Below are 218,970 nucleotides of genomic sequence, written 5' to 3'. Positions count from 1 at the left end.
TGCAGCAAGGCATATGTGGAACTGCTGCAATCGCACGGAATACAGATTAGCATGACAGAAAATGGTGATCCAAAGGAAAATGCCGTTGCCGAAAGGGTAAACGGTATCCTGAAAGAGGAGTGGTTGAACAGGGAAACGATAGAATCTTTGGAGCAGGGAAGAGAGAGGATAGCAGAGATTATAGGACTCTACAATAAAAGAAGACCACATCTGAGCAATAGCTATCTTACTCCTGAAGAAGCGCACGGGCAGAGTGGCATATTAAAGAGACAGTGGAAAACATACTATAAAAACAAACAAGATATGTACAAGAATGAAGAAGAAGGTGTATCTTTGTAAAAAGAGCCTGGGGTTGACCGCCGGGGTACCCCGGCGGTCAACCCCAGGCAGGACTAAGATATCTAAACAGAATAAGAAATAAAAATAGACAACCTATAATAGGACTATTAAGTTTAACCAGTCAACCAAAAGCAGGACGATACAGACTCTTTTTTGTCCAACTTTTGGGGTGCAGTTCACAAAAAAGTACCTTCACTATTACTTGTTGTGCAATAGTGATTTATGTCCGAAAGTGAAGGGTGAAGGCAATTTAAAATTTAATCTAAAATAGATACAAAAATGTCAGTATATAAGGAAACCGGCAATTCCCATCACTATAATCATAGCAATCGGGTTTAATTTGTATTTATAAGTCCCTACAAAAGTGATGATGAAAATTATAACACTGACAATGAAAGTATATTTGTCTGTGTTGAAACTTCCGAAGTTTTCCACATTCATTAACAATAAAGCGGCAGATGCAAGTAGACCTACTACTGCCGGGCGCAGACCTTTGAACACAGCTTCCACCATAGGATGTTTCTGGTATTTTAAGAAGAACTTGCTGATAAGGAGCATCAAAATGAATGATGGCAGCACAACTGCAAATGTAGCGGTGCATGAACCTAGGATTCCGTAAAGGATTCCGTCAAATCCGGCATTCTGGACGGCGGTATATCCTACGTAAGTTGCCGAGTTGATACCGATGGGTCCCGGTGTCATCTGACTTATGGCAACAATGTCTGTGAACTCTTTAGATGAAAGCCAGTTGTAACGGGTTACTACCTCACCTTGTATTAATGAAAGCATGGCATAACCGCCTCCGAACCCGAAAAGTCCGATTTTGAAGAATGTATAGAATATATATAAGAATATCATATATTATTTTTTTTAATACGTCCGTAAATATAGCCTCCCACACCCGCAAAGATAATGATATAGATTGGCGATACTCCTAATAACCAGATCAGTAAGGTGGATATGATAGGTATGATAATAGTATAGCGGTTTATCTTGGCGGATTTTGCCATGCTGAAGGTCGGTGCGGCAATAAGTGCCACGACTGCCGGGCGAATACCTTTGAAAATACGTTCCACCACCGGATAATCCTGAAAATTATGAAAGAACATTGCAATGGCCAGTATAATAAAAAAGGATGGCAGTACAGTTCCTAAAGCAGTGATGATACTTCCTTTGACTCCTTTTAATTTATAGCCGATAAAGATGGATATGTTGACAGCAAAAATACCCGGCGCCGATTGAGAAATGGCAAGCAGATCAATAAAGTCGTCTTTGCTTATCCATTTACGTTTATCTACAATTTCATCTTCTATAAGAGGGACCATTGCGTAACCTCCGCCAATGGTGAACATACCAATCTTTAAAAAAATTCCAAATGATTCTAAGTAAATGTTCATAATTTATTCATCTTCTTCGTCTTTACCGATATATTTGCTAGGAGTCATATTGAAATATTTCTTGAAAACTTCACGGAAATACTTTGTGTCATTGAATCCTACCATGAATGCAACTTCATTTATCGAGTACTTTTTAGCTTTTAATAATTCTCCTGCGCGGTTCATACGTTGTGTCCTTATAAAATCGGCGGGCGCTTGTGTTGTCAATGCTTTTATCTTATTATAAAAACTTGTACGACTCATGTTGAGTGCAGAACTGAGCTTCTCCACAGAAAAATCAGAATTATCTATGTTTTTCTCAATCTCTTCTTTCACTTTACTCATGAATTTATAATCTAGCTCGGAAGAATAATTATTCGTTTCCGGTTCTTTTAAATCCAGGTGAGCATATTGCTGGATAAGCAATGCTCTGTTTGCTAATAGATTGGCTATATTTGCTTTAAGTATACCGATATCAAAGGGTTTAGTCATGTATTCGTCTGCTTTTATGGCTAATCCGTTGATTATGTTTTCTCTGTCGCTCAATGCCGTTAAAAGTATAATAGGGATATGAGATGTTTCAATATCACTTTTTAAAGCAACGCACATTCCGCTTATGGACTCTTCCATTCCATCCTGTGATGTTTCAATATCACTTTTTAAAGCAACGCACATTTCATCTCCTCTCATCCTAGGCATCATGATATCAGAGATAATAAGGTTGGGCATAATGTTTTTAGCCATAATAAGTCCTTCTTCTCCGTTTGATGCCAGATGAACGGTATATTTCTCAGTCAATGAGCGTTTTAAATAGCTCTTTAATTCATCGTTATCTTCTACTATTAATATTTTTGTCGTATTGGAAGATGGCGGCGGTAATGTATCGTCACTTGAATTCTTACTGGGGGCATATAATCTGTTGTCGGTAATTGCTAAACTGGTTTGTTCCGGTAGACTTAATAAATCTTGTCTGAAATGTTTATGTCCATGTCTGAATGTTACAAGAAATGAAGATCCTTCATTTAAAACACTCTTAATGATTATGCGCCCTTTATGTTTCTTTACTAATCTTTTGACTAATAATAAACCGATACCGCTTCCTGATGTTTTCAGATTGACAGCATTGCTTCCTCTGAAAAACATTCTGAACAGTTTCTTTTGTTCATCAGCCGGGATGCCGATACCCGTATCTTTTATTTCTATACTCCAATACTGGGGATTGCTGAAAGCTGTGATACTTACCGAACCCATTTCCGGGGTATATTTAAGTGCATTAGATATCAGGTTTCTTAAGATAGAATCCATTTTCGTTTTATCAAACCAGACATTAAGAAAACGGAAATTACTCTCAAAAGTTAATTGTATTTGTTTGGCTTCGGCAAATGACTTAAATTGCTGTATAATTTCTTCTATGAAAGAATACAACTCATATTCTGCGATACGCAATTTTATGGTAGAGTCGCTTGTCTTTTCAAAGTTGATAAGATTATTTATTATCCTGAAAAGATTGTTTGTACTTCGTATGGCCGTGAGCAGATTGGCTTCTCCGTCAGGAGATAGTTTCTCTTTCTCCAGAATATCATTCAGGGGAGCTTTAACCAGGGTTAATGGGGTACGTATGTCGTGTGCCGCATTAATGAAGAATGAGACTTTTTCCGAGGATATTTCTTTTTCTTTCTTCATAAAGAAGTAGCGCAAAATAGCTCCTATGACAAGAATAATGAGGATACCGTAAAGTATCATTGCCCAAGGAGTTTTCCAAAATGGGGGAGCTATTATGATATTTATCGACCGTTCTTCCAATATTTGATAATCCTCGCTTGAAATAGCACGGACATGGAGCCTATAGTTTCCCGGGTCAAGGTTGGTATATCGAATTATATTCTCACTGCTAGGTTTATTCCATTCATTATAGAACCCGTCGAGTTTCCAGGAGTACATCGCTTGTGAAGGATAATCGTAGTTGATAGTTGATAAACGTAATGAGAATATATTTTGGTCGTGGCTCAAGTATATTTTTTTTGTATCATTTATATCTTCTGTCAATGGTGAGTTCTTTTCTCCCGGATGGATCGTTTGATAAAATAATCGGAAGTCACTGAATATTAGTTTACCCTCGTTATATTCGGGTAAATAAGTATCTAACTTAAATTCAATAGCACCGTCACCACTCCCGATAACAATTGTATTTCGGCTTGTACTTGTTCCGGAATTCATATTGAAATGAGTGGTCATGAGCCCTTGTTCTTTTGTCCAGTTATGGAAAGTCTTTTCCTTTAGATAAAAGCGTGTGATGCTATTTTCAGTGCTTAATATTAAATTTCCTTTTTTATCAGAAAATATGGTATAAATACTGTTTGAGATTAATGCGCTGTTTTCTTTCCGGTAGTTGATGAATTCTTTTGTTTTGGGATTATAGATAATCAATCCGTCTCCACTGGTACCTATATAAATAGTTCCGTCTGCTCCTCTATGTATATTATTGACGAAGAAAGATTTAACGGGAAGTTTTATTTGGTCGATTTTTTTTGTTTTTATGTTCAATAGGTAGAGTCCGTTGGTGTTGCCTATCCACATATGATTGGAATCTTCTTCTATTATGTTATTAATATGTCTTATTTTAGAGAAGAATTCTATTTTATGTTGCTTTATATCAATATATTTAAGGTCGTAGAATCCTCCGATCCATATTCTTTCTTGTGAATCTTTATATATGGAACGTATGTATTTATCGGTTTTTGCATTCGCTTTAAATGAGCTGGGAACAAAGTAATTTGCTTTCATCGTCTTTTTTTCAATCCAGTACATGCCTGAAGTATATCCGCCTGCAAGAATAATTCCGGGCATGATTTCGCATATTGACATGAAAATGTGGTTCTTATTTCGGGCATCGGAGTGAAAAGAGGATAATAAGTTTGTCCAAGTATCTTTCTGTACGCTATAGTTACTTATGCCATTATTAGTCGCAAACCATAAATCTCCGTCTTCGTCCTCGATAACGGCATTTACCTGGTCATTTATTAATGAGTTCTTATTTCCTATTGCATGCTTAATCCATTTGTATGCAGGGAAATGCCGGTTGAAGATTGTAATGCCGATAGGATAGTTAGCCATCCAGATTCGTTTGTTCCCTTCAACATATATATCATTGATATTATTCCCATTCATTAGGTTAGGATGATTGTAGTCCGCAGTAATGTATGGAATTAATTGATCTGTTGAAAGATCCATTTTGTACACTCCGGCACCATCTGTTCCAATAAGCAGCTCGTTTTCATTCAGTGCTTTAATACAATTGATGTTTACATCTTCCAGTTCCTTTAATTGTTTGACATTATTCTTGCTTATGTCATATATAAATACACCTTTTAAAAAGCTGCCGATAATAATTTTATGTAATTTCTTAGAGTAGAATAAGGAGCCTACTTGTACTTCAAGGGAATCTAAAGATTGTTTTTTAACGATTTGCAGCGTATTATCTTTCAATGTTCCTATATGTACTCCTTGGGACGTACCGATGCAATAAGTCTCTTTATCTATTTGAATGATGTTACTGACTTCCTCATTTAAATTACTGTTCAGCAATATTTCTTGATTAGAGTCAATATTATAAATATATTGTTTCTGAGCAGTACATAGCCATATATTGTTATTATCGTCTATGTATGCGTAATGGAAAGTATTATCTTTATCTTGTTTGTCGGTTTTTAAAATATTTATTAGCTGAAATTCGTCTGCGAAATGGTTATATTTAAACAATTCGCCTGCTCTGCCTACTTCCCATATATTACTGACTGTGTCAATATGTAATTGATTGAAATTAATGAATGAGTTAACGTCTCTACTATCGATTTTTAATTTGTAGTGTTTAAATCGCTTACCGTCGAAGCGGTCAATTCCTCCGTGGGTAAGAAACCACATATAACCTCGTTTGTCTTTTTGAATGGAATATACTTTTCTGTTGCTGAGGCCATCCTCTACTCCCAAATAAGTGTAGTTTTGAGCTGCGCAGTAAGAGCAAGTAATGAGCAATAGAAAAAGTAATATTCTATTCATAATAAAATATTGTTTTAAGATGGTATATTTTACAAAAATCGCAAATATAACCGATTCTGCAAAATGTAAAGGAAAAAACTTATTTAGTAATAACTGTTTTTATGGATAATTGTTTGCCATTTCTGCTATAAATGTTACGAAAAATCGTTTTTTAAATATTCTTTGGCGCAGGGAGTGACATTTGGATAAAATAATTCCGGAACTATTTTATGTAGGAGTAGTTCCGGAATATATATTTAAGGATTATATTTATTTATGACTTTCAACCCATTTTCGTGCGTTTACGAACGCTTCTATCCATGGAGTTATTTGGTCATTATATAAACGGTCTGCCGGATAGTTGGCATTCTGCCAAGGGAAACATGAACGTTCCAAATGTGGCATCATAGCCAAATGACGACCATCCCGGCTTGCTAAACCGGCTACATTGTAATCGGAACCATTTGGATTTCCCGGATATTCGTTATAAGAATATTTTAAAACGACATTGTATTGGTCTTCGTCGTATGGCAATGAGAATTTTCCTTCTCCGTGGGCTACCCAAATGCCAAGTTTGTTTCCACTTAGCGAGCCAAACATAACGCTCTTGTTCATAGGAACGGTGACCCCTATAAAAGTAGATTCGAATTTATGTGACTCATTGTGTAGCATTTTAGCTTTCTTGGTATGTTCCGGATTGACTAAACCTAACTCAATCATTAATTGGCAACCATTGCATACACCTAATGATAAAGTGTCTTTTCGGGCATAGAAGTTGTCTAAAGCGGCTTTTGCTTTCGGATTGAATAAAAAGCTGCCTGCCCATCCTTTGGCAGAACCTAAAACATCAGAGTTGGCAAAGCCACCGCAGAATACAATCATATTTATATCTTCCAATGTTTCTCGTCCGCTGATAAGATCTGTCATTGTTACGTCTTTTACGTCAAATCCTGCCAGATAAAGCATATAAGCCATTTCACGTTCACCATTCGTTCCTTTTTCACGGATAATAGCGGCTTTTACTCCACTTGGAGTCTGCCGTTCCGGAGAGATACCATATTGATTCAACTTCCCGGTGAAGTCTTTGTTGAAGACAAATTCCAATGGCTGCATTTTATAATTCTCGAAACGTTTCTTAGCGCAACCGTTCATTGACTGTTTACGATCGAGCAGATAAGAAGAAGAATACCAGACATCACGCATATAATCGATTCCGAATTGGTAAGTAGCTCCGTCTTTAGAAATCAGGATGTGACGTTCTTCTGTCGGCTTACCTAGTTTTACAAAACCAATACCGGCATCTTCCAATATTTTCTTGACGTCTTCTTTCTGTTTGTCTTTAACCTGAATGACTACTCCCGGATTCTCAGCAAACAATATCTTAACAATATCATCTTCTTTTATCTTATCAAGAGTGATTTCCATACCGCCTTCTACATTAGCAAAGCACATTTCTAATAAGGTGGTAATTAAACCTCCTGCCGAAATATCATGTCCGGACATGATAAGACCTTTATTGATTAATTCTTGAATGGCAAGGAATGCATCACGGAAATATTCTGCATTTTGTACTGTAGGAACATCATCACCTATCTTATTTAGAGACTGTGCAAATGCCGATCCTCCTAATTTCAGTCTGTCAAAGCTAAAATCAATATGGTAGATTGTCGATTTGGGATCATTAATTAGTACAGGAGAAACGACTTTCTTAATATCAGAAACTTCTCCTCCGGCAGACACAATGACTGTTCCCGGAGAAATTACTTTATCTCCGTTCGGGTATTTTTGAGTCATTGAAAGAGAATCCTTACCTGTCGGCACATTAATTTGCAATTCACAGCAGAAGTCTGATAATGCTTTTACGGCTGTATACAGGCGTGCGTCTTCTCCTTCTTGAGATCGGCAGGGCCACATCCAGTTTGCGGAAAGGGAAATACTATCCATTCCGTCTGCCATCGGTGCCCATACAATGTTCGTTAAAGCCTCGGATACGGCAAGTATAGAACCTGCTGCCGGATCAGCCAATGCTGCTTGAGGAGCATGTCCTAGTGATGTGGCAATTCCTTTTTCTCCACGGTAGTCAAGAGCTACAACACCGCAGTCACTTAGTGGTAATTGTATTTCTCCCTGACATTGCTGACGCGCTACTTTACCCGTTACGGAGCGGTCTACCTTATTTGTTAACCAATCTTTACAAGCGACAGCTTCTAATTGGAGAACACGGGTGAGGTATTCGTGAAGCTTGGAAGTCTCATAAGCCGGATTTTCAAAGTGCTTTTCTACCGTCTTATCAATCATGTAAGTTTTAGGAGAACTTCCGAACATTTGGCTTACGGCTAAATCAAACGGACGTATACCATCTGCTTGTTCAAAAGCGAAACGTTCGTCACCGGTTGTTTCTCCAACTATATACATAGGAGCACGTTCGCGTTCTGCTACTTTGCGGACATGTTCTATAGCTTCCTCTTTTATTAATAATCCCATGCGTTCTTGAGACTCATTGGCTATGATTTCTTTTGCCGATAAAGTTTTATCACCGATAGGGAGTTTATCCATATGAATTAATCCGCCATTTTCTTCAACAAGCTCGGATAAACAGTTTACATGTCCGGCCGAACCGTGGTCATGAATGGATACAACAGGGTTTGTTTCTTCTTCACAGAGAGCACGTACAACATTATAAGTACGTTTTTGCATTTCAGCGTTTGCACGTTGTATTGCATTCAATTCTATGCCACTACTATAACGTCCCGTATCGACGGAAGAAACCGAACCACCTCCAAGACCGATCCGATAGTTGTCGCCGCCCATAACGACGACTTTATTCCCTGTTTCCGGTTTACCTTTCAGGCAATCGCGTTGAGTTCCGAAACCAACGCCACCCGCCAGCATAATTACTTTGTCGTAGCCATAGAAAGTGTTATTTTCTTTATGCTCGAACGTTAGAACTGAACCACAAATAAGCGGTTGACCGAACTTATTTCCAAAATCCGAAGCTCCGTTTGAAGCCTTTATAAGAATTTGTTCCGGAGTTTGGTATAACCATTTACGTACAGGCAGTAACTCTTCCCATTCTCTGCCTTCTTCCGTACGTGGATATGAAGTCATATATACAGCGGTTCCGGCAATAGGCATAGAACCTTTACCACCTCCCATACGGTCACGAATTTCTCCTCCTGTTCCGGTAGAAGCACCATTGAATGGCTCTACTGTTGTTGGGAAATTATGAGTCTCGGCTTTTAATGAAATAACGCTTTTTACATTTTTAACTTGAAAGAAGTCTGGCTTGGAATGATCTGCCGGGGCAAATTGTTCAATTACCGGACCTTCGGCAAAAGCCACATTATCTTTATATGCAGAAATTATTTTATTTGGATTCTCGGCGGTTGTTTTCTTTATCATTTGGAAAAGTGATGATTCCATTTCTTTTCCATCAATAATAAATGTTCCCCCAAATATTTTATGGCGACAATGCTCTGAGTTTATTTGGGCAAAGCCAAATACCTCTGAATCTGTTAACTTACGCCCTAATTCTTTTTCTACTTGAACCAGGTAGTCCATCTCTTCTTTGGAAAGCGCCAATCCTTCCTGCTCATTGTAGGCGGCTAAGTCTTCAATATAAACAATAGGTTCCGGTTTTCGGTTAACCGTGAAGATCAGATTATCCAATCCTTTGTACATACGTTGTAGCATAGGATCGTGTTCTGCTTTTTCATTTTTTACCGGAAAATATTCTTCAATACGAAGGATACCTTCAATACCCATGTTTTGTGTGATTTCTACAGCATTGGTGCTCCATGGAGTAATCATTTCCTTACGTGGCCCTACAAAGTATCCTTGTAGATTGTCACTTGTTTCAGCTTTAGCTTCGCCAAAGAGCCAACATAGTTTTTTAATGTCTTCTTGTGAGAGATCATGGTTAGCATCTACGGCAACCACATTTTGAGAAGGAGTTCTAAAAAAAAGAATCATATCGTTTTAAGTATGAGTTGTTTGTTATAATTCTATTTTAAGATATAAGAATTTATTTTGCAAAGTTACATAAAAGGCTCGTTATGTGAAAGAAATGTAGCGAAAATAAATAAAAAGGCGATATATAATTTGCTTTGTCGGACACATTGTTTATTTTTGCAAAAATAATCAAATAGAATTAATAATTATTGAACGCTCTCTTTAAAACGACAGAAAATTATGCGGAAGAAACATTTACGCTTTGCCATGTTAGGCTTATGCACTACGTCATTTTTACTCTTTTCCTGTGTGGATAAAGACTATGACTTAAGTAAAGACATTGACTTGACGATTCAAGTAGGAGGAGATCTTTCTCTTCCGGGATGTAACACAGAGGAAATTACATTGAAAAAGATTTTTGATTTGGACGAGGATGATCCTGATAATGTTATTAAAACAGATGAATCGGGTAATTATGCTTTGCGGAAAAAAGGTTCAGGATCTGATTCGGATGTGCAGGTTGATCCTGTTAAAGTAAGTGATATTGAATCCAGTGATGTGGATACGGAATTGACATTTAAAAAAGCCGAATTGGATCAAGCTCAAAAAGCCGAAGATAAGGTGGATAATCAGATTTCTACTTTTACTGTAACCAATAATGAAGTAACAAAAGATATTGTTGATATTAACTATGCGGATACGGATCCTAATGATATGATGCCGGCTGATGTAGTTATTTCGTTTAATAAGGAAAATGAAGTGACTATTCTTCATCTTCAGGATTTTACAATTGACTTTCCCGACTTTTTGGGTGTGCAATTGAATAAATCAGATCCGGACTATAGACCGGATTATCAATTGAGAGGTAATCAATTGTATTTCGCTTCAGCAAGTATCGATCAGGATAACGGAGGTCAATTAAGGATACCGTTACAGGTTTCCCGTTTTTATTTTAAAAAGATGAAGGAGGGGCAGGGATTGGTTTTACATCCGGATGCGGAATATAATGGACTTTTCATAGAAGATGATGTAGTTGTAAACGGTCAAACATTTATTTTATCAAGCGATTTTCCTGCCGGAATAGCTCCTACAACTGATATCTCTTTAAATTTGAATACGAAAGTAATATTAGGTGATCCTCAGAAAGATGTGAAACTTACAATTTCTAAAGTAAAAGGTATTGTTGATCCCAATATAGAAGTTAGTATGGAACCTGTCTCATTTGATAATCTTCCGGATTTTCTGCAAGATGAAGACGTGATAATGGATATAACCAATCCTTCAATCTTGTTGACAATTACCAATACAGCTCCTGTTGATGTTAATATTTATGGTGACCTTGTTTCTTATAGAGGTGCAAATTCTACAGTGGTCTATATTGGAGCAGGACCTGAAGGAGATACGAATCATAGAACTGATCCGATTTTAGTTCGTGCAAATACTACATCTCAAATATGTTTGTCTAGGTTAGGAACTGGAGCACCAGAAGGTGGAACAGATGTGCGAGTTGAAAATTTGAATGATCTGATAGAAAAGATCCCGGATAATATTTCTCTTGAAAATATTGTGGCAAAGGCTCTTCAAAAAGAATATGATATTGATTTGGGAGAAACATACCATGTTTCTACAGATTATTTTGTTGATGCTCCGCTTAAGTTCGGTGAAAATCTGGATATTGTTTATAGAGATACAATAAATGATTGGAACTCGGATATAGTAGATAATGGAATTGAAGTGAAAGTTGTGAACGTTGAAATGAATGCAATAAATAAGATACCTTTGAATCTGGAATTATCAGCAATAGCTATTGATGTAAATTCTGAAGAGATTGAAGGTATAGTGGCTGAAGTTTCAGACCTTATAAGACCGGGGCACGGAATAAAAGATACTGAAGGAGGAGAGGTTGTGACCCCACTTACGATTAAATTGACGGCAAAGGAAGGCGAAATGAAGAAACTCGATGGATTGTTGTTGAAGATAAATGCAACAAATAAAGATGAGAATTATCAGGATGTGTGGTTGAATGAAAAACAAACACTCAAGTTGGATAATATCCGCATTAAAGTGCCGGGAGGAGTAAAACTTAATTTGAATTAATCATACACTAAATAATAATACGATAATGAAACGTACAATTAAGTATATATTAGCAGCTTGCTTGGCTGTGTCGTCTCTGAATGTTTTTGCGCAAGGTTTACGTTCTGCTTATTTTCTTGACGGGTTTGTTTACCGTCATGAAATGAATCCGGCTTTTATGGGAGAGCGGAATTATGTAGCTATTCCTATTTTTGGTCAGATAAATATAGGCGCACAAAGTAATGTTGGTTTATCTAATTTTATTTTTAAATATAATAATCCTCCGTATAGTGCAACAACATTTATGCATCCAAGTGTTGATTCTAAGCAGTTTTTAGGGAGTTTGCATAAACAGAACACGATTAATATGAATTTGAGTATGCCGATTATTTCTTTTGGTTTCCATAAATGGGGAGGATTTAATACTTTTGGGCTCAATCTGCGTGTTAATGAAAATAATAATTTACCATATGATTTGTTTGCCTTTCTGAAAAATGGTCAGACAGCTTCGGAGGTTACGGAATATCATCTTAAAGATATGACTGTTCGTGCCAATGCTTATGTTGAAATGGCTTTGGGACATTCTCGTGAAATTGATGATAAGTTGACGGTTGGTGGTAAATTGAAGTTCTTGTTTGGAGGAGCTAATGCTAATGTTTATCTTAGTAAAGCTGATATAACTTTGTCTGATAAAGAATGGATGATTCAGATGGAAGGTGAAGGTGATCTGTCTTTGAAAGGAGCAACTTTAGGTACAAAGGCGACAGATGTAAACGGAGAAACACGCCATAAAATTGATGATTTTGATGTAAATGGTCCTGGACTTGGAGGTTTTGGTATGGCTGTTGATTTAGGTGCTACTTATAAAATGGACGATTTTGTAGAAGGGTTAACACTTTCGGCAGCGGTGCTGGATCTTGGTTTTATATCATGGAATCATACGGTTGGAGGTATTAATGATGGTAAAGTTCCTTTTAAATTTGAGGGCTTTAATAATATTCAGGTAAAGGATGATGGTATAGATGATGGTTCCAAATCTTTAGATGACCAACTGGATGATCTATCCGATGATCTTGAGAAAATGGTACAATTTTATGATAAAGGAACTTATAAGCGCACCACAGCCCTTAATGCTACATTGAATATCGGTGGTGAGTATATATTACCTTATTATAAGAATTTGTCTTTTGGCTTTTTGTCGTCTACTCATTTTAACAAACCGTTCACTTGGACCGAAGGACGTTTCTACGCTAATGTAGCACCGATTAAATGGTTTGATGCATCGGTAAACTATGGGATATCTACTTATGGCTCATCATTCGGGTGGGTATTAAACTTCCACCCTAAAGGATTTAACTTCTTTATTGGGTCTGACCATATGATATTCAAGGTAAATCCTCAATTCATTCCTATTAATAATTTGAATGCAAATGTAAGTTTAGGATTTAATGTTACTTTTGGAAATGGTCCGAAGTGTTGTGCAAAGAAATAAGATAGATTATTAGTTAATGTATATAAGCGGATGTGTCACTTTTGATACATCCGCTTTTGTTTAATGATTAATCAGATCAATAGTTTTATATTTGGTTTCGTAGTATTCTGTATCTTCTTTTTTATTTATGTGAAATATTGGCGTTTTGTTTGCAAAAAAAGATAAAGCACGAGGAGTGATTGCAAAAAACGTGAACAGAATGTTCTTAAATTCATAAAAAAGTACCATCTTTGCATTATGAATTTGATTGAGCAAGTAACTGTTTTAGACCTATTAGTGAAAGGCTTTATCATCGGAGTGGTCGTTTCCGCGCCGTTAGGGCCGGTAGGAGTGCTTTGCATCCAGCGTACATTGAATAAAGGACGTTGGTATGGCTTTGTAACCGGACTGGGAGCTTCTTTAAGTGATATAGCTTATGCCCTGTTAACGGGATATGGCATGAGTTTTATGTTTGATTTTATAGCTGCGAATCAAATGTATTTACAGCTGTTGGGAAGTGTGATGTTGCTTGGTTTTGGTATCTATACGTTTAGAAGCAATCCTGTGCAGTCGTTACGACCCGTTTCGCAAAATAAAGGTACCTATCTGCATAATTTTATCACTGCATTCTTTGTTACACTATCCAACCCTCTGATTATCTTTCTTTTCATCGGACTTTTTGCTCGCTTTGCTTTTGTTCTTCCCGGCATTCATATCTATGAGCAAGTAGTAGGATATGTGGCAATAGCTTTAGGAGCCTTTACATGGTGGTTTGGTACGACATACGTTGTCAATAAAGTGCGTAATCGTTTTAATCTTCGAGGTATTTGGATGATAAACCGTATCATTGGTATTGTTGTTATGGTAATCTCGGTTGTGGGATTTATATTAACGGTTTCAGGAGCCTCTATTTATTAATATCATGTTTATAGCTCAACAATTAAAAGAAAGAAATATTGCGGAATACCTCATTTATATGTGGCAGGTGGAAGATCTTATCCGTGCTAATGATTGTGATATTGAGAAGATTAAGTCGACCATTATTTCTCAATATCAGATTGGTGAAGATGAAAAAGAGAAACTGGCACGTTGGTATGAGGATTTGATTGCAATGATGAGAGAAGAAGGAGTGGTGGAAAAAGGTCATTTGCAGATAAATAAGAATATAATCCTGTTGTTGACCGACTTGCATTTGGATTTACTCCGTTCTCCGAAGTTCCCGTTTTATGGTGCGGCGTATTTTAAGGCACTTCCTTTCATTGTGGAATTGAGGAATAAATCAGGCAAGAAGGACGAACCTGAACTGGAAACTTGTTTTGAGGCTCTTTATGGCGTTATGCTGTTAAAACTTCAGAAGAAAGAAGTAAGCGCTGATACGGAAAAAGCTATAAAAGAGATTAGTAGCTTTCTGTCTTTGCTGGCAAATTATTATGATAAAGATAAAAAAGGAGAATTAAAATTAGACGATTGAAGTCATGAAGAATATATTAGTGACCGGTGCAAACGGTCAGTTAGGTAATGAAATGCAAGTGTTAGCCCATGAGTATGAGCAATACACTTATTTTTTTACGGATGTAGATACACTTGATATATGCGACGAACAAGCTGTTTTAAATTATGTAACAGAGCATCAGATAGATGTGATTGTAAATTGTGCCGCTTATACGGCGGTAGACAAAGCTGAAGATAATAAAGAACTGTGTGATAAGCTGAACCGTGTGGCTCCAGGGTATCTGGCGAAAGCTGCGCAAAGCCGTAATGCTTCCATCATACAAGTTTCGACGGATTATGTGTTTGATGGTACAAACCATATTCCTTATAAAGAAGAAGAACCGACATGCCCGGCATCTGTGTATGGTACGACAAAGTTGGCAGGAGAACAGAATGTGTTGGAACATTGCCACAACAGTGTTATTATCCGTACCGCATGGCTTTATTCCATATTCGGTAATAATTTTGTGAAGACTATGATACGTCTGGGGCAGGAACGTGATACGCTTGGCGTCGTTTTTGATCAGGTTGGTACGCCGACCTATGCCCGTGATTTGGCTCGTGCTATCTATGCTATAATAAATAAAGGTATCGTGCGTGGCGTTTACCATTTTAGTGATGAAGGAGTGTGTTCATGGTATGATTTCACAAAGGCTATCCATCGCCTGTCCGGTATCTCCTGTGATGTAAAACCGTTACATTCCGAAGACTTTCCGGCAAAAGCTCCCCGTCCTCATTATTCGGTATTGGATAAAACAAAGATAAAAGAAACTTTTGGTATTGTTATTCCTCATTGGGAAGAGAGCCTGAAGGAATGCATCAAAGCAATGAATAATTAATTAATTTATGAACGAGATACAGAGACGACGTACTTTTGCGATTATTTCACACCCGGATGCGGGTAAAACAACATTAACCGAGAAACTTTTGCTCTTCGGAGGTCAGATTCAAGTTGCCGGTGCCGTAAAGTCCAATAAGATAAAGAAGACCGCGACATCCGACTGGATGGAGATCGAAAAGCAACGTGGTATTTCGGTAACTACCTCCGTGATGGAGTTTGATTACAATGATTACAAAGTAAACATCTTGGATACTCCCGGTCACCAGGATTTTGCGGAAGATACTTTCCGTACGTTGACTGCTGTGGATAGTGTAATTATTGTTGTGGACGGTGCGAAGGGTGTGGAAACACAGACACGCCGTTTGATGGAAGTGTGTCGGATGCGTAAGACGCCTGTCATTGTCTTTATCAATAAGATGGACCGTGAAGGACGTGATGCCTTTGATCTGCTGGATGAGATAGAGACGGAATTGCAGATAGCCGTTCGTCCTTTAAGCTGGCCTATCGGTCAGGGAGTGCGCTTTAAAGGTGTTTATAATATATATGAAAAGAAACTCGATCTTTATACCCCTAGCAAACAGGTAGTGACAGAGAAGATTGAGATAGATTTGGACAGCACTGATTTGGAGAAGAACATTGGCGACTCGGAAGCTGAAAAGCTGCGTGTGGATCTGGAGCTGGTGGATGGAGTTTATCCTGATTTTGACGTTCAGGAATACTTGAAAGGTGATCTTGCCCCTGTGTTCTTTGGCTCGGCTTTGAATAACTTTGGAGTGAAAGAGTTGTTGGATTGCTTTGTGGAGATAGCTCCGAGCCCTCGTCCGGTGCAGTCGGAAGAACGTTTGGTGAAGCCGGAAGAAAATAAATTTACCGGGTTTATCTTTAAGATAACGGCCAACATTGACCCGAATCACCGTTCTTGCGTCGCTTTCTGCAAAGTTTGTTCCGGTAAGTTTGTTCGTAATGCTCCTTATAAACATATACGTCATGGCAAAGTCATGCGTTTCTCTTCGCCTACACAGTTCATGGCACAGAAAAAGAGTACCATCGACGAGGCTTATCCGGGTGATATCATTGGCTTGCCGGATACCGGTAACTTTAAAATCGGTGATACACTGACGGAAGGAGAGGAACTGCATTTTAAAGGCTTACCCAGTTTCTCACCGGAAATGTTCAAATATATAGAGAATGCCGACCCGATGAAAACCAAACAACTGAACAAAGGTATAGATCAGCTGATGGACGAGGGTGTGGCACAGTTGTTTGTGAATCAATTCAATGGACGTAAGATTATTGGTACGGTGGGGCAGTTGCAGTTTGAAGTAATTCAATACCGTCTTTTAAATGAATACAATGCCCAATGCCGTTGGGAACCTCTCAGTCTTTACAAAGCCTGCTGGATAGAGAGCGATGATCTTGCCGAGTTGGAAGCATTCAAGAAGCGTAAATACCAGTTTATGGCGAAAGACCGTGAGGGGCGTGATGTCTTTCTTGCGGACTCGAATTATGTTTTGCAGATGGCTCAGTCTGACTTTAAACATATTAAGTTCCATTTTACTTCGGAGTTTTAAATACATCTCCACCAATTAAAGTTTGACAGCTTATACACTAACCTGCTTGCAGGTGTGTATAAGCTGTTTTCTTTAACCGGTTTATCTGTCTCACAACAGGTGCGACAGTTGTTGCACCTATTGTGGAATAGTTAGCTCACATTAGGTGCATTAGTTGTTTCACCTATTGTGAGACAAGTAGTTTGTGCTGTCGTATTTACTAATCAGTCATTACCCATGAGCTTGTTTCCCAAACAGTTTTCATTAATTGTGTGGGGCAAATATTTTGATTACCTAAATGTATTATGTACATTTGCGTCGGCAAAAAATGTAATGGACATGAACGAAGACATTAAGAAAGCTTGTCAGGTGATGAGCGAGGGTGGGGTGATACTATACCCTACCGATACAATTTGGGGATTGGGATGTGACGCGACAAACGCAGAAGCTGTGAAAAGAATCTATGAAATTAAGCAACGTGCAGATAGCAAGGCAATGCTTGTTTTGGTCGATTCGCAGGTTAAAGTCGATTTTTATGTGAAAGATGTGCCGTCTGTTGCATGGGACTTACTGGAAGTTGCCGACAAACCCCTCACTATCATTTATGATGGTGCACGCAATCTTGCTCCGAATTTGATAGCCGAAGACGGTAGCGTGGGAATCCGCATTACCAACGAAGAGTTTTCAAAACAGCTTTGTTTTCGTTTCCGCAAGGCTATTGTTTCTACTTCCGCCAATATCAGCGGACAGCCTTCGCCTGCCAATTTCACAGAGATAAGTGAAGAAATTAAATCGTTGGTGGACTATATTGTGGAATATCGTCAGGATGATATGAGTCGTCCCAAACCGTCCGGTATCATTAAGCTGGGCGTAGGCGGTGTGGTAAAAGTTATTAGAGAATAAGAGGACTGAGAATGACGATAAACGAACGGGCTTTACGGTGGGAGTATGTTGTGGGAGATTTCATAATGGCAAATCTCGCATGGTTCTTGCTGAATATCTACCGTTACAGTCAGATTGGTTATAAGACATTCCATAGCATCAGTCATTATCTGACGGCGGAGCGTGAGATACAGTTGCAAGTGTTGATCCCGTTGTTTTGGATGGCTATCTATTACTATTCCGGGTATTATAATAATCCGGTACATCGTGACCGTTTGCAGGAGTTAAGGGTGACTATCATTTCAGCTGTTATCGGGACGTTGTTTGTTTTCTTTCTGGCGATTCTGAATGACGATCCGGCTTACTATCGGATATTCTATAAATTACTGATCGTCTCGTTTCTGCTGCAATTCACATTGATTTATGCGTTTCGCTTTACGTTGACGCAGAGCCTGATGCGATTGATTCATCGTCGCAAATTCGGTTTCCGTACATTAATAATAGGTGCGGGCAAGCGTGCTTGCGGTTTCGAGGAGGAATTGAACGGATTGTCAGTCGGTATCGGCAGTCTGATTGTGGGATTCATTGATACGGGCAGAGAGCCTCGCGTGGTCAGTGACGATAAGGTATTGGGTAATTGGGGTGATGTGGAGAGGGTGATACATGATTATAAGATAAAAGAAATAGTTGTAGCACCTGACTCACATGATGAAAAGCAACTCTTCGGCTTGTTGAAGAGCCTGTATAAATATAATATTCCGATTAAGATACTTGCCGGGAAATACAGCGTGTTGAGCCGTGCGGTGAAGATGACTTCCGTCTATACTTCTCCGATGATTGAGATAACACGTGACAATATGCCGGAAGGACAGAAGAATGTGAAGCAGACGCTCGACTTTACGGTTGCTTTGTTCTCTCTGATTATTCTTTCTCCATTATTCCTTTATTTGGCTTGGAGGATTAAGAAAGACTCTCCGGGTAAAGTGTTCTATCGGCAAGAGAGAATAGGCTATTTAGGCAGACCTTTCTATATATTGAAGTTCAGAACGATGCGTGAGGATGCGGAACAGGGAGGCGTGCCCCGTTTGTCTTCGGAGGTTGATGACCGGATCACTCCTTTCGGAAAGATCATGCGGAAATATCGTTTGGATGAATTGCCGCAGTTTTGGAACATCTTGAAAGGGGAAATGTCTTTAGTCGGACCTCGTCCCGAACGGAAGTTCTTTGTAGATCAGATTATTAAGGAAGCCCCTTATTATTGTTTGATATATAATGTGAAACCGGGACTGACGTCTTGGGCGACGGTAAGAAACGGGTATGCGAATACGATGGAAAAGATGTTGGATCGGTTGAAGTATGACATCGTATACTTGGAGAGCCGTTCGATAGCCGTAGACTTTAAAATACTGTTTTATACGTTTAAGACAGTGTTTACGGGAGAAGGCATGTAGAAGTTTTAAGGATAAAAAGTAAGGTAATATGGAGACGATTATGCAAGATGAGAAACCAAGCTTGATGCAACGCCTGATTCTTTGGCGTGAGAAGAATATAAGTGAGAAGCATTTTATTTTGATGCTGAGCTTTTTTGTAGGTATACTTACCGCATTGGCGGCATTAATATTAAAGTATTTGATTCATTTGATACAAAACTTCCTGACTGATAACTTTGATACTACGGGTGCCAACTACTTGTATTTGGTATATCCGGTGATCGGTATCTTCCTTACCGGGCTTTTTATTCGTAACATAGTGAAAGATGACATCGGTCATGGTGTTACCAAGATACTTTACGCAATCTCCCGTCGTCAAGGAAGGATAAAGAGACACAACGTATGGTCGTCTGTTATAGCCAGTGGTATTACCATCGGTTTTGGTGGGTCAGTCGGAGCGGAGGCGCCTATTGTGCTGACGGGTTCGGCTATCGGTTCCAACTTGGGCAGTGTCTTTAAAATGGAACATAAAACACTGATGCTTTTGGTGGGTTGTGGCGCGGCGGGAGCAATTGCCGGAATCTTTAAAGCACCGATTGCAGGATTGGTCTTTACACTTGAGGTATTGATGATTGACCTAACGATGGCTTCCCTGCTTCCGTTATTGATCTCCAGTGTGACGGCTGCTACCGTGTCTTATATATTTACGGGAACAGAGGCTATGTTTAAGTTTCATCAGGATCAAATCTTTACGATGGAACGTATACCTTATGTTATCCTGTTGGGAATCTTCTGCGGATTAGTCTCTCTGTACTTCACCCGTGCCATGAATTCGGTGGAAAATGTTTTCCGCAAATATAATAATCCTTATATAAAACTAGCCATAGGCGGTGTGATGTTGAGCGTTTTGATCTTTCTTTTCCCGCCTTTATATGGTGAAGGTTATGATACCATAGAACTGTTGCTCAACGGTGTGAGTACGGCAGATTGGGATACGGTTATGAACAATTCGTTTTTCTACGGATATGGTAATCTTCTTTTGGTTTATTTGACGTTGATTGTTTTGTTTAAGGTATTTGCTTCCAGTGCTACGAATGGTGGTGGAGGTTGTGGTGGTATATTTGCACCGAGCTTGTTCTTAGGCTGTGTAGCGGGTTTTGTATTCTCTAACTTTGCCAATAGTCTGGGGTTCTTCCCGGATCTGCCGGAGAAGAATTTCGCTTTAATGGGGATGGCCGGATTGATGTCCGGGGTTATGCACGCACCGTTGACAGGTATTTTCCTTATCGCCGAGCTGACGGGAGGGTATGATTTGTTTCTACCGTTGATGATTGTTTCTGTCAGTTCGTATCTGACAATCATTGTCTTTGAACCGCATAGTATTTATTCCATGCGTTTGGCTAAGAAAGGGCAGTTGTTGACTCACCATAAAGATAAAGCGGTATTGACGTTGATGAAAGTGGAGAATGTTGTTGAGGAAGATTTTGATATTGTGAGGCCGGAGATGGATTTGGGAGAGTTGGTGAAAGTCATCTCTAAGGCAAAGCGCAATCTGTTTCCTGTGGTAGATGCAAGCGGGGTATTGCTTGGCATTGTTGTTTTGGATGATATTCGGAATATCATGTTCCGTCAGGAATTATACCACCGTTTTAAAGTGGATAAGCTGATGACATCACCTCCCGCCAAACTTTTGGTTACTGACCCGATGGAGATTGTGATGCGGAAGTTTGATGATACTAAAGCGTGGAATTTACCAGTTATTGATGAAGATGGGAAGTATCTTGGCTTTGTTTCCAAATCGAAGATATTCAATTCCTACCGTCAGGTGTTGGTACATTTCTCTGAAGATTAAAAATGAAAAGCGATGAAGAAAGAAGATTTGCGTATCGTATATATGGGTACTCCCGATTTTGCCGTAGAGAGTTTAAAATGCTTGGTTGAAGGAGGTTATAACGTAGTAGGGGTAATTACAATGCCTGATAAACCGATAGGGCGCCATGCAAGTGTGTTGCAACCCAGTCCGGTAAAAAAGTATGCAGTGGAGAATGGACTTACCGTACTTCAACCGGAGAAACTGAAAGATGAGACATTCATAGAACAGCTCCGTGCCTTGAAAGCCGACCTTCAAATTGTTGTTGCATTCCGTATGCTTCCCGAAATAGTCTGGAATATGCCCCGTTTAGGTACATTTAATCTTCATGCCTCGTTGCTGCCTCAATATAGAGGAGCCGCTCCTATAAATTGGGCTGTTATAAATGGTGATAAGGAAACCGGAATAACCACTTTCTTCTTGAAGCATGAAATAGATACGGGAGAAGTTATCCAACAAGTAAAAGTTCCTATTGAGGAAACGGATGATGTGGAGATTGTTCACGACAAGTTAATGCATCTGGGAGGAAGGTTGGTTGTTGAAACGGTCGATGCTATTCTTGAAAACCGGGTGAAACCGATTCCTCAGGAAGAAATGCAACAACCGGAAGAATTGCGTCCTGCTCCGAAGATATTTAAGGAGACATGCCGTATTGATTGGAATCAGCCGGTTAAGAAAATATATGATTTTATACGCGGGCTCTCACCATATCCCGCTGCATGGACTGAGCTTCATTTTCCGGATAAAACTTCGGTTGTAGTTAAAATATATCAAACAGAGAAGTGCTTGCAGAATCATTCTCTTTCCAATGGAACAATTCAGACGGATGGCAAGACTTATTTCAATGTTGCCGTTTCGGATGGTTTTGTTGTTGTGAAGTCTTTGCAAATGGCTGGAAAGAAGCGCCTTAACATTGATGAGTTCCTACGTGGTTTTAAGTGCGTAGAGGGGATGGAAGTTAAATGAGAATGTTAATAACGGAAATTTAATGCATTTTGTTTTGTAATTTGGCAAATATTATTTTTATTTGCAGTGCGTAACATTTAGTAATAACCTAATAACACTTGCCTATTGACGAAACATTACTCTAATTTCTAAAATAAGACGTAATGGAAACTTTGAGAAGAATGACTGATGAACAATTAGTCGTTTCGTATTCAGAAGGTAACAACCAAGCTTTTGATATACTTTTAAGTCGTTATGAAAACAGATTGTTTTCGTATATCTACTTTATTGTCCGCAATAATGAATTGGCAGAAGATATTTTTCAAGATACTTTTGTTAAAGCGATTACTACGATTCGTCAGGGACGCTATACGGAAAATGGAAAGTTTCCCGCATGGATTACCCGCATTGCCCATAATCTGATTATTGATTATTTCCGTCAGGAGAAGAATGAGAATGTAGTTTCCAATGATGATTCGGAGGTAGACTTGCTAAACAATATCAACCTTTCGGAACGTACCATCGAAAGTGAGATTATAGAAGGGCAGATAAAAGATGACGTACGGGAGCTTGTGAAACTTTTACCCGATAATCAGCGGGAAGTCGTTTATATGCGTTTTTATCAGAATCTCAGTTTTAAGGAAATAGCAGAAGCAACAGGAGCCAGTATTAATACGGCATTGGGACGTATGCGCTATGCAATTCTTAATCTTCGTCGTATGGCAGAAGAAAGAGATATGGTGCTGACGCTTGATTAAAGAACTATAAATTCTCCGATTGGTATACTAAAGCCACATTATATGCGTTTTATAATTAAAATCATATAAATATGTGGCTGCCTATGAAGAATGTATGTACTTCTACTGTTTCGGAAAAGAAACAAAATGAGGAGAGAACAGAAGAGCAGGTAAAGTTGATGCGTCCAAGTAATAAGACATTGACTTTCTTAAAATTGTTCGCTCGCAATTACCAGGTTGAAAAGAGTCTTCCTGAAGGGCTTCAAGAGATGGTTCTTGGATAAAAGCCGAAAACTTATTGGAAGGGTATCTGAAGTAAAATTTAGATACCCTTCTTTCGTTAAAATGATTAACTTTAATTTTATTGTCCAGTCGGTGCAGTATTTTTATCTTTGCGCCATTTAATAAATGAAGCAGGTGTTGAAAGATTCGATGAGTGAATATGAACTGGCAGAACGATGCAGGCAGAACGATAATGTTGCCCGCAAATTTCTGTACGAACTATATGCAGGGCAGATGATGGCTATTTGTCTGCGGTATGTAGGAAACAGGGAAATAGCTCAAGATCTTTTGCACGATGGCTTTTTAAAGATATTTGGCTCTTTCGATAAGTTTACTTACAGGGGAAATGGATCGTTAAAAGCTTGGCTAAGTAGAATAATGGTGAATCTGTCGATAGAGTATCTTCGTAAGAATGATACTTTGAATCAGATACTGACAATAGAGGAAGTGCCGGACACTATAGCTGAGACAAATGATGAAGATATAGAGCGTATTCCACAAAGTGTATTGATGAAGTTCATAAATGAGCTTCCTACGGGTTATCGTACGGTATTTAACTTATATACGTTTGAGGAAAAGTCGCATAAAGAGATTGCCCGTGAATTGGGTATTAATGAGAAATCCTCCGCATCGCAGTTGTTTAGAGCGAAAGCGGTTTTAGCGAAGAAGATAAGAGAGTACATGGATAAGGAATTGTAATGTGAGATGAAAAAAGAGGAAGATGACAAATTGATAAAGGGATTTAGAGAACGGTTCAAAGATTATTCGGAGCCGGTTTCTGATGACGTATGGAGTTCTTTAGAGAAAGAACTGTCCCCGGTTCATGTCGTCTCTGTGCATCCTTTCCGTAAGATTGCTGTTGCTGCAGCTGTACTTATTATACTTATATCTTCTGTTAGCTTATGGTTGCTGAACGCTCCGGTAGAGAAATATATACCGGAAGTTGCTTCTGCCCCACTCACTGTTCCTGAGGATATTGAAAAAGAGGATATACAACCTCAAACTTTGATATCACAATCGCAACCGGATATTTCTACTCCTACAATCGCTCATGTTCGTATGCCTGTAAAGAAAGTGCAAGTTAAGGATGAGGAGGTAATTGAGGCGGTTGATGTTCAGCCAGTGGATACATTGGTCGGAGAGAAGAAAGATATTCGGGCTGAACAAAAGGAAAACCAGTCGGTTAATGAACAAAGAAAGGTCAAGAAACGCTCTTATACCGATATTTATAAAGAGAACTCCCGGGTTCTTGCTTCTTTGGATAAGAAAGATTATAAGAAATGGACTGTAGGCATCTCTTATGGAAATTCGCCGATGGTGCAAAGTAATGGTGCTCCCGGATTTAATAGTTTGGATAATAGTGCGAGTATGCAAACAATGAATTGCCTTCCTTCATATTCAGATGAATCGGATGAGTGTACAGAAGAGGGAATGAAAAAGGCTCGTCCGTTAAGAAAGGTACTTTATAATAATATAGGAAAGGATGTCAAGACAGATATAAAACATAAGACTCCTGTGACGGCAGGCGTTTCATTTCGTTATAATTTGTCCCGTAATTTTGCTATTGAGACGGGGCTAATGTATACAATGCTTTCTTCTGAGTTGAAGTCGGGTAGTCAGGACGATTATTATATTGAAGAATATAAGTTGCATTACATAGGCTTACCTTTGAAAGGAAACTGGATGTTTCTGAATCGAAAGTATTTGACTTTGTATCTCTCAGCGGGAGGTGCGATAGAGAAATCTCTTTCAGGAAAGTATAAAGGAGTTTATGTAATGAGTGACGAACCGGATTCCAGATGGAATGAAAATGTTAAACAGGTACAATGGTCTGTTTCTGCGGCGGTTGGTGCACAGCTTAATGCAACGAAACATTTTGGAATCTATGTAGAACCGGGAGTTGTTCACTATTTCGACGATGGAAGTGGGGTACAAACCATTCGAAAAGAGAAGCCAACTAATTTTAATTTGCAGTTGGGTTTACGTTGGACTTATTGATGTGATTTTAAGATATACCAGAAACCTATTCCTTAACTTTAGCCGGTTATGAATCTCCGGCATCTTAAGATGCGAATCTTACAATAAGCCCTCCGTATAGAAACGTACGGAGGGCATTTTGTTTTCTTACCAAACAAATTCCTCTTTTATTCTGTTTTATTTAATGAAAAGGATTACATTTGCATAACAACAAAGAAATAGACATGAATCATAAAGTATCTCCTTCGTTATTGTCTGCTAATTTTGCTAATTTAGCTGCGGATATTAATATGTTAAACCATAGTGAAGCAGATTGGTTGCATATTGATGTGATGGATGGTGTGTTTGTACCTAATATATCTTTTGGTTTTCCTGTCTTAAAGTATGTTGCGGAATTGACGGAAAAACCGCTTGATGTGCATTTGATGATTGTTAGTCCTGAGAAGTTTATTAAAGAAGTCAAGGCGCTGGGCACAATGATGATGAATGTGCATTACGAGGCGTGCCCACATCTGCATCGTGTGATTCAGCAAATAAAAGAAGCGGATATGAAAGCTGCTGTGACTTTGAATCCGGCTACTCCTGTTGCTATGTTGACGGATATTATACGTGATGTTGATATGGTTTTGATTATGAGTGTGAATCCCGGCTTTGGCGGACAAAAGTTCATAGAACATAGTTTGGAGAAAGTAAAAGAACTTCGTCGCTTGATAGATAGTACCGGCTCGAACGCTTTAATAGAAGTGGATGGCGGTGTGAATTTGGAGACTGGTGAGAAATTAGTAAAAGCCGGAGCTGATGTGCTTGTTGCCGGAAATGCAGTATTCTCTGCTCCTGATCCTCAAGAAATGATACACCGTTTGAAAGCACTCAAATAAAGAGATTGTTTTCAACTGATAAATTAGGGAAATATCCTTTCCTGCGAATCCTTATACCTCTAATCATCGGAATTAGTTTTGGTGAATTGTTTTCCGATGTGACGGAAACTGTTGGATATACATTTATCGGTGGCTGTGTGTTTGCTTCATTCATCTTTCTTATTATCCATAGAATTAAATCCGATTATGCTTTCCGGTGGTTGACAGGAGTGGGAATCTTTTTCTTTTTCATGGCCGTAGGGGATGGCTTAGTTTGTATTCATCAATTTATGAGTCATTATAGATGGGAGAAACAGCGGGAAGTTTATCATGCTATTTTAAAAGATAATCCTCAGGCGAAAGAGAAGAGTGTTCTTTGCCAGGTGTATGTCATTGATTACATGAAGACTTCAGGAAATACTTCTGTAGAAAAAGATGTTTTGCTTTATTTGGCTAATGATTCGTTAAGTAGGGAGTTATGCACAGGTGATGAACTGGTGTTTTACGGTAAAGTTGCTTCGCCTCATAATAATGGAAATCCTTATGAATTTGATTATGCAGGATTTCTGCGGCACAAAGGTGTTTCGGGAACAGCATATATACCTTCGGGATATTGGAAGTTGGTAGGTCATGATTCTCGAAAGACTTTAAAACAACTAGCTCTATCTTACAGGGAACGGCTTTTGGCTCAATATAGAGGCTTGGGCTTTGATAAAGACGAGTTTGCTGTGCTAGCTGCCTTGACAGTAGGTTATAAGGAGGAATTAAGTAAAGAAGTACGGGAATCCTTTTTGGTAGCGGGTGCTAGCCATGTGCTTGCATTATCAGGGTTGCATATCGGAATATTGTCTTGTTTACTAGGCATTCTGTTGAGTGGCTTATTGGGGAAACACTCTTGTAATAAAACAAAAGGCATTATTACTGTTCTGATTTTATGGATGTTCGCTTTTGTTTCCGGATTATCCCCATCTGTTGTTCGTGCAGTGATTATGTTTTCCTTGATAGTTCTTGCCGGAATATGTAATAAGAGGAGTGTTACATTAAATGTAGTTGGTTTTGCTGCTTTTGTAATGTTGCTCTATAATCCGTTTTATCTATATGATGTTGGTTTCCAGTTATCTTTTGTGGCAGTAATATCCATCATTCTTTTTCTGCCTCGGCTTGAGAAGAAAATCGAAGTTAAAAACCGTTTTTTGAAGAAAGCATGGCAAATAATAGCCGTTTCCATAGTGGTACAGATAGGAACTTTGCCGATTGTATTGCTTAATTTCTCCCGTTTCCCGGTCTATTCTTTACTGGCAAATATTCCGGTTCTTTTATTGGTGAGCCTTATTTTGCTTTTTTCTATTGTTATGTTAGTAATCGGATTTTTGCCTGTGCTGCAATTACTTCTTGCAGATCTCTTATCCGGTTTAGTGAAGGCTTTGAACTATATTACTTCATTTGTAGAACACCTGCCGGGTGCTATTATCAATGATATTAATTTCTTAAAGATTGATGTCGCAGTTTGTTATATTATCCTCTTTGTCTTTTTGCTGAAAGGGGTAAATGGCACACGTGTCCGTACAATAGTTTTAGGTGCTCTGATACCTTTCATTGGTCTGTTTTATGCAGTAGATTACACAAATACCACCGTGAAGCATCCGTCTATATTATTCTATCATTCCTCAGCTTGCCCTACTGTTCATTTTATTCAAGGAAATGGCGTGTCTTATCTCCAGATGGCGGATTGTAACGCTATTGATAAGCTGAAATATGCTACAGAAGGTTTCTGGAGAAGAAAGAGAATAGATAAACCTGCCGTTATGCCACAAGATTATGAGGAACGTAATATATGGACGCATAATGGTATTTCCGGTTTCTTTGGACGTACAGTTTGTATGGTAAAAGATGATAAATGGAAGAACAAAATGTCCGATGCACCGTTGTTGATAGATTACCTTTATCTCTGTAAAGGGTATAAAGGTCGTGTAAAGGAACTTTTGCCTGTGTTTCGAATAAGGACAGTCGTATTGGACGCTTCTTTAAGCGAGTTTCGCTTGGAACTATTAAAAAAGGAATGTCGAAAATTAGGATTAGATTATGTTTCTTTAGCGGATAATGGTGCTTGGGAAGTGAATATATAGCTGCTTACTACCCGATATTCAGATATTAATTTGTAATTTTGCACGGAAAAGAAGAACGAACGATTATATGTTGACGAAAGTAATAGAACAATCAAAGATAGATCATTTTACAAAATGGTTTGATAGAGCAGATAGAATAGTGATTGTATCCCATGTTGCTCCTGACGGGGATGCCATCGGTTCATCGTTGGGATTATGGCATTTTCTTGAATCCCAAGGTAAAACGGTAAATGTAATCGTTCCCAATGCTTTCCCTGATTTCTTGAAATGGATGCCCGGAGCTAAAGATATATTGCTTTATGACCGCTACGCTGATTTTGCGGATAAATTGATAAATGAGGCGGATATAATATGTTGTCTGGATTTCAATACTTTAAAACGGATTGATAATCTTGCAGTTCCTGTTGAGGCTGCATCGGGACGTAAGATCTTGATAGACCATCATTTGCATCCTGACAATTTCTGTTCGATTACAATTTCCCATCCCGAAATATCATCTACTTCAGAACTGGTGTTCCGCTTGATATGCAGAATGGGTTACTTTGAAGATATAACCAGAGAGGCTGCCGAATGTATTTATACGGGTATGATGACCGATACGGGAGGTTTTACCTATAATTCGAATAACAGGGAGATTTATTTTATTATCAGTGAACTGCTTTCCAAGGGGATTGATAAGGATGAAATCTATCGTAAGGTTTATAATACTTACTCCGAAAGTCGTTTGCGCCTGATGGGGTATGTGCTTTATTCTAAGATGCGTGTATATAAGGATTGTAATGCTGCGATGATTTCTCTGACGAAAGATGAGCAATCTAAATTTGATTATATAAAAGGTGATTCGGAAGGTTTTGTCAATATTCCTTTGAGCATCAAGAACGTTATATTCTCGGCCTTTTTGCGTGAAGATACCGAGAAAAAGATGATAAAGATATCACTTCGTTCGGTTGGTGATTTCCCTTGCAATAAGGTTGCTGCCGAGTTCTTTAATGGAGGAGGTCATTTGAATGCTTCCGGTGGAGAATTCTTTGGCACAATGGAAGAAGCTGAGAAGCTGTTTGAACAAGCATTAGAGAAATATCGCCCGTTATTGACGGCTAAAAAATAGTTATTTTACCATAATTGCACAAAAAGTTTGCAATAGTTATAGACCGATTCATTACTTTTGTCCGAAAATGTATATTCGTAATATGAAGAAACTTAGTATATTATTCTTTTCTCTTGTCGCATTTGCTTTGTTTATGCAGAGTTGTGATGATTATAAGTCCTATGCCGAGCAGTTAAAAGAAGAGCGGAACTTGATTAAACGTTTTATAAGCCAGCATGAGATTGAGACGATATCTTTGGATCAGTTTGAGGCGCAAGATAGTTTGACTATAGGAAACCAATACGTAGAATTCAATAATGATGGTGTTTACTTGCAAGTGGTGCACGAGGCGGAAGGTCCGGATGCCCGTTTTGCTGAAACGAATGATGTGATATTGGTTCGTTGTTTGGAAGTTTATTTGGCTTCAAATGATACTATGGCGAATACAATGAATAGACCGAATGAAATAGATGAGTTCAGATATACAAAAACTTCCAGTCAGATATTAGGACAGTTTGTTGAAGAAAAGGGTTTGATGTTGCGAGCTTATGGGACTTCTGTTCCGGCAGGATGGCTTATCCCTTTGAACTATATAAAATTATCTACTACGAACGGTGCTGACCGTACAAAGGTTAAACTGATTGTTTCCGCCAAGAGTGGACAAGCAGATGCAATACAGAATATCTACCCGTGCTATTATGAACTAACTTATCAGTTGTATTAGAACGGATTCTAATTTATAAATCAAAGTTTTTATGACACTTATTAAATCTATTTCCGGTATTCGTGGTACGATTGGCGGACATGTAGGTGAAGGGCTTAATCCTTTGGATATTGTAAAGTTTACTTCGGCTTATGCTACTTTAATCAGAAAGACGACAAAAGTAAAAAGCAATAAAATAGTTGTGGGGCGCGACGCCCGTATCTCCGGAGAAATGGTAAAGAACATGGTCTGCGGCACGTTGATGGGAATGGGCTTTGATGTGGTAAACATCGGATTGGCATCTACACCGACTACGGAACTGGCTGTGACTATGGAAGGAGCTTGCGGAGGTATTATTTTAACTGCCAGCCACAATCCGAAGCAATGGAATGCTTTGAAACTGCTGAATGAACAAGGTGAATTCCTGAATGCCGAAGAAGGAAATGAGGTGTTACGCATTGCCGAAGCAGAATCTTTTGAATATGCAGATGTGGATCATCTAGGCTCTTATCGTGAAGACAATACTTATAACTGGAAACATATAGATAGCGTACTGGCTTTAAAGTTAGTGGACGTAGAGGCCATTCGGAAAGCCGATTTCCGTGTGGCTATTGACTGCGTGAATTCCGTTGGGGGTATCATTTTACCTGAATTGCTCGAACGTTTGGGAGTAAAGCATATCGAAAAGCTTTATTGTGAACCTACGGGAGATTTCCAACATAATCCCGAACCGTTGGAAAAGAACTTGGGAGATATCATGCACTTGATGAAGGGTGGAAAGGCGGATGTTGCCTTTGTGGTAGATCCCGATGTGGATCGTTTGGCCATGATTTGTGAAGATGGGAAGATGTATGGAGAAGAATATACGTTGGTTACTGTTGCCGACTATGTGTTGAAGCATACACCCGGGAATACGGTTTCCAACCTCAGTTCTACCCGTGCTTTGCGTGATGTAACTCGCAAGTACGGACAACAGTATAATGCTGCCGCGGTAGGAGAGGTGAATGTTGTTACAAAGATGAAAGAAACAAACGCAGTTATCGGTGGTGAAGGCAATGGCGGAGTTATTTATCCGGAGAGCCATTACGGACGTGATGCTTTGGTGGGAATCGCTTTGTTTTTGAGCCATTTGGCACATGAAGGAAAGAAAGTCAGCGAATTGCGTGCAACTTATCCTCCGTATTTCATCGCGAAGAACCGGATAGACTTAACGCCGGAAACGGATGTAGATGCTATTCTGGCGAAAGTAAAAGAAATCTATAAGGATGAAGAGATTAATGATATAGACGGTGTGAAGATTGACTTTCCGGACAGATGGGTGCATCTGCGCAAAAGTAATACCGAACCGATTATCCGCGTCTATTCGGAAGCTGCCACCATGGAAGCTGCGGAAGAAATAGGCAAAAAGGTGATGGATATTGTCTATAGCCTTGCTAAATAAGCAGTATAACTACTTTTTATTATAAGAGGACTCCTTCATGTGATTGATATGAAGGAGTTTTTTTGTTTTCTGTCCGGTACGAACTCTTTCCCATAAAGCGTATTCCTCCCTTTATTCCCTTTCTCTCCCTTATACGCATAAGGGAGAAACAATAGTTTCATATTTTGTGGAACTAATGTTTCCTATTTTATGAAACCATAGTTCCATATATTGTGAAACTAATTAAGCATACGGTTGATTGAGAGCATAGACAAGGGGAAGCAGTATAAAACCGCCGCCGTCTCTCTTGACAATACAGAAACATTTATTTATTAATCAACTAGAAAGACTTATCGGAAGCCTTTATAAGACGGCGGCGGAGTATATCCTATTTTTGCAATTTTTATGGAAGATAACGTGTTTGATTCGTACATCCAACTGAAATCTGCAAACTACGGAATTTTAACGATATAACTTCTAAATTGTTCATAACTCTGCTCAATAACATTGTTTAGTAACACTACGGAATAATTGTTTTAGTTGATATAAATTTCTAATTTGCGCTCCACAAAATTAAAAGATATGCGATGAACATATCATGGTAATCATTTAAATCTTATATATTATGAAGGTATATCAGACTAACGAAATTAAGAACATCGCCTTGTTGGGGAGTTCTGGCTCTGGGAAAACCACTCTCGCTGAAGCTATGCTTTTCGAGAGTGGAGTTATAAAACGTCGCGGAACTATCGCCGCCAAAAATACAGTTAGTGATTACTTCCCGGTGGAGCAGGAATATGGTTATTCCGTGTTTTCCACCGTTTTCCATGTTGAATGGAATGGAAAAAAACTTAATATAATAGATTGTCCGGGTTCTGACGACTTCGTTGGGGGAGCTGTTACGGCAATGAATGTTACGGATACTGCCATTATTTTGTTGAACGGACAGTATGGTGTGGAAGTCGGCACACAGAATAATTTCCGTTATACCGATAAACTGGGAAAACCGGTTATATTCCTTGTTAATCAATTGGATAACGATAAATGTGATTATGATAATATTCTGGAACAATTAAGAGAAGCATACGGACCAAAAGTTATTCCTATTCAATATCCGATCAATTCCGGACCCGATTTTAATGCGCTCATTGATGTGCTGCTGATGAAGAAATATTCTTGGAAACCTGAAGGTGGTGCACCTATAATCGAGGATATTCCGGCAGAAGAGATGGATAAAGCGATGGAGATGCATAAGGCATTGGTAGAGGCTGCTGCCGAGAATGATGAGGGTTTGATGGAAAAATTCTTTGAACAGGAATCCTTGTCGGAAGATGAAATGCGCGAAGGTATCCGTAAAGGATTGGCCAGTCGGGGCATGTTCCCGGTGTTCTGTGTTTGTGCAGGCAAGGATATGGGAGTTCGCCGTTTGATGGAATTCTTAGGCAATGTAGTTCCTTTCGTTTCAGAAATGCCAAAGGTACATAATACTCGTGGCGAGGTGGTAGAACCGAATGCAGACGGACCTACTTCGTTGTATTTCTTTAAGACAGCGGTTGAACCGCATATCGGAGAAGTTCAGTACTTTAAGGTAATGAGTGGAGTGGTACGCGAAGGTGACGACTTGACAAATGCAGACCGTGGTTCGAAAGAACGTATGGCACAGTTATATGTTTGTGCGGGAGCCAACCGTGTTAAAGTGGAAGAACTTCGTGCGGGAGATATTGGCTGTACAGTGAAACTGAAGGATGTCAAGACAGGCAATACCTTGAACGGCAAAGGTGCGGAAAATCATTTTAACTTCATCAAATATCCTAATTCCAAATATTCCCGTGCTATTAAGCCTTTGAATGAAGCCGATACGGAAAAGATGATGGTTATTCTGAACCGTATGCGTGAGGAAGATCCGACGTGGGTTGTAGAGCAATCTAAAGAATTGAAACAGACAATCGTACACGGACAGGGAGAATTCCATTTACGTACCTTGAAATGGAGACTTGAAAACAATGAGAAACTTCAGATAAAATATGAAGAACCGAGGATTCCTTATCGTGAAACGATTACTAAGGCTTCTCGTGCGGATTATCGTCATAAGAAACAATCAGGTGGAGCAGGTCAGTTTGGTGAAGTTCACCTTATTGTAGAGCCTTATTACGAAGGAATGCCATTGCCCGAAACTTATAAATTCAACGGACAGGAATTTAAGATTAATGTAAAAGGTACGGATGAAGTTCAGTTGGAATGGGGTGGTAAACTGGTGTTTATCAACAGTATCGTAGGTGGCTCCATTGATGCGAGATTCATGCCGGCTATATTGAAAGGTATCATGAGCCGTATGGAACAAGGTCCTTTGACCGGTTCGTATGCACGTGATGTCCGTGTTATTGTATATGACGGAAAGATGCACCCGGTAGATTCTAATGAAATCTCTTTCATGCTTGCCGGAAGAAATGCTTTCAGTGAAGCATTTAAGAATGCAGGTCCGAAGATTCTGGAACCGATTTATGATGTGGAAGTATTTGTTCCGAGTGATAAAATGGGTGATGTGATGGGAGATTTGCAGGGACGTCGTGCCATGATTATGGGAATGAGCAGCGAAAGCGGATATGAAAAACTTGTCGCTAAAGTGCCTTTGAAAGAAATGTCTTCTTATTCCACCTCTCTCAGTTCTTTGACAGGAGGGCGTGCTTCGTTCATTATGAAGTTTGCAAGTTATGAACTTGTACCTTCGGATGTTCAGGATAAGCTGATTAAAGAATTTGAAGCAAAAGAAGCGAAAGAAGAGTAAAAGTATATTTTTCTTTTTATAATTTTAGGATACGGATTAACGCTGGTTAACGCAGAGGTATGAAACAAATCTGCAAGATACCACGTTAATCCGTGTTTCTGTGTTGTAAGTTTGATTGACGCCTTTCTTGTTTTAACAATGCTTAATAAAAAGCTCCTCGTTTGTAGGATAGAGTTTAATTTTTTATTATTTTTGCAAACCAAGTGAATACTTTTTTGTTATAGTATTCAGATTATTACCTAAAAAGGCTAATTCGGTTAATTAAGAAGAAGTCATCGTTAAAACAGGTTAATGTGCTAGGCGTGTTAATTTAACTGTGTTAATTTTGTTGTTATGAAAAAGTCGACAATTTGGATATTAGGAATAATCATGGGACTATCTTTTCTTAGTCTACTTTACCTTCAGGTAAGTTATATAGAGGAGATGGTTAAGATGCGCAAGGAACAATTTGACGAGTCGGTCAAGCGCAGTTTGTTTCAGGCGGCGAAAAACCTGGAATATGATGAAACGTTGAGGTATCTGGAGAAAGATGTTGCAGAAACGGAACGTGCAGCAAGGGCTTATGATCAGGCGAATACTTCATCTTCCGGCGATGATATTGTTCAGCAGACGCAACATTATACGGTAACAACTCACGATGGTTCTTTGTATTCTTCTTTTGAGTTGAAAACAATAACGACAAAGCCATCGGGTACGGCAAAAGCAATGATTTCCCGTAATCATGGAAGGAAATCCATTCCTGAGACATCAAGATCATTGCAGGAGATTATAAAGAACAGATATTTGTACCAGCGTGCATTGCTGGACGAGGTGGTCTATAACATTTTGTATACGGCAAGTGATAAGCCGTTGGAAGAACGTGTTAATTTCAAGAATCTGGATCAGTATTTGAAAACGGCACTGTTTAATAACGGCATTGATATCACATATCATTTTTCCGTGGTGGATAAAGATGGAAAAGAGGTGTACCGTTGTCCTGACTATGATGATAAAGGTGAGGATATATCTTATACACGAATACTTTTCCAGAATGACCCTCCCGCAAAAATGGGTTTGGTGAAGATTCATTTCCCTACTTTGGACAATTACATATTCAGCTCCATCAGGTTTATGATACCTTCGCTCATTTTTACGCTCGTGTTGCTTGTGACCTTTGTATTTACTATTTATAGTATATTCAGGCAGAAGAAGTTGAGTGAAATAAAGAATGATTTCATCAATAACATGACACATGAGTTTAAAACGCCGATATCTACCATATCATTGGCAGCTCAGATGCTGAAAGATCCGGCAGTAGCGAAATCTCCGCAGATGTTCCAGCATATATCCGGTGTGATAAATGACGAGACGAAGCGGTTGAGATTCCAAGTAGAGAAAGTGCTTCAGATGTCAATGTTCGAGCGGCAGAATGCAACGTTAAAGATGAAGGAAGTCGATGCGAATGAATTGATAACGGGTGTAATAAACACCTTTACATTAAAGGTGGAGAAATATAACGGTAAGATAACATCGAACCTTGAAGCGGAACATCCGAATATATTTGTAGATGAGATGCACTTTACAAATGTGATATTCAATTTGATGGATAATGCCGTGAAGTATAAACGACCGGACCAGGATTTGTTGTTGAATGTCCGTACGTGGAATGAAGGAGGTAAACTTTATATATCGATACAAGACAACGGCATCGGTATAAAGAAGGAAAACCTCAAAAAGATATTTGATAAGTTTTATCGGGTACATACCGGAAATTTGCATGATGTGAAAGGATTCGGACTCGGTTTGGCTTATGTGAAAAAGATTATTCAAGATCATAAAGGTACGATACGTGCCGAAAGTGAATTGAATGTGGGAACTAAATTTATTATTGTATTACCTTTATTAAATAATTAATGATATGGACGAGAAATTGCGTATTTTATTGTGCGAAGATGATGAAAATCTTGGCATGCTTTTAAGAGAATATTTGCAAGCAAAAGGTTACTCAGCCGAGTTATATCCTGATGGAGAAGCTGGTTATAAGGCTTTCTTGAAAAGCAAGTACGATTTGTGTGTGTTGGATGTAATGATGCCTAAAAAGGATGGATTTACATTGGCGCAGGAGATTCGTGCTGTAAATGCGGAAATTCCTATTATATTTTTGACAGCTAAGACGTTGAAAGAAGATATTTTGGAAGGATTTAAGATTGGTGCGGATGATTATATCACTAAACCTTTCAGTATGGAAGAGCTTACTTTCAGAATTGAAGCAATCTTGAGACGCGTAAGAGGAAAGAAAAATAAGGAAAGTAATATCTATAAGATTGGTCGCTTCACTTTTGATACTCAGAAACAAATTTTGGCTATTGATGGAAAGCAGACTAAGCTGACGACTAAGGAGTCTGAGTTACTTGGATTGCTTTGTGCACATGCAAATGAAATCTTGCAGCGTGACTTTGCATTGAAGACCATCTGGATTGATGATAACTACTTTAATGCACGTAGTATGGATGTTTATATTACTAAATTGCGTAAACACTTGAAAGAGGATGATTCTATTGAGATTATCAATATTCACGGAAAGGGTTATAAATTGATAACTCCCGAGGTGGAAGGATAAACCAACGATAAATAGGTAACAAAAAAGCCGGAATACGTAAGTAACCCGGCTTTTTTATTTCTTTTTTCTGACTTATTTACTCTGTGATTCTTTTATTAATTGCAATATATGCAATTAAGCCGACAATGATAAGAGTCATGGAACTTCCTAGAATAACGTTGTTGTTTACATCACCGGTGAAGAAACACGCAACTAAGATGATAGCTCCAAGTACAATTAAAATCAGACCTAAATTCTTTAATAAGCTTTTCATTTGTGTGTATTTTATAGTTTTATTTTTCTTGCTACAAATTAAAGAATAATTCTTTAACGAAAGAAATTATTTGAGTGAAAAAACAATTACTGATATTAATTAATTGTTTTTTCTGTTTTCGTCAGCCTTTCGTATTAGTAAATATTTTCCTTAAAACCTCTTGACTGATTTTTAATTCTTCTAATGTGACTCCACTTAGAGCCTCTCTCAATGTCTGGTCAACGATAGATCGTGTGCGTTCTTCAATTTCTTTTCCGGTTCTGGTGAGATGAATCAAGTTGGTTCTCCGGTCCTTCTTATCGGATATACGTACCACTAGATGCTGACGTTCCATATTGTCAATTAGTCTGGTCATGCTTGGCTTGTCTTTAAAAGTTGCATTGCACAACTCTTGTTGCGTTACCCCATCTTTTTCCCATAAGAAAATTAAAACGGTCCATTGTTCCGGACTAATTTCCAGACCATTCTGTCGAAAATTACGGTATAATTTTCTATTTATGGCTGCCGAAACCTTACCATTAAGAATCGCAAATATTAACTGAATATCAAAATTGAACTGCTCTATCATGAAATGATTGTTTAAACAACTTTGCAAATATACGATTACTCTTTTATATTATCCAATAATTATCTATGAAAAAAGATAAAAAGAGGATTTATTTCTTTTTTGTTAAGAGTACGAGAATTCTTTTCTTGGAAATATTTCGCTTTAACTCTTTGTCTATTAAAAGAAAATATATACCTTTGCACCCGCATTAAAAACATATTTTTAATTATTTAATTAACGTATAGTATGAATCAATACGAAACCGTTTTCATTTTAACTCCCGTTTTATCTGATGTACAGATGAAGGAAGCGGTAGAAAAATTCAAGGCTATTCTTCAAGCAGAAGGAGCTGAGATTATCAATGAAGAGAATTGGGGCCTTAAAAAATTGGCTTATCCAATCCAAAAGAAATCAACAGGTTTTTATCAGTTGATCGAGTTTAAAGCTGAGCCGTCAGTGATTGAGAAGCTTGAACTAAACTTCCGTCGTGATGAACGCGTTATCCGTTTCTTAACTTTCAGAATGGATAAGTATGCTGCAGAATATGCTGCTAAGAGAAGAAGTGTTAAATCAACTAAAAAGGAGGAAAATTAATCATGGCACAACAAAATCAATCAGAAATCAGATATTTAACTCCGCCTTCAGTAGACGTAAAGAAGAAGAAATATTGCCGTTTCAAAAAGAGTGGTATCAAGTATATTGATTACAAAGATCCTGAATTCTTAAAGAAATTCTTGAACGAACAAGGAAAGATTCTTCCTCGTCGTATCACAGGTACTTCTTTGAAGTTCCAACGTAGAATTGCACAGGCAGTGAAGAGAGCACGTCATTTGGCGTTACTTCCATTTGTAACTGACATGATGAAATAATAAGAAGGAGGAATTTGTATGGAAATTATATTAAAAGAAGACGTAGTAAACTTAGGTTATAAGAATGATATCGTGACCGTTAAGTCTGGTTATGGTCGTAACTATCTTATTCCTACCGGGAAAGCTGTTATTGCTTCTCCTGCTGCAAAGAAAATGTTGGCTGAGGATTTGAAACAACGTGCTCATAAATTAGAGAAAATCAAGAAAGACGCTGAAGAATTGGCTGCTAAGTTGGATGGTACAAAATTGACTATTGCAACTAAAGTAAGTTCTACAGGTACTATCTTCGGTTCTGTAGGCAATATTCAAATTGCTGAAGAATTAGATAAGCTTGGTTATAAAATAGACAGAAAAACTATCGTTGTTAAAGATGCCGTTAAAGAAGTTGGTTCTTATAAAGCTATCGTGAGACTTCACAAAGAAGTTTCTGTTGAGATCGCTTTCGACGTAGTTGCTGAAGACTAATTTAATTTTATTTTTATATAAAAGCCTGCTATTATTAATAGCGGGCTTTTTTTATAGCTTTAACTTCTCTTCGGTAAAAATCTACGTGAATAATTATTCTGTTGTGTTGGACATAGATTTTATTGATTATTAACCGAAAGGACATAAAAAAAGTCTGTTGTGCTTTCGCACGGCAGACTTTCAATTCTCTCTGATAGTTCTAATTATTCAGCTACTATTTCTTCAGTTGCAACAACGCTGTCAACAGCCATTGTGTCTGCTGCTGCAGCTGCTTCAGCTTCTGCTGCAGCTTCAACTGCTGCAATAGAATCAGCGATACGGATAGAATCAGCTTTAGCTGCTTCTGCGTCAGCGTTAGACTTGTTTCCGCAAGATGCGAAAGATACTGCAACGATAGCTACGAATAAAAATGCTAATTTTTTCATTTTCTTTGCTTTTTAAAACTGTAATACAATTAATTGCTTATTAAAACGCTGCAAATGTAGACACTTTTTCAATACGTTGTACTAAAAAAGAGAACTTTTTTTATATTTTTTTTTGCCATCTCTTTTTGATGTCAATTAATATCATGTTGTAAAACATGCTATTCATCAGTAATACTGTTATATAAATACCTTTTTATACTCTTTTTAGGAGTTTTTTCGAATTCGTTAGGGTAAAGTTGGATTCTGCTTACTTTCTCGTAAACAGCTACGGCTTTATTTAGGTTCTTAAGGTTTTCGTCCATAATGGTTTTTAGATTTTCCTGATTATTCAACCCTAATGAATCTAAAGATTCATAGTCGGCATATACCAGTGCCACTAGTTTTTTATTCCGTTCTATAATCAGACTTTCCAGAATAAACGGCATATTATTAAGTTTTGCCTCTATTTCCTCAGGGAAGATATTTTGTCCGCTGGAACTTAATATCATTGTTTTGCTACGTCCGCGAATATAGATATTATTTTCAGCATCAATGGTTCCAAGATCGCCTGTGCGTAACCATCCATCCTCAGTAAAGACCTCTTTGGTTGCTTCTTCGTTTTTGTAATATCCTGCCATGACGTTTTCTCCACGTACTTGTATTTCGCCTGTTGTATTATAAGGGTCATCCGAATCAATTCGTACTTCCATTATATCCAGGACCTTGCCGGAAGAAGAAGGTATAAATTGATTCCACGGGCTGTAACTGATAAGAGGAGCACACTCGGTCATACCATAACCGATCGTGAAAGGGAATTTTATTTTGTAGAAGAATTCTGTAACCTCAGGGTTCATGGCTGCTCCGCCGATGATTACTTCTTTGAATCTTCCGCCGAGTGCGTCTATGAGCTTCTTGCGGATTTGCGCGTAAATCTGATTATCGAGTACCGGAATACTGAGTGCCCATTTCATTCCTTTTTTGGAAATCAATGGCTGTATTACGTTTTTATATATTTTCTCAATAACGAGTGGCACGGTAATAATAAGATTAGGCTTTACTTCCTCGAATGCTTTCATTATAATTTTTGGGGAAGGCGTTTTGCCTAATAACGTTACGTGCGTGCCGACTGCTGTAGCTGTAAGGAAATCGAATGCACAACCGTATGCATGTGCTAAGGGTAAGAAAGATAATACTTTATCGCCTTTTTTAAGAAGCTCTGTACGAATACCGAAGGTGACATTCCCGGCAAGATTATTCCCGGTCAGCATCACACCTTTACTGAAACCTGTGGTTCCGGAAGTGTAGTTCAGCAACATAACTTTATCATTGGATAGAGTGGTATATTGTATATCTTCCTTTCTGAAACCTTTCGGATAGGTTTTATGCATAGCGGCATCCGCATTACGAATAAACTTTTGGACTGTTTCGCCATCACGTTGATATAAACAACGGAAGTCTGTTAAAGAGAACGCTCCACGCAATCCGGAGAGCTTTTCTTCTTCCAAATTTTCCCAAATGGTGTCGCTGGTGAAAAGAAATACGGATTCGGAATGAGCTACAATATGATGTACATCGTTCGGATTGAAGTCTTGAAGGATGGGGACTATTATTGCTCCGTAAGTGACGGTTGCCATATAGGCGATACACCAACGGGCAGTATTTTTACCTATTAAAGCGATTTTATCTCCCCGGCGCAGACTGCAATGATGGAACAGTAGGTGTAGTTTTGCAATCTCTTCTGCCACTTGTCCATAACTGTAGGTTACTTCATCACCATAGTCGGTGTAACAAGGTAAATCCCAGTTTTCTTTAAAACTATTCTCGTATAGTTTGATAAAATTCTCTTGTATCATTAGTCGATTTTTAACGAATGAACAGCAAACATAGCAAATTAGTTTCGTATTAAAAAGAGTTTTGCAGGATAACTATCCTTTGTGATAACAACTTTTAATGATAATAATGTGTAACTTTGTACCTGAATACAAGGTGAAAAAGGATATGATTGATACAACTATATTCCAAGATAAAACAGCCGTTTATTATACGTTGGGCTGTAAATTGAACTTTTCGGAAACATCTACTATCGGTAAGATTTTGCAGGAAGCCGGCATACGTACGGCGCGTAAGGGTGAGAAAGCGGATATTTGTGTGGTGAATACTTGTTCTGTAACAGAAGTAGCCGATAAAAAATGCCGTCAGGCTATTCATCGATTAGTTAAGCAACATCCCGGAGCATTCGTCGTTGTTACCGGATGTTATGCCCAATTAAAGCCCGGACAAGTAGCGGATATTGAGGGGGTAGACGTTGTGCTCGGTGCAGAGCAGAAGAAAGATTTGCTCTCGTACCTTGGTGATTTGGAAAAACATCAAAAAGGGGAGGCGTTTTCTTCGCCGACGAAGGATATTCGAACATTTGCCCCTTCTTGTTCAAGAGGAGACCGTACCCGCTTCTTCTTGAAAGTGCAGGACGGCTGCGATTATTTCTGTTCCTATTGTACGATTCCTTTTGCCCGTGGACGCAGTCGTAATGGTACTGTTGCTGATATTGTGGCACAGGCAGAGCAAGCGGCAAGCGAAGGAGGCAGGGAAATTGTTATCACCGGAGTAAATATCGGAGATTTCGGTAAGAGTACAGGTGAGACTTTCTTTGATTTGGTAAAAGCGTTGGATAGGGTAGAAGGAATCAAACGTTATCGTATTTCCTCTATCGAACCGAATTTGTTGACAGATGAGATCATAGAGTATGTATCCCATTCGCGTAGTTTTATGCCTCATTTTCATATTCCTTTGCAGTCGGGATGTGATGAGGTGTTGAAGTTAATGCGGCGGAGGTATGATACGGAACTGTTCGCTTCGAAAATAAGAAAGATAAAAGAGATAATGCCGGATGCGTTTATCGGAGTAGACGTTATAGTAGGTACGAGAGGTGAAACGGATGAGTACTTTGAAAGTGCTTACGATTTTATAAATGGATTGGATGTTACACAATTGCACGTCTTTAGTTATTCCGAACGTCCGGGTACGCAGGCATTAAAGATTGATTATGTAGTGACTCCGGAAAAGAAACATGAAAGAAGTCAACGTTTGCTTGCTTTGTCTGAAGAAAAGACGCGTGCATTTTATGCTAAACATATCGGGCAAACCATGGAAGTTTTGTTGGAGAAACCGAAACCCGGAGCTATGATGCATGGCTTTACAAAAAATTATATCCGGGTAGAAGTTGATGGTGATCACAGTTTGGATAACAAATTGGTACAGGTGAAGCTAGGAGACTTTAATGAAGATAGTACAGCTTTGAGGGGTATTATCTTAGGTATGTCTGATAATGAATGATGATACGATGGAAGCAAAAGTAGCAGTGGTTATTCTGAATTGGAACGGCGCAGAGATGCTTCGACGGTTTTTACCATCTGTTGTTTGTAATTCGGCAGGAGTCGGAATAGATGTATATGTAGCGGATAATGCTTCGACGGATAACTCTTTGGATATTTTAGCAAATGAGTTTCCGGCTGTACGGACGATCGTTTTAGAAAAGAATTATGGTTTTGCCGATGGATATAACAAAGCGCTCAAGGAGGTAAAGGCAGAATATTATGTTCTGCTTAATTCCGATGTCGAGGTCACAGAGCATTGGTTGGAACCGATGGTGTCTTATTTGGATGAACATCAGGAGATAGCCGCTTGCCAACCTAAACTTCGGAGTTGGCATGAGAAAGAATATTTTGAATATGCCGGAGCTTGTGGAGGATTCATGGACCGTTATGGTTATCCTTTTTGTCGCGGACGCATCATGAGTGAACTGGAAAAGGATAACGGACAATATGATTCTGTTGCTTCCGTGTTTTGGGCTACCGGAGCGGCTTTATTTATTCGTTCTGAAGATTATTGGAAAGCAGGCGGACTGGATGGGCGTTTTTTCGCACACATGGAAGAAATTGATCTTTGTTGGAGACTTCGAAGTCGTGGCAGAGGTTTGGTGTGTGTACCACAAAGTGTTGTTTATCACGTGGGGGGAGCAACATTGAAAAAGGAGAACCCGAGAAAAACTTTTCTCAACTTTCGTAACAATCTTGTCATGCTTTATAAAAATCTGCCGGAAAGGGAACTTTCTTTTGTGATGTTTGTTCGTTGCTTGTTGGATTATGTAGCAGCGTTGACCTTTCTGCTTACAGGAGAGGTTTCTAACGCAATGGCCGTCGTAAAAGCAAGACGTGCCTTTCATCGTATGAAAGGAGAATTTACTGAAATGCGTAAAGAAAATCTGGAAAAAACTTCTTTGCAATCTATTCCCGAACGGATAAAAAGCAGTATTTTAGTATTGTATTATTTGAAAGGAAAGAAGTGTTTTTCTCAGTTGTAGTTTGAATTATATAAGGAACCGACAATTAATAACCTTAATAAATAAAGGTATGGAGAAATTAATTAGAAAAATAGGTTTGGTTGCCCATGATGCAATGAAGCAAGATTTATTGGAGTGGGTTGTTTGGAACTCGGAATTATTGATGGGACATAAGTTCTATTGTACCGGAACAACCGGTAAGTTGATCAAGGAAGCATTACAGGCTAAACATCCGGATGTGGAATGGGATATTACTATTTTGAAATCAGGCCCGTTGGGTGGAGATCAGCAAATGGGTTCGCGTATCGTGGACGGAGAAATCGACTATTTGTTTTTCTTTACAGATCCGATGACGCTTCAACCGCATGATACCGATGTTAAGGCATTGACCCGATTGGCTAGTGTGGAGAATATTGTGTTCTGTTGTAATCGCTCTACTGCGGATCATATTATATCCAGTCCGTTATTCTTAGATCCTGAATATAAGCGTATTGTGCCTGATTATAGCGCATATACACGCCGCTTGGACAGCAAGCCGATGGTAGAGAAAGCGGTAGAAAAAGCCAAGAGCCGCAAGAAGAAATAATGTACTTGTACGAACATACGGTCGATCATTTACAAACGATAGGAGTTTGCAGATGATCGACCGTATGTTTGTAAATGATCAACCGTATGTTCACTTTCAATGATCCTGATGATCTCTAAAAAACTTACAATTATCCTATTTATTTGACCGTTAATCGTTTTTTTCCGGTCGTTTACATGACATCATTACACCTGCCTTCTCAATATCTGCACCCATTGGAGGATTCCGTTTGGATAGCTTGATTTCTATGGCTTCGACGGTTGGAAAATCCCGGAACAACCTGCGAATGATTCTTCCGCAAACGTGTTCCAATAATTTGGACGGGATCTGCATCTCTTCTTTCACAGCTTTATATATATCGGCATAGCTCACGGTGTATTCCAATTCATCCGTTTCGGTAGCCCGGCTAAAGTCGGTTTTCAACTTTAAGTCTATTGTGAAAATATTACCGACAAGTGTTTCCTGAGGTGCTACACCGTGATGTGCATAAAAACTCATTTTATCAAGACAGATATACATTCCTTCTTGTTCCATATTTACTTTTGAGGATTACGTCCTGTATGGTTAATCAGTTCTCTAATTTTCTTGTTGATGCTTTCTGCTTTCATCAAATCTTCCAATGTGAGGTGCATACGGTATTTCCAGTAATGTCTCGGATTGGATGGTATATTGATTCGTTCTGCATTTACATCCGGATTACGCCAACGATCGTCTATTGACAACCAATCTTGGAGGGACAGAATACAAAGCATGGAGTTGCCGCGAAGGTGCTGACGGATTACTTCTTCGCAAAGTTCGCTCGTGGCTGTTGCGGGTGCTATTCCGTAACGTCCGAGTATATTGTTGAAGTAACGTTGTGTCTGTTGATAATCCTCTTCCCACCATCCCCTCAACGTGGACATATCGTGCGTGGAAATGGTACTGACTGATAAATAAGGATATCGGTCGAGGTGTCCGAATTCCTGAAAGGCTTCTTTGGGCATACGCTGTATCTCCAGACTAAGGATTTGCAGTTCCTTCATTACCCTTGATACACATCCGGGAATCATGCCAAGATCTTCTCCGCATACAAGCATACGGGTGGATTGTGTGAGTTGAGGTAGTTTTTTCATCGCCTGTTCATACCAGAAATCATTGTGGCGATGATAGTAATATTGTTCATATAGGTTGTTGAACGCATTTTTCTCGTTTTCACTGAGAGATTGGTAAATAGATTCATGTTGCACACTGATGCGAGGATGATATTTCTCCGGGTCTTTGTTATCCCGAATGAAAAGTACATCACTGATAAGTGAGTAGAGTCCGTCGCGTATCCAAATGCTGTCGCTGTCTGTCTTTCCATGAAAATGAGCTTCTACCTTACGTTGCGTATCATATTCCGGGCGCATCTGATAGATACCCGGCTTATCGGTCGGCATCAGGAATTGCTCTTTCACCGATTCTATATGAGGACCGAATGTCTGGTGCAGCAGATATTCATGAATGTAAGGCTTTAAAAAGAATTCTTCCTTGAATTCCAGACCGAAACTTTCTATCTCTTCTTTTGTCAATGGGAGAGAAGGTACGAACTGCCCTAACAATCCATGCACGGAGTGCGATGGAATCTCCCAGATACGGAAAAAACCAAGAATATGGTCGATACGGTAGGCATCAAAGTATTCCGCCATTTTCTGAAAGCGTTTCATCCACCAGCGGTAACCGTCTTGCTCCATTACATCCCAGTTATATGTAGGAAATCCCCAGTTCTGACCGTTCACGGAGAAATCATCAGGTGGTGCGCCGGCCTGGCCGTTCATATTGAAATAGTGGGGTTCGGTCCATGCCTCGACACTGCAACGGCTAATACCGATTGGTATGTCTCCTTTTAGTACAATGCCATGTTTTCTTGCATAATTGCTTGCTTCAATTAATTGGCAATGAAGCAGATACTGAATATAGTAGTGGATGGCTATCCGGAGATATTCCGGCTTTTCCGGTGCGCATAAATATTCTATTTCCTGTGCGTTGTAAGTGGAATACTCTTTCCAATCATGGAAATCTGATGTATTATAAGTATCTCGTAGATAGCAATAAGCAGCATAGGGGAGTAGCCATTCTCTGTTCTTGGTATAGAATTTCCTGAATTCATCCGATGCTAGTACAGCCTTTCCTTCTTGTTCAAATATCAGATGGGAATATTCCCATTTTGCCTTTTCTACTTCTTCATAATTGAGAGTAGGGAGTGTATTCAGTTCCTTTTGCTTCCGGTTAAAATAAGCGGCTTTGTCTTTATCTTTCAGTGGACTTAGTCGGCTCAAATCAATATACATCGGATGTAAAGCGTAAATAGATATACTGTTGTACGGGTATGAATCCATCCATGTATGTGTCATGGTGGTGTCATTGATCGGAAGTATCTGAACGACTTTCTGATTGGTCTGTATCGCCCAATCAATCATCTTTTTCAGGTCGCCGAAATCTCCGATGCCGAAACTGCTTTCTGATTTTAAGGAGAAAATAGGGATGGCTACTCCTGCTCCTTTCCATTGCGGCAGTTCGAAAAATACATATCGGTCGGAAATAACCAATGTCTCATTTTCTTTTAGTGCAGGATTGGATAAGTAACGGTTGGGATTCGGTTCCCATGCTTTTGCTTTATGTTCTTTTAAATTGTATAATACAAACTTGTATTCCAGCGGATAAACGATTTTAGACTCATCTATTTCCGCTTGCCATTCGGGGAATGTTTCGTCGCTCATCAAAAGAGCTTTTTCTGTATTCCAGTTACCCAGACTTTTTTGATTACCGCAAACAGCCAGTACATAGTCCGGATGAAGGCGCGGACAATAAGCTTTGAATACAATACTTTTTTTATGATGATTTAAATAGGCGGTATTACGTCCTCTGGGAAGCAGACAGTCTGTGAAAGCCGAACTATAGAAATATTGTTGTTCAGGTATATTTTTCCAATAGTCGTTTGTGATATAATGTTTTCTTTTATTATTCGTTACCAAGCAGAGTGTTCGTTGAAAGACCGCCCATTCTTTACGGATGGGAACTCCGTTCTTATATATATAATAGGTATAGTTCAGGATTTTTTCTTTAGGTATATCATTGATCTCCAAAGAAGCCGACCATGTAATTCCATCTGTGGTATGAAGTGAAAAAGGCTTGTCGATATCTTGGTTTCCTAATTCAGGAATGGAGCCTACAATCTTGACTTCTTCTCCCCAATTAGTGCGATATTCTATGTTGAAAGTTACTATCATAATATTGATTTGCTTTAGTTTTTCAAATTGCCGCAATTTAGATAATTCCTCGATAATGGGAAAGAATATAATAAAAAAAGGAGCTTATGACAAGCTCCTTTTTTCTTCTTTGTAATTTTATTAATCAAATGAAAGTGAAATTATCCACAGCGTGATGTACCACAGGTCTTACATATCAGGCATCCTTCTTGATATACCAAGGTTTCATTGCCACAGTTCGGGCATTTCTGTCCTTTAGCTTCTGTTCCGTCTTGAATATATTTCTTAAGTGCGCGTTCCACACCGTTTTTCCAAGTATTGATATTTTCACTGTCAAGTTGCAGTGAGCCTACCAGTTTGATTACTTGTTCAATCGGCATTCTGTAACGAAGCACCCCGGAAATTAACTTGGCATAGTTCCAATATTCTTTATTAAACTTCTCGGAAAGTCCTTCAATTGTGGTTTTATATCCTCGTTTGTTTTCGAACTGGAAGTCGTATCTCTTATTTCCGTTTTCGTCTACATTCTTGATGATACGTCCGCAAGTTACAGATTTAGGTAATAAAATACCTTCGTCATCATCTTGAAGACCGGTGAAGATCTCATAAGGTCTTCCGTCCAGCAAACCGACAAATGCTACCCATTTCTCTTTATTATTTTGGAACTTAACAACGTCAGCTTCAAGTACGGTCGGACGTGTTTCCACAACCGTAGGTGGCTTACATGGAGGAAGTTCATCCTTGTTGTCTGATTTTGCGGAAATGAGCACTCCGGAACGTGAGCCGTCGCGATATACGGTGCAGCCTTTGCATCCGGATTTCCATGCTTCTACATAAAGACGGTTAACCAATTCTTCATCAACATCGTTCGGCAGGTTGATGGTGACACTGATTGAATGGTCTACCCATTTTTGGATTCTTCCCTGCATCTTAACCTTCATGAGCCAGTCTACATCGTTTGAAGTAGCCTTATAATAAGGTGACTTTTCGATGAGTTCATCAAGTTCTTCCTGAGTGTATTTCTTGGTAGTATTATAACCGTTTGCTTCCATCCAAGTTACAAACTTATGGTGGAATACGATGTATTCTTCAAAAGCATCACCGGTCTCATCTACAAAATCAATATGTACTTGCGGATCATTCGGATTGACCTTTCTTCTGCGTTTATAGACAGGCATGAATACCGGTTCAATACCGGAAGTGGTCTGAGTCATTAAGCTGGTTGTTCCTGTCGGGGCTATCGTGAGGCAAGCGATGTTTCTTCTTCCGTATTTTTTCATTTCTTCGTAAAGTCCCGGATCAGCGTCGCGCAAACGGCTGATAAACGGATTGTTTTCTTCACGTTTCGAATCGTAGATTTCGAATGCTCCTCTTTCTTTCGCCATTTCTACGGAAGAACGGTAAGCAGCTAGAGCTACAGTCTTGTGTACTTCTTCTGATAGATTTGTTGCTTCTTCAGTACCATAACGAAGATTGAGAGCTGCCAGCATATCTCCCTCAGCGGTGATACCTACACCTGTACGTCTTCCTTGACCGCTCTTTTTATAAATCTTCTCCCAAAGTTCTTTTTCAGTCCGTTTTACTTCTGCATTTTCCGGGTCGGTTGCTATCTTATCTATGATACGCTCAATCTTTTCCAACTCAAGGTCAATGATGTCATCCATGATGCGCTGTGCAAGTACTACATGCTTTTTGAATAAATCAAAATCAAAATACGCATCTTTTGTAAACGGATTGACTACATAAGAGTATAGATTTATAGCTAACAAGCGACAAGAGTCGTAAGGGCATAAAGGGATTTCACCACACGGATTGGTAGAAACAGTCTTGTAGCCTAAATCTGCGTAGCAATCCGGAACAGACTCTTTAATGATTGTATCCCAAAACAATACTCCCGGTTCTGCCGACTTCCAAGCGTTATGCACAATCTTTTTCCATAATGCAGAAGCATCTATTTCTTTTGTATAACTGGGTTCGTTCGAATCGATAGGATATTGTTGGCGATAAGAACGGCCGTCTACTGCCGCACTCATAAATTCATCATCCAATTTCACAGAAACATTCGCTCCCGTAACTTTACCTTCTGTCATCTTTGCATCGATAAATGCTTCTGAATCTGGATGTTTAATGGATACACTCAGCATCAATGCTCCGCGTCTGCCATCTTGTGCTACTTCACGGGTAGAATTTGAATAACGTTCCATAAAAGGTACAAGACCGGTAGAAGTCAGTGCAGAGTTCTTAACCGGAGAACCTTTAGGACGTATGTGTGATAAATCATGCCCTACACCACCACGACGTTTCATTAATTGAACTTGTTCCTCGTCAATCTTAATGATAGCACCGTAAGAATCTGCGGCTCCGTCAACGCCTATAACAAAGCAGTTTGACAAGGAAGCTACTTGATAATCATTGCCGATTCCGGTCATTGGACTACCTTGTGGTACGATGTACTTAAAATGGTCGAGCAAATCAAAAAGCTGCTGAGCAGTCAGAGGGTTTTTGTATTTAGCTTCGATACGGGCTATTTCATTGGCAATACGCCAATGCATATCTTCTGGAGATTTCTCGAAGATATTTCCGAAAGAGTCTTTTACTGCATATTTGTTTACCCAAACTCTTGCAGCAAGTTCATCTCCTTTAAAGTACTGTAAAGATGCTTCAAAGGCCTCGTCATAGGTGTAAGATTGTTTTTCCACGATATTCTATGTTAGATTTTGTTTCTATTAATAAGTAAAAGTGTAGAAGTTTCACTTATTATCAACAAATGTGTTTGCAAAGCTAAAAATGTTTTTCGTTATAACAAAATAATTTATTGATAAGTTTTCAACAAATATAAAGTTTTCCATTTTTATTTGTTAAGTTGCTGATTTATAGTGGTTATTTGCTTTAGATAGTGCTATGAAGTTTTCTGTTTTGAAAATTTGTAGACTAAAACGAAGGATTAAACTTTATTGAAATAGAAATTTAATCGATAATTATAGTGATTGAAATGTGCAATTATATCCATTCTTTCTTTATATTTGCACAAAAAAGTAAGATGGAAACAGCAAAAAGTAGAAGGACAATCCGAAAATATAAGTCACAGGATATAGATGCAGATTTGTTAAATCATTTGCTTGATACTGCGTGCCGGGCGTCTACATGTGGTAATATGCAGTTGTATAGTATTGTAGTAACTCGAAGCCAACAGCAAAAGGAATTATTGTCTCCTGCACATTTTAATCAACCTATGGTGAAAGGAGCTCCGGTTGTTCTTACATTCTGTGCGGATTTCAATCGTTTCAGTAAGTGGTGTAAGCAAAGAAATGCAGTTCCGGGATATGATAATTTCCAATCATTCATGAATGCTGCGATGGATACTTTGATTGTTGTTCAAACATTCTGTATGCTTGCAGAAGAAAAAGGGCTTGGTATTTGTTATTTAGGTACTACCACTTATAATCCGCAGATGATTATAGAAGCATTAAATTTACCAGAATTAGTATTTCCCATTACTACTGTAACTGTTGGTTATCCGGATGAATGTCCGAATCAGGTAGACCGCTTGCCTTTGCAGGCAGTTCTGCACCAAGAAGGATACCATGATTATACGGTGGGAGAGATAGATAAGTTGTTTGCTTATAAGGAGTCGTTACCGGAAAACAAGCAGTTTGTTGTTGAGAATAAAAAAGAGACATTGGCACAGGTCTTTACGGATATCCGTTATACAAAGAAAGATAATGAACTGATGTCTGCCAATATGATGGAGGTTTTAAAGAAGCAAGGTTTCTTGAAGTAGGAATTAAATAACTGTGATAGGAAAAGCATGAGTTGTGAGGACACAACTTATGCTTTTTTTCTTAATGTAGCTTCTATTTCTTCTAATTCAGCCCGGAAAGCCTTATCTACTTCTACTTGGTCTTTTACTATTTTACATGCGTGAAGTACGGTTGCATGATCTTTGTTTCCAATTAGTTGACCAATTTTAGAAGACGATGAATCCGTATGTTTTTTAGAAAGGTACATTGCGATCTGTCTGACTTGTACCACTTCTCTTTTTCTTGATTTGGTATGTATGGCGATCGGTTCTATTTCGAAGTGCTTGCATACTTTTTCAATAATATCTTCTATTGTTATGGCTTTTGTTTCGCATCGTACTGCTTTATGTACGATATGTTGGGCTAAGTCAATGTCTATTTCTTTATTAAGAATCGTGGAACGTGCCATGATTGAAATAACAATACCTTCCAAATCGCGTACACTCTCGTTTACGTTCTCTGCAATATAATCAATGACTTCTTCCGGGAATTTTAAGCCGTCACGGTGGATCTTGTTTCTAAGAATATTCTTTCTCAATTCCACATTCGGTCTTTCGAGTTCGGCAACAAGTCCCCATTTAAAACGGGTTAGCAAGCGGTCTTCCATTCCCTGAAGCATAATCGGAGAACGGTCTGATGTCATAATCAATTGTTTTCCGTTTTGGTGCAGATGATTGAATATATGAAAGAACGTATTTTGAGTCTTTGTCAGACTGGCAAATTCTTGAATATCATCAATAATGAGTACATCAATCGTTTGGTAGAAATTGATGAAGTCATTAATCGTGTTATTTCTTACGGAGTCAGTATATTGTACCTGAAATAGGTGCGCGGATACATAAAGCACCCTTTTGTTCGGATGCAATTCTTTTATTTTAGTACCGATTGCATTAGCCAAATGGGTTTTACCTACACCGGAAGGACCATAGATGAACAACGGATTAAATGTTGTTTTTGCGGGGTTTAGCGCAACGGCTTCTCCTGCTGTTCGTGATAACTTATTACTATAACCTTCTATAAAGTTTTCAAAATTATAGTTTGGATTTAAGCGTGGGTCTAAATCTTGTGGCGCCGGACTCTGTAATGGGTTAGGCGTTTTACGCATATCAATTCTTGTTGTCGGCCTTTGGGGAACGGCAGCAGAACGATTACTAGCTTCTAAATCAACGGTAATATTGTTGGTCTTATCCGTCAAAACACGATACATTAATTTTGTCCCTTCACCAATTTCTTTGTAAAGGGTAGCACGCAATAGCTCAACAAACTTTTCTTCTAGAAATTCATAAAAGAATTGGCTGGGCACTTGTACTGTCAACGCTTTATTCTCATATTTCAGAGGAATAATAGGGACAAACCATGTATTATATGTCGTCTCCGGAACATTGTCTCTTATTACTTTCAGACAGCGGTTCCATAGCCCGACATGATCACATTCACTCATAAGGCTCTTAATACATTTATTAATTAGCGAAACTTCTACACATGCAAAATTGGGAATCTTATTTCAAAAAAACAAATGGGTTATTTTATTGCTTTTTTCATAAAAGAAATAAGTTCTTTAGTTTCAGTAACTTATGAAAACGTTGCATTGATGATTCGTTTTTATGTTTTTGCGTATTTATAAGTGCCTGTTGTTTAGTTTATTATGTAGATATGTATGGAAGATTTTTGTTTTGTCATAGTTTAAGAAAAAAGCATTATATCTCTTGATTCAAGGCTTTTTTAAGCTCATTTGTCAGGAGAGATAATGCCCCTTGTTATTTAGACGAATTCTATATTTGTACTATTTTTCACTTTTCTTTCTTACCAAATAAGGAGAAGTGAACATATCGCTTCGGATGAGATTTTAGGTCTTCCAATAATGCTGCGGCATTAGCTCCGGTAGTGCTTAAATTTCTGTATAGTGCAGAGTCATTCAGTAACAAACCGATTGTATTGTCTTTATCGCTTAGCTTGTCTGTGACATTTTTAAGATTGGCCATTGTTGCATCAACTTTTTCAAAAGTAGATGCATAATCGATACCTTTCAGGTTGTCGCTGATGGTAATGAAGTTATCACCGATTGTATTTAATTTACCGGTTAATTGCGGTATATCTTTTTTCATTAATACATTTAGTTGTGCAGTAGCGACTTCCAAATTTGCAGCAGTCTTTTGCGCAGATTTCAGTGTAGCCGGAATATTTGGGTCTGCTAAAATCTGATTTAGAGAAATTAAGATTGAATCAAGACGGGGAAGCATTTTTTCCATCTCCGGCATTAAAGTTTGGGTTACGGCCTCCATCAAACCGTTGTTGAGTACACCGGGAATGGTATCACCTACCTGATAACTTTCTCTTGGGTTGTTAGCCAATAGGAGATTCATTTTTACTGTACCAAGCATTTCGGTAACCAGTTCTGCCGTACTTCCTTTGGGTACTCGCATTTCTGTGTCCATTTCTACTTCTACAGTAACGTTTCCTGGATGAGTATAATCATAGTAAATGTCGCGCACAGTTCCTATACGGAAACCGTCGGCAAAAACTGGGCTTGATTTGGCGAGCCCGTTGATATTACTGTATCTTACATAATAATAACTACTTGGTTTGAACATATTAATGCCTTTGAGGTAATTAATACCATAAATAAGCATGAATAGTGCGACTAATCCTGCGATTCCAATTTTAACTTCTTTCGTAAAGTATTTCATCATTATTCTTTTTTTCTTTATTATTTTCTAGTTTTTTTGAATTCGGCAATAGCTTTTCGTACATCCGTTTTCTCTCCGTCCCGGAAAGCTATGATGAAAGCATCCTTAAATTTATTTATTATCGAATTTTTCATCTGAAGAATCTTGTTGTAATCAGTTGATTCTCCATACGTATATTTATAAATACCGTTTTCTTTATAATAGTTCACGGGCGACAATCCTTTTAACTCTTTGTCGTTGCTTTTCAACGGTTTGGAAGATGTAAGTATCTGTATCTTGAATACCGGTTTGCTGTTGGTTGTGCTTGCTGATGCAGATTCTACCGTTTTAATCCCTGTTTGTTTTGCATTGGAGGCAATGACAGGCTCATTACTTTCCGGAGCAGCCTCGGTGTTTACAGACTTATCCGAATATTTACCGGCTGCTGCCAATATAGGTTTTTCATGTTCTTCTTTATATTTTAGAAATGCCCGATAAATTCCTTCTGCAAGTTTGTTTATCCCTTCCTGTGAATTCAGGTAACGTTCTTCATCAGGAGTGGATATGTAGCCTAACTCTACAAGGACACTGGGCATCGTTGTTGCTCTCAGAACCAAAAAGCCTGCCTGATGTACTCCACGGTCGATGCGTTTGGCGTGATTACGGAATTGTCCTTGTACTAGTTTTGCCAGCTTAACGCTTTGCTCCATGTGTTTGTCTTGAATGAACTCGAACATGATATAGCTTTCCGATGAATTCGGGTTGAAGCCGGCATAACGTTGCTTGTAATCATCTTCAATAAGAATAACCGAGTTCTCTCGCTTGGCAATTTCCAGATTAGCCTCCGAACGGGCAAGTCCGAGAGTAAATGTTTCCGCACCGCGAACAATCTTGCCTTGAGCGACAGAATTGGTATGAATGGAAATAAATAAGTCGGCTTTGGCTTCATTAGCAATTTCCGCCCGCCTATTCAATGGAATGAAAACATCGGTTTTACGGGTATAGATTACCTTGACATCCTTGCAGTTCTTTTGTATATTCTTGCCTAATTGCAAAGCTACATTCAAATTGATATTCTTTTCTTTAGATATTTTGCCGATGGCACCGGGGTCGTGTCCACCGTGTCCGGCATCAATGACGACAGTAAAATCTTTGCCGGAAATGGGGGCGACATTCGTTAAAATAAATATTCCGGCACAGACTAATCTGAATACTATTTTGAATAAATTCTTTTCCATATTATGAATATGCGTTGCAAATGTAGCAGAAATTTGGTGAAAACTCACTATTTACGTTTAAGTTTTGCTATTTTTAAGTCTATCGTTGTTTAAATTTTCTTTAAAAAACACTCGAAGAAAAGATATGTTATTTAATATTGGTGTTACTTTGCAATCAAAATTTAAAGAAGGTTATCATGCTGAAGTTCTTGAAAGACTGGACGCTTCCCATTGCCATGTTGGTGGGAGCTATAGGGTATCCGTTGTTTATGTGCTTATCCTTTTTGACTCCTTATTTGATTTTCACCATGTTGCTGCTGACGTTCTGCAAGGTTTCTCCTCATGACCTGAAGATAAAACCGTTGCATTTGTGGTTATTGTTGATTCAGATATTCGGTTCTTTGGCTGTATATTTTTTGTTATTCCGTTTTAATAAGATTGTAGCGGAAGGTGCGATGGTTTGTATTATCTGTCCGACAGCAACGGCTGCTGCGGTTATTACTCAGAAATTAGGAGGGAGTGCTGCCAGTCTTACCACTTATACTCTATTGGGTAATGTAGGGGCCGCTATTGCCGTTCCGCTTTTCTTCCCGTTAATCGAAGTTCATGCTGAGATGAGTTTCTGGAGTTCTTTCCTTATTATATTAAGTAAAGTTTTTCCATTACTCATTTGCCCGTTTCTAACGGCATGGCTTTTGGAGAAGCTATTGCCCAAGATACATAATCGGCTTATGGGCTATCATGAACTGGCGTTTTATTTGTGGGCAATATCTCTTGCCATCGTGACGGCACAAACGCTTAACTCTTTGTTAGAAAGTACTGCGGATGTCATGACTGAAATACTTATTGCCTTTGCTGCATTGGTAGCTTGTTGTATTCAATTCTTTTTGGGTAAAACCATTGGAAGTGTGTACGATGACCGTATCAGTGGCGGACAAGCTCTTGGACAGAAGAATACGATTCTTGCTATATGGATGGCTCATACTTACCTGAATCCTTTATCTTCTGTCGGTCCGGGAAGCTATGTGTTATGGCAAAACATCATCAACTCGTGGCAGCTGTGGAAAAAGAGAAAGAAAGAGTTGAAAGATTAAATATAAATAACTGAAATATAGTGATTTGTCTTTTATTTGTCGTGTTCCCTTTGTTTTGCTTGCTTTCCTGTATTTGCCTATAAATTCCTTTATTTTGTTACCAGTTTGTTACTCAAATGCTATTGGGTAACAAAAAAAATATCTATATTTGCCATCGGTAACAAAATAAAAACATAAGTATGGCGAAGAAGAAACAAGAGGTCAAACTGAAAGAACCTGTAAGAATCAGATTTAAGCAGCTTGCCAATGGTAATCAATCCATTTATTTGGATTATTACACTGGTGACGTGATTAGAAAAGAAAACTATGTTGGCGGTAAACGCCAATACGAGTTTTTGAAGTTATATCTTATTCCGGAAAAGACGAGGGAGGATAAGACTAAGAATGAAGCTACATTGGCACTTGCCAAAGCTATTCAGAGCAAACGGATTGTTGAGTTACAGAATGATGCGCACGGATTTCAGAATACCAATAAATCCAAAGCAAACGTACTTGACTATTTGTTGGATATGAGAGCGCAATCTAAAGAGCGTGGCAGTCTGAATTATGAAAAGACTATTGGTAACACTATCCGTGAATTGAAATTGTTTAGAGGGGATTATATCGCTTTTCGTGATATTGATAAAGATTTCCTTAGTAGTTTTGTGGATTTCTTAAAGCAGGCAAAGAAAGCGAGTAAATACGGAGTAACTAAAGCAGGCGGATTATTAAGCAATAATTCGGTAGTTGCTTATTATGGAGTATTACGAACTGCTATAAATAGGGCTTATAAAGATGGCATTATAACAGTAAACCCAACAAAAGAGTTTGATTTTGCCGATAAAGTGAAGGCAGAAGCCAGCCGTAGGGAGTATCTAACTATTGAAGAATTGAAACTCTTGATAAATACGGAATGTAAATATGAAATAATGAAACAGGCTTTTCTTTTTAGCTGCTTATGTGGATTGCGAATAAGCGATTTAAGAAAATTAAAATGGAATGATTTACAGAAAAGCGGTGATAGAATTAGGATTGAGATAAAAATGCAAAAAACTAAAGAACCTCTTTATCTTCCTATATCTGATGAAGCGTTGAAGTGGTTGCCGCAGAGAGGAGAAGCTATAGACAGCGATTTAATCTTTCCTTTGACACATGAGGGGACAATAAATAAGATACTTCAACAATGGGCTAAAGCGGCAGGAGTTACTAAACACATCTCTTTCCATGTTTCACGCCATACACATGCAACCATGATGCTAACATTAGGGGCTGATTTATATACCGTTAGTAAACTGTTGGGGCATAAAAATATTGCGACTACCCAAATTTACGCTAAGATTGTGGATAAAAAGAAAGAAGAAGCTATAAGTTTGATACCGAATTTAACAGACTAATTTAAAAGAAAGTACGGACTATGACAACCGTACTTTCTTTATTTTTTTGCCCTTCTTTCACAAGAAAAATATATCTTTGTTTCTACTAACTGAAACAGAGAATCTTATGACAGAAGAAGAATTGAAAGTGAAATTCGACCATATACAAGGCATATTCAACCGTTGTATAAATCATGCCTATCAAATTATAACGGATAGTACAACTGCTAAGTCAGAATATTTGAGCCGTGAACAGGCTGATGAGTTGGAGCAGCAGGAGTATATTCGTACCGCAGATGAATTGGCACAACTTTACATCCGTTATTCTGTACTGGATGATATTCAAAATTTTTACTCTATATCCGATTTCTTTTGGGAAAGCGGTTTTTATGAAGCCTTGAAGCCCGATGAAAAAAGAAAGTACCTTTTATTCTCTCCTCTTTCATTTGATTATTCTCGATACGAACAGGACAATTCAGACTATGATGAAGAACTGCCTTATTTTTCTGTAGTGGTTAAAACCGTTGTGTTGGAAAGATATTCAGCATACTTGCGAAAAAAGAAAGAAGATAGAGCGCAGGCAGAACTGGAGCCACAGCCGGAACAGGAAGTACAGAAGCCGACAACAAACACCGAGCTTCCGATAAAAGTCGTACCCCCTATTGCTGAAACGGAAAATCCGTTTGGTTCAATTCTTAATGACAAACAGATAGAATTGATTGCAGATTGCATCAACGAGGTTAAAATGTTCAATGCCTCTGTAACTGTTGATGATTTGAAAGCAATACTCTCCTGTAAACCTAATGCAATATTAAGGTCAAATAATAATAGATATGTAGCTTTCCTTTTTTCGGAATTAAGTAATAGGTCTTTGATTACCGGTAATTGGCAATCGGTTATTGCCAATAATAAACTGTTTCTTTCCAAAGATAAAAGTAGAGATAAATACCTCAATCAAGGGGATTTAGCCACAGCAACCAATTATGTGAAAGGTATCTCCCATGAGAAAGGATTTGCAACTATATACAACTATATCAAACAACTGAAAAGACTTTAAGAATAGGTTAAGACCTTAAACATAGCTTAATCCACTATCAAGCTAATCCTCAATACCTTTGCCCTCGTTAACGAAAAGAAAACGAGGGTGCGCACCTTCATATTGTTTCACTTAATCCCAAAAAAACAATATGGATAAGACTTTAGAGATGCGAGTTGAGGAACTCGAACAGATGCTGTTTTTACAAAAGAATGTGCTTAGCTTTGATGAAGCGAGCAAGTTTCTTAACCTTTCCAAAAGTTACCTGTACAAACTGACTTCGGGTAACTTGATACCCCACTATAAACCGCAGGGTAAGATGCTGTTCTTTGAACGGGCAGATTTAGAGGCGTGGCTACGCCAAAATCCTATCAAGACGCAGGTGCAAATAGAACAGGAAGCGCAGAAGTATATTCTTAGTAACCGTCCTTTAAAGAAGTAAAGCTATGGAAAACAAGAAAGTGACGGAAAATAAGAAAGAAGCTGCAATGACAAGAGAAGATTTTGCAGTCTTGTGGAAAACCATTCATTTGAAGATTACTGATACCTATGATGTACCGCCCGAAATTCTTTGGGTAAATGGTTCAACTATTGGCACATTGGGAAATTTCAGCGCATCCACTGGTAAAGCCAAAAGTAAAAAGACATTCAATATTTCCGCTATTGTGGCAGCAGCGTTGAAGAATGACGAAGTTTTGCACTATTCGGCATACTTGCCAGACAATAAGCGTAAAATCCTTTATGTAGATACCGAGCAGAGCAAATACCATTGCCATAAGGTGATGGAACGTATTATGCGTTTGGCTGGTCTTCCGACTGATAAGGATAGGGATGACTTTATCTTTGTCGTATTAAGAGAATGTACACCCGACAAACGGAAGCAGATAATAGATTATATGCTCGCCAATATGGAGGGTATAGGTCTTGTAATTATAGATGGCATCCGTGATTTGATGTATGACATCAACAGCCCCAGCGAATCATCGGAGCTTATAAATCTATTGATGCGATGGTCGAGTGAGTATAATTTACATATCCACACGGTACTACACTTGAATAAAGGGGATGATAATACACGTGGGCATATTGGAACGGAACTCAACAATAAAGCTGAAACAGTCCTGCAAATCACCAAAAGCACACAGGATGTGGATATTAGCGAAGTCAAGGCGATGCACATCCGTGACAAGGACTTTGAACCGTTTGCGTTCCGTATCAATGAAACTGCATTGCCCGAAGTTGTGAAAGATTACGTTTTTGAACAACCCAAACAGAATCGCAACTTTCCACTTACAGAACTTACGGAGCAACAGCATCGTGAAGCGTTAGAAAACGGATTTGGAAAGGAAGTGGTTCAAGGTTATCCCAATGTTATCGCAGCCTTAAAAAAAGGTTATGCAAGCATCGGCTTTGAACGTGGGCGCAATATTCTTGTGGAATTGAACAAATTCCTTGTGAACAAGCGCATGATAGTAAAAGAGGGGAAAGGCTACAAGTATAATTCTGATTTCCACTATTAAAAACAAGTTTGGTTTAGTCCGTGTGTATATATAAAAGGAATGGACAGCTTTTCATTGTACGATTAAGAACAAGATAAGTTTAGTACAGTTCGGGTGTATATATAGCGGACTAAACGGAACTGATTCAATTATTCATTCACCAATACATTTAGATGATGACAATCGAAGAAGCTAAAAATATAAAGTTAGCAGATTATCTGCATAGTTTGGGATATAACCCCGTGAAACAACAAGGTAACAACCTTTGGTATAAATCACCGTTCAGAGAAGAGAAAGACCCCTCTTTCAAAGTGAATCATGACCGTAATTTGTGGTATGACTTTGGTATGGGTACAGGTGGTAATATTATCACTTTGGCGCAGGAGTTATATGCGTCCGACAGTCTGCCTTATCTGTTAGACCGCATAGCGGAGCAAAGCCCGTCTATTCGTCCTGTTTCTTTCTCTTTTCGGCAGCAGTCTTCAACACAGCCGAGTTTCCAGCAGCTGGAAGTTATGCCACTTTCTTCTATTGCCTTGTATTCCTATTTGCAAGAGAGGGGAATAAATACGGAACTTGCGAAAAAAGAATGTAAGGAAATCCGCTTCGTGAATAATGGCAAACAATTCTTTGCCGTTGGTTTCCCGAATGTTTCGGGAGGGTATGAGATACGCAACAAGTATTTTAAAGGATGTATCGCCCCGAAAGACATCACTCATATACAGCAACAAGGAGAGCCGAGAGAAACGTGCTATGTGTTTGAGGGCTTTATGGACTACCTTTCTTTTCTGACTTTACGGCAGAAAAAATGTCCCAATTATCCCGACCTTGACAAGCAAGACTATCTTGTTTTGAACTCTGTTTCCAATCTATCCAAAGCATTATATCCGTTGGGAAGTTACGAAAAGATACACTGCTTTTTCGACAATGACGAGGCAGGTATGAAAGCAGTCCGGGCACTTTATGAAGAGTACAGTTTTCGTGTTCGTGATTCCTCACGTATTTATTGTGGCTATAAAGATTTGAATGACTACATCACAGGAAAGAAGCAGGTACAATTAGTTGACTTGTCACAATCAGCTAGGCAAACGCAACAGGTGAAGCCAGTCGAAAGACAGGAACAACAACCAGCCAAAAAGAAAAGCAGAGGGTTCAGAATGTAGTTGCCACACGCTTCCCACAGGCTTTTGAGTAAGGAAAAGCCATAGCTCAATAGGGCGTTTTCTTCACGCAGTGCAAGCACCGCTAAAAACACCCTATCGAGCAAAGGGGCGATGCCCCTTTTGAAACCCAGTGAGCCGTGCGGCGAATGTGCAAGGCAAACGTAATTGTCTAACGAAAAAACAGTATTCAATATGGGATATTTTACTCTTGATTTCAAGAAAGCAAAGGGAGCATCCGATGCTCGTATGTCCGACCATATCGAGCGCAGAGTGATAGCTCCGAATGTGGATTCTACCCGTACACATCTAAATCGTGAACTGGTGGAACTTCCCGAAGGTGTGACGATTCGTGATGAAGCGATAGCGCATCGCATCAAGTCGGCAGGCATCAAACGGAAGATTACCCCCGACCAAGTAAGGGCTATCCGTGTCATGATGTCGGGAACACACGAGGATATGATGAAGATACAGCAAGAGGGGCGTATAGATGAATGGTGCAACGACAGTATGGAATGGCTGCACAAGACTTTCGGACGGGGAAATACCGTTTCAGCAGTTCTGCACATGGATGAAACTACACCTCATATACACGCTACCATCGTACCGATAGTAACGGGAGAGCGCAGGAAAGCAAAACAGAAGCAAACGGAGGGTAAGCGTTCCTACCGAAAGAAAGCGGATGCAGCCCGGCTGTGTGCCGATGATGTATTGAATCGTGACAGGTTGATAGGCTACCATGACGACTACGCCAAAATCATGGATAAATACGGTTTGCAGCGTGGTGTGCGTGGCTCGGAAGCAAGGCACGTCACCACCGCCCAATATTACCGTGATTTGAAACGGCAGACGGGCGAACTGGAAACGGGCGTGCAGCAACTCCAAGAGGAAAGGGAGGAAGCGGAGAAGCGGTTAAAACAGGTTAAGAAAGAAATAGGAACGCAGAAGCTGGAAGCGGTCAAGACCGAAGCAAAAGCCGCCATCATAGCAAAGGTAGGTTCTTTTTGGGGGAGTGGTGAAATTAAGGAGCTTAAACAGGAGAACAGACAGTTGTATGAGGAAATTGCCACTCGTGACGAAAGTATTGAGAAACTGCAAACCATGATGCGTGAGCAGCAAGAACAGCACAACAGGCAGATGGTAGTAGTACAAGGGAAATACATCACTGTACATGATGAACAGAGCAAGGAAATTTCTGTTTTGAAGAAGTGGATAGATAAAGCGTGTAGATGGTTCCCTTTGTTTGCCGATGCTTTTCGTATGGAAAAACTGTGTCATTTGGTTGGGTTTACTCCAGAACAAACAGAAGAATTACTGACTTTAAAACCGTTGAAATATACTGGTACGCTCTATTCTGAAGAATATAAGAGAAAATTCAATGTAGAGCAGGTTTCTGCTCGAATAGTGGTAGAATCTACAGACAAACGAAAGTTTGCTTTACATATCAATGGGCAAAGTATATCAGACTGGTTTAAAGAGCAGCTGGATAAATTTCACCCAATTATGCGCCAACCGGTACAATCACAAAAGAAAAGCAAGGGAATAAAGATGTAAGTAACTTAATTTGTTGAAATACAATAAAAAGTGCAGTTTTCTATTTACGGTGAACTGCACTTTTCATATATTTGCGAATATGAAAAACGACCATTTAAATAACTTGTTTGATTCTTTTATGGAAGTTGATAAAGAAAATATTAAAATGTCTTCTGATGAGCGTCTTATTTTGGAGCAGTTTGATAAGAACATCAACAGATTGATTATTCCTTCAAAAACAATATTGTTATATGAAGGTAAGATTGCCGACACATTATATTTGATAAGAAAAGGTACATTACGTCTTTTTTTCTACAATGAGGGTAAAGATGTTACTTTCCAATTCTTTTTTGAGGGTGACTTTGTTGCTTCATTCGATAGCTTGTATAAACGTCAGCCGAGCCTTTTTTCATTGGAAAGCATTGAATCTGCAGAGGTTATTGCCATAAAAAGAGAGGACTTTTACAATCTTCTTGAACAGATACCTGCACTTAGAAAAGTTTATGAAGAAAAACTCATAGACCGTTTCCATGTTTATCAACAGTTATTTCTTTCCCGAATAAAAAACACCCCAGCACAACGATACGAAGAACTATTGAAAGAGTATCCCTACATCATTCAGCGAGTTCCGCAACATTACATCGCATCATATCTTGGGATTACTCCTGTGTCCTTATCAAGAATTAGGAATAGGCGTTAAATTCATTTCTTTACAATTGTTATCGTCTAATCTCTGTTAAATTAGCGAGTTTTGCACTGCTAATATGAAACAGAAAAAAATGAAAAAGATTTTTGTAATAGATTGGAATTTAATCCCTTTGTTTATTCTTTCTGCATACACAGGAATAGAACTGCATATTGCTGGGCATGGCAGTAATCATGAAATATGGCACAATTGGGCGGTCTTTCATGTAGTGATGAGCTTTTTGTTTTTTATCGTGGGAATATTCCATGTAACAACACACTGGGGTTGGTATAAAGGATTTATAAATAATGGAATAGGTAGGAAGAGTAAAATTACTCTGACATTATCAGTAGTGTTTGTGTTTGTTGTGGCTACAGGTATCATTTTGCTCTGCATTGATGGAGCTAATTCTAATATCGGATTGTGGCATTATAAAACAGGAATTTTAGTAGGTGTGATTTCTATCGGTCATATCCTCAAACGTATTCCAATATTACGCAAATCCTTGAAAAAATAGAATAGTGTGCGCTCTTGTATGAATGTATAAGTTTAGTCTGTTCTTTTGCTTATATATCCAAAACGGACTAAACTTATATCTATTGGCAGCAAAAGATACATACTGGCGAAAAGAGAAACAGTCTTTTTCTTTTCGCCAGTTTTGTTTTTGTTGTTGGCTGTCTTTTGTTACCTTTGCACATGAAGCCCACCACCAAGCGAATTTCTTCGTTTTTTTTGTTACTATTTTGTTACCCACTGTTAGTAATAGGTGGGCTTTTTATCTGATAATCAGATTGATATGCTGGGTGATATATAATATATGGCAGAATATTATCAATTCGTGGCAGTTGTGGAAGAAGAGAAAGAGGGAACAAAAATAATAAATATATAACACTGATATATAGTATTTTATTGTTTTCAAAAGTAAAAGGATAAAAGGTTTTGATGGGGTAACATTGAGAGAAACAGTTGTAAGTATACTTAAATGAGATTGTACAATATGAAAAATAAAATAAATACAGATTACAAGGTTGGTGATTTGATTTATGATGCAAATATTTATGATGGATTAAATACTTTCCTATCTGATTTGTACTTTTACAAAAAGTGGTTGCCGAAGAATAAGAATGCCAAAATACTTGAACTTTGTTGTGGTACAGGCAGACTTACACTTCCAATTGCAAGGGATGGATACAACATTTGTGGAGTAGATTACACTTCATCAATGCTTGAACAAGCAAAGGTAAAGGCTTCCGATGCAGGATTAGAAATCAATTTCATTGAAGCAGATGTTAGAAGATTAGACTTGCAGGAGAAATTCGACCTTATCTTTATTCCATTCAATTCAATCCATCATTTATATAAAAATGAAGATTTATTTAAGGCATTGGAGGGAGTTAAGAAACATCTCAAAAAAGGAGGTTTATTCCTGTTGGATTGTTTTAATCCTAGTATCCGATATATTGTTGAAAGTGAAAAAGAACAAAAAGTGATTGCTGAATATGCAACTAGTGATGGAAGAGAGGTCTTGATAAAACAAACAATGCGTTATGAAAGCGCAACTCAAATTAATCGTATAAAATGGCATTATTTTATAAATGGTGAGTTTCATTCAACTCAAAATATGGATATGAGATTGTTTTTCCCTCAAGAATTAGATTCATATCTTGAATGGGAAGGATTTAACATTGTTCACAAATTTGGAAGTTTTAAAGAAGATGCATTTAATGATAATTCGGATAAACAGATATACGTTTTAGCATTGCTTGGAGAAAGTATTTAACTATTTGATATGATTAATTCGAAGTATAATATGGAAGCGGACTTTAAGATCAGAACAGCTCGGCAATCGGATGCTGTTGCGCTGAAAGATTTGTTTCAAAATACTGTTCTTGTGATAAACAGACGTGATTACTCACAGGCAGAAGTTGAAGACTGGGCATCGTGCGGAGACAATCTCTCTGAAATAGAAGAGATGATAAATACTCACTATTTTATTGTAGCGGTTAATCAACAGTCGGAAATTGTTGGTTTTTCATCTATTACTCCAAAAGGCTATTTACACTCTATGTTTGTTCATCAGGATTTTCAAGGTAAAGGTATTGCTACGATGCTTTTGGAAGAAATAGAACGGTATGCAATCATAACCGGGATTATGCGGATTACATCTGAAGTGAGCTTAACAGCCCGTCCTTTCTTTGAAAAAAGAGGCTATATAGTAGAGGAAGAACAAAAGCGCAAGGCTAATCAACTTTCCCTTACTAATTTTTGGATGGCAAAGAAACTGACTGATTAAAGTCAAGTCTTGATTGATATAATGATACTTACATATATTGAATTTTGTACCGTAAAAACAAGTAAGAATGACACCGAAAGAAACTTTACAGAAATGGGTAGAACTCTTTAATTCTTCTGATGCCACTGCTTTGGCTGATTTATATACGGAAGATGCTATAAATTATCAGGTAGCGAATAGTCCGGTTGAAGGAAAAACGGCAATTTATGAGATGTTTTTAAAAGAGTTTGCCACTGCAAAAATGGTTTGTATTGTAGAAAATATGTTCGAGGACGGAGAGTGGGCTATCATGGAGTGGAAGGATCCGAAAGGATTAAGAGGGTGTGGCTTTTTCCATGTTATTAATGGAAAGATTGTTTTTCAGAGAGGATATTGGGATAAGCTTAGCTTTATGAAACAAGAAGGTATATTGATTGAATAGTTTTTCTGTTTCGTTTCACCCTGCTCAAACGATAAGTTTCCCCTGCTTAAACGCAAGGTTGACCATGCCTAAACGATTCAATCGACAGGGAGATTGTATTTAATGATTATAGTATTAAATACAGATAAGTAGGATATAATTTTATTGTTATTTTACCCATATATATTTATATAAATATATATGGGTAAATTTATAGAGTTAATTCTATTATTGGAAGTATATTATTTGTACAGTAAATACTTCTTTCGTATCTCCTTGTACTTGTCAAGTTCGTCTTTCCATCCGGCTTTGATTTCCTGTTCGTTTTTGCCTTTCAGTATGTCTTCCCTGACTTTGCTGTTTCCCATCAGTAAATCGAACCAACGGGGACGGGTGAAAAAGGCTGCTCCTGCCCCGGATTTTTTGTAGAAGTCAAGAAAGTAACTAAGTGTGAAGCCTTTTGGGAGATTCGTTTCTCTCAAATCAGTTCCAAAGCATGGCTTGTTCTTGTGCATCGGATTCTTGTCAAATCCGGGAAGAGATTTTGGAGTAAAGGTGAATGTGCCGTATTTCTTGTCGGGGGCACCAAGTATTTGAAATGGGTAGTGCGTGCCTCTCCCTACACTGACATCTGTTGCTTCAAACAGGCAGAGAGATGGATATAGGGCAATAGAACGGTCATTGGGGAGGTTAGGAGAGGGTTTCACAGGCAACGAATACGGTTGCTTGTGTTTCCAGTTCTTTACGCTGACAACAGTTAATTTACAGGTACGTGGTTGTGATGATAGCCATCCTTCACCGTTTATCATACGGGCGAGTTCGCCTACGGTGCAGCCATGAAGCAGCGGAATGGGATCTATGCCGACAAAACTCTTGAAACTTTTTTGCAATATCGGTCCGTCTATGTAATCACATGGATTGGGACGGTCAAGGATAATCATCTCCTTTCCATTTTCAGCACAGGCTTCCATTGCATAATGCATGGTGCTGATGTAAGTGTAGAAACGTGCGCCTACGTCTTGTATATCGAATACAATGACATCAATATCCTTCATTTGTTCTGCTGTCGGCTTTTTATTCTTTCCGTAAAGCGAAATGATTGGGATACCGGTCTTACTGTCTTTTCCGTCTGTCACGCTCTCTCCGGCATCGGCATTTCCCCGAAAACCGTGTTCGGGAGCGAATACTTTTTTTACGGTTATATCGTTTTGAACCATTACATCCGGCAGATGTTTCCCTCCTGCCAAAGAAGTCTGGTTTACGATGAGTGCGACCCTTTTTCCCCGTAATAGCGGCAGATATTCGTTCGTACATTCCGCGCCTACCATGATGGACGGCTCCGCATACATGAAAAATGACAGAATAAAGCAATAAAAGGTTAACATTAATCTCTGCATAGTTGTATAAGAGCTATTTTTAGTATTTTTGCACAAAAATATTGATAAACTTCTATTATAGCAAGAATTAAGAAAGAAAATGAATGCGTTGAACATCATCGATAAATATTATCCGGAGGAGAACGAATTGAAGCGTATCTTGTTGACCCACAGTCGTTCTGTTGCCGATAAGGCTTTATGGATAGCCGATAAGCATCCGGAGCTTAACTTGGACAAGGCTTTTTTGGAAGAAGCTGCCATGTTGCATGATATCGGTATCTTTCTGACGGATGCTCCGGGTATTTTTTGTTTTGGTGATAAACCCTATATCTGTCATGGATATTTAGGAGCAGACTTGCTTCGGGAAGAGGGTTTCCCACGTCATGCTTTGGTCTGTGAGAGGCATACGGGAGCCGGTATTTCTGCGGAAAGCATTATCAAACAGGATTTACCCATTCCTCACCGTGAAATGTTGCCTGTAAGCATGGAAGAACAAGTGATTTGTTTTGCGGATAAATTCTTTTCAAAAACGCGTTTGGAAAAGGAAAAAAGTGTGGAAGGAGCTTTAAAAAGTATTTCGAAATATGGAGAAGATGGCATTAAGCGTTTTAATACTTGGTGCGAGCGTTTTTTATAGCTATAAAAAATAATTAATATTAGTCGAATTTCATCTGTATTTGGCAGAGAATGTTTACTTTTGCCCGTTCAAGCGTAAATGCATTGTTAATGACGCCATTGAAATTAAAAATTATAATATCGTTCTTACTGCTAATCGTATTCCTGTTGCTTCCTGACAGCACTATGGCTCAGAGGAGGAGAAGAGGGGCGGATATGGCTCCTGTTGATACAGTATTCAGAGATACGCTGGTAGTAGACTCCACGGTAACTATTCAACCCCAAAAGAAACAGCCTTTGGATGCTCCGGTAGTCTATGAGGCTACTGATTCCATTGTGTTTACCCAAGGAGGATATGCGTTTTTATATGGTCAAGGCAAGGTCAACTACGAAAAGATAGAATTGACAGCGGATGTCATTACGATGAATATGGACAGCAGTACGGTTCATGCTACCGGAGTGTTGGATACGTTGGGTATGATGAAGGGAGCACCGGTTTTCAAAGATGGCGAAACTCCTTATGAGTCCAAGATTATGCGATATAACTTTAAGACTAAGAAGGGTTTTATAAATAATGTGGTTACTCAGCAAGGAGAAGGGTATGTGACCAGTAATGATGCAAAAAAAGGGGCGGATGATAATCTTTATTTGCAGAATGGTAAATATACGACTTGTGATCATCACGATCATCCCCATTTTTATCTTGCTCTTACCAAAGCGAAAGTACGCCCGAAGAAGAATGTGGTGTTCGGACCTGCCTATCTGGTAGTAGAGGATGTAGCATTGCCTCTTGCCATTCCTTTCGGCTTTTTCCCTTTCAACAGTAAATACTCTTCCGGTTTCATTATGCCGACCTATGGAGATGAAATGAATCGTGGCTTTTATCTTCGAGACGGAGGATATTATTTTGCTATCAGCGATAAAATGGATTTAGCTCTTCGTGGTGAAATTTTCACGAAAGGATCATGGGGATTAAGTGGAGAATCCAACTATAATAAACGCTATAAATTCTCCGGTAATGTGAATATCAGTTATCTGGTAACAAAGACCGGCGATAAAAATATGCCGGATTATTCCGTTTCTAAAGATTTTAAAATAGCATGGACACATCGTCAGGATACGAAAGCCAGCCCGAACAGTACTTTCTCTGCCAGTGTGAATTTTGCAACAAGCAGTTATGAAAGATCTAATCTGGATAATTATTATGATCCTACTGTCGCTGCACAAAATACAAAAACTTCCAGCATCAATTACTCCAGAACTTTTCCGGATGCCGGATTGACACTCTCCGGAACATTCAATATGTCTCAACGAATGCAAGATTCTGCGGTTTCTGTTACATTACCTAGTTTAAATATTTCTTTATCAAAGAAATTTCCATTCAGACGTAAAAAGGCAGTTGGCAAAGAACGTTGGTATGAGAAAATTTCGATTGGCTACACCGGGCAGTTGGATAATAGCCTTGATACGAAAGATAATCTTTTATTCAAGTCGAATTTAGTGAGGGATTGGAAAAATGGAATGAAGCATAATATTCCTGTCAGTGCTACTTTCCAGTTGTTCAAGTATATAAATATTGTACCGAGTTTCAATTATACTTCCCGTTGGTATACAAGGAAGATTCACAAAGATTATAGTCAAGAGAAAAATGATTTGGTGACGACGGATACGGTCTATGGTTTTTACCGTGTCTACGATTATAATATGAGTGTCGGTATCAATACTAAACTGTACGGTTTTTATAAACCGTGGAAGAAATTGTTTGGTGACAAGATACAAATGATTCGTCATGTGGCGACGCCTTCGGTCAGTTTCAGTGCCGCTCCGGATTTTGGGAGATCACGGTATGGATATTATCAGACAGTACAATATACGGATGAGGAGGGCGAAGTCTATACTAAGGAGTATTCTCCTTATGATGGAACGGCTTTATATGGAATCCCGGGTAAAGGAAGGCAGGGAAGTGTCTCTTTCAGCTTATCTAACAACATAGAAATGAAGGTAAAGTCCGATAAAGATTCTACAGGTGTACGTAAGATTAGTCTTATTGATGATTTATCCGCAAGTATGTCTTATAACTTTGCGGCGGCAACCCGTCCGTGGAGTGATTTGTCTATGAATCTTCGTTTAAAATTGACCAAGAGTTATACTTTGAATCTGAATACTTCTTTTGCCACTTATGCCTATCAGTTTAATGATGCGGGACAAGTTGTAGTTGGTGACCGTACGGAATGGTCTTACGGACGTTTTGGGCGTTTTCAGGGATTAGGAAGTTCATTCTCATATACTTTCAATAATGATACCTGGAAGAAACTGTTCGGACCGAAAGAAGATAAAGAGCAGGAACAGAAAGATCAAAAAACGGATGATGAGGATAAGGATGTAGATAATAGTGGCGTGACGAAGAAGAAAGAGAAAAAAGCGGAAATAGATCCGGATGGTTATATGGCGTTTAAGATGCCATGGTCTTTCAGCGTATCCTATTCATTCAATATCAGGGAAAATACTTTCGGAATGGATCCTAATAAAATAAATAAGAAAACGATGCGTTATCCGTATCAGGTTGTTCATACTTTGAGTGGATCCGGTAATATAAAGATTGCCAATCGCTGGAACATGAGTTTCTCTACTTCTTATGACTTTAATGCGCATAAGATAGCGCAAACTACGATGACGATAACTCGTGACCTGCATTGTTTCACTATGTCATGTAGCGTGTGTCCGTTTGGTATATGGAAATCGTATAACTTCAGTATCCGTGCCAACTCAAGTATGCTTGCGGATGCTTTGAAATGGGATAAGCGTAATAACTCGAATAACAGTAACGTGAAGTGGTATTAATATATATATATCACTTCACTCTATTCTTAATTACCATACAATCGGTTCTTTTCCGTGTGCAGTAAGGTAAGTGTTTGTTTTGCTGAAATGTTTGTTTCCGAAAAAGCCATTGTATGCGGACAATGGAGACGGATGTGCAGATGTTAGTACCAGATGTTTGTTGCGATCAATGAATGCTCCCTTTTTCTGGGCGTAAGACCCCCATAAAATGAACACTAAGTTTTCATGCTCTTCGGCTAAGTAGCGGATTGCAGCATCGGTGAACTCTTCCCAACCTCTACGTTGGTGGGAACCTGCCTGATGCGCTCTAACCGTGAGGGTAGCATTTAGTAAGAGAACTCCTTGGTCCGCCCAACGGGTCAGATTGCCGGAAGTTGGAGCAGGAGTGCCAAGGTCGTCCTGGATTTCTTTGAAGATATTGATTAAAGAAGGGGGAAACGGGACTCCGTCATTAACAGAAAAACAGAGTCCGTGTGCCTGTCCCGGTCCGTGATAAGGGTCCTGACCGATGATTACAACTTTTGCTTTATCAAACGGGCAAAGATTAAAAGCATTGAATATCAGTTTTCCCGGTGGATAAATACTATATTGACTGTACTCGCTTCTTACGAAATCCGTAAGCTGCTTGAAATAATCTTTCTCAAATTCCGGAGCCAGATGCTTTTTCCAGCTTTCTTCTATTTGTACATTCATAGGTCTTGAAATTATGTTTCAAAGTTAAAAGATTTTGTTGAAAGTACAAATGTTACGGATATATAAAGTTAAATTAAGGGCATATTAAGTTGTTCGCATTCTTTTCTCATTTCTTCAGGCCAAATGCTTGCTTGGATTTCTCCGATATGCGCTTTGCGGAGATAATACATACAAAGGCGTGATTGTCCGATACCTCCTCCTATACTGAGTGGTAATGTGTCATTTAGTAATCTTTTATGGAAGTAAAGCTCTTTTCTGTTTTCATTACCGGACTCTTTGAGCTGTCTCAACAGAGCTTCTTTGTCTACCCGGATTCCCATAGATGATAATTCTATGGAACGTTCCAAAACATGATCCCAAAGTAGTAAATCGCCGTTTAACCCCGGTAAACCGTTCAGACCCGGCGTAGAGTAGTCGTCATAGTCCGGTGCACGCAAGTCATGTTCTTTTCCATCACCTAGTTTACAACCGATACCGATAACGAATACGGCACCATATTTTTTTGTAATGGCATGCTCACGATCCTTTGCATCAAGGTTCGGATATTGCTGTCTTAACTCTTCCGCATGTATGAAATGTATTTTTTCCGGCAGACAAGGTTTTATCTGTGCATACGTTTCATATACCATATATTCGGTGCGAATCATGGCGGCATAAATACGGTTTACTATTTCTTTTAAAAAGTCTACAGTCCGGTTTTCCGGATTGATAACGCGTTCCCAATCCCATTGGTCTACATAGAGAGAATGCAAATTGCCCAGTTCCTCGTCAGAACGTATGGCGTTCATGTCGGTGTATATTCCGTATCCCGGTTCTATTTTATAATCGGCTAATGTCAACCGTTTCCATTTAGCCAATGAATGCACCACTTCTGCCTGTGCATCGCCTAAGTCTTTGATTGGAAATGAGACGGCACGCTCTTTGCCGCTTAAATCATCGTTGATTCCCATTCCTTTGAGTACAAAAAGAGGAGCTGTGACACGGCGCAACTTTAATTCGGAGGATAGATTTAATTGGAAAAAATCTTTTATTTGTTTTATACCTCGTTCGGTTTGCTTCAAATCAAGCAAAGGTTTATAGCCTTTTGGCTTTATAAGATAACTCATAAATTGATCGTTTTATTATTTCTTGCAAATATAGGTATTATTTATATATTTGCTATTATTATATATGAAATATATGCAAAATGATTGATTATATATTTATAGTGTTTTCAAAATGATAATTTTGTTTTGCCGGATTTGAATAAGAATAACTCTATCCAATTGAAATTAATTTCTTGTTTTATTGTAAAAGGTACATTAAATTTCGTACTTTTGCATTCGCTAAAATTGAAAAGGCTCCGTAGCTTAGTGAATAGAGCGTCAGATTCCGGTTCTGAAGGTCGTGGGTTTGAGTCCCACCGGGGTCACAAAGTAAATCCTTGTAAGTTAAATACTTATGAGGATTTTTTTTGTAATAGAGTTTGTGATTGTAGTACTGAAAATTAGTAAAAAACGACTAAAATTATTTTGTTGTTGACTTATTGTTGACTAATTAAATTATAATTAAAATGCTAACAATCAGAGCTGAAATTAAAAGAAATGAGTTAAGAAGTGATGGAACTTATAATGTTAAGATTAGATTCACTCAGGACAGAAAGGTAAAAAGAGTATCAACAAGTATATTTGTGACTCCTCAAGACCTCACCAAATCTTTCACTTTTAAAGAAGGGACTGTTATTAAAAGACAGATTGATGAGCTTGTATATTCCTATCGAGAGCAATGTGGAAAGCTACAGGTAGAAATTAATCATTATACTCTTGATAATATAGTAGCCTTTTTAAACGGCGAAAAAGAGAAAACTAAAACTATAGATTTTATTCAATTTTCAAAAGAGTGGATTGAAAATACAACTATTAAAGGGGCTAAGAACTACAAAACGGCTATCAATGTGTTAATTTCGTTTGTGGGAAAAGAATCTCTTGATATAAATAAAATCAATTCTTCATTTCTCAATGAATTTACGGAATATCTTAATAAAAGAAGATCTAGTAAAATTTCAATATTGCAAAGAGAAAAAAAATGTATTCCTTCAAACAGAGCGTCTTCACTATATTTAGGAAGCATTAGACATCTTTTTAATGAAGCAAAGAAGAAATACAATGACTATGACAGAAACATTCTTCTTATTTCGAATTCCCCTTTTGAAAACTTTAAAGTACCTAAGCAGGAAGCTACACGAAAAAGAGCTTTGTCAGCAGAATTAATAAAAAAAATATGGGAATTACCATATATATATAATGTAAATGGTAGAGAGAAAAATTGTCCTTATAACTTGGCAAAAGATTGTTTTATTTTATCATTTTGTTTAATAGGTATGAATTCTGTCGATTTATATAATTGCACGGAATTACAAGATAATGCAATTACTTATTATCGGACGAAAACAACAGATAGAAGGCTTGATAATGCTAAAATGGTAGTAATAATACCACAAATAATTATTCCTATTATCAAAAAGTATCAAGATTATACTAAAAAACGAATATTCAATTTCTATCATAATTACTCCACTGCCGATAACTTTAATAAGGCTATTAATCATGGCTTAAAGGTGATTGGAAAACAGTTAAAGATTGATGATTTAGAATATTATGCAGCGCGCCACTCATGGGCTACCATAGCTGTTAATAAGGCCGGTATAGATAAATATACAGTTCATGCAGCACTTAATCATATAGATGAAACCATGAGAATCACTGACATCTATATTGAAAGGGATTTCAAGATAGAGAATGATGCTAATACTAGGGTAGTGAAGTATGTTTTTGAAGAAAAATGACAATCCATTACGCAAAACTAATAGATAAGTGTATCGGTGAACAAATGGATAAATTAACGGATATGTTTACAGAAAATCCTGATTACTAACATACAAAACATAGGACTATATAACCGAAAGATATACTTTTTAATCTGGCATGAAAACGAAGATTAGCAAGCATAGATTTCTCTTTATAAAATAATATCTTATGTACAAATTATATTTTAAACAGACAGGAGATCATCATTCTCCTGTCACATACCCACCTTTACCCAAAAATATCACGGCTTAGATTATATTTTTTATAAAGGATATTCCTTCTGAATTCATCGACAAAGTGATGGATACAATTGTAGTTGGAGAACCGGGAAATAAGGCAAAAAAGTAGAAAAGTCCCAATACGTTTATATGAAAAGACTTCTCCATGATTTTCTTCTGATAAAAAACATCGATTTTGCCGTTTAAATCCCTTCAAAGCTTGATATATGTATGCAACAAAAAATAAAACAGTCAGGTAGGAACGATAGTTCTGTACTTGACCGTCAGGGGAAAGACTGTCCTGATGTTATCGAAAAAACAGTCTTGAAGATACCAAAGAAATACCGGGATGATATAAAGGGATTACAGGAGAGATATAATCTGCGTGTTGGTCCGATGATTAATATTTCTCTAAAAGAGCTTGGGAAGATATGTGAAAGGGATTATCCCAAAATTGAATCATACCGCGGATTAAAGAATTTCCTCCTGCGTACTTTTGGGGTTACTCTATATATCTACTCACAAAAGACAGCGCGGATACAAGAGGATAAGAATGTAGTAATAACAAAAAATAAATAGAAAATGAAAAACATTAGTAAAAAACAACCATTCGAGAAAGAGATCAATGGCAGAAGAATGCGGTACTGTATAAAGTATAATGTTAGGGTTAACAGGGAAGGAACTTATGCGTATAAAGAGTATGATAATCCAAATTTCAATGGTCCATTGAATATCCATACCAGAACAGACGGATTCAAATATCTGAATACGAAAAGTCATGGAGAAATTCCGTTGGACGAAACAGTAGCAATCTGTTTTAAGCCGATGCCACAAGACGGGAAGAAATACATCCTGATCCATAAGGACGGCAACTTGGGGAACTGTCATGCCGCTAACCTTGAATGGAAACAAGTTCCAAAGTTTTCACCGACTGACACTAAGAGAAAACTTGATAATGGTCTGAAAGTAAGAGTCGATGGTACCGTATATAATATGAGGAAAAAGCTCAGGGTTGTTACGAGCGTTGGCGATGCCGATACAGACCGTTCTTGTGTAGCCGTAGAACCTTATGTCTGTTATGACAGAAAAAACATGTACAAAAGTATGGAAGAACGGCATTCAATGATGGATAATCTTATGGCAGAGGCTGAGTTCGTTGAAGGAGATAAATCCATGTTGAGAAGACCGAAGGTGTTACATAAGGATCAGAATTATCTGAACTTTAACTCCTCCAATCTCAAATGGGTAGAAGAAGACAGTCAGGAGTATCAAGACTATATGAAGAAGAAAAGGGAGGATATGGATGCACTGACCATCAAAGGGAATCCCGGTCATCCCAATCCTTTAATGAAATTTTAAAATGATATGATGGGGTTAGCAGAAGGCAGAAAGTCATGGAACGGGAGTGTAGTGGTATACATAACTTCCAAAGGAAGTAAAAGTGTAAATAAAAAAGTTTGCAAAAGGAGTGAATTTGCTTAAAGAACAAGTTTTTTTGAAAAATAAAATATTTACATATATCCTACGGTTATGTCATACTCCTACTTCCGTATGCTCTCCTGTCTCTGACTAACCCTATTACCTTATAAATTCAAATATATGAAAAAGAAAACATTAAACGTACCCGATGGGATCGAACACCTGTCGGAATGGCAAGAACTATGGAATACCTTGCCGAGCAATCAACATTACATCCTGAATAAAAGGATATGCGGATGTGGAGCAACAGAAGCTTATATTAGATCCGATAAGAAAGTTATATTGGCTAGCCCCAGAAAGCACCTCCTCTATAACAAGTATTCCCAACACCTGAAAGACAATCTTCATCTCTATCGGTTCACGGGTGATAAAAAGAAATATTTTGAAAGCAGAACTACTGCACCTGCCGATATGCTTGCTTTCAATGACAACCTTACCGGATACATTAAAAATGGAGGAAGCAAGATACTTACCACGTATGACTCTCTCCGTAAAATCATGGAAGGGATGAATAATATTGGTGAAGACCTGTCGCAATGGACGGTAGTGGTTGATGAGTTTCAGGCTATTTTTTATGATTGTCAATACAAGGCGGTTACAGAGTATGAATTATGCCGGGTACTCCAAAAATTCTCTACTGTCGTTTATCTGTCGGCCACACCATTTCTGGAATCATACCTGGATATGACAGAGCAATTCAAGGATTTGCCTGTATATGAACTTCTCTGGCCGGAAACAATGACACAGTTACCCAATGTGGAAGTCATAAAGTCAAAGAAGTCCGTATTGGAACTATGCTCCTCCCTGATTAAGAAATATCGTTCCGGCAACGGAAAGTCTACTGTCGTAAATGGTCAAAGTTTTATGGCAGAGGAAGCCGTCTTTTATATTAATAGCGTTTCCGAAATAAAGAAGATCATTGAAAAGAATGACCTCACACCGGAAGAAACCACTATAATATGTTCGGCCAAGGCAGAGAATCTCAAGAAGTTGGACATCCTGTCAAAGGATACCGGAATGGCGTTCAGGATTGATGAAATTCCCGGAAGGGGCGAAGTGCATAAAATGTTCACCTTTTGTACCGCCACTGTATATGTCGGAGCAGACTTTTATTCCACCAATGCCTACTCTTATATCTTTGCCAATCCACAAGTCAGTTGTATGACTGTCGATGTTTCAGTGGATCTCCAACAAATAATAGGAAGGCAAAGGTTGGAGGAGAATCCCTTCAGAAATTCTGCTACGCTTTATTTCAATACAAAGGCAGCGAAGGCCACAAAGGAGGATTTGGAGAATTCCGTAAAAGAGAAGGGTGAAAAGACCTTACGAAGGATTGAGAACTACAATGCCGTACCCAATAAAGACGACCAGTTACGGCTGATGGAAGACGATATCAGGAAAAACGGGCACAAGGAACACTATTGCTGTATCATCAAGGATGCGGATAATAATGTACATGTCGTAAAGAATGATATATTGGAAATAGCCGACAGGAGGGCATGGGAAGTATCAGACCAGATTTATAACAGTGACTTCTCCATGTACCGGGCGTTGAAGGCAGGTGTGAATGTAACAAAAGCGGCGGACAGTGACAATCCCGACATACAGAAATTATTTACGGAATGGACTAAGGACAACCTGTTCTCAAGAAAAGCAAGGATGTACTGTGCCCTGTATGATAATATACCGGAACTGCTGGAGGAATGCAACTTCATAGAAAACAAGTTCAGGGAATATCACGATGCTTTGGGTAAGGAAGGATTCGAAGCATTATACTGGCGGGAGGATAATATAAAACGGGCTCTTGCTCCGGTTCCATTCGATAAGTTGCCAAAGAATGAAATAGCCGGAAGACTAATGAAGGAGTTGGATGTGAATAAAGAATATACGAAAGCGCAGGTGAAAGGTATCCTACAAAATGTCTATAAGGACTTAGGCATACACGGTAAACCAAGTGCTTCTGATATTTTCAACTATATGACCTGTAAGAATAAAACCGCAAGAGTAAAGGGAAAATTAACAGCCGTACTCAAGATAGAGTCTCATTTCAGAAAAGCGGTATCTCTATTCACAAAAATCACGGATGTAAACAATCCGCAAGAATATGATATCGACAAGCTGCTGGACATGATCCGGGATGATACATACTTTCATCTTAAAACCAAAGTTGAAGCTGTCAGGAACGCAAAGACTAAGAAAGAGAAGGATAAGAACAAAGCTGCCCTTCCCGCAGTTACGTGGAACGGGACTTTTAAATCCAAAAATAAAAATGAAGGCGTACTCTACTCTTCATTTACAGCCCTCGACTTCGACCATATCAAACCGGAGAATATGCCGGAATTTGCTAAGTGGCTGCAAAGTTTTCCGTGTGTCTATGCCTGTTTCATCTCTCCGGGAGGAAGCGGTTATAAGGCGATTGTCCTGCATGACAATTATGAGCCGCTTTACCATTACGACCTGTACTGGCAATTGCTGGAACTGTTCGCTTGTCCTGAGATAGATAAAAGCACCACAGATTTGGCAAGAGGAAATTTTCTGTCCCATGATCCCGACTTATGGAAGAATCCCAATCCTGTACCGTTTCACTTTATCCCGTCAACACCGGAACCTGCCATGCCAAGTACCGTTACAGAGACTGTTGTAAGGGATGGAAAAGGAAGCCCCATTCTGGTACAGGATGAATCTTGGGCAGAGAGCTTTCTGAATCAGTTAAATAAGCAGATTATTTCGGATGACAGCATTATCCGCATGCTAAGGAAGATTTGGAATGGAAAGTCTTTGGCTAAAGGCAGGAATAATACGGCTATGTCTTATGCAGGTATATTGTGTAAAGCAGGTGTTGAACAGGATAAGGCCAAAAGATTCATAGAGGAGCTGATTCCCGGCTTTGATGTAACGGAAATAATGGCATATGCCTACTCCCATAATATATTCGGGTGTGAGCGTAGGAAATATAAATCCGGGAAATGAGAATAAGCCGGAGATTATGATTTGTTTTGTAACAATCCAATCATCCCGGATAGGGCCTTTATAAATATTGGTCCGGCTTTATCCCGAAATCCGGTGTAGGTGATTTTTAAAGGTTATTTAAACAAAAAGAGAAGGTAGCTTGTGCTATCTTCTTTTTATTTGGTGTTTTTATTGTTAGCCTAGAAAAACAGATGGAACGAATGAAAAAGGATAGCCAGAACTTCTTTAGAGACATACGTGGTAAACGTTAGCAGTAACAAAATTATGATAACCTTACCGTGATTCCATATTTACGGAGTTTGCCATTGGTAACATATATACTTAAATTAACTGCAATAAAACATGGATTCACTCCTATATAATTGCCAAATCTTCTTTTATATTCTAAATTATTTCCCGATAACTTGCAAGTACAATATTAAGTACCTATATTTGTTCTTACCAAATAAATGAATTATGAGAACGACAAATTATTCGGAACTGAGAAATAACCTCAAAAGCTACTTGGACGGGGTTATAAATGATAGTGAACCTCTGATTGTACATCGATCCGGCAACGAGAGTGTGGTAGTGATTTCTTTGGAAGAATACAATTCCATTAAAGAAACCGAATATATCATGAAATCTCCTGCCATGATGGATATTATCAGAAAAGGTGACGAAGAAATAAAGAATGGTGGCGGTACTCCTATTGAGATTGATGATCTATGGAAATAAAACTTCTTGAACAGGCTAAGATAGATTTGGAGTATTGGAAGAAGACGGGAAACAAGGCTGTCATAAATAAAATAACGGCTTTACTTAAGGATATTTCAGAACACCCCTATACAGGTATCGGAAAACCGGAAGCTTTGAAATATGAGCTGTCCGGCAAATGGTCTAGGCGTATTAATTCAGAGCATAGGATAATCTACTCTGTCCATGAAGACACAATTGAAGTTTATGTATTCTCAATGAGATACCACTATACAAAGTAATGGAATTAATCAGTCAGCCAACCTTCTTGATATAATCTGGGATATTTCATTACTGAAAAGAGAGATAAACCTATATAAACTCCGATCTTAATATCCGTATTTCTCCGGAAGTAGCCACATTAGCTAAACAGGCAGGAGTTTCTATTAATGCCTTTATCAAGAAAGCTTTGGAAAATCAGATAGCAACAATGTTATGATACAAGCTTTTATTCTGATATACTAACAACTTCAATATATTTGCTAAAGAATAGATTGCAGATGTGGGAAGGGGAATTGATTGTTCCTGAACAAAATTTTGCTAGTGAAAAGAAAAAACTGCTGATGTGCAAACAGACAGATACGCTGATAAGCCAACCAACATAATTGCAAACAAACATAAAAAAACTTTTAAGTAATTTTGAAAACAGATATGATTCCAGTCCGATCAATTTAGGATTATTTTCTCTATTTTCAATCCTGCCATCGTCTTAGGATATTAATCCAATGGACGAACAACAATCTCCAAAACTCAAGAGAAAGAAGAAGCGAAGACCAGGATCAAATTGATAAATTTTTTATTTATGTTGTGCTAATAATTATTTTTTGTCCTACTTCAGTTATATTTTGCTCGCAGCTTCTCAGTTACCAAAATGGGTGAAAGCCCAACGAAAAGAACTTTTGGCAGTTGAACGGAAGCAGGAATCACATATTTCACTTCACTATGTTTTTATAGTTCTGAATATCTGCAATAATAGTTTCTTCAAGTGAAAAATTATCAGGGTTAATAAACATTCTTTTTATCAACATGTTCTTGAATCCATTTTTTCGTATCAGCCTTATTGTTTTTTCTACAGCTTTATCACTTACTTTACACCCAAAAACGATTTCTTTTATCCAATCTTTTTCAATTTCGTAATAATAATTAGTACCATCATGAAGTAGTTTCTTCGAATTACTTTTTATTACAGCTCTCACTTCTTCTTCGTATTTCCAATGATGGGATTTTGTAGTTATCCAGTGTAGGATTATTCTATAAGGATTAGCATAAACATCAAAAGGCTGTACATTATCCTTATAGAGGACAGGGAAAACTATAAAATCTTTTGGCAATGGTTCTGTTGGAAATTCAAATCCAATACAAACTCCTGTATGCTTACTTGCGTAATGTGACCACATTAATACTTCATCATAAGTTTTAGAAAAACAAGAAACCCTATAATCTTTCTTTTGTTCTTTAAAGAAATTTGCTCTTGCTTTCTTGTTATTCAGAATTTGCTTTGTCCTTAAAGAAATTTCCTTTGCAATAGATTTATCCAACAATCTATTTGCAGTATCATCAAATATTGCATAGGGCGGCACATTTGAAAAGTTTACAAAGCCTTCATAGCAATCAAAGGGGTCATTAAAATCATCAGGAGAAGAGAATTTTAATGTGTTTTTGTTAATTAATATATATTTCATTGCGTCCTCATATCCAATGTATTTATATATACGCCGATTGAAAGCCTCTGACATGCCTTTAATATTACTTATTTCTAAATCTTTATCTGTTAACATGATTAGTATTGTCTTTCTATTGTCTAGAAAATTGTATAAATTTTATTTTATAATCTTTTTAATGTACAAATATAGCCGTTTTTACTCCACCCAGTTTGAGATTTTGATTAAATTTGAGTTTTATTGGGTATGTACTTATAACTCTTGTAACAGATAGACTACAAATACCAATTTAAAGTAGCTTTTGATACTTCAATACAACATCAAATCAGTATGTAAACATAACAACAAATAAGTGAAGGCGGGTTATCCTCTTTATTTCCCATGCTCCTATCGGCACAGATAATAATCCTGCAAATCATCAGCAATAGCTGAAACCTAAGAAAAAAAGAGAATACAAAAATCTTATAAATAATTTTAGATACTCAAAAAGGTTACAGACATATCTATGTATCTTTGTGTGCAAAATAGAATATGTTATGGATTATAAGAATATCGACCCAGCGAAATTAGTGGAAACTCTTTTTACAGAATGCCCATTAGAATTATACGACTATTTATTAAGAGGTACTCTAACAGAAGTTTATACGGAGCTAAAGAAAACATATAAAGAGGGATGGACGAGCTATTCAAGCCTTTTGATAGACAAATTTGCAATTCATTCATCATCATTTTTTCATTTGTCGAGTGGTATAATTGAACATCGTAAATCAGGAGAACAAATTAGAATGAATGGTTATGATTTATTTACAGTAAACACGACTTTTAGAGCTATAATGGAAACATATGCAACTTTTCATCATCTTTTCGTGGAACCTTCCATCCATGAGGAAAAAGAATTTCGTTTTTTACTTTGGAAAATAGATGGATTAACGGAGAAAAGTAGGTTCATTGTTAATGAAGATGATTTTGCGAGAGCAAAAACAATTATAGAAAGTGATAAACATATTCTCAATAATACGATATCGGAATTTGAATCATGTAAGTTTTATAAGTCTATTGAGAAAAATCAACTAAATAAGATATATAATCCAGCAAAGAAACATTATCGTTGGAGGTTTCTTTTTTCAAACAAAGAAATCACACCGTTGAGTATTACTGCATTAATTTCGCATGTATTCAATACAAGAGCATTTATTAACATGTACAAATACACATCAATTCATACACATTCTAATTATTATGCAATAGAAGAATTTGACAAAATTAGAGGAAAAACGTTATCCAAAGAATATACAGATCCATTAACACGCTTAGCAATAATGACGACGGTGATGCTTATTGACGATATTTGTTCTATGGATGATAACGCAAAGCTTTTAGTATTGCCGATTCCTGTCATTCGGTTCATAAAGGGCATGAGTCATAGCATTAGAAATTTTGATAAAAACTAATATACAAAAAAATGTTTTCCAGGCTTTTCTGTTATTTTGCGCTCATAGTTTCTCAGTCGTTTGAAGAGGAGAAAAAGATAATAAGAGTTTAATAACATCCTGAAAGCCTATCTCTGCTGAAAACTAAAAAGATAACATATATTAGGAAAATCAACTTAAATCAATATCTTTGTATAATACATCAATGATTAGCGAATGGAGTTAAACAAATTGAAAGTAGTACTTGTGGAGAGGATGAAAATAGGCAAATGGCTCACAGAAACTTTTGAGAACAACGAAGTTACTATTTCCCATTGGTGTGCAAACGCATCTCAACCATCGTTAAAACATTATTTGTTATTGCCAAAATGTTGAATATGGATATGAAAAATTTGCTTGTTTCAACTCTAAAATAATTTACTATTATGCTTGACCAATCATTCTCAGCTGAAAATTTTCGTAATATATTCCATATTGAGAATCGTAAAGGAAATCTCCAAAAGGCGATGTTTCCTGCGCAATATATTGATTTAATAAAGGATATTAAATCTTTAAAGACTGAAATCAAGGAGAAATCAAAAGAACGAAAGGATGGCACAATAACAAAGGAAGAATATCAATCATTTAAGGATGAAAAAAATAACAAAATAAAAGATTGTAAGAAAAAGAAAGATGATATTCTGTATGAACAGGTTAAAGATATTAGTACAAATGTTAATAATGATAACTTTAGATTTGCTATAAACGTTGAAAAGCGTGAAGGAAAACCTGTATATAAATTAGGAGATAGTTTAGAAGTGTTTTATGCCATTAAACAATTACAATATAATATCAGAAAAACTTTTAAAGTAAAACAAGCAGACAGATACAGCATTTTAAAGCAAATCAAACTATTGTTAAGCGATAATTTCCCAAAATACATAATTAGAACTGATATTAAAAGTTTTTACGAGAGTATTCCACAAGTAGGACTTTTAGAAAAGATAGAACAAAACACATTACTGAATTATCAGTCAAAGAAATTTATTGCAGAAATTATTGAAGAGTATGAGGCTAAAAAAGACTCAAGAGAATTTGAAGCAAAAAAAGGAGTACCAAGAGGTATCGGAATAAGCGCATATCTTACAGAACTTTATATGCGTGATATTGATAATAAAATCAAATCACTTGAAAATGTAACCTTTTACGCCCGATATGTTGATGATATATTTATCATCTTTACTCCAAACACAAAGAGTAGTGGTACAAACTACTTTGAGAAAGTCGATAAAATTATAACAAGTTCAGGATTGGAATTAAAACCTAAGACAGATGCTAAAACACAATTAGTCGATATGCTTAACAAAATTGAGGGTTTTAATAGTAGCATAAACTATCTTGGATATAAGTTTAATACGCAGGGGATTAAACATAAAGCAGATGAAAACCCTATTGACTATCGATTATCTGTAAATTTGTCAGATAGCAAAATTGACAAATATAAATCACGTATCAAATTATCATTTGATACATATAATGAGGAGAGTAAGTATGACGAGCGTAGAGCACGAAAAATATTATTTGACTGTCTAAGAATGCTCACTGGGAATACTAACCTAATCAATAGCAAAAATGGCGTTAAGGTTGGCGTTTATTTCTCAAACAGTTTACTTGATAAAGAGAAAAAAGATGGCTTAAAAGATTTGAAATCTTTAGATGGCTTTTTAACAGGAATGGTACATCGTAACTTAGTTCCTTATAAAAAATTACTCTTTGATATTGAAAAACTTAGAAGCCAAATTAAGCAAAGTTTTTCATTCCAAAAAGGCTTCGAAGATAAGAGATTCCATAAATTCAAAATTAAAGAGTTGAAAACCTTGAAAAAAATTTGGGCTGATGAAACGATATAAAAGAAAAATACGATTAAAATACAAAAAGGAAAGAGTTGTTTTATCCGATGTCCTTCCGTTTGAAATTCCTATTATTTTTTCAAACCGTTATTTTTATCGATTCTTGGTTTGTTATGGGGTAGAGATTCGAGATAATAAAATTTATTGGAATGATAATAAAAAAGGATTAACAGAAAAGAAAAAAGACACTTTACTTCACATAATCAAACTATTGTTTGGTTGTAAACCGAATGAACCTATTCAAAATAGTAGTTTTGATTTGAATAAGAATCGGCGGAGGATACCATTTATATACAAGATCACCCATAAAGAGAAAGAATTTCGAGAGTTAGCAGTTATTCACCCTAAAAATCAGATTGACATTATTGAATTTTATGAAAAGTATAAAGAATTGATATTGTATTATTGCAATATTAGCCGTTTTTCCATTAGACGACCATCAGACGTTGCAAAATACATCTTCTTTAATGACAAGTTACACAAGCAAAAATCAGGATTGAAAGATGATAGTATAGAAGTGAATATAAATGAGTATGAACATTTAAAAACTTTTTTTACCTATAAGAAATATACAAATATTTTTCGTTTTTATGAAGACTACCGTTACCAAAGAGCTGAAAAAAAATATGATAAATTAATACGTTTTGATATTTCCAAATGTTTCGATAGTATCTATACACATTCTCTTCCTTGGGGCTTATTAAATAAGGAAATGGTGAAAGACAATATTCCATTATCTGAAAGTACCTTTGCTGGAAAATTTGATGAGTTCATGCAAAACATAAATTATGGGGAAACTAATGGTATTTTGATTGGTCCTGAATTTTCAAGAATATTCGCAGAACTTATCTTACAGCAGGTAGATAAGAACGTTGAGGACTACCTTTTAAAACAGGGGCTAGTACTTAGAAGAGATTATGAGTGTTATCGTTATGTTGATGACTATTTTTTATTTTATAATGATGATAATATTAAAGATGAAATTCTAAAATCTTTTAAACTGGAGCTTCGTGAATTTAAGATGTGGATTAGTGAATCAAAGACTAAATCGTACAATAAGCCTATTATCACTGAGTTAACTATGGCGAAGTTGAAGATAGTTGACTTAATTGATGATAATATAAAATTTAGAATAGATGAAGCAGAAAAAGAAGATGAAGAATTAGAAGAAGGGTACGAAGAAGAAAATCCATTCGAAAGAATTGCTGATAAATTTACGATTTACCTTAATCCCAATAAACTATCAGCAAAATTTAAAACTATTCTCAAAGAAACAGAAGTTGAATACAAAGATGTACTGAATTATACATTGGCTGTTATTTCTAGAAAGATAGAAGGGGTTTTCAAGAAGTTTGATTTGAAGTATAAGCAATATGCTGAGTTGGAAAAAGAAGGGAAATTTGATGAAAAAGAATGTCGCAAAAAATATAACTTGGAAAAACGGCTAACAATGTTTATTCTCAATGTTTTAGATTTCATCTTCTTTCTTTATACGGTTTACCCCAAAGTAAATTCTACGATTAAATTGACAGTAATACTCACAACTATAATCAACTACTATAAAGGAAGTTATAATTTTAAAAAATCAAAGGTTTTGAGGTTCCAAAGAGTTAATCGTGACTTAGTTTTGAAAAAGATTCAAGATGAAATTCGATTGATTTTAGAAAAAAACAAATTTGTTGAACATGTACAAGTAGAAACGTTGTATCTATTGATTGTCTTGAAAGAGCTTGGAAAAGAATATCAACTTACAGAACCTGTACTTTGTGATTATTTTAATTGTGCCAAAGACAAAAAAACTAGTGATTTTTTATTTAAGAATCACTTAAACTGTTTTTCCATATTAGTATTATTTTATTATGTTGGTAATGACATTCAATATCAGCGTATAAAAGAAGCATTGCTTTCATACACAACATTAAAAATAGAAAATATAGATGAAGCAAAGCGAAGGAAGAGTGCAGAACTTACAATTTTGCTATTTGATTTGTTGTCATGCCCTTATATAGTAAGTGCATATAAGAAAAATCTACTATCTTTGTACGGTATCCTAGATGATGCAATTCAAACTGACATCATAGGTTTTCAAAAGAATCAGAAGTATTGGTTTACAAAATGGGATAAGATTAATTTAGAAAAAGAGCTAAATGCTAAAATATGTCAAGAGGTGTACTCATAAAATATAGAATAAACCCGCTCGAAATGACTTCACACACAAGTTTATTCTTATTCTGCTTGCAGAACCTTTAAAACAATCTTGAGCGAGATTATTTTAACGCAGTCTAATAAAAGACTGCGTTTTTTATGTATTACATAGTAGCATATTTGGAGAAAAGGTCTCAGTATTCTCCATGAGCAAACTACCGCAAAAGCACGTAGAAATTTAGTGGGATAAATCATGGGATATGCTTGAAGCTAAAATATAAAGTTTTTAATATCAGCATGGTAACTCTATTAGGAGAATCCTAGGCGATATATAAATAACGAGATATTTTAATAAAGAATTGTTCTTATAGCAAGCAAAACGATAAAACATAGTTGTGTACTAAATCCTGTGGATTTCCAAATGGAAGAAACTATAAAACGATGATAATCAACAGAGGGAAGATAATAGTTCTTTTGTCGGTAGGAATATAAATAGTACTTTGTTTTTGTAAATTAAGTAGTATCTGTACATTTAGATAGTCATTTCAATACTCGGTAAATCAGAGGCTTAATTACCTCAAAAAATAAAAGAAAGATAGCCTTTTACAGCTACCTTCTTTCTCTTTCATTTCCCTAAAATTTCATCTCCATAACAATCCTATCCTCTGAAACCGTAACCTTCACATTTTTCGGTTTATCAATCCCAAGTAGAACAGCCGATTCCTTATAACACCTTATGAATTCCTTTTTTGGCATAAAATATGGATAACCATAAGGCACACCTCCCCAATAGACGGGAATTCTAAAACCGTTATATCCGTGTCCTGTTATGATATTGGTATCCACATTATAAATCATTTTCGGGTCATAATTCAGCCAATCAATTTCTCCGTCCTTGTACTTCCTCTCGAATGTTATTTCAAGTGTTCTCCCTGATACTTCTTTTAATTCAAACCGGATACCGCCACCGGAATATATATCCAAGTCTTTCTGAACCGCATCCTTAATTTCACTGACTGTCTTTGTCGATAAGTCATATATCTTCGACATTACAAATAGTTTCTTTTCCATATTATTTCAATTCCCTTTCGATTATGATTGCTATTTCTCCCGACTTATCTGTCCTGAAGCTTACTTTTACCTGATTTCCACTGGCACATAACATAGCCTGATATATATCCATCAGCCATTTAACCTCAACAAACAGGCAATCGTTGTCATCCCTGAATAATCTGTTGTCATCTGTAGCCCAGCTTATGATTTCATCCGTTGTAAGGCTTAAAATATGTGCCGCCAATTCTATCGGTATATAATCATCCACATAAAATTGGTCGGGGGAATATTTTATTTCAATAAAAAGTGCATTATCGAAGCTGCTTACCCTATGTCTAACCGGAATATTCGATAATCCATCCATTAAAACCTCGACAATGGAATAATCCACATCTTTTATATCCCCTGTGTAATAACGCTTCATTACGTCCATCTCAAAATGGGCAATCATAGCGAAATCTTGCATACTTATTTTGGCTCTTCTGGCATGCAAGACTCCATTTTCATCAATAAAACTTTCATTATCGGTTTCTCTTAATTCTTCTTTTCTGTCTCTAGAAAATCTTTTTAGTTTCATAGTAATCTATTTTTTTGTAATTTAATAATCAGTTTAACTCCAAATTTGTTTCTGAGGTATTCTTGGAGCTTGGAATACCTGTCAATTCTCTGTCTGTTTCTGGGGCATAAGGCGAAGATTTCTTTCAGGCTTATTTCCAGTGTCATACCTTCTTCATTCCTGTCTGCCGTCAATACAGAGTTCAGTAAAGGAAATTTCTGTGATAATGCTCTTATATCATCGGAAAACTCCTCAATCAATAGCTCTTTGGGTACAGGTTCTTTATTCCCTGATTCTACCGGAGCTTTAGGTATCTCACCGCAATCTTTGTTCAGTGAATACCATAAAATAGTTGTTGAATCCATAGTTATTAAAATTTAATTTGATTTCATTATTAGGAACTTGAAGGGTTTTGAGGAGAGTTTTGGCATTTTTTAAAAGGGAATAAAAAAACGAGATACCAATTTAATGATACCTCGCTTCTTAATATAAAACTAAATGTTACTTATCTCACCATCACTTTAGTTGTCTTATTACCAACCTTCACCATATAGACACCTTCCAAAACAGAAACCTTTTCTTCTCCTACAATCTCACCGGAATAAACTGATAACCCGTTTGAATTGAAGATATATGCAGTGATCTTTTGCCCGTTACTGTCAATACAGATGGAATGATATTCAGTATAGACCTTTATATCATTATAATCAATGCCTCCGATAGAATTAACCGTTTCCTTGAAAGTCACTTCCATATTTACATCGTTTTGGATTGCTTCAATGGTATATTTGCCGTTTATGATTTCTTTGGTAATATCCCTATCATTCAGTTTGACAATATCTATTATGTAACCCTCATTGGGGATTATTGAGAACTCAACACTTTTGCCTTCCTGAATATCAGTAGAAGAAATTTCCAAACCGTTTATAAGTACGGAACCTTGTGTCTTATCATAAGACAGATTTATCTCATATATATCCGTTCTTTTCCGGAATACAACTTCCAGAGTGGAATTTTCTGTTATGGTCTTAACAATAAGCGTACCGTTGACCAATTCATCCGTTATATCATCACCATTGAAAAGAATCTTATCAATGAGGTAATTCTCTTTCGGAGTAATGGTAAATTCTACAATCCCACCGTCTTGTATTGCAGTGGAAGTTACATCTTTCCCATTTATAAGAACAGAACCTCCTTCTTTATTAAATGATGTCGTTACATTAAACATTGACAGGTTGAATATCACTTTTAGGAATTGGTTGCCTTCAATACTTTCTACAGTCAATGCGTTATTTGACAGTAACGAAGTAACATCTTTATCATTCAGAAGTATTTTTTCTATTCTGTATCCTATACCCGGAAGAATAGTGAATGTGACAGATTTTCCTTCTTGGATATTAGTGGAGGTAATATTTTCTCCGTTAATAAGTACAGAGCCTTGTGTAGAATTGAATGTTGTCGTAACTATGAACGTTTTTTTTATGAAGATCACTTCAAGAAACTGGTCTTTTGTCACATTTTCAACAACCAATTCTCCATTAACTAATGATTCGGTGACATCTTTCTCATTCAAAAGTACTTTATCAAGTCGGTATCCCAATTTAGCAGTTACCGTGAATGTAACGGACTTTCCTTCTTGAATGTTAGCAGACGTAACATTTTCATTATTTATAAGAATACTGCCTTGTTTTTCATCTATAATAGTGGTAACGACAAATAGTTTTTCCTTGAAAGTAGCTTTGATAATAATATTTTCTAGAACTTTATCGATAATGAAAGTTCCATCCGTTAATTCTACCTCATTATTATTAATAAGGAGTTTATCAAGTTGATAACCCAAGGATGCTGACACTTTTATGATCAGAGATTTTCCTTCTTGAATATTAGTAGAAGTAATATTTTCATTATTTATGAGAACATAACCTTGTGTAGAATTAAATGAACTTGTTACTTCAAATAGTTTTTCTATGAAAATTACTTCTAGTGATTTATCTTCTTGAATATTATTAACCGTTAATATACCATCTACCAATAGATCAGTTACATCTTCATTATTTAAAATCACTTTATCTATCTGATAACCCAATTTAGCAGTTATCGTGAATAAAATAGTTTTTCCTTCTTGGATGTTAGTAGACGTAACATTTTCGTCATTAATAAGAACACTACCTTGTGTCAAATCAAATGAACTTGTTACTTCAAATAGTTTTTCTGTGAAAATTACCTCTAATGAGATATCATCCAAAGTACTTTTAACTGTTAGTGTTCCATCTACCAATAGATCAGTTACATTCTCGTTATTTAAAAGGACTTTATCGACCTGATAACCCAATTTAGGAATTATTGTGAATGTAACGGTCTTTCCGATAGGTATATAAGTAGAAACTACATCTTCATTATTTATGAGAACACAACCTTGTTGGTTATTAAATAAACTTGTTATTTCAAATAGTTTATCCATGAAAATAACCTCTAAAGATTTATCATCCTGAATATTATTAACCGTTAATATACCATCTGCTAATAAATCAGTCACATCTTCATTATTTAAGAGTATTCTATCTATCTGATATTCGGATTTAGGAGTTATTGTGAACGTTACAGATTTACCGGACTCAGTAAAATATAGTGAGTTAATGTTCTCATTATTAATAAGGACTATACCTTTAGAATCATCAAATGTCGTTGAAACTTTATACTCTTTTTGAATATTGAATCCATTCCAGACATTAGCCAGCTTGTAGCTTTCGTAGGACCCGGAAGGCACATAAAGGTGACAACTCGTTGTATTTACATTGCTGAAAACCGATTCGTCTATTTTTAAAGGATTTTGGATTCGACAATAAATATCATTTAAATAGCTACAATACAAGAAAGCATAATTCCCAATCGAAGTAACACTTTCCGGTATAGTTATTGAGGTTAGATCACTACAACCGGAGAAAGCCCAATCAACAATTGAGGTCACACTCTCCGGAATTTCATAAACAGAAGCCTTTGCATTGGGATATGTTATAAGTGTAGTTATATCTTTAGAAAATAGTACACCATCTTTAGAAGTATAATAACGATTTGAATCATCAACTATAAATTCTTTCAAACTACTACAATACAAGAAAGCATAATTCCCAATCTCTGTAACGCTTTCTGGTATAGTTATTGAGGTTAAACTGCTACAATCTCGGAAAGCAAAATAACCAATCAAAGTCACACTCTCCGGTATATTTATTGATGTTAAGTTACTACAATTCTCGAAAGCCTGAGCCCCAATCGAAGTTACACTCTCTGGTATATTTATTGATGTTAAGTTACTACAATTTCGGAAAGCATTATTAGGAATTGATTTCACGCTTGTTCCTATTGTTAATTTTTGAAGTGGAACATCTCTTAACCAATTAGTACCTAATGTCTTACAATTTTCTGCGTTGTATATCATTTCAGTTAAGCTACTACACTTCTCGAAAGCATAATTCCCAATCGAAGTAACACTTTCCGGTATAGTTATTGAGGTTAGATCACTACAAGCACAGAAAGCGGAAGAGCCTATAGAGGTGGTACTATTGGGAATCTCATAAACAGAAGCCTTTGCATTGGGATATGTTATAAGAGTAGTTATATCTTTAGAAAATAGTACACCATCTTTAGAAGTATAATAACGATTTGAATCGTCAACTATAAATTCTTTCAAACTACTACACCTCAAGAAAGCATAATCCCCAATCAAAGTAACATTCTCCGGTATGGTTATCTCTGTTAAACTACTACAATCTTGGAAAGCAGAATTAGGAATTGATTTTACAGTTGTTCCTATTATTAATTTTTGAAGTGGAATATTACTTAACCAATTATAACTTAATGTCTTACAATTTTCTGCGTTGTATATCATTTCAGTTAAGCTACTACAACCGGAGAAAGCATAATTCCCAATCTCTGTAATGCTCTCTGGTATGGTTATTGAAGTTAAGCTACTACAATTCTCGAAAGCATTATTAGGAATTGATTTCACGCTTGTTCCTATTATTAATTTTTGAAGTGGAACATCTCTTAACCAATTAGTACCTAATGTCTTACAATTTTCTGCGTTGTATATCATTTCAGTTAAGCTACTACAAATCTCGAAAGCATAATCCCCAATCGAAGTCACACTCCCTGGTATGGTTATTGATTTTAAACTACTACAATACTGGAAAGCAGAACGACCAATTTCTGTAACACTCTCCGGTATGGTTATTGATTTTAAACTACTACAACCGGAGAAAGCATAATCCCCAATCGCAGTCACACTTCTTGCTATGGTTATTGAAGTTAAGCTACTACAACTAGAGAAAGCAGAATTAGGAATTGATTTCACAGTTGTTCCTATTGTTAATTTCTGAAGTGCTACATTTTCTAACCAATTATAATCTAATGTTTCACATTTTTCTGCATTATATATCATTTCAGTTAAGCTACTACAACCCCGAAAAGCAAAAAGACCAATCGAAGTAACACTCTCCGGTATGGTTATTGAAGTTAAGCTACTACAATTTCGGAAAGCACTCCTCCCAATCTCTGTAACACTCTCTGGTATGGTTATCTCAGTTAAACTACTACAATTCTCGAAAGCACTCCTTCCAATCTCTGTAATGCTCTCTGGTATGGTTATTGAAGTTAAGCTACTACAATTTCGGAAAGCATTATTAGGAATTGATTTCACAGTTGTTCCTATTGTTAATTTCTGAAGTGCTACATTTTCTAACCAATAAGTACCTAATGTTTCACATTTTTCAGCATTATATATCATTTCAGTTAAGCTACTACAACCGGAGAAAGCATAATCCCCAATCGAAGTAATACTTCCTGGTATAATTACTGAGGTTAAGCTACTACAATTTCGGAAAGCACCATTACAAATAAATTTAGTCCCATCCTTTATAACAATATGTGTATTTTCCTGCATATTTCCTTTATATGTATATAATGCAGAATTAATATAGACAATGCCTTCAGATTGATTGTTAAACCACGCTGTATTATAGAAAGCCTGTTCACCAATCGCAGTTACACTCTCTGGTATGGTTATCTCAGTTAAACTACTACAATTCTCGAAAGCACTCCTTCCAATCTCTGTAATGCTCTCTGGTATGGTTATTGAAGTTAAGCTACTACAATTTCGGAAAGCATTATTAGGAATTGATTTCACAGTTGTTCCTATTGTTAATTTCTGAAGTGCTACATTTTCTAACCAATAAGTATCTAATGTCTTACAATTTTCTGCATTATATATCATTTCAGTTAAGCTACTACAACTGGAGAAAGCATAATCTCCGATCACAGTCACACTTTCCGGTATAGTTATTGAGGTTAGATCACTACAACCGGAGAAAGCATAACGACCAATTTCTGTAACACTCTCCGGTATAATTACTGAGGTTAAGCTACTACAACCATAGAAAGCAGAATTGCTAATAGATTTAATTCCATCTTTTATTACGATATGGGTGTTTCCCGGCATATTTCCTTTATATTTATACAATACAGAATTAATATAGACAATGCCTTTAGATTGATTGTTAAACCACGCTGTATTATAGAAAGCCTGTTCACCAATCGCAGTTACACTCTCCGGTATGATTATTGAGGTTAAACTACTACAATTCTCGAAAGCACTCCTCCCAATCGAAGTAACACTTTCCGGTATGGTTATCTCTGTTAAACTACTACAAGCGGAGAAAGCCCAATCTCCAATCGAAGTCACACTCTCTGGTATAGTTACTGAGGTTAGATCACTATAACCGGAGAAAGCAGAATAACCAATCGAAGTAACATTGTAATTTTTACCATTATAAATAACTACGGAAGGTATAACTACAGAACCGGAATAGGAGTTATTATTTCTAGTTACCTCCACACTATTATCATCAATTGTATTATAGTAGATTGTAACCCCATCATCATTTTCTGCACTAAAATCATACGCTGATACCGACAACATATTCAACAGCATCAAAAATAAAAAGCATATCTTTTTCATAAGCATTATTTTATATGATTATTTATCTTTGTCTTCCAATTGTTTGTCCAGATGTCTTTTCAGTTTTGTAGCCATAGGTTTAAAAGTCCAATAAGTGAGTCCGGCTGAAATAGGAGCACCCACCAAAGGAATTACTTTCCCTACTGATTTAGCGAAACTTTCTCTTGTTAGTTTTATGCCAATCCACTTGCCTACCTGTTTGGCTACATTATAAATTGCATATCTCGTCAATGGTAATTTGGCAAGTCTTTTGGCTGTTTGTTCCGCTACTGATCTGGCTAACATATTGGTTGCTGCTATTGCTTCCGTAGAGCCCATCATTACTCCCGTGAATATCGTAAGTATTTGTGCCATTGCATCATCCAGCTTTCCACCTTTGTCTGTAAAATCAGGCCAACCATATAAATAAAGTAATTTTTGAGCTAAAGCAAACACATGAGCATAAAATTGAGCGATATCAGCCGGAATAGTTCCTGCTATAGCCCATCCACCCGGAAGACCAGCCAAACCGGAAGTAGCACACACTAAAGTTGTATGATAACTGATACAACCGTTTGCTATCTTACCGATTTGTTTTTTGTTTAGTACATCGGTTGGGGAACAAGAAATTGCTTTTTCTATTTCTTCCGGTGTACAATAATGGAAAAGTTCTTTCCTTATAAACTCTTCTCTGTTAACTTTAACAAAAGGCAGAGCCATAGCTCCCTGTAGGGCTTTGTTCCATACATCTACTGCTTCCATACTTCATTCTCCTATACGCCTATAAGTCTCCAAAGTCAGCCGTTTGTGTATTTAACATTAATGACTTTATACAAGAAAGGCACGAGACTTGTTTGCCCATGTTCACGAATCTCAGGCATCGCCAAACGCCTCTAGGAATGAACAAAGAAGAAACAATATTCTCATGCCGATTTCGATATGTAAGGGTACAGTGTTGGCTGACCGAACATACAAAAATAGAATGAGCATTAGTTGCTTCTGTCCTCCTAATATAAATTTGGCGAATTTAAGATTCGGACATATCACAAAAATGCTTTCAAGTATCTAACTATTTGTTAGACTTCTGCAAATGTAGCATTTTTATTTTACAACTAATGCTCTATGAGAATATTATTTCTTCAAAGGTAATACTAATAAAGCTATCCCGTGTATTTCCACAGGAGATAATAATAACTACTTTTTCTACTTTTTTAATTTAAATCATATTATCAGCCTTTTATAAGCCCTCCGGATTAACTTCAGGCATAAACATAAAAAGGGAGGCTTTGTATCCGGTCAAATACTACTTAGGGCTACCACACCCTGCAAAGATTCAACCAAAACATCACCTCCCATTTCGATATGTCATATATAAACAGCCAATGCTGCATATACTTCGGGCATATACAGAAACAAAAAAAGTGAGTGCCTTTTGGATGTTCTCTTTGCTTCTTAATTGTGGTAGTTTAAGTAGTAGAACCAAAAACACTTCCTATGTCTGTCGGATTTTCATCTGACCTTACAAAGATAAACTGTTTTTCCAAATAGGCACTCACTATGAGTATTATTTTTTTCTTTCTTCAAATGTAAGGCTTTTCCCCGTTCCCAGCCGTAATAAAAATAAAAAAGAGAACCGAAGTTCCCTTTATTTTTGATATAGGTATCCCTGTCAGCATCCGGTCATCCTATTTTTCATTTATAAATTGCTTTTTTATCCGTTGCACTGTTGAGATACCGATATTTTGCAGCTTGGCTATATTCCTGACACTATATCCCTTTCTTAACAGAAGAATCGTTTCTTTGTACTCCTCCTTCTTCTTTTCTTCCGTCTTGATACTGCCTGTTCTTCTTCCAAGCCTGCCACCTTTGGCGATATAGTTAGCCCTGCCACTGTTCAAGCGGTATTGGATATTACTTCGTTCTATATTTGCCATTTCAGCCAATACCGTTACCATGATGGAAGCAATCGGATTCACTTCACCATTCGGTTGTAATGTATATAGTCCCAAGTTCTGTATATATACGGATACCTTCGCTTCATGCAGAATCTCCAAAGACCTTAGAACTTGCAGGGTGGATCTGCCCAATCTGCTCAGTTCCGATAAAAGCAGGAAATTCACAGACTCCCTTTTGCAATATTCCAGACATTCTCCCAAAATCTGTCTTTCCTCAATTTTCTTTGTACCTGATATATGCTCCTCGTAGATATTCACGATTTCCATATCCTGTGACTTGGCATATTTCTTCAAGTCCTCTATTTGCCGCCCTGTGTCCTGTCTGTCGTTTTGTGACGATACACGGGCATAAGTGACTGCCGTCTTGATTTTATTTTCTTTCATATTATTCTTTGATTAAATTGATGACATAGAAAGGCGTATCCAAACAACTTTTGCAGATTTATTTGAACACATCATCCTTTTGAACACAAAAAAAGAGGATACCACCGTTTTATTAGTGATACCCTCTTCGGATAATACAAACCATATTCTTTCAGGTCATTCTATAAACCATGAATACGCTTCATCCTTATGGTTCAATGCTTTCGTTAATCCCAATGATACTTCTGTCGCATTTACGCTACGCCCTAGAAATGTATCAAGATAACTATTCTTGTTTGCCCCCGTTATCAGGTTATAGAATTTCCACATATTGATTTCTCCGTTCATTCCGGCAAAGTTGTCGTCATATATATACTGCTTTGCCACATTATTAATCTGGCTGTCAGTGATGAGTAATCGTGGTAATTCCCTCTGTTGGTATTGGGGTAAATAGTTATACAGTCTCATTCTTCCTAAGATTTGGCAGAATTGGTGTTCACTTAGTATTGTATCCCCTAAAGATTGCATCAGGTGAATATGTTTTGCTACATTGTATTGACTAAACAAGTCCAATGTGAATTGATATAAATCCCTTGAACTTGTCGCCCTTACTTCTTCTTTGTACCCGTCTGTGGATAGACATTGGTTAGTACAAGCCTGATTCAGGAATCCAACGGCAATACTGAATTTCTGTGCCGTTAACTTCCCGCTTAAATTATCCCTCGCATAGCTTTTACAGCCTGTAACGGATAAGCTCAGTTGATTCCCATTTATGTCCTGACGGATACTCGGGACTTCTATATTGAAAATCATACGTTCATAATACATTGTCTTGTCTGATTCCAAAAGTTGATCCACTCTTTTATTGATGGCTTCCGGTATTCTTCCCTTGACAATATGTGAGGTTCTTATCTCTGGGGTACAGATTGTTTCCCCTTGATAAAAATCCCTTGTCGCTTCATAGACTGATTCTATGAAACTCTGATGTGATATACAGACCTCGTTGTCTTTTGCGAAGGTAGGTATGATACATTCATTTTTTAAGTGATCTAATGTCACCTCTGTTGTGTTCGCTTCTATGAATGGTGAACGCTTGGGCTGTTCCATAATAAGAACCGCATCTTCTACGTCTTGTTTCCAATCATTTACGACTGATGTTTCCATCCTGTCATGTGATGGTATAATAACTAAATCATTCATAATTTTATTGATTTAATTGTTTGTTACTCTGTTTTAATTTTAGCACTCTTTTTCTTTAGCATTCCACGTAGCTTCTTTGTATTCTTCGCTACTGCCAATACCATTTCTAAGACTACTATGAATATACTTTCCAGCTTGGTATAATTCATTTCTCTTCTTTTTTGAATCCTACGGGATTGATTCTTTGTTGAACTTTTCTTCTTTTAATATAAGATTCGATGTACTCAAAGGCTTCTAATAAATGAGCCATCATCCCGATAAATTTTACTACTTCAATAATCAATTTTACTTTTTTCATTGTTATTTCTCCTTATTCTTTAATTGTTAATTAATTGTTTGTTTTTCTCATTAATAAGGCTTTGAAACGAAATAGCGGGGGAAGGAAAAGGAAGAAGAGGGAAAGGGAGAAAAAGAGAAAAGAATAAAAAAAGAGAGCCGAAGCTCCCTTGCATAAGAAGAAAAGTAGATATGATAAATCCCCATTTCAGTGACTATGACGATGTTGCATAATCGGTGTTGAAACAGGGATGCTTTCGATAGTAATGTTTGTCTTTAGCATTGACTACCGATTTATTATATATTAATTCTTTCTTCTATATCTATTTTTTCTTTCTCATTTATAAGAGTTTGAAGGGTTGGGAGAGGGATAGTTACAAAATACTGAAATATAGAATATAATTTTGATAATTGAAATTTTATTTTTACCTTTGTCTCACAATCATGAATAATCAGTAATTAATGAGAATATTTACCGAACAGTTTTTAAAAGAATATGCAGAAAAAAATCCCGATTCAAAAGTTGCTTTGCAGGAATGGGTATCTATAGTGAAGAAAAGTAAATGGACTTGCTTTGCTGACATAAAGAAAACATTTAATAGTGTGGATAATGTAGGTAATCAACATTATGTTTTTAATATTCGGGGAAACAACTATCGTTTAGTAGTAGTCATTAAGTTTACGATTAAATTTGTTTATGTCCGCTTTATCGGTACACATAAAGAATATGATAAAATAGATTGTGTTAATATTTAAGGTTATGACAAAAATAGAGAATCAAGCCCAATATGAATGGGCAATAAAAAAAGTAGAGGAACTTCTCCCTTTAGTGAAAGATGGTACTCCTTTAAACGATCCGAACAGTATAGAGCTAGAGCTTATCTCCAATCTTGTATCCGATTATTCGGATGAGCACTTTGCAATCGGTGAACCAACCTTGGTTGATGTTCTTAAACTCCGTATGTATGAAATGGGACTTAATCAAAAATCTCTATCAAAAATGATCGGCGTCAGTCCTTCACGGCTTAGTGATTATATTTCAGGTAAATGTGAGCCAACGTTGAAAGTGGCCCGGGAAATTAGTAGAAAGTTGAATATTGATGCTAATATTATATTAGGAGTATAAGTGTTATATTTGAATTATAAAATTCTATATTTTTTGCATAAACTCATGATTAATAGAATTATGGAATATCTCAGCGAATTTCATAAGAAACAGATAAAGTGTACTTAAATTCGATAAAAAATAACTTGATAAAATCAATAAATATATTTAGTTTTGCATTGAAAGTTTTGTGTTGACTTATTGTTGACTAAATAAATTTTCAAAGAGATTATTATCGTGTTGACAATAAAGGATTTTAGTTGAGCGTTTATTCAAGATTCCGGTTCTGAAGGTCGTGGGTTTGAGTCCCACCGGGGTCACGAAGAAAAAACGTTATTATACTGATTCAGTGATAATAACGTTTCTTTTTTGTCATTTCTATAACTTATAATGGTCTTTGCTGTTATTTTTATGCTTAAATAGCTTTAGTTTAGTCCATTAAAATGATATTTTATCCTTTTAATTCTTTAAATAAATCTTCCCACGAATCACAAAATGCTTGCATGGATGGGAATAATAAATCGGCTCCGGCAGCTAATAAAACTTTGTCATCAAGAGGTCCGGTATTGACAGCCACAGTAAAAATGCCGGCAGCGTGCCCTGCTTCTACGCCTAATGGGGCATTTTCTACCACAATTGCTTCATTGGCTTTGAGGTTACCTTTCTTTAAAGCCATTAAATAAGGTTCAGGGTTTGGTTTGCCATATTTTACATCAAATGCTGTGACCATTAATTCTGGTGTGAATATACCCGGAAAATTTGTATTAAGGCGATTAATCAATGAATGTTGTCCGGAACCGGTTACAACCATTGAGAATAAGCCATCTTGTTTTATTTTGGTTAATACTTCTAGTGCTCCGGGCATTCGCTGAACTTCCGGATTTTTATTGAATTCTTCACTCTTTTCTGCGTAGATCGTTTTTATTTCATCCTCAGAAGCCTCATAACCTCTTTCTCGCTTGCATACAATATTAATAGTGGATGCTCCGGTACGTCCTTCATGTAAATAGGCTTCTTCACGGCTTAAGTTAAGACCATGATGTGCCATTGTCTTATGCCATGCATCAGCATGGTATGGCATTGAATCGAATAATACTCCGTCCATGTCGAAAAGGACGGATTTCAGGTGCAGTGAGTTATAATTATTGGCTTTTAAATACTGATTGATAGATTCTTGAAACATTTTGTATATACATTATTTGAGCTACAAAGATACAAATAACCAACTAAAAGACGAGTATTTCTTTTGATATTAAAATATTTCATCTATTTTTGCAAAAATAAATATGTTATTTTATAGAGATGAAAAATACATTTCTTATTATCCCATTTCTTGCCTTGGGAATGGTCTCATGCAGTGATGGTATGGGAGGTATACCATTAATAACGGTTGATTCTATTCAAATTAATGGTGAATCGATAGGACGTAATATCCTTTATCCTATTCCGATGAATGCTACGGTCCGAGTGTTTACTACATTGGAAGCTTATGATGGCACTCTAAGCTCATTCAATACAGAAGTAAATTATGGAGAGAATGAAGTTAGCGGATATCAAAAAGCTATTGAATTTGAAAAAGATGTTGTAAGTGATGATCTGACAAACCTTAAAGAGGGAGTCTTACGTTTTAAAGATGGAGTAGTGAAAACTAATGTAGCAGTAGAGACAATTGCTCCTTCAACGAAAGATACATTGAAATTAAGATTTTATCTGAATACGGATGATAAGGGTACTAAAGAAGAGTTGGTATTTAAAATTGTAAGTAAGAGTCATAGAGAAAATGACTAGTTTTTTATAAATCACGGAGAAAGTCATCAATTGAAGTATCTCCGATTGCATTAAGTTTTTTCTTTATGCGATATCTACTCATTTTTATACTGTCAGGTGATACTGATAAGATTTGGGCAATTTCTTTAGCTCTCATACCTATTTTAATATAAGCGCAAAGTCGTAGATCATTTTCTGTCAGTTCTTTTGATTGTTGCTTTAGTTTGTGAAAAAATAAAGGATGTACTTTTTCAAAATGCATTTTAAATTCATTCCATTCTTCGTCAATATTCAAATTATCTTTTATAAGTGTATCTATTTCTTTCTTGTAAAATTCCAGATCAGATTTCTCTTGGTTGTAATTGTTCGTTAATTGTAGTATTTTGTTTAGAATGAGATTTTTATTGGATAATAGAAGTAGAGAAGTGCTTATTTCTCTGTTTCTTGAATCTATTGTTTGAGTAAATTCTTTTTTTTGCTGTTGAGAACTCTCCTTTTCCTCTTGTAGTTTTTTGTTGAGTTGCTTATTTTCTAACTCCTTTAGTTCTTTTTGCTGTAATACAATTTTCTTTTGCTTGACGACAATAAGGAGAGTCAACAATATAATGAGGATCACTCCCGTTGCAGAAATGACGAGGATCACGGTTTGTTTCTTTTTGATTGTATATTCATCATGGGCTATTTTTAATTTGTTTTGATAATCACTTAATATGTATTTCGCTTCTGTCTTGTTTATAAGTGAAATCCTCTCATTTCCTAATAAATGATTACGTATCGAGTCATAAAGAACGTGGTAAATGTAGGCACTGTCATATTGTTTCTTTTGGGAAAAAGATAGCGAGAGTCCGGCATAAGTTCCGGTAAGACGTTCGTCTATATTATGTTTTATATAATAAGCTTCGACTCTTTTTAAATATTTGTAAGAAGAATCCGGTTGGTTAACTCGAAGATAATATGCTCCGATATTATGGAGTATAGTGATAGTTAAAGAATAATTATCTATCTGTTTAGATATATCTAATGCTTTTTTGTAGAATTCAAAGGATTTATTTCTTCGAGAATCTTTAACATAAAAGGCTCCTAAATTTATATATGCAGCTGTAAGAAGGTATGGACTATCTATTTTTTTTATAGTGGGTATGTATTTTAAAAGTTGGGTAATGGCTTGTTCTTTTTCTCCTGAAAGATATAAAGAGTTATAGAGGTTAATCCGCATACCTAGTTCTTTTTCTTTATTTTTATTTCTTTTATAATATTCTAGCGCCCTATATCCATATTCCAAAGAATTACTATATTCTCCTATGGTTCTGAAGAGTCGTGAAATGGATTTATTTATTTCTGCTATGAGATTTTTATTATTTGATTTTGTTGCATATTTTAATGCTTGTAATCCGTAATTGCAAGCATTGGTGTATTCATTGGATAGGAATTCTGTCATGAATAAGGAGTAATATAAAAGACTGTATTCGTATGGATACCGGGTACTATCGCAATGTTGTATTAAATAGCAAATAGAATCAGTGTAATTTTTTGTTTGATATCCAGATATGTATTGTAAGGTTATATCCTGAAAGATTGCACGTGAAGTATATAATGGATTATTTTTTAAATGTAAAGCAAGAATATTTAGCTCATTAACTAGAGAATCAGCTTTATTAGTCTGACTGTATTTGGTTTCATCTATCTGATTATAGATAGAATAGAATAAGTTGATGCTATCTTGTCGTGAACTTCCGGTTGCGAATATACGCACCGAAATAATGAAGAAAAGTAGAAGAATGTATATATAGTTTTGTCTTATGATCATATAATGTAATTACTACTATGTTTCTGCAAATATCGCTAATTTTAAATGAAAATGGTAGTTTTTTGTAGTTTTCCTTCTTTTCGTTACCTTTTGTATACTCTTTAAAAGCTGATTTATTGAAATAAGAACCTTACATTTGGGGAAATCAATTATTATATAGTTATGAGAAAATTCTATCTTTATTTATTAACCTTTATGGTATTGGTATTTTTCGGTAATGTGGATGCATTCTCGCAACCTATCGACAAAACGAAGAAGCATAAACCAATGGAGTTGAAGTATTCAGGTCCTTCCGGACTTAGAAAAACATTCGAATCTTATTCCGGTATCCATCATCGGAAACGGATTAATAAAACAATGATGAAAACCGAAAGTGATAAAGCGATATGGGGGTATCTCATATATGACTTTAGTTATGGTGAAGATGAAGGTTTCCAAATGGGCATGGGAACATTTACTTTGGCACAACCGGATGAGTTTGCTGTTGAATGGACCAGTGAATTGGATGTTTCTGCCGGTGCTTGTGCAAATGATGTTATGTATTTGCAGGATCATTCATTAGATAGTCCTGTGTCTTTTTCTTCTATAGACTTGATAACAGGGGAAGAAAATAAAATAAAGAGTTATGATAAATCTACAGATCCGTGTTTCAGAGATATGACTTACGATTATACTACTAATACAATGTATGGGGTAGGATGTGTATCCGGTGCGGAGTTGTCTTCATTATATGTCGTCAATTTGGAAACCGGAGACTGTACGGAATTGTTTCCTCTTGAATTTGAGTATTGGACATTAGCAGTCAATAATGAAGGAAGCATGTATGGAGTTACAACTGAGGGAAATTTATGCCGGATAGATTTAGAAAACCGTTCTGAAAATATTATTGGTTCAACAAATGAATATCCATGGTACATTCAGTCAATGGATTTTGACCGAAGTGATAATACGCTTTATTGGGCTGCATATACAGAAGATAGTGAGAGTTTTTTGGCAACTATAAATGTCGAGACTGGTGAAGCCACGCGTATAGGCAGTCCGTTGGGGTTTTATGCAGAGATTGTGGCTTTGCATGTCCCTTCTAAACCTCAATCGACTGATACTCCGGCTGCTGTTTCGGAGTTGAATGTTGCTGCAGGAGAACAGGGAGCATTAACAGTGAAGTTGTCTTGGACAAATCCATCACAAACGATTGGTGGTGAGACATTAACAGCTCTTACGAAAATAGATATTTATAGAAATGAGGAGATTGTTCATACCATTGATAATCCAGCGGTAGGTGTCGGTGCGGAGTGGACGGATCATCTCTCTGAAAATGGATATGTAGTTTATAAATTGATTGCTTCGAACGAAGAAGGTGAAGGGAAAGCAATTAAGTCCAAACAGCTATATGTAGGAAAAGATGTTCCCGGTGCAGTGGAGAATCTTGTTTTGACAAAGGTAAATGAAACTTATCAAACCAAAATAAGTTGGAGGGCTCCGGTATCTTCCATGAATGGAGGATGGTTTGATGCTGACGGAATAAAATATGATGTGGTTCGTTATCCTGATAACAAGCTTATAGGTGAGAATTTAGAGGTGACAACTTGTACGGATAATACGATTACTGCTTTGAATGCTTATTCTTATGAGATTATACCTAAAACATCTGAGGGTGAAGGTGTGAAAGCGCAAACAAATAAACTGTTTGTGGGTCCTGCCATGAGTGTTCCATATTTCTGTGACTTTAGTACGGAAGAAGCACGAAACTTATGGGTTATTGATGATGCTAATGGAGATGGTTGCACATGGGAGTTTGGACATAATTATAAAGGTACAAAGGATTGGTTCTTGGAATATGATATCTATAACTATGATGTAGAACCGGTTCTTCAGGCTGATGAATGGTTTTTCTCTGCTCCGTTTAGACTGGAAAAGGGTAGAACTTATACTTTAATGTTTAGAGTACGTTTGGGCGGAACTCTTGCTCAGGAAAAATTCAGAACAGTTTTATGCGGTGATGCCGATCATGAGGCTCAGATAAAAGTTATTGGCGATTACACTACATTGAATGATCAGAATTTCCAGCCGGTGATTGCTGTTTTTGATGTGGCAGAAACGGGAGAATATAATCTGGGATTCCAATGTTATTCAGATCCGAGTCAATGGATGATACAAATAACCGATATATCTTTAGAGAGTTCATTTATAAAAGATATGGAGGCTATCCGATTGAAAGGAATGACTGCCCCGATACAAAATGAATCCAACTTCTATGAAGTGACTGTCTTGAATAACGGTGCGGAAAATGTTTCCACTTATCGGGTAGAAGTGATTGATGAGGACATGAATGTATTAGGTATGAATAATGTGGAACGAGAATTAGCACCTCAAAAAGAGTTATTCGTTCAAGTAAAATGCACGTTGCCTCAATCAGGAACGAGACATCTCAGGGGAAGGGTCGTGTTGGATGGTGATGAAGATACGTCAAATGATATATCTCCTGAATTTGTAGTCGAATCGCTTCCTGCTGGAAATTTGAGTTGGCAATATGTAGGTAATGCAAAATCTGTAGATTTCTCACCTAATTATCCATTTGTTATGGATATGCCATTTAGTCGTGCTCAGACATTGTATCTTCCTGCTGATTTACAATTTACATCTGGTAAAATAGAAAAATTAGCTTATTATTATTATATATCCCCTGTTTATGGTATGGCTGCCCAAAATGTAAAAGTGCGTATATCAATGGCTAATACAGAAGTAGGAACCTTATTGGATAATTATATTGATGATGAACAATTTACCAAAGTTTTCGAAGGCTTAATTTCGATTGATCCCCAAAATAATATTTTGGTATTGGATTTGGATAGTCCATTTGAATATGCAGGGAAGAATCTTTGTTTCCTTACGGAACGTATCGGTGATGCAGGTAATACATTCAAAGGAAATAATTTCCTTTATACGGAGGATAATGATGTAATAGGAGAGGGACGTACCCGATATTATTTTAATGAATCTATACCTTTCGGACCGGATGTTGAAAGTGCGGTTAGTCTGCGTATGCCGAATGTTTCTATATTGGTTAATGGTAAAACGGTTGATGCTATTGAAGATATTGAAAAAGAGATAACGGTAAGTGTATATCCGAATCCTGCTACCAACAGACTTTATGTTGAAGGTGATTATACGGTTGCAGAATTGTTTACCGCAAATGGGATGCCTGTGGTGACGGTTAATGGAGAAAAAACAATTGATTTGATCGGATTAAATAGAGGCGTTTATTTCTTAAAGATTAGTACGAAAGATGGAGTGGAAGTCCATAAGATAATGTTGAAGTAGTTCTTTAATATGACTTTTAAAATGTCCGGACTGAATATAAAAACGTCCGGACATTTTTTATTTTTTGTCCGGACGTTCTTGTCTGTTATTATGATGTTCTAACTATAATTTTGCACGGATAGCTTTTGACTCCTCTTCGTATCCCGGTTTATTCAGTAAGGCAAACATATTCTTTTTGTATGCTTCAACTCCCGGTTGATTGAATGGATTTACATCTAAAATATAACCGCTGATACCACAACCTATTTCAAAGAAATAAAGCAATTGTCCGATATAGTATTCATTTAACTCCGGCATAATAATGCGTAAGTTTGGAACACCACCGTCAACGTGTGCTAACTGTGTACCTAATTCTGCCATCTTATTAACTTCATCCACTCGTTTGCCTGCCAAGAAGTTCAAACCATCGAGATTTGCTTCATCAGAAGGAACTTCGAGTTTATGGTTAGGATTTTCTACAGAGATAACCGTTTCAAAGATGGTACGTTCACCTTCCTGAATCCATTGTCCCATAGAGTGAAGATCTGTGGAGAAATCCACGGAAGCAGGGAAGATACCTTTGTGCTCCTTACCTTCAGATTCTCCGTAAAGCTGTTTCCACCATTCGGATACATAGTGAAGTTTCGGCTGGAAGTTAACAAGTATTTCTATCTTCTTTCCTTCTTTGTAGAGTTCGTTACGGGTAGCGGCATAGACGGCAGCCGGATTTTCCCAATAAGAAGTAGCGGTGTTACTGCAAACTTCTTCCATCTTACGTGCGCCTTCTACTAATTTCTCAATATCGTATCCGGCAACAGCGATTGGCAATAGACCTACCGGGGTCAGAACAGAGAAGCGTCCGCCTACATTATCCGGAATAATGAAAGATTTATATCCTTCTTTGTCAGCTGTGGTACGTGCTGCACCTTTCTTTGCGTCAGTAATGGCAACGATGACTTTCTTTGCCATTTCTTTTCCGCGTTGGTCTTCACATTGCTTTTTCAATAGACGGAAAGCCAAAGCCGTTTCCGTTGTAGTACCTGATTTGGAGATATTGATAACGCCGAATTTCTTGTCTTTCAGGAAAGTAGTCAATTCATATAAATAATCTTCTCCGATATTGTGTCCCGCATAAACAATAGTTGGGGCGTCTTTCTTGTCTTGTAACCATTGGAAGCTGTTTGACAGTGCTTCTATTACAGCGCGTGCTCCTAAGTAACTGCCTCCGATACCGGCAACAACTACTACTTCACAATTCTCTCTTAATACTTTTGCGGTAGCTTTCAAGTCTTCCAAGTGTTCTTTGCTTATAGAAGAAGGCAGATGAAGCCATCCTAAGAAATCGTTACCTTTTCCTGTCCCTTTGTCAAGGGCTTCAATGCAAGCTTTTACCTTAGGCTCATAAGCGGCAATTGTTTCTTTAGAAACAAATCCTAAAGCCTTTTCGATGTTCAAACTAATATTTTTCATAACACTGTAATGTTTATCTGAATGAATCAGTTAATAATTTTATCTCAATCATAGGTGATATGCGCTCATACAATATGTTGTAAACAGCATCAAGTATCGGCATGTTCACATGATAATGTTTATTAAGCTCTTTAATACATTTGGTACCGTAATATCCTTCTGCGATCATTTCCATTTCTATCTGGGCGCTCTTTACAGAGTATCCTTTTCCGATCATGCTACCGAATGTACGGTTACGGCTGAAGTTGGAATAGGAAGTAACAAGCAGGTCACCTAAATATACGGAATCGGTAACTTGTCTGTTTATCGGATGTACTGTATTCAGGAAACGGTTCATCTCTTGGATTGCATTGGAAATCAACACGGCTTGAAAGTTATCACCGTATTTCAATCCGCTACAGATACCTGCTGCTATAGCGTATACATTCTTTAATACAGAACCGTATTCAATACCCGCAACATCGTCGCTGACTGAAGTCTTGATAAAGTGGTTGGATAACTTTCTTGCGAATATACGTGCTTTGTCAATATCAGGACATGCGATGGTTAAGTAAGAAAGGCGTTCCAACGCTACTTCTTCGGCATGGCATGGTCCGGCAAGAACAGCAATGTTCTCGGGTGGTACATTATATATCTTTGTAAAATACTCGGATACAATTAGATTCTCGTCCGGTACGATACCTTTAATGGCTGTGACAATGAATTTGTCTTTTATCTTTATTTTCAGCTTTTTCAAGTGAGACTTGAGGTAAGGTGACGGAGTGGCGAATACAAGTGTATCCGATTCCTTTACTACATCGTTTATATTGGAATAGAAATGAATGCGCTTCGTGTCAAATTTCACACCGGTGAGATAAGCCGGATTGTGCCCCATGCGTTTAAAATCCTCGATACGGTCATCTCTACGCATGTACCAGTTTATCTCATCTTCTTGACCTAATGCCATCTTAGCAATGGCGGTAGCCCAGCTACCTCCGCCCATTATTGCTATTCTACCAGGTAGTTTCATCTTTAGTCGATCTTGCTTATCCAGCCTGCTACTGTGTCAACTGACGGATTGTTTAATTCCAATTTATATTTCTTATTGATTCCACAAATGTCCATATGGAGCTTTTGGGGATTAACTTCTTTCATATCGGATATTAAATTATATCCGGCTTTTTGAATTAATGGAACCCATTCCTCTGGAATACCCAGTTCCATAAATTTCGCAACGGAGTCTTTCGGCACAACCTTTTCCGGACGCATTTGCGGGAAGAACAAAACTTCTTGTATAGTGGATTGTCCGGTCATCAACATGACAAGGCGGTCCATACCGATACCCATACCTGAAGTAGGAGGCATACCATATTCCAATGCACGAACAAAGTCTTTGTCGATAATCATCGCTTCGTCGTCTCCCTTCTCGCTTAATTTCATTTGTTCTTCAAAGCGTTCCAACTGATCTATCGGGTCGTTCAGCTCAGAGTATGCGTTGCATAATTCTTTTCCATTCACCATCAATTCGAAACGTTCTGTCAGTTCCGGATTGTTCCGGTGTTTCTTTGTCAATGGAGACATTTCAATAGGATAATCAGTGATGAAAGTCGGTTGGATATAAGTACCTTCACAGAATTCGCCGAATATTTCGTCAATGAGTTTACCTTTTCCCATTGTATCGTCTATTTCCATGTTTAGCTTTTTGCAAACCTCATGGATTTCCTCTTCTTCCATTCCGGTCAAGTCGTATCCAGTGTGTTCTTTAATGGAATCCAACATGGTGACACGTTTGTAAGGAGCTTTGAAGTCGATAATGTTATCACCTACTTTTACTTCGGTAGTGCCATTTACATCCAGACAGATTTTTTCAATCATCTTTTCCGTAAATTCCATCATCCAATTGTAATCCTTATAAGCTACATAGATTTCCATGCAGGTAAATTCCGGATTGTGTGTGCGGTCCATTCCTTCGTTACGGAAGTTCTTACCGATTTCGTATACGCCTTCAAAACCACCCACGATTAATCTTTTCAGATATAATTCGCTGGCAATACGCATATATAACGGCATATCCAGTGCGTTGTGGTGTGTAATGAACGGGCGTGCTGCCGCTCCACCTGCGATAGCTTGCAGGATAGGGGTTTCTACTTCCATATAACCTTTTGAGTTAAAATAGTCACGCATGGAAGTATATACTTTATTTCTTTTGATGAAAATATCTTTTACGCCATCATTAACAACAAGATCTACGTAACGTTGACGGTAACGGAGTTCCGGATCTTCGAACTTGTCGTATGCCACACCGTCTTTATATTTTACGATGGGAAGCGGTTTGATGGATTTGGAAAGAACGGTCAACTTTTGTGCATGCACGCTGATCTCTCCCATTTGAGTCTTGAACACAAAACCTTCGATACCGATAAAGTCACCTAAATCGAGCAGGCGTTTGAATACAGTAGTATATAAATCTTTATTTTCTTCCGGGCAGATGTCGTCGCGGGTGATATAAACCTGGATACGTCCTTTGGAATCCTGTAATTCTACGAAAGAGGCTTTACCCATTACACGGCGACTCATAATACGTCCTGCTATGGATACCTGACGAGGTTCTGCATCTTCTTTGAATTCAGCTTTTATATCGGTTGAAAAAGCGTTTGTTACATACTCTGCTGCAGGATAGGGCTCTATACCCATTTCCCGTAATTCGTTCAGACTATTTCGTCTGATTATTTCCTGTTCACTTAGTTCTAATAAGTTCATTCTGTTATGTATTAACTCAAATTTGCCACAAAAATAAGAAACATTTTGCAAATTATACTATTATTCTGTTGAAAGTTGAAGAGCTTTCATTTCTTTTGTGCGTACAAAAGAAACGAAACAAAGAAAAAACGCCGGCTTACGTTGCGAAGCTAAAATATTGCTCCATTTCCTGAACAAAACGAACTCGCTGCGCTCAAACAGCGTTTTGTTCTTGACGGAAATGAAACAATATTTCTTCACGCTTCTCCACTGATGCCGGAAATACTCGAGAGAATCTCGCTTCGCATTGATGGGAGATGCTTTCCCCACTAATCCAGAAATACCGGGAATCTCGCTGCGCATCGAAGTAGTATGTTTTCATGCTGCATTCAGGAGGGTCTCGCTTCGCATCGAATATCCTAATTTGGCGCGAATTACGCAAACACAATTTAATTGTGAACTCTCGTAATCTGCGCCAAAAAGGAAGAATAGAAAGACTTTTGGATACCCTTTCTACCTATTATTATTTATATGCTTTGTGGAATTCTATGACGGCTTCCACTCCTTTACGGAAAATATCTAACGGGAGATTTTCGTTTGGAGAATGGATGGCATTAGATTCCAGGCCAAATCCCATCAGGATCGTTTTTATACCTAACACTTGCTCAAAGGTAGAGATAATGGGGATACTTCCTCCTCTGCGGACTGCCAATGGCTTTTTGCCGAAAGCGATTTCAAAACCTTTTTCTGCGGCTTGATATGCAGGCAAGGTAATCGGGCAAACGTATCCTTGTCCTCCGTGCATGGGAGTTACCTTTACTTTTACGCTTTTGGGTGCTGACTTTTCAATATATTCCTTAAATAATTGGGATATTTTATGATGTTCCTGGTGGGGGACAAGACGGCATGATACCTTTGCGTATGCTTTGGAAGGCAAAACAGTCTTGGAACCTTCTCCCGTGTATCCACCCCAAATGCCGCAGATGTCGAATGACGGGCGACAACTGTTTCTCTCCAACGTTGAGTAACCGGCTTCTCCCGATAACTCTTCAACCCCGATGGCTTCTTTATATTTCTCCTCATTAAACGGTATTTGGGCTATCATTTCCCGTTCTGCTTGCGGTACTTCTTCCACATCATCATAAAAATGCGGAATCGTAATCTTTCCGTTTTCATCTATAACTTTTGCCAGCATACCGCAGAGTGTATTTATAGGGTTGGCTACAGCTCCGCCGAAATGTCCGGAATGTAAGTCACGGTTAGGCCCCGTAACTTCTATTTCCCAATAGGCCAATCCTCTTAAACCGGTAGTCAAAGATGGTAGTTCCGCACCTAGCATACTGGTGTCCGAAACTAATATGATATCAGCCTTTAAAAGCTCTTTATGATTGATACAGAATTCTTCCAGGCTAGGTGAACCTATTTCTTCTTCTCCTTCAAATATGAATTTCACATTATGGGTGAGAAGGTTATGTTTTACCAAATACTCAAAAGCCTTTACCTGAATGAAAGATTGCCCTTTGTCGTCATCTGCGCCTCGTGCCCATATTTTTCCGTCTCTGATTTCCGGTTCGAACGGTTCGCTTTTCCAAAGTTCCAACGGCTCTGCGGGCATCACGTCATAATGTGCATAAACCAATACCGTTTTTGCATCGGGATTTACCGTTTTCTGTGCAAAAACGATCGGGTTTCCGGCGGAAGGCATGACCATTGCTTCGTCTGCACCTGCTTTCAGAAGTAAATCTTTCCATTGTTGTGCACATGCCAGCATATCGTCTTTGTGTTCCGGGTTGGAACTGACGGATGGAATACGTATAAGGCTGAACAACTCATCCATGAATTGTTCTTCGTTTTCTTTCAGGTAGGTTTGTATCGGGTTCATAAAGTTAAAGTTGAGTGGTTCTGTCAATCAGGTAATAATCAAGCAAAGTCATAGCAGCCATCGCTTCTACTATAGGTACCGCGCGAGGCAAAACACATGGATCGTGTCTTCCTTTGGCTTTCATGGAAGTATCTATACCGTCGATATTGACTGTATGCTGCTCCATCAAAACAGTTGCCACAGGTTTGAATGCTACACGGAAAAATATATCTTGTCCGTTGCTGATACCTCCTTGAATACCTCCGGAATGATTGGTCTTGGTTTCCACCACACCGTCATGATTATAGAATACATCATTTTGCTCCGAACCTCTTTGTTTCAGGCCTTTGAATCCGTCACCGTATTCAAATGCTTTTACGGCATTGATGCTGAGCATGGCATTTCCCAAAGCTGCTTGCAGTTTGCCGAATACCGGTTGACCTAATCCGATGGGACAGCCTTTGATCACACAAGTGACAACGCCGCCGATGGTGTCTCCGTCAGCTTTGACCTGGGCGATGAGTTCTTCCATCTCTTTGGCTTTTGCCGGATCAGGACAGCGCACCATGTTCTTTTCTATCTCGGAGAAATCGTATGATTTATAATCTTCTTCCAGTCGGATAGGTCCTACTTGCGAAGTATATGCCGTTATATGAATGCCGATCTGGCTTAACGCCAATTTAGCGAGTGCTCCTCCCACGCAGCGTGAGATAGTTTCGCGTGCAGACGAACGGCCTCCTCCGCGATAATCTCTTATACCATATTTAATTTGGTAGGTATAGTCGGCATGCGAAGGGCGGAAAACGTTTTTAATGTTTTCATAGTCCTTTGAATGCTGATTTTTGTTCCATACAATGAAACCGATGGGGCATCCGGTGGAACGTCCGTTAAAAACTCCGGATAAAAACTCCACTTCATCTTCTTCCGCACGATCTGTTGTGATTTTAGATTGTCCCGGGCGGCGGCGTCTTAATTCGCTCTGTATGAAATCCATATCGATCTTTATGCCTGAAGGGAATCCGTCGATGACGCCTCCGATTCCTTTGCCATGTGACTCCCCGAAACTGGTTAGTCTGAATATATTGCCGAATGAGTTGAACATAAACTTAAAATTTAGATGGTTCGTATATTGCAAATATAACAAAATTCCCGAATAAATTCCTAACTATTCCGATATTTCTGCGGTCCCATACCCACATGTCTTTTAAAATATTTTCCAAAGAAGGAAACATTGGCAAAGTTCAGGGAATCGGCTATCTCGTTTATCGGCAGATTCGTTGATTTAAGTTGGGCTTTGGCATCCGTTATGACCATCTCTGCAATAATGTCCATTACGGTTCTTCCGGTAACTTGTTTGATGGTATTACTCAGGTGTGTAGGCGTTATTCCTATCTTTTGTGCATAGAAAGATATGTTTCTTTCCTGTGCATAATGCTGTATGGCAAGATGTGCGAATTCTTTGCAAATCTTTTCGTTACGACTGAAAGACGGATTATCCGTCAGTTTATTGGTGGCCTGATAAAGTTCTTTGAGTCGGTAAAGTATAGAAAGCAAAATACACTTTAAAACATCTGGATTTTGGGATGGATTCAATTCATACGTGCGAATCAGCAATTTAAAGTAATCTTCATATAGTTCGGCAAACCTTGAAGGAACGCTGATTACCGGATTGCTTTTTATAATGTATAGGAAGTCGATTAATGACTTTGCAATATTTACACTGTTGATGAATTTGGAAGAAAATATCATAAAATAAAGTAGCAAGTCACCTTCCGCTTTATGCAACTGTATGATACTGCCGGGTGAGAGCGTGAAAAGATCGTTGCGTTTAATCGTTTGCCGGGACAGGTTAACGGTCGCATCAATGCTTCCTCCCATGCATAAAACGAATATTTCCGCATTCAATCGGCAAGGATAATTCTTGTAAAGGTTGAGGATATTTTCGGTGATTCCCGTTCCAATAACGAAATCATCAGGAATATCAATTTTAGGCAATGTCTTTTCCATGGCTTTCTTTATTTGATGATGTCTACAAATATAGGGCTTCTTTTATAAAGTAGGATGCAAATTTAAGAAAAAGAACATTTGTTTTAAAAAAAAGAACATTTGTGTAAATGCAATAATGCTGTTATTTTGTATGTAATGGGAGTGTTTTTAAGTAATGGGACATATTTAAATATGAATAGACCTTGACCGGTCTTTTGTAATAGCGTTACTTTGCGGTGCTTAAAAATAGACTGATTTGAATATTTATTAGCGAATTATTAAACACGATTAATTATGAGAAGATTTTTTACGTTGGTAGCTTGTGCTACATTGTTAGGAATGAGTAGCTTGCAAGCTCAACAGATCAGAGGAGACTTTGATGTTCAAACGGAATGGGGACCGGAGACGGCTCTTGGAAGCACTTTTAAAGGTATAGGGATAGAACCGGCAGGATGGAGTGCACTCAATGTTACTCAAATGGGAATGAAGTTTCCGTTGGTTTTTGAAAGTGAAGGCCGAAATGGTAGCGGAAAGAGTATTAAATTGATGAATCGAAAACTTGGAGCTTACGGTATCGGCGCAAATTCTCCGAGTTATATTACATTGGGTGAAACTTGGGTTTACGCGGATATTGCCGGAGTTATGTCACAATTAGGAGGAGGGGACGACCCTGATGATAGCGACGGTGGCTCTATTGGAGGTATTGATTTTACTTTCAGACCGGATTCTATTGTTGGTTATTATAAGAGAGTACATGCGGAACAGAATCCGAATGAAGTAGCACAGATTATTGTATATTCCTGGAATGGAACTTGTACGTCTCAGTCTCCGATAGGAGATGGAATGGACCTTACCGAAAACTTGGAGAAGGTTGATCTGGTAGATCGTGACGTAGATATATTAGGTGTGAAAAATAATAATCAACCGGCAACCGGAATAGAATTGGTAGGAAAAGCTATTTATTCAATGGAGAATGATTTGAATTTCTGGAAACGCGTTGCTGTTCCTATTGACTATTTAAGTGATAAAGCACCGGCGAAGTTGAATGTAATCATTTCTGCAGCCGATTATTTTAATCGTCCCAATATTGGTGCGGAAAATACTTTATATGCAGATGATGTGCGGTTTATCTATAATTCCAAATTAAAATCATTGACAGTTGGCGGTGAAGCAGTAGCGGGCTTTGATGAAGATGTATTTGAGTATACATTGCCGTTGGCATCCAAAGAAGCTGAAATTGCTGCTGTTGCTTATGGTAAAGATGCTACAGTACAGGTTGGTGACGTTTCCACATCTTCGGATGGTAAGCTGACTAGAACCATTACGGTGAATTGTCCTACTTCCGCAGGAGAAAAACAATATGTTTATACCATTAGCTTTAAAGGTGAAGCTACTGTTATTAATCTTCCGGCAGAAGCACCGGTTTTGACTTACGGTGATGAGGTTGAAAGTTTGGGATTCACTACAAATGACCAGACTGTTCCGGTACAATACAAATCGTCTGATGAAAATATTTTGGTATTTGATGTTACTGCAGGTAAATTTAAAGCTGTGGGTGCAGGAACTGTTTCAATTATAGCTTCTCAACCCGGTAGTGATAATTATGCGGGAACTGTAGCTGCTCCTTATAGTGTGACGGTCGCTCCTGCCAAATTGATGGTTTCAATGAAAGATGCTTGGTGTGAACGTGGAGTTGACTTTACTAATGCAAATAAAGGTAAAGGCAAGTGCGGTTATGAATTGGAATATTCAGGTTTTAAATATGAAGATACAGAGGAAGTTCTGACAGCTCCTGTTGCGGTTGAAGGTGTTGCAGGTGCGGAGGCCGAAAAAGTAGGAGAAAGACGTGCCGCTACTTTGTCCGGTGCTACAGCTGATAATTATACGATAGAATATGCTGCCGAACAAAGTTTGGAAATAAAGAAAACAAAACTTACGGTAACAGCTATGTATGCCAACCAGAAGATATCTAATAGTAAGAAAGAAATAATCATTCCTGTTGGTTTGGAAAAATGCCCGTTACGTTTGCAGTATTCAGGATTTGTTTATGCAGAAGATGAAACGAAACTTGCTAATTTACCGATTATTGATTGTAAAATAAATAAAGAAGCAGCTGTGGGCACACAATTCCCTGTTACTTTGACATTGCCGAAAGCTGGAGATGAAAATTATGAATTTGTTAGCGGAATCCCTGAAGGTGTTGTTGTAACTGTAAAAGAAGCTCCCGAACTAACTTTGGCGAAAGAAACGGTAGAAGCTGCTTACGGAGATACGGAAATAGTTCCTGTTCAGGTAACGGCTACGGAAGGTGTCGTATGGGGGATGACTGCTTTGAATTCCAACATTGCATCTGCCAAAAAGAATGCCACGGACGGAACTGTGGATGTCACAGTGAAAAATGCCGGAGTAGCTCAAGTAGTTGTATTTATTGCTCCTACAAAAGTAGGCTCTGATGATGAGGCTAAAGATTATGCAGGTATTGAGAGAATTCTTACTGTAAATGTAGCAAAAGCTCCTCTTGCCGTGGCTGCTAATCCGGCTGCACGTAAGGTTGGTGAAGAAAACCCAGAATTTACATATACCTGTACAGGATTCGTTAATGGCGACGAAGAAAAAGAACTTTCTGAGATATTTACCGTATTGCCGTCATTGACTTGTGTTGCTGATGCGGAAAGTCCGATTGGTTATTATGATATAACATTGGCAGAGGTTGAAGCTCCGAATTATGAAGTAGAATATACTCCGGCTGTTATGGCGATTGTCCCGGCTACGGATATAGATAATGTAGGCGTTGATAATGTTCAGGTGTATTCGGCTGATGGGGCAATCATTGTTGAAGGAAATGATGAGGCTATTCCGGTAAATGTTTATACGGTACAGGGTACATTGGTATACAGTGGAGCTGATACTGCCATTAGAAGTAATATTGAAGCAAATACAATTTATATTGTGAAAGTAGGTTCTTCTGTTACTCGCGTGCTTGTTAGATAATTTATAACTTGTTCTGAAAAACGAGGCTGCCGGTAATCGGTAGCCTCGTTTTTGTTTCTATCCCACCATAGAGCAATGCATCTCCGTTCTCTCATCCCATTCAAACATGGAGATTCCTGCTTTTACGGCACTTCCTGCCCTTAACTTCAGTACCTTTACGACGGAACAATTTTTCTTTCGGTCGGTCTCGATGTCTATCACCGCAGATGATTTCCGGGTTAGTTCCGAGCCGATATGTCCGCGTACTTTTTCCGGTATGCCTGCTGTGTGAACTACGGAGATGATGACCGTGTTGTACTTTTGCGCCAATCCGTGCAGCCATTCAATGAGCCGTACAGCTTCTTCTTCGTCATTGGCGGATGCCATCAGGTCTGCAAGCCCGTCGATGATAATGCTGTGGATGCCGTGATGCCTTTCATCGGCAGCCTTGATAAACTGTTCGATGAGCTGCTGCCGTTTGACACGGGCTACACGGCAGAGGTTGATAATCTTCATGCAGTCCGGCTGATTGGCAAGACGTGCCCTGTGCAGGATGCGTTGCGTGTTTTTATAAGACTGGTATTCAGACTGCTCGGTGTCAAACAGCAGTAATGCCTTTTGTTCCGCATTGGGAAGTATTTGCATACCGAGCGTGTCGATGTTGCACAGCATGGTGTTGAGTGCTCCCGACAGGATGCAGTCGGCATAGTTGCTTTTTCCCGTGCCGGAACCTCCCGTTATGCAAACCAAATCTCCGGCTGCTGCGGCTGCTTCGTGGTGTATGCGCAGAATGGTCTTCGGTTCTTGCGGCGGACAGGCGCAGTCGATGAAACATCCGGCGTATTCTTCCGCCAGTTGGTCGTAGGTGTCTTTTATCGTACTGTTAAGCAATGCGTTTACTTCATTGGCTATTTGTGCAGGCGTTTGTCCGGCGGCAAGTCGCAAGCGGGCAAAGTCGGATATGTCTTTTTCCTCTTTCGTTCCTTTCAATGGCAATAATGCCCGTCCTATGGAATATTTGGAGGCATATTTGTCATACAACTGCAAACTGCATCGTTGCCCCGTCTCGTCCATATCATATAATAAGGTGATATGTTCGAAGCGTTCGGACAACTTTTTCATCAATTCTTCCGGCAGGCAGGCTGTTTCACTGTTCAGGCAAAAAGCGGGTATCTGCATGGCAGCCAGTGTCAGTACGTCTTTCTCGCCTCCGGTGATTACCACCAAGGGAGCTTTACCCGGCAGGTAAGCATATCCGAAATATTCGTCCTTTGCCTTTTTCAAATAGAGGAAACGGGTGTCGGACATTGGTTGGTATAGCTTGGCGGTAGTATCTTCATGGTTGGCAAAGCGATAAAGATACATCGGCTCGGCGGCAGTGGCGGTGCGGGTGCTGCGTGGGAATTTCACCTCTTGCAAACTGTTTACCCGGAAATGTTTCAATACTTCCTTTGTGATGCCGTAAGTGCCCCACCAGCGTAGTTCGTCAGTAGAAAACTCTTTTGTGATGTAGGTTGTGCCGTTGTCTTTTGACGGCATACCCGACGGTAACGAGGAACCTGCGTTAACGGGCAGATTCAGGTCGCACACAATCTTTTCCAAGATGCGGGTAAAGTCGTCCTTGCGCGCACATTCCCATCCGTGGAGTAATCCCACCAAGGCAAAGCAATCGCCGGAGTAGCGTTCGTCACCGAAATCCTTCATGCGGTATTCTCTTTCGTGACGATTGTAATAAATATAGAAAGAAGCTTTGGTGTCCCGGTAGAAAGGGTTGCGGAATTGTGTTCCTGCTTCCCAGTCTCCCGGCACATAATGACGGAATATATCCAATCCGTTGTTTGTCAGACGCAATATGTCTTCTTTGCTTGTCATGCGAGGCGTGTTTATCTGGATTTTTTAATGTTAAAGTAAATCACCGCCTTCCCGTATCCGTGGCGTATCAATATGCCCTGTGCCCTCCAAGTGTTGAGTGCGCTTACCGCCCGCACTTTCTTGTATCCTGTCAGCCTCGATACCTCTTGACGGTCGATACAGTTGTGTTCGGTCAGGTATTCCAACACCTTGTCTATCGCCTTTTCCATCGGCATGATACCGTTTGCCGAGCTGTTCGGGTTGCGTGTAAGCCGCATATCCCGTTTGAGGTTTCTTTTCAACTTTGCAGCCGGGCGGAAATGAATGTCCGACAGTTGTACGTCGCGTGAGCGTACCTCTTTCTTGTCTGTCACCGGACTGCATTTCAATCCGGCGGAAAAGATGCCCAGACCGTCCAGATTAACCTGATATCCGTCGCTGAGGCGTTTGATGAGCTCCTGCTGCAGGCAGCCCAGCACACCGACCACATCACCGTAAGTAAATGATGTGTTCGCCTCAATATCCCGTGCTATCGCGTCGGTGTCCACCGTGCCGCAAGAGACGATTCTTGCGTGAAATGACGGAAGTACCTCCTCCTTTTTGCCCTGTGCGGGCGGGTTCTGATATAAATCGTAGTAAGCTGACATAAATTCTTCTTTTGTTTTTAATTAATACTAATGATGTTTCATTCGTTTTCCAACACCTGTCCAATCGTTTCGGCAAGGGTAAACGATAGGTTCCCCATGGTGGAACGCAAGGATTACCATGGTGAAACGATTGGACTTACAGGGTGGTTTGATCAGAATCGCCCGTGTCCGGAGCCGCAAAGAACGCTGGGGAAATTAACTTTCGTATGTGTTTCTCGTTTACAAAGATACTACATAAAAAAACGTTTGTCAAGTGTCGTCCTTAAAATAGGTGTCTATGCGCTGACCCATAGTGGTTTATTCGTTCAGAAAAAACGAATTCTTTCGTTCAACCGGTCAATCGGTGGCAAATGTTTGCTTTCTGCCTGTTTTTTTGAACCGGATGGTTTTTACCCATATATATTTATATATATGTGGGTAAATGGATTCTTAGATAGAGTCCTTGATTTTTTGTCGGAAAAGGCGATATCTTTCCCGGATTTTAGTAATTGAACAGTAATTTACAGAAATAGACCTTGCTAAGTTGTTGAAATTGCCGTTACTTTGCACCGTGGATTCTATGCTTTTGTAGAAAAAGGACATGAACGGTTTGCAATATGAAATAAAAGTGGTACTTTTGCCGCCTGATTTTTAATAAAACTCAAAGAGAAATGAAGATAAAGTTTTTATTGATACCGATATTTTTCACAGGTCTGCTTTCCTCTTGCATTCAGGATGAGGCTCCTAATGCCGAAGCGGATATTGAGTATTGTGTGATTAAAGATAAGAATATTTTAAAGAATTTAGCAGATACTCTCTTTAAAGCGAATACCGACCACAACCGTATAACGATACGTGTCAAAACGGAGGCGGATATCACTAAGCTGGCTCCGGAATTCGTTCTGACGGAGGGCGCTACAATAAATCCTTTAAGTGGTTCGGCACAGGATTTTACTAAGGGAGCAGTCTTATACACGGTTACTTCACAGGATAAGAAATGGCAAAAGACTTATGAGGTAAGTTTCAGCAGGGCTGAGATGAGAACCGATTTCCATTTCGAACATTTTGAATTGAATACGGAGAATAAAAAGTACTACCAATGGTATGAAGTTTTACCGGATGATGAAACTAAATATTATGATTGGGCAACGGGTAATCCGGGCTTCAAATTAGCGAAAGCATTGGCTAAACCGGATGAATATCCTACTGTTACTTATGCATCCGGTGTGAGAGGTAATGCCGTGAAACTGGAAACTAAGAGTACGGGATCATTTGGCGATATGATGAATATGCGACTTGCTGCCGGAAACTTGTTTCTTGGTACATTTGATGCAGAATATGCATTGAAAGATGCCATGAAAGCTACTTGCTTCGGCTTGCCGTTTAGTGAAGAACCATTGGAGTTGCAAGGATACTATAAGTTTAAAGCCGGAGAGAATTTTCAGGATAAACAGGGAATCATCTTGCCCGATGTGAAAGATTATTGTGATATATATGGTGTACTTTATGAAAACACTCAGATAGTGAATGGAGTGAAAGAGAACGTGATGCTTCATGGAGATGATGTTCTGACGCATCCTTCTATTGTGGCATTGGCGCGCATCAAGCAGGAAGATATTGTGGAAAGTGACGATTGGACGGAGTTCCGTCTTACATTCGATTATAAGAAAGAACTGAGCGATGAACGTCTGAAAAACTATGACTACAATCTTTCTATTGTCTTTGCTTCCAGTGTGGAGGGTGCTTCTTTCCGGGGAGCTGTGGGAAGTGTATTGTATGTGGATGAGGTTTCTTTAATCTGTAAATAGAATTAATAAATTTGATATGAAACGTATTATCGCAATAATATCCTGTTTTTGTCTTTTGGTAGCGGGCGGATATGCCCAGCAGGAACGTAGTGAAAGTATTCTCCGTTCTCTGGCTAAAGGTCTGGAGTATTCTGTTCGTGCCGGATTTAGCGTGGGTGGTACTTCTCCGTTGCCTCTTCCTGCCGAAATCAGGGAAATAGAAAGTTATAACCCTACTGTTTGTATTTCGTTGGAAGGAGACATTCATAAACGTTTCGGCGATTGGGGCTTTATGTTTGGGTTGCGCTTGGAAACCAAAGGTATGCAGACTGATGCTAAAGTGAAAAATTATCACATGAAGATGATTGCCGCCGATAAAGGAGAGATGGAAGGAAACTTTACCGGAAATGTAAAGACGGAAGTTCGTAATACTTATCTGACCGTTCCTTTGCTTGCTACATACCGCATTTCTCCTCGTTGGGATTTGAAGCTCGGACCTTATTTCTCGTTTGTTACCAACCGGGATTTTTCCGGTTCTGTTTATGACGGATATCTGCGTGACGGCACTCCCGTAGGACAGAAAGTGGAGATAACCAAAGACAATCCTGCTACTTACGATTTCTCGGAAGATTTACGTAAGTTCCAGTGGGGAGCGCAGTTGGGTGCAGAGTGGAAAGCCTTTTCACACTTGAATGTCTATGCAGATCTGACATGGGGGCTGAACTCTATTTTCAAGAAAGATTTCAAAACGATAACTTTTGATATGTATCCTATTTATGGAACGCTAGGCTTCGCTTATGCGTTCTGATGAATCGGATTAATAATAACAAGATTAATAATTAAAAAATTAGAATTATGAAGAAAGTCTTACTTACTGTTTGTTTATTCGTTATGGCCGTAATAGCCAATGCACAGTTGGCTGACCAGGTAGCCGGAACGTATACAGGAGATTTGGATGTGTTTTTTCAAGTACAATTTCCTACTTCTAATGATATCTCTGTGGAGATAGAAAAGGCAGATGATACACACATTAATTTCTATTTGAACAATTTTGTTCTAACTGCAGATGATGATGTATTGCCGGTAGGCAATGTGGCTCTTTCTGATATTGAATTAAGACAAGATGTTGATTCTATTAAGTTTACATCTACTCAGCCTATTACTATTACAGCTGGAACTTTGGAGGGTTTTGATTTTTGGATGGGACCGAATTTGGGTGAACTATTAGTTTCTATTTCTGGTAAAGTTGTTGGTGATTCTGTTATTATTGCTCCGATTATTATCCCTTTGGAAGATTTGGGTGAGGTTTCTGTAGTTTTCAAGGGAAAGAATCCTAATTATACGGCTATTCAAACTATCAGAAAGGACAAAGTTGTTTTAACCTCTTCTGCTGTTAAGGAAGAACTATCCTTTGCCGGTATTGAAGGTGCAACAGGTTATGCTATCTATAACATTGCCGGTAACTTGGTAAAACGAGGTTATACAGCAGGCAGTGTAAATGTATCTACTTTGAATAGTGGTATCTATTTGATAAAGATTGGTAGCGCAACGATGAAGTTTGTTAAAAGATAAGGTATAGGAAAATTTATTAAATTTATATGAAACGAGGGATTATTGCATTGGCAGTAATCCCTTGTTTGTATTATAAGACTATCTATTGATTTAAGTAAATTACTACAGTATATTTTATTATCTTCTTGAAAATTAGTGGTAGATTTAAGAATGAGGACATTATATTTTATAAATAGACCTTGTGAGAATGTTATAAATGGTATTATTTTGCAATATTCTAAAATCTGTAGTTTGCATAGGTTTTAGTAGAATGAGAAAATAATATGGTATTAATAAAAAGAAATCAAGAATGGAAAAACTTAGACGTTTATTGATGGTAATGGGAGTGTTGCTTGGTATTAGTTCTACTGCATTGGGGCAGCAAATTAATGGAAATTTTGATACTTTTGAAGTGGGTTGGAATACAGTTGGTCAGCAGCCTGTCGGTTGGAAGGGATCCAATGTGTATCAGACTGTAAAGGCTGTAATCTTTGACACAAGTAAGAAACAACAATTAGTATGGGAAGAAGCATCAGGTTATTCTGAAAAAGCTGTAATGATGAAAAATTTGTATGTTGGTGCTGCCGGAATAGGAACGCAGGCTCCAGGATATATTACATTGGGAACTCCTTGGGTCTATGCTGTTATGGATTTAGCAAAGTGTGATGGAGGAACTCGCGGGGGACAAAGTTTTTCTTTTCAGCCAGATGCTCTTCATGGATATATTAAACGTGTTATGGGAACTGAGACATCTGATAAAAATGGAACATTGAATAATAATGAAGTTGCTAAAATATTTGCATATGCTTGGAAAGGATCAACGAGTAGTACTGTTTCACGCCAAGAAACATTAGGTAAAAGTACTGTTACAACTGCTGAAATGATAGATCGCGATAAAGATGTATTAGGAATAATTACTAGTGGAGTAACTAAAAGTAATTTTGAATTAATAATGAATACGGAATATTCTATTAATCCAGCTTCTGATACAGAATGGAAAGAAGTGACTATTCCATTAAATTATTTGAGTGAATCTATTCCGGAGAAGATAAATGTTATTATTTCATCAGCTGATTATTTTACTACTGATAAAAGTAAAATAGGAGATAATAATATCTTATACGCAGATGAATTTACATTTATTTACTATTCTACTTTATCTGATTTAAAATATGATGGTAGTACAATTTCTGGTTTTACAGAGGAAACCACTACATATGATATGTCATCAGTTGTTTTTGATGAAAGTTTACTTTCATATATAAAGAAAGGAAAAGGAGCTTCTGTTTCTCATAATTATGATTATTCGACAGGAATTCTAACTATAACTGTTTTAGGAAATGATTATAATGCTACTACTAATCCTAATATGCACCAATATGCAATTCAGTTTAAGAAAGTCACTCCAATGTCCACTTTGTCTGATTTGAAATATGATGGTGTTACGATTCCTGGTTTTGCAGAAGAAACTATTTCATACGATATGTCATCGGTCGTTTTTGATGAAAACTTGCTTACATATACAAAGAGTGATCCTACATCTACAGTAAAACATATTTTCAATAAGATAACCGGTATTTTGACTATTAATGTTTATGGTAGTGATTATGTCGCTGGTATTGAATCTCCTAATTGTCATGTTTATAAAGTTCAATTTAAGCCTGCGGCTGCTTCTGAATATACTTCTTATATTGGAAAATTAGCAATAAAAATGGGTGGACAATTATTGAACATTTCTAATGAAATAGGTGAATCGATAGAAATTACGAGCATTCTGGATAATAAAGTTGATTTGCAGTTAAGTAATTTCTCATTTATGGGAGCTAATTTAGGCGATATTTATTTGAAAGATGTAAGTGTAGATAGTGAAGGTAGAATGATTACCTCTCAGGTTATAACTATTGATGGTGCTGGTGCTTCATTGGGCAATCTACCTGTAACTTTGGATGCGATTATTGTTAATGGTGAATTGAGAGCTTCTATTTCTATTTTGTGGTCTATGGATGAAAATACTCAGATTCCTATTCAAGTAGAACTCTATCCTTATTCAACTACTAATATTGATTTAAGCGATGTTACTTTAGTTGATATGAGTGGTGAACCAATAGAAATAGCCACGATAAAGGCTGGATTAACTAATACTAACTGTTTAGTTTATGTGCAAGCGGGTACTGAGGTTGCTTCTATTGATGCGACGAATGTAATCGCCGGTGATAAAGCTGCAAGCATCGTCATAACAGATAAAGTGCCGTTCCATGCTCCGAAAGCATTTACAGCCGATGCCATCTCTTATACTCGCAACTGCTATCTCGACGGTGGTTGGGAAACAATCATGTTGCCGTTTGCTGTGACTTCCGTAACAGATAACGGTGTGGCTAAAAATTATGTATTGGAGAAATGTACGGGAATGGAGAAAGGTAATACCATTACTTTCGCAAGAGAAACGACTTGGACTGCTAATACTCCTTATATAATCTCTTTCGGTGAAGCAACAGGTGCGGCAGGAGAAACTAAACCTTATGTGTTCAGCGGTAGCGGAGCTATTGGAGTTACAGAGCCGTCGTATGTAGTGAATGAATTTAAAGGTAGCTATATAGATGAGGATATTGCAACTGCAAAAGCTGCTTATATGATGAATGCGGCAGGAACCAATTTTGTTCCTAATGAAGCAAATTCTGTTGTATATCCGTTCCGTGCTTATATCGATAACTCCGGCAATAAATTTAATGCTCCTAATTTCAGTGTGGAACATGATGGTGGAGCAACAGGTATGAATGCTGCGGACGTTACATCAGAGAGAGTATATGCTCAGGATGGCAATATCATAGTGGAATCTGCCACAAAGGTTGTTGTTGCTGATTTGAGTGGACGTATTGTACGTACCATTAACGCACCGGAAGAGGTGACAGTTATCGAAGGATTGTCTAAGGGCTTCTATATTGTAAACGGACATAAAGTCTTTGTGAAGTAATAAAAAGAAACGAACTAAGCTGTGTTAATGAAGTTAAGACTTCGCTAGCATAGTTTAGTTTATTTTTCCAATAGTAATATATAACGAGAAAAGATTATGAAAAAGTATATAAAGCCGGAAGTAGAAATCATAGAAGTAGAATTGGAAAATGTTGTAGCAGCCTCTCCCGATGCACCGGGATTTGATCCGAATGGTTCAACATCTTCTACCCGTTCTAAGAAAAGATTCTGGGGAGATGAGGAAGAATAAGATTATTTAATGTCTAAATAAGGAAAGAAGAGGAACGGATTCTAATATTTGTTCCTCTTTTTTTGTGGATGCCGGTAGGGACTAATTTGTTATTTCCATATTATATAGCAAAAAAAGAGTACTTTTGTAAATCAATAATATATGGTATGAAAATAGGCAATCTTGAGGATATAAAGAACCTGATAGTTCAGAATGAAAACGAACAAATAGAATTTAAAGAAACCACCGGACAGTTAGAACGCGGCATGGAAACGCTTTGCGCCTTGCTCAACGGGGCGGGCGGAGCCGTGTTGTTCGGCGTGACAGACAAAGGAAAGGTAATCGGCCAAGATTTGAGCGACAAGACAAAACGGGATATTGTAGAAGCTATCAGGCGAATAGAACCATTGCCTGCAATCAAAATTTCTTATACCACCATTCCTGATACAAATAGGTATGTGATTGGTCTTCATGCTGATGCACAACTGAGTGCCCGCCCTTTTACCTATAAGGGAAGAGCCTACCACCGGATGGAAAGTGTAACATCTGTCATGTCGCAGGAAAAATATAACTTATTGCTGTTACAACGGGGTGGTAAATATGGATGGGAGACTATTATCAATGAGAATTTGAAAATAGAAAACCTTGACTCGAACATTATCCGCGGTGCAGTCCGTATGGGTGTTGAGAGTGGGCGTTTGCCGGAAACGACCATATTGGAAGAGATTCCGATCATCCTCGGAAAATTCGATCTCTCATTTGGTGACGGCAAACTAAAAAATGCAGCGGCGGTATTGTTCGGCAAAAACTTGTCGGATTATCCGCAGTGTCTGTTACGGATGGCACGCTTCAAAGGGACGAATAAAGACGAGTTTGTGGACAATCTGCGTGTACATGGCAATATTTTTGAACTACTGGATGCAGCTATGGCTTTCTTCTTCAAACATCTGTCACTTTCCGGAAAGGTTGAAAAGCTGTATAGGGAAGAGGAACTGACCATTCCCTATAAAGCCTTGCGCGAGAGTTGCATAAACAGTTTTTCACATCGTCTGTACCATAAACCGGGCAGTTCCGTCAGCATAGCCATCTATGATGATCGTGTGGAAGTCACGAATAGCGGCACGTTTCCGGAGGATATGACATTGGAAAGGTTGCTGGGACCGCATGATTCTGAACCACAAAATCCTATTATAGCCAATGTCCTTTATAAAAGTAAGGTGTTGGAAAGTTGGGGACGCGGCATTGGGCTGATGGTCAGTGAATGTCGCCGTGTGGGGCTTCCTGATCCGGAGTTTCATTCGGACGGTGCTTTTGTGCAGGTGGTGTTCCGTTATGTACGGGATACTGTCGGGCAAAATCCCACTGCTACCCCACAGTTACCCTACAGTTCCCCGACAGTTATTCCACAGGTTGAAAAAGTTCTGGTAGCAATCGGTGACAATACATATTCGGCTAAAGAAATTATGAAGTTGATGGGTCTGAAAGATAAAAGCAACTTCTTGGAAAACTACCTTTATCCGGCCATAGGGCTGAAATTGGTAGAGTCACTTTATCCCGAACAACCCAAACATCCCAAACAGAAATACCATTTGACGGAAAAGGGGAAAGCTTTATTAAAGAGAAGTTAACGAATGGCTAAAAGAAACAGTGCTTTTTATTTCAACTATTTTGTATCGTCTAATCAAACTTTTTGTATTTTTGACGAGAAAATTATATTACCGCATAACTATGAAAGAATCTGAAAGAAAACAGATTATCGACCTGATCAATCGTGAAGTGATTCCGGCGATAGGATGTACAGAGCCGATTGCTGTGGCGCTTGCCGTTGCAAAGGCAAGTGAGACATTGGGCAGATGTCCTGAAAAGATAACCGTTTATCTAAGTGCGAATATTCTGAAGAATGCCATGGGAGTGGGGATTCCCGGAACAGGCATGATCGGTCTGCCGATTGCTGTGGCTTTGGGTGCATTGATCGGTAAGTCGGAATATAAACTGGAAGTATTGAAGGATAGTACGCCGGAGGCAGTGGAACAGGGAAAGAAGATGATTGCCGGGCGTAGAATAGATATTCAGCTAAAGGAGAATATAGAAGAAAAGCTATATATAGAAGCGATTTGCGAGGCTGAAAGTGATAGAGCAGTTGCAATTATTTCCGGTGGACATACCAACTTTATATATGTGGCCCATGGTGAGGATATTTTGCTTAATAAGCAACAAGCCGGAGCAGTGGATGCAGAAGAAGAGTGTCTGGAGCTGAATCTCCGTAAAGTATATGACTTTGCGATGACCGCCCCATTAAGTGAGATTCGTTTTATCCTGAAATCGGCGGAGTTAAACCGTAATGCTGCGGAGAAATCCTTTGAAGGAAACTACGGGCATGCACTGGGAAAAACAATGAGAGGCAGTTATGAGCATCAGGTGATGGGGGATTGTGTGTTCTCTCATATATTATCTTATACTTCTGCGGCTTGTGATGCGCGTATGGCGGGTGCCATGATTCCTGTCATGAGTAATTCGGGCAGCGGCAATCAGGGAATAGCTGCAACCCTTCCTGTTGTGATATATGCGGAGGATACGCATAAGAATGAAGAAGAATTGATTCGTGCTTTGACATTGAGTCATCTCACAGTTATCTATATCAAACAAAGTTTGGGACGCTTATCTGCTCTCTGTGGTTGTGTAGTGGCTGCTACCGGTTCCAGTTGCGGTATTACTTATCTGATGGGTGGCACGTATGAGCAGATTTCTTTTGCAGTAAAGAATATGATTGCCAATCTGACCGGAATGATTTGTGACGGTGCAAAGCCCAGTTGTGCCATGAAGCTGACTAGCGGGGTTTCTACTGCTGTGATGTCCGCCATGATGGCAATGGATAATAAATGTGTAACGTCTGTGGAAGGGATTGTCGATGAAGATGTTGATAAGAGTATCCGTAACTTGACCCTAATAGGTTCTCAGGGAATGAATGAGACCGATAAGCTGGTGTTGAAGATAATGACGTCGAAATAAGTTAAGAATTAAGAATGAAGAATTGAGAGTTGTCATTCGGATAATATAACTCTCCACTCTTCATTCTTAACTCTTAACTTATTTAATGGCAGTGTCCGCCGCAACCGCAGCCGTCACCACATTCTTCATCGCCGCAGTCGTCTCCGCAACATCCGCAACTGCATCCACCGCCACCGCTCATCATGTTGAGAGTACCTTGTATTTCTTCGTTGGTAGCAGGACGTGATTCAACGATTTCTCCTACAAAAGTAAGGTTGTTTCCGGCAAGCGGATGGTTCAGATCCATAACCACGATGTCTTCTTTAACTTCTACAACCGTACCGTTCATGCGTTGTCCGTCTGCGTTCATCAAAGGAACTACATTGCCTGCAAAGATACGTTCGGTATCAAACTTACCATCTATTTCAAATATGTTTTTAGGCAAATCAAGAACATGCTCTTCGACATATTCTCCGTAAGCCTGGTCGAAAGGTATCGTAAATTCGAATTTATCGCCGGCCTTCAGATCTTTCAGTTGAGCTTCGAAAGCATCGAGCGTAGTACCCAATCCTGAAATGAATTGGAAAGGATGTTCCGTGGTTGCTTTTTCTACTAAGTCTTTTTCGCCGTCTTCTGTAACATATAGCTCATAGGCTACAGTAATGTACTTGTTTGGGGTTGTCTCCATTTATAATTTCACTTTATGATTTTTCCAGATTATTCTGAATTCGCAAAGATACGAATTATTTGTCGGGAAAGTGTTTATTGTAGGCTAATTTCAGATTATTAAGTGCTTTTTGCAGTATACTGCGCGGGCATCCGACATTCATGCGCATGAATCCGGTACCTTCTTTCCCGAACATCGCACCGTCGTTGAGGGCTAGTTTGGCATCTTCTACAAAAAAGTCGATTAGTTGTTGTTGAGTCATTCCGAGTGACCTGCAATCTAGAAATACAAGATAAGATGCTTGCGGACGAATTGCTTTTATTTTCGGCGTGTGAGATTGTAGAAATGAATCCAACAAATCGATATTACCTTGTATATATTCAGTAACTTGGTTCAACCACTCTTCTCCTTTTTCATAGGCAGTGGCTACGGTATGGAAGGCAAATATATGTCCGCTACCGGACTCTGTCTTTTCCAGTTGTTCGGTAAAACGCTCTTTTAGTGTCTTGTTTTCGATAATAGCGTATGCGCTGGATAACCCGGGGATGTTGAATGCCTTACTGGCTGCCATAAAAGTAATGGAATTCATGCGGGCTTCCTCGGAAACAGTTGCAAACGGATGGTGCTTGTGACCCGGTAAAGCGAGACCGGCATGAATCTCATCGGAAATAACCGGAACATGGTTCTCATGGCATATCTGCGCGATTTCGGAAAGCTCTTCTTTTGTCCAGATACGTCCGCCCGGGTTATGTGGGTTGCAAAGAATAAATAGCTTACAGGTTTTTATCAGTTCTTTAAATTGGGGAATATTCATCCGGTACTTGCCATCTTTCAGTATTAACGGGTTATAGACTACCTCCCGCTCGTTTTTCTCCGTAAAAATAAAGAATGGATGGTAAACCGGTGTTTGCATCATAACGCGGTCTCCGGGTTTTGTAAGACATTGGATAGCGAAAGCCAGTCCGGCAACTACTCCGGGAGTGAATTGAATCATTTCTTCCGTGACATTCCAGTTGTATCGTTTATCGAGCCAGCTATGAATGGCATCGAAATATCTCTGTGGTTTAACTGTATAACCTAAGATCTCATGTTCACAACGTTCTCGTATAGCGTCGATTATAAACTCGGGAGTACGGAAATCCATATCGGCTACCCACATCGGTAATAAATCCGTTCGTCCCCAGTTACTTAATAAACCTTCTATTTTTACGGCATCGGTACCTTTTCGGTCTATGATTTCATCAAAGTTATATTCCATAAGCTCATTTTTCTTACAAAGATAGAACAATTTATAAGACTAAGAGTTTCAAAAAGAGAGCTTTTTACTTTTTTCTCTTTTGAGATAAAAGAACTGTTTTAGTGATAAAATAAGGCAATAATATTCTATTTACTTTCAAATGATAATTATTATATGATTTTTTTCTTCAATTTGTTTGCATATTATAAAAGAAGCCTTACCTTTGCAACATAATTAAGAAAACGAGAGATAGAAAGTATGAATACAATAACATCCATTAACCTGGCAATTCTGCATATTATTCGCGTCGTGGTGATTCCATCAAGATCGTGAGGAAGGTTGTATATGTAATTGTATAGTAAAAAGATATATTTTAAAGCCTTTCTCACATGGATGAGAGAGGCTTTTTAATTTAAAAAGGGATTTAAGGTAAAATGAAGAATCAGTTACGTAGTTCGTTCAGTACACAAGGACGCCGGATGGCGGGAGCGAGAGCTCTGTGGGCTGCGAACGGTATGACAAGGGAGCAGTTGGGTAAGCCGATTATTGCAATCGTGAATTCGTTCACACAGTTTGTACCGGGGCATGTTCACCTCCATGAGATAGGGCAGAAGGTGAAAGCCGAAATAGAAAAGCTAGGTTGTTTTGCTGCGGAATTCAATACCATTGCCATTGACGACGGTATAGCCATGGGACACGACGGAATGCTTTATTCTCTTCCTTCCCGCGATATCATAGCCGACAGTGTGGAGTATATGGTCAATGCACATAAAGCGGATGCAATGGTTTGTATCTCTAATTGTGATAAGATTACTCCGGGAATGCTGATGGCTGCAATGAGATTGAATATTCCCACTGTATTTGTTTCCGGTGGTCCGATGGAAGCCGGAGAGTTGGACGGACAACATTTGGATTTGATAGATGCAATGATTAAATCAGCCGATGAAAGTGTCAGTGACGAGGATGTAGCCAAGATAGAGCAGCGGGCGTGCCCTTCATGCGGATGTTGTTCGGGAATGTTTACCGCAAACTCCATGAACTGTTTGAATGAGGCTATCGGATTGGCACTACCGGGCAACGGTACCATTGTCGCTACTCACGAAAACCGAACGAGACTATTTGAAGATGCGGCCAAACTGATTGTGAAGAATACCTATAAATATTATGAGGAGGGTGATGAAAGTGTACTTCCCCGGAGTATTGCTACCCGTCAGGCATTCTTGAATGCAATGACCTTGGATATAGCTATGGGAGGCTCTACGAATACCGTACTGCATTTGTTGGCGGTTGCACATGAGGCTGAAGTTGATTTCACAATGGATGATATCGATATGCTTTCATGTAAAAGTCCGTGTTTATGCAAGGTGGCTCCGAATACGCAGAAATATCATATACAAGATGTAAACCGTGCCGGAGGTATTATGGCGATTCTGGATGAACTGGCAAAAGCAGGATTAATCGATACTACGGTCTGCCGTGTGGATGGAATGACCTTGGCGGAAGCAATTGATAAGTATAGTATTGTCAGTCCGAATGTGCTTGAAGAGGCGATTGGGAAGTATAAAAGTGCGGCTGCCGGTAAGTTTAATCTTGTACTCGGATCACAGAATGCCTATTATAAGGAGTTGGATACAGACCGTATCAATGGTTGTATCCGTGATGTAGCACATGCCTATTCGAAAGACGGAGGGTTGGCTGTATTAAAAGGTAATATAGCACAAGACGGATGTGTAGTTAAGACAGCGGGAGTGGATGAAAGTATTTGGAAATTCTCCGGCCCGGCAAAAGTTTTTGATTCGCAGGAAGCTGCTTGTGAAGGTATTTTAGGGGGAAAGGTAGTGAGTGGAGATGTGGTAGTTATTACCCATGAGGGTCCTAAAGGCGGTCCCGGTATGCAGGAAATGCTTTATCCCACTTCTTATATAAAATCGAAGCATCTGGGCAAGGAGTGTGCTTTGATAACCGATGGGCGTTTCAGCGGAGGAACATCCGGCCTGAGTATCGGGCATATCTCGCCGGAAGCTGCCGCAGGTGGAAATATCGGTAAAATTCAGGATGGGGATATAATTGAGATAAATATACCGGAACGAACGATTAATGTAAAATTGACAGATGAAGAATTGTCAGCCCGCCCGATGACGCCTGTCACAAGGAAACGTAATGTTCCTAAAAGTCTGAAAGCTTATGCAAGTATGGTAAGCTCGGCTGATAAAGGGGCTGTGAGATTAATAGATTAAAAGGGAAGAGTATGGATAAAGAGATAATTTCAGGTGCGGAAGCTTTGATGCGCTCTTTGGAGTATCAGGGAGTTAAAACTATCTTTGGATATCCCGGAGGGTCTATCATGCCGGTATTCGATGCTTTATTTGATCATCAGGACAGGATGAACCATATATTGGTTCGCCATGAGCAGGGAGCTACGCATGCAGCACAAGGATTTGCAAGGGTTTCCGGTGAAGTCGGAGTTTGTTTGGTAACGAGCGGGCCCGGTGCTACCAATACGGTAACAGGTATTGCAGATGCTATGATTGACAGTACTCCACTGGTGATTATTGCCGGTCAGGTTGGTACGGCTTTCCTTGGTACAGATGCTTTTCAGGAAGTTGATTTGGTGGGTATTACGCAGCCTATAACAAAGTGGAGCTATCAGATTCGCCGGGCCGAAGATGTGGCTTGGGCGGTAGCTCGGGCTTTCTATATAGCAAAGAGCGGACGTCCGGGACCTGTAGTGCTGGATTTTGCAAAGAATGCTCAAGTCGAAACAACGGAATATGTGCCTGCGAAGCTCGATTTTATCCGCAGTTATGTTCCGGTTCCGGATGTGGATAAAGAGGCGATTATGGTTGCAGCTGAATTGATAAATCAAGCCAAACGTCCTTTGGTATTGGTAGGCCAGGGAGTGGAACTGGGAAATGCACAGGATGAACTTCGTACCTTTGTAGAAAAGGCGGATTTGCCGGTTGGATGTACGTTGCTTGGCTTGTCGGCATTGCCTACTGCACATCCTTTAAATAAGGGTATGTTAGGCATGCATGGTAATCTGGCTCCCAATGTTAAAACGAATGAATGTGATGTGCTGATTGCTGTCGGGATGCGCTTTGATGATCGTGTAACGGGTAAGTTAGACACCTATGCCAAACAAGCAAAGATCATACACTTTGATATAGATCCGGCTGAAATAGATAAAAATGTAAAGACGGATATTGCCGTTTTGGGTGATTGCAAAGAGACCTTGAAAGCTGTTACGGAATTGCTTGAACCTAATAATCATAAAGAATGGGTGGATAGCTTCTCTTCTTATGAAAAGGAAGAATTTGAAAAGGTTATTAAACCTGAACTATATCCGGCAAGTGATACTTTAAATATGGGCGAGGTAGTGCGTGCTGTGAGTGAAGCTACCAATAATGAGGCTGTTCTTGTCACGGATGTAGGGCAAAACCAAATGATGTCTGCGCGTTATTTTAAATATAGTAAGAACCGAAGTATCGTTACTTCCGGTGGATTGGGAACGATGGGATTCGGGTTACCTGCCGCCATAGGTGCTACTTTTGGGAGGCCGGATAGAACTGTATGCGTCTTTATGGGTGACGGAGGATTACAAATGAACATACAAGAATTTGGAACTGTTATGGAACAGAAAGCTCCGGTTAAGATGATTTTATTGAATAATAATTATCTGGGAAATGTACGTCAATGGCAGGCTATGTTCTTTAACCGCAGGTATTCTTTTACTCCGATGATGAATCCTGATTATATAAAAATAGCTTCAGCATACGATATTCCTGCGAAACGGGTACTATCCAGACAGGAATTAGATGAGGCGATCAGGGAAATGCTGGCGACAGATGGTCCTTATCTATTAGAGGCTTGTGTGATAGAAGAAGGAAACGTATTACCGATGACACCTCCGGGAGGTTCTGTAAATCAAATGTTAATGGAGTGTTAGACTTTAAAACGGTGACAAAATAAATATGGACAATAAGAAATTATATACATTGATCGTTCATTCGGAAAACATTGCCGGATTATTGAACCAAGTGACTGCTGTATTCACTCGTCGTCAGATAAACATTGAAAGTCTTAATGTATCGGCATCCTCTATTAAAGGGGTACATAAGTATACGATAACAGCTTGGACGGATCAGGATACGATAGAAAAGGTAGCAAAGCAAATCGAGAAGAAAATCGATGTTCTGCAAGCGCATTATTTTACGGACGATGAGATCTATTTCCATGAGATAGCTTTATATAAGGTTTCTACACCCATATTTCAGGAAAATCCGACAGCATCTAAAGTTATAAGAAAATATAATGCACGTATTGTAGAGGTTAATCCTGTGTTTGCAATTGTAGAAAAGAATGGAGTAAGTGAAGATATAACTTCACTTTATGAGGAATTGCAGGAACTGAAGTGTGTATTGCAATTTGTGCGTTCGGGACGGGTTGCCATTACCACCAGTTGTTTTGAAAGAGTAAATGAGTATCTTGCAGACCGTGAAGCGAAATATCAAAAAAATAAAAATATTTAGATATGACAGAGGAAAAAAGAAATAAGGTAGGTACATATGATTTTGTAGCAGAGCCTTTCCATGTAGATTTTACAGGTCATCTGACGATGAGTGTGCTTGGCAATCATTTATTGAATTGTGCAGGCTTTCATGCTGCGGATAGAGGATTCGGTATTGCTTCCTTAAATGAAAACCATTATACATGGGTACTTTCCCGTTTAGCAATAGAACTGGAAGAACTGCCGTTTCAATATGAATCGTTTAGTGTGCAGACTTGGGTGGAGAATGTATATCGTCTTTTCACTGATCGTAATTTCTCTATTTTGAATAAAGATGGTAAAACGATTGGTTATGCGCGTTCCGTATGGGCTATGATAAGTATGGAAACCCGTAAACCGGCAGATTTGCTGACGCTTCATGGGGGAAGTATAGTTGATTATGTATGTGACAAGGAGTGTCCGATAGAGAAACCGGGCAGAATTAAAATCAGTGATAAAGCCGTATCTACTGATTATCAAACAAAATATAGTGATATTGATATTAATGGTCATGTGAACAGTATCAAATATATAGAGCATATTCTTGACCTCTTTCCTATAGAAGTCTTTAAGGAAAAACGAATTAAACGTTTTGAAATGGCTTATGTGGCAGAGAGTTATTACGGGGATACACTTGCATTCTTTAAGGAAGAAGAAAATGAATATGAATATAATATTGAGGTTAAAAAGAACGGTGATGAAATAGTTTGCCGTAGTAAAGTGATATTTGTTTAATAGGTTTATATTTAAAAACGAGAAGAAAATGGCACAAATGAATTTTGGCGGTGTTGTAGAAAATGTAGTAACCCGCGAAGAGTTTCCTTTGGAGAAAGCACGTGAAGTATTGAAGAATGAAACAATAGCTGTAATCGGTTATGGTGTTCAGGGACCGGGTCAGTCTTTAAATCTGCGTGATAACGGTTTTAATGTGATTGTAGGTCAGCGTAAAGGTGGCAAGACTTGGGAAAAAGCTGTAGCTGACGGTTGGGTTCCGGGAGAAACGCTGTTTGATATTGAAGAGGCTTGTAAACGTGGTACGATTATACAGTATCTTCTTTCCGATGCTGCACAAATAGAAGTATGGCCAACCGTAAAGAAACATCTGACTCCGGGAAAAGCTCTTTATTTTTCTCATGGCTTTGCTATTACTTATAAAGAACGTACAGGTATTATTCCTCCTGCTGATGTAGATGTTATTTTGGTTGCGCCGAAAGGTTCCGGTACATCTCTTCGTACCATGTTTTTGGAAGGGCGTGGTTTGAACTCTTCTTATGCTATCTTCCAGGATGCGACAGGGAGAGCGTATGATCGTGTTATAGCTTTGGGAATCGGGGTAGGTTCCGGTTATTTATTTGAAACCACTTTTAAACGTGAAGTTTATTCAGACCTTACAGGAGAGCGCGGTACTTTGATGGGAGCTATCCAAGGTTTGCTTTTGGCACAGTATGAAACGTTGCGTGAGAACGGACATACACCTTCGGAGGCCTTTAATGAAACTGTGGAAGAATTGACTCAATCACTGATGCCATTGTTTGCAAAGAACGGTATGGACTGGATGTATGCAAATTGTTCTACGACGGCACAGAGGGGAGCATTGGATTGGATGGGTCCATTCCATGACGCTACAAAACCAGTCTTCCAAAAATTATATGCTGAAGTAGCCTGTGGAAATGAAGCGCAACGTTCTATTGATTCCAACTCACAACCTGATTATCGTGAAAAATTGAATGAAGAACTTCGCCAACTTCGTGAAAGTGAAATGTGGCAAGCCGGTGCTGTAGTACGTAAACTCCGCCCGGAGAATAGTTAATTCCCAAATAGATAATAACGCCATCTTTGAAATACTCGGAGATGGCGTTTCTCTATTGATAAAAAACATACGGTCCTTTGAAGACAAACATACGGTCCTTTGTTTGCAAACGATAGGAGTTTGTAAGCAAAGGACCGTATGCTGAAAAACGATTTTACTACCCTAAATAATTATCGGGTGAGCCCAACTTTCCCTAACCGGTCTTTTTCCCATTTAATATATTTGGTTATCTTTGTCAGTGCTTATGTATAGTATATGAAAAGATTAGCCATTTATCTAATATTGTTTTCTCTTACTTTAGGTGTCTTTGCAAGAAATGAAATAGACTCTTTGTTATTGGTATTGGATAAAACGATTCAAGAACATAAGATATATGAAAATATAAAGGTTAAGCGTTTTTCTCTCTTGAAAGAGAATGTTGCTAAGGCCGGACTACCCCAAGAAATTATTTACCGGCTAAATGAAGAACTATATGAAGAATATCGTTCTTATATATCTGACTCTGCGATACATTATTTATATAAAAACCTTGATTTGTCTGAAGTAATGCATGATAGGTACCGGCAGAATAAAACAAAATTTCAATTAGCTTATGTATTGGCTTCGACAGGGATGTATAAAGAGTCTATTGATATTCTTGACGCTGTGGATGTAGCGACATTAGACTCTGCTTTATTGATAGACTATTATATATCTTGTGATCGTGCATACGGTGAATTGACTTCCTATTCTCAGGATAAAAGAAAAGCTGTGGAATACGCAGAGAAATCAAAGAACTATAAAGACGTTTTATTAAAGATACTAGATAAAGACTCGGATTTGTATTTAAGTCTGCAAGAAGCTGTATATCGTGATAATGAAGAATTTGATAAGGCGGAGGCTATTAATGATATTCGTTTGGAAAGATGTGATTTTGGCTCTATGGAATATGCTTTGGTCGCTTTTCATAGGGCATTATTGTATCGTTGTCAAGATGATGTGGAGCAATTTAAAAAATATCTTATTTTATCAGCTTTATCGGATATAAAATCAGGGATAAAAGATCAGGCTTCTTTGTGGACGTTAGCAGATATTCTTTACAAAGAGGGAGATATAAATAGAGCATATAATTATATCTGCTTTTCGTGGGAAGAGTCTCAAATTTATAATGCACGTTTGCGTGTAGAGCAAATATCTAAAGTCCTCTCCGTTATTAATAACACTTATCAATTAGAGAGTGAGAGAAAAAGTAGACAGTTGCGTTTCTATTTGATACTGATAAGCGTATTATCTCTCTTTTTATTGGTGTCTATTGTCTATATTTATAAGCAGATGCGTTCATTGGCTATAGCGCGTAATAACTTAGAGGTTGCAAACAAACAATTGAACGGTTTAAACCATGAGTTATCGGAAATGAATGGTTGTTTGAAAGATTTTAATTTCAGATTATCAGAGTCTAATCATGTTAAGGAAGAGTATATTGGTCGATTTATGACTTTGTGTTCTACTTATATAGATAAATTGGAAGCCTATCGCAGGATGGTTAATAAGAAGCTTCAGTCCGGTCAAAGTGCGGAACTTTATAAGATAACGAGGGCTTCTAATATTACAGAAGAAGAATTAAAAGAGTTTTATCAGAATTTTGATACTACGTTCCTGTTCCTGTATCCTGATTTTGTGGCAGAGTTTAATGCCTTATTAGTTGATGAAGAACATATTGTTCTTAAGAAAGGCGAGCTATTAAATACGGAGCTGCGTATTTTTGCCCTAATTCGTTTAGGTATTAGTGACAGTTCTAAAATAGCTGAGTTCTTGCGCTATTCTGTGAATACGATTTATAACTATCGTGCTAAGGTGAAGAATAAAGCGAAGATTTCTCGTGACGATTTTGAAAGTCAGGTGATGCAAATAGGTTCTTTCAGTAAATAAAGGTATCCTTTCCCAACTCGTAGCTATCCACTTTTTAAGTAATTCCGTTTTGACGTAAATTGTTAGTAAATAACCGTTTATGCCTGTCTTACCTCCTTTGTATTCCACTATTGTATTTCACTGTATAGGAAATAACTACATATCAAGATATATTTGTAGAAGTAAATCTGTTGGCTGTACTTAGTAGATAAATATGATTGATTGTAAAATAGTAAAGAAGATGAATTTAAGATTAATGTCAATTACGGGATGCTTATTTTTGTTGGGTGTAGTAAAGGCTCAACAAAATATTCCGGTTTATTTGGATACTTCACGTTCTATTGAGGAAAGAGTGGAAGATGCTCTCTCCCGTATGACCGTAGAAGAGAAAGTAGCAATAACACATGCTCAGTCTAAGTTTAGTTCAGCCGGAGTACCTCGGTTGGGAATCCCGGAGAATTGGGCTAGTGACGGTCCTCATGGTATTCGTGCGGAAGTAATGTGGGATGAATGGTATGGTGCCAATTGGACAAATGATTCTTGTATCGCTTTTCCGGCATTAACCTGCTTGGCTGCATCTTGGAATCCGGAAGTATCTTATCTGTATGGTAAAAGTATTGGTGAAGAAGCCCGTTACAGGAATAAGAATATTCTTTTAGGGCCGGGAGTTAATATCTATCGCACTCCGTTGAACGGACGTAATTTTGAGTATATGGGAGAAGACCCTTATCTGGCATCGGTGATGGTAGTTCCTTATATTAAAGGGGTACAATCGAATGGTGTTGCTGCCTGCGTTAAACACTATGCGTTGAATAATCAGGAGATAGATCGTGACCATGTAAATGTGAATGTTGATGACCGTGCCTTATACGAGATTTATTTACCGGCATTTAAGGCTGCTGTTCAAGAAGGTAAGGCATGGGCTATCATGGGGTCTTACAATAAATATAAAGGTGAACACTGTTGTCACAATCAATATCTGCTGAATGATATTTTAAAACGTGATTGGGGATTTGACGGAGTTGTTGTCTCTGACTGGGGAGGCACTCACGATACAAAGGAGGCTATTTATAATGGTCTTGACATGGAGTTTGGCAGTTGGACCAACGGCTTGGATTGGGGAGCAAGTAATGCTTATGATAATTATTTCCTTGCAAATCCTTATTTGAAGTTATTGAAGTCCGGAGAAGTAACGGAGAAAGAGCTGAATGATAAAGTCCGTCGCATTCTTCGTTTGGTGTATCGGACGAATATGGATCATAATCGTCCTTATGGTTCATTCGGAACAAAAGAGCATGCACTTGCCGGCAGGCAGATTGCAGAGGAAGGCATTGTGCTTTTGAAAAATGATAGAAATGTATTGCCTGTGAACTTAAATAAGGTAAAGAAAATACTTGTGGTAGGCGAGAATGCAGTTAAAAAGATGACAGTAGGAGGGGGCTCTTCTTCTTTGAAAGCAAAATATGAAGTATCTCCGCTGGCCGGGATTCAGTCTCGTGTAGGAAAAGACGCAGAGGTGACTTATGTTCAGGGATATGCCTCTCCTGCCGTGAAAGAACAAGATGTGAAAGATGCGAAAGTGCCGGAACAAGAAAAGATTGATTATGCCGCTTTGCGTGAAGAAGCTGTCAAGGCAGCAAAGGGTGCGGATGTTGTATTTGTAGTGGGAGGCTTGAATAAAAATGATAATCAGGATTGTGAAGGCGATGATCGCAAGAGCTTAGGATTGCCGTATGAGCAAGATGAGTTGATTGCCGCACTGTCCAAAGTCAATCCGAATGTGGTTGTGGTGTTGGTAACGGGTAATGCTGTAGCAATGCCGTGGATAAAGAATGTTCCGTCCGTAGTTGAGGCTTGGTACGGTGGTACAGAAGCGGGTAATGCCATTGCGTCGATTCTGTTCGGGGATGTTAATCCTTCCGGTAAATTACCGTTTACATTCCCGGTTAAGTTGGAGGATAATAGTGCTCATGCTTTGGGTGAATATCCGGGAGATGGCGAAAATGTAACATATAAAGAAGGAATCTTTGTCGGTTATCGTTGGGCGGATAAGCAAAAGAGTAAACCATTGTTCCCGTTTGGGCACGGACTTAGTTATACTACCTTTGATTATGGTAAGGCGGTAGCTGATAAGAAAGTGATTTCTAAGGATGACCAAATCACCTTTACCGTGACTTTATCTAATGTCGGTAATCGTCCCGGAGCAGAAACCGTACAGCTTTATATTGGTGATAAGAAATCTTCTTTACCTCGTCCTGTAAAAGAGTTGAAAGGCTTTAAGAAAGTATATCTGACTGCCGGTGAGCAGAAAGAAGTATCTTTCACGATAGATAAAGAGGCTTTGAGCTTTTACGATGATACAAAAGGGCAGTGGGTAGTAGAGCCCGGTAAGTTTGAAGCATACATCGGAGCTTCTTCCGGAGATATTCGCAGTACGGTTGGTTTTGAGTTGAAATGATCATTAAGTAATAAGGTTATAGAAGGTTTTCAGGAGATAATAAGGGTATCTGTTCATTGGATATCCTTATTTTTTTGCTGTGAATAGTCCACTTTTTGTAGTAAACGGTATTGCCTTAATTATTTATATATCAAGGTTTTATTTCCTTTATTGCCTTGGATGAATCCACCAATTTATTTGAATGGAAAGATATGATTACTAATTCTTTTATATTTGTGCGAGATAAACTAAATATTCATCTTAAAGTTAATACAATGAAACATCATCTTGTAGTAAATTTATTCGTTATTCTTTTATTCTTCTCACAGTTTGGAACAGCTCAAGTCGTTACTTCATGGGAAACGTCTGCTGATAAAGCCAAACTTTTTCAAAAGCACTCGAAACTGAATTTTGTAGATGGCACCGGTAAGAATGGTACAAAGATATATATTGACGAGAATACAAAATACCAAAAAATAGAAGGTTTTGGGTGGGCATTAACAGAAGGAAGTGCGGAAGTCATCAGCCAACTAAGTGCTGAAAGACGAAAAGCGCTTTTGAATGAATTGTTTAACAGGCAAACGGGGATAGGCAGCGAAGTAATACGTATTAGTCTCGGTGCTTCAGACTTGAGTAATTCTTCTTATAGTTATCATGAATATCCCGAAGACAGAAGTTTGAGTAAGTTTAGTCTGGAAGGACCTGATTTGACTTATTTGATTCCTGTTTTGCAAGAAATCGTGGCTATTAATCCGGATATTAAAATAATTGCTACTCCATGGTCTCCACCTAAGTGGATGAAGACAAGCAATTCATACATCGGCGGGGAACTGAAAGAGTATGATATCTATGCAAAGTATTTCATTAAGTATTTTGAGGCGATGAAGGAACAGGGGATTAATATTTGGGCGATAACTCCTCAAAATGAACCGCATCATCCGCATAATGAACCGAGTATGTATATGACTAAAGAGCAACAGGTGGATTTTATTAATAGGTATCTGGGGCCGGCAATTGCGAATAGTGAATTCAAACATGTGAAGATTATTGCATGGGATCATAATTGTGATAATACGGAATATCCTATTTATGTGTGTAATAACAGCAGTTATGTGGATGGATCGGCTTTCCATTTGTACGGTGGAGATATCTCCGCGATGTCACAAACTTATCAGGCAACAGGAAAGCCGGTGTATTTTACAGAGCAATATACAGGTATCAATACGCCTTTTCATGAAGATTTCCAGTGGCATATGCAGTCTGTTATGCTGGGCTCTGTAAATAACTGGTCGAGTCTTACTTTGGAGTGGAACCTGGCGGCCAATGCAAAGTTGGAACCGCATACACCCGGAGGATGTGACACCTGTTTGGGTGCATTGACTGTAGACGGTTCCACCGTTACTCGTAATGTATCTTATTATTTGGTAGCCCAAATGTCGAAAGTTATTAAAAATGGTGCATATAGGATTAAGTCTTCGGGTAATGATGATCAATTGAAGTATGCTTCCTTTTTAAATTCAGATGGTTCTGTTGCGCTCGTGGTACATAACGGAGCCGGAAGTACCAAGACTTTTGATATTGTGTGGGAAGGTAAAGTGATTACCTACACTTTAACCGGAGGAACTACTGCTTCATTAACTTGGGGTGAGGGTGAAGTGCCGTCTGTCAATGAATCGCTTGCTCGTTCACAAAAAGGGTATAATATTTATCCTAATCCTACGGATGGTTATTTGAATATAGATATCAGTGAGGGTAATGAACTCTTTTCCCAATTATATTCGATGTCAGGGGAATTACTGTGCTCTCAGTATGTAACGGGTTTATTGAATCAGATTAATTTGTCGGGCATGGCAGACGGATTATACTTTTTGAAGCTTCAAAACCAAAAGGAAGTAGTGTATAGTCAAGTGATAAAGAGGAAGTAATAGTCGGCTAAAATATCTCTCGCTTTTCTGAGATGTACGACTCGCCGCTCTGAGTCGTACGACTCACAATTCTGAGACGTACAACTCACGGCTCTGAGACGTACGACTCACAACGGTGAAACGTACGACTCAGAAAGGTGAGACGTACGTCTCAGAAAACTTACTTCTCTTTATCGGTACAGATGATGACAACACGGTTCATGTCATTCTCTTTGAATGGCTGCACTGTATCGCCTTTTGCTTCGGTAATGATTCTGTCTTTATCAATACCGGATCTGATCAGTAATTGAGTCAGGTTTTGGGCACGGTTTCTGGATGTTCTCAGATTAATCTGTGCTGTGCCGGTGCCTGCGTCTGCGTATCCCGTCACGATAATCCGTGCGTCCGGATGATTCTTTGCCCACTCCAAGAGTTGATCTATTTTCTGTTTTTCTCCGGTCGGAACCACCAACTGATTAATGGAATAGAATATCTCGGAACTGTACGCTGCTTGCTCTTCCTTTTGAGGTTGGGTGTTTTGCTTCTCTGTATTTGCCTGAGGCTCATTTATTGTTTCGGGCACTTTCTGCTCAACTCGTTGCTCATTGGTCTTTTGGTTGTTTTCCTCGATTACCGTCGGAGCCACTACCACCGGCGCTGCTGCTTTCTTGCCAAATTTGTAAGTTACTCCCGCCAAGGCATTGCAATACCAGTCATTATTGCCGCCGTCTTTGGAATTGAAACGGTCTGACAATATATTGGCGTTCACTTCCAAATTCAGACTCCAGCGAGAGCTGAGGCGGAAATCTCCTTGCATGCCGAATCTCCCTGTGATCCTATTAAACTTCTCCCAATTATAAGTAAAGTCGGAAGCATTGGGCAGATCATTCGCTCCGTTGTTAAAACCATGGTTGAATCCGACTCCTCCTAATAAGTACAGGTCAAAAACTCTTTTTGCTTTGTAGGAAGAAAACAGGTTCATGAGGTTGATCAGTACGTCCGCATTCACTCCGATGTAGTTGAATTTGTACTTTTCATACGGAGAGATCCACGCACCTTTAGCCTCCCAACCGTTTACTTGGAGACGTGCTCCCCAGATTGGGGTGAATTGACGTCCGAATGATAGAGCTGCTGTTGGTGAGATTAGTTTGGAGAAAGTGGCTTCACCTACCGTATAAGCACCTCCTACTTGTCCCTGCATAAACCAATAGGGACTGAATATATCTTTGTCTTTTGTATTTGTTGTCTCCTGACTGAATGCGGAGTTGTTGCTGCCGAAAGCAATAATTGACAGTACGGCTAAAATCGTTTTTGTTTTCATATGCTTCACGTTTTATATGTATTCACAAAAGTAGTAATTCCCATTCGAATGTGTTAATTAATGTAATCCTGAAACTTAAAATTAACAAATGGGATGCGTCAGATGATGTTACAGCAAGGGTATTCGTAAGGGCGTTAACTTCTTTTCAAGGGAATCATTGCTGTAAATCATTGCTCTGTCCCGATTTTTATTTTATTTTTGCAAACATGAAGAAGATGTATCTTGTTATGTTTGCTGTGCTGTTGTGTCTTTGTTCCGTTACATTGTACGGACAAGAAACGGCACGACCGAAGAAAGGGGAGGGAATAAGTCTTCTCTTGCAGCGGTTTAACCGGACAAAAAAGCAGCACTACGATTTGTTCTTGGAACTGAATAAAGGTAAGTTTACTAAGGATAACGGTTTGAAGCTGAATGTCGATTACATATTACCTCCTTTGGAAGCAGGGAATCAAGAACCTTTGTTCGGAAAGAAACTGGCTAAATATAAAGTTGAGTCTCAGGAGTTAAGCGGGGCATGTTTTTATTTGGTCAGCGGACACGGAGGGCCCGATCCGGGAGCTATCGGTATTGCGCATGGAAAGCAATTGCATGAAGATGAGTATGCTTATGATATCGTATTGAGGTTGGCACGCAATTTATTAATGAAAGGAGCCAAGGTTCATATTATCATTCAGGATGAAAAAGACGGCATCCGTGATGATAAATATCTGTCGAACAGTAGTCGGGAGACTTGTATGGGGGCAACTATTCCCCTTAATCAAGTGGAACGTCTAAGACAACGGTGTGATAAAGTGAACAGTTTGTATGCGAAAGACAAAGAGAGTTATCGCCGTGCTGCTTTTGTCCACGTAGACAGTCGCGGGAAAGGGCAGCAGATAGATGTCTTTTTTTATCATTGCGAAGGCAGTGAGAAAGGAAAACGTTTGGCTAATACAATCAGGGATACTTTCAATAAGAAATATGATAAGCATCAGCCAAACAGGGGATTTGAAGGTACGGTAAGCGCACGCAACTTATATGTGCTTCGGAATACAAAGCCTGTTTCCGTGTTTCTGGAGCTGGGGAATATACAGAACAAAAGAGACTTACAACGGTTGATTATTCCTGATAACCGGCAGGCGTTGGCTAACTGGATATGTGAGGGCATGGTGAAGGATTATCAAAATGAAAAGAAGAATAAATAACTATTTTGCAGATGAAGATGATACGTGAGTGGATAAATACCCTTTTGGCTCAATGGGGAATGCAAACGGAAACAGTGGGATGGATGGAGCGGATTGTCATTATCGCTATTATCCTGTTGATTGCCTTTCTGGCGGATTTGATTTGCCGCAGGATTATTGTGGAAGGAATCAAGAGACTGACAAAGCGCACACGCGCCACTTGGGATGATCTTGTCTTTAATGACAAGGTTCTCAATAATTTTTGCCACATAATACCACCTGTACTGATCTATATATTGATGCCGCTTGCCTTTCCCGATACGCCGGGCATATTGGCTTTTCTCCTTAAAATCTGTATGGTCTATATCATTGCGGTTGCGTTGAAGTTTGTCAATGTGTTTCTTGGGGTACTGTTTGAATTGACCAATCAGAAGAAAGAGTTTCGCGACCGTCCGTTGAAGGGTGTTTATCAGATTGTTCAGGTCGGGTTATTCTTTGTCGGCACGATTCTTATTATCAGTATTCTTATCAATAAGTCTCCGATTCATCTTTTTGCCGGATTGGGTGCGTCGGCTGCTATCCTGATGTTGGTGTTTAAGGATACCATTATGGGGTTTGTTTCCGGCATTCAGTTGGCAGCCAATGATATGCTTCGTCCGGGAGACTGGATTACGATGGCTAAGTACGGTGCGGACGGAACGGTCATAGATGTATCGCTGAATACGGTAAAAGTGCGCAACTGGGATAATACGATTACTACTATACCTCCGTATGCGCTGGTCAGTGACTCTTTTCAGAATTGGCGGGGAATGCAGGAATCGGATGGAAGGCGTGTGAAGCGTTCTATTAATATAGATATGAACAGTGTACGTTTTTGTACGTCCGGGATGTTGGCGGAATATCGCACGATTGTTTTGTTGCGTGACTATATAGACCATACGGAGAAGGCGGTTCAGGAGTATAACGTGGAACATGGCTTGAATGACGATAATTTGGTGAACGGACGCCATCAGACAAATTTGGGAGTCTTTCGTGCTTATCTGGAACGTTATATAGAGAGTTTGCCGGTGGTCAGCAAGGGTTTGACGCACATGGTACGTCAGTTGCAACCTACGGAGAAAGGTATTCCGTTGGAAATCTATTTCTTTTGCAGGGATAAGAATTGGATTGCATACGAACGGGTTCAGGCAGATGTGTTCGACCATATCCTTGCGGTGATTCCGGTGTTTGGTTTACAGGTGTTCCAAGAACCGTCCGGCAAAGATTTGAAAGAATTGAAGCGATAATATTAGAGGCGGGACGCTTTTTAATATATTGATTTTATACCCCCTTGCTTCATTTTTGTCGCGGAGCTCATTATCAGTGCTTTATAAAAACAGGTGGTTCTCAGAAGGTGCTGTGGGGCAGGTCTGTGAAAACTTCGTACATTAGTCTCCCTTATGTGTGTCGAAAATTTGTCGCGCTTTTTGCAGAGTATCATAAAGCCGCACTACATCTTCTTGCCTGACGCACTACGTCTTTATGGCAGATACCCTGCATCTTTCGTCCGGTTGATACGGGAGAATTCTCTTAGCCGGAGGGGCGAACAACTTTATTCCCAAGGAAGGAAAGGATTAGAGCTACGGTCTGTTACGGATTTCCGTCAGGACGTCACTTCGGGATCTTCTTGATGGGGCATGATATGCTTTATGACGCCTCTTTCCTGTATATATTCATATAATTTTTTGTAAAAGGCGTGTCGGGTAAGCGTGGAAGCATCGCCCAGGATGATTAGCTTCATGCGGGCACGGGTGATGGCTACATTCATTCGCCTCAGGTCATTTAGGAAGCCGATTTGTCCGTCCTCGTTGGCTCTTACAAGGCTGATTAGGATGACGTCACGTTCTTGTCCCTGAAAACCGTCGACGGTGTTGATGGTGATTAGTTGCCGGAACGGTTTGAAGAAGTTGCTCCGACGTAGAAGCTGACGAAGGTATTGCACCTGAGCTTTGTAGGGTGAGATAAGCCCGAAGTCTATCCGTTCTTCCAATACGCGGGCTATGCCTATTTTATGGATGTACTCTTCCAGCTTTTCCATCAGCATGTGGGCTTCGGGTTTATTGATTCGCCCGAAGTTTTCACCGATAAACTCTTCCTTGTATTCGCAGCCTTCCGTGTCATACCATTCCAATGTAGTGTCATAATCCAATATGCCTCTGTATTTTACTTCCGGTGCGGATTTTAGTTCGTTATGGTAAAACCATAGGGAAGGGAAGTGCATAATATCGTCATTCATACGGTATTGCACTTTTAGCAAGGAGACGCTTTCGGGTTTCGTGGCTGCGATTTTTTGCATCAACGTCCGGTCTAATCCTCTGCGGGCAGCTTCAATGCACTTTATGGTAGGCGGCAGTTGGCAGTGGTCTCCGGCAAAGACTACGCGGTCGGCTTTTCGTATGGCTACCCAGCAGGCTGCTTCCAATGCCTGTGCTGCTTCGTCGATGAAAAGTGTGGAGAAACGCCTTCCGGTCAACGTGCGGTTGGCAGAGCTGATGAGGGTGGAGGCGATGACGCGTGCCTCGCCGAAGAGCGATTCGTTGATACGTATCTCCAGTTCCGTAGCCCTGTCTTTCAGTGCGGCTATTTTGGCGCGGATATTCTCGTGTCCGGCGCTTCTTGATTTGCCGTGCAATTCCCGTATGGCTTTGCGTATGCTCCATAGTTCGGAGTAATCCGGATGTGATTCAAATCTCCTTTCGTAGGTGAATGAGAGCATCTTGTCATTCACTCTGGTAGGGTTTCCTATGCGGAGCACGTTGATGCCACGGTCTACGAGCTTTTCTGAGATCCAATCTACCGCCATATTGCTTTGTGCACAGACTAATACTTGGTTCTCACGGTGAAGGGTTTCGTAAATCGCTTCTACGAGAGTGGTGGTTTTACCGGTTCCGGGAGGTCCGTGTACGATTGCCACATCTTTTGCCTGCAACACTTTATTGACGGCCTCTTCTTGTGTCATGTTCAGCCAAGGGAAGCGTACGGGGAAGAATGAACGCCGAGCGGGAGGTACACTGCCGATTAAAATATCTTTCAGTTCTGCCAGCCGGTTGCCTTTGGCACGTATCGTATCTGCCAACGCTTCGAACATGGTACGGTAACTGGTTTCGTCGAAGTAAAGTTGCACGCCCAGCCTTTCTGCTCCCTGTATATCCGTTAATGCCGAAGAGTTGGGTATTACTATGACCATCCGTTCGTCATCGGCATAGCTGACTTGCCCCGTAAAATTAAAGTACCGCACATTTTCCGCTGCATCTTGTGTAAAGAAACAGACCGGACGTCCGTATTCGAAATTATGTTCGGTCTCTTTATCCTCCCGGCGCTCTATTTCTATGACAAGTTGGTTCAGTGAATTGTAATAGCTTCTGCCTGTAAAGACCGGATACCAGCATAAACCTCTTTTTATCTTCCTTGTTATGCCCATTACTTGTGTTTGCTGCCGGAACGTTTCTTTTTCGTAATCGTATTCCAACTGTAACAACTGCTGTTGTTGCTGCAAACTTAAAATGGGGGAGAGGATATTGTGGTTGGGCATGATGTTTTTTATTTGTGGGTGCCGGGTGCTGCCTGGTCTGTTGCTTTAATCTTTAAAGCGTCCAGTTGTGCTTTTGATTTGCTTTGTGTCACAATATAGACTCCGGTAAATACCAGTATGATAGCTCCCGCCTTAGACCACCCGAAAGTATCCATTCCCATTGCCACGGCAATGGCTGAGGCTACGATGGGCTGTACATAATTGTACATGCTGACAAGCGTAGGGCGCAGATTCTTTTGACCTACCATTACAAGCAGATAGGCGAGGAATGTTGCTCCCAATACCACAAAAGCTATCCCTGCATACACCTCGGTACTGATATGGGCGAATTCTATGGAAGCCACATCCCGGTAGGAGAATGGTATGAAGCACATGGATGCGTAGATAAACATCCATTTCATGATGGTGATAGCGGAATATTTGGTAATAAGGTTTCGGAATACGGTAAGATAGATGGCGAAACTGATTTGTGCCGTCAGGCAGAGCAAGTCTCCCCACACACTACCCGATTTGCCTGTAGCTGCGCTTTGACTGCTCAGTATAAGTATCAAGGCTCCCATAGCACCGATGAAAATGCCCAGGACTTTCTTGCCGGTCACCGGTTCTTTCAGATAAATGGCCGCTACAATCATCGTGACGATAGGGGTGGTAGTACATACGATGGAGGCGTCGATAGGCGAGGTGAGGGATAGCCCGAAGATGAAACTACCCTGATTGAGCACGATGCCGAACAGTGCCGCAAAGAAAAGCATAAAAAGATCTTCCGGCTTGACGTGTTCTTTTTTCGTAAACAAGGATGCCGCCCAAAATGCGATAGCTGCGCCTACCATGCGGAAAGTAGTCAATGAGAGAGGGGTAACATACGGACTGTCCAGCACGGCTTTTCCTATCGGAGAGTTCAATCCCCAGATAATGTTCGCCATCAGCATGGCGATGTGCCCTTTATAATGCTTGTCATTCATCTTGCTGTTACATTTAGTGTATTGAAAACCGTCGCGAAATTAATACTTTTTTTCGTAGGGAGGGGTAGAGACTGTGTTTTATTTCAGTTACGTGATGGTTGCTACTAAAAAATTAACCCCCCTGTAAACACTACAGAAGGGTTAACCGTTTCTCCACTGAGAAACCTACTAGATTCTATAATAAAAACTAAACTGAGTCTGAAAAGGAGAGGTGAACCTTTGGGGGATTACACCTCTGTACTTTTTACTAAGTTTTTTACTTACTTTGTCGGCTCCAAAGTTACAGTAAATGTACCATTGGATTCACCATAGTTATTTGTTGTCTTAACTTTGATGGTAACAACAGCCTTTTGAGCTAAGTTCGTTTCATTTAGCAGAAGAGTTCCTTTTGTTGCATCAAGAGTAAAGTCTTCTACTCGTAATCCGGCAGATTCAGCACCAACTTCCAATGTATATATTACGTGATCACTTTCTCCTTTCATACCCCATACATCCTTGGCATAAGTTTGTATCTTAGCTTTAGCTATTAATGAAGTGCTCCATCTATCAGCTAATGTTATCTTAGATGCTATATCAAGTGGTGTTCCTGCTAAAATATCTTTAGCTGAATATGGAAGATTTGCAACAGTAATATTTGCTGGAATAGGATAAGAAACTTGTATACCATAATCTTCGGTTGCTACTTTATTTCCTGCTACTGTAACTGTTGTTGTGATTCGTACTTTATCTATAGCATCCTGACCAGCTAATACATCACCTTCATCTGTTGTATACTTTATCTCTTGTGAAATTGTGATTTTACCGTCGGATGCAACTTCGATTCCTGTAAACTTATCAGCATTGTTCAAAGCAAATGTATAATCAGCTCCTGGAACAACTTTATAAGCTTGAGCATCAGTACCATTCAGGTTATTTATGATTTCAAAATTCGTATCTGAAGCCTTAGGCTTTTCGTATTGAACGAAGTAGGTTACATTATTAGTAATCCAACGTGCGTCAATAGGTACTAAGAATGTTTCTTCAGCTGGATATTGTAATATTATATTGGCTTGTGCTTCTATATCACCATAAGTGGTTTTGTATACAACGCTATAGTTATAAGTTTTCCATTTGAATGATGCAGGCAACTTAATTGTTACATTGTCTTCATTTGGTTTGTTTAAATCAATAACCATTTTATCATCGCCAGATGTTACTTTATTTCCGTCTACATAATATTCAACTGTTGCTGTTTTCATTGCTGCTAAAACTTTCTCAGGTGTACCTCCCTTAGAGCTATATAGTGTAGTCATTTTGGTAAGGTCTATTTTTGCTGTATATGTTTTAGCATTACCGGCGTCAGCTACTGTCCATGTCTTTTCTACTAGAGTTCCATAATTAACAGGATCTTCAGTAAATGTATCATCACTAATTGTGTATGTTACATCATAGATTTGATTTGGAACAGCAGGAGTTGAGTTATCGTATCCAAATACAGATTCGGCAAGGCCTAATGTGATCTCTGTACCCATATATGATGGATCGTTTTCTTTCAATTGGATGCCCTTATTACCATTTAATGTAATATGATGATTATCTAGATATGTCTTAAGATTGTTCTCTTCATTCTTGTTAACAGCTTTTCCTTGATTATCTATGAGAATACTGTTTACACTATAAATTGTCAGGTTTTGTTCGAAACCAAGATCCTGCAGGCTAAGACCTGCTACTCCTGCATAAGATATCTTTTCAGAGAAATCAACATTTACATCAGTTGCTACCTTTTGGGTATAAGGAAGATTTTTACTACTACTTTCTAAGCTAGCTTGGCTAGTTATAATAGTCTGTCCTTTAATCTTGAAATATTCAGTAGTGATATTGGTAATGCTATCTTCTTTTGCCTCTGTAGTCTTTGTAGTAGATACTATCATTGCAGTCGGGAAATATTTACCATCAACAAATTTATCAACATTAGGAGCTACTGTTACAGCGATAATACCATCACCTGTACCTGTAACACCTCTAATGTCTAAATCTTCAGCTGCTGCTCTTGTTTCCAATGCAGAACCTTCAACGATAAATGAAAGGATAGAAGCATCGCTTCCTAATCTTTTTTGTGCCATTTCTGCAAGTTCTATAGCTCTGTCGGCAGGAGAGATACGGAACTTAATAGTCATTTCTCCACCTACTTTATTGATAAAGTATGCAGGAACGAATGCACCGTCAGCGTTAGTGTATTGTGGTACAAATACAATGCTTTGGATACGTGCCATAAGGTCGCGAACTTGGCTGTCAAGAACATCGATTCTACCGGTTGCAGCAGAGATAGCGGCATCGATCGCCTTTTGAATATCTCCACCTTTTTGTAATGCTGCAGTTATTTCTGCACCTATAGCAGCTGTAAGTTGACCATTTTCTGCTGTTCCTTCTATGAATAAATTGTCTACTTGGACTTTAAGAGCACTTAGTTCATTCTTTAAACCACCTTTACCATCTTCTCCGTAGATTTCTTTCTGAAGAGTTGTTATGTCGGCTTTAGCAGCGTTAAGATCAGATTCCTTAGCGAATTTAGCATCTTCCAATACTTTAATTCTTCTGGCTAGTTCGGTATCAGCTGCTTTGTAGGCTGCATCGATAGCGTCGATCTTTCCTTCTAAAATAAGTTGCAGATTTGTAATTGCCGTGCTGATTTTGCTATCTACCTGACCAATACTTTCTTGCAAAGCACTTATATTTCCTTCTGCAACACCTAGGCGTGAGTTTATTCCGTCAACCAAAGTTTTTAAAGGAGTAACGATCTTACTGAGGTCGTTAATAGCATTTTTATTGTTTTCAGTTGCAGTCTTCAAGCTTTCATTGCTGGTTTCCAATGTCTTGATTCTAGCTTCTAATGCATCTTTAGCAGCTTTTAACTCATCTTTTGTTGCTAAGTTCTTCAAGCTGGTTTCGATACCACCGATTCTACCTTCCAAGTCACCTCTTAAACTTGTTAAGCCTTCATTTAATTTTGTTTGAAGGTCCTTTTCCAATTTATCTAAAGCTGTCTTATCGGCCTTTCCATCAAGGGCGGCATTGATCGTTGTTTGTAAAGCGGCAAGATCTTCAGCTAACTTAGCATCTTTTGCTTTTAATTCCTCGATAGCCTTATTGATAGCATCCAAAGCTGTCTTATCAGCCTTATTTGCATTCAAAGCATCGATAGCTGCTTGTAAATCAGATAAAACAGACAATTTAGCAGCTAATTCTGCACATTGTCCGTTTAATGCTTCAATAGCAGCATCGTAAACACTTTTATCTACTTTTCCGTCTACTGCAACTTTTAATGCTTCGCTAGCTTTAGTCAGTGACTCAAGGTTAGCTTTGATTTCATCAATTGCAGCTTCAAGAGTAGAACATGTTGTTGCTAAATTGGCATCAGCTTCTTTCAAGGCCTTTAATTGAGAATCGATATCTGCAATAGATACAGACTTCAATTCATCAACCTGTCCTTGCAAGTTTTTGATGTCATCGTCGTAATCAGTACAACCAACAAAATTTGCGGCTGTAATAGCTAGCACTCCGAAGAGTGCAACTTTGATAAAACTTTTCTTCATAATTTGATAATTATATTTAAAATAAAAAATAGATCATTCAGAGATTAATTCTTGCTCTGCATGAGGATATGCTGTATATAGTTTGATTATTTTATATTGTAATGGAGATAATTGCGTAATCTTTTTAAATGATGCGTAATAAGCACTGATAGATAAAAAACCGCATTTTTGAGCTATCTCCTTTATTGAAAAAGTCGAATTGTTGTCTATCAGCAATTTCTTGCTGTATTCTACTCTATAATTGTTTATTAGTGTTTTAAAATTACATTCAAAATATTTATTAATAGCCTTAGATAAGTAGGTTGTATTTGTACCTATCATTGAGCTGAATTTAATTAATGATAAATGCGGATCCAAGAAAGCTTTTTTAGAATCCAAATAATATAATACCTCTTTATATATAGTTTTTAATTGATTTGCGTATTCTCTTTGCGATATCAAAGATTTTTCGTTCTCTATTTCCGATAAGTCAGAAGTTTCCATGCATTGCTTGGAAAGCTCTATAGTCTGTAGTAGCTGTTGGCTGATCATCATGTTTTTTATTTTTTTTTATGTGTTTTAATTACGATGCGAATATAGTAATGTTCTATATTTCGTACAATCAAAGCTTTTGATAATATAAGTTTTAGGAATCCTTATTTGCAATATGATAAATATTCCTAATTTATAAATAGATTATCGAGCTTAAATCTTGTATTTTTAGTTTCTGGAATGAAAGTAATATAAATATAGTTAAAACAAAAGTGTTTTTGGTAATATCTCTCTCATAATATTTTTTGTTTATGAGAATTCGTTGAATTAGAGTTTTTTGACTAAATTTGTATGATAAACGTTATATGGTGGAATATAAATGGAGAAGAAAGCTGAATATATAAAGAGGATAGAGATTATCGGTTTATGGGGGAGAAAGAATATTGTATGGGATTTGCGTCCGGACGTGAATATCCTTTCGGGTATTAATGGTATAGGTAAGAGTACAATTCTGAATGCTTCTGTACATTTGCTTGATATGCTCTCTCAGGCGATAGAACGGAATGGAGATAAGATGAAGGTCAAAATTCATTTTGAACCCGAAGATGCTACTTTCGTTCAGTATGATGTGATACGTAGTTTTGATGGGCCTTTGCTTCATTCCGATATTATGGAGAAGATGGCGGATAAGAACGTCAAGACAGAATTGGATTGGCAAGTATATCAGCTTCAACGCCGCTATTTGGATTATCAGGTCAATATAGGTAATCGGATTATAGAACTGTTGACTTCCGAAGATGAAGAAGAAAGAGCCAAAGCTGCCCAAGTATCCGTTCCGAAGAAGATGTTTCAAGACATGGTGGATGAACTCTTCAAGGAAACCAATAAGCGGATAGACCGGAAAAGTAACGAAATTCGTTTTATTCAGGGAGATGAGCTACTTTGTCCCTATCAACTATCTTCGGGAGAGAAGCAAATGCTGGTTATATTGCTGACAGTATTGGTGCAAGACAATCAATATAGTGTCCTTTTTATGGATGAACCGGAAGTTTCGTTGCATATTGAATGGCAGCAACAGATGATATTCCTGATTCGGAAATTGAATCCGCATGCACAGATTATCTTAACTACTCATTCTCCGGCGGTGATTATGGACGGCTGGCTGGATGCTGTGACAGAGGTGAGTGATATCAGTTCGGGAGTAAATAAATAAGGGTATGGCAAAACGTCTGAACGAACATCTTACTTCCATGTGGGTCGGTGCAGCCAACCGGATGACTCCAAAGAAAGCAAAACGCAGAATTATTGCTTACGTGGAGAGTTATGATGATATTTCTTTTTGGCGTAATCTGTTTAATGATTATGAAAACGAGAATTATTGTTTTCAGGTGATGCTGCCCTCGTCCAGTTCTCTTGCCAAGGGAAAAAAGATGGCGTTGATGAATGCGCTTGGCGATTCCGGTTTGGGTGAGAATATGATTGCTTGCGTGGATAGTGATTATGATTATCTTCTGCAAGGTGCTACCCATCTATCCCGTAAGATTATCCGTAATCCGTATATATTCCATACTTATACGTATGCGATTGAGAACTACCAATGTTATGCCGAAAGCTTGCATGAAGTTTGTGTACAAGCAACTTTGAATGATCGGCATATACTGGATTTCCCGGAATTCATGAAACGATACTCCCGTATTGCTTATCCGTTGTTTTTATGGTCTATCTGGTTTTATCGTCGTCATTTGCTTTTTGTGTTCTCGTTAATGGATTTTTGTTCTTACATACGTCTGCATAATGTTGATATAAAGCACCCGGACAGATGCCTGCATGAAATGGATGAAAGAGTAAAAGCCAAGTTGGATGAGTTTAATCGGGAATATCCGAATATGCAAGAGGCGTTGGAGAAACTTCAGGAAGAATTAAGTGAGTTGGGAGTAACTCCTGATACGACCTATCTTTTTATTCAAGGTCATCATATCATGAATAATGTGGTGATGAAGCTTCTTGTTCCTGTCTGCACGGTTCTTCGGAGGGAGAGAGAGATTGAGATTAAGGAGTTGGCAGAGCACAATATGCAGTTCCGGAATGAGCTGACTTGCTATCAGAATAGTCAGTGCAGTGTGGACTTGATGCTTCGTAAGAATACAAACTATAAAGATTCTTTCCTTTACAGGAGGTTGAAAAAAGACTTGGAGAGATTCCTTAGAAGATGATTTCTCAGCATACGGTCGATTGCTTTCAAACGATAGGAGTTTGTAAACAAAGGACCGTACCTTTGTTTTCAATCGACCGTATGTTTGTTTGCAATCAGAGGTTGTTAAAACTATCTCAATTCCCCCACTTGAGCGGGGGTAGGGTGTGTGTGAATTTTAATAATCAAAGAAAGATCACACACCCCTTAATCCCCGCTTAAGCGGGGAAACTTGGATGCTTTGACTTTTGATATTCATTCTGTTTTTTCTATACTTCACGTTGTTTTTACTAAATCGAATTTACTTTTTCCTGTCTTCACCTTATCACTCTTTTACCCTATATTATTGATTACTATTCGGTTAAAGTGAAAGCACTTTTTTAGTTAAGAGTTGAGAGTGCAAAGAGTCTGAGACTCTTTTGTTTCGTTTAAGATATTCCAAGCTCTCCCTCTATTTATAGAGGGAGTACCCGCAGGGGGAGGGAGTTTTTTCTTTGAAGTTGAAAATGGAAAATGCAAAAACTCCTCCGTCACTTCGTGACACCTCCTCTATAAACAGAGGAGGAGTTTATCATCGCTTGACGCATCAAAAGAGTCTGATACACTCTCAATTCTCAACTCTCAACTCTCAACTAAAAAAGTGCTTTCACTATAATGTATTAATAATCAATCTGTAAAGAGAAAAGAGTGATAAGGTGAAGGCTGTAAAAACACTTTTCTGAAACGTGCTTCAGAGATATGAATCAGTACTTACAGGCAGGACTAATTCATACTTTAAAATATAAATAAGTTTAAATAGACTTCTAAGTTGTAATGATTACAAATATTAATCATTAATATTGTGAACAATAGAATGTTTTACCTTGTTAAATAAACACACTAAAATTATATGCAATGATATTTGATATTGAAATGATTAGGAGTTTTTACTCCTCACTTTCCCGGAAAGTAGACGAAGCTCGTGAGCATCTTCACCGTCCGATGACGCTTGCTGAAAAGATTTTATATGCACATCTATATGATGAAAGTAAGATGACCGCCTATCGTCGTGGAGAAGACTATGTAGATTTTCGTCCTGACCGGGTGGCAATGCAAGACGCAACAGCCCAGATGGCGTTATTGCAGTTCATGAATGCAGGTAAAGAGCAATCTGCCGTTCCTGCCACAGTACACTGTGACCATTTAATTCAGGCCTATCGTGGAGCTAAGGATGATCTTTCTACTGCAAATGAAACGAACAAGGAGGTTTATGATTTCTTACAGAGCGTGTCCGGTAAATACGGGATTGGCTTCTGGCGTCCGGGTGCAGGTATCATCCATCAGGTTATTTTGGAGAATTATGCTTTTCCCGGAGGAATGATGGTGGGCACGGACTCACATACCCCCAACGCAGGCGGCTTGGGCATGATAGCCATAGGGGTAGGAGGTGCCGATGCGGTAGATGTAATGACCGGAATGGAATGGGAGTTGAAGATGCCTCGCCTGATAGGTGTGAAACTGACCGGAAAATTGAACGGATGGGCTGCTCCTAAAGATATAATCCTGAAACTGGCAGGTATACTGACAGTAAAAGGGGCTACAAATGCTATCATTGAATATTTTGGTGACGGGGCGGCAACTTTATCGGCAACAGGAAAAGCTACGATTTGTAATATGGGTGCTGAGGTAGGTGCTACTACTTCTTTATTTCCTTATGATGAGGAGATGGCACGTTATCTCATAGCGACAGGCAGAGAGGAAATCGTGAAAGAAGCAGACCGCCTGGTTGCTTATCTGACTGCTGATAATGAGGTGATAGCCGAACCGGAGAAGTATTACGATAAAGTGATAGAAATAGACCTGTCTGCATTGGAACCGTATATTAACGGACCGTTCACGCCTGATGCGGCTACGCCTATTTCCGAATTTGCCGAGAAAGTAAAAGTGAACGGTTATCCGAGAAAGATGGAAGTCGGTTTAATAGGTTCTTGTACCAACTCTTCTTATCAGGATCTCAGCCGGGCTGCTTCCATTGCACGTCAAGTTGCCGAAAAGAAATTGAGTGTTGCTGCACCTCTGATTGTCAATCCCGGTTCGGAACAGATACGCTATACAGCGGAACGTGACGGCATGATCGGTGATTTTGAGGCAATAGGTGCTACCATCATGGCAAATGCCTGCGGTCCTTGCATCGGTCAGTGGAAAAGACATACGGACGATCCGAATCGTAAGAACTCCATCGTAACTTCTTTCAACCGTAATTTCGCCAAACGGGCCGACGGTAATCCGAATACGTATGCTTTTGTTGCTTCTCCTGAGTTGACAATGGCTTTGACCATTGCCGGAGACTTGTGCTTCAATCCTCTGAAAGACCGGTTGATGAATGCAAACGGCGATTTGGTCAAACTCAGTGAACCGGTAGGAGATACTTTACCGCAGAGAGGTTTTGAAGTGAAAGATAATGGTTATCTGAAACCTGACTTTAATAAAGAAGAAATAGTTATAAATCCGGCATCGGCACGCTTGCAGCGTTTGGAACCTTTCGCTCCATGGAACGGGGAGGATTATCCGGATATGCCGTTATTGATAAAGACCTCCGGCAAGTGTACTACCGACCATATTTCCATGGCAGGATCCTGGTTGAGATTCAGAGGGCATTTAGAGAATATATCGGATAATTTGTTGATGGGAGCTGTCAATGCTTTCAATGGGAAAACGAATGCTGTGCTGAATCGGGAAAATGGACAGTATGAAGCTGTATCCGCAGTTGCCAAACAATATAAGGAGAAAGGAATATCTTCCGTCGTTGTAGCAGAGGAAAATTATGGAGAAGGTTCTTCACGCGAGCATGCCGCCATGGAGCCTCGTTTCCTCCATGTAAAAGTCATATTGGCTAAGTCGTTTGCACGTATCCACGAAACAAACTTGAAGAAACAGGGTATGCTTGCCCTTACCTTTATCAATAAAGATGATTATAACCGTATTCGCGAAGACGACCTGATTTCCGTAACAGGCTTGAAAGACTTTGCACCCGGACGGAATCTGACGGTAACGCTCCGTCACGCGGATGGTACGGAAGAATCGTTTGAAGTATCTCATACATATAATGAAATGCAAATCAATTGGTTTAAAGCCGGTTCTGCATTGAACAGTAAATAATCCCCCTTTTATAAATAAATACAATGAGCAGAATAATAAAAGAAGAGAAACGGTTGGTCGTACCGGAGAATGTAACGATTCCCTTTATAGAAGGAGACGGTGTAGGTAAAGAGATAACTTCCGTATGCCTTGCCGTTGTCGATGCTGCGGTGAATGCTGCATATAAAGGTAAACGGCAGATTAAATGGAAAGAAGTTCTTGCAGGAGAGAAGGCATTTAAGTATACGGGTAAATGGCTGCCCAATGAAACGATGCAGGCTTTTAAAGAATATATTGTCGGGTTGAAAGGACCTCTGACTACCCCTGTCGGCGGGGGAATCCGTTCTTTGAATGTGGCTTTGCGTCAAGAGTTGGACTTGTATGTTTGCTTGCGTCCGGTACGTTGGTTCAAGGGAGTGGAGTCTCCATTGAAGAATCCTCAGGATGTAGATATGTATATTTTCCGCGAAAACACGGAAGATATTTATGCCGGAATAGAATGGGAGCAGGGAAGCGATGAAGCGAAGAAGTTTCTGACTTTTCTTGTTAATGAGATGAGAGTGACGAAGGTACGTTTTCCTGATACATCCGGTTTTGGTGTGAAGCCGGTGTCTATAGAAGGCACGGAAAGACTGGTGCGTGCTGCCATCCGTTATGCCATCAAGCATAAACTGCCCAGTGTTACTTTGGTACATAAAGGCAATATCATGAAGTTCACGGAAGGAGGTTTCAAAAAGTGGGGGTATGAAATGGCGGACCGTGAGTTTGCCGGAGAAACATTCAGCATGAACCGTTACAATGCGCTTGTGAAAGAACAAGGGAAAGCTGTTGCGGATGCTGCGAAAGAGGAGGCGGTGAAGCAGGGAAAAGTGATTGTTAACGATGTGATAGCAGATGCCTTTTTACAAAACACCCTGTTGCATCCCAAAGATTACTCCGTAGTGGCTACATTGAATTTGAACGGCGACTATATTTCCGACCAGTTGGCGGCTATGGTAGGCGGTATAGGCATTGCTCCGGGAGCGAATATTAACTATGATACGGGGCACGCTATCTTTGAGGCTACTCATGGCACGGCTCCCGATATTGCAGGACAAAATAAAGCGAATCCGTCTTCCATCATCTTATCGGCCGTAATGATGTTGGAATATCTCGGTTGGAAAGAGGCCGGCGAATTGATAACTTCTGCAATGGAATGTTGTTTCTCTCAGGGGCTTGCAACGGATGATTTGGCGCGTCTCATGCCGGATGGGAAGTCATTGAGTACGTCATCCTTCCGCGATGTATTGATACAGCAGATTAATTGTGAAAGTAAGAAGTGAAGTTAAATCCTTAAAATGAACAGAGTATGAAGAAAGAATATATCATCTATAAGTTGTCCGACCAGATGCGGGAGGCTTGTAAAATAGATAATGAGTTGTTTTCCAAGTTCGGTGTGAAGCGTGGCTTGCGTAATGAAGACGGTACAGGTGTACTGGTGGGACTGACGAAGATCGGTAATGTGGTTGGTTATGAACGTATTGAGGGTGGAGGACTGAAGGCTATTCCCGGTAAGTTGTTTTATCGCGGGTTGGACGTAGAGGACATTGCGCACGGGCTGATGAAAGACCGTCGTTTCGGTTTTGAAGAAGTGGCTTACCTGATGCTTTCCGGCAATCTCCCCAATAAGGAGGAACTGGCTGCTTTTAAGGAAATCATCATCGACAATATGCCGTTGGAGCAGAAGACGAAGATGAACATTCTTGACCTTGAAGGCTCTAACATTATGAATATCCTTGCACGTAGTGTATTGGAGATGTATACCTTTGATCCGAACCCTGACGATACTTCACAGGACAACCTGATGCGCCAGTCCATCGACCTGATTTCAAAGTTCCCTACGATTATAGCGTATGCTTATAATATCTTGCGGCATAGCACGCAAGGACGTTCCCTGCATATCCGTCATCCCCGTGAGGAACTCTCCATTGCCGAAAACTTCCTTTATATGCTGAAGAAGGATTATACGGAACTCGATGCCCGCGTACTCGACCTCTTGCTGGTGTTGCAGGCGGAGCACGGAGGTGGTAATAACTCTACTTTTACGGTACGTGTCACTTCTTCTACCGGAACGGATACTTATTCATCCATCGCTGCCGGCATCGGCTCATTGAAAGGCCCGCTTCACGGAGGTGCTAATATACAAGTGGTAGATATGTTCCATCACTTGAAAGATAACATTCAGGATTGGGAAAACGTGGATGAGATAGACACTTATTTTAACCGTATGCTTCGCAAGGAGGTTTATAATAAGACAGGATTGATTTACGGTATCGGTCATGCCGTCTATACCATCTCAGACCCGCGTGCGGTGTTGCTGAAAGAACTTGCACGAGATTTGGCGAAAGAGAAGGGACTTGAAAAGGAATTTGCTTTTCTGGAGCTGTTGGAAGATCGTGCCATCACTTGTTTCTCTAAATTCAAAGGAGAAGGCGGTAAGACTGTCTCCAGCAATATTGACTTCTATTCCGGTTTCGTATACGAAATGATTGGTCTGCCACAGGAAATCTATACACCGTTGTTTGCCATGGCTCGTATTGTGGGATGGACAGCGCACCGCAACGAAGAACTAACCTTCCAAGGTAAACGTATCATTCGCCCGGCTTATAAGAATGTGTTGGACGTACAACGATATGTTCCGATAAGTAAGAGGTAATGAAGAGCATTGGCATTAAAAATACAGCAGGCAGAATGTGTCAAACATCAAAGCATCCAAGTCTCCCCGCTTGAGCGGGGATTAAGGGGTGTGTGATCTTTCTTTGCTTATTAAACTGTTAGAAAACTCACACACCCCCTACCCCCGCTCAAGCGGGGGAATTGAGATAGTTTTGACAATCTCCCGTCATATATGTATATATCTAAACTATCTGCTTAGTAAACAGTGTTCTGAGGATCGAAGTTAGTCCAACCTTCCAACCAGTTATCGCTTTCATCTTTGAATGCTCCGATGTAACCGTTTGTTCCATTGATAACTGTTTTAGGACAATAGTTCTGACCTGTTTTCATCGGATCGGAAAGATTCAATGCAGCTTCTGTCATCTCTTTGTTAGTCGGTTCGCTCAAGAAGAAAGTATGTGAGTAAGATACTGCATCACTACCGGCCGGACGGTTGAGAAGTGTGTCGGCGTAGATTTTATTACCATCCGAACCTAAGATACCCATACCTGCGAAGATAACGTTCTTTAAGTAGAAATCACCATTCTTGGAATAGTCTACCGTGTTACCTTTCTCACCATCTATAATCAAACCGATGGGATAGCCGATTGCCAAAGCATTCTCACAGTTCAGTTTACTGCTACGACGGATTTGCATGGCAGATTGGAAAAGACCAAGCTTAGAGCCGTTGTTTGGATATACGCTACCACCGGTAATGTAGTCGGCAGAGTTCTTAAAGTTATCAGCCATGTTCTTAGCAGTCATCGGACCTACGAAAGTTACGTTTTTGAAAGTAGCGGTAGTGAACGGAGTTACAACATCACCACTAGCACAGTTGTCACTTTCGAATCCGTTACTTTGTGATGTATCTGCAATTCTCGGATCACGGATAGAAAGACAGTATTGAACAGTTCCGCTGAAACCGTTGTCTGTATCGAATTCATCATCCCATCCTTTGTATGCTACGAGATATTTACAGTTTACCGAACCACCGAACCATTCGTAAGAATCGTCATTTGAGTAAGATACTTGCAGGTGGTCTATGGTTGTGCCGCTTCCTACAGAACCGAAGGTGATACCGTTGATTTCCTTGTCAGTATCGAACGGATACCCTGCAAATTCTACACGGATATACTGATAAATACCGGAGTTGTCGGAATCGTTCTCACCCCCGTGTATGGTTTTCGGTCCACCTTCTATTTGCATTGTTTTTTGATTATTCTTAGCGTTACCACAGATGATAAGTCCACCCCAGTCACCCGGTTTACGGTTTCCTACACTTTCTTCGGAAGTCATGACGATCGGTTCTTCTTTTGTTCCTTTCATTTCAGCGTAACCACCCGGTTCAATGATGAGGGCGGCTTTGGTTTGCTTGTCACCTTTGATGATTGTTCCTGCAGGGATTGTAAGTTTCGCACCTTTAGTAACGTAAACCCAACCTTTTAGCAGATAAGTACCTTTTTTCAGTGTAACATCTCCTGTAAACACAAAGTTCTGGTCGCCATTACCGATTTCGGTACCATTATTGAACAACAATCCTGCACTGTAAGCGGTACTTCCATCGTGAGTTACTTCAGGGTCCTCTGTCTTAGTAGGAGTGTCGTCATCTGAGCATGAGCTCATTAAATTTCCCATTGATAAGGCTGCGCATATAATGGCTGCCCATCCGAATTGTTTCATTTCCATTTTCATTCTTTTTGTTTTAATTAGTGGGTGTTGGTTAGTCACCCTTTGTCCTTATTCTAAGTTAGTAAATTAAAAGCTGTAGCTTAATGAGAGGTTGTAGGTACGCCCCGGTTTGTAACTTTTGGTCGTTTCCTCAATTGTTCTCTTCTGTCCGTTGATCTTAACATCTTCAAATTGTTTGAAGTAGACACGTTCGGCAAGCAGGTCGCGTACGGATGCTTTCAGTTCCCATCTGCCGAAAGTCTTGCCTAATGACAGGTCTATGCTGTTGCGTGGCATCTCATACGAGTTCGGAATGTTTCGCACATCGCCTTCGGTAGTGCTACCCATGCTGCGTCCTACACCGATGATTCGTTTACCGATTCGGTTGTAGAGCACGGCTGCGTTGAGGGCATAGCGTTCATTACGGTAGAATATTCCGGCATTGATAAGATAAGGTGATTGTCCCTGCATAGGGCGGTCGATATCTTTACTGCCTTTCTCAAACTCTACTTTACTCTTGATTAATGCTGCATTAAGTGACAGACTGAAATCTTTTAATCCGATGAAGTCAAGATTCTTACGTATATCCAGTTCCACACCGTAATTGTCAGCTCCTTTTGCATTGACGTAGGAATAGATAGGGTCTGTACCTCCCGCCATCGTGTAGGTCCATTCGATAGGATTGTTAAAGCGTTTGTAGAACAATGCTACGGAGATTTGTTCACCATTGCTCGGATACCACTCATATCGCAGGTCGAGATTATGGATATAAGCAGCTTTAAGACTTGAATTACCCATGACGTCACTACCCAAATCAAAATCATTGAATACGGAAGTGGATAACTCACGGAATTCCGGACGGTTGACCGATTTTCCATAGGCAAGACGCAACTGCTGGCTTTCGGCGAGTTTGTAGGTCATGTTTACCGACGGGAAGAAATCGCTGTAATCATAGAACGTGCTGTTAGGACTTTCTTCATATTGGCGGGTATTCATAATCAGTTCCATGCGACTGTATTCATAGCGCACTCCGGCATAAAGGTTGAATACACCGAAAGGAAGGTTCATGCCCACATATCCGGAGCCTTGCGTATTATTACCTTTATAGTCGTTCAGTTTGTTCACCTCTTCGTACATATACAGTTTGTCCATGCCATAGTTTTCGTCGATGAGTACATTGTCTTGTACATTCGTATTAAATTGGAATCCTGCAGGCAATGTGTTCTGTGGCATCCATGCATATTGGAACTGGCGTGCATTGTAGGCACGGGTACGATATTCACCGTATAGTCCGGCTTTCAGTACAGGAGTGAAATCACCGAAGGCGAAGTCATGACGGTAGTTCACGTTGGCGGAAGCGATATGCTCGTCCAGACGGGTGAACTCACGGATGATGCGGTAAATGCTCATTGTTTCGTTAGTACGGTCGGTGCGTTCGATTCGGCGACGGTCCGGCAGGTTACGGTTGGCATAAGCATAGCCTGCGCTCCAGTCGAAGCGGTCGTTATCGAAAGTATGTTTACCCGTAAATTGTCCGTTGTAGGTGGTTCGGCTGGAATAATAATATTCCATATTATTGATGTTGTCTGGTTGTGCATTGAATCCCCAACGTTCAGAATAGCGGTTCTTCGCTATCTGGTTGAATATGTTCTTGAATTCATAGTGATGACGTGTACTGCGGGGTTTGAATGTCAGGTTCAGCATTGCACCGATGCGTACATCGTTACTGTACTGGTCGTCCGTTGCCTTACGCAGATAAACCGGTTCGTCTTTTACGGTGTTGTATGGGCCATAGAGCGAGTTCTCCATGTCCAGATATGTTTTGAAAGTATTGCTGTAGTTGACGGCTGCCAGCATACCATACGTACGTCCGCTTTCTGTTTCCCATTTATGATTGTAAGTCATGTTCACTTTCAAGTCTCCTACGGGCTTTATAGTGCGGATGCGCCAGTCGTTATTCAGACCGTTGTTTAGCAAGTCAATCTGGTTGGTAGCACCCGGATAAAGATTGAGTGCGCCTTTCATGCCGGCATTCAATGAGCGGAAACCGTTGTCGAAGCCTATCCAGTCTGTCGAGCTGCTTTTCGTACGTATGAAATCCCTGAAGTGTGTTTTATCGTTGATAGCTCCTCCTACCGAGATATTCAAGCCATTCTCCGACGGCATATCCTTCGTATTGATTAAGATAAACCCTCCGGTAAAGTCTGCCGGGTATTCCGGTGCGGGGCTCTTTACGATAATCATGTTATCCAACTGTGAAGAGGGGATGATATCGAATGAGAAAGCACGTGAATCGGCTTCGGAACTGGGTACGGCACTCCCGTTTACCCATACGTTGTTGTACCGTTGTGACAGTCCGCGTACCATGACGAATTTCTCGTCGATGATGGATACACCCGGTACGCGGCGGATTACTTCCGACGCGTCTTTATCCTGCGTCTTACTGATCTGCTGTGCCGAAACTCCGCTTTGCACCAGCAGGCTGTTCTTGGTGGAAGTGAGCAGTGCTACGTCGGTATTCTTTTTCATTTGCGCCACTACTGTGACATCGCCCAGCGTTTGGCTCTCCGGTTCCATTTCAATATTTAATATAGTAGGTGTATTTCCTTTTACCTGAATATTATTGAGTAAAATGGTCTTGTAGGATACATATTTTATCTCGACGTTGTAAGTTCCATCACTGATGTTGGTCAGCTCGAAGTTGCCGTCGAAGTCGGTGACGGTACCGGTTGTCGAACTGATTTGTACCGTAGCGCCTATAAGTACTTCGTGAGAAGTCTTATCTTTGATACTGCCTTTTATATTACCGGCAAAAGTAATAAAGGGAATAAAGAGTAGAGAAATAGAGATTAAAGCTCCTTTTGTTCGTAGTATTCTGTTCATCATATACAATTACTTTTTACGCTGCAAAGATGAGCCGGTTTAGTTACAGCAGTAAAACGAACGGGATACATTCTTGTTAAAGGTATGTTACATTCCTATGAATGGGGTGTTCTGTCGGGTTTTCGAAGTTTTTTTCCATCGAATCGTTCTTTATATAGCGAATAATGGATATATTTGTGGCATAACTTATTAAAAGCTATGATAGATAGAGATTTAAAGATTGAGAATGAGAAGTTCCGGCAGCTTATGACAATGGCTAAGTTAGGATGGTGGGAAGCCGACTTTACGAGTCGGGAATATGTCTGTTCTGATTTTGTGGCTGATCTTTTAGGTCTGGAGGGAGATAATACCATCAGTTTTTATGCTTTTCAGGGCTTGATACGAAGGGACTATCGGGTACGTATCTCCAATGAATTTCTATCTATACAAGATCAGGAAGTATATGAACAAACTTTTCCTGTCTCTTCTAAATATGGTGAAGTATGGGTGCACTCCAAACTTAATCAGAAGGAAAAGGATATGGACGGGAATGTTACGGCACTTGGCTTTTTGCAATGTGTAGACAACCCGGAGAAAGTCAGCACGGGTGAAGTTGCTCTCCATCGCATAAATAATCTGCTGTATCAGCAAAACAGCATATCTCGTACCCTATTGTCATTCATGCAAATAGAGGATATGACGGAAGTCATTCATAAGATACTGAAAGATATTCTTATGCAATATGATGCCGGACGTGCGTATATCTTTGAGTTCAACTTCGAAGAAGGGATGCAAAGCTGTACGTATGAGGTAACCAAGGATGATGTCTCCCGGGAAAAGGAGTCCTTACAGCAATTGCCTATCACCTCAACATCATGGTGGTGCGAGCAATTACTTATGCGCAAACCTATTATCCTGTTCAGTTTGGATGATATGCCGCCGGAAGCCGAAGAAGACTATGTGGTGTTGAAAGCACAGCATATAAAATCTCTTATGGTCGTTCCCATGGTTTATAAAGACGGTGTATGGGGATATATGGGTATCGATGTGGTGGATACTTATCGGGACTGGACGAATGAAGATTACCAATGGCTTGCCTCGCTCGCCAATATTATCAGCATATGCATGAGTCTGCGTAAGTCGGAACTCAAAGCGAAGGAAGAGCAACGTTACTTGGAGAGTCTCTATAAATATATGCCGGTAGGCTATATCCATGTTAGAATGCTTTTTGATGAAGAGGGTAATCCTTATGACTATGAATTTACGGATATTAATTCGTCGGGTCTCGAAATACTGAATTGTAATGCTTCCGATTATGTGGGTAAGAGAGCGAGCAGTCTGGGCATAGATGTGAAGAAGAGGATAGCAGTATTGGCGGAGTTGCTTTATACCAAGGAACATAAAGAGATTAACTTCCGCTTGGATGGCTCAAATAAATACTGCCATTCCGTGGCCTACTCTCCTCAGGGCAACGATATTGTCATTATGTTCTCGGATATGACCGAAACATTTGCTGCTCACGAAGCGCTTGACCGTAGTGAGAGAATACTCCGCAACATTTATAAGAACCTTCCCGTCGGCATCGAGCTCTATGACAAAGACGGTTATCTGGTAGATATGAATGACAAGGATCTGGAGATATTCGGCGTCAAAACCAAAGAAGACACTTTGGGCGTTAATATATCCGATAATCCTAATATCCCTCCGATGGTAGTGGAAAGGATTTTCAGGAAAGAGGCGCTTGATTTTACATTGAAGTACGACTTTGAGAAGACGAAAAACTACTATAATTGTGTCAGCCATGGGAATATCGACTTGATTACTAAAGTTGCTCCCCTGTATGATTCTCAGAATAACTTCATCAACTATCTGTTTATTAATATCGATAATACGGAGACGACAAATGCATATAGCAGAATACAAGAGTTCGAGAGCTTCTTTACGCTTGTTGGTGAATACGCAAAGGTGGGTTATGCCCATTTTGATGCTCTGACGCGTGACGGATATGCCTTGAGCAGTTGGTACCGTAATGTAGGCGAACAGGAAGGCACGCCGCTGACCGATGTTATCGGGGTACATGCTCATTTCCATCCGGAAGACCGGGAGATAATGCTTGCCTTTCTGGAGAAGGTGAAGAGCGGAGAAGAATCCATGCTTCGCCACGATATGCGTATTATGCGTGAGGATGGTCACTATACATGGACTCGCGTCAATGTAATCGTAAAAAACTATCGGCCGGAAGAGGGCTTTATTGAAATGGTTTGTATCAATTATGATATAACAGAGTTGAAAGAGACCGAGTACAAGCTCATTGAGGCTAAGAATAAAGCGGAAACACTTGACAAGCTGAAGTCGGCGTTTCTGGCTAATATGAGCCATGAGATACGCACACCGTTGAATGCGATTGTAGGATTCTCCAATTTATTGGTAGATACCGAGGATATAGAAGAACGTCGTCAGTATATTTCCATCGTACAGGAGAATAATGAGCTGTTATTGCAACTGATATCCGATATACTTGACCTCTCTAAGATGGAGGCGGGCACGTTTGAGTTTGTGAAAGGATATGTGGATGTGAACCAGCTTTGCAGTGAGATTGTGCGTTCAATGAGCATGAAGGCCACCGAGCTTGTAACGATTGAATTTGATGAACATCTGCCCGAATGTTATATTTATGGCGATAAGAACCGTCTGATACAAGTCATAACCAACTTTATAAACAATGCGTTGAAGTTCACCTCGAAAGGAAGCATCAAAGTAGGTTATCAACGGATAAGCGATACGGAACTGAAGTTTTATGTGCGTGATACGGGAATCGGTATCTCTGCGGATAAAGTAGGCTCTATCTTCGACCGTTTTGTCAAACTGAATTCTTTTGTGCACGGTACAGGACTGGGACTTTCCATCTGTAAGAGCCTTGTAGAACAGATGAACGGAGAGATAGGCGTTGATTCGGAAGTGGGTAAAGGTTCTTGCTTCTGGTTTACACATCCGTATGATGAACATTTATTGGAACATCATGCTGCTGATTCTCAAGACGATGTGACTAGTGGAATGTTAAGAACGGTTGCTTCTGCCGGTAAGGAGAAACCTCTCTTATTGATAGCCGAAGATACGGATAGCAATTATATTCTGATGTCATCCATCTTGCGGAAAGAGTACGAATTGGTACGTGCTCTCAATGGCAGGGAGGCGGTTGAGCTTTTCCATAAATTAAAGCCTTCTCTCATTCTTATGGACGTTAAAATGCCGGAGATGGACGGGATTGAGGCTACCAGGGAAATCCGTAAAACAGATAAGAAGATTCCCATTATAGCGGTTACGGCATTCGCTTTTGATCAGGACAGGCAGCGTACGATAAATGCGGGTTGTGACGACTATGTCTCTAAGCCTGTCTCCACACAGTTGCTGAAGGATACAATCAAGAAATGGCTCGATCATAGTAAGGGATAGGGGGGATTAAGCCTCGTCCCTGCGTCAATCGTTATATTCCCTTTGATGATAGAATAGTTTCACAAAATATGGAACAAAAGTTTCATATTTTGTGAAACATTAGTTCCATATATTATGAAACTCTTGTTGCATAAGGGAGAGAATTGATATGACTCAGGGAGTCTTTCAGATGCTGGACTTACTTATCGGCATAAAGACCGAGCGTGTTGCCCTCACTGTCTGAGAACATGGCGAAATATCCCATACCATCTGCTTCGATTTTTGTTTTGGGGCGAACGGTTTTTCCTCCGTTGGCGTTAATACGATCTAAAGTCGTTTCGATACTACCAACGGAAAGGCTGATTAAAACACCGTCTTTGGACGGATGAAAATCGGCAGCCCATGAAATCGCTACATTCGGTTGGGCTGAGAAGTCCGAGAAGAAAGCCATCTTCTCGCTTTCGCAACTGTCGCAAACCGTTAGTTTAAGTCCTAATACTGCTTCGTAGAATTTTACCGCACGTTTGAAATCCACCGAAGGAATCTCTGCAAGTTTAATTAAACTCTTCATTGTTTTTACTTTTTAATGTTATTGTATCTTATTGACTCCGCAAAGATAGAACCATGAAGGTTGGCAAACTTGTAAAAAAGAGACATTAGTAAGAGAAGTAATCGGAATGTGGAGCACAGATTGCCACATACTGGCTTGGGGTATAGCCTGAAAAGAGTTTGAATTCATTCGTCATGTGTGCCTGGTCGTAATATCCGCACTCATAGGCAAGCGTGGTAAAGCTCATCGTAGGATTGTTTTGTAACGTATAGAGTGCTTTGTGAAATCGTACAATCCGCATGAATTCTTTCGGAGTTGCTCCTATGTGTTCGTTAAAGATCCGTTGGAACTGTTTCTTGCTCAGGCAGACCGTTTCCGCCAAACGAGACACGGATAGTTCTACATCGCACAGGTTGATTGAACCTACCGTAGCGACCATTCGTTTGTAGTTGTACTCCTTAAACGGATTCAGGCGGTTGATTAAAAAGGATTCAATCAAATGGATACATACATTGTCGTCAGCCGTATTAAGAATCTTGTCCTCCAACTCCCTGAGTGGGTCGATACCCAGCTCGTCTGCCGATACAATCAGGTTGGACAATTCATATACGGGGAACTCAAAGAAAGCCTTCGCTCCAAACGGATGAAACACGACGGCAATCATGTTGACCGTACCGGTGGGAATCAAATCGGCATACGAGAGCGATTGTCCGGAGAGTGAAGTGATTGGTATCATTTGACCGTTACGCTTCATGGGGTAACCCCGATGGAAAAGTAACTCTATGTTTCCGGTGGGAATAACCCGCTGTGAATTGATCACATCGTCACTCTCCAATAACCAATAGTGCTTGACGTAAGGTGCAAGCACGGCAGAGGGCTGTATGACATTGAAGCGTTCCATGAGTGTGCAAAGTTAATCCTTTCAGTGATAATACTCTTGGAAAAAAGAGACATTCTGTACTGACAAAACAAAAGCGGGTGCGCTTCTGATGAAGGCACACCCGCTTTGTTTCTATAATTTATACGTTGCTTACATACCAAACGTAAATACATTGATTCCATCGTATACGGCACTGACAATGCCCAGCAGGATTACGCCCGCGACGCATACGGCAAGACTTATCCGTGTGTAGTTGTCACTGCGGAAAGCGGCTATCGGTTGGTCATTCGGCTTGATATACATTGCTTTTACTACTTTCAGATAGTAAAACAGAGATATGATCGTATTAATCAAGGCAATGAATACAAGTAAATGGAACCCGGCGTCGAAAGCGGACATGAAGATGAAGAACTTCGAGAAGAAGCCGGCGAACGGCGGAATACCTGCCAATGAGAACAGGGAAAGCGTCATGATAAACGATAACTTCGGGTTCGTCTGGTAGAGTCCGTTATAATCGTCCATATCCATCTTGCCTTTGCTGTTTTGTTCTATCACGTTGATAACTCCGAACGCCGCGAGGTTGGCCACAAGATACACCAATACATAGAATATCAGGGAAGTCATGCCGAGTGCGCTACCGCTGATAACGGCAAGCATAATGTATCCCGCCTGCGAGATACTGCTGAAAGCAAGGAAGCGTTTCAGGTTTTGTTGGCGCAAGGCAAACAGATTGGCGATGGTGATAGAGGCGATGATAATCCAGTAAAGCATCTCTTGCCATTCGGCTACCATCGGGGCGAATACCTTGATAAGTATCGTCATTAAGACAAATACGGCAGAGCCTTTTGAGATAACGGACAGATAGGATGTCACACTGGTTGGAGCACCTTGATATACGTCTGCCGTCCAAAGATGGAAAGGTACGAGACTTATCTTGAAACCCAAACCGGAGAAGAAGAATACCAGTGCGAGTATCTGCAACGGAGTTCCGGTTATGGCAGATGTGATGTCATCGAAATACAATGTACCCGTGGTTCCGTAAATGAAGGAGATACCGTAAAGCATCAGTCCTGACGAGAACAGTGCCGATAGGATATATTTAGCTCCCGCCTCGGCGGAGTGACCTTTGTATTTGTCGAATGCAACGAGACACGCCATTGGCACGGAAGCAAGCTCCAGTCCGATGAAGAACATCAGAAAGTTGCCCGAACTAATCATGAAGTTCATTCCGAGCAGGGTAGACAGCAACAGCACGTAAAACTCTCCTTGCTTATGACGAGTGTCTTCACGCATCAGCCAGTTGTTGGCTTGCAGTATGACGATAAGTGTTCCTACGGCAAGAATGCTTTTCACGATATTCATTACCGGCGTATATTGGTACATACCTCCAAACAGTTTCATCGGTTCATCGCCGGGGATGATATTTACCAATGTATATACAAGCATCAGCGAGCAGGCTAACGGCTGGAAATACTCGCGTGCCTTTTCTCCTGAGAACAGGTCGAACAAAAAGAGGATGATAATCACTGCTATGAGTGATAGCTCCGGTCGCATATATAAGAATTGACTATAATCCATAATTGTATTTAGTTGAGAGTTAAGTGTGAAACAATAGGTAATACACTCTCATGTATCATGTCGCTGATCCAGAACGGAGCCATACCCAGTCCGGCAACGGCGATAATCAGGCAGATAACCGCTACCCGTTCGTCCCATGTGGCATCGGTCAGTTTCAGATGATGCTTGTTCGTACATGTTCCGTAAAGAATCTTACCGACTACACGGAGGATATAGACTGCCGTAATCACGATAGAGGTACAAGCGATGATCGTTACCGTGCGGTGGAATACATCGTTGTCCATGAACGCACCGTTAAAGATAGTCATCTCGGCAACAAAACCGCTCAATCCCGGCAGACCTAAGTTGGCAAGTCCGGCAATGACATAACCTACGGCAAGGAACGGCATGATTTTCATCAGTCCGCCCAATTCGCGTACATCACGTGTATGTGTCCTTCCGTATATCATACCGATAAGGGCGAAGAACAAAGCAGTCATCAATCCGTGTGACAACATCTGTAGGATAGCACCTGTGCCGGCGGTAGTGTTCATCATCAGGATGGCGAAAAGCACCAGCCCGCAGTGGCTTACGGATGAATAGGCGTTGATATATTTCAAGTCGGTCTGTACGCAGGCGGAGAATGCTCCGTACACCACAGAAATGGTGGTCAGGATAATAAATATCCAGCTTAGTTCCTGTGCGGCTTCCGGCATCAGGTACATGGCAACCCGGAAACAACCGTAACCTCCCAGCTTCATCAATACTCCGGCATGGAGCATGGATACTGCCGTAGGAGCTGAAGCGTGACCGTCGGGACTCCATGTGTGGAAAGGGAACAACGCTCCCAATACGCCGAATCCAAGGAAAGTAAGCGGGAACCAAATGCATTGTTGTTCGAATGGAATGTTATGCAGTCGGGCTATCTCAAGGATGTTCATCGTGGTGGCTCCCGAGCCGAAATAGATGCCGAGTATGCCGATCAGCAACAATGCCGAACCTCCCATCAGCATCAATGTCAGTTTCATGGCGGCATATTCTTTCTTGCCGCTGCCCCATACGCCGATTAACAGATACATGGGAATAAGGGCGACTTCATAGAACATGAACATGGTGAACAGGTCTATTGAGATGAAGAACCCGAATACTCCGACGGTCAACAGGCAGAACCAAAGGAAATACTCCTTAGTGAGCGGTTGTAGCTTCCATGAAGCAAACGTTCCGGTAAAAACGATAATAGACGAAAGTAATATCATGGCAACGGAGATACCGTCTACCCCGATGGCATAATGTATGTTAAGGGGAGCGTACCACACGTAGCTGTCCGTGAACAGCATCTCGGCAGTGTTCCCGCCGTTGCGTTCGTCAAGGTACATAAATACGAGCGCAGCTGCCAGTCCTAACAGGATAGTAGAGCCTGCCACCATCACCCCTCGTATCTGATAGATGCTTTTACTCAGCCATAAACCAAGCAGCATCAGTAGGGGAATCAGTATAAATAAACTTAGTATGTTCATAATAGGTTATAATTATTAATCTTGTTATCTTATCAGTCCTTGAAGAACTCCCTCCCCCCTTCGGGGTACTCCCTCTATAAACAGAGGGAGAGGGGTCTCAGACCCTCTTGTTCCCCCGCTCGAGCGGGGGGTAGGGGGTGTGTGAATCTTCTTTCATCCATTAAGCGGTGAAGGAAATTTCACACACCCCTCAATCCCCGCTCAAGCAGGGAGGCTTGAATACCGCCGCTATATCATCAACAGCAGCAGCACCAATGCCAGTGCACCACCCAAGAACACGATTGTATATTGCTGGATGTTACCGCTTTGCCAACCGCGTATCTCTTCACTCGTAGCATTGGTACTCCATGCCATGAAGTTCATGAACTGGTCTATTACATGACGGTCAAACCATGCGATAGGCGTGGAGATACAACGGAAGATGATTTTATGTGTGATAAACTGGTATATTTCGTCTATATAGAAACGATGGTAAGCGGCTTTGTGTAACCCGCTGAATGTGCGTGCCAGTTTATCGGCAATCGGCTGCTTGGCACGGGCATACATAAGCGTTGCTATGGCAATGGAGATTACCGCGATACATACACTCGTGACAGCTACTTGCATATCCAGATGGATGGTATAGGCTTCACCGTTGCTGCTCACGAAGTCGCCGAAGGGGATGAACCCCGCCACGCAAGTAACGATAGCAAGGAAGATTAACGGAATGGTCATCGTCAGTGGTGCTTCATGTGGAACATGATGAGGATTTACACACCCCCTGCCCCCGCTCAAGCGGGGGTACACATCCGCAGGTTCCCCCGCTTGAGCGGGGGTAGGGGGTGTGTGAACACCGCTTGCCGAATCGGAGGCATGCCGTGCATGCTCGCTTGTCGAGTCGGAAGCATGCCGTGCATGCCCCCAGAAGATGCAATAATATAGCCGGAACATATAGAAAGCCGTCATTGCCGCAATCACCGTCATCACCCAACCCATCACGGGGCTGAACTCGAAGCAGGCGGTCAGAATCTCATCCTTGGAGAAGAAACCGGAGAACGGGGGAATGCCCGATATGGCAAGACAGGCGATAAGGAACGTGATGTGCGTGATAGGCATATACTTACGCAGACCTCCCATGGCGGACATCTCGTTGCTATGCACAGCGTGGATGATACAACCTGCTCCCAAGAATAGCAATGCTTTGAACATGGCGTGGGTGAACAGATGGAACATACTTGCCATATAACCCAAACCGCCTTCATGGGGATTCATCGACGTGCAGACACCGAGTGCCACAATCATAAAACCTATCTGTGAGATGGTAGAGAACGCCAGCACACGTTTGATGTCGCTCTGCACACAAGCTACGGCTGCTGCGTAGAATGCGGTGAATGCTCCGATATAGGCAATCCAGTGAAGCACATCCGGTGCATAACCTATATAGAGCGGAAACATACGTGCCACCAAGTAAACTCCGGCTACTACCATCGTGGCGGCATGAATCAGGGCACTGACGGGGGTAGGGCCCTCCATAGCATCCGGCAACCAGATGTGCAACGGGAACATGGCACTCTTACCGGCGCCTCCGATGAACATCAATCCCAATGCCAGAGGTATCATTGCCCCTGCGGTGGCAAGCGCCTGAAGTTGCGGGGTGAACGAGAACGTCTCTGCATAGTATCCGTAAAACAGGATACCGATAAGGAAACCCAAGTCGGCAAAGCGAGTGACGATGAACGCTTTCTTGCTTGCGGCGATAGCTTCCGGTTTGGTGTAGTAAAACCCGATAAGCAGATAAGAAGATACACCCACCAGCTCCCAAAACAGGTACATCTGGAAGATATTTGTTGCTACTACCAGCCCCAGCATACTCATTGTAAAGAGTGACAGGAAGGCATAGTAGCGTTGGAATCCCCGCTCTCCTTTCATATACCCGAAAGAGTAGATGTGTACCATCAGTGACACGGTGGAAATCACCACCAGCATCATCACGGAGATAGGGTCCAAGAGTATTCCCAAGTCAATGTGCAGCGTCTCCGTGAAAGGCAACCACACCATATTATAAGGTATCAGGGTAGGGAAGACGCCGCCGGCATCGCGTCCGCCTGTGAAATAGGCGAAAGCGGTGTAGTAACTCAGCACGGCAACTACTCCCAATACCATCGTACCGATGGCTCCTGCCATGCGGTTGGACATCTTCATACCCGCCAGTCCCAATAGCAGGAAGCTAAGGAAAGGTAGTATGAGTATCAGTATTGTATATTCCATAATCTATATAAGTATTTAATCGTTTGTTACTAATAGGATGTGTTAAAAGTATCTTAGCTCCCCCGCTTGAGCGGGGGTAGGGTGTGTGTGAATCTTCTCTGCTGTGTATGCACGGGGGAGATTTCATACACCCCTCAATCCCCGCTCAAGCGGGGAGGCTTGGTTACTTCGACTTTTTGCGTCTCCCCTATGCGGAAGCATCCCCACTTCCTTATAATGTACAGGGTACGTGACCTTATGTGTTCATGGGTATGTGACCTTATGTGGTCATGTATAGGTGAACATACGTGTTCATGTCGACCAAACTCTTTCATCCCTGCATCTCATTCATGTTCTTCACCTGAATATTGCGTATATTCCGGTAAATATTGATGATGATGGCAATCGCCACAGCCGTCTCCGCCGCACTGACTCCGATGGCAAATAGGGCAAAGAAGAAGCCTTCCAATTGTCCCGGAAACAGGAAACGGTTGAATACAACGAAGTTGATATCTACCGAGTTGAGAATCAACTCTACCGAAATCAGCATTGCAAGCAGGTTGCGACGTGTGAAGAATCCGTAGATTCCTGCAAACATCATGATGGTGGATACCACCAAATAATATTCCATGTGTATCATAATCTCATAAGTTAATAATTAATAGTTAAGGAATTAATAATGTCCGCATACTCTTCTTTATTATCCCTCATTATTAATCGTTCATTATTCATTGTTAATTCTCTCATCGCTTCCGGGCGATAAGGATACCTCCGATGATACATGCCAGCAACAGAATGCTGATTACCTCGAAAGGCAGAATGTATCCGTATTTATCTCCGCTCATCAATGCGTGTCCGATGGTACGAAGTTCAAGTTCCCCGTGTTCGAAATAGGAAGGCAGATAGTTATTCTTCAATGTAATGAACAGGCAAATACCCAATCCTGCCAATGTGGTAATGAACCCGGCAAGCATTTTAGAGTTCTTCAGCTTCTCCGCCTTATCTCCCTGACTGGAAGTGAGCAGGATGGAGAATACATAAAGTACCGTGATACCTCCTGCATAGATCAAAAGCTGCACCGCTCCAAGGAAGGAGTAGTTGAGCTGAAAGTAGATACCTGCCGTACCGAATAGCACAAACAACAGGTAAGTGGCCGAACGCAGAATCCTCTTCGTGGTAACGGCAAGTATGGAGCAAACGCTCATAAATACCGCCAATATGAGGAATACAATAAGTTCCAGTGTTATTTCCATTATTATATTGTTTATTGTTTTATCTTATTCTTGTCTTTCCCCCCCGCTTGAGCGGGGGTAGGGGGTGTGTGAATCTTCTTTCATCCGTCAAGCGGTGGGGGAATCTTCTTCCCATAGATACTCACCCTCTCCTGTATCACGAATTTTATCTCCCGCAATACATTCCGCATATCATTCATCACCTCACCATCCGGAAAGCGCAGAACTCGTATGCCCAAACTGTTCAGATAGCGTTCTTTGACGGCGTCTTTATCCATCACTTCTTCGCTGTCGTGTGATAGTCCGTCAAGCTCAATGGCAAGATGTAGCTCCTTGCAGTAGAAGTCGGCGATGTAGTCACCGATGGGCTTTTGGCGTAGGAACTTGTGTCCGGCTACCTTCCGCCCTTTCAACTGTTCCCACAGTTTAGCTTCGGATTGTGTGCATTGCTGCCTTAGTTCCGATGCCAATTGCTTTAGTCCTTTCTTGTAGGTTATTACCATATTGATATGTTGTTAAATATATGCTTGGGGACAATTCATACACCCTTTAATGAGAATTTACACACCCCCTATCCCCCGCTCAAGCGGGGGGACTTGATTACTTTATCCATTCAGCACCTTCACCAGCTTCTCTCTCTCATAAACGGAATGTTCAAATTCCTGGTCGAACCTGATAGCATCGTGCGGACAAGCGTTCACGCACAGTTGGCAAAACATACATGCACCGAGGTCGTATTCGTAACGGACGAGCCGTTTCTTTTTCTTCCCGGTCTCGGCATCTTCCACCGTCTCCGTCGTAATATGAATCGTATCGTTCGGACAAGCCATCTGGCACAATCCGCAGGCAATACATTTATTATTGCCTTCCGCATCGTGAGGCATATTCAGTGTACCACGGAAACGGTCGAACATCTGCAATGTATCCCGGTTCTCCGGATATTGCTCGGTAACCTTCTTGGTAAAGAACTCGGTGACAGTCACCTTCATTCCCGTCAGCAGTGTGCTCACTCCGTGAACAAGTCCGCCTAAATAAGTATATTCTTTATTATTACTCATACTCTATTCTCCTTCTTTAAAAGTGCCATCCGAATACCACACATATTACCATCAATAATAAGTTGAACAATCCTATCGGTACAAGGTATTTCCATTCCAGTGTAAGGATCTGGTCGATACGTAAACGCGGGAATGTCCATTTTATCCACATCAACAGCCATACCACGAAGAATGCCTTGGCAAAGAACCAGATGAATCCGGGTATATAGTCCATTATTTGGTTAAACCCGTCCAACCCTACAATGTGGAAAGGCATCCATCCCCCCAAGAAGATTGTAGCGGCTACGGCTGCCACGATAAAGAGGTTGACAAATTCCGCTACATAGAACAGACCGAAGTGCATACCTGAATATTCCGTATGGTATCCGGCGGTCAGTTCCGACTCCGCTTCCGGTAAATCGAACGGTCCGCGGTTCACCTCCGCGTTTCCGGCTATCAGGTAAATGATGAAAGCTATCACGGCAGGGATATGCCCTTTGAAGATAAACCATCCGTCGGCCTGACGTTCTACAATCTGGCTGAACTGCATGGTATCTGTCAGTACTACAATGGTCAGAATAGAGAGTCCCACGGACAACTCGTAACTAATCATTTGTGCACCGCTTCGCATCGCTCCGATGAGTGAGTATTTGTTATTGGAACTCCATCCTGCCAGCAGGATACCTACCACACCGATGGAAGAAGCAGCCATAAGGAAGAATACGCCTACATTGAAGTCTAATATCTCCATGCCTTTATTGATAGGCAGACAGGCGAATGCCATGATGGAAGCAAGAATCACAATGTAAGGTGCAAGGTTATAAAGGAATTTATCTGCGTGGCGGATGGTGATAATCTCTTTTATCAACATCTTGAATACATCGGCAAATACTTGTATGGTACCGTAAGGACCTACACGCATCGGGCCGAGTCGGCATTGGAAAGCAGCGCATACCTTACGTTCCATGAATATCATGATGATAGCAATTACTGCATATGCCAACATCAGACAGACGCCGATAACTACACATTCGATGAATATTGCCAGCCCCGTAGGCATGACGGAAGTAAGCATCCCGTGTATCCAGCTTGTTACTATACTAAAATCAAACATAATTGTATATCTTTATATTTAACGGTCAATATCAGGTACTACATAATCCAGTGTTCCTCCGATAGCTATCAGGTCGGCAATCTTTGCTCCCCGGCAAATGGTATCCATACAAGATACCAGCGGTAATCCGGTACTGCGGAACTTCATACGGTAAGGAGACTTGTCTCCACGGCTTTCGATATATACGCCGAACTCTCCACGACTGCCTTCTACTGCTGCATAGTAACTGCCTTCGGGGATACGGATAATGGGTTTCATCTTTAACTGGTAATCTCCTTCCGGGATGTTATCGATCAGTTGCTCGATGATATTCATACTTTCTACGATTTCGTCCATACGCACCATATAGCGTGCAAAGCAGTCGCCTTCATTATAAACGATCTCTTTGAAATCCACTTTATCATATACTCCGTAAGGCAAACGTTTACGCACATCACATGCCCAGCCGGAGGCACGTCCTGTACCACCGGTCGCACCGAATGAGACGGCATCTTCACGGCTTAGGATACCGACACCTTTCAGACGTGTCTGTGCGATAATATTTCCGGTAAACACTTCATGGTATTCGCGAAGTTTCGGACGCATATAAGTAATGAAATCCTTTATACGTGTTACGAAGTTCGGGTGTATGTCGGCTTGTACGCCTCCGATTGTGTTATAGTTCAGGATCAATCGTCCTCCACAAGTTTCCTCGAATATATCCAGTATCTTTTCACGGTCACGGAAACCATAGAAGAAAGCTGTCAAAGCTCCCATATCCATGCAGAGGCAAGAGAAGAACAGCAAGTGGGAATCGATACGTTGAAGTTCATCCATAATCGTACGAATATACTTCACACGGTCTGATACCTCTACTCCTAACCCTTTTTCTATGCACATACAGAGTGCATGGCGGTTTTGCATTGCTCCCAGATAATCCATACGGTCTGTTAATGCCAGAGTTTGAGGGTAAGTGAGGCTTTCGCACATCTTCTCTATTCCGCGATGGATATATCCGCAGTGTACATCGAGTTTCTTAATGATTTCTCCTTCCAATGATACGCGGAAACGAAGTACACCATGTGTTGCCGGGTGTTGAGGCCCTACATTGATAACGTATTCATCCTCTTCGAACAGAACGTTGCGTTTGCGAATGATACTTCCATCCGGTTGGAGCTCTATGCTCGGGACATCATCTTTTGCCACTTCATTACTCATGCGCAACGGATTGATTTCTTCGCTGTCATCGTAGTCCTTGCGAAGTGGATGACCTACCCAATCATCACGCAGATAAAGGCGTCGCATATCCGGATGGTTTATAAAACGAATGCCGAAGTAGTCGAATACTTCACGTTCATTTAGTTCTGCTGCTTTCCAAATATCACAGACAGATGGTAATCCGCACTTTTCTCTACCGGGAGTCAATACGCGAAAGATTAATTGGTGTCCAAACTCTGTAGACTCCAAATGATAGACTACTCCGAATCCATTTTCCCCGTAATCCATTCCGGTGAGGCTGCGGAGAAAGTCGAACTTCAGATCTTTATCCTCTTTAATCGCTATTGCAAAATCACGAAACTGCTCTACAGGAATAGTCCACATACCATCTCCTGCTTCGGAATAGGTAGCGTCGGGAACTAATGCTATGATTTTATCTTTTATATTCGTACTCATCTCTTTTCTTCTCTTACTTCTTCTACATTCAGTTCATCTTTTACAGAGGTAAGGTCTTCTTCCATCAGCTTAGCATATTCTTTTTTGCTGACTTGACGGTTTACTCCACCAAAGAACTTTTCTAATTTTACTTTACGTTGTAATTGCATCATTCCGTAGAGCATGGCTTCCGGACGTGGAGGGCATCCCGGTATATATACATCTACCGGTAATATTTTATCGACTCCTTTCACTACATGATAAGACTTCTTGAATGGTCCTCCTGAAATAGCACAACCACCTACGGCTATTACGTATTTCGGATCGGCCATCTGGTCGTATAGTCGTTTTAATACCGGAGCCATTTTGTTTGTAATGGTGCCTGCCACCATGATAAAGTCTGCCTGACGCGGACTGGCACGTGCTACTTCAAACCCGAAGCGGGCAAAATCATACCGTGCAGCTCCCACTGCCATGAATTCAATACCACAGCAACTGGTTGCGAATGTAAGCGGCCAAAGGCTATTGCTTCGCCCCCAATTGATAAGGTCGTCAAGACACCCGACGATAACGTTTGTTCCGTTTTCATTGAGTTCTTTGACCATTTTTTCCAAATACTCATTATCGTTGAAGTCTTCATATTGCATGGACTTTATTTTCGGCTTCTTTATTTCCATTCCAATGCTCCTTTCTTCCAGGCATAAGCCAATCCTAATACCAAAATAACTAAAAAGAAAATGATACTAACCAGACCGTAAACTCCTAAGTCTTGCACGACAACAGCCCATGGGAATAAAAACACGGTTTCCACATCGAACATGAGGAACAAGATGGCAAAGAGGTAATAACCTACCTTAAATTGCATCCATGATTTACCTCTCGTCGGGATTCCACACTCGTAAGCTTCACCTTTTTGCGGATTGTATGAACGTGGCGAAATAGCGCGGGCAATACCTAATGCGATAGCTACTAATGCTATGGCTGTTAGTATCACAACAATTAATAATGTAAAATACATAACCTATTGTGTTTAGATTGATTTTATAAAAATAAATAGATAATGAAATACGCTTTATCTCATTATTTATAATCGGATAGTGATATTAAAGTCTCAAATAATAATCTTTTCCAGCGTATATATATAGTACCCGACAGGATCAGGATGCAGGTGTGCATAGATCGAATTGCTGAGTAAATATGCTGATTTTACTGTACTTTTATAGTCATTAAGCTTGGATAGTATCTTGATAGCACATTTCAAGTCATAGGATTGGCTATCTATTGAGATGGCTTCACGAGGTGTGTTTGAATAAATGTAATATAGAAAACGGACTGCATTATGAGTTGCCTCTTCTTGGGATATGATATATGAAACATCAGATCTTTTTTCAAAGGTTCTGATAGGAGTGTATGCTTTCATTGCTATGGCATTTAGCAATAAAAATAAGAGGCCGAGTAAGCAGTATTTTATTTGTTGTTTCATACATTTCTCCTTTGCGGCTGCAAATATACAACTAAATTCTTGTAAAATGCAATCTCTATATGACAAAATATTCAATATGTTACCGCTTTCTCCAAAATGCGGGAGTAAATAATAGCAATACAGAGAACAACTCCAAACGTCCGATCAGCATTAAGAATGATAATATCCATTTGGCAATATCCGGTAACCCACTCCATGAATAAGCCGGTCCGCAAAGTCCTAACCCCGGTCCGACGTTACCAATGCTGGATACCACGATGCTGAACGATTCGCTGAATCCTATACCCAAAGCCATCATAATAAGCCAACCGATAGCAATTAAAGCTATATATATAAAGGTAAATGCTAAAACGGTAGAACGAATGGGAGACGAAACTACCTGCTTGTTAATTCTCACAGGGAGTACGGCGTTCGGATGTAGAATATGTTTAAACTCGTTGCGCGCTGTTTTTGCAAGAATCACCATACGGATGCTTTTAATAGCACCTGCTGTAGAACCGGCACAACCTCCGAAAAACATGGTAAAGCCCATCAGAGTCCATAAGAACGGTATCCATGTCATATAATCGGCTGAAGCAAACCCTGTTGTGGTATGTAGTGAAATGACTTGGAATAATGCTTTTCGGAATGATTCTTCCGTATCCATAGGACTGCTTAATATCAATCCGATAGTTGTAATGGCTGTGAGGATGAATACTGAGGAAGCGTACCATTTAAGTTCTGCATCGTTGAAGAACCGCTTAATCTTTCCTTTCATGAACAGGAGAAACAACAAAGTAAAGTTTACTCCTGACAGGAACATGAAAATAGCGACAATATATTCTATATAAGCAGAATGATAGAAAGCGATGCTGTTTTGTTTGGTGGAATATCCTCCTGTGGCTGTCGTTGTCATGGAATGACAAATACCATCAAACCAATCCATTCCTCCTAACATGAGTAATACTGTTTCAGTCAAAGTCAAACCTAAGTAAATACTCCATATCCATTTGGCGGTTACACCTATTCGGGGATGTACTTTGTCGTGTTTAACTCCGGTAGCTTCTGCCGCAAAAAGTTGTACACCGCCAACGCCGAATATCGGTAATACGGCAATAGTGAAAAATACGATTCCCAAACCGCCTATCCACTGTGTAAGGCTACGCCAAAATAATAATCCGTGTGGTAAGGATTCTATGTCGTCTAGGATCGTTGCGCCGGTTGTAGTAAAACCCGACATGGTTTCAAAGAAGGCGTCGGTTATATTAGGTATATATCCGCTGATATAAAAAGGTAACATGCCGAAGAGGGAAAAAAGCACCCATGCTGAGCTGACAATGATATATCCGTCTCTACGACTCAATCCTTTTTCGGCGTTGCGCCCCATGAAAGTAAGGATAATGCCTACTAATGTGGTGATACCTGCGGTGATAAGAAAGTCATCCGTATCGCTTTCCTTATAGATCAATGTAATTCCCACACAACACAATATCATGGCTGCTTCGATGAAAAGCAGGAAGCCCATGATTTTGTATATCATCTTAGCGTTAATCATCTGTGTTGCTTAATTAAAGTATTTTTCTACTTTCTTTATCATCATACCAAGACAGAAAACAACGACATGGTCGTTTGGTAATATCTGAGTGTCTCCTGTTACCACAATACCTTCTCCTTTACGAATTAATCCACCGATGGTGGCCCCTTTGGGCAGTCCTAAATCCTTTACTAAATGTTTGGTCACTTTAGAGTGTTCGTTCACTGTAAATTCCGCTACATCGGCATTGGCAAATGTGAGACATTTCACATTAGAGACATCTGCATCCAGCATCATTTGGTAGATATGGCTTGCCGCAATCATCTTCTTATTGATGACCGTACCGATGTCAAGACTTTCTGCCATACTGATATAATCAATATTTTCTACTTCTGCTACTGTTTTTCTTACCCCCATACGTTTAGCGGCAAGACAGGCAAGAATATTAGTTTCCGAATTACCGGTCAGTGCTACGAATGCTTCGGTGTTTTTTATACCTTCTTCCACAAGCAAGTTCATATCCCGGCCGTCTCCATTGATAATCATAACTTTGTCATCCAACAATTCAGTCAGGCGGTTGCAACGGATGTAATCATTCTCTATGATTTTTACTTGCATATAATCCGGTACATATTGAGCTGTACGTACGGCGATACGACTTCCACCCATAATCATGACGTTACGTACATCCGCATAGTCTTCTTTACCGGCTATTTTGCGAATATAGGGAATGTATTTCTTGGTTGTTGTGAAATAGACGATATCATATAGCTTGACTACATCGTCTCCGCGTGGGATGATGGTTTCATTACCCCGTTTGATGGCAACGATATGGAAAGGAGTGTTCGGGCCTCCTATTTTACTTAACGGTATGTCTAATATTTCCGCCGTTTCTCTCATTTTGGTCCCGATCAATATCAATGCTCCTCCGCAAAATTCCCACCATTGCCGTATCCAACTCATTCGTACAGAGGCCACAATTTCTTTAGCAGCCAGCATTTCTGGGTAAATCAATGAATCTACCCCTAACTTTTGAAAGAATTCTTTATGCTTGGGTAATAGATATTCGTAATTATCGATACGGGCAACGGTTTTTTTTGCTCCCAGATTGGTGGCCAGCATACAGGCTGTCATGTTCCGACTTTCGTCCGGAGTTACGGCTACAAACAAATTCGCTCCTGCTACACCGGATTCTTTTAATCCGGCAATTGAAGAAGGGGAGGCCGCTACTGTCATCAAATCAAAATCTGCGTCCAGTTTGCTCAACTTTTCTTCATCATCATCCATCAGGATAATATCCTGTTTCTCTCCGGAAAGGAGTTTGGCTAAATGCGTGCCAACTGCTCCGGCTCCTGCAATAATAATTTTCATGTTAAATTATTAATTGGTTAATTGCTTGCTCAAAAGTTGTGTATCCATGACGGGCATATCATCATGCATGACCAATAAGGTGTTATAAATACTTTCTTCATCCATGCCACATAGTTCATATAACTCATTCACACTTCCGTGTTCAATGAAATGGTCAGGCAGTCCTATTCTTCTTATAAATGGCGTATAGTGATAATCTGCCATAAATTCAAGAATGGCAGTTCCCATTCCTCCTTTCAGAACACCGTCTTCAATGGTTAATATTCGACTGAACTTTATTCCTACCTCGTGTAGCAATTCTTCGTCTAAAGGTTTCAGGAAGCGCAGGTCGTAATGGGCGATACTTAAACCGTTTGCTTCCGCTTTACTGATAGCTCCGGCAGCGATATTACCTATCGGACCGATTGTAATCACTGCAATGTCATTACCGTTTTTTAGTTTACGGCCTTTTCCTATCTCAATAGCTTCTAATGGGCATTTCCAGTCTACCAGATTTCCTCTACCTCTTGGATAGCGAATCACAAACGGACCTTTGTCGGGTAATTGTGCCGTATACATTAATCTTCTCAACTCATGTTCATTATAAGGTGAGGCTATGGTTAGATTCGGGATAGAACGCATATATGCCAAATCGAAGGCTCCGTGATGAGTGGGACCATCTTCACCTACAAGTCCGGCACGGTCCAGACAAAATACGACGTTCAGTTTTTGTATGGCAACATCATGTATAACATTATCATAAGCTCTCTGCATGAAAGAGGAGTAGATGTTACAAAACGGAAGTAAACCTTCTTTTGCCATTCCGCCGGAAAAGGTTACAGCGTGTCCTTCTGCGATGCCCACATCAAATGCTCTGTCCGGCATTTCTTTCATCAGTATATTCATGGAACATCCTGTTGGCATAGCGGGAGTGACCCCTACTATCTTGTTGTTTTGTTTAGCTAACTCTAACAACGTATATCCGAATACATCCTGAAATAATGGAGGCATTCCATGTGTGTCGGTAATAATCCGCTCTCCTGTGGCCGGATCGAATTTACCGGGTGCATGCCAAATGGTTGCCGCTTTTTCTGCCGGCTTGAATCCTTTTCCTTTGACAGTATGCAAATGTAGGATCTTGGGACCTTTCATGTCTTTTATATCTCTCAATACTCTGATCAGATTTTTCACATCATGTCCGTCGAAAGGTCCGAAATAGCGGATGTTCATCCCTTCAAAAATATTTTGCTGCTGTGAAAGCATTGATTTGAGGCTGTTATTGAAACGAATCAGACTTTTACGCCTCTGTTCGTTCAGTATTCCCCATTTGGAGAACAATTGAGACAGTTTGAACCGGATACGATTATATCGGTTGGTAGTTGTCAGGTTCAGCAAATATTGCTTCATGCCACCCACACTCCGGTCGATAGACATATTGTTGTCATTCAAGATAATCAGCATGTCATTAGGAGTGGAGGAAGTATTATTTAGTCCTTCAAAAGCTAGTCCGCCACTCATGGAACCGTCTCCTATCACTGCTATCACGTGTCTGTTGTTCTCTCCTTTTTCTTTTGCGGCAACAGCCATTCCTAACGCGACGGAAATAGAATTGGATGCATGCCCGCAAGTAAAAGTATCATATTCGCTCTCTTCCGGTGAAGGGAAAGGACGTATTCCTTTGAATTTACGGTTTGTGGCAAAAGCTTCCCGTCTGCCGGTCAGTATCTTATGACCATAGGCTTGGTGTCCTACGTCCCAGACGATTCTATCGTATGGGGTATTGAATACATAATGTAATGCTACGGTAAGTTCTACAACTCCAAGACTGGCGGCGAAATGTCCGGGATTACATGAAAGTTCTTTTATGATGTCTTGCCTCAGTTCCTTACACACTTCGGGTAAAGAATCTACGCTTAATTTGCGCAAATCCTCCGGTGTGTTAATGCCATTTAGCAAGTTATATGTAGGTTCTGTCTTCATTATTAGGACAAATTTATCGCAAATTTAGTATAAATAACTCTAAGATGCTTACTTTTGCACTTAATTTTTCACTTCATTTGCAGGAGAAGGTATCTATTGCTAATTATATTAAGCTAAAGTAATATGGATTTCAGGACATTAGTAGATCTTCCGGTAAAACAGTTAAAGATCAATCATTCTCATAAGATTATGATGTTAGGGTCTTGTTTTGCAGAGAATATCGGCAGAAAGTTGCAGGAAAATAAATTCCGGTGTGATATAAATCCGTATGGAGTTTTGTATAACCCCTGCTCTTTGGCTTCTGCCATGTGTGAAGTGAACGGTAGAAAGGTGTATACGGAAGACGATTTGTTCTTCCGGCAAGGGCAGTGGCATAGTTCCATGCATCACAGCTCTTTTTCCGATGAGTCAAAAGAAGTATGTTTGCATCGGATTAATGAACGTATCCGGCATACATTTGAGGTATTGCAAACATTGGACTATGTCATTATTACCTTAGGAAGCGCTTATATATATAAGGATAAGGAGACCGGAAGGGTAGTGGGGAATTGCCATAAACTTCCGGAAAAGAGTTTCGATAGATATTGTATCGGTAATTTGGAAGAGCTGAAGAGTGAAATCAAGACTTTGAAAGATTTGTTCCTGTCTCATCACTCCGGTGTTAAGCTTATTTTTACCGTAAGTCCTATCCGGCATATAAGAGACGGACTTCATGAGAATCAGATGAGTAAAGCTATGCTGATGGCATGTATGCTTGATAAAGAATTGATTGATAATGAACATGCTTTTTATTTTCCTGCTTATGAGATTATGATGGACGAGCTTCGTGATTATCGTTTTTATGCAGATGATATGGTGCATCCGTCTGAATTGGCCATAAATTATATCTGGGAATGTTTTTCCAAATCTTATTTTGATAAGAATACTATATTATTGATTAAAGAATGGAATGAAATTAAAAAAGCTCTGAATCATAAACCTTTTCGTGCGGACTCAGAAGAATATAAGAGTTTTTTAAGACAAATAGTGTTAAAGATAGAGCGAGTTAAAGAAAAATGTCCGTACTTAGATGTACAAAAAGAACTTGAATTATGTCATATTCTATTGAAATAATAGCTGAACTAATCGGAGCAAAACGCATCGGAAACAATGATTATCAGATAGATTGGATACTAACAGATAGTCGTTCGCTTTGTTTTCCTGAAGAAACTCTGTTTTTTGCGTTGAAGAGCAAGCGCAATGACGGTCATAAATATATAAATGATTTATATGCCCGTGGTGTACGTAACTTTGTTGTTAGTGAATTGCCGGATGAAGGACAAAAATATGTTGAGTGTAATTTCCTATTGGTGTCTCAACCACTGAAAGCACTGCAAAAGCTGGCTGAGTTACACCGTAGCAATTATCAAATACCGGTTGTTGGCATAACCGGAAGTAATGGTAAAACCATTGTAAAGGAATGGCTTTATCAGCTATTGAGTCCGGAGAAGAGAATCACCCGTTCGCCCAGAAGTTATAATTCACAAATAGGAGTTCCTCTTTCTGTATGGCTGATGAATGAGCAAACGGAATTGGGTATCTTTGAAGCTGGAATCTCTGAAATGGGAGAGATGCGTGCTTTGCAAACCATTATTCGTCCCACTATCGGCATTCTAACAAATATCGGTGGAGCACATCAGGAAAACTTTTTCTCTTTGCAAGAGAAGTGCATGGAGAAAATCTCGCTTTTCAAGGATTGTGATGTTGTTATCTATAATGGTGACAATGAGATGATTGCTAACTGTGTGGCGAAGTCTATGCTTACTGCCCGTGAAATAGCATGGTCAAAAACGGATGACGAGAAGCCTCTTTTTATTAAATCAATTAAAAAAGATGATACGGGTACAAAAGTGAAGTATCGTTATCTGGGCTTTGATAATGAATACCGTATACCTTATATAGATGATGCTTCTATTGAAAATTCATTGAACTGTTTGGCTGCCTGTCTTTACTTGATGCTTCCTCCCGAACAGATAAAGGAGCGGATGGCAAAATTAGAACCGGTAGCAATGCGTCTTGAAGTGAAAGAAGGGAAGAATAATTGTATTTTAATTAATGATAGTTATAATTCGGATTTAGCATCATTGGATATTGCACTTGATTTCCTTTATCGCCGTTCGCAGTCCAAGAAGCTGAAGCGTACATTAATACTTTCCGATATATTGGAAACAGGGCAGAGTGCCAGTCAGCTATATCGTAAAGTAGCTCAATATGTGCGTAGTCGTGGTATTGAGAAATTAATAGGTATAGGTGCCGATATATCTTCGTCTGCAGATAAGTTTGATGGGGAGAAATTCTTCTTCCCTGATACAAAATCGTTTATGAATTCTACTGTTTTTGATTCTTTCAGAAATGAAGTGATCCTCATTAAGGGCTCTCGTAATTTCCATTTTGAAGAAATTTCGGAACAGCTAGAGCTAAAAGTACACGAGACAATTCTTGAGATAAACTTGAATGCACTGGTCGATAACCTGAATTATTATCGCGGTAAACTGAAGCCGGAAACAAAAATGGTTTGTATGATAAAGGCATCTGCCTATGGTGCCGGGTCCTATGAGATAGCAAAGACGTTGCAGGATCATAAAGTAGATTTTTTGGCGGTTGCAGTGGCCGATGAAGGTTCTGATTTGCGTAAAGCCGGAATCACGAGTTCCATTATTATTATGAATCCGGAAATGTCTGCTTTTAAGACGATGTTCGATTATAAACTGGAACCGGAGGTTTATAGTTTTCATCTGCTCGAGGCTTTAATAAAGAAGGCGGAGAAGGAAGGGATTACCAATTATCCGATACATATTAAGTTGGATACCGGTATGCATCGTTTGGGCTTCAATGCCGAAGATATGCCGGAACTTATCCGGATATTGAAATCACAGACTGCATTAATCCCCCGTTCGGTCTTTTCACATTTGGTGGGTAGTGACAATGAACGTTTTGATGCTTTTACACGGCGTCAGATAGAGCTTTTTGAAAAGGCTTCGGCAGAATTGCAAGCAGCTTTCCCACATAAAGTATTATGTCATATCTGTAATTCAGCCGGAATAGAACGTTTCCCTGGAGCACAATTCGATATGGTTCGTCTAGGAATCGGTTTATATGGTATAAATCCTGTGGATAATTCAATTATTCATAATGTGAGTTCTTTGCATACTACTATATTACAAATAAAGAATGTACCTAGAGAAGATACTGTTGGTTATAGCCGAAAAGGTGTTTTAGACCGTGATTCCAAAATAGCAGCTATCCCGATTGGGTATGCCGATGGTCTGAACCGCCATTTGGGCAATGGTCATGCCTATTGTCTGGTGAACGGACAAAAAGCTCCTTATGTGGGAAATATCTGTATGGATGTGTGTATGATAGATGTGACGGATATAGATTGTAAGGAAGGAGATAAAGTTGAGATATTCGGTGATCATCTTCTTATATCTACATTGTCTGATATTCTAGGTACTATTCCCTATGAGGTATTGACTGGTATATCTACGCGGGTTAAAAGGATCTATTATCAGGATTAGAATAATCTGAATTTTGTTGGTTAACGGAATAGAAACAAAGGTACGGTCGATTGTTTACAAACTCCTATCGTTTGCAAGCAACCGACCGTACCTTTAAAATGCAGGGACCTCAAATTGTTAAGCTTCGTTTATAAAATGTTTCAAGAAGAATATAAATTATGAATTTATGAGGGTATAAAACTTGTTATAAATTTTAAGTTTTTGATGTTGTGTGACGCTTTATCCATTATTTTTCTTTATTTTTGCATCCAAATATCTTTAAATAAAGCATATGCGGAAATTTAGATTGTTAGGAATGACGTTTGATGAGATTCAGCAAGTAGTGCTGAGTCTTGGAATGCCTAAATTTACGGCGAAACAAATATCTTCTTGGCTATATGATAAGAAAGTGGATTCCATAGATGAAATGACCAATCTCTCTTTGAAATTCCGTGATTTGCTGAAAGAAGAATATGAGGTTGGTGCTAGTGCACCGGTAGAGGCTATGCGTTCTACGGATGGTACAGTAAAGTATCTTTTTCAAGTATCTGATACGGATTTTGTTGAAGCTGTTTATATTCCTGATGAAGATAGGGCTACTCTGTGTGTCTCTTCACAGGTTGGCTGTAAGATGAATTGTAAATTCTGTATGACAGGAAAACAGGGATTCTCCGCTAATTTAACAGCCAATCAAATACTGAATCAAATATATTCTATTCCAGAAGGGGATACATTAACCAATATCGTTTTTATGGGGATGGGAGAGCCTTTCGATAATTTAGATGAATTATTGAAAGTCTTGGAGATCTTGACCTCAGACTATAGTTATAAGTGGAGTCCTAAAAGGATTACAGTCTCTTCTGTTGGTTTGAGGAAAGGTTTGCAACGTTTTATAGAAGAGAGCGATTGCCATCTTGCCATTAGTTTGCATTCTCCTTTTTCTGCACAAAGAAAAGAACTGATGCCGGCAGAGAAAGCTTTTTCCATAACAGAGATCGTTGATGTTTTGAAGAATTATGATTTCAGTAAGCAACGCCGTCTTTCCTTTGAATATATTGTATTTAAAGGGGTAAATGATGGGCTTATTTATGCAAAAGAATTGGTGAAGCTATTGCGGGGACTGGATTGTCGTGTTAATTTGATTCGTTTTCATGCTATTCCGGGCGTGGATTTAGAAGGGGCTGATATGGATACAATGTTAGCTTTTCGGGATTATTTAACCTCTCATGGGGTGTTTTCAACAATCAGGGCATCACGAGGAGAGGATATATTTGCGGCATGTGGGATGCTTTCGACTGCTAAAAAACAAGAATAGCTTGATGTTGTTTGAAACAACGGCATGAAAAGAATGTTTAATTTATAATTAATGACTCTAAATATAATTGTTATGAAACGTTTTGCTGTATATTTAAGCTTAGTGCTGATAGTGTTGGCGTTTAGTTCCTGTTCCAATGGGAAAAAGAATGTGTTTACTCCTACTTCCAGTGGACGTCCATATGAGGTGCTTGTCGTTGTTGATCCGGTAGTTTGGGAGAAACCGGCAGGCAGAGCTTTGTTTGATGTCTTGGATACAGATGTTCCGGGATTGCCACAGTCGGAACGTTCCTTTAGAATCTCTTATACTGCTCCTCGAAATTATGATCAGGTGTTGAAGTTATTCCGTAATATTATCATTGTTGATATTCAGGATATATATACACAGCCAAAGATTAAATTTGCAAGAGATGTGTATGCTGTCCCGCAAATGATTATGACAATTCAGGCTCCGAATGAAAAGTCTTTTGAAGAATATGTAGAAGAGAATAAGCAAACAATTATTGATTTCTTTGTAAAAGCCGAGATGAATCGTCAGATTAATCTGTTGAAAGATAAGCATAATAATTATATTTCAACGAAAGTCGGTAGTATCTTTGATTGCGATATTTGGCTTCCTACGGAATTGGTTAATTCAAAGGAGGGAGACAACTTTTTCTGGGCTTCAACTAATGCTGCTACTGCAGATATGAATTTTGTGATGTATTCATATCCTTATACTGACAAAGATACTTTTACAAGGGATTATTTTATTCATAAACGTGATTCGGTGATGAAGATTAATATTCCGGGTGCTAAAGAAGGTATGTATATGGCGACGGATACAATGTCTGTTGAAGTGAAAGATATTGGTGTTAAAGGTGATTACGTTCAAGAAGCCAGAGGTTTGTGGCATGTAAAAGGAGACATGATGGGTGGACCGTTTGTTTCTCATTCACGTGTGGATCGTGCTAATGGAAGAGTTATTGTAGCCGAAGTTTTTGTTTATTCTCCTGATAAGTTGAAGCGAAATCTTATGCGTCAGTTGGAAGCTTCTCTTTATACATTGAAATTGCCTACGGAAGAAGTTAAAGGTGAAGTGCCGCTGGGAGTGCCTGAAGAGTAAGACTATGAAAGATTAAATCTATTATTATATAAGGAATGGAAGAAAAAAGAATAAGAATTGGTATTACCCACGGGGATATCAATGGCGTAGGATATGAAGTTATTTTAAAGGCTTTTTCAGATCCTGTCATGTTGGAATTGTGTACTCCAATTGTGTATGGTTCTCCTAAAGTTGCAGCTTATCATCGCAAAGCTTTGGATTTAGCTACGAATTTTAGTATTATAACTTCAGCTTCTGAGGCTATGTATAATAAACTAAACGTTGTTAATTGTACGGATGATGAAGTCAAAGTGGAGTTTTCCAAACCCTCAGCCGAGGCGGGAGTTGCTGCGTTACAAGCCTTAGAAAAAGCACTGGAAGATTATAAGGAAGGACTGATTGATGTGCTGATTACTGCTCCTATCAATAAACATACTATCCAGTCTGATACATTTAATTTTCCGGGACATACGGAATATATTGAAGAAAGAGTAGGTGAGGGAAGTAAGGCTTTAATGATATTGCTTAAAGATGATTTTAGAGTGGCACTTGTTACCGGGCATATACCTGTGCGTGATATTGCTACAACTATCACTGCTGATTTGATAAAGGATAAATTATCCATATTCAATAATTCGTTAAAAAATGATTTTGGGATAGATGCTCCTCGTATTGCTGTATTGGCACTGAATCCTCATGCTGGTGACCATGGATTGATTGGTAAGGAGGAAGAGGAAATTATTATTCCGGCTATGCGTGAAATGGTTGAAAAGGGGATACAATGCTTTGGACCATATCCGGCAGATGGCTTTATGGGAGCAGGAAACTATACACACTTTGATGGCGTGTTGGCAATGTACCATGACCAAGGCTTAGCTCCATTTAAGGCTTTAGCTATGGAAGAAGGTGTTAATTTTACGGCAGGACTGCCTATTGTTCGTACTTCACCTGCACATGGTACAGCCTATGATATTGCAGGACAGGGCATTGCTTCTGAAGATTCTTTCCGTCAGGCTGTTTATGTGGCCATTGATGTCTTTAGGAATCGTTGTCGTGAAAAAAGTATCCGAATGAATCCGTTGAGAAAACAATATTATGAGAAGAGAGATGATAGTGACAAATTAAAACTTGATACTGTAGACGACGAAGTATAAAAAAACTACTATTTAGATGAAATTTGCTATTATATCTGCGGGAGAGGGTTCTCGACTTTCACGAGAGGGAGCTTCTCTTCCAAAACCGTTAACACCCTTGAATGGGGTTGCTATGATTGACCGTTTGATACGGATATTTATTCGTAATGGTGCGTTGTCTGTTATAGTCATAATAAATAATGAGAGTCAACTAGTGAAAGAACATCTTGTTGCCTTGCAACAAGAATTGCCTCTGGAAGTTGTAATTAAAACAACGCCTAGCTCAATGCATAGTTTTTATGAATTGGCTCCTTATCTGGCGGATGATAAATTCTGCTTAACCACTGTGGATACGATTTTTAAGGAAGAAGAATTCTCGTCTTTTATTGAAGCTTTTAAAGAATCGGATGAAGATGGTTATATGGCTGTTACGGATTATATTGATGATGAAAAACCTCTTTATATTTCAACAGATCGCTTATTACATATTACCGGTTTTCATGATGAAAAGAAAGCTGATTGTAAATATATATCAGGTGGTGTCTATTGCTTGAAGCCTTCTTCGTTAAAGATTCTTGATCAATGTATAGATCGTGGGATGTCTCGAATGCGCAACTTTCAGCGTCAACTAGTTAGTGAGGGATTGAGTTTGAAAGCTTATCCGTTCAGTAAGATATTGGATGTAGACCATGTGGAGGATATAACGAAAGCTGAGGCTTTTCTTTCCTGTGAAATCAATAATAAGTTTAGCCTATGAGTCATTTTACTATCGCTGGCGTTAGTCGTGGAAACGAATATTCACCGAATCACGTGGGAAATGATGCTGCTATATTCAATTGTGTTACTGAGCATTTGAAAAAAATAGGGTGCGAAATCTATGAATATACGGAAAAAGAATTTGTGGAAAAGCAGATTACAGCAGATGTCGTATTCGATATGGTCCGTGATAAAGCAACCATTTCTTATTTAAAGCAATTGGAGGATCAAGGTACTCTTGTTATTAATTCTGCATATGGCATAGACAATTGTATTCGTAAACCAATGACAGAACTACTGGTAAAGAATAGTATTCCTCATCCTAAGAGTGCTATTATGGATGTAAATAGCGATTCTCTTCCGAATATAGATTATCCTTTTTGGATAAAAAGAGGAGATTCTCATGCGATGGTGAAAGAAGATGTTTGTTATGTCACTGATGAAGATGAAGCGAATTTAGTATTGAATGATTTTAAAATGAGGAATATACCTACAGCTGTGCTAAACGAACATCTTCAGGGTGATTTGATAAAATTCTACGGAGTATATGGTACCGGATTCTTCTTTTGGTTTTATCCGTCACCATGTTCTCACAGTAAGTTTGGTCTTGAAGCAATAAATGGAGAAGCCAAAGGCTTTTCATTTGAAGAAGAGGAATTGAAGAAACAATGTGACCGTGCATCTGCAATTCTCAATGTTCCTATTTATGGAGGCGATTGTGTTGTTTCAAATGATGGTACAATAAAGATCATTGATTTTAATGATTGGCCTAGCTTCGCTCGTTGTAGAGAGGAGGCGGGGAAATATATTGCTGCTTATATTATTGAACAAGCTAAAAATAGTAAACGACTAAAATGAGTAATGATACTAAAAATAAAGGGATTGAAGCATCTCTGAAATCCATGGATACCGAAGAATTCATAGATATCCATTTTTATCGTCCGATCGGTTACCGTTGGGCACTATTATTTCAAAAGCTTGGTGTGCATCCTAATGTCGTAACAATTGCATCTATATTTATAGGTGTAGCTGCTGGTGTTATGTTTTATTTCGATAATTTGAAATTGAATATAATAGGTATGTTATTGTTGATATGGGCTAATTCTTATGATAGTGCAGATGGACAGTTGGCTCGTTTAACCGGACAAAAAACACAATGGGGAAGAATGCTTGACGGATTTGCCGGGGATCTGTGGTTCTTTTCCATTTATTTCTTTATTTGTCTCCGCTTTACTGTTGAACATAATTGGGATGTGGAAAAATGGCAGATAGTAGGTGTTTGGTTATTGGCTGCTTTTTCCGGTTTTATTTGTCATAGCAAACAGTGTGCATTGGCTGATTATTATCGGAATATCCACCTTTTTTTCTTGAAAGGTAAGGAAGGAAGCGAACTGGACAACTTTAAACAACAACGGGAACTGCTTTATTCTACTCCTTGGAAAAATCATTTCTGGTGGAAAATATGGTTATTCTTTTATGGGAATTATACACGTTCACAAGAATCAATGTCGCCTAATTTTCAACGTTTCATGACTTTAGTGAAAGAAAAATATGGAGATAGTATACCTCAATCTTTGCGTGATGAGTTCAGAGCATTAAGCAAACCATTGATGAAATATAGTAATATATTGACTTTTAATACCCGTGCGATTGCTTTGTTTGTTTGTCTGTTTATCGGTATGCCTTGGTTATATTTTATTTTTGAGATTACAGTGATGAATGTATTATTCTTTTATATGCGTTATCGCCATGAAAAGATATCTGCTTTATTATATAATCAGCTAAAATCAAAGTAGGTGAAAAGTAAATATAGAAATATATTCCTGATTTTTGGAATAGCTGCAGTTGTCATTATGCTTTGTACATTTGATATGGAGTATGATGAGTTATTGGCAAACCTGAAAAAAGCGGGAGGATGGCTGCCAGCTATTTTGGGGTTGTGGGTGTTTATTTATTTAATAAATGCGTTGTCTTGGTATATTATTATACGGGATGATGAAGGGTGCAAAGTACCGTTCTGGAAAATATATAAGCTTACGATTACAGGATTTGCTTTGAATTATGCTACTCCGGTGGGGTTAATGGGAGGAGAACCATATCGTATTATGGAGATAACCCCTTATGTGGGGGCAAGTAAAGCTACCTCTTCTGTGATACTTTATGTGATGATGCATATTTTTTCTCATTTCTGTTTTTGGCTTTCAGCCATATTCCTTTATCTGTTATTGTATCCTATCGATTGGTTCATGGGTGTTTTACTTGCAATAATCGGACTATTTTGTTTGTTGGCTATTTACTTTTTTATGAAGGGTTATAAAAATGGTATGGCAGTGAAGGCATTAAAAATATGTCAAAAAATACCTTTTCTAAAGAAGTGGGCAAAGCGCTTTTCGGAGAATAAGAAAGAAACTTTAGAAAGAATTGATAGTCAAATAGCACAGTTGCATAAACAACGTAAAAGAACTTTTTATGCCTCATTGTCTTTGGAATTTATAGCGAGGATAGTAGGTTGTCTGGAAGTCTATTTTATTTTGTATATACTTACCAATAATGTAAGTTTCTTATCGTGTATTTTGATTATGGCTTTTACCTCGTTGTTTTCTAATTTATTCTTTTTCTCTCCTATGCAGTTAGGAGCGAGAGAGGGTGGATTCGCTTTGGCGGCAGTTGGCGTGGCCATACCTAGTGCATTTGGAGTTTACACAGGTTTGGTAACGCGTGTTAGAGAACTGATTTGGATAACAATCGGAGTTTTATTGATGAAAGTGGGTAATGGAGTAAGTTCAACTGCTAGCATAAAGAGAAAAGGTTATGAGGAATAAATTTACAAATATAAAAGGTGTCATTTTTGATTATGGTGGTACGATAGATACGAATGGGAAACATTGGGCTGAAGTCCTTTGGAGTAAGTATGTTGAATATGAAGTTCCCGTAAATAAAGATGTGTTTAAGGAGGCATACATTTATGGGGAAAGAACATTAGCTATGACACCTTTAATTAAACCGGAGCATAATTTTTATGATGTCCTTTTTATAAAGGTAGGTCTACAGATTTCTTATTTGTCTGATAAAGGTTTTTTGAAAGGAATAATTGTAGATAAATATCCGGAACTAATAGCAAAAAGTTGCTATAATTATGTTTTAGATGTACTGCGGACAACCCGTAATGTTGTAGAACAGTTGTCAAAGCAACATAATTTAGTACTTGTTTCAAACTTTTATGGCAATATTGAGACAATACTGAAAGATTTTAGTTTACTTTGCTTTTTTAAAGATATAGTAGAATCTTCAGTCGTGAAAGTTCGTAAACCGGATCCTGCCATTTTTGAACTTGGTGTAAAGGCTTTAGGGTATGATTCGAAAGAGATTGTAGTAGTTGGAGATTCATTTTCTAAAGATATGTTGCCTGCTAAGAAAGTGGGTTGCAAGGTTATATGGTTAAAAGGTGAAGGTTGGGAAGAAGAAACTGATGATTCGTTGCCGGATGCGGTAATTAATAATTTGGATCAGCTCCCGGCCTTATTTATTTAGAGATAAACGGAGAAAGAGGAATTAATGTTTTATTCGAAAGATAAAAAATAAGTTAGAATGGAAAAATTTAATGTTAAACCGGCTACTGGTAAGTTGGGTGTGCTTTGCGTGGGATTAGGCGCTGTTGCCTCAACTTTTATGACTGGTGTTTTGATGGCTCGTAAAGGGTTGGCGAAGCCTGTGGGATCTATGACACAGTATGATAAAATCCGTGTCGGAAGAGGTAAAGACAAACAGTATAAGCATTATGGTGAAATTGTTCCGCTTGCCAATTTGAATGATATCGTTTTTGGTGCATGGGATGTTTATCCTGCCAATGCATATGAATCAGCGATAAATTGCGAAGTTCTGAAGGAAAAAGATATCAATCCTGTAAAGGATGAACTAGAGAAGATTGTTCCGATGAAGGCTGCTTTCGATCACAACTATGCAAAACGTTTGGATGGTGATAATGTAAAGAGTTGTAAGAATCGTTGGGATATGATGGAACAAATACGTGAAGATATCCGTAACTTCAAAAAAGTCAGTGGTTGTGATCGTATTGTTGTTATTTGGGCTGCTTCTACAGAAATTTATGTTCCTGTATTTGAACCGGTACATAATTCTTTGGCTACTTTGGAAAAAGCAATGAAGGATGATGATAAAGAACATATTGCTCCATCTATGTGCTATGCTTATGCCGCACTGACAGAAGGTGCTCCTTTTATTATGGGTGCTCCTAATACAACAGTCGATATTCCTGCAATGTGGGAATTGGCAGAGAAGACTAAAATGCCTATAGCAGGTAAAGACTTTAAAACCGGTCAAACTTTGGTTAAGTCTGGTTTCGCTCCTATTATCGGTACTCGTTGTCTTGGTTTATCAGGATGGTTTTCTACTAATATATTAGGTAATCGTGATGGTTTAGTGTTAGACGAACCAGCAAACTTCCATACTAAGGAGGTTAGTAAACTATCTACTTTGGAATCCATTCTTGTTCCTGAAGAACAACCGGATTTGTATACAAATTATTATCATAAAGTCCGTATCAATTATTATCCTCCGCGTAATGATGATAAGGAAGGTTGGGATAATATTGATATTTTTGGTTGGATGGGTTATCCAATGCAAATTAAAATAAATTTCCTTTGTCGTGATTCTATTTTGGCTGCTCCGTTAGTATTGGATTTAGTATTGTTGAGTGACCTTGCTGCTCGTGCCGGACGTTATGGTATTCAGCGTTTCTTGAGCTTCTTCTTGAAAAGCCCGATGCATGATTATACTGAAAACGAAATTCCAATCAATCATCTTTTCCAGCAATACGTTATGCTGAAAAATGCACTTCGTGAAATGGGAGGATATGAGGCTGATGAGGAAATAGATTAAATTTTCTATATATAAGGTAGAGGCGGGGTTTTGCTCCGCCTCTCGTTTTTTATATACATTACCTTAATAAACTTTATTTCTGACAAAATTGCTTGTTTGCTCGAAAGCTTTTTGTAATTTTGTCATATAAATCAAAGATGTATATGATTAAATCAGAGATTCAGCAAGTTAAGTTAAGGTTTGGGATTATTGGTAATGCCGAGGCTTTGAACCGTGCTATTGATATTGCTATCCAAGTGGCACCAACAGATTTATCTGTGTTGATAACTGGAGAAAGTGGAGTTGGAAAAGAAAGTTTCCCTCAGATTATACATCAATATAGCAGGAGAAAACATGGACAATATATTGCCGTGAATTGCGGTGCTATTCCCGAAGGTACGATAGATTCGGAATTGTTTGGTCATGAAAAGGGAGCTTTTACGGGAGCTGTAAGTGATCGTAAAGGGTATTTTGGTGAGGCTGATGGCGGTACTATCTTTTTGGATGAAGTTGGAGAGTTACCTTTATCTACACAGGCTCGTTTGTTGCGTGTGCTTGAAACCGGAGAGTTTATAAAAGTAGGTTCTTCTAAAGTGCAGAAGACTGATGTGCGGATTGTTGCTGCTACGAATGTGAACCTCACAGAAGCGATTGCCGACGGACGTTTTAGAGAAGATTTATATTACCGTCTTAATACTGTGCCGATTAAAGTACCGCCATTGCGTGAGCGTCCTGATGATACTGTACTTTTGTTTCGTAAATTTGCTTCGGACTTTGCAGAGAAATATCGTATGCCGGCCATTCAGTTGACGGAAGAAGCAAAGAAGATTCTGATGTCTTATCCGTGGCCGGGTAATGTCCGTCAGTTGAAAAATATAACGGAACAAATATCAATTATTGAAACGAATAGGGAGATAACTCCGGATATTCTTCGCAATTACTTGCCTGCTCAGCAGGAACAACGGTTACCTATGCTATTCGGAGGAAAACAGAGTAAAACGTTTGAAAGTGAACGGGAAATTCTTTATCAAGTTCTCTTTGATATGCGGCAGGATGTTACTGAATTGAAGAAGTTAGTTCATAATATCATGACGGAGCAAGCACAGAATCCAAGTGGTACGACCTCGGTTGCTTATTATCCGCCAACGGGTACGGGATTGGTGGCTGCACAACCGGCAGCTGTTCCCACTATAAATCTGTCGGCAACAAAGAGCAATGCTGACGAAGATGATATTCAGGATACGGAGGAATATGTGGAAGAATCATTGTCATTGGATGATTTAGAAAAAGAAATGATACGGAAAGCACTGGAGAAGCATCATGGTAAACGTAAGAATGCAGCGAAAGATCTGAATATTTCGGAGCGTACATTATATAGAAAGATAAAAGAATATGGTTTGGATTAAGAATATATATAGATCTTTAGCGTTGATAGTTTTGCTTGTGTTGGTGAACTCTTGTTCTATTTCCTATAAATTTAACGGAGCATCTATTAATTACGATAAGGTAAAAACAATAACTATTGAAACATTCCCGATAAGATCTGCATATGTGTATCCTCCTTTGGCTACGGTCTTCAATGATGACCTGCAAACGATTTACATGACACAGACCCGTCTACAGCTGGTTCCTCGTAATGGAGATTTAAATATATCGGGAGAAATCGTCGGGTATGAGGTCTTAAATCAGGCGGTGAAAGCAGATGGGTATGCTTCTGAGGCACAGTTGAAACTGACAGTAAATGTTCGTTTTGTCAATAACACAAATCATGCGGAAGATTTTGAACGTCAGTTCTCTACGTTCAGAAATTATGATTCTTCAAAGTATCAGCTTCCTGCTGTACAAGATGATTTGATAAGTGAGATGGTAGATGAGATTGTTGATCAGATATTTAATGCAACAGTGGCTAACTGGTAAGAAATGACTGCCGTGAATTTACAGGAATTGATAACTGACCCCGGTAAACTGAATAGGGATACTCTTTACGAGCTACGTAATATTCTGGCTCGTTACCCTTATTTCCAGACTGCCCGTTTGCTTTATCTTAAGAATCTATATATACTCCATGATATAACTTTCGGCAGTGAATTGCGGAAAGCGGCATTGTATGTGGCCGATAGAAGGGTGTTGTTTTATCTTATTGAAGGAGATAAATTCGTCCTTGAATCTAAACAAGTTGCTGATGACTTGCTTTTAGAAGAAGAGCCTACCCTTGATAGAACATTGGCATTGATTGATGCTTTCCTTTCCACAATACCGGAAGAAACCATGCCTGCTCCCAACCTTGATTTATCGATGGACTATACTTCTTACCTGCTTCGGGATGATGAACTCGAAGTGCCGGTTATGGATGAAGCGCCAAAGTTGAAGGGACAGGATTTAATTGATGATTTTATAGAGAAAGCCGAGAGTGAGACGTCTATGCGGCTGAAGGTTTTGCCGGAAGATTCGGTTGGTGAAGAAACTACATCTGCAGAGTCTGTTTTAGAAGAAGACGAAGAAGATGAAAGCTGTTTTACGGAAACTTTGGCTAAAATTTACGTTAAACAACAAAGATATTCCAAAGCTCTTGAAATAATTAAAAAATTAAGTTTGAAATATCCGAAAAAAAATGCTTACTTTGCAGACCAAATTAGATTTTTGGAAAAATTGATTATTAACACTAAATCAAAATAACAAAATGTATTTATTATTAGTTATCTTAATGGTTATTGCAGCAGTGCTGATGTGCTTCATTGTTTTGATTCAGAATTCAAAAGGCGGAGGTCTTGCTTCTGGTTTTTCTTCTTCGAATCAAATTATGGGCGTTCGTAAAACAACCGATGTTCTCGAAAAAACAACTTGGGGATTGGCTGCGTTTATGGTAATCATAAGTATTGCTTCTGCGTATGTTGTTCCAACTGCATCGAAAGATGATGGCTCGGTTATTGAAAAGCAGGCTGTAAAAGAAGAAAAAACCAATCCGCTGAATGCTCCGGCTGGTTTTGCTACTCCTAAGACAGATGCTGCAACTCCGGATGCTGCTCCGGCGCAAGACGCTCCTGCTGCAGAAACTCCGGCTACTCCGGCAGAATAAGGAAGGATTCAGAATATAAGAATATTAGAGTTGTCATCTCATAATTTGCGAGATGATAGCTCTTTTTGTGTCTTATATTGACCTTAGGTGATTTCTGGAAGATAGATTTAGTGGTAGCAGATATTCATTATTCAACATACGGTCGATTGCTTGCAAACGATAGGAGTTTGTAATCAATCGACCGTATGTTTGTTTGTAATGGACCGTACCATTGTAAATCACCTAAGGGATATTGCTTTTTGCTCAAGGGAGTGATGGCTAACGCTCAAAGGAGTGTTGGCTTATAGCTACTGGAGTGTAGATCAACGCTCCCTTAGGCGTTTTTAGATTGTCTATATTACAATTTTAGCAGTTATTCAACTTTTACTTTGCTTGCCTTCACTTATCACTATTTGTCTCTTTGTTCTTGATTGCCAATTAATTATAGTGAAAGTGCTTTTTAGTGGGAATGAAATCATGATTTAGTGCATAATATTTTGTTGACTGATTTTAGCGGTATGTATAATTAAAAATTCAGCCGGCTATATATAACATCTGATGTTTATATTAGCCGGCTAAGTTCTTTTATATATTTATGAATCTTAGTTATAAGGAAAGTTGCTCTTTCAGTAATTTATACCCTGTGTTACTAGCCCGTAGTGTTGCTCCGTTTTTTAATAATACGTGGTAGGTTTCCTTTCCGAAAAGTTCTACCTGTTGTATTTGTTCAAGATTGACTATAAAAGAACGATGAATCCTTAAAAACTTATCAGCAGGCAGATTGGATTCTAAATACTTCATGGTTTCTTCCTTTAAATATTCCCCATTGGATGTAAATAGTGTGACGTAATCTCCACAGGCTTGGATATAGATCAGATCCTTTAGGTGTATAATGTGAATATGTGATCCGTCTTTTACAGCGATACGGTCAGTGATCCCGCTTGTCTGTATAGTTTGGATATTTTCATTGATTATTCTTTCTTTTTTCCACTCCGTTAGTCTTTGGAGATGATACCATTGTGAGATGATAATCCAGCACAGCAAGCCGCAAGTGAGGCGTATAGGGAGTGTGGGTAAAAAGATAGAAGGCGTACCGGTTACAGTCTGTTCTCCCAAATATTGACCAATGAAAGTACCGGTGAGCCATACAATCATGACTATTATAGTCAATATTATTTCTGCATAAAGTGAATTAATGAAGCCGACGGCATACCATAGTAGATAGCTTAGGATGGCAAATATTCCGGTGGAAATAATGCTATCAATCAGAGCGGCTACAGGAGGGATTGGTGTATAAAGGAGTAATAATCCCCAATAGACTAAAATGGCGGAAATCATTATTGCAGATATAATTACTATCCGCAAATAGGATTTTGTAAATGGATGCTCAGAGTTCATTAGCTTTTAATTTCAATACCTCCAAAAGAGACATTCCCACGAATGATCAATGTGTGTTCTAAATCAATATTGAGACTTGGAATACGAGAATCCTCACATCCGCCAAGAAAAGGATTAACTTCCATGCGGACGTTCCAGCTGGATGGGATATATATTTCTATTCCACCGAAATTGCAATTTAACTCAATATAAGTTTCTTTTTCAATCAGAGTTGTTCTCCTGAGATCAAGAACTGTTCCTCCAAAATTGTTTTTGATTGTTGCACCTTTGAATGTTTCATCCATCACAATTTGCTGAACACTACCGAATACACTTTCTGAATTTATATATCCATCTTTGCTGGTATAATTATTGTTGGACGATGAGCAATGGTGATGTTTCCATTCCTTATGCCTTTTATTTCTTGGTATAAAGATAAATGCAATTCCTCCTCCGATGAGGAAATATGGCCAAAAGACTGCATTAGGTCCTATCCAAGTGAAATAAGGCATTAAGAAATAGAGTCCGACTGCAATAAATATGAGTCCACTTGTGAAGTTGCGGTGAAGTAAAGTGTAAAATCCTAATAAAATAGGTATCATAGGCCAGGAAATCAATGCAGAATATAAATCTTCATTAATATAATTCCCATTTCTTGCCATCATCAGCAACCCTAATAAGATAAGTATTGAACCGAAATAAAGTTTGAAAGAAAGGAATCTTCTTCTTTGACTTGGTTGATTTGTTTCCATTGTTTATTTATTTTTTTGTTATGCTGCAAAAGTACTTTACTTTGTGTACAATGAAAAGTTAAATTCGTTGGTTTTCTGACTAAAATCGGTAAATACCGAATAAAAGTCGATGAACTCAGTTCTTATTTTAGGTTATGCGCGTACAATTTTGCGGTAACTTTATTAGTATTGTTGGTGTAAGAATAAATGTTTTGTTTATTCTTACTGTAATTATGATGTAAAAACAAGATAAATAATCAGATCGAATCGTTTTTCAATCTAAGTGGGATAATGGGTTTACAATGTTTTATATATGTTTGTTGTTGGCTGTAATTATAGGTTACTTGCCCACGCAGAAATTTTTAAAGATATTCCCAAGCACTTGGTCATTAGTTACTTCTCCAACAATATCACTTAGATGAAAGATACATTCCCTTAAATCCTGACTGATAAAATCACCGGATAGATTGGTTTGTAATCCGTTTTGTACTCTGTGAATGGAGTCTAAAGCATGGGTGAGTGCTTCATAATGACGTATGTTGGTTACGATGACATCGTTTTGACTGATTTGAGGAAGAGAGGCTGTTTTTGTTAGGTGATTTTCTAGTTCTGAGATATTATCTCTGTTCTTAGCAGATATGAAGATATATTCTATATTTAATTGCTTCGCTAATCTAGTTAGTTCACTTTTGAGATTTTCATGAATATATTCTGCTTTATTAAATAATAGAGTGAGCTTTTTATTTTTACATAAAGGCAGAATTTTAGGTGAAAGCATTTCTATCTGCATACGTGCATCGGTAGAATCTACCATCCAAAGGATAATATCTGCCTGTTCTATTTTTTTAAAAGTCCGTTCTATACCTAATGTTTCTATTGTATCGTGGGTTTCACGGATACCGGCCGTATCAATGAATCGGAAAGTGATTCCATTGATACTTACCGTATCTTCTATTACATCACGAGTCGTGCCATGAATGTCGCTAACTATAGCTTTTTCTTCGTTAAGTAAGACATTTAGTAAGGTGGACTTTCCGGCATTTGTCTCACCGATGATAGCGACCGGAATTCCATTCTTTATGGCATTTCCAACATTGAAAGAGTTGGCCAAACGTGATATGACGTGTTCTATCTGATCGGCTAGGTTACGTAAATCTTCGCGATTGGCGAATTGTACATCTTCCTCGCTGAAGTCTAATTCCAACTCTATCATAGATGTGAAATTTAGCAGTTGGGTACGGAGATCACTTAATTCTTTACTGAAACCACCACGCATTTGATTCATAGCCAAACGGTGGGTTGCGGCAGAAGAAGATGCTATCAAGTCGGCTACGGCTTCTGCTTGGCTTAAATCCATTTTCCCATTGAGAAAAGCACGTTGGGTGTATTCTCCCGGTAAAGCAGTACGACAACCTTGTTGTATAAGTAACTGCATGACTTGTTGCAAAATGTAGGATGAACCATGACACATAATTTCGGTAGAGTCCTCTCCTGTATATGAATGAGGAGCACGAAAAACACTTACCAAAACTTCGTCAATAATCTCATTGTCATTCTTGATATGTCCGAAAGAAATGGTGTATGCCGGTTGTTCTGTCAGCTTTTTATTTTTATGAGTGGGAGTGAATATTTTATCGGTAATTTCTATGGCTTTTGTACCGGAGACTCTTATGGTACCGATTGCCCCGCCTTGTGCAGTTGCGATAGCGCATATTGTATCTTGATTAATCATTGTATCTTCTGTTATTTGTTGCAAAGATACATTTTTTCTAGAAATAAAAATGTCCTGACGATTCATTTGATTGTCAGGACATTATTAAATATATGAGGATGAGTTTCTTATTTAGTTATTAAACTTGTTCCTTTTAATAACGTTTTATAGACTTTTATATTCTGTCAAGTACTCGTTGGATTAGACTGTCTATCGAATTTTTATAGTTGGCATTTGCTTCTTTAGCTAATCGGTTTGCAATGACCATACAGACAGTCATAGCTTTGTGTCCCATTAGTCGGGCTAATCCTGCCAATGCAGAACTTTCCATTTCGAAGTTTGTAATTCGATAACCCTTATATTCGAATTTTTCTATCTTTTCGTTTTGCTTCGGATCTGCAAGAGGGATGCGAAGTTCACGACCTTGCGGCCCGAAGAATCCGCCACATGCAATAGTGACTCCATTTACCATATCGCCTTGATTGATACGGGAAATCAGTTCAGCACTCGCATCGATTACATAAGGCGCACAGAGTAGGGGAGACCAGTTCATGTATTCGACGAATGCCTTCTCGAATCCTAAATCACACACTTCATTTCGTCCGGCATAAAAGTTGAGCAGTCCGTCAAATCCGATCGATTTTTGTGAACAGATATAAGTCCCTACCGGAGTATATGGTTGCAAGCCTCCGCAAGTACCGATGCGCACTAGTTCTAATTGGCGGAATTTTTCTTTTTCGTAGCGGGTTTGGAAGTCGATATTTGCCAAAGCATCCAATTCGTTCATTACAATGTCAATATTGTCACAGCCGATTCCAGTCGAAACAACAGTTATTCTTTTGCCTTTATAGGTACCAGTAATTGTTTTAAATTCACGGCTTTCTACTTCACATTCTTTATTTTCAAAGTGGGACGCTACGAGGGACACACGTCCCGGATCACCTACTAAGATGATTTTATCGGCCAACTGCTCCGGTTTTACGTGCAGATGAAATACTGATCCATCCGGATTGATTATTAATTCTGATTCTGCAAAGTACTTCATGATATTTTATCTTTTTAGGTTAAACGATAGAAATAAAAACATTGTCATTGTTACTTTAAAGTATAACAATGACAACATCTGTTTAGTTCTTCTTTTATTCACTTAAAGGCTTATCCGGAGTATAACCGTCCGGTTTAGCTATATTCTCACGCATGCTTGTATCAGCCTGGATGTTTTTCATTCTGTAGTAGTCCATTATTCCCAAGTTTCCACTACGAAAAGCTTCTGCCATCGCTTTGGGAACTTCAGCTTCTGCCTGAATAACGTTTGCACGGGCTTCTTCTGCTTTAGCTTTCATCTCCTGTTCAAGGGCAACAGCCATTGCCCGGCGTTCTTCCGCTTTTGCTTGAGCAATGTTCTTATCAGCTTGAGCTTGGTCCATTTGCAAAAAAGCACCGATATTCTTGCCTATATCAATGTCGGCGATATCGATAGATAAGATTTCAAAGGCTGTTCCTGCATCCAAACCTTTGCGAAGAACAAGCTTCGAAATAGAATCCGGATTTTCAAGTACTGACTTATGATTCTCTGATGAACCGATGGATGAAACGATACCTTCGCCTACGCGCGCCAAAATAGTGTCTTCACCGGCTCCGCCAACTAATTGTTTTATATTGGCACGAACAGTAACACGAGCCTTTGCAATTAACTGAATACCGTCTTTGGCTACAGCTGTAACCGGTGGAGTGTCAATCACTTTCGGATTTACAGACATTTGAACGGCTTCAAATACATCACGTCCGGCCAAGTCTATTGCGGTTGCCATCTGAAAAGTCAACTCTATATTTGCTTTAGATGCGGAAACAAGTGCGTGTACTACTTTCTCTACATGTCCTCCTGCAAGATAATGTGCTTCCAATTCATCTCTGGTGATTGTATTTAGCCCGGCTTTATGCGCTTCTATCATTGCCGGTACTATAATATAAGGTGGAACATTACGGATTCGCATTAAGAAAAGCTGAATTAACGAAATATTCACTCCGGCAACTTTGGCGGACAGCCATAAGAAGAATGGGACATAATGAAAGAAGATCGCGATTAAAATAATACCACCGGCTATCAGCAGGATGGTTGTGTACATAGGGTCCATATTAAATTATGTTTGATAAGTATTATTATTGTCTTTTTATTATGATAACTCCCTCGTCAATGCGCTCCACTACGATTGGAGTCTTTTCATTGAGTAAGCCGTCCATGGATTTGACTTCTATGATGTTACCATTGATTTCCGCATTGCCGATAAGTGCCAGGCGGGTAATGCTTATGCCCGTATCACCCACTTTGACTTCTCTTGCAGCTTTGTTTTCTACTTTAGAATTAATATTTTTCTTGAGTGCTAATTTATCGAGTGTTTTAGATCGCATAAACCATATCAAAACAACGATGCAACCGATGCTTGAAACAGCTAATGTGATGAAGCCTGCTGTGCTACCTATATTGGCAAAAGCATAATAGTTGGCATACAGCAAACAGATAGCAGCAGATATTCCGGCGATACTGATGCCCGGAATTATGAATATCTCTACCATAAATAAGAGAATACCGGCAATGATAAGTAATGCTATAATCAGTATATCCATAGAATTATGTTTTTGCCAAATATAAACATTAATCTTCAATATTTATTATTTAGTCAGATATTTCTTTTCCGTATTGCGAACATTTATTTCTAATTGTTGCATCTCCGCTTCCATTTGCTCTACACGTTTTTCAAGATCAAGAATGCCCGGAGCCATTGAGGCACGCGCTGATTTATTGGCTTTAATATATTCCTCTCTTTGTTTTTCAAGTTTTTGGGATATTTTGTTGAAGTCGTCTTTTTTTTGTTGCCATTGTTTAAATAACGTTTTGGCTGCCGCAGATTTGAAATCATTCTCTGAATGGTAAAGAGTATTATCGTCAATGACGAATTCAAAATCATGTACGATTTTCTTCTCCGGTTTATCATACATGGCTATCGTAAGCCGTTGTTTTGCAGATTTTACGGCGGCCATATCTTTCCATGTACTTTTTATGGATTGTATCATTGCCGCTCTGCGAATCATCTCTTTGTCTTCGCCTTCATAATTATATGTTTGTTTGGATTCGTTAGGTATAAATACATAAATGCAGACTTTATCTTCGGGTTGATAGCGATCGGAAGCAAACCATCCCAAATTATTGTATTCGTCGATAACATACATATAATCATTGAAAGGCGAGTTAAAAGGCATACCTACATTGTCCGGCATTAAATAGTTATCATTGTTAGTGTTGTAACGGGTTACGAAAATATCATATCCTCCTATGGAACCTTCTCCGTCACTTGCATAATAGAGTGTTATACCGTCTGAGAGTACATACGGATAGTTCTCATTAGCAGGAGTATTGATAACATCAGGCAATGCATTTGCTTTTCCCCAATCATTTAACTGTTTGTTTCTTTGGTAAATGTTTAAATCCTTTTCCCCATTGCGATCACTGTAAAATAGTTTGTTCTGCAATTCTGTTTGATAAACAGTACCCGGTTGGTTGCCTTGTGATTTGAAATAATCGTTATAAGTGAATATCTCTCCAGACTCCGGACTTATCTTGTAAGCTGCCAGAAAATCATCTTTGTTTACCACGAAGCTATCTATAATTGTCACTTGCTCCACACCTTTCAACATTCGTCCGGCGAGCTTCACTTTTTCCAGTATCTTTTCATATGCTTCGGTAGACTTTTTGGATTTTTCAAGCATAGCAATATATTGCTCATAGTTTTCCTGAGATTCCTCGAAGCGGTATTCGTCAAAATATAGTTGCCCCAGGTATCGAAAAGCTTCTTGTACTTTTCTTTTTGCTCCGAATAATAAATACTTTTCCGAGAGACTCTGCTCACCTGTCTCGTAACAGCATGCTCCGTACCAATAGTTATAACTTGCATTGTTGGGATTGCTTTTTACGTATCGCTGGAATACAGGTTTTGCTTTCTCAAATTGTTTGTTTTTGAAAAGCTCTTTGGCTTGCTCCAATGTCTGGGCTGAAATTGTTGTAGCACAAAGGCATAAGATAAAAAACAGGATATAGTTTCTTTTCATTATTTTCACTTGATTAAAATAGAGACGTAAAAATACAAAGTTTTCGTTAATTACGTATATCCGATAAATTCTATTATGTTAATTCTTCTTTAAATCATTCTTTTCACTTACTTTTGTGTCCGATTTTGAAAGTAGGTAGTATGGCGAAATTTACAGAGGAAGAAAAGGTTATCCGTAAGATACAGGAGCGTTTTAATAAAGGAGTTGTGAAATATCGTCTGATTGAAGATGGTGATAAAATATTAATCGGGCTTTCCGGTGGAAAAGATTCTCTTGCTCTATTGGAACTTTTAGCACGCCGTTCACGTATATTGAAACCACGTTTTTCTGTTGTTGCAGTTCATGTGGGGATGACCAATATTCCTTATAAATCTGATTTAGGATATCTAAAGGAGTATGCCGAATCTTTTGGCATTCCTTTTATTCACTATGAAACTTCTTTTGACCCTTCTACCGATACTCGTAAGTCACCTTGCTTTCTCTGTTCATGGAATCGTAGGAAAGCGCTTTTTACAGTGGCAAAAGAGCAGGGGTGTAATAAAATAGCATTAGGACATCATATGGATGATATTTTGGAAACTTTATTGATGAACATTACTTTTCAGGGAGTTTTTAGCTCAATGCCCCCTAAGCTGATGATGAAGAAGTTCGATATGACGATTATTCGTCCGATGTGCTTGGTGCATGAGGCGGATTTGAAGTTAATGGCAGAAATTCGTAGTTTCCGTAAGCAAGTGAAAAACTGTCCGTATGAATCTCAATCCAACCGTTCGGATATGAAGCAGGTGTTAAAGTCTTTGGAGGCATTGAATCCGGAAGCACGTTACAGCTTATGGGGTAGTATGACAAATGTTCAGGAAGAGCTTTTGCCGGAGAAAATATAATTGATTTGTCTATAATTTAATAAGATAGTATGTGGACACAGGGTATTTATTCAATAGGATTGCTTTTTGTTTCAAATATTTTTATGACTTTCGCATGGTATGGTCATTTGAAAATGCGTGAAGAGTTCTCATGGTTTCAGGCGTTACCCCTTATAGGGGTAATTGCTTTTTCCTGGGGATTGGCTCTTTTTGAATATTGTTTTCAAGTACCGGCAAATCGTATCGGCTTCCGTGATAACGGTGGTCCGTTTGATATTATGCAACTTAAAGTAATACAGGAAGTGATTACTTTGATTGTTTTCACTATATTCTCTGTGCTTGCTTTTAAGATGGAGATAAAGTGGAATCATATCGCTGCTTTTATGTGTTTGGTCTTAGCCGTCTATTTTGTATTTAAGAAATAGGAGTGAGGTTGATTCGTTTAGTCCTCTACTTTATTAAAAAAGTGAAGAATCCGCAACGTGTTGGGATTCTTCACTTTTTTGAAGATTAGAATGGATAATGATTATATCTATTCTTAATCGTTATTAAAAAGACTTCTTCTCTTGGAACGCCCGGCATTATCTGTTGACTCCTCCGTTATTGATATTGTAATTGAACCATCTGTTCCGGCCATAATGGCGTTTGTTGCTTCTAACTCTATTATTTCAGTTTCCGGTTTAATATTATTGATACAAGGTGAACTTGACCTCAATGAGAAGTCTCCATGTTCCCAATCTGTAAAGATAGGATCGTTGGCAGCATCGTTATTTGAACTGATTTTAATATTTCCTTCGCTGGTAATATTGTCACCGTCTATGGCAGAATTGTAGCACTACCGGATAATGCATTTTTCCATACGATAGAATTTATCATTGAACCACTCCATATCGTTGCACCTCCATTAGCTCCGGGATTATTGGCGATAACACAGTTTATAATCCATTTTGTTTTAGCTTTCTTTTTTGTTGGCGTTTTGATTGCTTTTGCCTTGTCTAATGATGTGGCTCCGGAAAATTATTGTCTGTTGATATGATGTTCAACATACGGTCGATTGTCTTCAATCATCCTTATGTTTTTTCAATCAACCCGATGATTCTAAAAAACATCAAGGTTCATCAAATAATATCTTTAAAATTTGTTATTACTAAAATATTTTGTCATATTTGTTGCATTATATTAAGTTGTTATACTATGAAAGTTTACTGTGCCTATTTGTTATTATTGTTACTGGTTTTATCAATAAATGTTTATCCTCAATCATTATTGAGTAAGAAATGCAACGAATTCCGTTCTGGTGATTGCCTTGTCAAGCAACAGGTCGAATATAAAGCTCCGGGTGATTCCGGTGAGAATGTACTTTGGGATTTTAGCCGTTTGGAACCGGTAAATGACCATTATGAGTTGAAATATTACAGTTACGACGATTCAGTGATGATCGGCCGTGAACAACGTACGCTTTATAAGTATATCCAACAGGGTGATTCTTTATTGAGTTGCGGCTTTGAGAACAAGACTACCCTGATAGCTAATTGTAAACCGGAACTTCTTCTTGTTTACCCCGCTGTATACGGTAGCCGGTATGAAGACTACTTTCATGGCAACGGTGATTATTGCGGACAAATGTTCCTTACTTCGAGGGGCAAATCTTCCGTAGAAACGGACGGTTATGGCTCAATGATCCTCCCCGAAGGTGATACATTGCGGCATGTGCTTCGTATCCACCATGTGAAAAATATGTCCGAACGTCTTTGTCCTTATCCATTAATTGAAAAGGGTGATACTGTCTATTCGCCCGATAGCATTGATTACCATTTGGCAACGGATTCGTTCCGTACACGAATAGACACCTATCGCTGGTATGCGGACGGTTACCGTTATCCTGTATTTGAAACCATCCGGCGCACGGTCTTTCTCCATCAGAAACCGAATGTGCTGGGCAGTACGGCTTTTTGTTATACTCCGGTGGAACAATATTACAGTTTGGAGGATGATCCTGAGAATTCACAGAGAAGAGACAGTCTGAATAATGATGAAAGTACCGGGAGGGGGAGGAACTCTGCTAAAAGACGAAATGGGAGTCCGGAATCCGATAATGATACATCTACCCTGGATAATAATAATATCTTTAATTATACGATACTGCCCGATACGGAAGGCAATACGGTTTCGTTATCTTATGATCTTCGGGAAGATGCGGAAGTTTCTGTCCAACTGTTTGACGTTCAGGGCAGATGTCTGACCCGTACTCCTTTGAGACTGGAACAAAGAGGCAACTACACACAACAAATATCTCTTGACGGTTATTCTCAGAAAGAATATATCTTGCGTATTGTCGTGAATGGTCATATATCAGGTGAGAAACTAATAAAACGATAAAGCTATGGATAAGATAATATTATGCCGGAGACTGTTGTCTTTATCATTCATATTGCTACTATTGCCTGTAATGCCGCAGGCACAAGACAAAGTCTATATTTCTGAAATAATGTATGATTCTCCACTCAATGAGCAGATAGCCACAGGGGTTGCTTATAGTAACGGGGAGTATGTGGGGCTTTTTAATGGCGGTCTCGCCGGTGTTGACTTGTCGGGCTGGGTGCTACAGGGTGGCGGTAAAACAGAAGTTTTCAATATCCCTTCCGGTACACGTATCGATCCTGGAGAGTCTCTACTTGTTGCCTATCAATATAACAACAGTAACTTTATGCTTGCGGATCTTTACGACTTTAATTCGTCAACTGTTGATTGGCAGATTTTGTATCAACGCAAGATTATCCTGAGTAATTCAGGAGAGTCGGTTGTGCTGAAAGACAGGAACGGGATGACCAAAGACAGTATTTTTTATGACGGTACTTCCAATAAGAGCAAGCCTGATCGTCTGAGTGCTGAGAATGCCGACGGTATTCCCGGTTCTCAATGCCGTTCTCTTCAACGGATAAACGTGAGATGGGATACGAATGGTAATTGTGTAACGGAGAATTCGGATTGGACTACCGGAGTGGTAACACTCTCCCGCTCCCATCCCAGCCATGTAATGCCGGATGGTTTGTCTTCGGACCAGAACTATATTCTGAGTCGTATGATGCTGAATGAGGAAGGAACCAAGTACATGGATAATATCCAATATTATGATGGTTTGGGGCGTCCCAGTCAGAATGTGCAGGTAGGAATAACTCCCGATGGGGAAGATTTGGTGACTTTGCAGGAGTATGACAGCTTCGGACGTGAGACCAGACAATGGATTCCCACACCAGTTTCCGGACGGGGCGGATATGTCTCGGACTTTACAAGTCAGGCAACAAGTAAACATAGCGACAGTAACCCTTATAATGAAACCGTTTATGAGAATTCTCCCTTGAATCGGGTGATACGTCAGACAGGTCCGGGCAACCTTTGGCATTCGGCCGGTAAAGGGGTTAAAACCCGCTATTTGGCAAATTCCGGTTCCGGTAATTTGAAAGTGAATTATTATTATGTAAATACTTCCGGTAATCTCACCAGAAGTGGAGCTTATGCCGATGGTCAGTTATATTGTACGGAGATTACCGATGAGGACGGTAATCTGAGCTATACTTTTACCGATAAGTTGGGGCAAATGATTCTAACCCGCCAGATGAATAACGGGGAAATGCACGATACCTATTATGTGTACGACGACTTTGGTAATCGTTGTTTTGTTCTTCCTCCGATGATTAATGATAATATCAGTACGGATAATCTGAATAAATACGCTTATCAGTATAAATATGATGAGCGTAACCGTTGCATTGAAACAAAACTTCCTGGCTGTGAGCCTGTTTATCAGGTTTATGACCGATCGGACAGATTAGTGCTGAGCCAGGATGGGAATCAACGGAAAAGAAATGTCTGGCTGGTAAATAAATACGATATATTGGGACGTTTGCTTTATGTCTCGGAAGTGGAGGAAGCCGGTGATGTCGCTTCCATTCGTAAATCTTTCTCCGGTTGGCTTGTAACGGAGTCTTTCTCAACGACTCCTCACCAGTATCCTCAGGAAGATACCGGGTATTCCAAAGGTTTTTACCATCAGGCTCCCACCACTCTTTTGACGGTTTATTACTATGATGATTATCAATTCCTGGAATTGATGCCTGAAAAGGAAATCTATTTGATGTATGATCCTCATTGGGATAAAGAGGGTAAGAAATGGGATAATGCAAAAGGACTGCTGACGGGCAAACGCACGTACGCATTGGACGGTTCGGGAAATTATACGGCAATGGCTTATTATTATGACGCTCATGGTAATATTATTCAGGAACTCTCTACCAATCATTTGGATGGTGGCGATAATCATTATTACACTTATACCTTTACGGGCAAAGTATTGAAAGACGTACATGAGCATTCAAAGGATCAGACTTCTTTTCTTGATATTTGTACCAATACTTATGACCATGCGGAACGTTTGACCTCTACTACTTATAACGTATTTGCCAAAACAATAACTACGAATTACAGTTATGATAATTTAGGCCGGATGAAACAAAAGAATATAAATAACATTGAAACAATACAGTATAAGTATAATATCAGAAATTGGTTGACGGATATTATCAGTCCGAATTTTACCGAGAAAATGTATTATGCCAATATCGGAAGATGCTACAACGGCAATATAAGCCGGATAGATTGGAAGGTAGGTAATGAAGATATAACGAGAAATTACTTATTTAAATATGACGGTCTTAACCGTTTGACTTTTGCTGATTATGCTTATTGTACCTCTTCGCTGTGTGCTAATGCAAATTCATTTGATGTAAAAGTTGAATCTTATGACAAGCAAGGAAATATTCTGCAACTGAGCCGTTATGGGCGTATAACTCCCCAGCAAGCCCAACGGATACAGTCCCGTATCGTAAATGACGATGAGACGCCTCCGGCCGATCCTTATGGCATCATTGACAATCTGAATTACACATATAACGGTAATCAATTGAAAAGTGTTTCTGATGTGTCGGATAATGATCCTGTTTATAAGGATGTGATGCATTTTGTAGACGGAGCAGATACGGATGTGGAGTATACGTATGATGCGAATGGAAATATGACTTCGGACAGGAATAAAAAGATTGAAAGTATAGCTTATAACAATTTGAACTTACCGGTTTTAGTGAGTATGGAGAGGAAGAGTACGATTTTTAATCCGGGCATTGCATTATTTCCTTACACACAAAATCATATTCGATATGATTACGATGCTGAAGGTAAGAAATTACGTGTTTCTTACGGTCACTCTGAAGGAAGTATGCAGAGAAGCGGAGGAGTAAATATGAGTATTGTTTATAGT

The 218,970-nt window shown here is 39.1% G+C and carries 173 protein-coding genes, 1 tRNA gene and 1 pseudogene; 104 read left to right on the top strand and 71 right to left on the bottom strand.

Translation table 11 applies throughout. The features are described from left to right. Window positions 1-339: integrase core domain-containing protein (locus DXB63_RS04820; protein ID WP_147332259.1), on the top strand; the 339-nt coding region annotated here is incomplete at its 5' end. A 282-nt stretch (window positions 340-621) separates the two neighbouring features. On the opposite strand, the gene DXB63_RS04815 is transcribed toward DXB63_RS04820, so the two are convergent. From DXB63_RS04815 to purL, 4 genes are all read right to left on the bottom strand, one after another. Further along, a complete protein-coding gene (locus DXB63_RS04815) occupies window positions 622-1,197 on the bottom strand; it encodes a chromate transporter (protein ID WP_122125243.1) in 576 nt (191 codons plus the stop codon). Beyond that, complete coding sequence (locus tag DXB63_RS04810; RefSeq protein ID WP_122125242.1) at window positions 1,194-1,736, bottom strand: chromate transporter; 543 nt, start codon at window positions 1,734-1,736, stop codon at window positions 1,194-1,196. The genes DXB63_RS04815 and DXB63_RS04810 overlap by 4 nt, the downstream gene beginning before the upstream one ends. 3 nt (window positions 1,737-1,739) lie before the next feature. Next, window positions 1,740-5,771 carry a two-component regulator propeller domain-containing protein gene (locus tag DXB63_RS04805; RefSeq protein WP_122125241.1) on the bottom strand — a complete coding sequence of 1,344 codons (4,032 nt, stop codon included), beginning with the start codon at window positions 5,769-5,771 and terminating at the stop codon, window positions 1,740-1,742. 249 nt (window positions 5,772-6,020) lie between these two features. Beyond that, window positions 6,021-9,722 carry a phosphoribosylformylglycinamidine synthase gene (gene purL, locus DXB63_RS04800; protein WP_122125240.1) on the bottom strand — a complete coding sequence of 1,234 codons (3,702 nt, stop codon included), beginning with the start codon at window positions 9,720-9,722 and terminating at the stop codon, window positions 6,021-6,023. A 219-nt stretch (window positions 9,723-9,941) separates the two neighbouring features. Here purL and DXB63_RS04795 point away from each other — a divergent pair, with 219 nt between their 5' ends. The 22 genes from DXB63_RS04795 to DXB63_RS04690 all read left to right on the top strand — a co-directional run bounded on the left by DXB63_RS04795 (window position 9,942) and on the right by DXB63_RS04690 (window position 36,830). Then, the gene (locus tag DXB63_RS04795; RefSeq protein WP_147332258.1) at window positions 9,942-11,798 is read left to right on the top strand and encodes a hypothetical protein; all 1,857 of its coding nucleotides are present in this window, start codon (window positions 9,942-9,944) and stop codon (window positions 11,796-11,798) included. A 25-nt stretch (window positions 11,799-11,823) separates the two neighbouring features. Beyond that, complete coding sequence (locus DXB63_RS04790) at window positions 11,824-13,269, top strand: DUF5723 family protein (protein WP_122125238.1); 1,446 nt, start codon at window positions 11,824-11,826, stop codon at window positions 13,267-13,269. A 237-nt stretch (window positions 13,270-13,506) separates the two neighbouring features. Continuing rightward, entirely contained in the window at window positions 13,507-14,166 is a 660-nt protein-coding gene (locus tag DXB63_RS04785) for a LysE family translocator (RefSeq protein ID WP_369869576.1), read from the top strand. 4 nt (window positions 14,167-14,170) lie between these two features. Next, a complete protein-coding gene (locus DXB63_RS04780) occupies window positions 14,171-14,719 on the top strand; it encodes a DUF4924 family protein (RefSeq protein ID WP_122125237.1) in 549 nt (182 codons plus the stop codon). Window positions 14,720-14,723: 4 nt separating this feature from the next. Beyond that, on the top strand, window positions 14,724-15,578 hold the full coding sequence (rfbD, locus tag DXB63_RS04775) for a dTDP-4-dehydrorhamnose reductase (protein ID WP_122125236.1): 855 nt from the start codon (window positions 14,724-14,726) through the stop codon (window positions 15,576-15,578). A 7-nt stretch (window positions 15,579-15,585) separates the two neighbouring features. Then, window positions 15,586-17,151, top strand: coding sequence for a peptide chain release factor 3 (locus DXB63_RS04770; RefSeq protein WP_122125235.1), 1,566 nt, complete (start codon window positions 15,586-15,588; stop codon window positions 17,149-17,151). A 318-nt stretch (window positions 17,152-17,469) separates the two neighbouring features. Beyond that, a complete protein-coding gene (locus DXB63_RS04765; RefSeq protein ID WP_122125271.1) occupies window positions 17,470-18,033 on the top strand; it encodes an L-threonylcarbamoyladenylate synthase in 564 nt (187 codons plus the stop codon). A gap of 11 nt (window positions 18,034-18,044) precedes the next feature. Further along, on the top strand, window positions 18,045-19,463 hold the full coding sequence (locus DXB63_RS04760; protein WP_122125234.1) for a sugar transferase: 1,419 nt from the start codon (window positions 18,045-18,047) through the stop codon (window positions 19,461-19,463). Window positions 19,464-19,503: 40 nt separating this feature from the next. Further along, window positions 19,504-21,294: a chloride channel protein gene (locus DXB63_RS04755; RefSeq protein ID WP_178301180.1), complete on the top strand. Its 1,791-nt coding sequence runs from the start codon at window positions 19,504-19,506 to the stop codon at window positions 21,292-21,294. A 12-nt stretch (window positions 21,295-21,306) separates the two neighbouring features. Continuing rightward, window positions 21,307-22,278 carry a methionyl-tRNA formyltransferase gene (fmt, locus tag DXB63_RS04750; protein WP_122125233.1) on the top strand — a complete coding sequence of 324 codons (972 nt, stop codon included), beginning with the start codon at window positions 21,307-21,309 and terminating at the stop codon, window positions 22,276-22,278. 143 nt (window positions 22,279-22,421) lie between these two features. After that, window positions 22,422-23,015: an RNA polymerase sigma factor gene (locus tag DXB63_RS04745; RefSeq protein ID WP_122125232.1), complete on the top strand. Its 594-nt coding sequence runs from the start codon at window positions 22,422-22,424 to the stop codon at window positions 23,013-23,015. Between the two features lie 83 nt (window positions 23,016-23,098). After that, window positions 23,099-23,278 (top strand): hypothetical protein, encoded by a 180-nt coding sequence (locus DXB63_RS04740; RefSeq protein ID WP_147332257.1) that lies wholly within the window; start codon window positions 23,099-23,101, stop codon window positions 23,276-23,278. A gap of 148 nt (window positions 23,279-23,426) precedes the next feature. Beyond that, on the top strand, window positions 23,427-23,975 hold the full coding sequence (locus tag DXB63_RS04735) for an RNA polymerase sigma factor (RefSeq protein ID WP_122125269.1): 549 nt from the start codon (window positions 23,427-23,429) through the stop codon (window positions 23,973-23,975). A 6-nt stretch (window positions 23,976-23,981) separates the two neighbouring features. Further along, entirely contained in the window at window positions 23,982-25,274 is a 1,293-nt protein-coding gene (locus DXB63_RS04730; protein WP_122125230.1) for a porin family protein, read from the top strand. Between the two features lie 203 nt (window positions 25,275-25,477). Continuing rightward, window positions 25,478-26,131 (top strand): ribulose-phosphate 3-epimerase, encoded by a 654-nt coding sequence (rpe, locus tag DXB63_RS04725; RefSeq protein ID WP_122125229.1) that lies wholly within the window; start codon window positions 25,478-25,480, stop codon window positions 26,129-26,131. Between the two features lie 5 nt (window positions 26,132-26,136). Continuing rightward, window positions 26,137-28,236 carry a ComEC/Rec2 family competence protein gene (locus DXB63_RS04720; RefSeq protein ID WP_122125228.1) on the top strand — a complete coding sequence of 700 codons (2,100 nt, stop codon included), beginning with the start codon at window positions 26,137-26,139 and terminating at the stop codon, window positions 28,234-28,236. Window positions 28,237-28,303: 67 nt separating this feature from the next. Further along, window positions 28,304-29,344: a bifunctional oligoribonuclease/PAP phosphatase NrnA gene (locus tag DXB63_RS04715; protein WP_122125227.1), complete on the top strand. Its 1,041-nt coding sequence runs from the start codon at window positions 28,304-28,306 to the stop codon at window positions 29,342-29,344. Window positions 29,345-29,426: 82 nt separating this feature from the next. Beyond that, entirely contained in the window at window positions 29,427-30,047 is a 621-nt protein-coding gene (locus DXB63_RS04710; RefSeq protein WP_158563638.1) for a DUF4827 domain-containing protein, read from the top strand. Between the two features lie 31 nt (window positions 30,048-30,078). Continuing rightward, complete coding sequence (gene glmM / locus DXB63_RS04705) at window positions 30,079-31,467, top strand: phosphoglucosamine mutase (protein ID WP_122125225.1); 1,389 nt, start codon at window positions 30,079-30,081, stop codon at window positions 31,465-31,467. Between the two features lie 604 nt (window positions 31,468-32,071). Continuing rightward, on the top strand, window positions 32,072-34,231 hold the full coding sequence (locus DXB63_RS04700) for a translation factor GTPase family protein (protein ID WP_122125224.1): 2,160 nt from the start codon (window positions 32,072-32,074) through the stop codon (window positions 34,229-34,231). Between the two features lie 333 nt (window positions 34,232-34,564). Then, window positions 34,565-36,124, top strand: coding sequence for a sensor histidine kinase KdpD (locus DXB63_RS04695; RefSeq protein ID WP_122125223.1), 1,560 nt, complete (start codon window positions 34,565-34,567; stop codon window positions 36,122-36,124). Between the two features lie 4 nt (window positions 36,125-36,128). Beyond that, complete coding sequence (locus tag DXB63_RS04690) at window positions 36,129-36,830, top strand: response regulator transcription factor (protein WP_122125222.1); 702 nt, start codon at window positions 36,129-36,131, stop codon at window positions 36,828-36,830. Window positions 36,831-36,906: 76 nt separating this feature from the next. Here the strand turns inward: DXB63_RS04690 and DXB63_RS18090 are convergent, their stop codons facing one another. Both DXB63_RS18090 and DXB63_RS04685 read right to left on the bottom strand, forming a co-directional pair. Then, window positions 36,907-37,083 carry a hypothetical protein gene (locus DXB63_RS18090; RefSeq protein WP_178300807.1) on the bottom strand — a complete coding sequence of 59 codons (177 nt, stop codon included), beginning with the start codon at window positions 37,081-37,083 and terminating at the stop codon, window positions 36,907-36,909. A 121-nt stretch (window positions 37,084-37,204) separates the two neighbouring features. After that, complete coding sequence (locus DXB63_RS04685; RefSeq protein ID WP_122125221.1) at window positions 37,205-37,651, bottom strand: MarR family winged helix-turn-helix transcriptional regulator; 447 nt, start codon at window positions 37,649-37,651, stop codon at window positions 37,205-37,207. 225 nt (window positions 37,652-37,876) lie between these two features. Here DXB63_RS04685 and rpsF point away from each other — a divergent pair, with 225 nt between their 5' ends. The 3 genes from rpsF to rplI are packed head-to-tail and all read left to right on the top strand — an operon-like array spanning window position 37,877 to window position 38,964. Then, the gene (rpsF, locus tag DXB63_RS04680) at window positions 37,877-38,224 is read left to right on the top strand and encodes a 30S ribosomal protein S6 (RefSeq protein ID WP_122125220.1); all 348 of its coding nucleotides are present in this window, start codon (window positions 37,877-37,879) and stop codon (window positions 38,222-38,224) included. 2 nt (window positions 38,225-38,226) lie between these two features. Continuing rightward, window positions 38,227-38,499, top strand: a complete 273-nt coding sequence (gene rpsR, locus DXB63_RS04675; protein WP_122125219.1) for a 30S ribosomal protein S18 — start codon at window positions 38,227-38,229, stop codon at window positions 38,497-38,499. Window positions 38,500-38,517: 18 nt separating this feature from the next. Continuing rightward, window positions 38,518-38,964, top strand: coding sequence for a 50S ribosomal protein L9 (gene rplI, locus DXB63_RS04670; RefSeq protein WP_122125218.1), 447 nt, complete (start codon window positions 38,518-38,520; stop codon window positions 38,962-38,964). Between the two features lie 203 nt (window positions 38,965-39,167). Here the strand turns inward: rplI and DXB63_RS04665 are convergent, their stop codons facing one another. After that, complete coding sequence (locus DXB63_RS04665; RefSeq protein ID WP_122125217.1) at window positions 39,168-39,389, bottom strand: hypothetical protein; 222 nt, start codon at window positions 39,387-39,389, stop codon at window positions 39,168-39,170. A gap of 158 nt (window positions 39,390-39,547) precedes the next feature. Further along, on the bottom strand, window positions 39,548-41,221 hold the full coding sequence (locus DXB63_RS04655) for a long-chain fatty acid--CoA ligase (RefSeq protein WP_122125216.1): 1,674 nt from the start codon (window positions 41,219-41,221) through the stop codon (window positions 39,548-39,550). A gap of 145 nt (window positions 41,222-41,366) precedes the next feature. Between DXB63_RS04655 and mtaB the strand changes: the two genes are divergently transcribed. From mtaB to DXB63_RS04640, 3 genes are read left to right on the top strand one after another with little or no spacing between them, the layout of a single operon-like run. After that, complete coding sequence (gene mtaB / locus DXB63_RS04650; protein ID WP_122125268.1) at window positions 41,367-42,701, top strand: tRNA (N(6)-L-threonylcarbamoyladenosine(37)-C(2))-methylthiotransferase MtaB; 1,335 nt, start codon at window positions 41,367-41,369, stop codon at window positions 42,699-42,701. A 7-nt stretch (window positions 42,702-42,708) separates the two neighbouring features. Beyond that, the gene (locus DXB63_RS04645; RefSeq protein WP_122125267.1) at window positions 42,709-43,728 is read left to right on the top strand and encodes a glycosyltransferase family 2 protein; all 1,020 of its coding nucleotides are present in this window, start codon (window positions 42,709-42,711) and stop codon (window positions 43,726-43,728) included. Window positions 43,729-43,777: 49 nt separating this feature from the next. Next, the gene (locus DXB63_RS04640) at window positions 43,778-44,293 is read left to right on the top strand and encodes a methylglyoxal synthase (protein ID WP_122125215.1); all 516 of its coding nucleotides are present in this window, start codon (window positions 43,778-43,780) and stop codon (window positions 44,291-44,293) included. A gap of 150 nt (window positions 44,294-44,443) precedes the next feature. Here the strand turns inward: DXB63_RS04640 and folB are convergent, their stop codons facing one another. The 3 genes from folB to DXB63_RS04625 all read right to left on the bottom strand — a co-directional run bounded on the left by folB (window position 44,444) and on the right by DXB63_RS04625 (window position 50,219). Next, window positions 44,444-44,827, bottom strand: coding sequence for a dihydroneopterin aldolase (gene folB / locus DXB63_RS04635; protein WP_122125214.1), 384 nt, complete (start codon window positions 44,825-44,827; stop codon window positions 44,444-44,446). 2 nt (window positions 44,828-44,829) lie between these two features. After that, window positions 44,830-47,541 carry a 4-alpha-glucanotransferase gene (locus DXB63_RS04630; RefSeq protein ID WP_122125213.1) on the bottom strand — a complete coding sequence of 904 codons (2,712 nt, stop codon included), beginning with the start codon at window positions 47,539-47,541 and terminating at the stop codon, window positions 44,830-44,832. A 140-nt stretch (window positions 47,542-47,681) separates the two neighbouring features. Then, window positions 47,682-50,219, bottom strand: a complete 2,538-nt coding sequence (locus DXB63_RS04625) for an adenosylcobalamin-dependent ribonucleoside-diphosphate reductase (protein ID WP_122125212.1) — start codon at window positions 50,217-50,219, stop codon at window positions 47,682-47,684. Between the two features lie 341 nt (window positions 50,220-50,560). Here DXB63_RS04625 and DXB63_RS04620 point away from each other — a divergent pair, with 341 nt between their 5' ends. Then, window positions 50,561-51,301: an NADPH-dependent oxidoreductase gene (locus tag DXB63_RS04620; protein ID WP_122125266.1), complete on the top strand. Its 741-nt coding sequence runs from the start codon at window positions 50,561-50,563 to the stop codon at window positions 51,299-51,301. A gap of 47 nt (window positions 51,302-51,348) precedes the next feature. On the opposite strand, the gene dnaA is transcribed toward DXB63_RS04620, so the two are convergent. The 3 genes from dnaA to DXB63_RS04605 all read right to left on the bottom strand — a co-directional run bounded on the left by dnaA (window position 51,349) and on the right by DXB63_RS04605 (window position 55,224). Continuing rightward, a complete protein-coding gene (gene dnaA / locus DXB63_RS04615) occupies window positions 51,349-52,761 on the bottom strand; it encodes a chromosomal replication initiator protein DnaA (RefSeq protein ID WP_122125211.1) in 1,413 nt (470 codons plus the stop codon). Window positions 52,762-53,110: 349 nt separating this feature from the next. Then, window positions 53,111-54,007: an MlaD family protein gene (locus tag DXB63_RS04610; protein ID WP_122125265.1), complete on the bottom strand. Its 897-nt coding sequence runs from the start codon at window positions 54,005-54,007 to the stop codon at window positions 53,111-53,113. 20 nt (window positions 54,008-54,027) lie between these two features. Further along, window positions 54,028-55,224 (bottom strand): N-acetylmuramoyl-L-alanine amidase, encoded by a 1,197-nt coding sequence (locus DXB63_RS04605; RefSeq protein WP_122125210.1) that lies wholly within the window; start codon window positions 55,222-55,224, stop codon window positions 54,028-54,030. 176 nt (window positions 55,225-55,400) lie between these two features. Between DXB63_RS04605 and DXB63_RS04600 the strand changes: the two genes are divergently transcribed. The 12 genes from DXB63_RS04600 to DXB63_RS04545 all read left to right on the top strand — a co-directional run bounded on the left by DXB63_RS04600 (window position 55,401) and on the right by DXB63_RS04545 (window position 66,276). Beyond that, window positions 55,401-56,297, top strand: a complete 897-nt coding sequence (locus DXB63_RS04600; protein WP_122125209.1) for a transporter — start codon at window positions 55,401-55,403, stop codon at window positions 56,295-56,297. 179 nt (window positions 56,298-56,476) lie between these two features. Continuing rightward, a complete protein-coding gene (locus DXB63_RS04595; RefSeq protein ID WP_122125208.1) occupies window positions 56,477-57,670 on the top strand; it encodes a site-specific integrase in 1,194 nt (397 codons plus the stop codon). A gap of 106 nt (window positions 57,671-57,776) precedes the next feature. Then, complete coding sequence (locus tag DXB63_RS04590) at window positions 57,777-58,706, top strand: hypothetical protein (protein WP_122125207.1); 930 nt, start codon at window positions 57,777-57,779, stop codon at window positions 58,704-58,706. A gap of 130 nt (window positions 58,707-58,836) precedes the next feature. Next, the gene (locus DXB63_RS04585; RefSeq protein ID WP_122125206.1) at window positions 58,837-59,127 is read left to right on the top strand and encodes a helix-turn-helix domain-containing protein; all 291 of its coding nucleotides are present in this window, start codon (window positions 58,837-58,839) and stop codon (window positions 59,125-59,127) included. Window positions 59,128-59,131: 4 nt separating this feature from the next. Next, window positions 59,132-60,205: an AAA family ATPase gene (locus DXB63_RS04580; RefSeq protein WP_122125205.1), complete on the top strand. Its 1,074-nt coding sequence runs from the start codon at window positions 59,132-59,134 to the stop codon at window positions 60,203-60,205. A gap of 155 nt (window positions 60,206-60,360) precedes the next feature. Beyond that, window positions 60,361-61,347, top strand: a complete 987-nt coding sequence (locus DXB63_RS04575) for a toprim domain-containing protein (protein WP_122125264.1) — start codon at window positions 60,361-60,363, stop codon at window positions 61,345-61,347. Between the two features lie 192 nt (window positions 61,348-61,539). Continuing rightward, entirely contained in the window at window positions 61,540-62,898 is a 1,359-nt protein-coding gene (gene mobV / locus DXB63_RS04570; RefSeq protein WP_122125204.1) for a MobV family relaxase, read from the top strand. Between the two features lie 145 nt (window positions 62,899-63,043). Continuing rightward, a complete protein-coding gene (locus DXB63_RS04565; protein WP_122125263.1) occupies window positions 63,044-63,577 on the top strand; it encodes a Crp/Fnr family transcriptional regulator in 534 nt (177 codons plus the stop codon). Window positions 63,578-63,656: 79 nt separating this feature from the next. Next, window positions 63,657-64,079: a DUF4405 domain-containing protein gene (locus DXB63_RS04560; RefSeq protein WP_122125262.1), complete on the top strand. Its 423-nt coding sequence runs from the start codon at window positions 63,657-63,659 to the stop codon at window positions 64,077-64,079. 492 nt (window positions 64,080-64,571) lie between these two features. Further along, the gene (locus DXB63_RS04555; RefSeq protein WP_122125261.1) at window positions 64,572-65,342 is read left to right on the top strand and encodes a class I SAM-dependent methyltransferase; all 771 of its coding nucleotides are present in this window, start codon (window positions 64,572-64,574) and stop codon (window positions 65,340-65,342) included. A 9-nt stretch (window positions 65,343-65,351) separates the two neighbouring features. After that, window positions 65,352-65,855 carry a GNAT family N-acetyltransferase gene (locus DXB63_RS04550; RefSeq protein WP_369869575.1) on the top strand — a complete coding sequence of 168 codons (504 nt, stop codon included), beginning with the start codon at window positions 65,352-65,354 and terminating at the stop codon, window positions 65,853-65,855. Window positions 65,856-65,922: 67 nt separating this feature from the next. Then, entirely contained in the window at window positions 65,923-66,276 is a 354-nt protein-coding gene (locus tag DXB63_RS04545) for a nuclear transport factor 2 family protein (RefSeq protein ID WP_122125203.1), read from the top strand. Window positions 66,277-66,497: 221 nt separating this feature from the next. Here the strand turns inward: DXB63_RS04545 and DXB63_RS04540 are convergent, their stop codons facing one another. Beyond that, entirely contained in the window at window positions 66,498-67,652 is a 1,155-nt protein-coding gene (locus DXB63_RS04540; protein ID WP_122125202.1) for an exo-beta-N-acetylmuramidase NamZ domain-containing protein, read from the bottom strand. 79 nt (window positions 67,653-67,731) lie between these two features. Here DXB63_RS04540 and DXB63_RS04535 point away from each other — a divergent pair, with 79 nt between their 5' ends. Together DXB63_RS04535 and DXB63_RS04530 are read left to right on the top strand one after the other, a co-directional pair. Further along, entirely contained in the window at window positions 67,732-68,268 is a 537-nt protein-coding gene (locus tag DXB63_RS04535) for an HD domain-containing protein (RefSeq protein WP_122125201.1), read from the top strand. A gap of 89 nt (window positions 68,269-68,357) precedes the next feature. Further along, a complete protein-coding gene (locus tag DXB63_RS04530; protein ID WP_122125200.1) occupies window positions 68,358-71,087 on the top strand; it encodes a putative LPS assembly protein LptD in 2,730 nt (909 codons plus the stop codon). Window positions 71,088-71,117: 30 nt separating this feature from the next. Here the strand turns inward: DXB63_RS04530 and DXB63_RS04525 are convergent, their stop codons facing one another. Both DXB63_RS04525 and asnA read right to left on the bottom strand, forming a co-directional pair. After that, window positions 71,118-71,780: a uracil-DNA glycosylase gene (locus DXB63_RS04525; protein ID WP_122125199.1), complete on the bottom strand. Its 663-nt coding sequence runs from the start codon at window positions 71,778-71,780 to the stop codon at window positions 71,118-71,120. Window positions 71,781-71,848: 68 nt separating this feature from the next. Then, window positions 71,849-72,886 carry an aspartate--ammonia ligase gene (asnA, locus tag DXB63_RS04520; protein WP_122125198.1) on the bottom strand — a complete coding sequence of 346 codons (1,038 nt, stop codon included), beginning with the start codon at window positions 72,884-72,886 and terminating at the stop codon, window positions 71,849-71,851. 232 nt (window positions 72,887-73,118) lie between these two features. Here asnA and DXB63_RS04515 point away from each other — a divergent pair. From DXB63_RS04515 to DXB63_RS04475, 9 genes and pseudogenes are all read left to right on the top strand, one after another. Next, a tRNA-Arg gene (locus DXB63_RS04515) sits at window positions 73,119-73,191 on the top strand. A gap of 141 nt (window positions 73,192-73,332) precedes the next feature. Then, window positions 73,333-74,604 carry a phage integrase SAM-like domain-containing protein gene (locus tag DXB63_RS04510; RefSeq protein ID WP_122125197.1) on the top strand — a complete coding sequence of 424 codons (1,272 nt, stop codon included), beginning with the start codon at window positions 73,333-73,335 and terminating at the stop codon, window positions 74,602-74,604. Further along, window positions 74,598-74,693, top strand: a pseudogene (locus tag DXB63_RS18190) (recombinase); the annotation flags it as partial. The gene DXB63_RS04510 and the pseudogene DXB63_RS18190, both read left to right, overlap by 7 nt. A gap of 382 nt (window positions 74,694-75,075) precedes the next feature. Further along, window positions 75,076-75,423: a hypothetical protein gene (locus DXB63_RS04500; RefSeq protein ID WP_122125196.1), complete on the top strand. Its 348-nt coding sequence runs from the start codon at window positions 75,076-75,078 to the stop codon at window positions 75,421-75,423. 3 nt (window positions 75,424-75,426) lie between these two features. After that, window positions 75,427-76,203 (top strand): hypothetical protein, encoded by a 777-nt coding sequence (locus DXB63_RS04495; protein ID WP_122125195.1) that lies wholly within the window; start codon window positions 75,427-75,429, stop codon window positions 76,201-76,203. Window positions 76,204-76,443: 240 nt separating this feature from the next. Next, a complete protein-coding gene (locus DXB63_RS04490) occupies window positions 76,444-79,293 on the top strand; it encodes a BT4734/BF3469 family protein (RefSeq protein WP_122125194.1) in 2,850 nt (949 codons plus the stop codon). Window positions 79,294-79,749: 456 nt separating this feature from the next. After that, window positions 79,750-80,010: a type II toxin-antitoxin system Phd/YefM family antitoxin gene (locus tag DXB63_RS04485; protein WP_122125193.1), complete on the top strand. Its 261-nt coding sequence runs from the start codon at window positions 79,750-79,752 to the stop codon at window positions 80,008-80,010. Beyond that, complete coding sequence (locus DXB63_RS04480; RefSeq protein ID WP_122125192.1) at window positions 80,001-80,270, top strand: Txe/YoeB family addiction module toxin; 270 nt, start codon at window positions 80,001-80,003, stop codon at window positions 80,268-80,270. The genes DXB63_RS04485 and DXB63_RS04480 overlap by 10 nt, the downstream gene beginning before the upstream one ends. A 74-nt stretch (window positions 80,271-80,344) precedes the next feature. Next, window positions 80,345-80,467, top strand: coding sequence for a toxin-antitoxin system HicB family antitoxin (locus tag DXB63_RS04475; protein ID WP_122125259.1), 123 nt, complete (start codon window positions 80,345-80,347; stop codon window positions 80,465-80,467). Window positions 80,468-80,960: 493 nt separating this feature from the next. Here the strand turns inward: DXB63_RS04475 and DXB63_RS04470 are convergent, their stop codons facing one another. Then, the gene (locus tag DXB63_RS04470) at window positions 80,961-81,806 is read right to left on the bottom strand and encodes a DUF2971 domain-containing protein (RefSeq protein WP_122125191.1); all 846 of its coding nucleotides are present in this window, start codon (window positions 81,804-81,806) and stop codon (window positions 80,961-80,963) included. A gap of 419 nt (window positions 81,807-82,225) precedes the next feature. On the opposite strand from DXB63_RS04470, the gene DXB63_RS04465 reads away from it, so the two are divergent. The 3 genes from DXB63_RS04465 (at window position 82,226) to drt3b (ending at window position 87,187) form a co-directional block, all read left to right on the top strand. After that, on the top strand, window positions 82,226-83,140 hold the full coding sequence (locus DXB63_RS04465) for a hypothetical protein (RefSeq protein WP_122125190.1): 915 nt from the start codon (window positions 82,226-82,228) through the stop codon (window positions 83,138-83,140). 404 nt (window positions 83,141-83,544) lie between these two features. Beyond that, entirely contained in the window at window positions 83,545-85,008 is a 1,464-nt protein-coding gene (gene drt3a / locus DXB63_RS04455; protein ID WP_122125189.1) for an antiviral reverse transcriptase Drt3a, read from the top strand. Beyond that, the gene (drt3b, locus tag DXB63_RS04450) at window positions 84,995-87,187 is read left to right on the top strand and encodes an antiviral reverse transcriptase Drt3b (protein WP_122125188.1); all 2,193 of its coding nucleotides are present in this window, start codon (window positions 84,995-84,997) and stop codon (window positions 87,185-87,187) included. Before drt3a ends, drt3b begins: the two co-directional genes overlap by 14 nt. A 599-nt stretch (window positions 87,188-87,786) precedes the next feature. Here the strand turns inward: drt3b and DXB63_RS04445 are convergent. From DXB63_RS04445 to DXB63_RS18085, 9 genes are all read right to left on the bottom strand, one after another. Beyond that, complete coding sequence (locus DXB63_RS04445; protein WP_122125187.1) at window positions 87,787-88,224, bottom strand: hypothetical protein; 438 nt, start codon at window positions 88,222-88,224, stop codon at window positions 87,787-87,789. A gap of 1 nt (window position 88,225) precedes the next feature. Beyond that, complete coding sequence (locus tag DXB63_RS04440; protein WP_122125186.1) at window positions 88,226-88,783, bottom strand: hypothetical protein; 558 nt, start codon at window positions 88,781-88,783, stop codon at window positions 88,226-88,228. After that, entirely contained in the window at window positions 88,780-89,127 is a 348-nt protein-coding gene (locus DXB63_RS04435; RefSeq protein ID WP_122125185.1) for a hypothetical protein, read from the bottom strand. The genes DXB63_RS04440 and DXB63_RS04435 overlap by 4 nt, the downstream gene beginning before the upstream one ends. 140 nt (window positions 89,128-89,267) lie before the next feature. Then, entirely contained in the window at window positions 89,268-94,775 is a 5,508-nt protein-coding gene (locus DXB63_RS04430) for a leucine-rich repeat domain-containing protein (protein ID WP_158563637.1), read from the bottom strand. Window positions 94,776-94,793: 18 nt separating this feature from the next. Further along, complete coding sequence (locus DXB63_RS04425) at window positions 94,794-95,516, bottom strand: hypothetical protein (RefSeq protein ID WP_122125183.1); 723 nt, start codon at window positions 95,514-95,516, stop codon at window positions 94,794-94,796. A 923-nt stretch (window positions 95,517-96,439) separates the two neighbouring features. Further along, window positions 96,440-97,078 (bottom strand): recombinase family protein, encoded by a 639-nt coding sequence (locus DXB63_RS04420; RefSeq protein WP_122125258.1) that lies wholly within the window; start codon window positions 97,076-97,078, stop codon window positions 96,440-96,442. A 171-nt stretch (window positions 97,079-97,249) separates the two neighbouring features. Beyond that, window positions 97,250-98,272: a DUF3871 family protein gene (locus DXB63_RS04415; RefSeq protein WP_122125182.1), complete on the bottom strand. Its 1,023-nt coding sequence runs from the start codon at window positions 98,270-98,272 to the stop codon at window positions 97,250-97,252. Between the two features lie 23 nt (window positions 98,273-98,295). Continuing rightward, window positions 98,296-98,421 (bottom strand): hypothetical protein, encoded by a 126-nt coding sequence (locus DXB63_RS18350; protein ID WP_255419992.1) that lies wholly within the window; start codon window positions 98,419-98,421, stop codon window positions 98,296-98,298. Next, entirely contained in the window at window positions 98,418-98,570 is a 153-nt protein-coding gene (locus DXB63_RS18085; protein WP_199604162.1) for a hypothetical protein, read from the bottom strand. Before DXB63_RS18085 ends, DXB63_RS18350 begins: the two co-directional genes overlap by 4 nt. Before the next feature lie 440 nt (window positions 98,571-99,010). Between DXB63_RS18085 and DXB63_RS04410 the strand changes: the two genes are divergently transcribed. Next, complete coding sequence (locus DXB63_RS04410; RefSeq protein ID WP_122125181.1) at window positions 99,011-99,304, top strand: type II toxin-antitoxin system HigB family toxin; 294 nt, start codon at window positions 99,011-99,013, stop codon at window positions 99,302-99,304. A gap of 4 nt (window positions 99,305-99,308) precedes the next feature. Then, window positions 99,309-99,674: a type II toxin-antitoxin system HigA family antitoxin gene (locus tag DXB63_RS04405; RefSeq protein ID WP_122125257.1), complete on the top strand. Its 366-nt coding sequence runs from the start codon at window positions 99,309-99,311 to the stop codon at window positions 99,672-99,674. 430 nt (window positions 99,675-100,104) lie between these two features. Here the strand turns inward: DXB63_RS04405 and DXB63_RS04400 are convergent, their stop codons facing one another. Further along, complete coding sequence (locus tag DXB63_RS04400; protein WP_122125180.1) at window positions 100,105-100,836, bottom strand: HAD family hydrolase; 732 nt, start codon at window positions 100,834-100,836, stop codon at window positions 100,105-100,107. Window positions 100,837-100,955: 119 nt separating this feature from the next. Here DXB63_RS04400 and DXB63_RS04395 point away from each other — a divergent pair, with 119 nt between their 5' ends. Further along, complete coding sequence (locus tag DXB63_RS04395) at window positions 100,956-101,441, top strand: DUF5035 family protein (RefSeq protein ID WP_122125179.1); 486 nt, start codon at window positions 100,956-100,958, stop codon at window positions 101,439-101,441. 4 nt (window positions 101,442-101,445) lie between these two features. On the opposite strand, the gene DXB63_RS04390 is transcribed toward DXB63_RS04395, so the two are convergent. Further along, window positions 101,446-102,858: a tetratricopeptide repeat protein gene (locus DXB63_RS04390; RefSeq protein WP_158563636.1), complete on the bottom strand. Its 1,413-nt coding sequence runs from the start codon at window positions 102,856-102,858 to the stop codon at window positions 101,446-101,448. 531 nt (window positions 102,859-103,389) lie between these two features. Here DXB63_RS04390 and DXB63_RS04385 point away from each other — a divergent pair. Next, window positions 103,390-106,548 (top strand): T9SS type A sorting domain-containing protein, encoded by a 3,159-nt coding sequence (locus DXB63_RS04385; RefSeq protein WP_122125177.1) that lies wholly within the window; start codon window positions 103,390-103,392, stop codon window positions 106,546-106,548. A 102-nt stretch (window positions 106,549-106,650) separates the two neighbouring features. On the opposite strand, the gene DXB63_RS04380 is transcribed toward DXB63_RS04385, so the two are convergent. The 7 genes from DXB63_RS04380 to DXB63_RS04350 all read right to left on the bottom strand — a co-directional run bounded on the left by DXB63_RS04380 (window position 106,651) and on the right by DXB63_RS04350 (window position 114,583). Continuing rightward, window positions 106,651-107,997: a glucose-6-phosphate isomerase gene (locus DXB63_RS04380; RefSeq protein ID WP_122125176.1), complete on the bottom strand. Its 1,347-nt coding sequence runs from the start codon at window positions 107,995-107,997 to the stop codon at window positions 106,651-106,653. 13 nt (window positions 107,998-108,010) lie between these two features. Continuing rightward, window positions 108,011-109,006, bottom strand: a complete 996-nt coding sequence (locus tag DXB63_RS04375) for an NAD(P)H-dependent glycerol-3-phosphate dehydrogenase (RefSeq protein WP_122125175.1) — start codon at window positions 109,004-109,006, stop codon at window positions 108,011-108,013. Window positions 109,007-109,008: 2 nt separating this feature from the next. Further along, a complete protein-coding gene (lysS, locus tag DXB63_RS04370) occupies window positions 109,009-110,736 on the bottom strand; it encodes a lysine--tRNA ligase (RefSeq protein WP_122125174.1) in 1,728 nt (575 codons plus the stop codon). 60 nt (window positions 110,737-110,796) lie between these two features. Then, window positions 110,797-111,078: a hypothetical protein gene (locus tag DXB63_RS04365; RefSeq protein ID WP_122125173.1), complete on the bottom strand. Its 282-nt coding sequence runs from the start codon at window positions 111,076-111,078 to the stop codon at window positions 110,797-110,799. 160 nt (window positions 111,079-111,238) lie between these two features. After that, window positions 111,239-112,597, bottom strand: a complete 1,359-nt coding sequence (locus DXB63_RS04360; protein WP_122125172.1) for a dipeptidase — start codon at window positions 112,595-112,597, stop codon at window positions 111,239-111,241. A 4-nt stretch (window positions 112,598-112,601) separates the two neighbouring features. Beyond that, on the bottom strand, window positions 112,602-113,678 hold the full coding sequence (gene aroC / locus DXB63_RS04355; protein WP_122125171.1) for a chorismate synthase: 1,077 nt from the start codon (window positions 113,676-113,678) through the stop codon (window positions 112,602-112,604). 59 nt (window positions 113,679-113,737) lie between these two features. After that, on the bottom strand, window positions 113,738-114,583 hold the full coding sequence (locus DXB63_RS04350) for an AraC family transcriptional regulator (RefSeq protein WP_122125170.1): 846 nt from the start codon (window positions 114,581-114,583) through the stop codon (window positions 113,738-113,740). Between the two features lie 273 nt (window positions 114,584-114,856). On the opposite strand from DXB63_RS04350, the gene DXB63_RS04345 reads away from it, so the two are divergent. Next, complete coding sequence (locus DXB63_RS04345; protein ID WP_122125169.1) at window positions 114,857-117,553, top strand: MBG domain-containing protein; 2,697 nt, start codon at window positions 114,857-114,859, stop codon at window positions 117,551-117,553. A 57-nt stretch (window positions 117,554-117,610) separates the two neighbouring features. Here DXB63_RS04345 and DXB63_RS04340 read toward each other — a convergent pair whose 3' ends face one another. Together DXB63_RS04340 and DXB63_RS04335 are read right to left on the bottom strand one after the other, a co-directional pair. After that, a complete protein-coding gene (locus DXB63_RS04340; protein ID WP_122125168.1) occupies window positions 117,611-119,404 on the bottom strand; it encodes a bifunctional DNA primase/helicase in 1,794 nt (597 codons plus the stop codon). An 11-nt stretch (window positions 119,405-119,415) separates the two neighbouring features. After that, window positions 119,416-120,030 (bottom strand): DsbA family protein, encoded by a 615-nt coding sequence (locus DXB63_RS04335; RefSeq protein ID WP_122125167.1) that lies wholly within the window; start codon window positions 120,028-120,030, stop codon window positions 119,416-119,418. Between the two features lie 650 nt (window positions 120,031-120,680). Here DXB63_RS04335 and DXB63_RS04325 point away from each other — a divergent pair. From DXB63_RS04325 to DXB63_RS04295, 7 genes are all read left to right on the top strand, one after another. Continuing rightward, window positions 120,681-121,817, top strand: a complete 1,137-nt coding sequence (locus tag DXB63_RS04325; protein ID WP_122125165.1) for a PCMD domain-containing protein — start codon at window positions 120,681-120,683, stop codon at window positions 121,815-121,817. 16 nt (window positions 121,818-121,833) lie between these two features. Next, window positions 121,834-122,604: a porin family protein gene (locus DXB63_RS04320; RefSeq protein ID WP_122125164.1), complete on the top strand. Its 771-nt coding sequence runs from the start codon at window positions 121,834-121,836 to the stop codon at window positions 122,602-122,604. A gap of 47 nt (window positions 122,605-122,651) precedes the next feature. After that, window positions 122,652-123,368: a calycin-like domain-containing protein gene (locus tag DXB63_RS04315; RefSeq protein WP_122125163.1), complete on the top strand. Its 717-nt coding sequence runs from the start codon at window positions 122,652-122,654 to the stop codon at window positions 123,366-123,368. 289 nt (window positions 123,369-123,657) lie between these two features. Beyond that, window positions 123,658-126,318 carry a calycin-like domain-containing protein gene (locus tag DXB63_RS04310; protein ID WP_122125162.1) on the top strand — a complete coding sequence of 887 codons (2,661 nt, stop codon included), beginning with the start codon at window positions 123,658-123,660 and terminating at the stop codon, window positions 126,316-126,318. 96 nt (window positions 126,319-126,414) lie between these two features. Further along, the gene (locus DXB63_RS04305) at window positions 126,415-126,567 is read left to right on the top strand and encodes a toxin PIN (RefSeq protein WP_122125161.1); all 153 of its coding nucleotides are present in this window, start codon (window positions 126,415-126,417) and stop codon (window positions 126,565-126,567) included. A gap of 146 nt (window positions 126,568-126,713) precedes the next feature. Further along, window positions 126,714-128,174: an ATP-binding protein gene (locus tag DXB63_RS04300; RefSeq protein WP_122125256.1), complete on the top strand. Its 1,461-nt coding sequence runs from the start codon at window positions 126,714-126,716 to the stop codon at window positions 128,172-128,174. A gap of 100 nt (window positions 128,175-128,274) precedes the next feature. Then, a complete protein-coding gene (locus DXB63_RS04295) occupies window positions 128,275-129,555 on the top strand; it encodes a serine dehydratase subunit alpha family protein (RefSeq protein WP_122125160.1) in 1,281 nt (426 codons plus the stop codon). An 82-nt stretch (window positions 129,556-129,637) separates the two neighbouring features. On the opposite strand, the gene DXB63_RS04290 is transcribed toward DXB63_RS04295, so the two are convergent. Then, window positions 129,638-130,222, bottom strand: a complete 585-nt coding sequence (locus DXB63_RS04290) for a peptidylprolyl isomerase (protein ID WP_122125159.1) — start codon at window positions 130,220-130,222, stop codon at window positions 129,638-129,640. Window positions 130,223-130,277: 55 nt separating this feature from the next. Beyond that, entirely contained in the window at window positions 130,278-131,459 is a 1,182-nt protein-coding gene (locus DXB63_RS04285) for a MalY/PatB family protein (protein ID WP_122125158.1), read from the bottom strand. 413 nt (window positions 131,460-131,872) lie between these two features. Here DXB63_RS04285 and ilvD point away from each other — a divergent pair, with 413 nt between their 5' ends. From ilvD to DXB63_RS04245, 8 genes are all read left to right on the top strand, one after another. After that, on the top strand, window positions 131,873-133,675 hold the full coding sequence (ilvD, locus tag DXB63_RS04280; protein ID WP_122125157.1) for a dihydroxy-acid dehydratase: 1,803 nt from the start codon (window positions 131,873-131,875) through the stop codon (window positions 133,673-133,675). Between the two features lie 11 nt (window positions 133,676-133,686). After that, window positions 133,687-135,384 (top strand): biosynthetic-type acetolactate synthase large subunit, encoded by a 1,698-nt coding sequence (gene ilvB, locus DXB63_RS04275; protein WP_122125156.1) that lies wholly within the window; start codon window positions 133,687-133,689, stop codon window positions 135,382-135,384. Window positions 135,385-135,409: 25 nt separating this feature from the next. Continuing rightward, a complete protein-coding gene (gene ilvN / locus DXB63_RS04270; protein WP_122125155.1) occupies window positions 135,410-135,967 on the top strand; it encodes an acetolactate synthase small subunit in 558 nt (185 codons plus the stop codon). Window positions 135,968-135,969: 2 nt separating this feature from the next. Next, window positions 135,970-136,719, top strand: a complete 750-nt coding sequence (locus DXB63_RS04265) for an acyl-[acyl-carrier-protein] thioesterase (RefSeq protein WP_122125154.1) — start codon at window positions 135,970-135,972, stop codon at window positions 136,717-136,719. A gap of 28 nt (window positions 136,720-136,747) precedes the next feature. Continuing rightward, window positions 136,748-137,794 carry a ketol-acid reductoisomerase gene (ilvC, locus tag DXB63_RS04260; protein ID WP_122125153.1) on the top strand — a complete coding sequence of 349 codons (1,047 nt, stop codon included), beginning with the start codon at window positions 136,748-136,750 and terminating at the stop codon, window positions 137,792-137,794. Window positions 137,795-138,049: 255 nt separating this feature from the next. Further along, a complete protein-coding gene (locus DXB63_RS04255; protein ID WP_122125152.1) occupies window positions 138,050-139,702 on the top strand; it encodes a DUF6377 domain-containing protein in 1,653 nt (550 codons plus the stop codon). A 220-nt stretch (window positions 139,703-139,922) separates the two neighbouring features. Next, entirely contained in the window at window positions 139,923-142,139 is a 2,217-nt protein-coding gene (locus DXB63_RS04250; protein ID WP_122125255.1) for a glycoside hydrolase family 3 C-terminal domain-containing protein, read from the top strand. A 254-nt stretch (window positions 142,140-142,393) separates the two neighbouring features. Next, the gene (locus tag DXB63_RS04245) at window positions 142,394-144,043 is read left to right on the top strand and encodes a glycoside hydrolase family 30 beta sandwich domain-containing protein (protein WP_158563635.1); all 1,650 of its coding nucleotides are present in this window, start codon (window positions 142,394-142,396) and stop codon (window positions 144,041-144,043) included. Between the two features lie 160 nt (window positions 144,044-144,203). Here DXB63_RS04245 and DXB63_RS04240 read toward each other — a convergent pair whose 3' ends face one another. Further along, on the bottom strand, window positions 144,204-145,343 hold the full coding sequence (locus DXB63_RS04240) for an OmpA family protein (RefSeq protein WP_122125150.1): 1,140 nt from the start codon (window positions 145,341-145,343) through the stop codon (window positions 144,204-144,206). 206 nt (window positions 145,344-145,549) lie between these two features. Here DXB63_RS04240 and DXB63_RS04235 point away from each other — a divergent pair, with 206 nt between their 5' ends. Both DXB63_RS04235 and DXB63_RS04230 read left to right on the top strand, forming a co-directional pair. Further along, a complete protein-coding gene (locus DXB63_RS04235; RefSeq protein WP_122125149.1) occupies window positions 145,550-146,527 on the top strand; it encodes an N-acetylmuramoyl-L-alanine amidase in 978 nt (325 codons plus the stop codon). Window positions 146,528-146,538: 11 nt separating this feature from the next. Continuing rightward, on the top strand, window positions 146,539-147,792 hold the full coding sequence (locus tag DXB63_RS04230) for a mechanosensitive ion channel family protein (RefSeq protein ID WP_122125148.1): 1,254 nt from the start codon (window positions 146,539-146,541) through the stop codon (window positions 147,790-147,792). Window positions 147,793-148,148: 356 nt separating this feature from the next. Here DXB63_RS04230 and DXB63_RS04225 read toward each other — a convergent pair whose 3' ends face one another. The 4 genes from DXB63_RS04225 to DXB63_RS04210 form a co-directional block, all read right to left on the bottom strand. Continuing rightward, the gene (locus DXB63_RS04225; protein WP_122125147.1) at window positions 148,149-150,077 is read right to left on the bottom strand and encodes an AAA domain-containing protein; all 1,929 of its coding nucleotides are present in this window, start codon (window positions 150,075-150,077) and stop codon (window positions 148,149-148,151) included. An 8-nt stretch (window positions 150,078-150,085) separates the two neighbouring features. Beyond that, window positions 150,086-151,039 (bottom strand): DMT family transporter, encoded by a 954-nt coding sequence (locus DXB63_RS04220; protein ID WP_122125146.1) that lies wholly within the window; start codon window positions 151,037-151,039, stop codon window positions 150,086-150,088. A gap of 260 nt (window positions 151,040-151,299) precedes the next feature. Next, on the bottom strand, window positions 151,300-154,611 hold the full coding sequence (locus DXB63_RS04215; protein WP_122125145.1) for a hypothetical protein: 3,312 nt from the start codon (window positions 154,609-154,611) through the stop codon (window positions 151,300-151,302). Window positions 154,612-154,644: 33 nt separating this feature from the next. Beyond that, window positions 154,645-155,145 (bottom strand): AraC family transcriptional regulator, encoded by a 501-nt coding sequence (locus DXB63_RS04210; protein WP_122125144.1) that lies wholly within the window; start codon window positions 155,143-155,145, stop codon window positions 154,645-154,647. Window positions 155,146-155,461: 316 nt separating this feature from the next. On the opposite strand from DXB63_RS04210, the gene DXB63_RS04205 reads away from it, so the two are divergent. The 5 genes from DXB63_RS04205 to DXB63_RS04185 all read left to right on the top strand — a co-directional run bounded on the left by DXB63_RS04205 (window position 155,462) and on the right by DXB63_RS04185 (window position 163,085). Continuing rightward, window positions 155,462-156,295, top strand: a complete 834-nt coding sequence (locus tag DXB63_RS04205) for an AAA family ATPase (protein ID WP_122125143.1) — start codon at window positions 155,462-155,464, stop codon at window positions 156,293-156,295. 4 nt (window positions 156,296-156,299) lie between these two features. Beyond that, window positions 156,300-157,295 (top strand): DUF4435 domain-containing protein, encoded by a 996-nt coding sequence (locus tag DXB63_RS04200; RefSeq protein WP_122125142.1) that lies wholly within the window; start codon window positions 156,300-156,302, stop codon window positions 157,293-157,295. Window positions 157,296-158,167: 872 nt separating this feature from the next. Then, window positions 158,168-160,411 (top strand): aconitate hydratase, encoded by a 2,244-nt coding sequence (locus tag DXB63_RS04195; RefSeq protein WP_122125141.1) that lies wholly within the window; start codon window positions 158,168-158,170, stop codon window positions 160,409-160,411. A gap of 23 nt (window positions 160,412-160,434) precedes the next feature. Then, complete coding sequence (icd, locus tag DXB63_RS04190) at window positions 160,435-161,712, top strand: NADP-dependent isocitrate dehydrogenase (RefSeq protein WP_122125140.1); 1,278 nt, start codon at window positions 160,435-160,437, stop codon at window positions 161,710-161,712. Between the two features lie 26 nt (window positions 161,713-161,738). Further along, a complete protein-coding gene (locus DXB63_RS04185) occupies window positions 161,739-163,085 on the top strand; it encodes a citrate/2-methylcitrate synthase (protein WP_122125139.1) in 1,347 nt (448 codons plus the stop codon). Between the two features lie 215 nt (window positions 163,086-163,300). Here DXB63_RS04185 and DXB63_RS04180 read toward each other — a convergent pair whose 3' ends face one another. Then, on the bottom strand, window positions 163,301-164,776 hold the full coding sequence (locus tag DXB63_RS04180) for a hypothetical protein (protein WP_369869574.1): 1,476 nt from the start codon (window positions 164,774-164,776) through the stop codon (window positions 163,301-163,303). Between the two features lie 63 nt (window positions 164,777-164,839). Further along, the gene (locus DXB63_RS04175; protein WP_233522777.1) at window positions 164,840-167,638 is read right to left on the bottom strand and encodes a TonB-dependent receptor; all 2,799 of its coding nucleotides are present in this window, start codon (window positions 167,636-167,638) and stop codon (window positions 164,840-164,842) included. A 195-nt stretch (window positions 167,639-167,833) separates the two neighbouring features. Here DXB63_RS04175 and DXB63_RS04170 point away from each other — a divergent pair, with 195 nt between their 5' ends. Beyond that, on the top strand, window positions 167,834-171,067 hold the full coding sequence (locus DXB63_RS04170; RefSeq protein WP_233522775.1) for an ATP-binding protein: 3,234 nt from the start codon (window positions 167,834-167,836) through the stop codon (window positions 171,065-171,067). A 178-nt stretch (window positions 171,068-171,245) separates the two neighbouring features. Here DXB63_RS04170 and DXB63_RS04165 read toward each other — a convergent pair whose 3' ends face one another. The 17 genes from DXB63_RS04165 to dxs all read right to left on the bottom strand — a co-directional run bounded on the left by DXB63_RS04165 (window position 171,246) and on the right by dxs (window position 189,117). Next, window positions 171,246-171,617 carry a VOC family protein gene (locus DXB63_RS04165; protein WP_122125138.1) on the bottom strand — a complete coding sequence of 124 codons (372 nt, stop codon included), beginning with the start codon at window positions 171,615-171,617 and terminating at the stop codon, window positions 171,246-171,248. Between the two features lie 85 nt (window positions 171,618-171,702). Next, a complete protein-coding gene (locus DXB63_RS04160; protein ID WP_122125137.1) occupies window positions 171,703-172,497 on the bottom strand; it encodes a helix-turn-helix domain-containing protein in 795 nt (264 codons plus the stop codon). Between the two features lie 129 nt (window positions 172,498-172,626). After that, window positions 172,627-174,054, bottom strand: coding sequence for an NADH-quinone oxidoreductase subunit N (locus DXB63_RS04155; protein WP_122125136.1), 1,428 nt, complete (start codon window positions 174,052-174,054; stop codon window positions 172,627-172,629). A gap of 8 nt (window positions 174,055-174,062) precedes the next feature. Next, window positions 174,063-175,550: a NuoM family protein gene (locus DXB63_RS04150; RefSeq protein WP_122125135.1), complete on the bottom strand. Its 1,488-nt coding sequence runs from the start codon at window positions 175,548-175,550 to the stop codon at window positions 174,063-174,065. Window positions 175,551-175,778: 228 nt separating this feature from the next. Further along, window positions 175,779-177,797 carry an NADH-quinone oxidoreductase subunit L gene (gene nuoL, locus DXB63_RS04145; protein WP_122125134.1) on the bottom strand — a complete coding sequence of 673 codons (2,019 nt, stop codon included), beginning with the start codon at window positions 177,795-177,797 and terminating at the stop codon, window positions 175,779-175,781. 310 nt (window positions 177,798-178,107) lie between these two features. Continuing rightward, window positions 178,108-178,416, bottom strand: a complete 309-nt coding sequence (gene nuoK, locus DXB63_RS04140; RefSeq protein ID WP_122125133.1) for an NADH-quinone oxidoreductase subunit NuoK — start codon at window positions 178,414-178,416, stop codon at window positions 178,108-178,110. A 103-nt stretch (window positions 178,417-178,519) separates the two neighbouring features. Further along, the gene (locus DXB63_RS04135; RefSeq protein WP_122125132.1) at window positions 178,520-179,029 is read right to left on the bottom strand and encodes an NADH-quinone oxidoreductase subunit J; all 510 of its coding nucleotides are present in this window, start codon (window positions 179,027-179,029) and stop codon (window positions 178,520-178,522) included. 80 nt (window positions 179,030-179,109) lie between these two features. Then, window positions 179,110-179,511, bottom strand: coding sequence for an endonuclease domain-containing protein (locus DXB63_RS04130; RefSeq protein ID WP_122125131.1), 402 nt, complete (start codon window positions 179,509-179,511; stop codon window positions 179,110-179,112). A gap of 102 nt (window positions 179,512-179,613) precedes the next feature. Next, a complete protein-coding gene (locus tag DXB63_RS04125; RefSeq protein ID WP_122125130.1) occupies window positions 179,614-180,066 on the bottom strand; it encodes an NADH-quinone oxidoreductase subunit I in 453 nt (150 codons plus the stop codon). A 16-nt stretch (window positions 180,067-180,082) separates the two neighbouring features. After that, a complete protein-coding gene (gene nuoH / locus DXB63_RS04120; protein ID WP_122125129.1) occupies window positions 180,083-181,159 on the bottom strand; it encodes an NADH-quinone oxidoreductase subunit NuoH in 1,077 nt (358 codons plus the stop codon). Window positions 181,160-181,177: 18 nt separating this feature from the next. Further along, a complete protein-coding gene (locus DXB63_RS04115) occupies window positions 181,178-182,812 on the bottom strand; it encodes an NADH-quinone oxidoreductase subunit C (protein ID WP_122125128.1) in 1,635 nt (544 codons plus the stop codon). Further along, window positions 182,809-183,468 (bottom strand): NADH-quinone oxidoreductase subunit B, encoded by a 660-nt coding sequence (locus DXB63_RS04110; protein ID WP_122125127.1) that lies wholly within the window; start codon window positions 183,466-183,468, stop codon window positions 182,809-182,811. The genes DXB63_RS04115 and DXB63_RS04110 overlap by 4 nt, the downstream gene beginning before the upstream one ends. Then, on the bottom strand, window positions 183,459-183,809 hold the full coding sequence (locus DXB63_RS04105) for an NADH-quinone oxidoreductase subunit A (protein WP_122125126.1): 351 nt from the start codon (window positions 183,807-183,809) through the stop codon (window positions 183,459-183,461). Before DXB63_RS04105 ends, DXB63_RS04110 begins: the two co-directional genes overlap by 10 nt. Window positions 183,810-183,902: 93 nt before the next feature. Beyond that, window positions 183,903-184,274, bottom strand: a complete 372-nt coding sequence (locus tag DXB63_RS04100; protein WP_122125125.1) for a hypothetical protein — start codon at window positions 184,272-184,274, stop codon at window positions 183,903-183,905. Window positions 184,275-184,353: 79 nt separating this feature from the next. Further along, complete coding sequence (locus tag DXB63_RS04095) at window positions 184,354-185,808, bottom strand: TrkH family potassium uptake protein (protein ID WP_122125124.1); 1,455 nt, start codon at window positions 185,806-185,808, stop codon at window positions 184,354-184,356. Between the two features lie 9 nt (window positions 185,809-185,817). Continuing rightward, window positions 185,818-187,158: a Trk system potassium transporter TrkA gene (gene trkA / locus DXB63_RS04090; protein WP_122125123.1), complete on the bottom strand. Its 1,341-nt coding sequence runs from the start codon at window positions 187,156-187,158 to the stop codon at window positions 185,818-185,820. A gap of 9 nt (window positions 187,159-187,167) precedes the next feature. Next, window positions 187,168-189,117, bottom strand: coding sequence for a 1-deoxy-D-xylulose-5-phosphate synthase (dxs, locus tag DXB63_RS04085; RefSeq protein ID WP_122125122.1), 1,950 nt, complete (start codon window positions 189,115-189,117; stop codon window positions 187,168-187,170). A gap of 123 nt (window positions 189,118-189,240) precedes the next feature. Here dxs and DXB63_RS04080 point away from each other — a divergent pair, with 123 nt between their 5' ends. From DXB63_RS04080 to secG, 15 genes are all read left to right on the top strand, one after another. After that, on the top strand, window positions 189,241-190,230 hold the full coding sequence (locus tag DXB63_RS04080) for a GSCFA domain-containing protein (RefSeq protein WP_122125121.1): 990 nt from the start codon (window positions 189,241-189,243) through the stop codon (window positions 190,228-190,230). Next, complete coding sequence (locus DXB63_RS04075; RefSeq protein WP_122125120.1) at window positions 190,209-192,674, top strand: bifunctional UDP-N-acetylmuramoyl-tripeptide:D-alanyl-D-alanine ligase/alanine racemase; 2,466 nt, start codon at window positions 190,209-190,211, stop codon at window positions 192,672-192,674. The genes DXB63_RS04080 and DXB63_RS04075 overlap by 22 nt, the downstream gene beginning before the upstream one ends. Window positions 192,675-192,945: 271 nt before the next feature. Next, window positions 192,946-193,968, top strand: a complete 1,023-nt coding sequence (rlmN, locus tag DXB63_RS04070; protein ID WP_122125119.1) for a 23S rRNA (adenine(2503)-C(2))-methyltransferase RlmN — start codon at window positions 192,946-192,948, stop codon at window positions 193,966-193,968. A gap of 72 nt (window positions 193,969-194,040) precedes the next feature. Continuing rightward, window positions 194,041-195,072 (top strand): DUF4837 family protein, encoded by a 1,032-nt coding sequence (locus DXB63_RS04065; RefSeq protein ID WP_122125118.1) that lies wholly within the window; start codon window positions 194,041-194,043, stop codon window positions 195,070-195,072. A 35-nt stretch (window positions 195,073-195,107) separates the two neighbouring features. Then, window positions 195,108-196,205, top strand: a complete 1,098-nt coding sequence (pdxA, locus tag DXB63_RS04060) for a 4-hydroxythreonine-4-phosphate dehydrogenase PdxA (protein WP_122125117.1) — start codon at window positions 195,108-195,110, stop codon at window positions 196,203-196,205. Window positions 196,206-196,221: 16 nt separating this feature from the next. Beyond that, window positions 196,222-196,941 (top strand): NTP transferase domain-containing protein, encoded by a 720-nt coding sequence (locus DXB63_RS04055; protein ID WP_122125116.1) that lies wholly within the window; start codon window positions 196,222-196,224, stop codon window positions 196,939-196,941. After that, the gene (locus tag DXB63_RS04050; RefSeq protein ID WP_122125115.1) at window positions 196,938-197,798 is read left to right on the top strand and encodes a hypothetical protein; all 861 of its coding nucleotides are present in this window, start codon (window positions 196,938-196,940) and stop codon (window positions 197,796-197,798) included. The genes DXB63_RS04055 and DXB63_RS04050 overlap by 4 nt, the downstream gene beginning before the upstream one ends. Next, window positions 197,795-198,736, top strand: a complete 942-nt coding sequence (locus DXB63_RS04045) for a CDP-alcohol phosphatidyltransferase family protein (protein WP_122125114.1) — start codon at window positions 197,795-197,797, stop codon at window positions 198,734-198,736. The genes DXB63_RS04050 and DXB63_RS04045 overlap by 4 nt, the downstream gene beginning before the upstream one ends. Continuing rightward, window positions 198,737-199,762 (top strand): lysylphosphatidylglycerol synthase transmembrane domain-containing protein, encoded by a 1,026-nt coding sequence (locus DXB63_RS04040; RefSeq protein WP_122125113.1) that lies wholly within the window; start codon window positions 198,737-198,739, stop codon window positions 199,760-199,762. It begins immediately after the preceding gene. Beyond that, window positions 199,752-200,471 (top strand): HAD family hydrolase, encoded by a 720-nt coding sequence (locus DXB63_RS04035; protein WP_122125112.1) that lies wholly within the window; start codon window positions 199,752-199,754, stop codon window positions 200,469-200,471. The genes DXB63_RS04040 and DXB63_RS04035 overlap by 11 nt, the downstream gene beginning before the upstream one ends. A gap of 57 nt (window positions 200,472-200,528) precedes the next feature. Continuing rightward, window positions 200,529-201,836 carry an inositol-3-phosphate synthase gene (locus tag DXB63_RS04030; protein WP_122125111.1) on the top strand — a complete coding sequence of 436 codons (1,308 nt, stop codon included), beginning with the start codon at window positions 200,529-200,531 and terminating at the stop codon, window positions 201,834-201,836. A gap of 143 nt (window positions 201,837-201,979) precedes the next feature. Further along, entirely contained in the window at window positions 201,980-203,221 is a 1,242-nt protein-coding gene (locus DXB63_RS04025; RefSeq protein WP_122125251.1) for a sigma-54-dependent Fis family transcriptional regulator, read from the top strand. After that, window positions 203,208-203,732, top strand: a complete 525-nt coding sequence (lptE, locus tag DXB63_RS04020) for an LptE family protein (protein ID WP_122125110.1) — start codon at window positions 203,208-203,210, stop codon at window positions 203,730-203,732. The genes DXB63_RS04025 and lptE overlap by 14 nt, the downstream gene beginning before the upstream one ends. Window positions 203,733-203,735: 3 nt before the next feature. Beyond that, entirely contained in the window at window positions 203,736-204,491 is a 756-nt protein-coding gene (locus tag DXB63_RS04015) for a tetratricopeptide repeat protein (protein ID WP_122125109.1), read from the top strand. A 4-nt stretch (window positions 204,492-204,495) separates the two neighbouring features. Continuing rightward, on the top strand, window positions 204,496-204,891 hold the full coding sequence (gene secG, locus DXB63_RS04010) for a preprotein translocase subunit SecG (protein ID WP_122125108.1): 396 nt from the start codon (window positions 204,496-204,498) through the stop codon (window positions 204,889-204,891). 585 nt (window positions 204,892-205,476) lie between these two features. Here the strand turns inward: secG and DXB63_RS04005 are convergent. The 7 genes from DXB63_RS04005 to DXB63_RS03975 form a co-directional block, all read right to left on the bottom strand. After that, entirely contained in the window at window positions 205,477-206,235 is a 759-nt protein-coding gene (locus DXB63_RS04005) for a LytTR family DNA-binding domain-containing protein (RefSeq protein ID WP_233522774.1), read from the bottom strand. A 32-nt stretch (window positions 206,236-206,267) separates the two neighbouring features. Beyond that, window positions 206,268-206,999, bottom strand: a complete 732-nt coding sequence (locus tag DXB63_RS04000) for a LiaI-LiaF-like domain-containing protein (RefSeq protein ID WP_122125106.1) — start codon at window positions 206,997-206,999, stop codon at window positions 206,268-206,270. A 319-nt stretch (window positions 207,000-207,318) separates the two neighbouring features. Further along, window positions 207,319-208,707: a tRNA uridine-5-carboxymethylaminomethyl(34) synthesis GTPase MnmE gene (mnmE, locus tag DXB63_RS03995; protein ID WP_122125250.1), complete on the bottom strand. Its 1,389-nt coding sequence runs from the start codon at window positions 208,705-208,707 to the stop codon at window positions 207,319-207,321. Between the two features lie 157 nt (window positions 208,708-208,864). Then, a complete protein-coding gene (locus tag DXB63_RS03990) occupies window positions 208,865-209,737 on the bottom strand; it encodes a nucleoside phosphorylase (RefSeq protein WP_122125105.1) in 873 nt (290 codons plus the stop codon). A 91-nt stretch (window positions 209,738-209,828) separates the two neighbouring features. Beyond that, window positions 209,829-210,824, bottom strand: coding sequence for a flotillin-like protein FloA (gene floA / locus DXB63_RS03985; RefSeq protein WP_122125104.1), 996 nt, complete (start codon window positions 210,822-210,824; stop codon window positions 209,829-209,831). Window positions 210,825-210,849: 25 nt separating this feature from the next. Beyond that, a complete protein-coding gene (locus DXB63_RS03980) occupies window positions 210,850-211,314 on the bottom strand; it encodes an NfeD family protein (protein ID WP_122125103.1) in 465 nt (154 codons plus the stop codon). Window positions 211,315-211,359: 45 nt separating this feature from the next. Further along, the gene (locus DXB63_RS03975; protein ID WP_122125102.1) at window positions 211,360-212,793 is read right to left on the bottom strand and encodes a tetratricopeptide repeat protein; all 1,434 of its coding nucleotides are present in this window, start codon (window positions 212,791-212,793) and stop codon (window positions 211,360-211,362) included. A 140-nt stretch (window positions 212,794-212,933) separates the two neighbouring features. Here DXB63_RS03975 and DXB63_RS03970 point away from each other — a divergent pair, with 140 nt between their 5' ends. From DXB63_RS03970 to DXB63_RS03950, 5 genes are all read left to right on the top strand, one after another. Beyond that, window positions 212,934-213,677 carry an ATP-binding protein gene (locus DXB63_RS03970; RefSeq protein ID WP_122125101.1) on the top strand — a complete coding sequence of 248 codons (744 nt, stop codon included), beginning with the start codon at window positions 212,934-212,936 and terminating at the stop codon, window positions 213,675-213,677. Between the two features lie 29 nt (window positions 213,678-213,706). Then, window positions 213,707-214,081: a DMT family protein gene (locus tag DXB63_RS03965; RefSeq protein ID WP_122125100.1), complete on the top strand. Its 375-nt coding sequence runs from the start codon at window positions 213,707-213,709 to the stop codon at window positions 214,079-214,081. Between the two features lie 141 nt (window positions 214,082-214,222). Further along, entirely contained in the window at window positions 214,223-214,489 is a 267-nt protein-coding gene (locus tag DXB63_RS03960; RefSeq protein ID WP_122125099.1) for a hypothetical protein, read from the top strand. Between the two features lie 361 nt (window positions 214,490-214,850). After that, window positions 214,851-216,035 (top strand): T9SS C-terminal target domain-containing protein, encoded by a 1,185-nt coding sequence (locus tag DXB63_RS03955; RefSeq protein ID WP_122125098.1) that lies wholly within the window; start codon window positions 214,851-214,853, stop codon window positions 216,033-216,035. A gap of 4 nt (window positions 216,036-216,039) precedes the next feature. Continuing rightward, a partial coding sequence (locus tag DXB63_RS03950) for a DUF6443 domain-containing protein (RefSeq protein WP_199604160.1) occupies window positions 216,040-218,970 on the top strand: 2,931 nt, incomplete at its 3' end.

The sequence above is a fragment of the Bacteroides sp. OM05-12 genome, assembly GCF_003438995.1.
Taxonomy (GTDB): Bacteria; Bacteroidota; Bacteroidia; order Bacteroidales; family Bacteroidaceae; genus Bacteroides.
This window is presented reverse-complemented; position numbering and strand designations above follow the sequence as displayed.

Bases quoted from the DNA above. Each gene is read 5' to 3' on its own strand.
- DXB63_RS04375 (WP_122125175.1), bottom strand. From the start codon at position 109,006: ATGAAACTACCTGGTAGAATAGCAATAATGGGCGGAGGTAGCTGGGCT.
- DXB63_RS04500 (WP_122125196.1), top strand. From the start codon at position 75,076: ATGCAACAAAAAATAAAACAGTCAGGTAGGAACGATAGTTCTGTACTT.
- DXB63_RS04230 (WP_122125148.1), top strand. From the start codon at position 146,539: ATGAAGATGATACGTGAGTGGATAAATACCCTTTTGGCTCAATGGGGA.
- DXB63_RS04160 (WP_122125137.1), bottom strand. From the start codon at position 172,497: ATGGAACGCTTCAATGTCATACAGCCCTCTGCCGTGCTTGCACCTTAC.
- DXB63_RS04655 (WP_122125216.1), bottom strand. From the start codon at position 41,221: ATGATACAAGAGAATTTTATCAAACTATACGAGAATAGTTTTAAAGAA.
- DXB63_RS04795 (WP_147332258.1), top strand. From the start codon at position 9,942: ATGCGGAAGAAACATTTACGCTTTGCCATGTTAGGCTTATGCACTACG.
- DXB63_RS04225 (WP_122125147.1), bottom strand. From the start codon at position 150,077: ATGCCCAACCACAATATCCTCTCCCCCATTTTAAGTTTGCAGCAACAA.
- DXB63_RS04300 (WP_122125256.1), top strand. From the start codon at position 126,714: ATGAAAATAGGCAATCTTGAGGATATAAAGAACCTGATAGTTCAGAAT.
- DXB63_RS04035 (WP_122125112.1), top strand. From the start codon at position 199,752: ATGAGGAATAAATTTACAAATATAAAAGGTGTCATTTTTGATTATGGT.
- DXB63_RS04595 (WP_122125208.1), top strand. From the start codon at position 56,477: ATGGCGAAGAAGAAACAAGAGGTCAAACTGAAAGAACCTGTAAGAATC.
- folB (WP_122125214.1), bottom strand. From the start codon at position 44,827: ATGGAACAAGAAGGAATGTATATCTGTCTTGATAAAATGAGTTTTTAT.
- lptE (WP_122125110.1), top strand. From the start codon at position 203,208: ATGGTTTGGATTAAGAATATATATAGATCTTTAGCGTTGATAGTTTTG.
- drt3b (WP_122125188.1), top strand. From the start codon at position 84,995: ATGAAACGATATAAAAGAAAAATACGATTAAAATACAAAAAGGAAAGA.
- DXB63_RS04170 (WP_233522775.1), top strand. From the start codon at position 167,834: ATGATAGATAGAGATTTAAAGATTGAGAATGAGAAGTTCCGGCAGCTT.
- DXB63_RS04380 (WP_122125176.1), bottom strand. From the start codon at position 107,997: ATGAAAAATATTAGTTTGAACATCGAAAAGGCTTTAGGATTTGTTTCT.
- DXB63_RS04165 (WP_122125138.1), bottom strand. From the start codon at position 171,617: ATGAAGAGTTTAATTAAACTTGCAGAGATTCCTTCGGTGGATTTCAAA.
- DXB63_RS04690 (WP_122125222.1), top strand. From the start codon at position 36,129: ATGGACGAGAAATTGCGTATTTTATTGTGCGAAGATGATGAAAATCTT.
- ilvN (WP_122125155.1), top strand. From the start codon at position 135,410: ATGGACAATAAGAAATTATATACATTGATCGTTCATTCGGAAAACATT.
- DXB63_RS04815 (WP_122125243.1), bottom strand. From the start codon at position 1,197: ATGATATTCTTATATATATTCTATACATTCTTCAAAATCGGACTTTTC.
- DXB63_RS04715 (WP_122125227.1), top strand. From the start codon at position 28,304: ATGTTGACGAAAGTAATAGAACAATCAAAGATAGATCATTTTACAAAA.
- DXB63_RS04740 (WP_147332257.1), top strand. From the start codon at position 23,099: ATGAAGAATGTATGTACTTCTACTGTTTCGGAAAAGAAACAAAATGAG.
- DXB63_RS04540 (WP_122125202.1), bottom strand. From the start codon at position 67,652: ATGCAGAGATTAATGTTAACCTTTTATTGCTTTATTCTGTCATTTTTC.
- DXB63_RS04445 (WP_122125187.1), bottom strand. From the start codon at position 88,224: ATGGAAAAGAAACTATTTGTAATGTCGAAGATATATGACTTATCGACA.
- DXB63_RS18085 (WP_199604162.1), bottom strand. From the start codon at position 98,570: ATGAAAAAAGTAAAATTGATTATTGAAGTAGTAAAATTTATCGGGATG.
- DXB63_RS18090 (WP_178300807.1), bottom strand. From the start codon at position 37,083: ATGAAAAGCTTATTAAAGAATTTAGGTCTGATTTTAATTGTACTTGGA.
- DXB63_RS04640 (WP_122125215.1), top strand. From the start codon at position 43,778: ATGGAGAAATTAATTAGAAAAATAGGTTTGGTTGCCCATGATGCAATG.
- DXB63_RS18350 (WP_255419992.1), bottom strand. From the start codon at position 98,421: ATGAATTATACCAAGCTGGAAAGTATATTCATAGTAGTCTTAGAAATG.
- secG (WP_122125108.1), top strand. From the start codon at position 204,496: ATGTATTTATTATTAGTTATCTTAATGGTTATTGCAGCAGTGCTGATG.
- DXB63_RS04250 (WP_122125255.1), top strand. From the start codon at position 139,923: ATGAATTTAAGATTAATGTCAATTACGGGATGCTTATTTTTGTTGGGT.
- DXB63_RS04055 (WP_122125116.1), top strand. From the start codon at position 196,222: ATGAAATTTGCTATTATATCTGCGGGAGAGGGTTCTCGACTTTCACGA.
- DXB63_RS04810 (WP_122125242.1), bottom strand. From the start codon at position 1,736: ATGAACATTTACTTAGAATCATTTGGAATTTTTTTAAAGATTGGTATG.
- DXB63_RS04295 (WP_122125160.1), top strand. From the start codon at position 128,275: ATGAAAGAATCTGAAAGAAAACAGATTATCGACCTGATCAATCGTGAA.
- DXB63_RS04105 (WP_122125126.1), bottom strand. From the start codon at position 183,809: ATGTATTTTACATTATTAATTGTTGTGATACTAACAGCCATAGCATTA.
- DXB63_RS04700 (WP_122125224.1), top strand. From the start codon at position 32,072: ATGAAGGTATATCAGACTAACGAAATTAAGAACATCGCCTTGTTGGGG.
- DXB63_RS04015 (WP_122125109.1), top strand. From the start codon at position 203,736: ATGACTGCCGTGAATTTACAGGAATTGATAACTGACCCCGGTAAACTG.
- DXB63_RS04415 (WP_122125182.1), bottom strand. From the start codon at position 98,272: ATGAATGATTTAGTTATTATACCATCACATGACAGGATGGAAACATCA.
- DXB63_RS04245 (WP_158563635.1), top strand. From the start codon at position 142,394: ATGAAACATCATCTTGTAGTAAATTTATTCGTTATTCTTTTATTCTTC.
- DXB63_RS04045 (WP_122125114.1), top strand. From the start codon at position 197,795: ATGAGTAATGATACTAAAAATAAAGGGATTGAAGCATCTCTGAAATCC.
- DXB63_RS04545 (WP_122125203.1), top strand. From the start codon at position 65,923: ATGACACCGAAAGAAACTTTACAGAAATGGGTAGAACTCTTTAATTCT.
- DXB63_RS04560 (WP_122125262.1), top strand. From the start codon at position 63,657: ATGAAAAAGATTTTTGTAATAGATTGGAATTTAATCCCTTTGTTTATT.
- DXB63_RS04435 (WP_122125185.1), bottom strand. From the start codon at position 89,127: ATGGATTCAACAACTATTTTATGGTATTCACTGAACAAAGATTGCGGT.
- DXB63_RS04255 (WP_122125152.1), top strand. From the start codon at position 138,050: ATGAAAAGATTAGCCATTTATCTAATATTGTTTTCTCTTACTTTAGGT.
- DXB63_RS04135 (WP_122125132.1), bottom strand. From the start codon at position 179,029: ATGGAAATAACACTGGAACTTATTGTATTCCTCATATTGGCGGTATTT.
- DXB63_RS04610 (WP_122125265.1), bottom strand. From the start codon at position 54,007: ATGAAATACTTTACGAAAGAAGTTAAAATTGGAATCGCAGGATTAGTC.
- DXB63_RS04110 (WP_122125127.1), bottom strand. From the start codon at position 183,468: ATGGAAATAAAGAAGCCGAAAATAAAGTCCATGCAATATGAAGACTTC.
- DXB63_RS04710 (WP_158563638.1), top strand. From the start codon at position 29,427: ATGAAGAAACTTAGTATATTATTCTTTTCTCTTGTCGCATTTGCTTTG.
- DXB63_RS04630 (WP_122125213.1), bottom strand. From the start codon at position 47,541: ATGATAGTAACTTTCAACATAGAATATCGCACTAATTGGGGAGAAGAA.
- drt3a (WP_122125189.1), top strand. From the start codon at position 83,545: ATGCTTGACCAATCATTCTCAGCTGAAAATTTTCGTAATATATTCCAT.
- DXB63_RS04305 (WP_122125161.1), top strand. From the start codon at position 126,415: ATGAAAAAGTATATAAAGCCGGAAGTAGAAATCATAGAAGTAGAATTG.
- DXB63_RS04510 (WP_122125197.1), top strand. From the start codon at position 73,333: ATGCTAACAATCAGAGCTGAAATTAAAAGAAATGAGTTAAGAAGTGAT.
- DXB63_RS04315 (WP_122125163.1), top strand. From the start codon at position 122,652: ATGAAGAAAGTCTTACTTACTGTTTGTTTATTCGTTATGGCCGTAATA.
- DXB63_RS04025 (WP_122125251.1), top strand. From the start codon at position 201,980: ATGATTAAATCAGAGATTCAGCAAGTTAAGTTAAGGTTTGGGATTATT.
- DXB63_RS04765 (WP_122125271.1), top strand. From the start codon at position 17,470: ATGAACGAAGACATTAAGAAAGCTTGTCAGGTGATGAGCGAGGGTGGG.
- DXB63_RS04785 (WP_369869576.1), top strand. From the start codon at position 13,507: ATGAATTTGATTGAGCAAGTAACTGTTTTAGACCTATTAGTGAAAGGC.
- DXB63_RS04335 (WP_122125167.1), bottom strand. From the start codon at position 120,030: ATGTCAGCTTACTACGATTTATATCAGAACCCGCCCGCACAGGGCAAA.
- DXB63_RS04030 (WP_122125111.1), top strand. From the start codon at position 200,529: ATGGAAAAATTTAATGTTAAACCGGCTACTGGTAAGTTGGGTGTGCTT.
- DXB63_RS04585 (WP_122125206.1), top strand. From the start codon at position 58,837: ATGGATAAGACTTTAGAGATGCGAGTTGAGGAACTCGAACAGATGCTG.
- DXB63_RS03970 (WP_122125101.1), top strand. From the start codon at position 212,934: ATGGCGAAATTTACAGAGGAAGAAAAGGTTATCCGTAAGATACAGGAG.
- DXB63_RS04215 (WP_122125145.1), bottom strand. From the start codon at position 154,611: ATGAAGAAAAGTTTTATCAAAGTTGCACTCTTCGGAGTGCTAGCTATT.
- DXB63_RS04535 (WP_122125201.1), top strand. From the start codon at position 67,732: ATGAATGCGTTGAACATCATCGATAAATATTATCCGGAGGAGAACGAA.
- DXB63_RS04480 (WP_122125192.1), top strand. From the start codon at position 80,001: ATGGAAATAAAACTTCTTGAACAGGCTAAGATAGATTTGGAGTATTGG.
- DXB63_RS04665 (WP_122125217.1), bottom strand. From the start codon at position 39,389: ATGAAAAAATTAGCATTTTTATTCGTAGCTATCGTTGCAGTATCTTTC.
- DXB63_RS04000 (WP_122125106.1), bottom strand. From the start codon at position 206,999: ATGGAAACAAATCAACCAAGTCAAAGAAGAAGATTCCTTTCTTTCAAA.
- DXB63_RS04235 (WP_122125149.1), top strand. From the start codon at position 145,550: ATGAAGAAGATGTATCTTGTTATGTTTGCTGTGCTGTTGTGTCTTTGT.
- DXB63_RS04575 (WP_122125264.1), top strand. From the start codon at position 60,361: ATGACAATCGAAGAAGCTAAAAATATAAAGTTAGCAGATTATCTGCAT.
- DXB63_RS04095 (WP_122125124.1), bottom strand. From the start codon at position 185,808: ATGATTAACGCTAAGATGATATACAAAATCATGGGCTTCCTGCTTTTC.
- floA (WP_122125104.1), bottom strand. From the start codon at position 210,824: ATGGACCCTATGTACACAACCATCCTGCTGATAGCCGGTGGTATTATT.
- DXB63_RS04065 (WP_122125118.1), top strand. From the start codon at position 194,041: ATGAAACGTTTTGCTGTATATTTAAGCTTAGTGCTGATAGTGTTGGCG.
- DXB63_RS04760 (WP_122125234.1), top strand. From the start codon at position 18,045: ATGACGATAAACGAACGGGCTTTACGGTGGGAGTATGTTGTGGGAGAT.
- DXB63_RS04180 (WP_369869574.1), bottom strand. From the start codon at position 164,776: ATGAAAATGGAAATGAAACAATTCGGATGGGCAGCCATTATATGCGCA.
- ilvC (WP_122125153.1), top strand. From the start codon at position 136,748: ATGGCACAAATGAATTTTGGCGGTGTTGTAGAAAATGTAGTAACCCGC.
- DXB63_RS04400 (WP_122125180.1), bottom strand. From the start codon at position 100,836: ATGTTTCAAGAATCTATCAATCAGTATTTAAAAGCCAATAATTATAAC.
- DXB63_RS04155 (WP_122125136.1), bottom strand. From the start codon at position 174,054: ATGGATTATAGTCAATTCTTATATATGCGACCGGAGCTATCACTCATA.
- DXB63_RS04265 (WP_122125154.1), top strand. From the start codon at position 135,970: ATGACAGAGGAAAAAAGAAATAAGGTAGGTACATATGATTTTGTAGCA.
- DXB63_RS04745 (WP_122125232.1), top strand. From the start codon at position 22,422: ATGGAAACTTTGAGAAGAATGACTGATGAACAATTAGTCGTTTCGTAT.
- DXB63_RS04620 (WP_122125266.1), top strand. From the start codon at position 50,561: ATGGAAACAGCAAAAAGTAGAAGGACAATCCGAAAATATAAGTCACAG.
- DXB63_RS04195 (WP_122125141.1), top strand. From the start codon at position 158,168: ATGATATTTGATATTGAAATGATTAGGAGTTTTTACTCCTCACTTTCC.
- DXB63_RS04735 (WP_122125269.1), top strand. From the start codon at position 23,427: ATGAGTGAATATGAACTGGCAGAACGATGCAGGCAGAACGATAATGTT.
- DXB63_RS04320 (WP_122125164.1), top strand. From the start codon at position 121,834: ATGAAACGTATTATCGCAATAATATCCTGTTTTTGTCTTTTGGTAGCG.
- DXB63_RS04730 (WP_122125230.1), top strand. From the start codon at position 23,982: ATGAAAAAAGAGGAAGATGACAAATTGATAAAGGGATTTAGAGAACGG.
- DXB63_RS04240 (WP_122125150.1), bottom strand. From the start codon at position 145,343: ATGAAAACAAAAACGATTTTAGCCGTACTGTCAATTATTGCTTTCGGC.
- DXB63_RS03955 (WP_122125098.1), top strand. From the start codon at position 214,851: ATGAAAGTTTACTGTGCCTATTTGTTATTATTGTTACTGGTTTTATCA.
- purL (WP_122125240.1), bottom strand. From the start codon at position 9,722: ATGATTCTTTTTTTTAGAACTCCTTCTCAAAATGTGGTTGCCGTAGAT.
- asnA (WP_122125198.1), bottom strand. From the start codon at position 72,886: ATGAGTTATCTTATAAAGCCAAAAGGCTATAAACCTTTGCTTGATTTG.
- DXB63_RS04050 (WP_122125115.1), top strand. From the start codon at position 196,938: ATGAGTCATTTTACTATCGCTGGCGTTAGTCGTGGAAACGAATATTCA.
- DXB63_RS04605 (WP_122125210.1), bottom strand. From the start codon at position 55,224: ATGGAAAAGAATTTATTCAAAATAGTATTCAGATTAGTCTGTGCCGGA.
- DXB63_RS04210 (WP_122125144.1), bottom strand. From the start codon at position 155,145: ATGATGATCAGCCAACAGCTACTACAGACTATAGAGCTTTCCAAGCAA.
- DXB63_RS04430 (WP_158563637.1), bottom strand. From the start codon at position 94,775: ATGAAAAAGATATGCTTTTTATTTTTGATGCTGTTGAATATGTTGTCG.
- DXB63_RS04360 (WP_122125172.1), bottom strand. From the start codon at position 112,597: ATGAACCCGATACAAACCTACCTGAAAGAAAACGAAGAACAATTCATG.
- trkA (WP_122125123.1), bottom strand. From the start codon at position 187,158: ATGAAAATTATTATTGCAGGAGCCGGAGCAGTTGGCACGCATTTAGCC.
- DXB63_RS04175 (WP_233522777.1), bottom strand. From the start codon at position 167,638: ATGATGAACAGAATACTACGAACAAAAGGAGCTTTAATCTCTATTTCT.
- lysS (WP_122125174.1), bottom strand. From the start codon at position 110,736: ATGAACTTATTAGAACTAAGTGAACAGGAAATAATCAGACGAAATAGT.
- DXB63_RS04465 (WP_122125190.1), top strand. From the start codon at position 82,226: ATGGATTATAAGAATATCGACCCAGCGAAATTAGTGGAAACTCTTTTT.
- DXB63_RS04440 (WP_122125186.1), bottom strand. From the start codon at position 88,783: ATGAAACTAAAAAGATTTTCTAGAGACAGAAAAGAAGAATTAAGAGAA.
- ilvB (WP_122125156.1), top strand. From the start codon at position 133,687: ATGGATAAAGAGATAATTTCAGGTGCGGAAGCTTTGATGCGCTCTTTG.
- DXB63_RS04470 (WP_122125191.1), bottom strand. From the start codon at position 81,806: ATGTTAACAGATAAAGATTTAGAAATAAGTAATATTAAAGGCATGTCA.
- DXB63_RS04325 (WP_122125165.1), top strand. From the start codon at position 120,681: ATGAAGATAAAGTTTTTATTGATACCGATATTTTTCACAGGTCTGCTT.
- DXB63_RS04645 (WP_122125267.1), top strand. From the start codon at position 42,709: ATGGAAGCAAAAGTAGCAGTGGTTATTCTGAATTGGAACGGCGCAGAG.
- DXB63_RS04200 (WP_122125142.1), top strand. From the start codon at position 156,300: ATGGCAAAACGTCTGAACGAACATCTTACTTCCATGTGGGTCGGTGCA.
- aroC (WP_122125171.1), bottom strand. From the start codon at position 113,678: ATGTTCAACTCATTCGGCAATATATTCAGACTAACCAGTTTCGGGGAG.
- DXB63_RS04565 (WP_122125263.1), top strand. From the start codon at position 63,044: ATGTCTTCTGATGAGCGTCTTATTTTGGAGCAGTTTGATAAGAACATC.
- DXB63_RS04590 (WP_122125207.1), top strand. From the start codon at position 57,777: ATGACAGAAGAAGAATTGAAAGTGAAATTCGACCATATACAAGGCATA.
- DXB63_RS04100 (WP_122125125.1), bottom strand. From the start codon at position 184,274: ATGAAACAACAAATAAAATACTGCTTACTCGGCCTCTTATTTTTATTG.
- DXB63_RS04150 (WP_122125135.1), bottom strand. From the start codon at position 175,550: ATGAACATACTAAGTTTATTTATACTGATTCCCCTACTGATGCTGCTT.
- DXB63_RS04345 (WP_122125169.1), top strand. From the start codon at position 114,857: ATGAGAAGATTTTTTACGTTGGTAGCTTGTGCTACATTGTTAGGAATG.
- DXB63_RS04685 (WP_122125221.1), bottom strand. From the start codon at position 37,651: ATGATAGAGCAGTTCAATTTTGATATTCAGTTAATATTTGCGATTCTT.
- DXB63_RS04530 (WP_122125200.1), top strand. From the start codon at position 68,358: ATGACGCCATTGAAATTAAAAATTATAATATCGTTCTTACTGCTAATC.
- DXB63_RS04340 (WP_122125168.1), bottom strand. From the start codon at position 119,404: ATGACAAGCAAAGAAGACATATTGCGTCTGACAAACAACGGATTGGAT.
- DXB63_RS04130 (WP_122125131.1), bottom strand. From the start codon at position 179,511: ATGGTAATAACCTACAAGAAAGGACTAAAGCAATTGGCATCGGAACTA.
- DXB63_RS03965 (WP_122125100.1), top strand. From the start codon at position 213,707: ATGTGGACACAGGGTATTTATTCAATAGGATTGCTTTTTGTTTCAAAT.
- dnaA (WP_122125211.1), bottom strand. From the start codon at position 52,761: ATGAGTGAATGTGATCATGTCGGGCTATGGAACCGCTGTCTGAAAGTA.
- DXB63_RS04285 (WP_122125158.1), bottom strand. From the start codon at position 131,459: ATGGAATATAACTTTGATGAAATCATAGACCGAAAAGGTACCGATGCC.
- nuoK (WP_122125133.1), bottom strand. From the start codon at position 178,416: ATGATACACATGGAATATTATTTGGTGGTATCCACCATCATGATGTTT.
- nuoH (WP_122125129.1), bottom strand. From the start codon at position 181,159: ATGTTTGATTTTAGTATAGTAACAAGCTGGATACACGGGATGCTTACT.
- DXB63_RS03980 (WP_122125103.1), bottom strand. From the start codon at position 211,314: ATGGATATACTGATTATAGCATTACTTATCATTGCCGGTATTCTCTTA.
- DXB63_RS04580 (WP_122125205.1), top strand. From the start codon at position 59,132: ATGGAAAACAAGAAAGTGACGGAAAATAAGAAAGAAGCTGCAATGACA.
- DXB63_RS04780 (WP_122125237.1), top strand. From the start codon at position 14,171: ATGTTTATAGCTCAACAATTAAAAGAAAGAAATATTGCGGAATACCTC.
- DXB63_RS04350 (WP_122125170.1), bottom strand. From the start codon at position 114,583: ATGGAAAAGACATTGCCTAAAATTGATATTCCTGATGATTTCGTTATT.
- DXB63_RS04185 (WP_122125139.1), top strand. From the start codon at position 161,739: ATGAAGAAAGAATATATCATCTATAAGTTGTCCGACCAGATGCGGGAG.
- rpsR (WP_122125219.1), top strand. From the start codon at position 38,227: ATGGCACAACAAAATCAATCAGAAATCAGATATTTAACTCCGCCTTCA.
- dxs (WP_122125122.1), bottom strand. From the start codon at position 189,117: ATGAAGACAGAACCTACATATAACTTGCTAAATGGCATTAACACACCG.
- DXB63_RS04805 (WP_122125241.1), bottom strand. From the start codon at position 5,771: ATGAATAGAATATTACTTTTTCTATTGCTCATTACTTGCTCTTACTGC.
- mobV (WP_122125204.1), top strand. From the start codon at position 61,540: ATGGGATATTTTACTCTTGATTTCAAGAAAGCAAAGGGAGCATCCGAT.
- fmt (WP_122125233.1), top strand. From the start codon at position 21,307: ATGAAGAAAGAAGATTTGCGTATCGTATATATGGGTACTCCCGATTTT.
- rplI (WP_122125218.1), top strand. From the start codon at position 38,518: ATGGAAATTATATTAAAAGAAGACGTAGTAAACTTAGGTTATAAGAAT.
- DXB63_RS04220 (WP_122125146.1), bottom strand. From the start codon at position 151,039: ATGAATGACAAGCATTATAAAGGGCACATCGCCATGCTGATGGCGAAC.
- rpe (WP_122125229.1), top strand. From the start codon at position 25,478: ATGAATCATAAAGTATCTCCTTCGTTATTGTCTGCTAATTTTGCTAAT.
- DXB63_RS04790 (WP_122125238.1), top strand. From the start codon at position 11,824: ATGAAACGTACAATTAAGTATATATTAGCAGCTTGCTTGGCTGTGTCG.
- pdxA (WP_122125117.1), top strand. From the start codon at position 195,108: ATGGAAGAAAAAAGAATAAGAATTGGTATTACCCACGGGGATATCAAT.
- glmM (WP_122125225.1), top strand. From the start codon at position 30,079: ATGACACTTATTAAATCTATTTCCGGTATTCGTGGTACGATTGGCGGA.
- DXB63_RS04770 (WP_122125235.1), top strand. From the start codon at position 15,586: ATGAACGAGATACAGAGACGACGTACTTTTGCGATTATTTCACACCCG.
- ilvD (WP_122125157.1), top strand. From the start codon at position 131,873: ATGAAGAATCAGTTACGTAGTTCGTTCAGTACACAAGGACGCCGGATG.
- DXB63_RS04485 (WP_122125193.1), top strand. From the start codon at position 79,750: ATGAGAACGACAAATTATTCGGAACTGAGAAATAACCTCAAAAGCTAC.
- DXB63_RS04550 (WP_369869575.1), top strand. From the start codon at position 65,352: ATGATTAATTCGAAGTATAATATGGAAGCGGACTTTAAGATCAGAACA.
- rfbD (WP_122125236.1), top strand. From the start codon at position 14,724: ATGAAGAATATATTAGTGACCGGTGCAAACGGTCAGTTAGGTAATGAA.
- DXB63_RS04290 (WP_122125159.1), bottom strand. From the start codon at position 130,222: ATGGAGACAACCCCAAACAAGTACATTACTGTAGCCTATGAGCTATAT.
- DXB63_RS04600 (WP_122125209.1), top strand. From the start codon at position 55,401: ATGCTGAAGTTCTTGAAAGACTGGACGCTTCCCATTGCCATGTTGGTG.
- icd (WP_122125140.1), top strand. From the start codon at position 160,435: ATGAGCAGAATAATAAAAGAAGAGAAACGGTTGGTCGTACCGGAGAAT.
- nuoL (WP_122125134.1), bottom strand. From the start codon at position 177,797: ATGGAATATACAATACTGATACTCATACTACCTTTCCTTAGCTTCCTG.
- DXB63_RS04365 (WP_122125173.1), bottom strand. From the start codon at position 111,078: ATGCGCAGCGAGATTCCCGGTATTTCTGGATTAGTGGGGAAAGCATCT.
- DXB63_RS04755 (WP_178301180.1), top strand. From the start codon at position 19,504: ATGCAAGATGAGAAACCAAGCTTGATGCAACGCCTGATTCTTTGGCGT.
- rpsF (WP_122125220.1), top strand. From the start codon at position 37,877: ATGAATCAATACGAAACCGTTTTCATTTTAACTCCCGTTTTATCTGAT.
- DXB63_RS04125 (WP_122125130.1), bottom strand. From the start codon at position 180,066: ATGAGTAATAATAAAGAATATACTTATTTAGGCGGACTTGTTCACGGA.
- DXB63_RS04080 (WP_122125121.1), top strand. From the start codon at position 189,241: ATGGATTTCAGGACATTAGTAGATCTTCCGGTAAAACAGTTAAAGATC.
- mtaB (WP_122125268.1), top strand. From the start codon at position 41,367: ATGATTGATACAACTATATTCCAAGATAAAACAGCCGTTTATTATACG.
- DXB63_RS04395 (WP_122125179.1), top strand. From the start codon at position 100,956: ATGAAAAATACATTTCTTATTATCCCATTTCTTGCCTTGGGAATGGTC.
- DXB63_RS04390 (WP_158563636.1), bottom strand. From the start codon at position 102,858: ATGACAGAATTCCTATCCAATGAATACACCAATGCTTGCAATTACGGA.
- DXB63_RS04385 (WP_122125177.1), top strand. From the start codon at position 103,390: ATGAGAAAATTCTATCTTTATTTATTAACCTTTATGGTATTGGTATTT.
- DXB63_RS04695 (WP_122125223.1), top strand. From the start codon at position 34,565: ATGAAAAAGTCGACAATTTGGATATTAGGAATAATCATGGGACTATCT.
- rlmN (WP_122125119.1), top strand. From the start codon at position 192,946: ATGCGGAAATTTAGATTGTTAGGAATGACGTTTGATGAGATTCAGCAA.
- DXB63_RS04075 (WP_122125120.1), top strand. From the start codon at position 190,209: ATGTCATATTCTATTGAAATAATAGCTGAACTAATCGGAGCAAAACGC.
- DXB63_RS04310 (WP_122125162.1), top strand. From the start codon at position 123,658: ATGGAAAAACTTAGACGTTTATTGATGGTAATGGGAGTGTTGCTTGGT.
- DXB63_RS04425 (WP_122125183.1), bottom strand. From the start codon at position 95,516: ATGGAAGCAGTAGATGTATGGAACAAAGCCCTACAGGGAGCTATGGCT.
- DXB63_RS04410 (WP_122125181.1), top strand. From the start codon at position 99,011: ATGAGAATATTTACCGAACAGTTTTTAAAAGAATATGCAGAAAAAAAT.
- DXB63_RS03975 (WP_122125102.1), bottom strand. From the start codon at position 212,793: ATGAAAAGAAACTATATCCTGTTTTTTATCTTATGCCTTTGTGCTACA.
- DXB63_RS04205 (WP_122125143.1), top strand. From the start codon at position 155,462: ATGGAGAAGAAAGCTGAATATATAAAGAGGATAGAGATTATCGGTTTA.
- DXB63_RS04490 (WP_122125194.1), top strand. From the start codon at position 76,444: ATGAAAAAGAAAACATTAAACGTACCCGATGGGATCGAACACCTGTCG.
- DXB63_RS04525 (WP_122125199.1), bottom strand. From the start codon at position 71,780: ATGAATGTACAAATAGAAGAAAGCTGGAAAAAGCATCTGGCTCCGGAA.
- DXB63_RS04405 (WP_122125257.1), top strand. From the start codon at position 99,309: ATGACAAAAATAGAGAATCAAGCCCAATATGAATGGGCAATAAAAAAA.
- DXB63_RS04495 (WP_122125195.1), top strand. From the start codon at position 75,427: ATGAAAAACATTAGTAAAAAACAACCATTCGAGAAAGAGATCAATGGC.
- DXB63_RS04115 (WP_122125128.1), bottom strand. From the start codon at position 182,812: ATGAGTACGAATATAAAAGATAAAATCATAGCATTAGTTCCCGACGCT.